This is a genomic window from Yimella sp. NH-Cas1 (genome assembly GCF_022359705.1).
Taxonomy (GTDB): domain Bacteria; phylum Actinomycetota; class Actinomycetes; order Actinomycetales; family Dermatophilaceae; genus Yimella; species Yimella lutea.
Genome location: NZ_JAKSGG010000003.1, coordinates 512,581 through 743,266, shown reverse-complemented (window position 1 = coordinate 743,266; position 230,686 = coordinate 512,581). Strand labels below are relative to the sequence as shown.

The following is a 230,686-nucleotide window of genomic DNA, read 5'->3' as shown; positions in this document are numbered from 1 at the left end:
TCGGCTCGGCGTGCGCATCGAGGCGAGATTGGTGTGCCGGGTGAGCACCGCGACCACACGTCCGTCGCGGACAACCGGGATCGCCTCCTCGCGGATCGGCATGTCGTCGCGCCAGACGGTCTGGCCGGCTCGGACGATCTCCTGCTGATCCCGTGCGGCCTGGACCATCCGGGCTCGAGGCACCGCCACCGGCTGACCGACGAGGTCCTCGGTGAAGACGCCGACGCCGGTGGTCGGACGGGCATGCGCCGCGGCGAACCACTCCCCCGCCTGCGACTGCACCCAGAGGACCAGATCGGCGAACGACAGGTCTGCGATCAGCTGCCAGTCACCGACGAGACGGTGCAGCCAGTCCGAATCGGCCGCGGTCACCTCGTGCCGGCTCAGCACGTCGCTCAATGTGGGCACGGCGGGAGCCTATGCGGTGGATGACCCCGGTACGGCCGAGCCCCGGGACGCGACGGCGTTCCCGGGCCCGGTGACGTGATCGGCTCAGCTGGCGGTGCCGCTACGGATCGCCCCGCGCAGCGTCCGCAGCGCTACCGACAATGGGGCGAGCCCCGGGTGCGGCAGCGTCTTGATCGCGTCCAGCGAGGCGAGGGCCCTACCGACCGAGTCGGGGTTCTGCTCCAGCCAGCTCGCGACACGGTCGGCCGGAGCCGCCGAGTCCGGCGTGCCGGCCAGGACAGCCGCGGTGAACGACTCCAGCACCAGGTACAGGTCGTCGCGGATCGCGCCACGAGCCAAGGAGTCCCAGCGGTCCTCGCGCGGCAGTGCCGAGACCGCACCGAGCATGGTGTCGATCCCTACCCGCTCGGACACCGCAAAGTACGCACCGGCAACCGTCTCGATGTCGTGGTCGCTGTTGACCGCGAGTTCGGTGATGTCGAGCATCGAGAACAGGTCGAGCAGCGCGGCAGCACGGCCGGCCAGTTCGTCCGGAATGCCCTGGTCCACCAACGACGCCTTGTTGGTCTCCCACCGCTTGCGCTCGGTACCGCGCAACAGATCGGGCACCTTCGGCGCGAGCGCGGTCACGTCGGCCGAGAACCGGTCGATCTCGCTGCCGACATCGAGCGCCGTCGGCCGGTTGTTGAGCAACCAGCGAACCGCACGGTCGAGCAACCGGCGGAACTCCAGGTACAGCGTCGTCTGGGCATCGGTCGAGGCGATGTTGTCCAGCGCCTCCACCTGGGCCACGAAGCCGGTCAGGTCGAAGACCTCGCGGGCCACGACGTACGCCCGAGCGATCTGTGGGGCCGAGGCCTGCGTCTCCTCCATCACCCGGAACGCGAACGTGATGCCGCCCCGGTTGATCATCGAGTTGACGACGGAGTTGATGACGATCTCGCGACGTAGCGGGTGCTGCGCGATAGCGTCCCCGAAGCTGTCGCGGACCCGCTGCGGGAAGTACTCGCGGAGGGTCCGGGTGAACCACGGGTCGTCGGTGAGGTCGCTGCCGGTGAGGTCGTTCTTCAGCGCGAGCTTGGCGTAGGCGACCAGCACCGAGAACTCCGGCGAGGTCAAACCACCCTCGTCCTCGAGACGGCGCTCGATCTCCTCATCGCTCGGCAGGAACTCCAGGCCGCGGTCGAGTTCCTTGCGTGCCTCGAGCCACTTGATCAGACGCTGGTGGACGGTGACCATCACACCGGTCTGGGCGCGCGCGTTGCCGAGCAGAGTGTTCTGCTCGTAGTTGTCACGCAGCACCTGGTGAGCGACCTCGTCGGTCATCGAGGACAGGATCTCGTTGCGCTCCTCGAGATCGAACTGACCACGCTTGACCAGGTCGGTCAGCAGGATCTTGATGTTGACCTCGTGGTCGGAGGTGTCGACGCCGGCGGAGTTGTCGATCGCGTCGGTATTCACGCGGACGCCGTTTCGCGCGGCCTCGATGCGTCCGAGCTGGCTGGCGCCGAGGTTGCCGCCCTCACCGATGACCTTGACGCGCATCTGCTTTCCGTCGACCCGGATCGTGTCGTTCGCACGGTCGCCGATCCTGGAGTTCGACTCGGTACTCGCCTTGATGTACGTGCCGATGCCGCCGTTCCAGAACAGGTCGACGGGCGCCTTGAGGATGGCGTTCATCAGGTCGGACGGCGCCATCTCGGTGATGCCCTCGTCGATGCCGAGGCGCTCGCGCACCTCGTCGGTCAGCGGGATCGACTTGGCCGTTCGCGGGTACACCCCTCCACCCGCGCTGATCAGCGAGCTGTCGTAGTCCTCCCACGACGAACGCGCCAGGTCGAACAACCGACGGCGCTCGGCGTACGAGGTCGCAGCGTCCGGGTCGGGGTCGAGGAAGATGTGCCGGTGGTCGAACGCGGCCACCAACCGGATGTGCTCCGACAGGAGCATGCCGTTGCCGAACACGTCGCCGCTCATGTCGCCGACGCCGACGACCGTGAAGTCCTGCGTCTGCGTGTCGTGGCCCATCTCGCGGAAATGCCGCTTGACCGACTCCCACGCGCCTCGGGCGGTGATGCCCATGCCTTTGTGGTCGTAGCCCGCCGAGCCACCGGACGCGAACGCGTCGTCCAGCCAGAACCCACGCTCGTGCGCGACGCCGTTGGCGATGTCGGAGAAGGATGCGGTGCCCTTGTCGGCCGCGACCACGAGGTAGGTGTCATCCGGGTCGTGACGGACGATGTCCTGCGGGGGCACGACCTCACCGTCGAGGAGGTTGTCGGTCAGATCGAGCAGCCCGCCGATGAACAGTTTGTAGGACTCGATGCCCTCGGCCATCCACGCATCGCGGTCGCTCGGGCTCGGCAACTGCTTGGCGTAGAAGCCGCCCTTGGAACCGGTCGGGACGATGACCGCGTTCTTGACCATCTGCGCCTTGACCAGCCCGAGCACCTCGGTGCGGAAGTCCTCGCGCCGGTCGCTCCAGCGCAGACCGCCACGGGCGACCTTGCCGAAGCGCAGGTGCACGCCTTCGACGCGCGGACTGTAGACCCAGATCTCGAACATCGGCCGCGGGTGCGGCATGCCGGGTACCGACGCACAGTCGATCTTGAAGCTGATCACCGGACGGTGTCCGCCGTCCTGGAAGGCGTTGGTGCGCAGGATCGCCATGATCGCTCCGCGGAAGGAACGCAGGATGCGGTCCTGGTCGAGGCTGGCGACCTGGGTGAGCCCGGCGTCGATGCGCTCGTTCACCTCGGCCTGAGCGGCTTCACGGTCCTGCTCGGCGGTCGGGTCGAACCGGGCGTCGAACAACGCGATGAGATCGCGGGTGAGTTCGACGTTGGTGACCAACGCCTGCTCGACGTACTCCTGGCTGAACGGCAGGCCGACCTGGCGCATGTAACGGGCGATCGCACGAAGCACCGTCACCTGCCGGGCGGTCAAACCACCTCGCAACACAAGCGCATTGAGCCCGTCGGACTCGCTGTGCTTGTTCCACACCGCCGCGAACGCGTCCTGGAAGCGCTCGCGCACCTGAGCGAGTTCGGCATCGGTGCCCCACACGTCCGCGTCATCGGCGCGTAGGCCGAAGTCGTAGATGTGGATGAGTTCGCCGTCGGCTCGGTTCATCGAGTACGGACGCTCGTCGGTGACCCGGACGCCGAGATCGGTGAAGATCGGCATGACGTCCGACAGCAGCACCCCGTTGCGGCGGAACAGCTTGAACCGGCGCTCCCGCGCGTCACCGGAAGGATCGCGGTAGAGCGTCAGACTGGTGTCGTCGCCGTCCTTCAGCGACTCGATGTGGCGCAGGTCGGCGACGCCCTGACGCGGACCGAAGTCCTCCTTGTACGCCTCGGGAAAAGCGTTGGCGTACAACGACATCACCCGCGCGGACGCGTCCTCACCGTCTTCGTCGCGGGCATGCATTCCGAGCTGCTCGGACCACGTCTGGGTGGAGCGCAGCAGTTCCTCGCGCAGTGCCTCGTCATCGACCTGCGGCACACCGGTGCCGGGTTCGACACGGACGACGAAATGGATGCGTGCCATCTCGGCGTCGGTCACGTGGGTCGTGTAGTCGATCGCCGTGGCGTCGAAGGTGCGCTTGAGGATGTTCGACATCGCCAGCCGTACACGGGTGTTGTAGCGGTCGCGCGGGATGTAGACGACGACGCTGGCGAATCGGCCGAACTCGTCGTCGCGGCGCAGCACCGCCGGGGTGCGTCGCTCGTGGACGCGCATGACCTGGCTCGCGATGGACTTCAGTTCCTCGGTGCGGATCTGGAACAACTCGTCACGCGGGTAGGTCTCCAGCACCTGCATGAGGTCCTTGCCGGAGTGGCTGTCGGGGGCGTACCCGGAGTTGGCCACGACCGCAGCCACCCGCTCGCGCAGGATCGGCACGCGACGCACCGACTCGACATAGGCGCTGGAGGAGAACAGCCCGAGAAAGCGGCGCTCACCGATGACATTGCCGGCAGCGTCGAAGGTGCGCAGGCCGCTGTAGTCGAGGTAGACGGGCCGGTGCACCGTGGAGCGGGAGTTCGCCTTGGTGACCGTCAACAGGTGCGGGTCGCGGGCAGTGCGTCGCGCGTGCGGGGTGAGGCGCGAGAACGCCTCGGACGCCGGGGCGTCGTAGCGCAACAGACCGAGGCCGCTACCGGCGACGCCGCGCAGGACGTCCTCGCCGTCGACCTCGTCCAAAACGTACTCGCGGTAACCGAGGAAGGTGAAGTGTTCGTCGGCGAGCCACCGCAGGAAACCTTGGGTGCGCTCCACGATGTCCTTGCCGACCGAACTCGGCGGGTCGGCCTCCAGGTCGCGGATGATGACATCGCACTGTGCGCGCATGCGTTCCCAGTCGGTGACGGCGTCGCGGACGTCGTCGAGCACCTCGTGGAGAACAGCGATCAGGTCGGCGTCGCCGGACTCGTCGGCGGCCAGATCGATCTGCAGGTTCATCCACGACTCGGCGATGGGATCGGCCGCGCCCGAACGGTGCTGGGGCTGGTCATCGGTGTCGAGGATCTCGCGCAGTTCGCCGTAGGCGTCCCGCTCCACCCAGAGCTGCGGGTGGATCAGCAGGTGGACGCGGCGACCCAGACGAGCGAGCGCCGCGGTGACCGAATCGACCAGGAACGGCATGTCGTCGGTGACGATCTGCAGGACCGCGTACGACGAGCTCCAGCCGTCGGCGTCCTTGTTGGGGTGCAACACCTGGATGTTGGCTCGACCCGGCGGACGCTGCTTGGCCAGTTGCTGATGCGCGTGCAGGAAGCCGTGAAGATTCGCCGATCCCAGGGCGTTGATGTCCTCGTCGGCGACGTGCCGGAAGTAACGCTCCGTGAGCGGGTCGGTGCACCCCCGTCGCCGCAGTCGTGCGAAGCGCTCTCGCGCAGGACTTCCTGCCGGTGGTGACCGGACAAGTCAGCAGACAAAGCCAACAAACCTCATGGGTGCGTAGCGTGACGGCGCACGTCGTTGTGTGCCGCCCGTCGACTGTATCGCCCCTGTGAAGTACGCCACAGTCGGGTTGGGCGGGTTAGCCTGGCCCGCATGCCTTCCTCGACCCAGGTCCGCGACGACGCCCTTCGCAGACTCGCGGCGACGGTTCCACAGCTGTTGTCGGTGCGGGTCGAGACCGCCACCGACACAGCCACGGCGACGATCGGGCAGGCCATCGAACATGTCGCCGAAGCGCTACTGGCGTGGCACGACTGGCTGGTCGGCGGGTCGGCCGTGCAACTGCGTCTGAGTGACGGCTTGGCACCCACCGGACCCTTCCGTCCGCGCGCAGGTTCGAGTGTCGATCCGGCCGCGCTGGCGTCGGCCGCGTACGACCTGCGCCGTTGTGCCGCAACGCTGCAGACTGTCGTGGACGAGGTACCCGGCGAGGCGTCGCGCGCCACCGGACAGGAGTTGACCGATGTGCTGCGCGGGCTCGCCGAGGTGCTGCAGGATCACGTGGAGCAGGTACGCGAACTGCTGCCGGGGGGTGGTGGAGCAGCCGACACCCGACAGGCGCGACTGAGTGTCGCCGAACGCGTCCTGCACCGCAGGGTGCTCGATACGCTGCGCGCATGAAGATCAAGCGTTCCTGGACCTACCCCGCCCCCGTGGCCGACGTGTACGCGATGGTGACCGACGAGGCCTATCAGCGACGCAAATCGGCGGCGACCAGCACCGACGGCGGCACGGTCGAACTCGCCCAGACCGCCGACGGAGGACACCTCATCACCGTTGCCCGGGTGCTGCCCACCGATGCGTTTCCCGAGAACATCAGGGCGATGGTCGGCAACACCATCACGGTGGTCGAGACCCAGACCTGGGGTCTCGCCGGCGACGACGGTTCGCGGGTCGCCGACCTGGCGGTCGACGTGAAGGGCACGCCGGCGTCGATGAAGGGCACGGTGACGTTGACCCCGGTGTCGGACACACAGACCCGACTGGACGTCGACGGAGACCTCAAGGGCGGCATCCCGATCATCGGCGGCAAGATTGAAAAAGCCGCCGCGCCGTCCTTCATCCACGCACTAGAGCAGGAAGAACGCATCGGCACCGAATACCTCGCCGGCAACTGAGCGTAGACAGATCGGTCTGGGAATCACGTTGGTTCCCAGACCGACTCGCGTTGTTGTCAATTGGAGTTGAGCACCACGCTGGCTTCGGTGGTGTTCACCCGGAAGGCGAAAGTCCCCTGCAGGTGCAGTGATCGGGTGTGCCCGCCGAACCTCCGGGCCCAGGACTGCGCATGTTGTGCTGCAGGTCAGCCCATATGCGGGTACTCGTAGGAGGTCGGCGCCACGAACGTCTCCTTGATGGAGCGCGGGCTCGTCCAGCGCATCAGGTTCGCGGGTGAGCCGGCCTTGTCGTTGGTGCCCGATGCACGGCCCCCGCCGAACGGCTGCTGGCCGACGACGGCGCCGGTCGGCTTGTCGTTGATGTAGAAGTTGCCAGCAGCGAACCGCAGACGGCGGGTGGCGTCCGCGATCACCACCCGGTCGGTGGCGATGATCGAACCGGTGAGCGCGTACGGCGCGACCGACTCCATCTGGTCGAGCACCATGTCGAACTGGCGGTCGGGGTAGACGTGCACCGCGAGGATCGGACCGAAGTACTCGGTGGAGAACATCTCGTTGTCGGCGTCGCCGATCTCCAGCACGGTCGGGCGCACGAAGTAGCCGACCGAGTCGTCGTAGGTGCCGCCGGCCAGCACCTTGATGTCCTTGTGCGCATGTGCCATGTCGATGGCGTCCTTGTGCTTGGCGAACGCACGCTCGTCGATGACCGCACCCATGAAGTTGGAGAAGCCGGTGACATCGCCCTGGGTGAGCGAGTCGGTGATCGAGACGAGGTCGGCCTTGATCTTCTTCCACAGGCTCGCCGGCACGTACGCGCGGCTGGCGGCCGAGCACTTCTGGCCCTGGTACTCGAAAGCGCCACGGATCATCGCGGTCCGCAACACGTCCGGGTCGGCGGACGGGTGGGCCAAAATGAAGTCCTTGCCGCCGGTCTCCCCCACCAGGCGCGGGTAGGTGCGGTAGTCGGACAGGTTGGCACCGACCTGGCTCCACAGGTGCTGGAAGGTCGGCGTGGATCCGGTGAAGTGGATACCTGCGAGGTCGCGGTCGGCCAGTGCGACCTTGCTCAGGTTGAGTCCGTCGCCGGTGACCAGGTTGATCACACCCGGGGGCATGCCGGCCTCTTCGAGCAGTTCCATCGTCAGCTGCGCGGCGCGGTTCTGCGTCGGGCTCGGCTTCCAGACGACCGTGTTGCCCATCAACGCAGGAGCGGTCGGCAGGTTGCCGGCGATCGCGGTGAAGTTGAACGGCGTGATCGCGTAGACGAAGCCCTCGAGCGGACGATGGTCGGTGCGGTTCCACACGCCGCGCGCGTTGGCCGGCGGCTGCTCGGCGAGGATCTGTCGGGCGAAGTGGACGTTGAAACGCCAGAAGTCGATCAGTTCGCAGGCGGCGTCGATCTCGGCCTGGTAGCAGGTCTTGCTCTGCCCCAGCATGGTCGCTGCATTCATGCGGGAGCGGTACGGGCCGGCCAGCAGGTCGGCAGCCTTGAGCAGGATCGCTGCGCGGTCGTCGAAGCTCAGCTCCCGCCAACCCGGAGCGGCGTCCTTGGCCGCCTGCACCGCCGCCTCCGCGTCGGCCACGGTCGCGTTCTTGAGGGTGCCGAGCACCTTCTTGTGGGCGTGCGGCTGACGGACGGCAATCGCCTTGCCACCGCCCATGATTCGCCTGCCACCGATGGTGTGGGGCAGCTCGACCTGCTCGCCGCCGATCTGCACGAGGGCGAGTTCGAGCGAGGCGCGCTCCGGACTTCCGGGTGCGTAATCGAGGACCGGCTCGTTGACCGGTGCGGGCGGAGTGGTCACTGCGTCCATGAAGGGTGGCTCCTGTCGTGCTCGGAAGTGTCCGGCAAAGACGCGGACGTTCGTCCGGCCATCGTCTCAGACGCTCGGCGACCGCAGTCTTTCGACGTCGAACTGTCCGGTTACTCGTGAACGCCATGGCCCGGATAAGTCGGCCTGCTCGATCACCAGCGTCCATACCCCTCGCAGACCGGGCAACGAACTCGTCAAGCACCAGCCCTTTCCCGCGTGTCCCGATCGATCAGGACGACCGATTCGCCCACCAGCCGCTGCATCGTCGGCTGCCTACGATCCTGGTCCGCGGCCCGGTAGAACGCCAACGACGATTCGGTATGGACGAACAGTTCGACCGGAACGCCGTCGACTCGCAGCGACTCCCGCATCGGTGCAGGTGGTCCGTCCAGCAGCACGGTGATGTCCAGGTCCGACAGGACGGTGGCCGTTCCCCGGACTACGCTCCCGCCGAGCCAGGCCGCGACTGGGGAGGAGAACCGTTGTGCCACAACCTGCGTCGCGAGACGGACAGATTCGTCCGGGGCGAGCGGGAAGGGTTCGGTCACTGGTGGTCGATCACGTCGAGAAGCAGTCCCAACTCCGTGGCGTCGAACCAGGACAGTTCGATGTCCTGGTCCGGATGCTCGGCGGCCGCGTCGCCATCGATCAGGTGAAAGCTGGCAAACCGCTTGAGCGGCAACGGTCCACAGGCGACCACCTTCGCGTCGGCATTACCGTCCGTCACCGAGCCTTCGGCGACGTCAGCAGCGGCGACGACCTGCGCCCCTAGCGCGATCGCGGCCAGCGCGGCGTCCTGGCTCGCGGCGTACTCGTGCACCTCGTCGTCGTCGACACCAGGGCGTCCGGCGCGAGCTGCGTCCGTCACCGCGAATGCGTCGAATCGCTCGTCGGTGAGTTCACGTCCGTCGCGCAGCGCGAGGAGTTGCTCGGTGGTCAGCGGAAGGTAGATCCGGCGCATGGTGGTCACGGGTGCCTCCTCAGCTCTCGGACACGAGTTCGGCAAGTGCTTCCTCGACACATTGGCCGAGCATCTCGACGTCAGGCATCGAGTCGCGGTCTGCGGTGAGGCCGAAGAACACCTTGCCGTTGTACGACGTGAGACCGATGGCGAGCGCCTGACCTTTGGCGATCGGGATCACCGGATAGGAACCGATCATCTCGGCGTCCGCGGCGTACAGCTCGTGCTGCGGCCCGGGGACGTTGGTGATGACCAGGTTGAACATCCGGCGGGACATCACACCACCGAGGCGAGCCCCGAGAGAGTGCAGGGTGGGCGGCGCGAACCCGGACAGGCCCGACAGCGACCGCGCTCCGACGGCGGTGCGCGAATCAACCTGCTGTTGCATCGCGTACGCGACCTGGTGCAGTCGCATCCGTGCATTCGGCTCCCCGACGGGGAGGTCGATGAAGCATGCGGTCACCTGGTCCTGGTCCGGGTCGTCGTCGACGGAGTGCGTGCTCACCGGCACCATTGCGCGGATCGTCGCACCGCTGTCGACTGCCTGCCCACGCGACATCAGCCACGCCCGCAGACCGCCCGCGACCGCAGCAAGCACGACGTCATGGACGGTGACGTGCTCATTGGAGCTGTCGGCCGTGATGCGGGTACGCACCTTCTGGTAATCGGCGAGCTTGCTTTCCAGCATCACATACCGCCGATACCCGCTGACCTGCGCATTGAGCGGGCTGCTCGGCGCCCGCATCGCGGTGCTCCGGGCCAGCACACCCAACAGATCGGTTGCCGTGCCCGCGACTCGCCGACCCAGAGTGTGAACGTTGGTCAGTACCTCGACTCCCTCGCGGATCACTCGCCCCGGGCTGCGCAGCATCGAGAAGATGCTGTCGGCGACGAGTTCGATCGCCGACGGCTCCGGACGCGCCCGCCAGGTGTGCGGGATCTGGTCCTCGCGGCCCGCGTCGGAGTCGACGATCACCTGGCCGATGTCGATCGCGTTCACACCGTCGACGAGTGCCTGGTGGGTCTTGGTGACGATCGCGAAGCGTCCGCGCTCAAGCCCTTCGACGAGGTACAGCTCCCACAGCGGACGATCCCGATCCAGCGCGCGCGACTGGATACGTCCGACGAACTCCTCCAACTGGGCGGTGTTGCCCGGTTTCGGCAGCGCGGAGCGACGTACGTGATACGTGATGTCGAAGTCCCGGTCGTCGACCCAGACCGGGTTGCTGATGCGTCCGGGGGTGTGCCGAACCCGCTGGCGGTACCGCGGCACGTAAGCGATGCGGTTGCTGACAAGGTCGATGATGTTGTCGTACTCGAACCCCTCCGCCGGCGGGTCGAACACCATCACCGAACCGACGTGCATAGGCGTGGTGGCGTCCTCCAGGTACAGGAAGGACGCGTCGAGTGAGGTCAGTCGATCAGCCACGCGGCTATGTTCTCATCCCTGGTGGTCAGCCCGCTCGCTTACGCAGACCTCTTCCCCGGCGCGCGGGACGGCCCTGCGCCAGACCCAACCGTTCGTGCGCGAGTGCGCGGATCGCTGCTGCCGCCGGCGACGACGGGGCGGTTTCGGCAAGTGCCCTGCCAGCGAGCAGCGCAGCGTCCAACGCGTCGCGGTCGTCCGGGATCAACACCGGTTCGACGCCGGCGAACCGCTGCAGCGCGTGCTCGATCTCCTGACGTGGGTTACGACCGGCGGCCGATGCGCGAACCTTGGTGACCACCACCGTCGACCGAGCGACGGTGAGTTCCTTGACCTCGTCGATCGCGCGCACGAGCCTGCCGATTCCGATCGGGTCACCGGCAGCCACGACCAACACCTCGTCCGCGTTGTCGAGCACTGCACGAGTGGCCATGTTCCGTTGCGGCGCAACGGTGTCGAAGCTCAACTCCTCGTCCAGATCGGTCGGTGCCGCAATGTCGACGATGGTCCATCGATGCATCCGTTTCGAGGTTTCCAGTACCGATTGCAGTGCAGCAGAACGAACTTCCGGCCAACGGTCCGGGCGCGGCAGGCCGGTCAGGATGCGCAACCTCTCCCCCACCATCGGCGCCAGCCCGGCGAGCGAGACGGTGTCGAGGCGTCCGGCTTCAGCCAGCCGTGTCGCAGCGGCGACGCCCGGTGCTTCATCCAGCACGCCGAACAGTTGGGCCTGGCACGCACCATAGGTGTCGGCGTCGATCAGCATCGTGGGTTCTCCGGCAGACGCGAACTCGACGGCGAGGTTGGCTGCGAGGACCGAACGTCCGGGTGCGCCCCCGGTGCCCCAGACCGCGATGACCTTGCCGTCCTCGTCCTGCTCGTTGGGTGCCGGAGAACCGGCATCCTCCTCGGGCAGGGCTGCCACACGCGGTACGTCGGTCGTCGCCGCCGCGTGCACCTGCTCGAGGAGTTCGTCCTGGGCAGCTCGATCACCGATCAGCCAGCTGACACCCCACTCACGCAGTGTGCGCTCCTGCGACTCGTCGGCGAACACGCCGATGACACGTACGCCCTGGTCGCGTAGTTCGCGTACGGACGACAGATCGAGACCGGGCAGGTCCGCCGAGACCAGCGCCACCTCCGCACGACCGGCGGCAGCGACGGCGAGCACCTCAGCGAGATCAGCACAGCGTCGGACCAGATCCACCCCGTTCGCCGCGCCGAGCACCGCAGCGATCTCCGCCTCGGCGTGCGCACTGACCCCGGTGATGACCGCGATCGCCATCAGTTGCCCTTCATCGGTGAACCCGCGGCGGGGATCAGCGTGACCTTCGCACCACCGTTCACCGATTCGATGATCGTGGCAACCTTCCCATCGGGCACCAGGACGTAGACCTGGTCCCCGCCGGACGACACTCCGAGGCCCGATCCTGACATGGGCACACGATGCACGGTCGCCCGTTGTACCTCTTTGGTCGGACGCTGGAAGTCGTTGGTACCGGTCGAACCCGGCGTGCGTCGCGCGACCCACACGTCGACGACCGAGCCGCGCACCAGTGCGGCCGCCTGCGAGCCGGCGACCGGCAGACCGATGCTCTTCGCGTTCACCTCGCCGGCCGACCCGATGGCGCTCGTCGGCACCAGTTCCCCTTCGCGGACCTCCCGCAGCACGGTGCCTGTCGGCTTCTTGCCGGTGCCGAAGTAACCTTCTCGCCCGTTGTCGATCCGCACCTTGACCACCTCGAGATCGGATGCCGTCACGGAGTCGCCCGGCAGGAGCGTCCGCTTCGCACGGAGCACCTCGACGGACGAGTCGAACTGCTTGAGGGTCAGCGCGCCCGCGAGCATCGCCAGGATCACCAGCAGCACCCCGGCGATGAGGCGACCGTCCTTCCACGACGGTTTCTGCAGGCGTTGGGCCGGACGCCCGTCGGCAGCCGACTGCGACGTCGCGCGAGGCGTCGTGCGAGACGTCGTGGTGTGGGTGTCGCCCATCGGTCGTTCTCCCGTCGATACGTGTTATCCGCTTCATCTTGCGTTCGGATCCACGCCAAGGCGAGTTGTCCACAGGTAAAAACTTGTTCAAACCTGCGATGCGCCACAATGGCCACAGCACGTGCTCAGCCCGATGACCACCACTTCGGCCGACCGGAAAGGACGCCTCGGTGCCTGCCCGCTTTCTGCAGATCTCGGACGTCGCGGAGACATTGAACATCTCTGCGCGAGCCGTGTACGGCCTGATCAGTTCAGGGGATCTACCGGCGATCAAGGTGGGAAAGTCGTGGCGTATCGAAGCCGATCAACTCGAGGCCTACATCCAACGGGCGTACGCCGACACCCGCTCGAAGGTCGAGTCGGGCACCGTGACCGAGTGATCAGCCGATCCGCCGGATGACCGCGATCGCCGCCCATGGCAGAACCCGGCGGCCGGTCACCGCGCCGCCTCGGCGCACCGCATCCGCTGGGTGCAGCACCACCTCGACGTGGTCACTTCCGACGAAGTCGATCGTGCCCACCCACACCGATCCGGCCGTGTCGTGGACAGCCACCGCTGAACGGTCTCGGGAGATTCCGCGCAGGGCGACACCGAGCCCGAACCGACGGGTCACCGAAGGCGCCTGATCACTGCGGCGGCCCAGTCCGCCGATGCTGACGATCGCCGTCGCCGGAACGATCGCGCTCGAACGGCCCGGCTCCTCGACGACCACCCAGTCGCGGCCCAGGTCGGTGAGTTCTCCCTCGACCGGACCGGCCACCGTCGACAGGACGATCTTCGTGCCGACTCCCGCCGCCACCCGGTCGAACCACGAGACCTGAGCCCGCTCATGGCGGGTGCGATCGGGTACCTGGGCCAGAACTTCCTGGCGTTCGCGCTGCGCGAACTGTGCTTCGAGGTCATCGAACAAGTGGTCCCACCGCATGCCGGGAGAGTACCCGCGCAGAACTTTACTCACATCTTACGTGTGAAGACTGTTGATGACGTTTTCTTACGTTTATTGTCATCTCATGATCGATGAGTCCACCCGCAGGAGAGCACGAGCTCTCGCACTCCTGCTCGCCGCTGTCGCAGCTTCCGCGTCGTCCTGGTGCGTGCTGACACTCCTGCAGCAGGGTCGCGAACCGTTCGTGTCCTTCGATTCCCTGTGGTCGACCGCGCTGCTGACCGCGCTGGCCATCACGTGCGCGTGGGCAGGCGCCGTCGCGCTCGTGGCGCGGACCGAGATCGCCCGTCCGCGGATGCGCGTCGACGGCGCCACCCGCCTCGTTGCCACGGCGCTCATCGCGATCGCCGGATGGACGGTGTCCTTCTCAGGAGTACCGGCGTCGGCATCACCGACGGGCCCGGACGCAGTCGCCACGGCCCCGGCAACTGCGTTGTCCACGAACGGTTCTCCTTTGCCGACCCCCGACTTCCGGGCGGCTCCGAGTGCAATGTCCGACGACCCGGCACCGGACCCCGGATGGCTGCCGACCGCACCGAAGGCGGTCGACCCGGCCGACCGGAGCGCGCTCGTGATGCCCGGTGCCGCGAACGATCACTCGGTCGTCGTGCACCGGGGCGACACACTCTGGGCGATCGTCGGACGAGCTCTCGGCCCTGACGCGTCCGCCGCGCAGATCGCGCGGGCTGTTCCTGCCTGGCACGAGGCCAACCGAACGGTCATCGGCGACAACCCGGACCTACTGCTCGCGGGCCAGATCCTTCACCCGCCCACTGATACCGATTTCACTGCCAGACAAGGGAGTTCCCGATGAGCGTCGCACCCGTCCACGTACCCACGCCGGTCCACTCCCGGCCGGCGCCGAGCCTGCTGCCGGCCGCCCGACCGCGCCGCCATCTGCAGTCGGTCTCGTTGGACCAGTCATCGCTCGCCGTCGATTTCCGGTCGGGACGGCACGACGTCGAGTTCGGTCCGCAGCACTGCAGTACCGGTGACCTGCCCGACCCGACGGCGTGGGGTACGCGGCTGGTGCACGGCCTGCTCGAGGTGATGAGCGGGGTCCGTCCACCGTCGCAGATCGAGCGCTGTCTGACCCTCGAACTGCGCGAACGGGTCCGCCGTGCGTACGCGACTGCGGTTCGTCGCGGCGCACGGCCGGGACGCCCGAGTCGCGTATTACGCGTGCGCGTGTGTGATGCCGTTGACGGAATCGCCGAGGTGAGTGCGGTCGTCTACGACCGCGGTCGTGTCCGCGCTGTCGCGATGCGGCTCAGCGGATGCGACGGACGCTGGTTGCTCACCGAGCTTGAAATGGGTTGACGTGCAACGAAAGACGAAGGCGGCCGACCAGAGGGACGGCCGCCTTCATCGTGCAGGTCACTTCTGGGAAGAGGCCTTCGCCTTCTTCGCCCTGCGCGCGTTGGCACGGCGCTGCGCACGCGGCAACTGGCTGTCGTCCTCGTCATCGAGAACACGACCGTCGTCCGTGATCTGGTGCTGGTGCGCCTGGCCGTCCTCGCCCGGTGCGGTCAGCGTGAGCTTCTCGCCGGTCTTCTCCGGCAGGGATGCCTGCACCTCGTCCGGGTCGACCTCGACGTGGAAGAGGTTCTGAATGGCCTCCTCCTTGATCGCGTCGTTCATCGCGGAGTAGAGCTGGTAACCCTCGCGCTGGTACTCGACCAACGGGTCACGCTGGGCGAACTGGCGCAGGCCGATGCCCTCCTTGAGGTAGTCCATCTCGTAGAGGTGCTCGCGCCACTTGCGGTCCAGAACCGACAGCATGACGCGGCGTTCGACCTCACGAGCGACGTCGGCGCCCCAGGCCTTCTCGCGGGTGTCGTAGGCGTGGTGGACATCGGAGCGTATCTCCTGCACGAGGATGTCGCGGTTCAAACCGGCTCGGCCACCGACCTCGTCCTCGATCTCCTCGATCGTGATCGAGACCGGGTAGAGGTCGCGCAACGCCGACCACAGTTCGTCGAGGTCCCAGTCGTCGGAGAAGCCCTGCGCGGTCGCTCCGTCGACATACGCGTCCACGACGTCGTTGATGAAGTGGCGCACCTGGGGCTCGAGGTCCTCGCCCTCGAGGATGCGGCGGCGCTCCTTGTACAAGGTCTCGCGCTGCCGGTTCAGCACGTCGTCGTACTTCAGGACGTTCTTGCGGATCTCGAAGTTCTGCGCCTCGACGCTGGTCTGCGCCGACTGGATCGAGCGGCTGACCATCTTGGACTCGATCGGGACCTCGTCCTCGATCTTCGCGGTCTGCATGAAGCGGTCGACCATGCTCGCGTTGAACAGGCGCATCAGGTCGTCCTGCAACGACAGGTAGAAGCGACTCTCGCCCGGATCGCCCTGGCGGCCGGCGCGACCACGCAGCTGGTTGTCGATACGGCGCGACTCGTGGCGCTCGGTGCCGAGCACGTACAGGCCTCCGAGTTCGAGCACCTCCTCGTGCTGCTGCTCGACCGCCTTCTCCGCCTTCGCGAGCGCCTCGTCCCAAGCAGCCTCGTACTCCTCAGGCGTCCGCTCCGGGTCGAGACCCTTGCGCTTCAGCGCGGCGACAGCGATGTGCTCGGGGTTACCGCCGAGCATGATGTCGGTGCCTCGACCGGCCATGTTCGTCGCGACCGTGACGGCGCCCTTGCGGCCGGCCTGCGCGATGATCTGGGCTTCCTGCTCGTGGAACTTTGCGTTGAGGACCTCGTGCGGAACTCCCTTGCGCCGCAACTGTTCCGAGAGGTACTCCGACTTCACGACGCTCGTCGTACCGACCAGGACCGGCTGTCCCTCGCGGTGGCGGTCGACGATGTCGTCGACGACGGCGCGGAACTTCGCCTCTTCGGTGCGGTAGATCAGGTCGGCCTGGTCCTTACGGACCATCGGCTTGTTGGTGGGGATGGTCACGACGCCCAGCTTGTAGATCTGGTGCAACTCGGCGGCCTCGGTCTGGGCCGTACCGGTCATGCCGGCGAGCTTGTCGTACATGCGGAAGTAGTTCTGCAGGGTGATTGTGGCCATGGTGTGGTTCTCGTTCTGGATCTCCACCTCCTCCTTGGCCTCGATCGCCTGGTGCATGCCCTCGTTGTAGCGACGGCCGGAGAGCATGCGTCCGGTGTGCTCGTCGACGATGAGGATCTCGCCGTCCTTGACGACGTAGTCCTTGTCCTTCTTGAACAGTTCCTTGGCCTTGATGGCGTTGTTCAGGTAACCGATCAGCGGGGTGTTCTCGGCCTGGTAGAGGTTCTCGATACCGAGGAGGTCCTCGACCTTCTCGATACCCGACTCCATGATGCCGACGGACTTCTTCTTCTCGTCGATCTCGTAGTCGCCGTCGCCCGGCTTGTTCTCGCCGGCCTTCTTCGGCGCACAGGTGAGGTGCTCGACGATCTTGGCGAACTCGGTGTACCAGCGGGTGGCCTCGTCGGCCGGACCGCTGATGATCAACGGGGTGCGCGCCTCGTCGATGAGGATCGAGTCCACCTCGTCGACGATCGCGAAGTTGTGGCCGCGCTGCACCAGTTCGGTGGAGCTCCACGCCATGTTGTCGCGCAGGTAGTCGAAGCCGAACTCGTTGTTCGTGCCGTAGGTGATGTCCTTGTTGTACTCGGCGCGACGTTGGTCGGGCGTCATCGAGGACAGGATGCACCCGGTCTCGATGCCGAGGAAGCGGTGCACGCGTCCCATCAGCTCGGACTGGTACTCGGCCAGGTAGTCATTGGTCGTGATGACGTGGACGCCCTTGCCGGTCAACGCGTTGAGGTAGCTCGGCAGGGTCGCCACGAGGGTCTTGCCCTCACCGGTGCGCATCTCGGCGACGTTGCCGAGGTGCAGCGCGGCGCCACCCATCAGCTGGACGTCGAAGTGACGCTTGCCCAGCGTGCGGACGCTCGCCTCGCGAACGGCGGCGAACGCTTCCGGCAACAGGTCATCGAGCGTCTCGCCGTCGGCCAGGCGCTCCTTGAACTTGTCGGTCTCTGCTCGCAACTCCGCGTCGGTCATCGCTTTGAAGTCGTCCTCAAGCAGGTTCACCTGCGCCGCGAGACCCTGCAGCTTCTTCAGCGTGCGGCCTTCACCGGCCCGCAGGACCTTCTCGATTACCTTCGGCACTGTTGCTCCTCGTTCGTGTACAGACCCACCAAGACTAATGGGCGGCGCAATGACGATTCGGTGGCGTCCGATCCTCGCCTGTTGCACCAACGGGCGAAGTTAATCGGAGGATCCCCTCGCCGCGTTCTGATTGGCTCGTTACATGGTCAATTTCCCGGCGGACGTCCCTACGCTCTCCGACGACGTCGTGACGCTGCGAGCGCACCACCCCGGCGACGCCGACCGGATCATCGAATTCGCGAACGACGAGCGGTCGCGGCGGTTCATCCCGCTCCCCGATCCCTACGGACCGCAGCAGGCGCAGGAGTTCCTCGACTCGGTCGCGATCAACTGGGCTGCCGATCCGGTGCACCCGGTGTGGGCGATCGAGGTGGACGGGCAGTTCGCCGGCGGGATCAACCTGCACCCTCGGGGCTCGCGGACGTGGGAGGTCGGTTACTCGATGCACCCTGGACTGCGCGGGCGCGGGGTGATGACCCGCGCCGTCCGGTTGGTGGTCGATCACGCGTTCGACGCTCTGGACGCGTTGGCCGTCACCTGGCGCTGCGGCGCCGGCAACTTCGCGTCCTGGCGCGCGGTCTGGGCGGCGGGTTTCGCCTTCGACGGCGTCTGGCGCCACATGCACCGTGGGTCGTTCGGTGACTCGGACAACCTCTGGTTGGGCTCGCTCACTCGCGCCGAATGGGGGTTGTCGCTCGGGCGGGAGCACCGTGCAGCACGTCCGTGGTGGGAGGCGAAGCTGCTGCGCGGCGAGCGCGTGGTGTTGCGTCCGTACCGGGACCACGAGGAGTTGCCGGGCGGCCCGGACGAGATCGCGCAGCGCTTCAACGCCGACATGCAGCCGCAAGCCGGCGACTTTCCGCGATGGCTGCGAGACCGGCGTCGGCGGATGGCGATCGGCGAGGGTGTCTTCTGGTGCATCGCCGATGCAGTGACCGATGAACTCCTCGGCCACATCCAGGTCGCCCGCCTCGACGTCGACTTCATCCGCGGCACGGGGTGGGTCGGCTATTGGCTGCTCCCGTCGGCCCGAGGACGCGGAGTGCTGGCCGAGGCTCTCGACCTGCTCATCCCGCATGCCTTCGCCGATCGGACCGATCCTGCAGGCGTCGACGGTGGGTTGGGTCTGCACCGTCTGTACGCCGGCACGGACGAGGACCACGGTGCCTCGCAGCGTGCGCTGCGACGGGCCGGCTTCAACGAGTGCGCCACCGAGCGGGCTGCGCTGGCCCACGACGACCGACCGCATTCCGGCGCGATCAGCTTCGAACTCCTGGCGTCCGACGATCGCGCTACCGGGCGCATTGCACCCTTCTCGATCCCCACGCTTCGCACCGAGCGGTTCGTGCTGCGTGAGTGGACGGACGCCGACACTCCACGTCCGGAGCAGGTCACCGACCCCGACGCCCGGCGATTCATGGCGAATGAACTTCCGACCGAGCAGACCTTCCCCGACTTCATGCGTCGCCACCGTCTCGGGCTGGACCGGCGCACGTCGCTCAACTGGTGCATCGAGGACGCCAACAGCGGCGAACCGCTCGGCAACGTCGGGTTGTTCGACATCGGAGCGGGCACCACCGGCAACGCCGAGGTCGGTTACTGGCTGTGGCAGAGCGCGCGCGGACGACGGGTCATCGCGCAGGTACTCCCTGCCGTCCTCGACCACGGCTTCGACAAACTGGGTCTCACCCGCATCCATGCCGCCACCGACCTGGACAACATCGCCTCGCAGAAGATCCTGATGACGGCGGGCTTTCGTCAGTGGGGCGCCGATCATCAGGCCTACACAAACGCGGACGGGTCGGTGACCGACGGCGCGTACTTCGAACTGCTTGCCACCGAGCGCCATCGCACGGTCGACGAGCGCCTGCCGCACCCGGTCCGAACCGATGATGTGCGGCTGCGTCCGCTGCAGCCGTCCGATCTCGACCGCGCGCACGAGGCGTCCGTCGATCCGTCCTGGGTGCTGTGGCTGGACGGGCCCGCCGACCGCACCCTGCAGCAGACGCGCGAGTGGCTCAGCCGAGAACGTCAGGTCACCGCCGACCGGCAGCGGTGGGCGATCTGCGCACCGGACGGCGATGAGTTCCTCGGCTGTGTCACGGTCCAGAGCATCGATCAGCGCACCCGGTCGGGCGAGCTCGGTTACTGGGTGCACCCGGACGCGCGCGGTCGCGGCCTGGCCGTCGCAGCGGTGAATGCTGCTGCAAGATATGCCTATTCACCCGAAGGTCTCGCGCTGAGACGGCTCTCGATCAATGTGGCCGAAGGTAACGAGCCGTCGATCGCAGTGGCGCGGCGGACGGGCTTCCGGCAGACCGGACGAGACAGCCTGACCGAGCCGCTGGGCGACGGCCGCGTCGTCGACCGCCTGCGCTTCGAACGCCTGGCCCTGACTGACCGAGTGGCCGGGCCATGAACAAGCGGCCGGGCTATAGGGCGGCCACCGGTTCATAGCCCGACCACTCGGTAGTCAGAACCAGGCGCTGTGGTCAGGTACGAGTCCGCGCGCGACCAGTAGCGTGCACATTCCTTCCGCCCCCGCCGGTCGCGCATCGCTCCATACCCAGCGGGCGAAGCGACGATCGGTACCTCGGATGCGATCCTCACGCACCTTCTCGGCCAGAAGGGCGTCCGCATCGCCGGCGCCGTCGTCACGCTGATACTTGAGCTTCCCGTCGAACTCACCGACCAGTCGCAGCTTCTCCCACCAGAAGTCCGTGACGCCGACGAGTTTCATGTGATCGAAGACCCGGTGCTGAAGTTCTGGCTTCGGAAATCCGTTCTCATACATACGAACTCGGCTGAGACTCTCGCCCGGTGACTCGGATCGACCGTCGGCCAGTTGGACCACGAGTTGTGCGATCCGCCGCCCCCGACCACCGCGCGGAATTGCCTGCCAGCACGACTGAAGATCACCACGTGAGGCCAGTCCCCGCCGAAGTACGTCGTCCGCTGCAACCACGCCGGCTGCCAGCCCGTTCAGACGCCCGATGTCGATCGCCGTCTGAGCGGGACAGGTGACGACAAGGCCATCAACCTTCACGGTGCTCGGGTCGGTCTGACAGCGATGCCGAACAGTCGAATGGGCGCGTCCGCGAGTATCGTCTGCCGATCGCACTTCGACGTGCTCCGGCCACTGCCCGAGCAGCGGGATCCGTTGCAATGCAGCAGCTGTGCTGTGCGAGAAGATCGGTCCCTCCAACTCCGCATGTGCAGCGTGCGCACGCAAAACGACCTTCTGACGATCATTGAGCGCGGCCCATCCGGCAGCCGTGGTGTACCGGTTATGACGAACCTTCACCAGGTCCGAGGGGTCGTCCGAGCACCGCAGCAACTCGACGCGGGAACGGGCCAGCAGCGGTGGCAGTCCGGGCTCATCCATGCGGCGATGGTGCCCGCTCGCTTGCGACCCCGTCAGACTTATACACAGCGCTCACCGAGTGGCCGGGCTATGAACGGGGGGTCGGGCTATAGGGCGGCCACTGGTTCATAGCCCGGCCACTCGGTGAGTCAGACGGGGTCGGGGATGGTGGGCTCGAGTTCGGGGACGGGCTCGCCGAGCTTGACCAGCACCACACCACCGAGGATCAGAATGCCGCCTGCCAACTGGAGGAGCCCGGGCTGCTGGCCGAGCAGGATCGCACCGAACATCAGCGAGAACAGCACCTCCATCAACGCGAAGAACGAGGCCACCCGGGAGCCCAGCGCCCGGGCAGCAGCGATACCGGTCGCATACGCGAGCGCAGCAGTCACCAGGCCGAGCACGAGTAGCACGATCCACCACGGGACGTCGCCGACGCTGAAGTCGACGGTGCCGGTCGCCGTTGCGTAAGGCACGACTCCGGTCGCGCAGGCGAGGCCCATCGCGACAGCACCGACCCACAGCCCGGCACCGGCCAGAACCAGCGGCGGCAGGTGCGTCTCCTGAGCAGACAGGATGAAGTAGACCGCCGCACCGCACGTCGCCAGCAACGCCCAGGTCATCCCTGCCACGTCGACGCTCGCGCCCGACAGCAGGTCGAGGACCAGCCCGAGCCCGACGATCGCGACCACCGCCCCAACAACGGTTGTGCGGGAGGGACGCTGTCCGTGCCGCACCCACAGGAACGCCACCACCGCGATCGGCGCGGCGTACTCGACCAGCAACGCCATTGCGACCGGCATGGTCTGCACCGCATTGAAGTAGAACAACTGCGTACCGGCGACCGCGACCAAGCCGTAGGCGACGACAAGTCGGGCGTCCTGGCGCAGCAGATGCCACCGCCCACGAAGGGCGAGCGCGGTCGGGATGCTGAGTGCCAGCGAAGCGACCAGGATCCGGTAGAACACGGCGGCACCGGGTGTCCAGCCGAGCTCGATGAGTCCGCGTCCGAGCGCTCCCGAACCACCGAACGACAGCGCCGACAGGAGGGCGAACATCAACCCACGCGAGCTCTTCACGGTTGGGGCGACGTGCGTGTCGTCATGAGTCAAGGTGGTCATGACTAATGACAGTAGGACGGCGGGATGTAAGGTGTCAAAATGCGCTTTGCTCATGACACCGAGCCCGCCCTGCGTGCCGCCGTGCGCTTGGTCAATTCGGCATCGGAGCCGGATACCATGACTGAACTCGACCAACTGCACGAGTTCTACCGCAGCGAGGGGTACACCGGACAGGCGCCACGAACGCGCGCAGACCTGGATGCCGTCCGCGCGCTGCGTCCGCGACTACGCGCGATCCTCACCGCCGATCGGGACGGCGCGGCCCAACTGGTCAATGAGTCGCTCGCGCAGGTGCAGACGCAGCCCCGCCTGGTGCGGCACGACGACCTGGACTGGCACCTGCACGTCGTGGCCGACGACCGCCCCCTGGATGTGCGCATCCTGGTAGAGACGGCCATGGCGATGATCGACGTCATCCGCGCCGACGAGCTGTCGCGACTGTCCGTGTGTGAGGCGGACGATTGCGACGGCGTCGTGCTCGACCTGACCCGCAACCGGTCAAAGATCTTCTGCTCCCCCAGTTGCAGCAACGCCGCGGCCGTTGCGGCCTACCGCGAGCGGCAGCGACGGAACGACTGACCGAGGATCAGTCGGTCGGCATCGCAAGATCGGTGAGCTCGAGCCAGTCGGCCATCGATCGCAGGTTGCGCATCAACGCTTCCGCGGCGGTCGGTGAAGCTTCCGGTTCCCAGGAAATGCGCTGTGCCAGAAGCACGCTCGACTTGCGATCGGCCTTGAGGTCGACGCGGCCGACGAGTTCGCCGCGGTGCAGGAACGGCAGCACGTAGTAGCCGTGCACCCGATCAGCGGCCGGCGTGTAGATCTCGATGCGGTAATGGAAATCGAACAGGTCGTGCGTGCGTTCGCGCTGCCAGACCAGCGAATCGAACGGACTCAGCAGAGCCTCGGCTTCGGTCCGCCGCGGACGAGCCGCATCGACGTACAGAAATGCCGGACGCTTCCAACCGCGCACCTCGACCGGGCGCAACTCGCCCGTACGCACCAGTTCCGCGATGGCGGGGCGGGCCTGTTCGGTCTTGAGCCGGAAATAGTCACGCAGGCACAGTTCGCTGCCGATGCCGTGGGACCGCGCAGCGATGCGGACGAGTTCGATGAAGGACTCCTGCTCGGCCGGCCTCGCCTCAGGCCCGGCGACCGCGCGTGCTGCCGGCGGGAAGGCCGTTTCGATTGCCGCGTACCGACGCTCGAACTGGGTCGTGCGTCCGGCGCTGGTGATCCGGCCCGCCCAGAACAGATGCTCGAGTGCGTTCTTGACCAAGCTCCAGTTCCAGCCCCACTGATCCTTGCTGCGCGGCACATCGTGCTTGAGGCGAGCCTCCACCTGACGCGCGGTGAGCGGCCCGAAGCGCAGCACCTCGGTCTCGACCGCAGCAACCACCTCAGGATGCTCGTGGGCCACACTCTGCATCCCACGCCAGGCCTGCGACTCGGCACGCCGCATCCGGAACGTGAGGTGCGGCCAGGTGGTCGGCGGGATCAAGGATGCCTCGTGAGCCCAGTACTCCACGAGCCGTCGTGGCGCGGTGTCGCGAGCACGATCGAGCAATGAGGTGTCGTAGGGCCCGAGACGGGAGAACAGCGGGAGGTACTGACTGCGCGCCAGCACGTTGACGCTGTCGATCTGGATGATGCCGACCCGGTCGATCACTCGCTGCACGTGCCTCATCGAAGCCGCGAAAGCTTCCGGGCGTCGGTCGTGAAAACCCTGCGCGGCCAACGCAATTCGTCGCGCCTGCGCTTTGGTGAGCGTCTCGGTGACAGCCGTGAGGTCTGGTTGGTCGGTCATCGGTTCGAGCCTAGACCGCGTCACCGACAACAACCCGTAGCCCGGTACGCGGGAGCGGCGGACCCGCCAGGGATCCGCCGCCCGTCGCTCGACTTGTCAGGCGCTCTGCTCCGTCTGCTCCTGAATGTCCAGGGTGATCATTCCGTACGACCAACCGCGCCGCCGGTAGACGACGGTGGGCTTGTCGGAGTCGACGTCGTGGAAGAAGAAGAAGTCGTGTCCGACGGCTTCCATGGCGCTGAGCGCGTTGTCGACCGTCATCGGAGACGTACTGTGCACCTTCTCGCGCAACTCGACCGGGCAGTCTGCGTCACCGCCGAGCTTCGCGATCGACTCGGGCACCGGTGGCTCCTGCTCGGCCCCACCCTGTGCGGGCGACAGGTCGAGGTCTGCGAGCGGTGCAGTGGCGTCGTGCACAGACTTGGGTGCCTTGCGTCCGCCGCGATGCACCCTGCGCTTGTCGTGCTGCCGGCGCAATCGCTCCCCGAGTCGGGTGGTCGCCAGGTCGAGCGCTGCGTAGGTGTCATCGGCACTGGCCTCGGCGCGAATCACGGCCCGCTTGCCGAAGCAGGTGATCTCCACGCGCTCGGCTTCCTTGGCCTGGCGTGGGTTGGCTTCGTGGGAAACTACGACCTCACAACGGGTGACCCGCGGGTCGAGCTGGTTGACCTTCGCCAGCTTCTCCTCGATGTGGCGCTGAAAACGCTCGGGCACGGACGTGTGACGTCCGGTGACGGTGATCTCCATGGAATCTCCTCGTGTTCTACAAGAGTGTCGTGCGGACTTCAGCGTCCTGATCTCCTGATGAACCACCTGCCTTTCCGGTGGCGACACAAGGCCGGCTGCGAACTGAGATTTCGCAAGGCCTCTCCATGACCCAACGGTATGCCACCGCGGGCGCCGCGTCCACAGATCGACGCACCCATCGCGCACCGTCCGCCAGTCGGTCACGACGGTGAGACAGAGCGCTGCAGCGGGAACCAAACGAACACGAAGAACGATGAGGTCCAACGGTTTTCGCCTGGTCGGCCGTCAGCACGGCACGCATCGTCAGCGTCGACGCAGCACGGCAGCAGCAGCAGTCAGGGCCACCACGTCGTCCGCTCCGGCGACGCGCAAGGCGCGACTTGCCTCCGCCAAGGTCGCGCCCGAGGTGATGACATCGTCCAGGAGCAGGCAAAGTCGTCCTTGGACGTCGGTGGCGCGCATCGAACCCGACAGATTGCGGGCCCGCTGCGTCACCCCGAGACCTGCCTGGTCGCGCACGGCTCGACCGAAGCGCAGTGCGCCTGGCGGGGCCACCTGCATCGAGGACCCTTCGAGGGCTCGACGAACGAGGTCCCGCAGCGGCAGTCGACCCCGCAACCGCACCGACGCGGCTGTCGACGGCGCACACACGACGACCAGGCGACCGGTGTGCAAGGCACGCTCCAGCGCAGGCTCCTGGTCGAAGACTCCCTCCACGGCAGCCCGCACCGCCGCAGCCAACGGTGGCAGCAGATCGACTCGGTCGTCGTCCTTGAACGCGGGAAGCATGCGCGTCACCGCACCCTCGTAGACGAGGTGGGCCCAGCACGGCGGACTACCCGGCAGCGGGCGCTCGACCCAACCGAATGCGGGCTGAGCCAGACGCCGTTCGAAACCCACCCGACACGGCTCGCACAGGCGCTGGTGGCGCCGACCGCATCCACCACACGCCTGCGGCGCGGCGAGTTCCCCCAATCGCTCCAGACCGAAGGCCGCATGGCGGAGAGCTCGGGTGATTCGCTGCACGGCGGCCAGCCAACCCGATGCACGCGTGCCGTCGGAGCGACGAGCAAGCGTTGTGGACGACACGCCGAGCAACTGTCGGCGTGTGGAAAGTCAGCTTCCCGGTGCCACCACGTCGAGGACGCCGGGGACGCGCCGCCAGCCACCGCCAACCCGCTCCTGCACGCCCGGATCGCCTGTGACGACGAACAGTTCGCCGGTGCCGCGGCCCGTTCCCACGATGTGTACGGCACCCGGTACGGCGCCCATCGGGTTCACGAACCCGCTCAGTGGCACCTCGATGATCTGCTGACCGTCGTCCGGTCGCATTCGCCCGATGACGGCAAGGGTGACGTCGTTGGCCCACGCGACATCGCTGACATCGCTGACGGCTTGCCCGACCTCGATCGGTTCGGTCAACGCCGTGGCCTGGCCGTTGGCATCCCGGATCACGAACGCGAGCAGCAGCTTGGTGACGCCCCTCGGCGTCCGGGTCAGGACTGCCACCCGTTGGCCGTCGCGTGAGGACTTCAGTGACAGCACCTGCGCGTCGCGCAACCAGGGAACCGACACCGCCTGAGCCCGCGTCGTCGCGACGAAGTTCGTGGTGTCCATGACCCAGACGGCGGCGCCGCTGGAGACTTCGCGGTCGGGACCTGCATTCGACAACGACAGGCCGGCGAGCCAGAGTTCGTCGAGTGAGTTGAAGCTCGGGCGCGTCAACTGTCGTCCGAACGCCGGAACCTGGTAGGCCTGGCCACCACTGACCCAACGTCCGAGCAGTTTGCGATCGCCGCTGATCCCCGCGACCTGTCCGCCGTCGGCATCGGCCGCCAGCATGTACCAGTTGCGGTTCAATGTCGGCAGAGTTGGTCGCGCTCGACCACGTGGCTGCGCCGCGCCGGCGTCGGCACGCCATTGCAGCGTCTGCCCCGACCGCGTGATCACTCCGTTGTCCTTGGTCGCCGGCACGGTGAACCCTACGTCCGTCGGCGTGACCGGCATGTCCGGAAGATCAGGAGTGTCCAGACGCGAACCACCGACGGTGATCGCCACCCGGTGGATCCTGGGCACCTGGTTCAAGGTCGCCATCATCGCCGCCCACAGCGCATTTCGAGTGGCGGAGTCAGCGGTGCGGACGCCCTCGGTCAGGTCGACGGTCGCGACTCCGTCCTGATCGATCGGGACGGCGTCGACCGCGAGGCGCGTACCGCCCGGCACCTGGTTGAGGTCGGGCGTCGTGCCCTGCGCCCGTGCCAGCCATTCCGGCGCGCCGCGCAGAACGGCGCGGGCGAGGGCTGCAGCGAGTCCGGTGCGAGGGAACCACTGCTGGTCGGGCACGAGGGTGCGGGTGCGGCGTTCGGCCAGGTAGACGGTGTAGGGCGTGTACATCCGGTCCCGGAAGTCACGCATCGACAGGTACGGTCCGAAGTCGGCCGGCAGTTGCGAGATGCGCCACTGTCCGTCGACCTGTTTGAGGCCGATGTCGACGGTGCGGTGGCTGGGCACCGCCGACTGACGAAGGTGTCCGCCGGCGTCGAGTTCGGCCCACTGCGTCGCGGTGAGCGAGACGCGGCCCGGGGTCACCTGGGTGACCGCGAAGTCGCGTTCACCCTGGTTGATCGCGACACGCCCGCCGGGCGCCCAGCCGCGGCTGGCGTCCGTGGTCAGGAATTGCCGTGCGACGGCGAAGTCCTCGTCGACGCTGCCGTTGGCGCGCAGGAACCCCTTCACCATCTCGACCGGATCGGCGTTGCTGCGCGGTCCGTAGAACTCGACATTGGCCGGGGGTGCACTCGGTGCGTCGGAGATCGGCCGACGAGCCTCGACATCGCTGGACGTCGGAAGGCCGGCACATGCTGCCAGCACGAAGGCGACAACGGCGACCAGGATCGAACGAAGGACACGGCTCATGTCTGGCTCCCGGAATTCGTGCCCAGGGTGAGTGAGTTGCCGGCCGGCATGACCCGCCCGACCTGGGAGTCGTCGGGCGCCAGAGGCAGCGGCGAGCGACCGATCGGTTGACCCGGCCGACGCGGAAGGGTGAGTCGGAAACAACTGCCTTCACCGGGCGAACCCCACGCCTGCAACCAGCCCTCGTGCAGTCGGGCGTCCTCGAGCGAAATCGACAGGCCGAGGCCGGTACCTCCGGTGGTACGTGCACGCGCCGGGTCCGCGCGCCAGAAACGGTTGAACACCCGGACAGCGTCACCGGGTTCGAGCCCGACACCATGGTCGCGCACGGTCACTGCCACGGCACCGGAGTTGGAACCGATGTCGATCTCGATCGGCTTGCGCTCACCGTGCTCGATCGCGTTGGTGACCAAGTTGCGCAGAATGCGCTCGATGCGTCGGTGGTCCATCGGGACGACGACGCCGCGCTTGCCGAGAACGGTGATCTCGGTGCCGTTGCGTTCGGCGAGAATCTGGACGGAGTCGACGACGCGATCCACCAGGTCACGCATGTCGCCCGGCCCGAGGGTGAGGGCAGCCGCCCCGGCGTCGAACCTGCTGATCTCGAGCAGATCGGACAACAGTGCCTCGAATCGGTCGAGTTCGGCGCTGAGGAGTTCGGCCGAGCGGGACAGCGGCTGGCTGAAGTCGGCGCGGTGCGCGTGAATCATGTCGACGGCCATGCGGATCGTGGTGAGCGGCGTGCGCAACTCGTGCGAGACGTCCGAGGTGAACCGTTGCTGCAGTGAGGACAGATCCTCCAGCTGCCGGATCTGCCGTTGCAGGCTGTCTGCCATCGCATTGAACGAGGTCGCGAGGCGGGCCAGGTCGTCCTCGCCGGACACCTGCATGCGTTCGTTGAGCGCACCTGCGGTGAGCCGTTCGGCGACGTGCGCGGCCGACCGCACCGGCGTCACCACCATGCGCGTCACCAGGTAGGCGAGAGCGGCGAGCAGGGCGAGCAGGGCGACACCGCCGGCGGCGAAACTGCCCTTGACGATGTTCAGCGTCGTGACCTCGTCGTCCATCGGGAAGATGAAGAACAGGTCGTACGGGCCGGCGTTCGGCACCGACACCCGCGAACCGATCAGCACCGCCGGCACCGAATCCCCGTCCGGCTGCGGGACGGTGATGATCTGCACCTGTTGGTGATCGGGGTCGTCCTTCAACGCCGTCCGGATCGCTTCAGGGATCATCTCCGGACTCGCCTGCGCGGAGGAGACTTTCGGGATCGGCTGCGCGATGTTGTCGGCCGCCTGCATGAAGACGACCCGGCGGGACAGGTCGTCCCCGGGCGAACTGACCTGCTGAACCATGTCGCTGGCGAGCTGCCGCAACGAGCTGAGGTCGGTGTTCGGGGTACTGGCGAAGATCTCCTGCGCGTCGGCGCGGCGGCTCTGGCTCTCGGCCTCGGCGGACGATGTCCGCGACTCCACCAGGTCCGTCGCGATCCGGTGGTACATGTAGGAACCGAGCACCAGCGTCACGATCGCGCCGGCGAGCGCGGTCGTGGTGACCACGCGGGTGTGCAAAGAACGACGCCAGGAGTGTCGGACGCTGCGCGCGGTGGCGAGCAGAGCCGCGCCGAGCGCGGCGAACCACCGGCGAGCAGCGGACTGCTGCGCGTGCGGCTCGCCGAGGTCAGGCACTCGGTCCGGCCTTATAGCCGACTCCTCGCACGGTCAGGACGATCTCGGGGTGCTCGGGGTCGCGCTCGACCTTGGAGCGCAGACGCTGCACGTGCACGTTGACCAGTCGGGTGTCGCCGGCGTGTCGGTAACCCCAGACCTGCTCCAGCAAGACCTCCCGGGTGAAGACCTGCCACGGCTTTCGCGCGAGCGCTACCAGCAGGTCGAACTCCAACGGGGTCAGCGAGATCTGCGCGCCGTCGCGGACGACGGAGTGACCGGCGACGTCGATCGTGAGGTCGCCGAGGCGGAGCTGCTCCACCTCCGGTTCGTCGCCGCGGCGCAGCCGAGCACGGACGCGGGCGACCAGTTCCTGTGGCTTGAATGGCTTGTTTACGTAGTCGTCGGCGCCGGCCTCGAGTCCAGCGACCACGTCGGTGGTGTCGGTGCGGGCGGTCAGCATCACGATCGGTACGTGCGACTCGGCACGGATCTGTCGGCAGACCTCGACGCCGTCGGTACCGGGCAGCATCACGTCGAGCAGAACGATGTCGGGTTTGGCATCGCGGAACGCCGCCAACGCGCCGGACCCCGTCGAGCAGTGGGCGACCTGCATCCCTTCCCCGCGCAGGATGATGCCGAGCATCTCCCCGAGCGACGGGTCATCGTCCACCACAAGCACTCGGGCACTCATTCAGATCCAGCCTTCCTCGCGTTCACCTCGAATTATCTTCACACAGAAGGCAAACGGATCCGCAACGAGAATGCGCGTGAGTTCGTGCCCTTCGCCAGGCCTGGCGAAGGGCACGAACTCACGCCGATTCCAGATGCTCCCGGATCAGTACCGGTAGTGCTCGGGCTTGTAGGGGCCCGCCACGTCGACGCCGAGGTACTCGGCCTGGTTCTTGGTCAGCTCGGTGAGCTCGACACCCAGGGCGGCGAGGTGCGCACGGGCGACCTTCTCGTCCAGGTGCTTGGGCAGCGTGGTGACCGTGGGCTTGCCGTCCTCGTCGACGTACTCCTCTGACTTCTCGAACAGCTCGATCTGGGCGATCGTCTGGTTCGCGAACGAGTTGGACATCACGAAGCTCGGGTGACCGGTGGCGTTGCCGAGGTTCATCAGGCGTCCCTCGGACAGCACGATGATCGAGTTGCCGTCCTGCTTGGTCCATTCGTGGACCTGCGGCTTGATCTCGGTCTTGGTGATGCCGGGAAGCTTGGCCAGGCCGGCCATGTCGATCTCGTTGTCGAAGTGACCGATGTTGGAGACGATCGCCTTGTTCTTCATCTTCGACATGTGCTCGGAGGTGATGACGTCGTAGCAACCGGTCGTGGTGACGAAGATGTCGCCGTACTCGGCGGCGTCGTCCATTTTGGCGACCTGGAAGCCTTCCATCGCGGCCTGCAGCGCACAGATCGGGTCGACCTCGGTGACGACGACACGTGCACCCTGACCGGCCAGCGCTGCGGCGCACCCCTTGCCCACGTCACCGTATCCCGCGACGACGGCGGTCTTGCCGGCGATGAGGACGTCGGTCGCACGGTTGAGGCCGTCGACCACCGAGTGACGGCAGCCGTACTTGTTGTCGAACTTGGACTTGGTGACCGAGTCGTTGACGTTGATCGCCGGGAAGAGCAACTCGCCGGACTTGGCGAGCTCGTACAGGCGGTGGACGCCGGTGGTGGTCTCCTCGGTGACGCCCTTGATGCCGGCGGCGATCTTGGTCCACTTCTGCGGGTCTTCGGTCATCGTCTTGCGAACGAGGTCCTTGAACACCGAGAACTCCTCGGAGTCGTCCTCGGTGGTGGGCGGCACCTGACCGGCGGCCTCCCATTCCTTGCCCTTGTGGACGAGCATCGTGGCGTCGCCACCGTCGTCCAGGATCATGTTCGGGCCCTCGCCGCCCGGCCACGTCAGGATCTCGTTGGTGCACTCCCAGTACTCCGGCAGCGACTCGCCCTTCCAGGCGAACACCGGAACACCCTGCGGGTTGTCGACACTGCCGTTCGGCCCGACCACGGCGGCCGCCGCGGCCTCGTCCTGAGTGGAGTAGATGTTGCAGGAGGCCCAGCGAACTTCGGCGCCGAGCGCGGTGAGGGTCTCGATGAGCACACCGGTCTGAACGGTCATGTGCAGCGAACCGGCGATCTTCGCCCCCTTGAGCGGCTTTGAATCGCCGAACTCTTCGCGCAACGCCATCAGGCCGGGCATCTCGTGCTCGGCGAGGCGGAACTGGTGACGGCCGGCCTCGGCGAGGCTGAGGTCCTTAACCTTGTAGTCGAAGGACATGAGTGTCCTGTTCTCCTTCTGCCGCGTGGACGCGGCTTTGACTGCAGTAGCGGACGCTGGCATCGCCCATCTGAGCTTCTCGGGTCATCACCCATGCCGGCTCCGCGAGGATACCGGCGCCCGCCGACCAACGCGAAAGTCCGCGCAATCCTCCGCCCGCGTACAGCCCATCGGGGCCCGCGACGGTGCGTTAATGAGTGTCCGAGCACCTCGCAATTCATCGTGGCAAAGGAGCAGCAGATGTCGGATCAGCAATCGGAGCGTGACGGCGGCACCACCCAGGACTCGGCGGTGGATGGTTCGTGGCAGGATGCCCAGCACCGCAACGACCACGGTGCGACGGGATCCGACCCGACAGACACCGGTGCCGACAACAGTGGCCAGGGCGAATCCGGTTCTGCCGCAGCGGATTCGGACTCCGACTCCGAATCGGACAGATCGGGTGACGGGCGTTCGGACGAACTGACCGAGGGCAGACCCACCGTTGCCGACGAGGCCGGTCTCGACCCAGACAACGACGGTGAGGTCGACTCCCCCACCCCGGCGGCGGCCACGTCCGGTGCCGCCCCGACCGACGACGGCGCTCAGGACGAGGACAAGCCGTTGGAGGCAGTCGATCCGGAAGACCGCGATCAGCAGGGGCCTGACGAAGCCACCCGCGATCAACGGGCGCAGCAGATGCCCGACGAGCTCAAGATCGACATCGACGAGGACAAGCTCAAGGCATGGGACGACGTCCGCGGCAGTTACGGCGTGAAGGACGAGAACGCTGCCGAGCGTCCGATCATGACCGGCGAAGGCAACCCCGAGCCGGCGCGTGAAGTGCAGGACGGTGACGGCGCCGGCAGTGACCGACGCGACGACCGTGCTGACGACCGTGCTGACGACCGTGCTGACGACCGTGCTGACGACCGTGCTGACGACCGTGCTGACGACGCGTCCTCGGACGGCGGGTCGGAGCAGCCCCGCGACGAGCACGAGCACGAGCACGACGACCGCAGCTCGGAGGAACCGACCGACGGTCAGACCACCTGATCGCATTCGCATCGCGAACGAAGAGCCCACCGGATTGTGTCGGTGGGCTCTTCGTTGCGCTACGACGTCGCTCGGACGACGTCACGGACGCGCGGTGGTACTCGCTCGGCAGGCCACGCTCGACGTCGCCGCGGTACCGGCGATCGCGCAACTCGGCGGCATAGAGATCGTGCTCCGGTGCACCCACCGCCTCGTTGAAAGCGAGTTCTGCCTCGAAGTCGTAGCGCACCCGGACGAACTGCACACCGAACGGCGCCGGTTCGTCGCCGCCGTACTCGCCCTCGTGCCGCGGGCGTCGATGTCGGCCAGCACCGCTTCGAGCGCCGTGAGATTGCCGTGCACGTCCGAGATCAGCGCGATGCGTTCCATGACTGTCACGATAGGTCGCGCTCTCCGGCGTCGTCGGTGGCGCCCGCCGGAGGAGCTCAGTGGCCCGGGTTCGCCTCGCCGGCGTCCGTGCCGTCCTTGGCCAGGTCGACGGTGTGCACGTCGTCGCCGTGACCGGAGCCGTGGTCCTTGTGGAAGAACTTCAGCACGATCGCGGTGATGATGCCGCCGACCACAAGGCCGACCAGAGCGGACGCGAGCGTGTTCGCGAACCAGCCGAGTACTCCGCCGAGAGCACCGGTGGAGTCCTTCACCCACTGCTCGAAGTGGTGCACCTGGCCGTAAGGCCAATGCCAACCGATGTCGTCGAGCGCGATCAGCAGGATGTGCCCACCGACCCAGATCATCGCGGCGATGCCGACGACCGACAGCACCGACAGCACCTTCGGCATGGCCTTGACCAGCGCGTTGCCGAACTTGCGCGCGCCGCTGGATTCCTTCTTCGCCATGGCCAGGCCGACGTCGTCCATCTTCACGATGAGACCGACGACGCCGTAGACGACCACGGTGATGAAGATCGCGACGACGATCAGGATCGCCAGGCGGGACAGGAACGGCTCATCGGCGACCTCCTTCAGCGAGATCACCATGATCTCGCTGGACAGGATGAAGTCGGTGCGGATGGCGCCGGAGGCGATCTCGTCCTCGGACTTGCCCTCGTTGCTGTCTTCTTCGTGCTTGCCGGTGAGCGCCTCGTACAGCTTCTCCGCACCTTCGAACGCCAGGTAGGCGCCACCGACCATCAGCACCGGCATGATGATCCAGGGCAGGAACTGCGAGGCGAGCATGATGGCCGGCAGGATGAACAGCAGCTTGTTGCGCAGCGAACCGATCGCGATCTTCTTGATGATCGGCAATTCGCGCTTGGGGTCGATGCCCGTGACATAGCGCGGGGTCACCGCGGTGTCGTCGACCACCACGCCGGCGGCTTTCGCGCTGGCCCGTCCGGCCGCGAGGCTCACGTCGTCAACGGACGCGGCGGCAGCGCGAGCAAGGGTCGCGATGTCGTCGAGAAGTGCAGCAAGTCCTCCGGCCATGCGCGTAATCGTACGGGTGGATCAGGCCTGGTTCGGACCAGCGCGCAACGCATCCGGGTCGGTGATCGGAAGATCACACGTTCGGCCCCGGCAGACGAACGCCGCGGGCTCGGTCACGATCCCTCGTTCGGCGAGTACCGACAACCGGGCATCGCCGGACGCACCCACCGCGACCGGTCCCCCGAACCGCCGGACGGCGGCCGCGACGAGTCGGTCGCGATCTCGTCCGGGCGAACCCACCACGGCGACCTGCTCCGGGCCGTCGGCCAACCGCTGCGCGGCGACCAACGCCCACCCGGCGAACCGGGGCGCACGGGTCATCACCTCGTGGGCGGTGGCGAGAGCTTCCCGCGCTGCTTCCTCGTACCGACCGGACCCGCCGAGAGCGGTCGCCGTGATGAGCGCGTTCACCGTGGCAGACAGCCCGGACGGGCTGGCATTGTCGGCCGCTTCCCGCGGGCGGGCGATCAATTGCTCGGCATCGGTCGCGGTGTCGTGGAAGCCGCCGTCGTCCGCCCGGAACCTGGCCAGCGCGTCGTCGAGCAATTGTGTGCCCGCCTCGAAGTAAGCACTGTCGTCGGTGGCCGCTGCGAGGTCGAGGAGGCCGGCAGCGAGGCAGCCGAGGTCCTCGAGCACGGCGTCCGGATTGCCGACGACACCGTCGCGGGAGACCCGCCGCAGGCGTCCGTCGACCAGGTGCACTTCGAGCAGGTGATCGGCGATCGCGCGCGCCGCGTCGAGGTACTGGGGATCGGCGAGCGCCTGCGCCGCCGCGACCAGTCCGCTGATCGCCAGGCCGTTCCAGGCGGCGACCACCTTGTCGTCGCGTTCGGGGCGGATCCGCAGTTCGCGCGCGTCCAACAGTTTCTGCCGGACATCGGCGAGTCGTGTCTCGTCGACGTCATCGCTCAGCTGCAGCACCGAACTACCGTGCTCGAAGGTGCCGGCGCGCGTGACCCCGAAGGCCTCTGCCGCCCAACGGCCGTCGTCCTCACCGAGCACTTCGAGGAGTTGTTGCCGGGTCCAGGCGTAGAACTTGCCCTCGACGCCTTCGGAGTCGGCGTCCAAGGAACTGGCCAGGGCACCATGGTCGGTCCGCAGTTCGCGCAGCATGAAGTCGGCGGTCTGCTGCGCGACCCGGTCGCCCAGCGGCGTGCCGAGCCGGGCGTACACACCGAGCAGCTGTGCGTTGTCGTAGAGCATCTTCTCGAAGTGCGGCACGACCCAGTCGCTGTCGACGCTGTATCGGGCGAAGCCACCACCGAGCTGGTCGTACATCCCGCCGCGCGCCATGGCGTCGCAGGTCTGCTCGAGCATCGTCGCCGCCGACCCGTCACCGTGCGTCGCCCGTAGGCGCAGGAACTCCAGGACCATGGACGGCGGGAACTTCGGTGCACCCCCGAATCCCTTTGATCGGCGGTCGAATTCGCGTTCGAACAGCGCGACCGCAGTATCGAGTTCGGCACCCGTGACGGGGCGTGCTGCAGCGGACTCGCGGTTCAGGTGCTGGCGCAGGGCATCGGCCGCGCCGCGGATGTCGTCCTGCCGGTTCTCCCACGCGTCGGCGAGGAAGCCTAGCACCTGTTGGAAGGCGGGCTGACCGTGGCGCGGCTGGGGCGGAAAGTAGGTGCCGGCGAAGAACGGCGAGCCGTCGTGGTCGAGGACGCAGGTCATCGGCCAGCCGCCGTGCCCGGTCATCGCGGTGGTGGCATTCATGTAGATCGCGTCGATGTCCGGGCGTTCTTCGCGGTCGACTTTGATGCTGACGAAGTGCTCGTTCATCAACGCGGCCGTGGCGTCGTCCTCGAACGATTCGTGGGCCATCACGTGGCACCAGTGGCAGGCCGCGTACCCGACCGACAGCAGCACCGGGACGCCGCGGCGCCGAGCCTCGGCGAACGCGTCCGGCCCCCACTCCCACCAGTCGACCGGGTTGTCGGCGTGTTGGAGCAGGTAGGGGCTCGTCGCGTGCTGCAGGCGGTTGGACATGCCTCGACCGTACGTGCCGGGTGTCAGACGGTTTGAGTCCCGGACGAAGCAAACCGTCTGACACTCGGCGCGTCAGCCGACGTCAGCCGACGTCAGCCGACGTCAGCCGACGTCGCGGCGGCGGAAAGTGGCCAGGCCGATCAAGAAGCCCACCACCGCGACGACGAGGAGATAGCTCGTGGCGGGCCAGAAACCGAGCCAGTGGATGACCGGCCTGCAGTCGGCTCCACCGCTGTAGCACGGCGGATAGGTCTCCCATTCCTTGCCGTGGTCGACGAACGCACTCAACGCAGCGCCGATGGTCCAACGACGAGCGTCGGCGATCGAATTCCCCCCGATCAGTTCGACCGCGATGAGCCAGACGGCAGCGAACCCAAGGACGGCCGTCGTGTGGCGCAGCACGAAGCCAAGGGCTGTGCCTATCAGACTGCAGAACATACCGACGCCGAAGAGCCGTCCCAAGGTCGCGAGATAGGTCGACTGCTCACCCGCGGCGAACTCCAGTTCCCCGGACGAGCCGGCCAACCAGAAACCCGGGCCGGCGATCGCCACGAGCACCAGGACCGGCAGCAGCCCCATCAGCGTCGCCACCAGCACCTTGGAGGCATATACGGGGATGCGTTGGGGCTCGAAGGTCAGCCAGGTCATCATCGATCCGGAGGTGAACTCGGCGCACACCAGACTCGCGCCTAAGACGAGGGCAGCAAGTGCGGCCACCATCAGTAGGCCCGAAGTCCCCTGTTTCAGTACCCCGCCGAGGGTGCCGTTCTGACCGACGAAGTCCGACAATTTCGGTTCAGGGAAGTCGCAGAAGTCCGTCGGCGCGTTGTTTCGCTCCGACTCGGGAGTGCTCGCAAGGCAGTCCTTCTCGTACCTCTGGTGATTCTTCGCCCAGTCGTCGTGGGCGAACCTGAAGGTCTGCTGCACCTCAGCCTGGGTCGGCATGTTCGACACCTGCTGGTGCATCGCGAAGATGGTGAACCCGGCGAACAGCAGCGCCAGCAACAGCACGCCTTTGGTGATGCCCCGAGCGAACGCACGCCGGAACTCCGCCTTGATCAATCGGGTCATCGCACACCGCCGGTCGCCTCGAGGCCTTCGGAACGGGTGAGTTCGAGGAACACCGACTCCAGATCGTGACCGGTAGGACGTAGTTCCCGCAACCAGATCCGATGTGCGGCAAGCATTTCGGAGATCACAGCAGGATCAGCGACGTCCTCGAGGGCAAGATGTCCGTGCTCGGTTCTCACCGACAGACCTGCTCCCGCAAGCACCTCGCGGGCCTTCTCGTCGTCCGTCGTCCGGACGGTGGCGCCGGCACCGCCCTGCGCCATCAGCTCGGCCACCGATCCCTCGGCCAGTAGCCGTCCCTGACCGATGATCGACACCGTGTCGGCGACCTGCTGGATCTCACTCAGGATGTGACTGCTCACCAGCACCGTGCGCCCCTCGTCGGCCAAGGACCGCATGGTGCGCCGGATCTCGTGAATGCCTGCCGGGTCCAAGCCGTTCGTAGGCTCATCGAAGATCAACAGTTCGGGCGACTTCAACAGCGTGGCGGCGATCGCCAAGCGCTGCTTCATGCCGAGCGAGTACGACTTGAAAGGGTCACCGGCGCGCTCCTTCAGCGAGGTCTCCTCCAACACCCGGTCGACCGCGCAGCGATCGGCACCGATGGCGTCGGCCAGCAGCGACAGGTTCTGTCGGCCGCTGAAGGCAGGGAAGAACTTGGGCGACTCGACGATCGCGCCGACGCGCGAGATCACCTCCGGCAGGTGATCAGGCACCGAGCGTCCGAAAATCTCCATCGTGCCGCCGTCGGCTCGGATGAGTCCGAGCAGCATGCGAAGCGAGGTTGTCTTGCCCGATCCGTTCGGTCCGAGGAAGCCGTGCACACCTCCGACCGGCACGTTGAGGTCGAGCCCCTGCACGGCGACGTGCCGGCCTCGACGACCTCGATAGACCTTGCGCAATCCTGTTGTGCGGACAGCAAATTCGGCGCCCATGCGCTCCCCCGAGTCGATGACGATCGGAAGTGACCGCCGGCTGGGAGACATTCGATCACAGCCGACCTTGAGACCTCGGGACCTTTACGGAATCTTGACGATGTTCCGTCGGGAGCTCTGGTCTTCGAGGAGTACCCCACGGGGCTCGCACCTACTCGACCAGCGTGGAGGTTTCGGCGCGCGTCGTGCCAGGTTTCGATCGCGGCACTCGCCCTGGGGCTCGCAACTGCTCGAACCGCATGCAGTAGGTCGCGATCCCGGGCTCGCGCTGGCGGGTCCGCTTCAGTCCCGGTCGAACTCGAGGCCGAGCAGCGCGTTCTCCACCACTTCGGCAAGAGCCGGGTGGATCCAGTACTGGCCGCGGGCGAGGTCCTTGGCCGACTGCCCGAAGCTCATCGCCTGGATGACGATCTGGATCAACGAACTGGCGTCCGGCCCCATGAAATGGGCGCCCAGCAACTGCCCCGAGCTGCGGTCGGCGATCAGCTTCACGATGCTCGTGGTGTCCTCCATCGCCCAGCCGTAGGCGGTGTCACCGTAGTTCTGCACCTTCACGGTGATGTCGTGTCCGGCCTCGGACGCCTGCTGCTCGGTGAGCCCGACGGACGCGACCTGCGGGTGGGTGAACACCGCCGCCGGGACGAACCGGTGGTCGAAGGTCTGCAGGTCGCCCGGGTGGGTCAGATTGTGCGCGACGACCCGCGCCTCGTGGTTGGCGACGTGCTTGAGCTGGTAGTCCGAACTGACGTCGCCGAGCGTCCAGACGCCGTCCGCGGTGGTGCGTCCGTACTCGTCGACGACGATGCGGCCGTCCTCCCGGGTCTCGATGCCGGCCAGCGAAAGGCCCTGCGGCACAAGCGGTTCACGACCGGTGGCAACGAGCAGCAGGTCAGTCTCCATTCTCGTTCCGTCGGACAGCGACAGCTCGATGTGGTCGTCGTTCTGGACGACGGACGACACTGTGCAGTTGAAGCGGACGTTCCACTGCTCACTGGCGAGCGCGCTGAACTCCGTGCTGATCAGATCGTCCTGCTGGCTCAGCATCACCGGACCCCGGGTGACGATCGTGACCTCGACGCCGAGCGAGCCGAAGACGTGCGCGAACTCGGCCGCGATGTAACCGCCACCGACGATCGTCATGCGCTGCGGGAGTTCATCGATCCGCATGACGTCCTCGTTCGTGTAATACCGCACGCCGCAATCGGAAATGCCCTGGGGCACAACCGGAGTCGAACCGGTGGCGACCACGATCTGGTCGGCGGTGATCTCCTGCTCGCGCCCCTGGACGTCGACCACGATGGTCTTCGGGCCGGTGAACCGCGCCGTGCCGAGAAATGCCGTCGTGTTGTCGCCGTTGACCCGGTAGTTGCGCCCGCTGTCCTCGATCGGGTCGATCCGGCCGAAGACGCGGTCACGGATGTCACGCCAGCGGACGCCGTCGATCCGGGCATCGACGCCGTAGCGTGATGCCCCACGGATCGTGGTCGCGACCTCGGCCGCGTACACGAACATCTTGGTCGGGATGCAGCCGACGTTCAGGCAGGTACCGCCGAACAGTCCCTTCTCGATCACCGCGACCCGCTTGCCGTCCCATTCAGGGGTGACCAGAAAGTTGCCTGAGCCCGTACCGATGATCGCGAGGTCGAAATGCATTCCGCCATTGTCACCCGACGGTGCACGGCCGTCGTCCAGGGGCCGACCGGCAGCGCCGAATCGCCCGCCGTTGCAACGCCCGTGACAAACTCAGGGTCGACATCATTCGTGAAGTTCAGGGAGAGACCTCGTGAAGAAGTTGAATGCGCTCGTCGCAGCAAGTGCCTTGGCCGTGACGATCGGCCTGTCCGGTTGCGGGTCGGACGACAAGAAGTCCGAGGAGACCGGCGCGGCCTCGCAGACCGCGTCCACCACCCCGCAGACCCAGTCGTCGAGCGAGTCGACTCCCGCCCAGAGCAGCAGCGAGTCGCCCGCGAGCGAGACCACCAGCTCCGGCGGCGCTGTCGGCGGGGTACAGAACTGCAAGCTGGAGCGCAAGGGCGAACAACTGGAAGCTCAGGCGGTGGGCATCAGTTGTGAGGACGCCACTCAGATCTGGGGCAAGTTCTCCCAGAAGGACCAGGCCATCGCCTCCGGCGATGTGAACCACAACGGTGAGACTTGGAAGTGCGGCATCCTCACCCAGGGCAGCACGGTCACCGGCGGTTGCACGGCCGGTCAGAAGGCGATCAGCATCGGCGGTATCTGAGCCGCACCACGCACATCCGAAGGCCACCCGCACCAGCGGGTGGCCTTCGGTTCATGTCGTGCGGTGCGCCACGTCGGGACGTGCTGCACTCACTTCTTGAGTTCGGAACGCTCCCAGGCGCGGGTCGTGGGCGTGACGCGACCGCGCTGCGTGTCGCGCGAGCGGTAGACGATGTACGGGCGCCACAGGTACTGCAGCGGTGCACTGAACACGTGCACAAGCCGGGTGAACGGCCACATCGCGAAGAGCGCGAACGCCACCAGCGCGTGCAACTTGAACCCGATCGGTGCCTGCGCCATCAGGTCGGCGTCCGGCTGGAAAGCCAGGAACGAGCGGTACCAGACCGACACGCCTTCGCGGTAGTTGTATTCGCCGCCGACGGTGAAGATCGAACCGGCGATGGTGTTCCACATTCCCAGGACGATGGCCGCTGCGAGGAAGACGTACATCACCTTGTCGTTGACAGTGGTCGCGGAGAACACCGGTCCCGTGACCCGGCGACGGTAGATCAGGATCGCGAGGCCGACGATCGTCATGATGCCTGCCAACAGACCGCCGATGACCGCGACCAGGTGGTACACGTGGTCGCTGATGCCGACGGCTTCGGTCCACGAACGCGGCACGAGCAGACCGATGATGTGGCCGCCGACCACACCCAACATGCCGAAGTGGAACAGCGGGCTGCCCCACCGCAACAGGCTCGATTCGTACAGCTGGCTGGAGCGGGTCGTCCAACCGAACTTGTCGTATTTGTACCGCCACCAGTGCCCGACCACGAAGATCGCCAGGCACATGTAGGGCACGATCACCCACAGGAAGGTGTTCATCGGGGGGCTCCCACCGGAATCTCGTTGCCCAGGAACTCGGGCGCGTTGGCAATGGTCGGCGGCGTGAAGGCGCCGGGTGAGGGTGCGTCGAGGGCGGGGTCCATTCCGTAGCCGTCCATCCCGACGTCCTCCTGAGGAGGACCTTGTTCGATCAGGAGAGCTACCGCCTGCACCTCGTCGTCGCCGAGGGGCGGGAGCGTTGCGCACAGCGCGATCAGCACGTTCGCCCAAGCAGAACCCTTGTCCTGCAGCGCGATCCGCAGCATCTCGACACCGGCGCGGTAGTCACCCAGCAACTTCCAGGAGGTCTGGACGTCGACCGTCGCACCGAACTCGAGCACCACTGCGATGTGGTCGGGCAACTCATCGGACTCGAACTCGGCTCCGCCCTTGCGGTAGGCCTGCTTGAACTGCACCAGCACCACTCCGCGACGGCGAGTGTCGCCGTACGCGAAGTAGGTGAGGTACAGACAGCCGCGCCGGGTGTGATCGAAGGTCTCGACGAAGTCGGCCTGCAGGTCCTGCAGTGGCACCTGCTGCGCATGGTCGAGGAAGGCGTTCAACGGATCCCGCACTGTCGCAGGCAGATCCGTGATGGACGCCCGGATCATCGCGCGCTGCTCGTCGGAGTCGTCGTGCGGGTATTCCAGCAGCAACGACACTGCCTGCCAGACGACGCGCAACTGATCCTCGGGCAATCGCGAACGGTTGCTCTTGGCCACCCGGCGGAAGATGTTCATCACTTGTCCTTCCGGCCCGGGAAGAGCCCGCGCGGGCTGCCCTTGCCATCCCAGTTGAGCAGGTTCACGCGTCCGCGCTTGGTGCCTCCACCGACGAGTTCCTCGCTGGTCTGACGCTCCTGCAGCATCCGGAAGTTCTCCACCGCGACCGGGGTGAGCTCACCGGATCCTTCGCCGAACGGGTCATTGCCGTCACCGTCGTAGTCGTAGTTGACCGGGCAGTCCGTCGCGAGTTCTTCCAGTCCGTGCGCCTGCTCGGCGTGGGCGGTCGGGATGACGTAGCGCTCGTTGTACTTGGCGATTGCGAGCAACCGGAACATCTCGTACATCGACTCGGCGTCCATGCCGACGGCTTCGGCGATGGACTCGTCCGGGTCGCCGCCCAGGTTGATGTCGCGCATGAACGACCGCATCGCGGCGAGCTTGCGCAGGACGTCGTTGATCGGTCCGACGTCACCGGCGGTGAACAGGTTGGCGAGGTACTCGACCGGGATGCGCAGGGTGTCGATCGCGGCGAACAGGTTGTTCTTGTCCTCGCCGTCGTGACCGGTCTCCTTGATCACGTCGACCACCGGCGACAGCGGCGGGATGTACCAGACCATCGGCATGGTGCGGTACTCCGGGTGCAGCGGCAGCGCCACCTTGTAATCCTGGATCAGTCGGCGCACCGGCGACTTCTTGGCTGCTTCGACCCAGTCGCCCGGGATGCCCGCTTCCTCCGCGGCGCGAGCAATCTCGGGGTCGTTCGGGTCGAGGAAGACCGAGCGCTGTGCCTCGTACAGGTCGTGATCGTTCTCGACGCTGGCCGCTTCCAGCACGCGGTCGGCGTCGTACAGCATCAGGCCGATGTACCGCAGTCGTCCGACGCAGGTCTCCGCGCAGACGGTTGGGATGCCGACCTCGACGCGCGGGTAGCAGAAAGTGCACTTCTCGGCCTTGCCGGTCTTGTGGTTGAAGTAGACCTTCTTGTACGGGCATCCCGAGACGCACATGCGCCAGCCGCGGCAGCGGTCCTGGTCGACCAGGACGATGCCGTCCTCCTCACGCTTGTAGATCGCACCGCTGGGACAGCTGGCCGCACACGACGGGTTGAGGCAGTGTTCACAGATGCGCGGCAGGTAGAACATGAAGGTCTGTTCGAACTCGAACTTCACCTTGTCCTCGATGCCCTTCAGCATCGGGTCCTTGACCGCGATCTCCTTCGAACCACCGAGGTCGTCGTCCCAGTTGGCCGACCAGCGGACATTCATGTCCTTGCCGGTGAGCAGCGACTTGGGCCGGGCGACCGGGAAGTTCTTGGTGGCCGGCGAGGTCAGCAGCGTCTCGTAGTCGTACGTCCACGGCTCGTAGTAGTCGTCGATCGAGGGCATCTTGGGGTTGCTGAAGATGTTCGCCAGCTTCTTCAACCGACCGCCGGCCTTGAGCTGGAGCTTGCCGTTCTTGCCGAGGGTCCAGCCGCCCTTCCACTCCTCTTGGTCCTCGTAGGTGCGTGGGTAGCCGAGGCCGGGACGGGTCTCGACGTTGTTGAACCACACGTACTCGGTGCCGGCCCTGTTGGTCCATGCCTGCTTGCAGGTGACCGAGCAGGTGTGGCACCCGATGCACTTGTCGAGGTTCATCACCATCGCCATCTGAGCCATGATCTTCATGTCTTCGTCTCCTCTACTTTCCCGCTGGCTCAGTACTCGACGGGGGTGGTGCGCTTGCGGATCATCGTGACCTCGTCACGGTTGTTCCCGATCGGCCCGATGTAGTTGAAGAAGTAGGCCAGCTGGGCGTAGCCACCGACCATGTGGTTGGGCTTCAACAGAATTCGGGTGAGGCTGTTGTGGATTCCGCCGCGCTTGCGGTCGCGCTCGGTGAGCGGGACGTCGATGAGCCGGTCCTGTGCGTGGTGCATGTAGACCGTGCCCTCGGGCATGCGGTGGCTGACGATCGCCCGCGCCGCCACGACACCGTTGCGGTTGACCATCTCAATCCAGTCGTTGTCCTTGATGCCGACCTTGTCGGCGTCGCGGTCGCTCATCCAGACCGACTGGCCACCGCGCGACAGCGACAGCATGAACAGGTTGTCCTGGTACTCGCTGTGGATCGACCACTTGTTGTGCGGCGTGAGGTAGCGCACCGAGACACCGAGTTCGTTCTGCTCACCGATCGGTGCCTCACCGAACAACTGGGTCATGTTCAGCGGTGGCCGGTACACCGGCAACGCCTCGCCCATCCCGATGAACCAGTCGTGGTCGACATAGAACTGTTGCCGTCCGGTGAGGGTGTGGAACGGCTTCTTGCGCTCAATGTTGATGGTGAACGGGCTGTACCGGCGTCCGCCGGACTCCGAACCGGACCACTCCGGTGAGGTGATCACCGGAACCGGCGAGACCTGGGTGTCGGCGAAGGTGATCTGCTTGCCCTCGTGCTCGGCCGACAGGTCGGCCAGCTGGGTACCGGTGCGCTTCTCCAGGAACTCGAATCCCTGGGTGGCCAGATGACCGTTGGAGACGCCCGCGAGGTGCAGCATGGCGTCGGCCATCTGGACGTCGGTCTCGACCTTCGGCTGTCCCTTGCCGGCGCCGCTCATCGCGACCCCGTTGCGCTGCCGCAGGATGTCGACCTCGCGTCCGACCTGGTAGGCGACGCCCTTGGTGAGCATGCCGACCTTCTCCAGCAACGGGCCGATGGTCGTCATCTTGTCGTAGACCGCGGTGTAGTCACGTTCGGCGACGGCGATGACCGGCATCGTCTTGCCCGGGATCGGCTCGCACTCCCCCAGCTTCCAGTCCTTCACCTCACCGTGAACGGTGGCCATGGCCTCGGGGGTGTCGTGCCACAGCGGCTTGGCGATGACGTCCTTGCGCGTGCCGAGGTGCTCGACGGCGAGTTCGCTGAACTTCTTCGCGACAGCCTTCCACGCCTCCCAGTCCGACTTCGTCTGCCACGGCGGGTTGATCGCCGGGTTGAAGGAATGGATGAACGGGTGCATGTCGGTGGTCGACAGGTCGTGCTTTTCGTACCAGGTCGCCGCCGGCAGCACGACGTCCGACAGGATCGTCGAGCTGGTCATGCGGAAGTCGATGGTCATCAGCAGGTCGAGCTTGCCCTCGCCCGCCTCGTCGGCCCATTCGATGGACGTCGGACGGTGCTCCGGCGAGGCCTCGAGCGCCGTCGCGGCACTGTCGGTGCCGAGCAGGTGACGCAGGAAGTACTCGTTGCCCTTCGCCGAGCTGCCGAGCAGGTTGGAGCGCCACAACGACAGCACGCGCGGGTAGTTGACCGGGTTCTCCGGGTCTTCGACCGCGAATCTCATTGCGCCGGACTTCAATTCGGACGCGACGTACGCAGGAACCTCCATGCCGGCGGCCTCGGCCTGGTCGGCGATGTCGAGGCTGCTGCGGTCGAAGGTCGGGTAGCTCGGACTCCAGCCGAGACGGGCCGACTGCGCGAGCAGGTCCATCACTCCCTTGCCGGCGAAGATGCCGGTGCCGGCGTCCAGGTCGTCGGCGTTGTGGGTGTCGTAGCGGTACTGGCTGGTGTGCACGTACCAGTAGGAGGTCTGGTTCATGTGCCGTGGCGGGCGGTGCCAGTCGAGCGCGAACGCCATGTGCTGGAAGCCCATGATCGGTCGGATCTTCTCCTGGCCGACGTAGTGCGCCCAGCCGCCGCCGTTGCGTCCTTGGCAACCGGTGATCGTGGTCAGCACCAGCATCGCGCGGTAGATCTGGTCGGAGTGGAACCAGTGATTCACGCCTGCGCCCATCAGGATCATGCCGCGGCCGCCCGTGTCGATCGCGTTTTGCGCCCACTCGCGCGCCAGGCGTTCGACCTGCTGCGCCGGCACACCGGTGTGTTCCTGCTGCCAGGCCGGAGTGGCCGGTGCGGACGGGTCGTCGTAGCCGGTCGGCCACGAACCCGGCAGGCCCTCACGTCCGACGCCGTACTGCGCCAGCATGAGGTCAAGGACGGTGGTGACCAGACGTTCGCCGACGCGGCGGACGGGGACACCCCGGCTCTCGTAGGCGACCTTTCCGTCGCCGGCGTCGAAGCGCGGAAGCTCGACCTCGACGGCGTCGTCACGGGTGTCGTAGACACTGAGCAGCGGGTCGATTCCCTCGAGTTCGAGGTTCCACCTGCCCATACCCTCCTCGCCGTAACGGTCCCCGATGGATCCGTTCGGGATTGCCAATTCTCCTGTGTTGGAGTCGAATACGGCGGTCTTCCACATGGCGTTCTCGGAGTCGGACTTCGGTCCGCCTTCGACATCGCCTGCCACCAGGTACTTGCCCGGCCGCAGCACGCCGTCCGGGCCCTGGGTCAGGGCGACCAGGTTCGGCAGGTCGGTGAAGCGCTTGTTGTATTCCTCGAAGAACGGCACCTGCTGCTCGACGAAGAACTCCTTGAGCACGACGTGGCCCATCGCCATCGCGAGCGCCCCGTCGGTGCCGGGCGCGGCGGTGACCCACTCGTCCGCGAACTTCACGTTCTCGGCGTAGTCGGGGGCGACGGCGATGACCTTCTGGCCGCGATAGCGGGCTTCGGTCATCCAGTGCGCGTCGGGCGTACGGGTCAGCGGGACGTTCGAGCCCCACATGATCAGGTAGCCCGCGTCCCACCAGTCACCGGACTCGGGGACGTCGGTCTGGTCGCCGAACATCTGCGGCGAGGCGTTGGGCAGGTCGGCGTACCAGTCGTAGAACGACAGCATGGGCGCGCCGACGAGTTCGAGGAAGCGAGCACCGGAGGTGTAGGACACCGGCGACATGGCCGGGATCGGTGAGAAGCCGGCGATGCGGTCGGGACCGTACTGCTTGACCGTGTAAACGTGGGCGGCCGCCACGATCTCGACGACGTCCTCCCAGGTAGCCCGCACCAGGCCGCCCTTGCCGCGAGCGCGCTTGTACCGACGGGCCTTCTTCGGGTCCTCGACGATCGAGGCCCAGGCCAGCACCGGGTCGCCGCCGTGCTCGGCCCTCGCCGCACGGAACATCTCCAGCAGCACACCGCGCACGTACGGGTAGCGCACCCGGGTCGGGCTGTAGGTGTACCAACTGAACGCGGCGCCACGCGGGCAGCCGCGCGGTTCGTACTCGGGCTTGTCGGCCCCGGCGCTGGGGTAGTCGGTCTGCTGCGCCTCCCAGGTGATGATGCCGTCCTTGACGTACACCTTCCACGAACAGGACCCGGTGCAGTTCACGCCATGGGTCGAGCGGACTACCTTGTCGTGTGCCCAACGGTCGCGGTAGAACGCATCACCCGAACGGCCGCCCTCCTTATAGAGGGTGCGCAGGTCCGGCGACACCTTCTGCGGCTTGAAATGACGCCGCGTGCGCAACAGCGCATTGGTCATCGGGTCGTCGATCGACATCGGATCAATTCCTCACACTCGGCACAGCTGTCCCAACTCCCTTGACAGTAGGGAGGAACAGAACCGTCCGGAAGAGGACCAACGTCCCTATTGCGGACGCGTCCATCCTCCTAATTTGTGTAATGCACGGTTGTCTGCCGTGCGCCCCGAATGATTCAAGGAGCACTCACGCGATGTCCGCTACGGCATCCAGCACCATCCCGGCCGGCACGTCGCGGGGTTCCACCAGGGTCCTGGTGATGTCCACGATCGCCTTCACGTTGATGTTCGCGGTGTGGCTGATGTTCGGCATCCTCGGTGTGCCGATCCAGAAGGAGTTGAAGCTCAGCGACCCGCAGCTGGCCTGGATCAGCGCGGTCGCCGTCCTGAACGGTTCGCTGTGGCGCCTGCCCGCCGGGATGCTCACCGACCGCATCGGTGGACGCGTCGTCACGATCGCGATGCTGCTGCTGACGGCCATCCCCTGCTACCTGGTCGCGCACGCACACAGCTACGGCATGTTGCTGATGCTGGCCTTCCTGGTCGGCTTCGCCGGCAACCTGTTCAGCGTCGGCGTCGCGTGGAACTCGGCGTGGACGCCGAAGGAACGCCAGGGCTTCGCGCTGGGGGTCTTCGGTGCCGGCAACGTCGGCGCCTCGGTCACCAAGCTGATGCTCGTCGTCTTCCCGACCGTACTCACCGCCACGGCAGGCGCGACCTACTTCGGCTTCATCGAGGGCGGTTGGCGTCTGTTCCCGGTGATCTACTCCTTCGCCCTCGTGGCCGTCGCCGTCCTCATCCTGGTCGTGACTCCCCGCACGGACCGGATGGCCGGCGCGGGCAAGCCGATCGGCGAGATGCTCGAGCCGCTGAAGCAGATGCGGGTGTGGCGCTTCAGCCTGTACTACGCCGCGGTGTTCGGTGCGTACGTCGCGTTGTCGGCTTGGTTGCCGAAGTATTACGTCGACAACTTCGACGTCTCGCTGCACGACGCTGCTCTGCTGACCGCCACCTTCATCTTCCCGGCGTCCTTGTTACGTCCGGTGGGCGGCGCGTTCTCCGACCGCCTCGGCGCCCGCAAGGTCATGTATCTCACCTTCGGCGTCATGCTGGTGACCACCGGCATCCTGATGATGCCGAACGGACACTTGGTCATCGCGCACCCGGACGGACACACCAGTCAGCACCTTGCCTGGAACCTCGGCATCGCCCCGTTCGCCGTGCTGGTGGTCCTGCTCGGCTGCGCGATGGGTATCGGAAAAGCCGCTGTTTACAAGCACATTCCCGAGTACTTCCCCGACAACGTCGGTTCGGTCGGTGGCCTGGTCGGCATGTTCGGTGGTCTCGGCGGATTCGTCCTGCCCCCGCTGTTCGCCTACACCAAACAGTGGTCCGGCTTCCCGTCCAGCACCTTCTTCGTCCTCTTCCTGCTCACGGCCCTCTGCGCGATCTGGATGCACCTGACCATCCTGCGTATGCACCGCGAGCACTCCCCCGAAATCGCCGACCGCATCGAGCGGCCCGAAACAGTTGGAGCACAACGATGACCAGTACGACCGCGCCGCAACGCCGCGGCAAGGAGTGGCTCGAGGAATGGGATCCCGAGAGTGAGCAGTGGGACTCCGGTCTCGCCTGGCGCACCCTGTGGATCACGACCTTCTGCCTGACCCTGGCGTTCATCGCCTGGTTCCTGCCCAGCGCGATCATCCCCAAGCTCAATGCCCTCGGGTACAGCTGGACGAAGTCCGAGCTGTACTGGATGGCCGCGATGCCCGGCCTCGCCGCCGGTCTGCTGCGCCTGGTCTGGATGGTGCTGCCGCCCATCATGGGCACCCGCAAGATGGTGTCGCTGACCACCCTGCTCCTGGTACCCTCGACCCTCGGCTGGGGCGTCCGCGTCCAGAACCCCACCGCTCCGTACTGGGAGCTGATGGTGCTGGCCTTCCTCGCCGGTATCGGTGGAGGCGCCTTCTCCGGCTTCATGCCGAGCACCTCGTTCTTCTTTCCCAAGTCCAAGCAGGGCACCGCGCTCGGCCTGCAGGCGGGCCTGGGCAACTTCGGCGTCTCGATCGTCCAGCTGACCACGCCGTACCTGATCGCGATGAGCGGCCTGGCCATCTTCGGCGGCAGCCAGATGATGAAGTCGCCGGGCAAGGCCAGTCAGCAGGTCTGGTATCAGAACGCCGCGTTCATCTGGATCCCGCTGATGATAATCGGCGCGATCCTGGCCTGGACGATGCTGAAGTCGGTGCCGATCCATGCGAACGTCAAGCAGCAGTTCGACATCTTCAAGAACCAGGACACCTGGTGGATGACGTTGCTTTACATCATGACCTTCGGCACGTTCGCCGGCCTGTCCGCGCAGTTCGGTCTGCTCATGGCCAACTTGTACGGCACCGGTAACAGCGAGATCGTCAGCGGATCCGGTGCTGCCGCAAGGGTTTTGGTCGAGGGTTACACGCTGCCCGACCCGGTGAAGTTCGTCTTCCTCGGCCCGCTCATCGGTGCCGGTGCGCGCGTGCTGTTCTCCCCGCTCACCGACCGCATGGGCGGAGCGATCTGGTCGCTCATCTCCGGCATCGGACTGGTCGCCTCGATCATCTACACGATCCCGGGCCTGACGCCGGACACCTCGTCCGCCGCAGCCCTGGACTCGGGCTTCAACCAGTTCCTGTTCGGGATGCTCGCGATCTTCTTCTTCTCCGGCATCGGCAACGCATCCACCTTCAAACAGATGCCGATGATCTTCGAGCGGCGCCAGGCCGGCGGTGTGATCGGCTGGACGGCTGCCATCGCGGCGTTCGGTCCGTTCCTGTTCGGTATCGGCATCACCACGATGGGTGGCCCGGCCTTCTACTGGCTGGGTGTCGCCTGGGCGGTCATGTGCATCGCCATCACCTGGTGGCGCTACGCACGTCCGGGAGCTCCCAAGAAGAGCTGACGCTCGGTCCCCGTCGATTCGAACTCGCGGCCTGCAGTTGTTCTTGTGTGACAGCGTCGTGCTCGGAAAGAAATTTTCAGTGTGTTGTCGATTTCGGACGTCTCCGCACGACATGGTGTCGAGATCGCGAATCGCGCGAGACTCACCCACCGAGAGGAGCTCGACATGAAGTACCTGGTGTTGCTGATGGGCGACGGCGAAGAGATCCCCTGGAACGAGCAGTCGCCACAGCAACAAACCGCCTCGATAGAGAAGTTCGGCGCATTCGACGCCGCGTGCGCCCAGCGCAGCGGCGTCCAGATCCTCGCCGGCGAGGCACTGGGCGCGCCTGGAGATGCGAAGGTGATGCGCTCGCGTGCCGGTCAGGTCTCGATCACCGACGGTCCCTACGCGGAAGCGATCGAGGGGATGGGCGGTTTCTACCTCGTCGAGAGTCCCGATCTCGACACACTGTTCGAGCTGCTGCGTCTGTTGCCCGCCTACGACATCCAGGTCGCGCCGGTGGTCGACCCGGTGTGAACGATGCAGACGCCGCCGACGCACTCGCCGAGGCAGTGCGCTGCGACTGGGGGCGCCTGACCGCGCTGCTGGTGCGACGCACTGGGCGAGTGGACCTCGCCGCGGACGCGTTGGCGGACGCCTGCGAGGCGGCAGTGCGGACGTGGCCACGAGACGGCCGTCCGACCAACCCGACCGGTTGGTTGATGACCGTCGCGAGCCGTCGCCTGATCGATGCGCTGCGGGCCGAGAACACTGCCCGCAGCCGGTCGGACGAACTGCTTCGACAGGCCGAGGACACCGAGCATCGCCATAGCCGGCGGATGGACGAGGCGTTGCTGGCGTTGATGCTGCTGCAGCACGCGCGACGCGATGCTCGTGTCGTGGACGGCACGCTCGTCCTCCTCGCCGATCAGGACCGGAGCCGTTGGCACCACGACGAGATCGCCGAGGGACTCGGTCTCCTCGATCACCCGGCACTCGCATCACCGGTCGTTCGGCACGGACCGCCTACGACGAAGCAATCGCCCACTGCGACAACCCTGTCGAGCGCGCTCACCTCGAAGGCAGACGAGCCGAGTCGGCGGAGTGAAAGGTCCGCAGAACTCGCGGGTCAGCTGACCAGTCCCGCGGACACTCGATCTCGACTGTCCGCAGGACGCGCGGGTCACCTATGCCAAGTTGCGGACGTTCGGTGCTGATAAGGCGTGGGTGCGTAACCGCTCGACGAGGACGGCCGCCTGGGTGCGGGAGCCGAGGCCGAGTTTGGCCAGGATGCTGGTGATGTAGTTCTTCACCGTCTTCTCGGCGAGGAACAGTTCGCCGGCGATCTGCCGGTTCGTCATCCCGTCGGCGACCAGCAGCAGCACCCTGCGTTCCTGTTCGGTGAGTTCCTCCAGCGCCGGGTGATGCGAGATGTCGGTCGCGGCGATCCGGTCACGCACCTCGCGGGCGGCGCCGTCGTCCAGCAGGTTCTCCCCTGCGGCCACGCGCAGCACGACATCGACGAGCTCGTTGCCGCGGATCTGTTTGAGAACGTACGCCTGAGCCCCCGCCAGGATGGCTTGCATCATCGCTTCGTCGTCGTCGTAGGACGTGAGGATGACGCAATGGATGTGCGGGTCGATCGAGCGCACCTCGCGGCAGACGTCCATTCCCGAGCCGTCACCCAGGCGGCCGTCGAGCACCGCGACGTCCGGGCGCAGGGCGGGGATCCGCGCAATGGCTTCGACGGCGGAACCGGAGTCGCCGATGACCTCGCAGCGGCCGTCCTGCGACAGCACCTCGGCCAACCCCCGGCGGACGATCTCGTGGTCGTCGACCAGGTAGATCTTCACGGGAGTGTTCGTCGAGGTGCTCACGTTCCCGCATTCTGCCAGGCCCCCTCGGGACCTTGGTCCCTGGAGGTCTCCACCGTGACTCACAACACTTGCGTCATGGCTCAGCAGACGATCCTGCCCGCGCAGAGCCGGTCGTTGATCGACACGCTCATCAACACCGTCGGTCTCGGCCGCGTCGCGTTGTCGCGCGGCGCTCTCCCGGTCGTCCTGGTCGTGCGTTGTGAAACCGACGACGACCGCATCTTGCTGCGCAGCGACGACCAGACACTCGCCCGTGCCGCAGAGTCCGGCGACGTGGTCGCTTTTCAGGTCGACGACGTGAGAACGGACGGCGGCGGGTGCAGCGTGGTGGTGACCGGCGTCCTCGCGCCTGAATCCCCTTGTTCAGTGTGCCTCTTCCCGACGATCATCACTCTCACCGAGCTTCACCTCGGCCCACCGGTGAAGGGCACCACGGTGGGCACCGCCTAGGGTCGGACGCATGCCCGAACGGTTGCTGCCCACCGCTGATCCGATCCGGCGGGTTCTGGACGCGGTCGCCCAGGTCACCGGGGAACTCGAGCTCGAGAGCGTCCTCGACAACATTGTCCGCACCGCATGTGAACTCGTCGGAGCCCGCTACGGCGCGCTCGGAATCGTCGACACCGCAGGCGAGTTGCACGGGCTCATCTTCCACGGTGTCGACGCGTCGAAGTGCCCGATCCGGGAGACTCCGCACGGCCGGGGAATCCTGCGTCTGCTGATCGACGACCCGCGTCCCATCCGGATGGCGAAGATGACCGACCACCCCGTGTCGGTGGGCATGCCTGCCGCGCACAGACACATGGAAAGCTTCCTCGGTGTTCCGGTACAGGGTCGCGGCAAGGTGTTCGGCAATCTCTATCTGACCGAGAAAATCGGAGCGAACGAGTTCTCCGACGAGGATCTCGCGATCACCCAGTCCCTTGCGGCGGCGGCATCGATCGCGATCGACAACGCACAGCTGTTCCAGGCAGCCACCGCGCGGGAACGGTGGCTGCAGGCGGGAGTGGACGCGGTCGACATCATCGAAAAGGAGGGCTGGACGACGGACGTCTGGCAACGACTGAGCCAGCATCTCCGGTCGGTCGTGGGCGCAGACCTGGTACGCCTGCGTGACGCACCCGACGAGTCGACCCGCCTGTTGACCGACGACGAGTTGAGCGCCTGGGGACTCATCCCGGCCCGCGACACCGGACTATTACTGGTGATCGAGGCGGGTGGCGAACGTCTGTGCGCAATGGAACTGGTCTGGCGGGGCGGCAAGGACACCGTGCGCGACCCGATCGTCGAACAAGGACGTTCGCTGGCCGATCGCGTCGCCGGAGCCTGGTTGCTCGGCCGTCGGCGTGCCGAACTGGAGCGACTGGCGGTGCTCGAGGACCGCGACCGTATCGCCCGCGACCTGCACGACGTGGTGATCCAACGCCTGTTCGCCACCGGTCTGTCGGTGCAGGCCACGCTGGGTTCGCTTCCGGCTGCCGCTCAGCCACGCATCAACCGGGTGGTCGACGACCTGGACGAGACGATCAAACAGATCCGCCGCACGATCTTCGAGCTGCAGACCGGACCGGTAGCCCTGACCCTTCCCGCCCAGCTGAATGCGTTGGCCAACGACAGCGCGACCGCGATGGGACACGCCGCGCAGATCGAACTGCACGGCGATATCTCATGTCTGTCCGACGAACTCGCCGCCGACATTCTCACCGTGCTGCGTGAGTGCTTCGCCAACGTGGCGAGGCATGCTCACGCCGACGTCACGACCGCACGCATTGGTGTCGACGCATCAGGTGTGCGAATCACTGTGCAGGACAACGGAGTCGGCATCGACCAGACGGTGTCCAGGCGCAGCGGCCTGGCGAACATTTGCGACCGCGCTGTTGCCCGTGGCGGCAGTTGCAAGGTGGAACCCCGCCCCGAAGGCGGTACCCGCGTCGACTGGCAGGCGCCGACGGGCTGAGGTTCAGTCCTGGGCCGCGAAGACCCGCACCGGGCCCCGTACCGTCAGCGCAACGTGCTCGCCCGGCTCCATCGAGTCGGCACCGACCACTCGAGCCTTGACCGTGTCGCTGTGCCCGATGCGTAGGTTCATCAACGCATCGTGACCGTAGTAGACGCACGACTCGACGACGGCGTCCACCGCCCCGGTGCCGGCCGGTGACACCTGCACCTGCTCGGGACGCACCATGACCTCACAGGCGCCGGAGGGCATGAATCCGGCGACCGTCAGATCGCCGAGCCGGCAGTGCACCTTCCCCTGCGACGGGGTGCCCGGCAGGATCATCGCCTCGCCGAGGAAGGTGGCGACGTGGGGATCGACCGGTGAGCCGTAGACGGTGCGCGGTGGCGCGACTTGGCGGAAGCGTCCGTCGCGCAGCACGGCGACCTCGTCGGCGAACGACAGCGCCTCCGGCTGGTCGTGGGTCACCAGCAGTGCAGTCGCGCCGGTCTCGCGCAGCGCCTGCGCGGTGGCTTCGCGGGTTGCTTCCCGCAGCGCGGTGTCGAGCGCGGAGAAGGGTTCATCGAGCAGCACCACCGTGGGCGAGAGTGCCAGCGCGCGCGCCAGCGCGACCCGTTGCTGCTGTCCACCCGACAGCTGATCCGGACGACGGTCTGCGAGTTCGGTTGGCAGACCTACGATTTCGAGCAGTTCCAGGACGCGTCCACGGTGCTTACGGCGCGGGAACGGTAGTCCGAAGGCGATGTTTCCGGCAACCGACAGGTGGGGGAAGAGTCCGCCGTCCTGGCGCACATAGCCGATACCACGCTTTTCCGGTGCGACGAACGTCTTGCCGTCGGCGGCCACCTGGCCGTCGATGAGGACCGACCCGGCCAGCGGTACGAGGAAGCCGGCGATCGCCTTCAGCAGGGTCGACTTTCCGCTGCCGGAGTCGCCGAGCACGGCGGTCGTGGTGCCGGAACGAACCAGCAGGTCGATGTCGTGCAGCACCGGCGTCGAACCGTAGCCGGTGCGCAGACCTCGCACCTCGACGTCGCTCACGCCATCTCCTTCGGGCTCACACGGCTGCTTGTGCGGCGCAGTTGCCGTCGCAGCAGCAGCGTCATCGGCACGGACAGCGCGATCATCATGACCGCGTAAGGCGCCGCGGTCACGTAGTCTAGTTCGTCACTCGCACCCCAGAAGGCCAGAGCAAGTGTCCGCGTGCCGGTGGGAGCCAGCAGCAGGGTCGCAGTCAGTTCGGTGGACACCGCGAGCGCCACCAGTACGAACCCGGTCAGAAAGGACGGCAGCGCCAGCGGAAAGACCACGCGCGCGAACGTCCCGGCACCGCCGACACCGAGCGAACGGGATGCCTCCGACAGTTCCGGTGGCGCCGCCGCGAGCCCGGCACGCAGCGTGACCATCGCCCGTGGCACGAACAGAATCACGTAAGCAAGCACCAGCAGCGCGACCGACTGGTAGAGCCAGTCGGCCCAGCGAACACTGAGCGTCACCAGCGCCAGCGCCACCACGACTCCGGGCAATGCGGACGCGACGAACGTGATCCGCTCCAGGCTCATGGCGGTCAGATCACGGCGGCGACTGAGCAACCAGGCCCCCGGCAGCGCGGCGAGCACCGCGAGGAGCCCGCCGGCGACCGCCAGGCCCAGGCTCGTGCCGGTGACCCGCAGCAGCGCCGGCACGTCGACGGCGTTCCTGCCGATCGCGGTGAGCATCCAGCGGGCGACCAGCACAACGGGGACGACGACGGACACCGCGACGACCGCGGACAGGGCCAAGAGCGAGGGAATCTTCCACAGCCCCAGCGGGACTCGCTGCGGACGTTCAGGCGCTCCGCCACCCACACGAGCCACGCGTGCGCGTCCGCGCAGCACCACCTCGAGTGTCAGGACGACAATGCACAGCAGCAGCAGGACAGCGGCCAGCAGACTTCCCTGTGCGTCGCTGAACCCGATCGCGTACTGCTGCAGGATCGCGGTGGTGAAGGTTTGGTAGCGCATCATCTCCAGCACGCCGTACTCGGCGAGCAGGTGCAGCGCGACGATGAGTGCTCCGCCGCAGATGGCCGGACGCAGGCGCGGCAGCACGGTGCGCAGCACGGCCTGCCTGCGGTTCAGCCCGAGCGATCGGGCGATGTTCTCGTCGGCCCCGTCGAGCACGCGAAGCAGCGCTGCGACAGGCAGGAAGACGAACGGGAAGTAGGCGAAGGTCGTGACCAGCGCGGCTCCGGTGAACCCGCTCAGTTGCGGGCGCACCGAGACCCAGGCGTACGCACTCACGAACGCCGGGACAGCCAGGGGGGCGAGCAGCAACGTCCGCCACATCCCGGCGGCCGGCAGGTCGGTACGTTCCACCAGCCATGCGGCGCCGACTCCGATCAGGACGGCGGCCGGCACGGTCACGACCATCAGCAGGCCGGTGTGCTGCAGCAGTTCACCGATGCGAGGACGCACCAGGAACTCGACGGCGGCGTCCCAGCCGAGCGAGAACGCCTGCACCGCGATGACGATCAGCGGCAGCACGATGGACGCCGCAACGAGGGCAGCGAGCAGCGTGACGAGGGGGCTTCTAGAGGATGCCCGCATCCGTCATCATCTGGATCACGATGTCGGAGTTGAGGTTGAAGGGGTCGACCTTCGGCGCCTGCAGCGAGTTGAGCGCGGGCAACGCCGGGTCGGACTTGGCGTCCTTGCCCACGGCGTACTCCATCGACTTGCTGTCGGTCAGCACCTGCTGCCCCTGCAGCCCGGTGATGAACTTCAGGAACTGCTGCGCCTTGTCCGCCTTCTTCGAGCTCTTCAGCACGCCACCGGCGGAGAGGCTGACGAAGGCGCCCGGGTCCTCGCCCTTGAAGTAGTGCAGCTTGGTGTTCTTGCTGCCCTCCTTGGTCTTCGCCTGGTCGCGGTACCAGTAGTAGTGGTACATGATCCCGACCGGCACCTCGCCGGCGTTGACGGCCTTCATGGTGGCGACATTGTTCTGATAGATCTTCGCGTTCGCCTTCAGCGCCTTCAGCCACGCCTGCGTCGCGGGCTTCCCCTTCATCGCCAGCATCCCGGCGACGATCGCCTGGAAGTCGGCGCCGCCCGGTGCGCCGCCCCATTTGTCCTTCCACTGCGGCTGCTGCAGATCCATCATCGACTTCGGCAGCGCCGATTCCTTGATCTTGGACGGGTTGTAGACCAGGACGGTCGAGCGCGCGGCGATCGCGGTCCAGTCCTTGCTGGACGGCGCGAAACCTTGGGGCAGCTGGGCGAGCGTCGCCGCTTCGACGGGCGCGAGGAGGTTCGCGCGGGACACCACGGTCATCGCCGGGCTGTTCTCGGTGAGGAAGACGTCGGCGGGCGATTTGGCGCCCTCCTCGACGATCTGCTGCCCCATCGAGGAGTCCTTGCCGGGGCGGACCTGGGTTTTGACCCCGGTCGCCTCGGTGAAGGCCTCAGCCCACGCCTGGGTGACGTTCTCGTGCTGCGAGGAGTAGATCACCAGCGCGTCGGGGTCGGCCTTGAACTCGTCGTCACTGCCACCACAGGCGGTCAGGGTGAGTGCGGCGGCCGTGAGGCCCGCGATGAAGGTGCGTCGACGCAGGTTCGGTTGCACGGTCAGTGATCCTTCCGATCGGGTTGGGCGGGAAGCCGATTGCGCAGCCGGCGAACGGCTGGGTCGGCGAGCCACCAGATGAGGCAACCACCGGCCAGGCCGGTGAGCGTCTTGATGATCGCAGTGACGGTCCCGATCCCGGTGTCCGGGACGGCCTGGAACAGCTGGAACTGGAAGATGTAGATGTACAGCGATGCCGAGGCGAGCAGCACGATCGGCGCGATCATCCGTACTGGCACGCGCAGTTCCGGCACGAACGCAATCACCGTCACGCCGGCGACGACCATCAGGCTGCGGTGCGGGTCGGGGAACAACGTGGCGATGCCTGCCACCACGACCGCGATCGTGACCAGCTTGCGGACGACGTCGTCGGCGTGCGCGAGCGCCGCGCCGGTGGCGACGATCCAGAACACGGTGTACGGCAGTCCGTCGATGGGGCGATCGGTGACGGCCTGCGTGACGAACCGGGGCACCAGGGCGAGAGCGGCGATCAGCAAGTACAGACGCCAAGGGTCGCGATCCCGTGCCCTCGCGACCGCCGGGATCGCGACGAGTGCGGTGAGCACGAGCAGACTCAACACGAGGGCGTCGATGAACCACAATTCCACGCGGGAGTCGTTGGTACTGCCGAACAGCCAGTTGAGCATGAACACGTTCGGCCAGCCGTAGCGTTCGGTGAACACCATGCCGATGAACGCGGCACAGGCCGTCGGGACGCCGATGCCGATCACCGATCGCAGGGTCGCGCGCCACCGGCGTCCGGTGTCGGGCAGCGCCAGCCCGAAGCGGGCGGCGCTCCAGCCGGCGAGCGCGAGCAGGATGTGCGCTCCGCCGGCGAGGTCGACCACCTGGGTGTGCGAGGCACAGATCATCACCACGGCGATGGCGCGGACGACGACCGAGGTCTCGATGGTGCTTCGTCGTCGGGTGGTTGCCGTCGCGAGTTCGCGGACGGGTCGCCGGTGCCAGTCGCGCGGTAGATCCCCGACCAATGCGGTGAGACGCGCGGTCGCCGGGACGTGGGTCAGTGAGTCGCCCCCGTGTTCGACGAACGACTTGTCGGGGTCGACGGCGTCGAGCGCGAGCACGTCGCCGATCGTCGCGGCGACCATGGACACCGTCGCACCCGTACCGGCGCCGTCGACCGCCCGACGGGTCTGCGAGCACTCGTCGCGGGTGGCGGCGCGCACGAGTGCGTCCGCGCCGATTCGGTCGACCTTGCCGTTGTCGAGCAGTGGAATCGGCGTGACCGCGACGTCGATGACGGCGGGGCCGACCCCGCTCGCGACGGCTGCCGCTCGGCGGACCTTGGCGGCCTGGCGCAGTTCCCGCATTCGCGGTGCCACCGAGATGCGCAGGCCGCTGTCGTCTCCGCCGACGACGGCCTCGTACCCGGCGTCGCCGAGCAGGCGCTCGACCCGTCCGAGATCGACCCGCAGACCCATCAGCTTCACGAAACCACTGCGTCGGCCGACGATCCGGATGACGCCGTCGTCGATGCGTGCGAGATCGCCGGTGCGCAGTTCGTGCTGCATGCGCCCGAGTGCGAGATCGTCCGCATGTTCGGCGTAGCCGAGCATCACACTGTCTCCGGTGACGACGAGTTCGCCGACGCCGTCCGAATTAGCCTCCGGCACAGTGTGATCCAGGCGCACCTGGGTGCCTCGGATGGCGACTCCGACGGTGTCGGGGTGCGTCGATGCGGCCCCGGCGGGTGCGATGGCGATCCGGGCTGTGGCCTCGGTCTGGCCGTACATCACGCGCAGATCGATGCCCTGGCGGGATCCTGAGCCGGCGAGCCGGGTCACCGACTCGGGCGCCAATCGTCCGCCGGCCTGGGTGAGCATCCGCAGGTCGGGGAAGGCTGCGTCGAGCACGTCGTGCTCGAGCATCCACTGGGCCGAGTGCGGCACCAGCGGGACGTTGCTGACGCGCTCGCGGCGAACGAGGTCCCAGAACTCGTCGTCGATCGACGATCCGTCGTGCAGCACGATGGACGCGCCCGCCATCAGGTGTGAGTGCAGCACCGACAGCCCGTAGCAATAAAACAGCGGCAGGGCGGTGATGCCCCGATCCTGCGGCGTGAGACCGAGCGCTTCGGCGATACCGGCAGCGTTCGCGCGCAGGTTGTCGTGCGACAGACGCACCAGTTTCGGCGATCCGGTGCTGCCCGACGTGCTGGTCAGCACGGCGAGATCGTCGTGCAGCAGATGGGTGGGTCGCCCGTCGTAGGACACCCGCTCGAAGGCGTCGTCGCGGTGCCGAAAGTCGGGTGAGTAGGCCTGCAGCACCTCGTCGTTGGGAGCCGGTGAAAGAACCAGGGCGACGTGACCGGCTTCCAGCACGGCGAGATAGGACACGACCGCCTCGAGCGTGCGCTCGAACGGGATGTGGACCAGACAGCGGCCGTCGAGGCGGTCGGGCAACAGCGCCGCCCGCGTGTGCACAAGGTCGGTCAATTCCGCGCGGCTGATGTCGCGTCCGTTGACCGTGATCGCGCAGGCGTCGAGCTGCGTCCGCGTCGAGCTCGCGAACGCAGCAAGGCGCGGCGAGGCGAACGCCGGTTCCAGCAGCACGGCGTAAGGTTAGCCTGCACTAAGTGCAGACTCCGAATCGGCCGGGACGGTCGACTCTCAGCCCAGTGAACCGCGAATGAGCTCCATGCTCGTGGTGACATCGGTGAACCGGGTCGTCAGTGGCGCCAGGCCGATCCGAATGCCGTCGGGAGCACGGAAGTCGGGGATCACACCGTCGTCCCACAGCTGCCGATAGACCTCCCGGAAGTCGTTGCGGCACAACGTGATGTGCCCTCCTCGCCGCTTAGCATCGCGAGGCGACGCCAGTCGCACACCCAGCGGGGCGAGCCACGCATCGTGCACCTCTATCGCGAACTCGGTCAACGCGACGGACTTCTCCCGGATCGCCTCGACCTTCGCACGCTGCACCATCTGCACACCGGCTCGCACCGGCACCATGCCGACGATCGGCGGCGTGCCGCTCACCAGCGACCGGATACCACCGGCGGGCACGTAACCGGGCGCCATCTCGAACGGTTCGGCTCGTCCCATCCAGCCATGGATCGGCTGGCGCAGGTCGCCATGATGGCGCCGCGCGACGTAACCGAAGGCCGGTGCACCGGGGCCACCGTTGAGGTACTTGTAGGTGCAGCCAACCGCGAGGTCGACACCCCACTCGTCCAGTCGCATGGGAACGACCCCGACCGAGTGGCACAGATCCCACAGCACCAGGGCGCCGGCGTCGTGGACGATCTTCGTGATCGCCGGCATGTCGGCCAGCCATGCGGAGCGGTAGGCGACGTGACTGAGCACGACGAGCGCGGTGCGCTCCCCCACCACTGCGGCGATCTGATCGGGCGTGACGCCGGTGTCGGGGTCGGCATCGATCCACCGAAGGGTGAAGCCACGTTCGCGCGAAATCCCTTCCAGCACATAGCGATCGGTCGGGAAATTGTCGGTGTCGAGGACGATCTCGTCGCGTCCGTCCGGAGCCGCGTCGACGGCAGCTCGCGCAAGCTTGTAGAGCATGACGGTGGTCGAGTCGGCCACGACGGTCTGTCCGTCAGCGGCTCCGAGACAGGCATCGGCGATGAGGTCGCCGGTCTGCTCGGGCCACTGCATCCAGGGGTCGTCGCCGTCGGTCCAGCCGCGGATCAACTCGCTCCCCCAGGCATCGGTCACCAGTTCGGCCAGTGCCGACTGGGCGGCCTTCGTCGGGCGGCCCAGCGAGTTGCCGTCGAGGTAGGCGGCCAGGCGACCCTGCTTCGCCGGGACGAAATCGTCCAGGAAGGGCTGTAACGGGTCGTCGAGGTCGAGGTCCATCGCCCGGCGCACGAGTTCGTCGATCACGAACCGATCGTCCCTTCGGCGATGCGCCCACGCACGGCGTAGAGCTCGGGGAAGAAGGTCTGCTCGAGGGCGCGGCGCAGGAAGGGGACGCCTGCGCTGCCTCCGGTGCCGCGTCCCATGCCGATGATCCGTTCGACGGTCTTCAGGTGGCGGAATCGCCACAGCTGGAAGTTGTCCTCCAGGTCGACGAGTTCCTCGCAGGTTTCGTAGATGTCCCAGTACTCGTCGGGCTTGCGGTAGATGCTCGCGATCACGTCGACGAGTTCCTCCGAGGCCGGATAGGGCCGCGACCAGTCGCGGTCGAGCAGTTCGGGCGGCACCGGCAACCCGCGGCGAGCGAGTAGTTGCAGGAAGACGTCGTAGAGGCTGGGTTCGTGCAGTTCGCGCTCGAGTTCGGCGATGGCGTTCGTGCGCCCTTCGAAGACCTTGACCATGTCGGGGTTCTTGTTGCCGAGCATGAACTCGACGATGCGGTACTGCAGCGACTGGAAACCGCTCGAGGTCGCAAGAAACCTTCTGAACTGGGCGTATTCGCTCGGCGTGAGCGTCGCCAGGACGGTCCACTGCTGGCTCAGCGTCGCCTGGATGTGCTTGACCCTGGCCAGTCGTTTCAATGCCGGCGCCAACTGGTCGGCGGCGATCAGTTCGCGTGCCGAGCGCAGTTCGTGGATGACGAGTTTGAACCAGAGTTCGCTGGTCTGATGCTGAATGATGAACAGCAGCTCATCGTGCTGCGGCGGAACGGCGCGGGTGTGCTGGGCGTCCAGAAGGGTGTCGAGGTCGAGGTAATCGCCGTACGACATTCCGGATGAGTCGTGGGTCACATGGTGGGTCACGAGAGCGAGACTACGGGGGGCTGAGATGAGATTCACCACGAGGCAAGTGCTTCGCCTGGTGCTGGCTGCCGTGCTCACGACGGTGACCGGCCTCTTCGCACTCCCGAGGGCGGACGCTTGCGCGTGCGGCGGGATGTTCGTGCGCGAGGGATCGAGCCTGACCGTGCCGACCGAGAAGGCATTGGTGGTGCATTCGGGTGGCCGCACGGACGTGACGATGAGTCTGCTGGTGCGCTCCGAGGTCCGCGATGCCGGTCTGGTGGTGCCCACGCCGGCACCGGCGACGGTCTCACTCGCGGACAACGACACTTTCCTCGCCCTCGATCGAGCCACCAGCCCCATCCGCAAGGACCGTTGGCACCTCATCGGCAGTGACGGCGACACAGCGGTGTCCGGTGCAGCGACTCCAAACGGTGCCTCCGAAGCCAGCGGCGTCCAGGAGCTGTCCAGCATCGACCTCGGTCCGTTGCGTGCAACGACGCTCAAGGCCGGCGACCCGGCATCGCTGAGGCAATGGTTGAGCACGCGCGGCTACACGGTGCGTCCGGCTGTTCAGCACATCCTCGACCAGTACGTCGCGAAGGGTTGGGCGTTCGTGGCGATGCAGTTGACCTCGGCCGGCAGGAAACTCTACGGAGACATTCCGCCGGTGACGATGAGTTACGCCGACAAGCAGTTCGTCTACCCGATGCTGCTGTCGCAGGCAGCGACGATCGACCCGGTCGTGACGACGTATGTGCTGAGTGACCGCCGTGTGCAGCGCACCGACTCTTCCGCTCGCTCCACCTCGGTGGAGACGAGGTTCGCTGCTGACATGCGCAAGCGCCGTGGCACCGTGACGGCACCCATCCGGGATGCAGTGGCGAAGGCGCCCTACCTGACTGTGCTCGAACAGGGCTTCGATGCTCCGCACAAGCAGATCGTCAGCGACTTCACCTTCGGTCGCGCGGCGACGGACGCCGAGCACATCCCCGTCGCCTACAACGACAAGTACGTCTTCACGCCGGCGCAGTTCACGTTCGTGGTGTTCGCGCTCGTCGCGATGATGGTCGGCACCGTGGTGCTGGTCGACCGGCGGCGCCGGACGCGTTCCGCTGCTTGAGCAGCGCAGACGACTGCGCCCTCGTACCTCGGGCGCAGGGCTCAACCAGCGAAAGTGGGGACGATCCTTCGTCGCTCAGAAGCCGCGGGTGCGGTCGCGCAGGTCGGCGACGTGCGGCGAGATCGACGGGTCGATACCGGTGCCGATGGCAAGGTAGGTCGCGATGTAGTCGACCATCGCCAGGTGCCCGGCGAGGCGCGCGATCGGATGTCCTTGCGCCGCAACGAGTTCGACGATCTTGCATCCGGCCGCATCAGCTTCTGCCTTGACCGCGTCGGCGAGCGCGACCTGACGCAGTGAATCCGGGTTCTCGCTCGCGACGTCCCGAAGCATCAACAGGCCCAGCCGGGGTTGGGCCGGCCCGTCCAGGAACGGGTCGGCGAAGATGTCGGCCTCGCGGCCCGCCGAAGTGCCGTTCCCACCGCCGGCGGTGAACGGTCCGTCGAAGCACGCCACGACTTCGGACGCGGCATCGGGAAGTGAGCCGTACGACGCAGGCACGCGAGCCGTCCGGGCCAGCATGCCGGCCGCCCGAACCGCAGCCACGCCGGTCAACGCGCCGTCACCCAGGATCATCGGCACCGTCGGAGCAAGCGTCGCGGCGGCCAATTTCGCGGGATTCACGAACGACTCGGACGACGGACGGCACTCCTCCGCCTTCTGATCGAGCGCCGTCGACGCCTCGGTCAGCGCGTCAGTTGACGCATCGGCGATCCCGAGCTGATGGGCACCCAGCAGTACTGGGGTGAGCAACGACCAGAGCGCGGTCCGGCTGGAAGACCTCCCACGTCCGACTCCGACGTGAACTCCCCTGGCCTGACGGGTGACGTCTGCCAGCGGTGAATCCTCCGCACCCACGGTCAACAGTGACGCACCGCGCCGAGCAGCTTCGATGGCGAGCCCGAGCGGACCCGGAGCACGTCCGGACAACGACACCGCGATCACCATGTCGAGCGGTCCGACCCATCCGGGGAGAGGAACGTTGCTGCGGCTCGCGACAGGCACCGGCGAACCGGCTTCGGCCAGCACCCGCAGCACATCGCCGACGACCTTCGTGCCACCGACAGCGGCCACCAGCACCGAGCGCGGACGGGTGCCATCACCGATGCGCTCGATGCCGGCTTCCTGCGACAGAGTGATGCTCTCGCGCACCTGTGCGCCGGCCGAGGCGAGTGCCCGGAGTGTGTCGCGCGAATCACGCAACGCCAGTTCGTCCGGGTCGTCGACCCACGATTCCTGCAGCTCGGGCATGAACCCTCCTCGGTGCGCGGTGTCCTTCGGCCGGCCGGACGAAGACTCAGACGGTGAAGACTCGTGCCTCGTCGGCGAGCATCACCGGGATGCCGTTCTCGATCGGGTAACCGCGGCGCTGCCCCGGCTGCTCGCAGTCGCCGGCGCACTGCAGTTCCGCAGCGCCGTCGGGTGCGGTGCCGTCGATCAACTCACCGGTGCAGACAGGGCAGCGCAGGATCTCGCGCAGCCAGCCGTCGATCTGTGCAGTCATCAGCTTCTCCTCGGGCGTCAGGAACGGATCGCTGCCAGCGCAGCGTCACGCACTCGTGTCATTGTTTCATCGTCGGCGGCCTCGACGTTCAGGCGAAGCAACGGTTCGGTGTTGCTCGAGCGGACATTCAGCCACCACATCGGCGCGCCTTCATGGGTGATGGTGAGTCCGTCGAGCTCGTCCTCGGTGACCTCACCCTGCTCGGCACCCCACTCGCGGACGCGAGCGGTCGCAGCGGCCTGGTCGGTCACCTTGGAGTTGATCTCCCCCGACGCCGGGTACTTGGCGAACTGCGCGATCAGCTGAGACAACGGCTCGTCCTGCTCACCGAGCGCGGCCAGCACGTGCATGGCGGCCAGCATGCCGGTGTCGGCGAACCAGAAGTCACGGAAGTAGTAGTGCGCCGAGTGCTCGCCACCGAACACTGCATCGTGCTCGGCCATCTGCGCCTTGATGAAGGAATGGCCGACGCGGGTGCGCACGGTGCGGGCACCGGTGGCCTCTACGATCTCCGGCACCGCGCGCGACGAGATCACGTTGTAGACGATCGCAACATCGGACGGATCCGACCCGTCCGCAACGGCTTTGGCGATCTCCCGTGTCGCCACCAGCGCCGTCACCGCGGACGGGCTGACCGGGTCTGCGTTCTCGTCGACGAAGAAACAACGGTCGGCGTCCCCGTCGAAGGCGAGGCCGATGTCGGCTTCGTGTTCGCGGACCGCTGCCTGCAGGTCACGCAGGTTTTCCGGCTCCAAGGGGTTGGCCTCGTGGTTGGGGAATGTGCCATCGAGTTCGAAGTACAACGGCACGATCTCCAGTGGCAGCTCACCATCACCGAGGACCGCCGGGACGGTGTGGCCGCCCATGCCGTTGCCGGTGTCGATGACCACCTTCAGCGGCCGGCCGTCCCGCAAGTCCACCAGGTGGCGCAGGAACTGTGCGTAGTCGTCCAGCAGGTCGCGTTCGGTGATCGTGCCGGTGCGCGCGGCACCCGACAGCTGGTGCAGATCACCCCGGTCCAGCGTCCACTGCGCCAGGTCGCGGATCTCGGCGAGGCCGCTGTCCTGTCCGACCGGACGGGCACCTGCACGGCACAGTTTGATGCCGTTGTACTCGGCCGGGTTGTGGCTCGCAGTGAACATCGCGCCCGGCACGTCGAGAGCGCCGGAGGCGTAGTACAGACCGTCGGTCGAACACAGTCCGATGAGCGTCACGTCGACACCGTGCGCAACCACACCTTCGGCGAACGCGCGCGCCAGACCCGGTGAACTCGGACGCATGTCGTGTCCGATCACGACCGCGGTCTCCTCGGCCGGCAACACGACAACTTGCGCGAACGCCGAGCCGAGCGCTCGCGCCACCGACTCGCTGAGCTGTTCGGGCACGAGGCCGCGGACGTCGTACGCCTTGATGAATTCGGACAGATCCACTCGACTCACCCGGCGAAGCCTAGTGGTCACTGAAGACGGGAGCGCGCGGCCAGTCGCTCGACGTGTCGCTGGTGGTACATCGGCGGCAGGCACCCGGCTCGCACCACGAGTTCGGAGGCGTCATCGTCGCCCATCGCGGCGGCGAAGGCGGTCTTCATGTCGACCTCGTGGTCGGGTCGACCGATCAGTTCGATGGGGTCACCCGGACGAACGGTGCCCGGCTCGACCACACGCAGGTAGACCCCGCAGCGTCCGTGCGTGGTGAATCGCTTCACCCAACCGCGCACTCCGAGGTGGTCGGCGAAGGTACGGCACGGGCTGCGCGGAATCGACACCTCCAACAGTGCGGAGCCGATCCGCAGTTGCTGGTTGATCAGCAACCGCTCCAGGTCGATACCGGTCGTGGTGAGGTTCTCCCCGAACCATCCATCCGGGAACTCCTCGCCCAGTTCACGGCCCCAGTGGTCAAGTTCCTCACGCGCGTAGGCATACACGGCCTTCTGCGCTCCACCGTGATGCTTGCGATTGCCGACGAGATCGCCCACGACACCGGAGCCGTCCCCGTAGTCAGGGCCGGGCGCGAACACCTCGATCGATTCGTGTGGCAGCTTCACGATCCCCGTGGACCGTCGACCCTTACGGGCAGGCGGGGGCGAGGCGACGTTCGTCGACAGGATGCGCGCGGAAGTCACCGCTCCACGCTAGCGGCGAGCAGGTCAGCGGGAGCGGACCACCCGCAGTCGCGGTGCCTCGTCGGGCTGCTGCACCTCGACGGGTGCGGGCTGCGGGGTGCCCGCGGCACGCACGGCATCGGCGAGCGCGAGCAGGTCGTCCTGGCTGGGCGCGGGTTCGCTGTAGTCGATCGGCAGGCGCACGACGTCCCAGCCACGGGGCGCAGTCAGGCGGGACGCGTGGTTCGCGCACAGGTCGTACGCGTGCGGCTCCGCGTAGGTTGCGAGCGGTCCGAGAACCACCGTCTGGTCGCGGTGCACATACGTGAGGGTGGCCACGGCGCCCTGGCCGCAACCGGCCCGGCAGCACTGTCGCTTCAGCATCGCGGCGCACCCGTCTTCATCACGGCGACGACTCTAGGCCCGTCGACGGACATGCTGTGTGTGCCGCGCCGAACGCCGACGTCCTGATGTCGCGGTGCGCAGCAATTAGGCTGCGACACATGACTTCCAACCGCCGCGCGGGCCGCCGCGGACGTGGCATGCGCGGCCCGGTCGCCTGGCCCCGTGTGCCGGCGATGCGATCGCGCAGCCGACGCTTCGACGAGGTCGTGCTCGACGCCTTCGAACAGGTGTGCACCAAGGCGGAGATCAAGAAGTCGCCGATCGAGCTGGCGGTCGAGGACGTCCCGCCCAGCGATCCCGCCCCGTGGGAGGATCAGATCGCCCTGGCCCGTGCGTTTCCCGCCGAAGGCTCGCTGCCGGCCCGCGTCGTCGTGTACCGACGGCCGATCGAGACGAGGTCCTCCTGCGAGGCCGATCTCGTCGAACTGGTCGATCTGGTCATCTGCGAACAGATCGCCGGCCTGCTCGGCCTCGACCCGGACGAACTGAAGGACCGCTGATGTCGGACGCCGCAGCACCACCCATGATTCTTCCCGGACTGCCCACCGTCGGCCGACGCCCCGTTCTGGTGACCGGTGGCACCGGCACCCTCGGACGCACAGTCGTCGCCGAGTTGGTCCACTCCCAGGTGCCGGCTCGCGTCCTCACCCGCGGTTCGTCGGATGGTGGAGCCGAGGCCGGCGTCAGCTACGTGACCGGCGATCTTTGCGACGGCTCGGGTTTGTCCGAGGCGCTCGACGGAGTGCAGGCAGTCATCCACTGCGCAACCGACGGACGTCACGCACAGGACGTCGACGTCGACGGCACCCGACGGCTTGCCCTGGCCGCGCTCGACGCCGAACCGGCACCTCGGCTGGTGCACGTGTCGATCGTCGGCTGTTGGGACAACCCGCTGCCCTACTACCGCGCGAAGGCGCAGGCGGAGACGGTGGTCGTCGAGTCCGGGATGCCGCACACGATCGTCCGAGCGACGCAGTTCCACGCCCTGGCGGCGCAGTATTTCGGACCGTACGCGGCCGGAATAGCTCTGGCGCCCAAGGGACTTCGCCTGGCCCCGGTCGATCCCGAGTGGGTCGCCAAGACGCTCGTCGACGTGGCGCTCGCCGAGGACCATGCCACCGGCCCGATCGAACTGGCCGGCCCGGAGGTGCTCAGTGCCCGCGAGATCGCCGTCCTCACCGCGCACGTGCGTGGGGTGAAGCTACGTCGCAGCCTCGCCGTGCCTCGGGTCGGTGGTGTGCTGAAGGCGTTCGCGAACGGTTCGAACCTTCCCGGGCCGGACGCCCGGCGCGGCGGTTGCACCTACGCCGCCTGGTTGACCACGCACTAGTAGAACCGCACACGGGCCGAATCGCACCGCGGCTCAGTCGCGTTCGGCGGTCGACTCCCGGACGGTGGCCTCGACCGCCACCGGTTCGAGCGGACTGACCTCGAGCACGGGCCGGTCCTCGATCTGTCCGGAGACCACCACCGATCCGCGCACCGACCCGGCGAGGACACGCACCCACACAGAGTCGCGTCCACGCACGTCGAGCCGCAGTGGGCGGTCCTTCTCCAGGTGCACCCGCCGGGGAGCGCCGTCGTCGGTGACGACGTCGACCGTCGCCGGACGGTCTGCGGAGAACAACCCGAGCGTCGCGCCGGCACCCTCCGGCAGTTTCGGCAGCGGCGACCCGATCAACGCGCCACTGCTTCGAACGGGAGTCGCCCACCCGATGTCGGAGGTGCCGGAGGTGTTCGCCATCGCCAGTACCGCTGCGGCCACCGGCTGCTCGGAGGTCACACGAACGGCATAGCTGCCCTTCGGGACATCCGTGAGGGGCACCGCCACGGTCGACTTGGCATCGACATCGGTGACTTCGTCTGCGACGACCAGGCCGGCGCTGTCGATGGCCCGTACCCGCACCGAGGTGCCGAGGGCTCCCGGCACCGCCACCCGCACGGTCGGCGTACCCGCGACAACCGGGACCTGCGGGAGAACCAGATCCGTTCCGGCGGCTGCGGGCGCGGAACCGGCTTGTCCCGAGCGTGTCTCACCGGTCATCCAGGCGTCGACGCCGGACACGGCGACGGCGCCACCGCGCGCGACCACATGGACGAAGGCGTCGCTGAGATCGTCGCCGAAGTCACCCACGCCGACGACCGCCCGGTCGCCGGGCGCAACGACCAAGGCCTTGGCACCCTGGTCGGCGTCGACTCCACCCCGGCCGAGGACTTCGGCGTCGACCGTCACCGGCGCAGACGAAGGGTTGCTGATCACGACACGTCCGACACGTCCGGATTGGTTGCCGCCCAGAGGAAACCAGGTGTCCTGGGTCAGGACGCCACAGGGTGCCATCGCAAAGCCGCCGACGCTCTGCTGCTCGTCGTCCCAGGACTGAAGGGCAGCAAGACCGGTCGCGGCGCTGCCCGAACCATCGAGGTGGACGCCGCCGGCACCGCTGACACGGTCGCGCGCAACCTGAACCGGCGCCGTGCGGGTGGGCGGCGCTGCGCCGGCACCGAAGGGCAGGCGGGCAGCGCGGACCGCGCCCTCACCGTGGGGCTTCAACACGCTTGCCGGAGCGCCGCCAATGGCGAGGTCCACGGTCTGCTTCGCGTCCTCGTAACCGGGCGTGCCCGGGCGATCGGGGCCGGGGCACACCAGCGTGGTGTTGAGAGCGGCACTGGCGTTCTGAGCGGCACGGTTGTCGCTCCCGCGTGACCAGTCGGCATCGACGTCGACCTCGGCCGACCCGAACACCACTCCCCCGGCGGCGGCCGCGACAACGACGGCCCGAACGACGGACAGACCCCTCACCACGCCCTCCTGCGGGACGCGCGGTTGCCGAACGGCAGGGCGATGAACACGACCAGCAGCCACAAGCCCGCCTGCGCCCACCTGGTGCGCTCGAACGCCGGACGGGGCGCAATCTCCAGCTGACCCGCAGCGGTCGGCAGTTCGTACTGGACGGTCGGCCCGACCACCTCGGCACGCAGCGGCTTCCCGTCATACGTGACCTCGGCCCGGCTCGACCAACCACCCGGCTCGGCGACCACGATCGTTCGCGCGACCCTGGCCGCCGGAAGGCGCAACGAAGTGGCGGCGTGCCAATCGTCGGTGCGCAGTTCTTGAGTCGGGGTGCCTGCGGTCAGCAGGACGAGTCGACTGCTGGCCACCGAACGATCGCCTGCGGGGGTGGTCATCGGAGCAACCCGCCAGACCTGGGCGTCGCGCACGCTGTGCATCCGTAGCAGTGAACCGCCGCTCTGCAGCGAGGAGGAGACATCGGAGCCGGCTGCACCTGGACCGGTCAACACCACGTAACCCACAGCGAGCCGGTGCAGACCGGCGGCAGCTGCTTCGCCCTGCCCGCGCACCAGGGCATCGACCGCCCGTCCCGCATCAGCCGCGCCGCTCGGAGCGGGGAGCGTCAGGTCGGCCACCGGACGTCCGACCTCTCGGCCCTGCAGGCGGTAGGCCACGGTGCCGTCGCGGCCGACGGTGAGGACGAGGGACCGTATCGAGCGGGGTCCGGTGAATTGTTTCTGGACAAGTTCGGGCAGCGGCCGATCCACCGGCCGCAGAGCTGTCACCTGTCCGGCCCAAGCCGCGAAACCGACGACGACAGCAGCGAGCACGCCGGCGAGTACGCCCATCGCCGGGTGCAGCACCGCCCGCGCGGGCTTGCTCCGGGGGTACGGCGGCGCCAGTCCGGCGAGGGCGATCCCCGCACAACACAGAGCGAAGACCTGCAGCGGCACTCCGGCCCAGGCAGTTCGTGGTCCGTCCGGCGTGGACATCACCACCAGCGACGGGGACAGCAGGGCACCCGTGAGCGCGGTCAGCGCGAGGGCGGACGCGGCGAGCATGAAGCGGTGACGCCCGGGACTGCACAGGCCGAGCACGGCCAGGACGAGCAGAGGCAGGCCCAGCAGCACCGGATAGGAGCCCGGACCACCGGGGTGCAACAGCGCGAGCTGCCATGGTTCCGCCTGCGTCGGCGCGCCGGTGATCAGGTTGCCCGGTCCGGCGAAGATCTGGCGCGGGTCGGAGAGCAGGTCGCGGGTGTAGGCACCCAACAGCGCCCACGGCACTGTCGCCAGGATCAGCCCGCGTAGGCGCGCCCATCGGGCTCCGAACAGGGCGACCAGCAGCGCAGCAATCGTGCTGAACGCCAAGAGGATCGGACTGAACGCCCCCATGATCCCGGCGACGGCGACGGTCGCGAAGGTCATCGTGGCCGAACCTCTGGGGCGGGCGATGGCCACCACGCCGGCGAACACCAGCGGCGCGAGCACGTGACCGATGGCGGGACCCAGGCGTCCTTGCGCAGACGCGGTGGTGGCGAGCGCGGAACTGGCCCACAGCGCGGCGACCACGGCGCGGGGCCAGCCGTGAGGCGTCAGCACGCGTCCGGCGCGATAGGCGGTGAGTGCCGACAACGGCATGGTCAGCGCCAGCAGCCAGACGACCGCCGTGTGACCGCTGGTTGCCGACGCCAGACCCGGAACGTGTTCGACCAGCCAGGCGAGCGGCCACAGCACAGGAAGGTATTCGGCGTGCTGATTCGGCCCGCCGAGGCCGGCGCCCGTCCAGCCGTCGCGATACAGCCGCCAGATGCCGCCGGAGTCGGTGCCGAACGCGCGCAGTTCGCCGCCGCTGATCGCGCCGGAGCGCCCTTGGAAGGAGTGGCTGCCGAGTAATCCACGCCACTGCACACCGGCGGCGATCAGCGCGGCGAGGACGGTCCACAGGCCGGGGCTGCGCCACATCTGCGCGAGTGGACGCCGCGGCACGGCGAGGGCTTGTGCGTGCTCGTCGACCGGCCCCGTTTCGCCGGCTCCCTCGTCGACCAGAGCGTGCTCGGGTGGGACGTCGTCGAGCGTGACGGCGGCGCGCAGCGAGTCACGGGCGCTCATCCAGGCGGCGCCCGCACCCACGAACAACGGACGCAGGTAACGCCGACGGGCGGTGGCCCGTCCGAAGAACCGAGCCCGGGCGCCGACGATGCGACCGAGGCCGAACGGCGCTGTGGCCTGGGCGAATTCCGCCAAGGCGCGGCGCGGGTGCTTCACCAGCAGCATCCCGACGCCGAGCACGAGACCGGACAGCAGGATCCACAGACTCATCAACGGCCAGCCCAACAGCGAGGCGCGAGCGAGCGCGACCTGCCGGTGACGGCGCAGCGTCCGCGGGCTCTGCGGGGCGGGAAGGTCGGGGTCAGGACGCTGTTTGCCCGTTCCGTCGCTGGGAGTGGGAGCGACGTCCTGGTGCACGATCGCGTCGGTGACCACGACCACCTGGTGGCCGGTCAGGTGAGCCCGCCAGCACAGGTCCAGTCCGTCGCCGTCGCCGTCGAAGGCCGGGTCGAACCCGCCGAGGGTCGCATAGACGTCCCGACGGATCATCAGGCCGCTGCTGCTGACCGCCAGGACGTCGGTGCGCAGATCGTGCTGCCCCTGGTCGAATTCGCCCTGCATCTGCTCACCGATGTGGCGGCCGGTACGCGTGACGTCGAGTCCGACGTCGACCAGTCGGCGGGGTCGGTCGAGCTCGCGCACCTTGCAACCGGCGATGCCGATGCGGGTGGTGCGTCCGACGGCCTCGGTGAGCGCGGCGAGCGCGTTCGCGTCCGGCTGGTTGTCCTCGTGCAACAACCAGAGCCATTCATGCCGGTCCCGTGGACGGATGGGACGCTTGTCGGCCCTCGTGCGGCTGCGCTTGGTGACGACCGCGTCCTCGCCGGGATCGGGCAGTGCCTCGACGGCGATGTCGACGGTGTCGGCGAAGCTCGAGCCGGGCGGGACGGTGACGACAGAGACATCCGGGAAGCCGGCACGGATCTGCGGGTGTTCGTCGGGGATCCGGTGGGTGGACCGTTCCGGGGTGGTGTCGATGATCACCAGCCGGTCGGGCCTGCGACGTTGGTCGAGCAGCGCCCGGAGGGTGGCATGTAATCGCTCGCCGCCCTCACGGACGACGAGCATGGTCGTGACGTTCAGCCTCGGGCCGTCGTCATCGGTGACCAGCAGCGACCCGTCTGCGTCGGAGGTGAGCATCTGGGTCACCACGGGCGCAGGCGGCTAGACCGCCCGCTTCTTGAGCTTGCGGCGCTCGCGCTCGGACAAGCCGCCCCAAATCCCGAAGCGTTCGTCGTTGGCGAGGGCGTACTCCAGGCACTCGGCCTTGACCTCACACCCGATGCAGACCTTCTTGGCCTCACGAGTGGAGCCGCCCTTCTCCGGGAAGAACGCCTCGGGGTCGGTCTGCGCGCACAGCGCGTTCTCCTGCCAGGCGAGCGCTCCGTCGTCATCGACATCGAGCGGCTGCACGGCGAACAATGAGAATTCCTGCACTGCTCCTCCTGATGTCGACGAAATCACAACGCTGTTATTACACGCGTGTCGTTACGCATAAGTCAAGTGCGAAGGAGTAAGTGAGAAAGCCGGCAGCGGCCCGCTCCTCATGCTACGAAACAGGACTGACACACTGCCCGGCATGCGGATCACTGCCTTGGCCGGAGGTGTCGGCGGCGCCCGATTCCTGCGCGGACTGCGTAGCCATCTCGACCGACTGGACGACGGGCCGCACGAGATCACGATCGTTGCGAACACCGGCGACGACATCACGCTCTTCGGACTGCGGGTGAGCCCGGACGTCGACACCCTGCTCTACACCCTCGGCGGCGACATCCACGAGGGGCAGGGCTGGGGACGTGCGAACGAAAGCTTCACGTTGCAGGGTGAACTGGCCGCATACGGTGTCGAGCCGCAATGGTTCGGACTCGGCGACAAGGACCTCGGCACCCACGTCGCCCGCAGCATGTGGCTCGCCCAGGGATCCACCCCGTCCGAGGTGACTGCTCGTCTGGCCACGCGGTGGGGTCTTCCCGACCAGCACGTGCGCCTGCTGCCGATGACGGACGCGTTCGTCGAGACACACGTCGTGCTCGATGACGGCGATGAGCAACGGGCCGTGCACTTCCAGGAGTGGTGGATCCGACTGCGGGCCGCGGTGCCCGCGCAGCGCTTCGTCGTGGCGGGCCTCGATCGTGCCGCGGCAGCTCCGGGGGTCCTGGAGGCCATCCGGACCGCTGATCTGGTCATTCTTCCTCCGAGCAACCCTGTCGTGTCCATCGGCATCATCCTGCTGGTGCCCGGCGTCCGAGATGCGTTGCGCGGCACAGCTGCTCCCGTCGTCGGCGTCTCCCCGATCGTCGGTGGCGGACCGGTGCGGGGTCACGCGGACGCCTGCCTGGCGACGCTCGGGGTCGAGGTCTCCCCCAGTGGTGTGGCCGGGCTGTACCGCGACTTCCTCGACGGCTGGCTGATCGACAGCGGCGACGCCGAGTCGTTCGGTGGACCGGCAGGCCTGACGACCGAGGCTGTCCCGCTGTTGATGAAAGACCTCCCCACCGCCGAGGCGATGGCGGCAGCGGCGGTCGACCTCGGACTGCGTCTGCGGGACCGCCCGTGATCACGATCCTGCCGCTGGCAGGGGTGCCCGAGGTCCGCGCCGGCGACGATCTCGCCACACTCGTCCACGAAGCGGTGGCCCAGTCGCGAGCCACGCGTATCGAACCCGGCGATGTCGTGGTCGTCACCAGCAAGGTGGTCTCCAAGGCTCTCGGCCTCCTCGGCTCGAACGACGTCGAGCGTGCCGACCTCGTGCTGCAGGAGTCGCAGCGGGTCGTGGCCGAGCGCACGACCTCCACCGGGTTCACCCGGGTCGTCGAGGCCAAGGCCGGGCCGGTGATGGCCGGTGCCGGGATCGACTCCTCGAACGCCGATGACGACGTACGGCTGTTGTTGCCGCATGAGCCCGACGCTGAAGCTGCGTCCTTGCACGGACGCCTGGCCGACGTCGCGGGGCACGCCGACTTCGCCGTCGTGCTCAGCGACACCTCCGGCCGGGCGTGGCGCAGCGGACTCACCGATTTCGCACTCGGCACGCACGGCCTGACCCCGCTCGAGGACCTGCGCGGTCTCGCCGACACCCACGGGCACGATCTCGCGGTGACCGTGCGCAACATCGCCGACGAGGTCGCAGCGGCGGCTGATCTCGTCAAGGGCAAGCTCGACCGGGTGCCGGTCGCGGTCGTCCGCGGCCTCGACCGGCGCTTTCTGCATTCCGACGCCGACGGGTCTCGGACGCTGGTGCGCTCGGGCCCGACCGACTGGTTCGCGCTCGGCCGCGCCGAAGCCGTCCGTGACGCCCTCGGCGTGCCTGCGGGTTCGGCGATGTCGGTCGAGGTCGGCATCGAGTCGGTGCATCCCGAGACCGTGACGGACCGGGTGCGTCGAGCCTGGTCGGCCGCCGTCCTGCCCGACCCCGCCGGGGAGGACGCCGCCCTCGACGGCGCCGACGAGGAATGGTCGGTCACCTGCGCCGATCCGTATGTGCTCGGACGCATCGCAGCCCGCTTCGAGGTGGCCTTGGCCGGCGAGCGCCTCGTCGCCGAGCTCACACCGAACCCGGGGAGCGTCCGCGTCGGGATCGCCCAGCCGCGCCATTAGGCTCGGGTGTCATGCCTGACATCGTCGCGCCCGGCCCCCACGCCATCATCCCCGGACAGGACTTCGTCCCCGTAGTACTCGGCGGCGACCGCCTGGGTTACAGCCTGGCGCGCTCGTTCCACATGGCGTACGGGTACCGCACCCTGATCGTCTCCCGCATGGTCGCCGGACCGATCGCACACAGCACTCTGGTCGAGCACCGCCCGATCGCCTCGCTCGAGGATCCCGAGCTTCTGGTGCGCACGCTGCGCGACCTCGCGCCGAAGGTGGGGTCGGACAAGCGCCTGCTGCTGGCGACCACCGACCACGTCGTCAGCGTCCTGGCCCGGGTCAAGCACCAGCTCGAGGATCTTTACGTGATTCCGTACAGCGAGCCCGAGCTGATCGACCGGCTGACGCGCAAGGAGAACTTCGCCGACCTGTGCCGGGAACTGGACATTCCGCACCCGCAGACCGTCGTGTACGACGTCAGTGACCACGGATCCGACTCTGCTGCACAGCAACTGGAAGGGCTGACCTTCCCGGTCATCGCGAAGCCGTCGAACGCCGAGGCGTACGCCGGCGTCGATTTCACCGGTAAGCAGAAGGTGCACTCCGCATCCTCGCGGCAGGAACTGGACGACCTGCTGACCCGGCTGCAAGGCTCCGGCTACACCGACAAGTTCATCCTGCAGGACGTCATCCCCGGCGACGACCAGAACATGCGGGTCCTCACCTGCTACGTCAGCAAACAGGGCGAGGTGAAGTTCGCCTGCTTCGGTCGGGTTCTGCTGGAGGAGCACGCCCCCGACACCCGTGGTTTCCCGGCGGCGATCATGACCGGGGTCGACCACGAAGCGGTGGCCGCGGCAACCCGCCTGCTGGAACACGTCGGCTGGCGCGGCTGGGCGAACTTCGACATGAAGTACGACCCGCGCACCGGCGAGACCGTGTTCTTCGAACTGAACCCCCGCCTGGGCGGCACCAGCTTCTACATCACCGCAGCCGGTCACAACGTCGTCGAGTGGTACGTGAACGAGTGGGTGAAGGGCCGGTCGCTCGAAGGGCGACCCGTGGTCGAAACGATGGACGAGCACGTGTTCAGCGCGGTGCCGATCCGTCTGCTCAAGCGCTACGTGACCGATCCTGCGACCAAGCAGAAACTGAACGGCTTGATCAAGGCGGGCGAGGTCACAAACCCCTGGTTCTACGGTGCCGAGAAGCACCCGAAGCGCTGGCAGTGGATCGCGATGAACCAGGTCAACTACGTGCGCAAGTACCGGCGGTACTACCCGGAGCCGAAGGCGCTGGTGTGACCACCTTGCTACCGGTCCGCGAGGACGACGCCTACCCCGGTCCGGTGGTCGGCGTGATCGGCGGCAACGGCCCGGCAGCAACTGCGCTGTTCCAGGATGTTCTCGTCAAGCTCACCCCGGCGTCGCGGGATCAGGACCATCTGGACCTGGTGGTTCTGGTGCACTCGACGCAGCCGGACCGGACCGCGCGCATTCTGTCCGCCGACGCGCCGGACCCCGGACCGGTCCTGGCGCGGGACGCGGCGCGCCTGGACGCTCTCGGCACCGATTTCATCGTGCTGCCCTGCAACACCGCCTACCACTTCCTGCCTCAGATCCAGGCGGCCACGTCGCAGGAGGTGCTCTCCATCGTGGACGCGACCGCACGAGCGGCTCTGACCGCAGCAGCACGATCGGCCGGTGCCGATGGCTCGCGGGTGGGCCTGTTGGTGACCGACGGCACGCGGACCGCCGGCGTCTACGAGAAGGTGCTCGATTCTCTGGGCGCACGCAGTGTGTACCCCGACGAGAACGACCAGTCGCTGACGATGTCGGTGATCTACGACGGCGTCAAGGCAGGCGGCCCGGTCGACGTCGCCGGCCTCGAGGGCGTCATCGAGCGCCTTCGCGAACGCAGCGACGTGGTGGTGCTCGGGTGTACCGAACTGTCGGTGATCCACGCGACCCAGGGCTGGTCGAGCCGGGGCGAGCTGGTGGACTCGATCGAATCGCTCGCACGGGCCACGATCCGCCGCGCCGGACGCGAACCGCGCTGACGTCGCAGGCTGACGTCGGAGCGGGTTGGTCACATGCGACTCGGAAGGTGGGTGGGCAGGCTCAACCGCGGGCCGCGGCGCGGGCGATTCAACCCCGCGGCATTGACCAGGTACTGAACCCGATACCGGTGTCCCGCATACGGTTTCAACAGCTCCGCGAGCTGGAGATCATCGACCGGACGTCCGGTGAGCGCGTACCCAATGTCCTTGGCAACGTGGTAGTCGCCGAAGCTGACGGCGTCGGCGTCGCCCAACGCGCGTTGCGCCACCTCGGCCGTCGTCCAGACCCCGATGCCCGGCACCGAACGCAAACGCTTCCACGCCTCTTCCCGCGGCAGATCGGCACATTTCTCGAGGGCGTGCGCGACCCGCATCGCCCGCATGATCGTGTCGGCCCGCTGCGCGTCGACCCCCGCACGCAGCCACTCCCAGGAGGGGATCTTCGCCCACCCGTCCGCCGACGGTGGTGTCCGCAGCCCGAGATCGGCTGCGGGCCCCGGAGCGGGCGACCCGAATCGGCGCACCAACATCCGGTACCCACCGAAGGCCTGCTTCCCGGTGACCCGCTGCTCGATGATCGCCGGCACCAGTGCATCGATGACCAGGCCCGTCCTTCCGAGACGCCAGTCACGTTGCTGCGCAAAGGCTTCGGCAATCACGTCATGGTGAGGAACGAACTCGTGCGCCGGGTCGTCGGCCCCCAACAGGCTCGGCAACCGAGCGAGCATCCACGATGATCCGGGCCCGTGGGCGCGCGCGACCACCCGGTCGCCGACCCCCGTCCGGTCTACCCGAAGGAGCATCGAGACCGGGCCCTCGGGGGTGACGCACGCGCGCCAGATCCCTTCACCGGTCTGCAGCCAGGTCGGGTCACCCGCCCCACGGCGCAGCGAGCCGATGATCGCCCGAAGCGGCACCGGACGACCGGGTGCGAAATCGGTGTCGAGACGCTCGTCCCGGCGGCCGGTCACGAGGAACTGTGCGGCACCGACACGCGGAACGTCAGCAACGCCAGCCCGAACGATCCCGTTTCCTGGCGGGACGCCTCGCGAGCGCGCAGGCCGTCGTCGATGTCGAGTTGGCCGACGAGCTTCAGGCCGCGGTCAGCGCTGCGAGCGATCAACGACCGGATGTCGGCCACGCTGACGCCGTGCTCGTGCGCCGGCCCGAGCTTCATCGTGATGCAGATGAGGCCGCCCCGACGGACCGCCCAGGACGCCCGGGTGAGGTGTTCGTCGACCGTCTCCGCCGATGCCGAGTGCGGGTGGAGCCGGACGACCATGTCGACGCTGCGTTCGGCGACCTGTTCACCCACGACGTCGGCGCGCATGACGTCGAACGCGAGCGGTGCGAAGCCGGCGCTGGTCGCCCAACGGCTGAAGGTCGAGCGCTCCCCCACCGAATCGAGCACCACTGCGCGACGCGAGCCGTCGTCCACCACCCGCAGCAGCGCGGCGAGCGCACCGAGCGAGGCCCAGGCGGAGGTGTCGTCGATGGTGCGCGGCAGACCGAGCCGGCGGGCCCGGCGCCGGGCGTCGCGCGCCACGCGTCCGTCGGTGAGCAGATCGGTCATCCGGATGTGCTGCAGGTCGAGAGCCCGCACGGGTGGTGCTCCCTCGCCCTGCGGAAGACGCGCTGCAGTGTCGCGCGCAGCTTGCCGAGCCCGGTCGACCACACGCTGCACCGCAGGCGAGGACGACAGGTTGTTGCCGAAGCGTGCGACCGAGTCGGCCGTCGATACCCTGCCCTTCACACCGACGACTGTAACCCGCCCCACCGACGGACCTCGGTGGCTTTCGGCAGGTAGGTGTCCAACAGCGCCCGCTGGTCGGCGCCGAGTTCTCCTTCGAGGTGCTCCAGTCCCGGCTCGACCAGACGCGCAGCCGGCAGGCGGTACAACGCCGCCAGGTTCAGTAGCGCGGTGCTCGTCCCACCGACCACACCTGCGGCGTGGACGATCGACGGGTCGGCCTCGGCGGTGAACGCTTCATCGAGCACCTCGTAGCCCGCGTAGATCGAACTGTCCTGCGCCGGGTGCGGTCGGACGGCGAGCCGCAATCCTTGGGCGCCGACGGCGTCCGCGATCTCGGCGACGTGGGCGAGGTGGGCGTCCCGCCTCAGGATGCCCAGGTCGACCCACGGTTGAGACAGGAAGACCACCCGGTCGCTGGGCTCACCGGGCACCGCGGCAGCCGGAACGAGACGTCGGAACTCGCTCGCGATCGCCTCGTCCAGCGCCCACTCGGATGCCTTGTCGTACATCGCGAAGCGCTCCCCGGTGAGCCCGCGATCGGCGGCGCGAATGGCCAGGGGCCGCACTGTGCGCCAGGGTTCGTGCGCGCCCTGCCGAGCGAGCGCGTCCCTGCGGGTCCGCCAGTCGCCGTAGGTGCCGATGCCCTCGTCGGTGACGACCACGTGGATGGGACGCAACGGGGCATCGCGGCGCAGTCGGATCCACGGCTTGATGCCGGGCGCGCCGACTGCGATGTAGGTCAGGTTGGCCGCCTCGTGGTGCCATCGGGCAGCGCCCTCGGGGAAGGTCAAACGCAGCCGGGGGTGGTCGGGCAGGAAGCGCCGCACGTCGTCCGGCGTCACGCTCGAGCGTGCGAGAAAACGGCCACCGCCGATGTGGGCGACGTCGAGTTCCCCTGTGGCAGACTCGAGTTCGCGCCGAATGTAGGCGGCGATGTGGACGAGGTGGGTCTTGCTGCGAACCCCGGTGATGACGTACTTCATCAGATGATCGGTGGCCGGCCGGCCTTTGTCAGGGCACGGACGGTGCGCCACGAGATGGGCAACCGCTCCCCGGCGTCGGTGCGCACGCCCTCGCCGAATCCGCGGAACCACACCTTGAGTGCTTCCCTGTCGTGCACCCGCGCGAGCGTCAGCGCGGTCCAGGTGGCGAGGTAGACGGGCACCAGAGGTGCGGGCAGGTTTCGCTTGGCCACCCAGACCCTGTTACGGGCGTTGGTGCGGTAGTAGACGGCATGCCGAGCCGCCTCGGTGTACGGGTGATTGACGGGAATCTCGGGGGCGTACCAGAGCCGCCACCCGGCGTCCATGAGTCGCCAGGCGAGATCGATACCCTCGTGGCCGAAGAAGAACCTGCCGGGCCAGCCACCGACCTGCACGAACGCGGAGCGCCGGATCATCACGACGCCTTCGGAGAAGGTCGCCACCTGGCCCCCTTGGAACTCACCCGGCTTCACTCGCAGACGCGGCACCCACCGCCGGGGCGCCTCACCGGTCTCGGGGTCGGTGAGTCCGGGCTGGCAGAGTGCGATGTCGTCCGCTTCCTGGATCTTGGCCGCCAGTCGAGCGAGCACGTCAGGCTCCGGGATCGTCGCGTCGTCGTCGAAGAAGAACAGGAACTCACCGATCGCCTCGGACGCGCCGATGTTGCGACCTTCCGGGATACCGGTGTTCTCCGCTTCGTACACCGAGCGGACACCCGTGGGCAGGCCTTCGGGTCGCCAGCCGTTTCCGACGACGACGATGTCGAGATCGACACCTTCCTGCATCTGGACGGTGCGGATGGCTTCGGTGAGTTCGACGGGACGGTTGCCCATCGACAACACGACCACACCGACGCTCGGTCGCTCCTGCATCTGCACTGAATCTCCTTCGGGCGGCACGACTGCCTAGGCTAGAGCCCATGCCACGACAGCCCACCCGCTGGGAGCAGACCGACCACCGCGGATACGGTCAGAAGTTCGCCGATCTGCATGCAGCCGGTGACGATATCGAGGGCGAGGCGCGTCTCGCTGACGTGATGGCGCCGCGCGGAGCCACGATCCTGGACGCCGGTTGCGGCATGGGACGTGTCGCTGCTGCGCTTCGTGCTCGTGGACACGACGCGTACGGCGTCGACCTCGACGAAGGACTCCTGCGACAGGCCGGTGACACCTACCCGCAGTTACCGACGATGCAGTCACGGATCGATGACCTGGACGCGAAGTCACTTGCCGCACAGTCGTTTCCGACGTCCTTCGATGTCATCGTGTGCGTCGGCAACGTGATGATCCTCGGCGAGCCGGACACCGAGGTGCTCATGCTCGAACGCATGGCCGCGCTGCTGTCGCCGTCCGGGCGCCTGCTCGTCGGGTTCCACACCGACGCCACGCCCCCGCACTCCCGCGAGTATTCGGTAGAGGAGTTCGCCCGGGACGCGTACGCCGCCGGCCTCGCCATCGAGGCCAGGTTCGGCACCTACGAGTTGCACCCGTACGACCCGCACGGTAACTACGCCGTGCACCTGCTGCGGCTGCGCGACGTCGCCACACCGCAGGTCGAGTGGGCGCACGCACGCTGATGCGGATGCGCAGAGGGACCATAGGCTGAACCGCATGACCGGCGAGCACACAGAGCGCGAGATCGAGTACTGCGGCGGCGAAATGGACGGCTGGTCCGATCCGGTGCCCGCCGACGATCTTCGGGTCCGGTACGTCTCGGAACTCCTCCCCGAGGGTCCCGGCTCTGCGCTCCTGGTAGGAGCGCGTGCCGCGAAACTGGCGAATCATCTTTTGCGGCAGGGATTCTCGGTGACTCTACTCGTGCGCGGCGAGTCGGATGCGCGCTCCGCCTCGGGTTCAGGAGCCGACGTCGTGTGCGGCTCCTTCGAGGCCTGGACACCGCCAGTCGGCTTCGACCTGGTCATCGCCCTGGACTCCGTGGACGACATCCTGCCGCCGCTGTCGGACGGCGTCGGCGCACTGGAATTCATCGATGTGTTACGCCGACTCGGGTCCTCATACGTCGCGTACCTCGACAACGGGGCGAGCCCCGCGGCTCTCGACCGACAGGCACGAGCACCGCAGGAGAACCATCAGTTCAGCGCCTTCGGGACCGGTTACGACCTGCGCTCGCCGGTCTTCGCGGAACTGCCTGAACAAGCATCGGCGGCGGTGTTCGACCGGGCTGTCGTCGGCTCGGTGGTGATCGACAGGGCACAGGCCCGGACGCTGCTGCGTTCGCTGTGCAGCGACGACCTGCGATTCGACGCGCTCCTGGCCACGCCGATGCTTGCCGCGAACGGCTGGTTGGTCGGCACTCTCGGCGGCGGGGACGCCGTCGCATACCGAGGACTGGGTGGAGTCGTGGCGACCGGACTCCCGGTCGCTGACGGGACGCCCGTCGAGTTCCGCGTCCGCCAGTTGCTGGTGCGCGATCTGCAACGAGTCAGCGCCGGACTGCGAGCGTATGCGCGATGGGCCGACGGTCGCCCGGCCCCGTTGTTGCGCAATGTGATTGCCGGGCGCAGCGGATTCGAGGTGATCGACCCCACAGTCGAGGACGCCGACCTGCCGACGGCGATGGTCGATCTGGCCGGCGTGCTCGTCGACCGTCCCGGCGTTCACCCGTTCGGTCCCGAGCGCACGCGCAACGAGATCGCCGTCGAATTGATGCGCTTGGCGGCGGACACGAGCGACCCCGAGGCCGAGATCCAGAGTGCCGCGTCGGCCTACGAGACCATGGCATTCGCTCGCCGTCTACCCGAAACCGACTACGCGACAACGAAGTTGATCGAGGAAGTGCGCCGCAAGGACGCCCAGTTGGCAGCGCTCAAGTCAGACCTGGCGAAGGACCGTCGTCACCTGCGAGCCCTCGAACATGCGCTGGCGACAGAGTCGGGTCCTCGCGCGAAGCGTGCTTACTTCTTGATGACCGCCCCGACCAAGCGACTCCGCGAAGCATTGCGCCGACGCCGGATCGGTTGAGCCCCAACACAACTCGCCGTGGTTTCGGCGCGTAGGACTACGTTCCTCAGTCCTGCGCTCAACCAGCGGTAACAACGCCCACCCCGAGCGCTCGACCGACTCCGCTGGTTGAGCCCTGCCGATGACGAAAGAATCCGCAGGAACCGAAACCACCGGCAGCAACCGCGAACTCGACCCGCCCGTGACCTCGCGGCTCACGTCGTCGACGCGACTCCGTAGCAAACCAGGATGTCGTCGAGTTGCTCCCATTGAAGGGACACCTTCTCGGCGATCTCGGCGGGGAGCTTCAGACCGGGCCAGTTGAGCCAGGACAGCACCGGCAACCCGAGCGCCTTCGCGGCGGCCTCGCAGCCGGTCCACAGCGGCCAGACGACGGCCGGGTCCATCGAGCGGGCACGACGGCCGAGCATCGCGGAGACCGGCTGGTCGGCGATCTCGGCGTCGATGGCGAACGCCAGACCGTCCTGCTGGGGCACCTGCCAGGCGACCCCGCGACCGTCGGCGAGGTAGGAGCGAGCCGTACCCGGGTAGGTCTCGCCGTTGACGTGCGCACCGAGTACCAGGTGTTCGGCGCCGGCGTACTGCGACAGCAGAGCTTGGCGTGCGGCGGAACCGGTGGCGGAGGTCATCGCGGCCTCAGATCGAGCCGCCACCGTCGACGACGATGACCTGACCGTTCATGTTCGTGTCGTCGAACAGCAGCGAGTGGACGATGGGTGAGATGTTCTCCGGCTCGACCAGACGCCCGGTCGGGGTGCGACGGGTGATCGTCGACAACTGTTCGGTGCCGAGCACCGACGACATCTCCGAGGCGAAGAACCCCGGAGCGACCGAGTTGACCAGGAACCGGCCGTGCATCTCGCGGGCGAGCGCGCGCGTCGCCGAATCGAGCCCCCCTTGGTTGCCGAGTAGGCGACGAGACCGGCGTATCCGCGCTGGGCGCAGATCGAGGTGACATTGATGATGCGTCCACGTCCCGACTTCGCCATCGCGTGACGCAGGAAGGCGCGGGTCAGGACGAGCGTGGCCGTGAGGTTGGTCGAGATGATCTGGTCGATCCGCTCCGGCGAGGTGTGCAGATGCATCGAATCCTGGCCGATCGCAGCGTTGTTCACGAGCGCGTCGATGGGGCCGAGCTTGGCGGAGGCGTCCTTGATGAACGTCTTGATCGCCTTCTCGTCGGTGATGTCGACCGGGCCGACGAACACGTGGTCGGGGTTGTCGGCGACGAGCTGCTCGAGCTCGGGAGTGACAGTGCGGGCGAAGGTCGCGACCTTGGCTCCGCCGGCAAGGGCGTCCTTGACCAGTTCGAGGCCGAGCCCGCGGGAACCGCCGGAGACCAGGACGCACGAGGCTGCGGGGATGGGGGTGTTCTCAGACATCGCTCTTCAGCGTCTCCTTCAAGGGGATCTCGTCACGTACGCGGATCCGCCGCGGCACGGAGTAGTCGGGCAGTCGTTCTGCGCACCAGGACTGCAGGTCGGCGTCGGTCACGGGCTTCTGGTCGGACGCGGCGTCGCGGTCGAGCACGACCTCGGCTGCCACGACCATGCCTACCAGGGGCGCCTTGCGCCCCTTCACGGAGGCCCAGACAACGGCGGGGTGGTCGAGCAGGACACCACGCACCTTGGAGGCCGAGGCCTTGGACCCGCCGACGTTGATCTCGTCGGAGGCGATGCGACCGGTGATCACTACCCGCCCGTCCTCGATCTCGACGTGGTCGCCGGTGCGGATCTCGGCATCCATGCCTTCGGCCGCCTTGCTGGAGGCGATCACCAGTTCGCCGTCCTGCACCGACAACCGCGGGCGGCCTTCGACCTCACGGTCCAGCCAGGCCTGTGGGAAGCCGGCCTTTCCGTCGTGGACGGCGATCGCCGCGCCGGCTTCGGAGGAGGCGTAGATCCAGGAGATGCGAGCGTCCGGGTACACCTCGCGCAGTCGATCGAGGATCGCCTGGTCGACGGGCTCGCCGCCGAGGGTCACCTGCTCCAACGGCAGCTTCGCCATCACCTCACCCGACCGCCACAGCGCCTGACGCCAGAAAGTCGGGGTGCCGGACGCGGCGGTGACACCCGCGTCGAGTGCGAGCTGCGGCCACTGCTCCAACTGCGACGGTTCGATGAACAGCACGTCCTGACCGGGCAGGTTGAGCGAGAGCGTGACCACCTGCCACCAGGCATAAGCACCGACCGCGTAGGGGCACAGCCAGGTGCGGGCCGGTTGCTGGCCGGCGACGGTCGTCAGCGAGTCGAGCGTGTGGGCGACCTGCTTGGGACGCCCGGTGGAGCCGCTGGTGAGCAACCACACCCGGCCGTCCTCGACGTCGTGATCGGCCGTGGCCTGCGACACGCCATCGGCGCGCACCAGAGCCAGACCGGACTCCTGGAAACCGGCGGCCTGTTCGTCACCGACCCGGCCGCTGCCGGCGATGAGCGTCTCGCGACCGCCCGCCGCGTGCGCCCACACGGCGCGCAGCGCCTGCAGGTGGTCGTCGACCAGAAAGGCGGACGCCGCGGGCCAGGCGGGATCGGCGGCGCCGAGATCGGCCCAGGTGCCCTGGAAGGAGGCCGTGGTGATCCGGTTGCCCGAACCGGCCGGCAGGTCGGTCAAACCTCAGCCCTCTTGGAGCTGTTCGATGAACGTGAGCACATCGCCGACCGTCTCGATCGAGCGAAGGCCGGGAGCGTCGAAGTTCAGTTCGGTGTCGAGTTCGTCCTCCACCCGAAGGGCGAGCTCGGAGAAGTCGAGCGAACGGAATCCGATGTCGGACAGCGAGGTGTCGTCACCCTCGGGCAGCTCCTTGCCCTGGGCCTGCAGCACCTCGGCCATCATCGAACGCACCTGGTCACGGCTCAGCGTGGTCATCAATCCTCCGGGGGTCGTCGTGGTCCGTCGGTTAGTCTATCGGCGTCCGTTCGCCACCCCATCACACCGCCGGAGGCTCGATGCTGCGCCCCGTCACCGAGGCCGACAAGGAGCTGGTGCGCGTCTGGCGCAACCATCCCGAGGTGCGGGCGGTGTCCCTGACCCGTGACGAGATCTCCCCCGAGCAACACGACGCCTATTGGGAGTCGTTGCGCGACAACGAAACCCGCAAAGTGTTCATGTATGAGAAGGGTGGCGTGCCCGCGGGCGTCGTCACGTTCTTCGACATCGACCCCGACGCGAAGTCGGCGATGTGGGGCTTCTATCTCGACAACGACGGCCTCACCGAGCGCGGCGAACTTCTACCCGCATTCATCGACATCCAACGGCGTGCCGTGCGCTTCGCGTTCGGTGAACTCGGCCTCGACGAACTCAACGGCGAGGTCATGGACGCCAACGAGGCCGTGCGGCGCATGAACAAGCGCAACGGGTTCGAGGAGATCGCCAGCGACGAACGCCTGATCGACGGCGAGCCCGCGACCGTTCACACCATCCGCCGCAGGAGGCAGCCGAATGACTGACAACGCTTCGATCCGCATCGGCAAGCATCAGATCGGACCCGACCACGAGCCGTACATCATCGCCGAGATGTCGGGCAACCATGACGGCTCGCTCGACAAGGCGCTTGACATCGTCCGGATGGCTGCTGAGCAGGGCGCCCACGCGATCAAGCTGCAGACCTACAAGCCAGACACCATCACCATCCAGTCCGACTCCCCCGACTTCCGGCTCTCCGAAGGGCACGAACTGTGGGGAGGTCGCACGCTGTGGGACCTCTACGAGGAGGCCCACACTCCCTGGGAGTGGCACGAGCCGATCTTCGCGCTCGCGAAGGAACTCGGCATCACCGCGTTCTCCTCCCCGTTCGACCCGACCGCGATCGACCTGCTCGAGTCACTCGACGTGCCCGCATACAAGATCGCCAGCTCCGAGATCGTCGACCTGCCGCTCATCCGGCTGGCGGCGAGCAAGGGCAAGCCGATCATCATCTCGACCGGCATGGCGTCCGTGCGTGAGATCGCGAACGCTGTCGAGGCGGCGCGGTCCACCGGAAACGAGCAGATCGTCGTGCTCGCCTGCACTGCGAACTACCCGGCCGACCCCAGCGAATCGAACCTGCGCGGCATCCCGGTCATGCGGGACGCGTTCAGCACCCTCATCGGCTACTCCGACCACACGATGGGCATCGGCGCCGCGATCACCGCGGTCGCGCTCGGTGCGTGTGTCGTGGAGAAGCACGTCACGTTGTCGCGCGAGGAAGGCGGCGTCGACTCGGCGTTCTCCTCCGAACCCGATGAACTGCGAATGCTGGTGGAACAGACCAGGATCGGCTGGCAGTGCCTCGGACAAGCACGCATCGGTGCCCGCCAGCAGGAGAAGGAAGGGTTGCGCTTCCGCCGATCGCTGTACGTCGTCGAGGACGTCAGCGCCGGCGACCCGGTCACCGCGCAGAACGTTCGCTCCATCCGCCCAGCGAACGGCCTGCCTCCCGAGGAGTTCGAGCGCGTCGAAGGACGCACCTTCACCCAAGACACCCCCAAGGGCACCCCGTTGTCCTGGGACCTGATCTAACAGAACGAGGACAACAATGCTCGAAGACGTCGAGGCCGTGGTCGACACCGATCTGGAATCGGGTGCGACCTTGCTGGGCGACCACCTGGTGGAAGGCTCCGACCTCGCCGGTGAACGGGAGTCCTGCGCGCTGGTGGCTTCTTTCCGCCAGATCGTCGCCGAACTCCGGCCCCGGCGTGCACTGCTCGTCGGCCCGAGTGCGGTCGAACTGGTCGGGCTGCTTCCCGCCGAATCGTCGGCGCACCTGCTGGTACGCCATGTCATCGACGCGAGGGCCATCGCAGCAGTGGTCACAGATCGCCCGGACGACCGGCTCTACAGCGGCGGCTTCGAGTTCTTCCACGAGAAGGGCCCGTACGACCTGATCGTGATCCTCGGGGGCGGCCCTGAGGTGCTCTCCCCCATCGCCGAGGGGATCACCGAGAAGCAGATCCTCGCCAAGGCCAAATCGCTGCTCGCGACCGACGGCCTGTTGCTCTACTCCGCCGAGAACGCGTTGGGTATCCACGATCTGCTGGCCGCCGAGGCCGACGTGCCGCCGGGCGACGACCGCCTCTGGTACCTCGGCAAGTCCAAACTCTCGCAGCGTCCGTGGCTGAACAACGAACTCACCGCAGCACTGGGCGACCTTGAGTTCAACACGATCGGCTGCCTGCTGGCCTACCCCTCGCCCAACGCTCCCGACGTCATCGTCGATGCCGACACGACGTCGGACGCCACCAGGCAACGGGTTCGCCAGGAACTCCCGCGGGTTTTCACCGACTACTTCTCCGACCGCACCGCGATCCGCAATCCGGGAGCCACCGCCGATCTGTTCGCTCAGTCGGGGCTCGACAAACAGCTGGCTCCGGCCTGGTTCTATCTGTTGTCGACCGGCAAGCCCGAGGTCTCACTGCCTGAACTGGTCATCGCCGAACCCGACACGGCCCCGGCGTGGTCCTTCGTCCAGCGCTACGACGCCGACGGCGCCTGCACCCTCACCTGGGGCGACGGCGCGAGCACCACACAGGAACGCTCGGTGCTGGGAGTCTCCCGTGTGCTCAGCGTCGGTGCGGCGCCGGAGGGCACCAACCTGGAAATTGTGTTGCGTGAGGCCTGCAAGGGCAGCGACCACGGCACGCTGCGCCGGCTGATGAAGCAGTACCGCAGTTGGCTCGAGAGCCCGGCCGAGGACGGCGCGCCCGATCCCGGACAACACTGGTTCGCCACGCCGGACAACGTCGTGATCACCACCGACGGTGAGCTGACGATTATCGACCCGTCGTGGTCGGTCACCCGCGCCGATGCCGAGTCCCATGCCTTCGTCCACGGTGTGCGCACCTTCGCCACGCGATTGCTCGCTGCGGGAGTCGCCCACCCGTGGGGTCTGCCGATCACACCCGACACCGTGACCCGCACCCTCGCCGCGATGGCCGCCGTCACCGTCGGCCCGTACGACCTGGAGTCGGTCGCCGAAATCGAGGTCGACATCGCCCTGGCCGTCGGCACTGAGCACGGCGATCGGGACGACCTGCTCGGGCGCAATCTCTCCCGCGGTTCACGGGAGAACCACCTGCCGGAGGCGACCGCGGTCGGCTTCCGGGAGCTGCTGAGCCAGGTGCGCACCCTCAGCCAGACCGTGCGTGCGCAGGACCGTCAGCTCGCCTGGCTCGAGGGCACCATGAAACTGCGCGACCGCCGGATCGCCGAGTACGACCGCCTGATGTTCAAGCTCGAGGAGTCGCTCGGTTACAAGGTGATGCGGACACTCGGCGCACCTAAACGCGTCGCAGTCGCCCGCGCCAAGGAACGCGTCGACGAGGCCGTGCCGACCGACGTCCGCAAGCGGGCTCGCCGTGCGGTCAAGCGACTGTTGGAGGACAGGGTCGGATCGGCCGCTTCCAACGACTAGCACCTCCAGAAAGCTTGGGGCACACACCGATAGGTGTGTGTCCCAAGTCTTTTCGCGTAGAGGTGCACCCGGCGAACGTGCTCAGAAACCGCCCTTCGGACGGACTCTCGGGACGTCGCTGTCGGTGCGGGCGGAGGGGAAGTCTTCGGCCTCGCGGAACCGGCGCGCGAACGCGTCCCAGTCGATCGCGTAGGACGGTTCGGCGGCGGTGTGGGCCTCGACGTCGAAGTCCTCGGCCCAGCCGAACAGATCAATGATCTCTTCCTTCGGCAGCAGCTGGTCAGCGCCGAGTTCCATCACGGAGATCTCCCGCGCTACGTCATGCGGTACCGCCGGCTGGTGGAACTCCGGGTACAACGCCTGCGGACGGTGCGCGCCGCCGAGGATCGCGTGGTCGTCGCCGAGTTCCATCGGGTCGCCGTAGACCCCGACCTCGGCTCCGGCCAGCGCGCCGTGCAACAGCGCCGAGGTCATGCGGTTGCTGACCACACGCTTGTGGGCGCGCACCTCGGCGAGCTGCTTGTACAGGAACTCGGTGTCGGTGTCACGCCACAGGTAGCCACGCTTGCCGTGGGTGATCACGCGGAACCCGGCACGCTCGTAGATCTTGCGGACACGCGGCTGCTCGTACTCGTTGATGTACATGCAGATGGTGATCGGCACGTCACCTTCGGTCTCGCGGATCTCGGCGATGTAGGCCTCGTGATCACCGGCGACCTGCTGGCCTTCCCACCCGTGGAAGGGGTAGACGATCGTGCCCTCACGTTTGTGATCGGCTGCGGCCCATTCGTCCTGTTTCTCCATCTGCAACAGGTAGTTCCACGGCGCACCGACCACCACGTAGTCACGCATCCCGAAGGCCCAGCCGCGTCGGGCGCAGGCGTGGGAGTAGACGAACTTCGGGTACCGCGCGGCGAACACGGTGCCGACGGCGAACCCGTCGTACATGTTCCACCCGTGCTGCAGGTAGCCCCAGATGCGCGGCGGTTCGGGCAGCCCGACGTACCGCGCCATGATGTGGGCGTGACCGTAGAAATGGTTGGCGTGATGCATCGGATCAGGCCTTCAGGAAGTCGCGGATCAGCTCGATGACCTGGTCGACCTCGGCATCGGTGAGGTCAGGGAACATCGGAAGGCTGATCTCCTGCTCGGCGTAGGTCTCGGCGACCGGGCAGCTGCCCTTGCGGTGTCCGAGCTCGACGAAGAGCGGTTGGTGGTGCACCGGAATGTAGTTGACCTGCACCCCGATTCCGCCCGCGCGCAAGTGATCGAACAGCTCGCGGCGACGACCGTCCTGAATGCGCAACGGGTAGAGGTGCCACATCGGGGAGGCTCCCTCGCGGTGTGCCGGGAGGATGAGCTCCTCGATACCCGCCAGGCCCTCGTTGTAGCGGTCGGTGATCTCCTGGCGGCGGGTCTTGAACCGCTCCAGACGCTTGATCTGGCTCGAACCGAGCACGGCGAGCACGTCAGGCAACCGGTAGTTGAGGCCGAGCGAGGTGACCTCGTAGTACCAACCGCCGTGCTCCTGCATCAGCTCCGGCTTGCGCTCGTAACCGATGCCCTTGAACATGCGGGCTCGCTCCAGCAGGTCGCTGTTCGGCGAGACGACCGCACCGCCCTCACCGGTGGTGAGGTTCTTGGTCGGGAAGAAACTGAACGTAGTGATGTCGGCCAGCGAGCCGACCGGCACGCCGTCGAGCAATCCGGCAATGCTGTGCGCGGCGTCCTCGAGCAGCAGCGCGCCGTGGTCGTGAGCCACCTTCTTCAGGGCGGGCGCGTCGATCGGGTGGCCGGCGTAGTCGACACCGGCGACGACCTTGGTGCGCTCGGTGATGCGCTCGGCCACCGACTCGGGGTCGAGGTTGCCGGTGTCGGGGCTGACATCGGCGAAGACGATCTCGGCGCCCTGCCACATCGCGCAGGTGGCGGTGGCGAAGAAGGTGAGCGGCGTGGTGATCACCTGGTCGCCCGGCTGCACCTGCAGTGCGGCGTACGCGGTGTGCAGGGCTGCGGTGCCGGAGGTGACCGAGACCGCGGGGTCGGTGACACCGGCGATGCGGGCGACGTCGGCCTCGAAGGTCTCGACCGCCGGGCCGGTGGTCAGCCAGTCGCTGCGCAGCACCTGCGCGACAGCCTCGACATCGCTCTCGTCGATCGACTGACGGCCGTACGGCAGCACCATCAGATCCCGGACTCCAGCAGCTTGCGGATGTCGTCGGCGTCGATCCAGATGTCGTTCTTGTCAGACGCGCAGTGGAAGCCCTCGGGCACCGGCACGGCGTCCTTCGGCGGTTCGTAACCCCAGGTCGCGACCTCCGGCTGGAGGATGTAGTACTTGCCGTCCATCACCATGACGGCTCGGCGGCCTTCCTCCTGGGAGATCATCTCCTCGTGCAGCTTCTCGCCGGGGCGCAGGCCGATGTCGTGCATCTTGGCGCCAGGCGCAACGGCCTGGGCGAGGTCGGTGACCTTGTGTGACGGGATGTGCGGCACGACCAGCTCGCCGCCCTGCATCATCTCGAAGGTGTCGAGCACCATCTGCACCGCGTCGGGCAGGGTGATCAGGAAGCGGGTGCAGCGCAGGTCGGTGATCGGCAGCGACTCGCCAGCGGCGGCCAGCGCGCGGAACTTCGGGATGATCGAGCCGCGCGAGCCGGTGACGTTGCCGTAGCGCACGACCGCGAACCGGGTCGGGTAGGCGGCGGCGTAGTGGTTGCCGAGCACGAACAGCTTGTCGGCGGTGAGCTTGGTGGCGCCGTAGAGGTTGATCGGGCTGGACGCCTTGTCGGTCGAGAGGGCGACCACCTTCTTCACGCCCGCGTCGATGGCCGCCTCGATGACGTTCTGGCTGCCGAGCACGTTGGTCTTCACGAACTCGTGCGGGTTGTACTCGCCGGTGTCGACCTGCTTCAGCGCGGCGGCGTGCACCACATAGTCGATGCCGTGCATCGCACGGCGCAGCCGGTCGAGGTCACGCACGTCGCCGATGAACCAGCGCAGCCGCGGGTCGTCCTTGAACAGCTGCCGGGCTTCCCACTGCTTGAGTTCGTCGCGCGAGTAGATGACGACGCGCTTGGGGTTGACGTCCTCGAGCAGGCGGGTAATGAACGCCTTTCCGAAAGACCCGGTACCACCGGTGATCAGGATGGACGAACCCTCGAGGATGCTCACGTGATGACTCCCGTGCGACGCGCGTGTGATGACAGGACAGCCAGCTGCCTGGCGTCGAGCCGCCGGGAAGGCTCTCCGAGCGCCGGGCATCCGGGCGGTTCAGGCTAGCATTGAGCGGCCCTCGACTGCTTCAAGGCACGGAGGGACCGCCACGACCTGGTCGAACCACTCAACGCAGGGAGAGGGGATCCATGTCACTCGCGTCCGCCCGCGAGCACCGGACTGCAGTGGTGTCCACGAGAACGCGTGAGGAGATCCACGTTGCGGTCCGCGTCGACGCGAGCGCGAACATCGGCGTCGGGCATGCGGTGCGGTGTCTCGCCCTCGTCCAGGAACTGAGCCGCAGGTCTGTCCGGGTGACCGTCTTCGGGATGCTGGACATCAGGTGGGTGGCGGACGCTTACGAACGCCTCGGCGTGCCGGTCCTGTCGCCGTCGCAGATCGACCGTGCACATGTCACGCACGCCGTGATCGACGGTTACGACATTTCCCCGGAACTCGGTGCAGGCTTGCGCAGCAACGCAGTTCGCGTGCTGGCCATGGTCGACGACGAGTTCGGGGCAGGCCAGGTCGCCGACGTGTACGTGGACCAGAACTACGGTGCCCGTCCCCACGTCGGCGGCCCGGACGGGTCCATCGCACTGGCCGGACCGCCGTACTCGCTGTTGCGTGACGAGGTCCTTGCGGTCCGTTCGGCTCCCGTCCTTGAGCACACCCGCGTCACCTCAGACGCCGCGCCGCGAGTCCTCGCCGTCTTCGGCGGCACCGATCCCCACGGAGCCGCCGAGGTACTCGTCCCCATGCTGGTCGAAACCGGCGCGCCGATGCAGCTCACCGTGGTGTGCCCCGACCCGGCACGTGGCGCCCGGCTCAGCTCCGTCCCGGTACAGGGACCACACCAGCACGTCACTGTCAGCGCGGTTCTTCCGAACCTTGCCGCGACGGCCGCTGCACATGACGTCGCGGTCAGCGCGGCCGGTTCGACCGTCTGGGAGTTGCTCACGATCGGTACCCCGACCGCGGTGGTCTGTGTCGTAGACAACCAGGAGGCCGGTTACCGGGCAACCACGGGGTCCGGGCTGGTGGTGCCGGCCGGTCGCCTCACGCGGTTGCGAACAGGCGACCGCAACGAGCGAGAGGCTGGAGTCGAGTCATTGGCGAGACTGCTGACAGACGGGCAGCTTCAACACCATCTACGCCGGCGTGGGATGGCACAGTTCGACGGGCGCGGCCGCGAACGCGTGGCGGATGCGCTGCTCGATTCAGCGCAGTTCGTAGACGGTCACGGTCGGCGAACGCCAGATGACGGCGGCGTACCTGGCGAGATCGGCTGACACCGCCGACGCCCTGCGGTCGGCGTACAGAAACCTCACTCCGTATGCACGCAGGGCAGCGACGCTGCGCGCAGTCGGCGCCCGAAAGACCGACTCGTTCAGGGCGTAGGCCCGCTGGTCGTAGTACGGCTGTTGGGTGTAACTGACGCTGGCCGTTCCGGAAGCTCGTCCGCTCGCGGTGTAAGCCCAGGCTCCGATGAACGCCGGCGATCGCGTCAGTGCCGCGGGCCAGAACGCTCGCGGATCGCAACGCGGCGTGGTCCTGATACGCGAACAATGCACGTTGGTCGCCATCGGGGACGCATTCAGGTTCGCCCGCGCCAAAGCAGCCGCCCCCCTGATCTCGTCCTGATTCAGGTGCGTGCCGCGAGCCACGCCGCCGGTGTGCCATTGCGGGATCGGGTCTTGGGCGAGGGCGTGCGCGGTCGGTGCCACAGCGAAACCGAGGATGCTGAATGCAAGCACCGCGCCGACCACCACGCTGATTCGATCGCGACGCAGCAGGAGGATCACGGTCATCACCGACGTGACGAACAGCACAACGACCATGGGGAGCAGCCAGGACAGCTGGAGCAACGGCTCCTTTTGTTGCATGGCCGACGTACTCTGCGTGAACTCCCCGATCCAAGCACCCGTGACCGCGCAGACTGCGATCAGCGCCGGCGCCCTGCGGGCGCCGAGCATGCCGATCAGCCGCCGCACCACCGCGATCGCGCCCCAACCGAGGAAGGCTGCGGTCACCGGCACGATGCCCCTCATGAAGTAGACCTGGGACAACGAAGGGTGCTCGATCAGGAACATAGCCAAGAGTGCCGCGACCATCATTCCGAGGTAGAGCACCGGCGCAGGATCCCTGCTGCCACCCACGGTCGCCGCCACCAACGTGACGGCGAGATAGGTGCCGACGAAGGCGGCGACCAACAGCGCCAGCGTCACAGATCCGGGAGGCGGATCAGTAGCCAGCGAAGCCGTCCAGATCCTCGACCGACGTGCGGTGGCGCCCGGCTCGATGGTCGACCCGCCGCCGCCGCCCGCGAACAGTGGCCTGGTGCTGACAACGATGGCCGCCCCGACGGTCAGTAACGACACCGGCCGCACCATGTCATGCCAGACGGCGCGGCGGCGGATCACGGCGACGATGGTGACGATGGTGACGAGACCGACTCCACTGAGCAGAGTCGGCAACAAGGACACTTTCGAACCCGGGCACAGCAGGAGCACGTAGATCGTGAAAGCGAGCATGTCCGGCCGCCGTTCATTCGCCCGCAGCACCATGCACAACACGAAGGTGGCTAGGACAGCGACCGGAAGCGCGAGCGTGTTGGACGGGCTCAACCAGTACGCGACCGAGGAGGCACCTGGGTCGATACCCCGTACCAGGAGGACCGACGGGGCGAGCACCGACAGCGCTGCTGCAACGAGGCCACCCGCAGCAGAACGGGACAGGTAGGCGGCCAGCCCGTAGACGAGCAACAGCATCGAAGCGACGGCCGGGACGTACCAGAAGACGACAGCGGCCTTCTCCAGTTGAACACCGCTCGCGATCGTGAGCCCGGCGGCATGTGCGTTGCTGAACCAGTGGTAGTCGAGCACACCGTCCGCGAGGGACTGCGGGTCGTTCGGGGGCACGTGATGCATCGCGTTGGCGGTGATTGCTGTGTGCCAGTACATGTCGGGATACCAACGCATGGTTCCGCCGAGCGGGGTGATAGACCACAGGCCGGCGGTCAAGGAGCGAAGAAACAGCACCCAGCTGAACAGCAGACCCAGGCTGGCCCACCAAGGCATTCGTGCGGGAGCAGCCCGGCGTCGTCCGTCGGCCTCATCATGTGCCTCACCGCGGGACCCGTCGGCCGGTTCATCCTGACGGCCGAATCGACCACGAAGCAGCGCCATCGCCCCTGCGATCAGACCGGCGAACACCAGCGGAACGATCCACTGCAACCACGGCAGATGCAGGCGCACGGCGAGCGCCCAGCCGAACAATTGGGCGCCGAGGCCGGTGACGAAAGCCGCCCCGATTCGAACGACCGCGTGCCCCAGCGGCACCCGGCGGACGATGAGCCATCCCGGCACCAGGATCGTGCCGACGGTCGCCGCCCACAGCCGGGACTGATCCGCCCAGCCGAGTTCGTACTTGTGCAGAACGGCGCTCGTCGCGACGAGCGCCACCACGATGCACGCCGCACCCACCCACCGGTCGAGCGTCTGCGTCGGCCGTCCGTCCTTCGACGGGTCGTTTGAGCCTTGTTGCTCTGCCTGCACAGGGAGCGAAGAGATGGGCGACGTCATGGCGTGGGCTTTCGTTTTCAAGAGAATGTCGGGGTGAGCTTACGGGTGCACATGTCAGTTGCGCGTGACGAGGCGGTGCTTCCGTGTCGCGTGCGGCCGATGCAGTCCGCCGCACCCATGGCTAAGCTCGAGATGCCCGGGTCCGGCTGACCTGTCGACCCGGGATCCTGTCGCCAACTTCCAGGAGCCCGACCGTTTCACCGGTCGTGTCCGACTCGGAGGAATCCTTGCCCCGCACACGCGTTGTCATCCAGTCCCGTCTGAACTCCTCGCGCCTGCCCGGCAAGGCTCTCATGACGATCGCCGGGATGCCGCTGATCGAACTCGTCGCCCGCCGGGCCGCGCGTTCAGGCCATGAGGTGATCGTCGCGACGAGCGACGAGCACTACGACACCCGCATCGCCGACCACCTGGAACGTGTCGGGATCCCGGTGATGCGCGGCTCCCTGGACGACGTGCTCGGGCGTTTCGTCACCGCCACCACGGATCTCGACGACGACGACCGTGTCGTCCGTCTCACCGGCGACAACCCCGTCGCCGACGCCGACCTCGTCGATGAGTTGCTCGCCGCGATGGACGCGAGCGCTAGTGCCTACGGACGCGTCGACATCGACCAGGTGCCCGAGGGCCTGGGCGCCGAGGGGTTCTTCGTCCGCGACCTGCGACGTGCTGCGGCGACGACCCAGGAGCCCTACGACCGCGAGCATGTCACTCCGTGGCTGCGCCGCAACCTCGGGGAGTTGTTGTTCGCGCCTGCTGCGAACCCCGGTGATGCCCTCCGATTCCGTTGCACGGTCGACGTGTTGAGCGACTTCGACCGCGTCGCCCGCTTGTTCAGCGACGTTCCGGACGCCGTCGGCATCCGTTGGAACGAACTGATCGACAAGCTCGGCACGATGGTCACCGCGGACGGCGCGACCGTGCCGACAGGATCGAACCGGCTGTTCACCCAGTCGGCCCTGACCCTCGGCGGCAGCCAGCTGTCGGGCCCGTTCGCGAGCGCCCCGCCGGAGGTGCGGCAGATGCTGGCGCGCGCGGTGGACCACGGAGTCACCCACGTCGAGGTGGGTCGTGCCGACGGCAACGCCGAGCGCATCCTGCGCAGTTGCGGCGAGCCGCAGCTCACCCAGCGCCTCGGTTTCATCTCACGACTGCAACCCCTGGTCGCCGGTGATCCGTCGGTGGCGCGGCTCGGCGTCGAGGCCAGCCTCGAGCGATCGTTCGCCGAACTCGGCCGTCGACAGGTGGCGGCTGCTCTGCTCAGCGGGGTCGAGCAGGTCGCCGTCGGCGGCGGCGCCGCTTGGGAGCGGCTCCAGGAGTACCGCTCCACCGGCGAGGTCGGGGCTGTCGGCGTGAGCCTGGCCAACCCGCGCGACGCCGAGGCACTCTTGACTCTTGAAGGACTGGACTACCTCGAACTCCCCTACAACGTTCTGTCCCCGGCTCTGCCGGAATCAGTGAGCACACTCCACGAGCGTGGCGTCACCGTTCTCGCACACTCGGTGTACGGCGGCGGCTCCTTGCTGAGGGGTGACCACCCCAGAGCGCGCGCCCTGGTGGACGCGTCCCGGGAGGTCGACCGGGACGGGGTCGCCGACCTCGCCGTCGCGTTCGTGATCGGCCTGCCCTCGATCAGCTCGATCGCGCTCGGCGCGGTCACCGACGCTCAGATGCGCTACAACATCGATCTGGTGGCCCGCCCGCCGCTGTCTGCTGAGCAGGTCATGAAGGTCCGGGAGCTGCTGCGATGAACCTCGCTCACATCGTCCCGCGACTGGTCGATCGTGACCCGACCGCTCCGGCCCTCACCTACTACGACGACTCGTCGGGTGAACGGATCGAGGTATCGGCGCGGGTGCTGTCGATGTGGGCCTCGAAGGCATCCCACTGGCTCACCGACGAGATGCTGGTCGACGCGGGCGGACGCGTGCTCCTCGATCTGCCCCCGCGGCACTGGCGATCGATCTACTGGACGTTCGCGGTCTGGTCGGTCGGCGCGGAGATCCGCACGTCCGCAGGACCGCCCGGTGTCGACGCCGTCGTGGCGATGGCTCCCGGCAGCGGTGACATCGTCGAGCCCGAGGCATCGCTGGCGATGAGTCAGCTGACCGCCTTCCCCGACCGGTTCGGTGCCATCGTCGACGTCGCACCGCACGACCTGGCGATGGACGGCCGCACCTACGCCGACCTGTCGTCGTCCTTCGCCTGTGCCGCCGGTGAACGCGTGATGCTGGTCGACACCGACGTGCCCGAGACGCTGCGCCTGGTGGCCTGCGTGCTGGCGTCCGGCGGCTCGGTCGTGTTGGTGCGCTCCGAGGACGAGACACGCCGGGCGGCGCGGATGGCCGACGAGGGCGTCGACCGAGTCGTCGGCTGACTCAGCCGGCTGCGGCAGTCGTGCGCTGCGCGCGTAAAGCGTCCCGGCGAAGCCGATTCCGCACCCTGGTGTCCTCGCGCTTGAGCCACGTCTCGGCCCGCGACTTGTCCGAGGGACGCTTGTAGTCGTCCCCCAGCAGGTCGGACATGTACTGCTCCATGACCTCGTCCATCGGACCGTCCATCTCCAACTGCCCGCCCTTCAGGTAAAGCCCGCGGGTGCAGAAACGCGTGAGGTCGGATGCCGAGTGCGACACCAGGAACAAGGTGCGGCCTTCGTCGAGCAGGTTCTCCATCCGCGTGTAGCACTTGTTCCGGAAGGCGGCATCACCGACGGCGAGTACCTCGTCGACCAGGATGATCGGTTCGTCCAGACAGGTGATCACCGCGAACCCCAGCCGCACCTGCATGCCCGAACTGAAGTGTCGGTAGGGGACGTCGAGTCCGTCACGAACGGCCGGGCCGGCGAAGTCGACGATCTCGTCGAACCGTGCGTCGACCTGCTCCTTGCTCATTCCGTGCAGCCCGGCGGTCAGGTAGATGTTCTCCCGGGCCGACAGGTCACCGATGAAACCACCGGTGAGCTCGATGAGCGGGGCGACTCCCTCGGTGACCGTGGCGCTGCCTTCGTCCGGCAGCAGCGTGCCCGCGATCAATTTCAGCAAGGTCGACTTGCCGCCGCCGTTACCGCCAACCAGACCGACCGCTTCCCCCCGCCCGACCGTGAAGTCGAGGTGACGCAGCGCCCAGAACGTGTCGCGATTGTGCGCGCTCTTTCCGGTGAAGATGATCTCGCGCAGGGACAGGTTGCGTTTTCGACCGCGCAGAAATTCGATCCCGAGGTCGTCCACCCGGATGACCGGTTCGCCGGCGGGCGTCTCCCACTTCACGCTGGTGCGTACACGCTCGAATCCGTAGTCGTCCCACGTGATCCGGTTGTCCGGGTCGTAACCGTCCGGGTCGTTCTCGCTGGCCTTCGGACGCCAGTCGGTGAGCTCCAGGGCTCTGTCGCGATCCATCAGATCTCCTTCAACACCGCGGGCTCGAGCTTGCGGAACACCCACATGCCGATGACCACCCACAGAAGTGAGAACACCGTCGCGATGATCCAGGCCTGGTGATTGGACGGCTGGGTGGCCGGATCGAGCAGACCGACCCGGAACATGTCGACGATTCCTGTCAACGGGTTCGCCTGCTGGAACGGCTTCGCCCACGCCGCCTTCTCGTCGAGCAGGTGCACCGAGTACACGATCGGCGTCAAGTAGAACAACAGCCGAAGCCCGATCCGGACCAGGCGCACCACGTCGCCGACCAGGGCGGTGAGCGGGGCGAGGCAGAGTCCGATACCGACGTTCAGCAGGAACAACAGGATGGTCGCCGGGATCCAGTACACGAGGCGATAGTTGAGGTGCACCTCGTCCGGTGTCGTGATGAGGAACCAGACCATGAAGCCGACGAGGATCGGCAGGGACAGCAGGAATTCCAGGCCCTTGGAGATGACCACCCGGATGACCCAGAGTTCGCGGGGCAGGTTCGTCGAGCGCACCAGAAGTCGCTCTGCGTACAGCGCCCGGGCCGTCTCGTTGACGCACAGGTTGAACCAGTTCCACGGCAGATACCCGGCGACGAGGAAGAGCACGAAGGGCACGCCCTGACTCGCCGAGACGCCACCGCGCTGGTAGATCACACCGAAGACGAACGCATAAACCAGGGCCATCGCCAGCGGGTCGATCAGCGTCCACAGGTAACCGAGGAAGCTGCGCGCGTAGCGCACGCGGAAATCACGCGTCACCAGCGTGCCGAGCACCTTGCGGTGCGCCCAAATGCGCTCGACGCGCTTCACCATCGACATAACCGGCCCAGCCTAGTCCTCGACCACCGCAGGTTCAGAATCACCGGTGAGCCGGATGCGGCTGGACAGGAAGCCGTAGCCCCATGCCATGTGCATCGTGGCGAGCACGACCGGGACGCGGACCCGCACCTCGGCGGATTCGTCGGACGAGATCGCCAGACCGCCGGCCCCGATCGCCGCTGCGTACCCGCCCGGGATCGCCCAGAGCGGACGCCAGACGAAACCGCCGACGGTTCCCACTGCGATCGCGGCGAGCGCAACCGGTGGGGCGAGGTAGCGGGCGTTGATGGATCCCTCGTGGGTACGGGCCACGACACGGCGCCACTGGCCGTACTCGTAGTACTGCCGCGCCAACCGCCGCACGTTGGGGCGTGGACGGTAGGCCACCCGCATCGCGGGCGTGAACCACACCAGGCCGCCACGCTGCCGGATGCGGTAGTTCATCTCCCAGTCCTGGGCCCTGCTGAATCGCGAGTCGTAACCGCCGACCGCGGTCAACCAGTGCCGCCGGAAGACGCCCAGGTAGACGGTCTCGGCTGCTCCGGCCTCCCCACCGAGCTTGAACTTCGCCCCGCCGACGCCGAGCTTGCTCTTCATCGCGACTGCGACGGCCTTCTCGAACGGAGTGCGCCCGACTGCGTCCATGATTCCGCCGACGTTCGCAGCCCCGGTGTCCTGCAGGGTGCGTGCGGCGGTCACGAGGTAGTCGGACGACAGCACGCCGTGGCCGTCGACCCGGGCGACGATGTCGTAACGGGCGTGGGCGATGGCCGCGTTGAGCGCGTCCGGGGTACGTCCGCTGGGGTTGGACACGAGGCGGACTCGATCGTCCTGCGCCGCGATGCGCGCGGCCACCTCGTCGGTGCGGTCGGTCGAGGGACCGAGCGCCAGGATCACCTCGATCGGGCCGTCCCACCGCTGTGCGAGCACCGCGTCGACCGACTCCTGCAGATACGGCTCCTCGTCGAGGATGGGCATGATCACCGACATCCCGTCCAGCCGGTCGTGCGTGCCGTTCACCGGCTCCTGGTGGTTCGGCTGCGGGGGGTCGCCGGGTTCGGGATCGGTGGTTGGCACGCCCGTCAGGCTACAACCCTCTCTCAGGTTGCACCGCTACCCTTGCGCGGTGCCTGACGAAGACGATGCCCTGACTTTCGACACGCGGCCCGGCTCATCCCGCCGGCCGCGGCGGCGCCCGTCCCAGGACGAGTCTCGTGCAATCCCGGTGCAACGCAACGGCTCCGGCAACGGACCCGCGACCGCCCGCATGCCGCAGCGACCACAGCGACCACAGCGACCACAGCGACCACAGCAGGCCCGTCCCGACCGGGGACGTGCCGACCGTGCCCCTGGGGACGACTCCACCCAGGTGCTGCCTGCGGCCGGCGGCCCACACCAGAATGCCCGCCCGTCGGCTCAGCGTGACCCGGACTCGGCCCGCCGTTTCGCCGCGGCGGGCGGGCGCCCCGGTCCCGACGACACCCAGCGACTCCCGGTCGGCGGACGACGTCCCGCCGGACCCGCGCAGGGCGCACGGCCAGGATCACGCCAAGGCCCTCCCGGACCGCCGCCCGGTGGCCCCGGGTACGGCGGACGTCCACCGCGTGACGGCAACGGTGAGACAGGACCGGGACGCCCGCGCCGCAAACGCCGCTGGGTCAAGTGGCTGATGATCCCGTTGCTGATCATCGCGCTATGGGTCGGTGGCCTGCTGTGGGCGGCGAACAGTGCATGGAACAACGTGCAGAAGCTGGACGCTCTCCCGGCCGGTCAGCGTCCATCGGATGGCAAGGGCAAGAACTACGTCCTGGTGGGTTCGGACTCCCGAGCGGGTCTGACCAGCGAGGAAGCCTCCCGGCTCGGCACCGGCGGCAGCAACATCGAGGGCAAACGCACCGACTCGATCATGATCCTGCACCTACCCGACAGCGGCGGTCCGACCTTGGTCTCGGTACCGCGCGACAGTTGGGTCGCGGTACCCGGTCATCGCAGGAACAAGATCAACGCGTCCTACGCCATCGGCGGCCCGAAGCTGTTGATGGAGACCGTCGAGCAGTCCACCGGTCTGCGGATGGACGGTTACATGGAGATCGGCTTCGGCGGGTTCGCCAACGTGGTGGACGCCGTCGGCGGGGTGCGGATGTGCCTGGAGCGTCCGATGAAGGACGAGAAGGCGCACATCGACCTGCCGGCCGGCTGCCAGGACCTCGACGGCAAGAACGCACTCGGGTACGTGCGGGCCCGCTACTCCGACCCGCTCGGCGACCTCGGCCGGGTGACGCGTCAGCGTCAGTTCCTTTCCGCCCTGATGAACAAGGTCGCCTCCCCCGGCAACCTGCTCGTGCCGTGGAAGCTCAAGGGCGTCGGCGAGTCCGGTGCGCAGGGTCTTGCTGTCGACAACGACATGGGGCCGATCACCGCGGTGAAGATCGCGTGGGCGTTGAAGAACGTCACCTCCTCCGGCCAGTCGGTGCAGATTCCCGTGGCGAACTCCGCCTACCCGACCTACGCCGGGGAAGCCGTGCTCTGGGACGACGCGAAGGCCAAGGAGCTCTTCGACGCTCTGAACAACGACCGCTCCCCCAACGTCGCTCCCTGAACCACGGAATCCGCGTGAGAAAGCGCCCTTCGCCGGGTCCGGCGAAGGGCGCTTTCTCACGCGGATTTTCTACTTCTTGAGCAGCTGACGGGCCATCACCATGCGCTGGATCTGGTTGGTGCCCTCGTAGATCTGGGTGATCTTGGCGTCGCGCATCATCCGCTCGACCGGGTGGTCCTTGACGTAGCCGGCGCCACCGAGCAGCTGGACGGCGTCGGTCGTGACCTCCATCGCGACGTCCGAGGCGAAGCACTTGGCGGCGGCACCGAAGAACGGCAGGTCGGCGTCGCCCCGCTCCGACTTCGCGGCAGCGACGTAGACCATCTGGCGCGCGGCCTCGAGCTTCATCGCCATGTCGCCGAGCATGAACTGCAACCCCTGGAACTCGGCGATGGCCTTGCCGAACTGCTTGCGCTCCTTGACGTAGCCGAGTGCGTAGTCGAGGGCGCCCTGGGCGATGCCGACGGCCTGCGCACCGATGGTGACGCGGGTGTGGTCGAGCGTTCGCAGCGCGATCTTCAGACCCTCGCCCTCAGCACCGACCATGCGGTCGGCCGGGATGCGGCAGTTGTCGAAGTGCAGTTCACGGGTGGGCGAACCCTTGATGCCGAGCTTGCGCTCGGGTTCGCCGAACCCGAAGCCCTCGTCGTCCTTCTCGACCACGAACGCGGTGATGTTGCGTCCCCGCTCGCCGTCGGGGTCGGTCACCGCGAGCACCGTGTAGAACTGCGAGACACCGGCGTTGGTGATCCACGACTTCTGCCCGTTGAGGACGAACGAGTCGCCGTCCTTCTTGGCACGGCACTTCATGGACGCGGTGTCCGAGCCCGCCTCACGCTCGGACAGTCCGTAGGAGAACATCGCTTCGCCGCGGGCCATCGGCGGCAGGTACTTGGCCTTGACCTCTTCGGACGCACCAAGAATGACCGGCATCGAGCCCAGCTTGTTCACCGCCGGGATGAGCGAGCTCGACGCACACGCACGTGCGACCTCCTCGATCACGATGCAGGTCGCCAGTGCATCTGCACCTACGCCGTCGTACTCCTCGGCGACGTGCGGGGCGTGGAAGTCGGCCGCGACGAGGGCATCGAGCGCCGCCTGCGGGAACTCGCTCTTCTCGTCGACCTCGGCCGCGTGCGGGGCGATCTTCGCGTCGGCAACGGCACGCACCGCCTCACGCAGGGCTTCGTGGTCCTCGGAGATCTTGAACAGATCGAAGTCAGTGTTTGCGCTCACAGGCTCATCCTACTTTCGGGTACGTCCGGGCCGTTCGGCAGATGCCGGTCGACCTACTTCGCGGCGAGGGCGGGGATGACCTCGCGTTCGAACAGTTCGATGCCGCTGGTGTCGTAGGCGGCCTCGGCGAAGTAGGTGACGGCGTAGGTCATGCCCGCGTCCTGCAGTTGCTCGAACATGGCCACGATCTGCTCCGGTGTGCCGACGGCGGGCTGGGTCGCCATGTTCGCGCGCATGTCGGCGGCGCGCTCCTTCGGCAGACCGCCCTTGACCATGAGGTCCTCGAAGAAGGCCAGGCGATCCTGCACCTGGGCGTCGTTCTCGCCGATCATCACGTTGTAGTTGGCCGATCGCGTGATTGTCGAGAAGTCACGGCCGATGTCCTTGCAGTGACCTTCGAGCACGGACGACTTGTGCTTGAAGCCATCGAGGCTGCCGTCGAAGTTGGTGTAATCGGCGTACTTCGCGGCAATCTTCAGCGTGACCTTCTCGCCACCGCCGGCGATCCACATCGGGATGCGATTCTCGGCGCTGGTGGTCTGCAACGGTTGCGGGTGGCAGAGGGCGCCGTCGACCTGGTAGTGCTTGCCGTCGAGCGTCGCCGAGCCCGTCGTCCACATCTGCCGGAAGATCTCGACACCCTCGCGCAACCGACCCAATCGGTCTCCTGCAGAAGGGAATCCGTAGCCATACGCACGCCATTCGTGCTCGTACCAGCCGCCACCGATACCCATCTCCACTCGTCCGCCGGAGATCACATCGACGGTTGCGGCGACCTTCGCCAGATAGGTCGGCTCGCGATAACTCATACAGGTGCACATCTGACCCAGGCGCACCCGGTCGGTGATCGCGGCGAAGGCGGACATCAGCGTCCAGGCCTCATGGGTGGCCTGCGGCAGCGGGTCCGGGGTGGTGTGGAAGTGGTCGTACACCCACAGCGACTCCCAGGCATCGTTCCGGTCGAGACGCCGAGCAAGATCCGACATCGTCTTCCATTGGTCGGCCGGGTCGATGCCGACCAGGTCGAGCCGCCAGCCCTGCGGGATGAACATGCCGAAACGCATCGTGCGAAACCTCCGTGGACGTGTGTGTACCGATGCCGGCTCACTCTAGAACCGGTGTCACCGGTTGTTCATGTCTCGTCGTGCGTCGATCCGGGGCGACTCATCGACACGGTCGGTAGCGTGTGCGCCATGTCTGACACACCGCGTCCTGCCGCTGTGAACGTTTCGTCGACCCGCGTCACCGTGGTCGGCACCGGGTACGTCGGTCTGTCGATCGCGGTCCTGCTCTCGCAGCGCCACCCGGTCGTCAGCTACGACATCGACGAGGGACGCATCGAGGGGCTGGGCCAGGGACGCTCCCCGATCGTCGACGAAGAGCTCGAGGACATGCTGCGCGAGGGTGACCTCGACCTGACGTTCACCACGGACAAGGACACCGCTTATGACGGCGCGGAGTTCGTCGTCATTGCGACCCCGACCGACTACGACCCGAAGACCAACTACTTCGACACCACCACCGTCGACGGCGTCATCGCCGATGTCACCCGACTCAACCCCGAGGCGGTCATGGTCGTGAAGTCGACCATCCCGGTCGGCTACGTCACGGACGCCCGCAAGCGGTTGGACACCGAGAACCTGCTGTTCTCACCGGAATTCCTTCGCGAAGGTCGAGCGTTGTTCGACAACCTGCACCCCTCACGCATCGTGGTCGGTGAGAACAGCGAGCGCGGACGGCGGTTCGCCGACCTGTTGGTCGAAGCCAGCCTCGAACCCGACGTCGAGGTGCTGCTCACCGACCCCACCGAGGCCGAGGCGATCAAGCTCTTCGCGAACACCTTCCTGGCGATGCGGGTCGCGTTCTTCAACGAACTCGACTCCTACGCACTCACCCACGGGCTCGACACCCGACAGATCATCGAAGGCGTCGGGCTCGACCCACGCATCGGACGGCACTACAACAACCCCTCGTTCGGGTACGGCGGGTACTGCCTGCCGAAGGACACCAAGCAACTGCTCGCGAACTACCACGACGTGCCGCAGACGTTGATCAGCGCGATCGTCGAGGCGAACCGCACCCGCAAGGACTTCGTCGCATTCGACATCGTCGGCCGCGAGCCGAAGTCCGTCGGCATCCACCGACTGATCATGAAGGCCGGCTCGGACAACTTCCGCTCCAGCAGCGTGCAGGGCATCATGAAACGGTTGAAGGCCAAGGGGATTCCGGTCATAGTCTATGAACCCGAGCTCGCCGAGGAGACCTTCTTCGGTTCTCCGGTGGAACGCGACCTGGAAAAGTTCAAGAGCTCGGTCGACCTGATCGTCGCCAACCGCCGCGTGCACGAACTCGAAGACGTCGCCGACAAGGTCTACACCCGCGACATCTTCGGCATCGACTCCTAGAAAGTCGCTCTGCCGCAACGATTTCCGCAGTTCTAACCCGCCCTTGAGCCGATGGGCAGTTGTGCCCATTCCGTCCGCGCCGGTTCTTCGAGGAAGTTCTCCCAGCCCGGTGACAACGGCGTCACACTCAGGGGAACGACCGTCGTGCGCTCGACCGTGACCGGCAAGGTGCCGGCGGCGATCGGTCAGTCCCGACCGGCCAGTTCGGCGCGAAGCCGTTCGCCCTTGGCCGTCGCCTGAGCATTGAGGTCTTCCTGGAAGCGCAGCATCTCGCGGCGCAGGCGCTGTGCTTCTTCGTCCGAACCGGACGCGAGGATGCGGGCAGCGAGCAGTCCGGCGTTGCGAGCGCCCGCGACCGAAACCGTTGCCACCGGCACACCAGCCGGCATCTGCACGATCGACAGCAACGAGTCCATCCCGTCGAGGTACTTCAGCGGCACCGGCACACCGATGACCGGCAACGGGGTGACGGAGGCGAGCATCCCCGGAAGGTGCGCTGCTCCCCCGGCGCCTGCGATGATCACCCGCAGCCCGCGATCGGCAGCGCCGCGTCCGTACTCGATCATCTCGGTCGGCATCCGGTGCGCCGACACGACGTCCACCTCATAGGCGATGTCGAACTCCTCGAGCGCTTCGGCCGCAGCCTGCATGACCGGCCAGTCGGAGTCGCTGCCCATGACGATGCCGACGACGGGGTTCTGATCGTCTTGTGAACTCATTCGGTGATCACTCCCTGCAGGTAATCGGTCGCATGCTGTGCTCGCTCGCGCAGCGCGAGCAGGTCATCGCCGTAGACGTTCACGTGACCGATCTTGCGGCCCGGGCGGACACCCTTGCCGTACATGTGGATCTTCAGACCAGGGTCGCGCGCCATCAAGTGACGGTAGGTCGGATACAACTCGGGATAGTCACCGCCGAGGACGTTGCCCATCACCGTCCACCGGCTCCGGGCCCTCGTGTCACCCAGCGGCAGGTCGAGCACCGCACGTAGGTGCTGTTCGAACTGGCTGGTCACCGAGCCGTCCATCGTCCAGTGGCCGCTGTTGTGCGGACGCATCGCCAGCTCGTTCACCACGTAGGCCGAGTTGCCGTCGGCATCGTCGATCTGGAACACCTCGACCGCCATCACGCCGGTGACACCGAGTTCTGCGGCGATGGTCAGAGCGTCGCGCGTCAGGCGTCCGGCGAGTTCTTCGTCGAGATCGGCAGCGGGGGCGATCACCTCGGTGCAGATGCCGTCGGTCTGCACGGTGTGCACGACCGGCCACACGGCGGCCTGCCCGCTCGGGCTACGCGCAACGAGCACCGAGAGTTCGCGCCTGAACGGCACCGCCTGCTCGATCAGCAGCTGCTCGCCACCCGAGAGACGGTCCACCCAATCGGACGCTTCCGCAACGCTTTTGGCCAGCAACACTCCCTTGCCGTCGTACCCGCCGCGCGGCGTCTTCAACACGACCGGCCAGCCGTGCTCGGTCGCGAACTGCTCCACCTGGTCGATCGAGTCGACCGCTGCCCACGGCGGACAGGGGATGCCGAGTTGGGTGAGCCGCGCCCGCATGACGAGTTTGTCCTGCGCGTTCGCCAGAGCATCCGGGCCGGGGTGCACCCGCACCCCGTCGTCCACGAGCGCCCGCAGGATGTGCTGCGGCACGTGCTCGTGGTCGAAGGTCACCACGTCGCACTGGGCCGCGAAGGCACGGACGGCGTCCAGGTCGGTGTGTGCGCCGACCGGCGAGGACGGAACGACGAGCGCCGCCGAGTCGTCGCAGGACTCGGACAGCACCGTGAGGGTGACCCCCAGGTTCACCGCGTACGGGGCACACATCCGAGCCAACTGCCCGCCACCGATGATTCCGACGACCGGGAAACCTCCCGGAGCGCGTTGTGGAGTTCCGCCTGAGCTTCCCTGTGAATTCACAGCGCACACGATAACGAGGAACCGATGATCACCGACTACCCTCTCCTTGTGCAGCAGACCCCCCAGCCGACTCTCGTCCAGCGTCTCTGGCACGAGGTCGCGAAGTTCGGGATCGTCGGAGCCGTCAGTTTCGTGGTCGACATGGGTCTGTTCAATCTGTTGGTGAACGGCGCAATGGATTCGAAGATCACGACCGCCAAGATCATCAGCGGCGCGGTCGCGACCGGTGTCGCCTGGATCGGTAACCGTTTCTGGACCTTCCGTCACCGGCGCAACCGTCCGGTGCACCACGAGGTCGCGCTGTTCTTCCTGGTGAACGGGATCGCCCTGGGCGTCTCTGCGCTGTGGGTTGCGTTCACGCACTACACGCTCGGTCTCGACGGCCCGGTCTGGCTGAACGTCAATGCGTTCATCGGCATCGGTCTCGGCACCCTGTTCCGGTTCTGGACCTATCGGCGCTTCATCTTCTCCGCCGATTTGGAGGACGAGGAGAACGACCTGGCGTTGGTCGACCGGCACACACCCGCTCGCGTCGACTGACGCCCGACGACAGATCTCAGTCGCCGAGCCCGATCGTCCGTTGCGGCGCCTCGCCTGCCGACAGGAACAACGCGAAGATCGCCGGTCGGGCACTGCGTAGCTCAAGTCGTCCGCCGGCCGCGTCAGCGAGGTCCCGGGCCAGTCCCAGTCCGAGTCCGGTGCCGCCGGTCGACACCTGACGGTCGAACACTTTCGGTGCGATTGCCGGGTCGACTCCCGCCCCACGGTCGCTCACCTCGACCACCACGGACGGGCCGCTGCGGCGTGCTCTGACCTCGACGGTGCCCAACCCGTGCTGCAAGGCGTTCTCGAACAGCGTCGACAAGATCTGCGACAGCGCACTGCGCGTCACCATCACCCACAAACCGCGCTCCCCGCTGACCAGCACCGACCGACGGGCGTCGGCGAAGGCCGGTTGGAACTCTCGCTGCAAGGCTGCGATCACCGAGTCGAGCGATGTCGCCGGCATGGACGCCGTCGGCGTGCTGCGGGCCCGCTGCAACAGTTGGTCGACCACCCCGTTGAGCCGCTCGACCTGGGAGATGCCGACCTTCGCCTCCTCGTGAGCGGCGGGCAGGTCGTCCGCTATCGAGATCTCCTCCAACCGCATCAGCAGTGCGGTCAACGGGGTACGCAACTGGTGGCTGGCGTCGGAGGCGAACTCTCGCTCCGCCGCGAGCGATCGGGTGAGCTCACTGGTGCGTCGTTCGAAGACATGCGAGATGCGGTTGACCTCGTCGATGTCCGTGCGCAGCGGCGTGAAGACGGCAGACCCGTCACCGAACAGTTCGGCTTGTGCGGCGAGTTGTTGCACCGGTTCGGAGACCGAACGGGCGGTGCGTCGTGCGAACACATAGCCGACGACCCCGGCGAGGATGCACAGGACGACGATCCCCAGGCGCCGCCACCAGCCGACCGCGAAGATCATCGACGGCAGGACGACGATCAGCAGGGCGACGACGACGGAGGCCGTGGCCTGGCGGACGAGTTTGTGCTGCACCGCCGGTCAGCTCTCGTCCGGTGCCTCGAATCGGAAGCCCACACCCCGGATGGTGGTGATGAACCGCGGGTCGGACGCATCGTCCCCGAGCTTGCGACGAAGGACGGACACGTGCATGTCGAGGGTCTTCGTCGAGCCGAGCCAGGCGGTCTCCCAGACCTCGCGCATCAGCTGTTCGCGTGAGACGACCTTTCCCTGCTCTCGGACGAGCACGCGGAGCAGGTCGAATTCCTTTGCGGTGAGCTGGAGTTCGTCGGATCCGCAGAATGCGCGCCGGGCTTCGGCGTCCATCCGTACCAGCGGGGCGCAGATCATGTCCTGCGGCGAACGACGCAGCAATGCTCGGGCGCGAGCCAGCAGCTCGGCGAGCCGGAACGGCTTGGTGACGTAGTCGTCGGCCCCCGCGTCGAGTCCGACGACGGTGTCGACCTCGTCGGCACGTGCGGTGAGGATCAGCACCGGCACGGGGTAGCCCTCGGCACGCAGCGTGCGGCAGACCTCCAAGCCGTCCATCCTCGGCAGGCCGAGGTCGAGGATCAGCAGGTCGGGGCTGTCGCGGCCGCCCTCGAGCGCGTCCTTGCCGTCCTGGCGGATGTCGACCTCATATCCCTCTCGGCGCAGTGCGCGCGCGAGCGGCTCGGAGATCGCAGCATCGTCTTCGGCCAGCAGGACTCGGGTCATGGCGCGAATCGTAGCCGTCACGGCCCCGGCCACCGCGGAGCACGCTTCTCGGCGAAGGCCCGGACACCCTCGGCGCGGTCGGGTGAGAACGCGGTGGCGTGCCAGCAAGCGTCCTCGATCTCCAGACCGGCGTGCAGGTCGGTGCCCGAGCCGAGTCGCATCGCCTTCTTGGCGTTACGAAGGCCCACGGGCGAGTTCTGCGCGATCGTCTCGGCGAGCTCGAGGGCTCGGTCCCGCGCTCCGCCGGCGGGTGCGAGTTCTTCGACGAAGCCCAACTCGTGCGCCTCCTGCGCGGTGAACTTACGGGCGCTGAAGATGACCTTGGCCGCCTTGCCCCAGCCGACCCGACGCACGAGCAGTTGGGTGCCGCCGCCACCGGGGATGACTCCGACCGAGACCTCCGGCAGACCCAGGGTGGCGGATTCTCCGGCGATGACCACGTCGCAGGCGAGCGCGATCTCGGCGCCACCGCCGAGCGCGAATCCGTCGACCGCCGCGATCGTCGGCACCGGCAGGTCGAGCACTCCGGTGTAGGCCGCACGGGCGATCGGACGCTGAGCGATGAGGTCGGCGTCGCTGAACCCGTTGCGCTCTTTCAGGTCAGCGCCGACGCAGAAGGCCTTCGGGTGGGAGCTGCTCACGACGACGGCCCGGACGCTCGGGTCCGCAGCGAGTTCGCCGGTGGCGTCCGCCAACGCGCGAGCCATCTGCGTGGAGACGGCGTTCATCGCCTCGGGTCGGTCGAGCACCAGCTCGGCGATGTGACCGTCGGCGTGGCGTCGGACGGTGATCATCGATTGAACTCCTCGTGGATGTGGGTATGGCTGCCGGTGCGGCTCACGGCTGACACGTTCACCTCGCCGACGCCGGCGAGTTGGGTGGGGCCGGCGGCGAACACGTCGACACCGTCGATCTTGCGCATCGCGTCGGCGACGTCCTCGTCGACCAGCACCTCGCCGGACGCGGCGAGCGCCGTGAGCCGGCTCGCCCGGTTGACCGTGTTGCCATAGATGTCGCCCTGCCGAGCAAGCACCCGGCCGGTTGCGACGCCGATCCGGATCTTGCGCAGCAGTGGGTCGGCTTCCACCGCCGCCAGCAGGTCGAAAGCGATCTGCACTCCCCCGAGATGGTCCGGTGCGTGAACAGCACCTCGTCACCGACGGTCTTCACCACGGCTCCGCCGGCCTGCGCGACCACATCGGAGGCAAGCGTCTCGAAGCGGATCACCAGCAGCGCGAGGTCGCGTTCGCTCATCGACCGGACGCGTTTGGTGAAGTCGACCAGATCGGCGAATCCGACGGTGCGGACGACTCCGACGTGCGACTCGGGTTCGGCGTCGGCGACCATGCGCGCGATCGAGTTGGCGACATTGCGCCGGGTGACGTGCTCGACCAGCGGGACAAGGTGGTCAGCGACTGCGACCATGCGTTCGGCCACGTCGGCGGCGCGTTCGGTGTCGACCTCGAATCCTTCGTCGGCCAGCATCATGTCGCTGATCAGTTGCAGGGTCCACATCGCCATCCGGTCGGTGCTGCGACCGACGGCCCGGGCGATACCGATGGCGGTCTGTTCGTTGATCAACCCCTGGCCGACCATCTCGACCATGCGACGGACGGCCTCGACATCGCGCTCGTTGAACACCACGTCCTCGTCACGTGCGTTGGCGAATCCGAGTGCACGCCACAGGCGCCGGGGGAAGTCGGAGTCGACGCCGGCCAGTTCACTGACGTCGGCGCGGCGCAGGGTGCGGGGGCTGTGCAGCAGTTGTTCCTCGATCCGGTCGACGAACCGGGCTCGGTCGACGGGGCGCAGATCACTGGCGGGTGGCATCGCCGGACGAACGTGCACCACGTCGCCGACCGCGTGCGGTGTGCGGGCGCCGTCGGACTGTTCGAGCACCAATCGGCCGGACTCGTCGATGTCGACGGCGACACCCTCGGCGTCCGCGGCGTGGGCGGTACTGACCTTCACGTGCTGCCCCACCGTGACGCACGCCGCCCGGTAGTCGTCGTCCAGATTGCTTGTGCCCCAAACTTTCTGGATCTCAGCAAGCTCGTCGAGGATGGCGACGATGATGGGCTCGCGATCCAGATAGACGCCGTTGATCGACAGCGAGGTTGCCGCGTCCGACGGCAGTTCGCTCTCGTTCTGCCACACGTTCAGACCGATGCCGACGATGACACCGGGATGTTCGCCACCCGTTGCCTCGCACAGGATTCCGCCGAGCTTGCGCCAGGTACCGGACTCGGTGCACACCAGAATGTCGTTGGGCCACTTGAGTCCGACGTCCAGGTGGGTCAGTCGGCTCAGCGCGGTGCGGACGCAGAGCCCGACCAGGAGTGGCACCCAGCCCCAGCGGCGGGGATCATCCGGCAGCGGAAGAGTTGCCGACAGCGCGATGCTCGAACCGTGCGGAGCGTGCCATTGACGATCGAGCCGGCCGCGGCCGGCGCTCTGGTGATCGGCGACCACCACCCGCCACGGACGAGGGTCGGCGCCGAGGACGGCATTGGTGGAGTCGACCGACCCGAGCACCTCCACGTCGTTCCACGGAGGAGAGGGCACGTCTCGGCGAAGCCGCTCGGACTCCAGGACGGGTGCCATGCGCACAAGGCTATTGTCTGATCCCATGACGGGTAAGGCAGGTCACACTTCCGGAGCCGACGACGCCGGTAAGCAGTCGCCGGCGATCGACATTCACACGACCGCGGGACGGCTCGCCGACCTGCACCTGCGCATCGATGAAGCCGTGAACGCCGGCAGCGCCAAGGCGGTCGAGAAACAGCACGCCAAGGGCAAGAAGACCGCTCGTGAACGGATCGAGCAGTTGCTCGACCCGGGTTCGTTCATCGAGCTCGACGCACTCGCACGGCACCGCTCCACTGCTTTCGGGCAGCAGAAGAAGCGCCCGTACGGCGACGGGGTCGTCAGCGGCTACGGCACCGTCGACGGACGCACGGTGTGCGTCTTCTCCCAGGACTTCACCGTGTTCGGCGGATCGTTGGGCGAGGTCTTCGGCGAGAAGATCGTGAAGGTCATGGATCTCGCGATGAAGATCGGCTGCCCGGTCGTCGGCATCAACGACTCCGGTGGCGCGCGCATTCAGGAGGGCGTGGTCGCGCTCGGTCTGTACGCCGAGATCTTCCGCCGCAACGTCCACGCGTCCGGCGTCATCCCTCAGATCTCACTGATCATGGGCCCGTGCGCGGGAGGTGCCGTCTACTCCCCCGCGATCACCGACTTCACGGTGATGGTCGACCAGACCTCGCACATGTTCATCACCGGCCCCGACGTCATCAAGACCGTCACCGGTGAGGACGTCGGCTTCGAGGAACTCGGCGGTGCACGCACCCACAACAGCCGCAGCGGCGTGGCCCACTACATGGGCAGCGACGAGGACGACGCGATCGAGTACGTGCGGTCGCTGCTGAGCTACCTGCCGCCGAACAACCTCGATCCCGGCGACGTGTTCGCCGCGGTCGATGAGGCCGAACTCGTGATCAACGATGCCGACCTCGAACTCGACACCATCATCCCCGATTCGCCGAACATGCCGTACGACATGGTGACGGTCATCGAACACGTCTGTGACGACGGCGAATTCATGCAGGTGCAGGAGTTGTTCGCACCCAATATCGTCACCGGCTTCGGACGCGTCGACGGGCAGAGCGTCGGCGTCGTGGCGAACCAGCCGATGCAGTTGGCGGGAACGCTCGACATCAACGCATCGGAGAAGGCAGCGCGTTTCGTGCGTACTTGCGACGCGTTCAACATCCCGATTCTCACCTTCGTCGACGTGCCCGGCTTTTTACCCGGCACCGACCAGGAATGGGGCGGCATCATCCGGCGCGGTGCGAAGCTGCTGTACGCGTACGCCGAGGCGACCGTTCCGTTGATCACCGTGATCACCCGCAAGGCCTACGGCGGCGCGTACGACGTGATGGGTTCCAAGCACCTCGGCGCCGACATCAATCTCGCCTGGCCGACCGCGCAGATCGCGGTCATGGGCGCTCAAGGTGCGGCAAACATCCTGTACCGCAAGGACATCGCCGCCGTCGCCGCCGAGACCGACAACGATCCGGCCGCCGTCGACAAGCGCCGCCAGGAACTGATCCAGGAGTACGAGGACACCCTCGCCAATCCGTACATCGCGGCCGAGCGCGGTTACGTCGACGCGGTGATTGCGCCGTCCGAGACGCGCACCCAGGTGATCCGTGCCCTGCGCGCACTGAAGACCAAGCGGGAGAGCCTGCCACCCAAGAAGCACGGAAACATCCCGCTGTGAGCCAGGAGCAGAGCGCGCAGCCGGGCACCATCCGGTTCGAGACGTCCGCAGTCACGCCCGAGGAGATGGCAGCGGTCGTCGCCGTGCTGTCCGCCGCCGGTGGCGGTGGAGGCGATTCCTCGATGCCTCGATCGGAGTGGGCCGGACGCGCCCGCGTCGGCTGGCGCACCAGCGGTCTTCCGGCCGCGAGGTTCGTGGAGCGGTTGCCACGCTGAGAAGCGGCGCCCCTGCCGCACAACGAAATTCAGACTGAACGCCCGGCCTTCATGGCCGGGCGTTCTGCATGACCGACCCCACCTCATGTCATCATCCGGACAGGCCTGGTGTCTCCGCGCTCGTCACCATTAGCTTTCGTTTTGTTATTCCAAACACAACGTTATGAATGGAGACTGGCATGCGCAAGCTCGCCCTGCTCGCCCTTGTCGGACTGGGAGCCCAACTCGTCGACGGAAGCCTGGGTATGGCCTACGGCGTCACCTCCACGACGCTGCTCCTGGCGATCGGCACCAATCCCGCCGCCGCATCAGCCACAGTGCACCTGGCGGAGATCGGCACGACGCTCGCTTCGGGGACGGCCCACTGGAGGTTCGGGAACGTCGACTGGCCCGTCGTGTTCAAGGTCGGACTCCCCGGTGCGCTGGGCGCGTTCGCCGGAGCGACCTTCCTGGCGAACCTGTCGACCGACACGGCCAAGCCGGTCATGGCTCTGATCCTGTTCGCGCTGGGGCTGTACGTGCTCGCGCGCTTCACCGTGCGCGGGCTACGCACCGACAGGCTCGGTCAACCGCTGCGCAAGCGATTCCTTTCTCCGCTGGGGCTCTTCGCAGGATTCGTCGACGCAACCGGCGGCGGTGGCTGGGGGCCGGTCGGCACGCCGGCCCTGCTGGCGAGCGGTCGGCTGGAGCCGCGCAAGGTGATCGGTTCGATCGACACCAGCGAGTTCCTCGTCTCGGTGGCCGCGAGCATCGGATTCCTTGTCGCCCTCGGTTCGCAGGGCGTGAACTTCGGCTGGGTCGCGGCTCTGCTGATCGGCGGACTCATCGCCGCACCGATCGCCGCATGGCTGGTGCGACACGTACCACCGCGCATCCTCGGCTCGGCGGTCGGTGGACTGATCCTGGTCACCAACGCCCGCACCCTGCTCAAGAGCGACTGGCTCGACGCATCCGACACAACTCGCTACGTGGTGTACGCAGCCTTGTACGCGTTGTGGGCCGCAGCGGTCAGCTACAGCTGGCGTGCGTACCGCAAGGAGCAGACCATCCCGGCGCATGAGGAGCGACCGGCCGCGGCCGCGTCCGCCTGATCCGTTCTTGGACGACGCCCGCGACCGGGCTCAGGCCGTCGCCGCATCCTGGCCGCGTCCGACGGCGACCGTGGCGAGTGCCCAGATCCCCATCATCACGGCCAGCACCGTGACCGCGAGGACGAAGTCGGCAGAGGCACCGTAGAGCGCGCCGACGGCCACCGGGCCGACGGACGCGAGCAGGTAACCGGCACCTTGACCGACCGCCGAGACGGCAGGCACATCGGACGGGTCGTGCTGGTGCGCGATCGCGGAGAGGGCAATGGCGAGCGGCAGCCCCTGGCACAGGCCACACAGCAGCACGCCGAACGCTGCAGGCACCGCGCCCAGCACGAGCAGGACGAGTCCCGCGACGTACGTGGCGGTGATCGCAGCGATCCAGGTGATCCGCCGATTCGAACCCAGTACCCGGGTGCCCAACAGTGAGCCGGGGAAGCCGAGCAGACTGAACAACCCCAACGCGATTCCCGCGGACGACGGTGACCATCCCTGATCGGTGAGCATCGTCGGCAGCCAGTTGACGAGCGTGAAGAAGGCCAGCGACTGCAGACCCATCACCAGGACGATGAGCCAGGTGCCGGGACGGGCCGCGACCGCGCGGATACGGGTCACGGGCGGCGCGGACGCAGCCACGTCACTGCGGTTGCGTCGAGCCGCGAGCGTCCACCAGGCCAACACCGCAAGCGCCGGCACCAGCCAGAGGCCGATGACGAACGGCCACTCCCAGCCGAGACCGTCGATGAGCGGCCGGGTCAGGAACCCCCCGCTCGCTCCACTGATCTGGAGGGCCACGGTGTACAGGCCCATCACGTACGCGAGATGCCCCGGGAACCGAAGCCGGGCAATCGCAGGAATCACCACATTGGCGATGGCGATACCCAGTCCGATCAGGAGCGTGCCGGTGAAGAAGGTGGGCGGGGTGACGACGAGACGGACGGCGATGCCGACGACGATGGCGGCGACCGCGACCCCGAGTGTTCGCTCGACTCCGACGCGTGCCGCGAGCGGCGGTGTGAGACAGGCGAAGACACCGAAGCAGATGAGCGGGAGCGTCGTCACCAATCCGGCAGCGACGGCGCTCAGGTGCAGGTCGTCACGGATGAGGGAGAGCGCCGGCGGGACGCTGGTGACCGGCGCACGGATCACGAAGGTCGCGAGCAGAAGGGCCAGGAGCAGGCCCGGTGCGGCGACTCGTTTCACCCGCCGAGTCTAGGCACCCGTCCCCGGCCCGCCCCGGCACCTGCCTTCCGCGCCGTCACAAATGCGGTGTCGACCGGACGGACGACGGGATAGGTTCGAGCGCGTGACTTCGAACCGCGAATACACCGCCATCGACCGGATCGCCGACGACCACCATGACGCGACCGTCGCCCTCAGCCCACTGACCGCCACCTACCTCGGCGTGCCCGGGCACGACCACGAGATGGACGACTTCTCGCCCCCGGCCACCGGGCGAAGGCCGACCTCGCTCGGCAGACGCTCACGAAGTTGGACGCAGCGCAACCGGTGGACGACGTCGACCGGGTGACGCTCAGCGCGATGCGCGAGCGCCTCGAGCTCGAGGTCGAGGCGTTCGAGGCCGGCATCCCGCTCGCGTCCCTCAACGTGATCGCGTCGCCGCTGCAGGAGATGCGCGACATCTTCGACCTGATGCCGACCGACACCGACGAGCAGATCGAGACCATCGGGCGTCGGATGCAGACGCTGCCGAGGGCGCTCGACCAGTGGTTCGAGTCGCTGGCCGAGGCCGCGTCCCGTGGTGATGTCGCCGCCAAGCGCCAGGTCGAAGCCTGCATCAAGCAGACCGAGGACCACACCGCGGACGACGGCTATTTCACGACGTTCGCGCAGCAGCACCCGCAGATCGCCGACCAGATTCGTTCTGCCGCAACGGCTTACGCAGACGCAGGACGTCGCCTGCGTGAGGAGATCCTCCCGAAGGCGCCGGAGGCCGACGGCTGCGGACGCGACAAGTACCCGCTGTACAGCCGCCAGTTCCTCGGTGCCGCCGTCGACCTGGAAGAGACGTACGCCTGGGGGCAGGAGGAACTCGCGCGGATCACCGCCGAGATGGCCGCGGTTGCCGAGCGCATCCAGCCCGGAGCCACCGTCAAGGAGGCCACAGCTGCTCTCGACGCCGACCCGAAGTACCAGTTGCACGGCACGGACGCGCTGCAGAAATGGATGCAGGAGAAGGCTGACGAGGCGATCACCGAACTCGCCGGAGTGCACTTCGACGTGCCCGAACCCGTCCACACCATCGAGTGCATGATCGCCCCGACCCAGTCCGGCGGCATCTATTACACCGGCCCGTCCGACGACTTCAGCCGTCCGGGGCGCATGTGGTGGTCTGTGCCGAAAGGCGTGACCGAGTTCGGCACCTGGCGCGAGCTCACCACCGTCTATCACGAGGGGGTCCCGGGGCATCACCTCCAGGTCGCGCAGACGATGTTCCGCAGCGAACTGCTCAACAAGTGGCGCCGCATGGATGCGTGGACCTCCGGACACGGTGAAGGTTGGGCGCTCTACGCCGAGCGGCTTATGGACGAACTCGGCTACATGGACGACCCGGGCAACCGCATGGGCATGCTCGACGGTCAGTCACTGCGTGCGGCCCGCGTCGTGCTCGACATCGGGTTCCACTGCGGTTTCGAGGCACCCGAGGAAGTGGGCGGTGGCGAATGGACCTACGACAAGGCGTGGACCTTCCTCAACGCGCACTGCGACATGAACGAGGGCTTCCTGCGCTTCGAACTCGACCGATACCTGGGCTGGCCGGGGCAGGCCCCGTCGTACAAGATCGGCGAGCGCCTGTGGATGGAATTGCGCGCCGAGGTCGCCCGCCGCGAAGGCGAGGACTTCGACCTCAAGACCTTCCACCGCCGCGCCCTCGACATCGGCAGCGTCGGCCTCGACACCTTGCGTGAGGCCGTTCTCGCCTGATCTCCTTCATGCACACCGCGTTCGGTATGACGGGAGCGACAGCAGCGCGCGCTACAGGATGAGCATTCGCGGGGTCATACTGACGCGGTGGAATTCGCCCAGATCACTCTTGCCCTGCTCGCCGTGGTCGTCGCGGTCACGGCGGTCTGTCGACGGTTCGGCCTGTCGGCTCCGCTGATCCTCACCGCGATCGGCGCGGTTGCCTCGTTCGTGCCGTGGATGCCCGACGTACATGTCGAACCGCACGTCGTCCTGCTCGGATTCCTCCCGCCGTTGCTCTATGCCGCGGCGCGCTCGTCATCGTCAGCCTGTCCATCGAGGCGTCCACCCATGAAGTGACGGGAGTCGACGTCCTCGTCTCGTTCCTGCGTTCCTCGCTGGGCGGCATCCTCATCGGACTCCTCGCCTATCGGCTGATCCAACTGGTGCGCCGCCACCTGCGCGACACGACCACCAACGTCGCGGTCTCGTTCATGACGCCGTGGATCGCCTACATCCCGGCCGAACTCGTCCACTCCTCCGGTGTCGTCGCCGTGGTGGTGTGCGGCGTGATGTTGGCGCACACCTCCCCGGTCGATCAGACACCGTCCGCCCGCGTGGCGCAGCGGATGAACTGGGGCACGATCCAGTTCATCCTGGAGAACCTCGTCTTCCTGCTGATCGGCCTGCAGGCGCGCACGATCCTGCAGGAGATGCAGGCCTCGCCGCTCGGTCTGGGACGCAGCGTGCTCGTTGCGACGGCGGTGCTGGCGACGGTCGTGGTGGTGCGACCGGTGTGGCTGCTGGCATGGGCCTGGGTGCGTCGTGTCAGAGGTACAGACGGCGGTCTCTCCGTGCGCGAGAGTGCGGTTGCGTCCTGGGCCGGCATGCGCGGAGTGGTCACACTGGCAGCCGCGTCACTGCTGCCAGAGGACGCACCCGAACGCGGCGTGCTCGTCTTCACCGCGCTGGTCGTGACGCTCGGCACCCTCATCCTGCAGGGCTTCACCCTCGGCGCGGTCGCCCGCAAGCTTGACCTGCACGGACCCGACCCGCGCGAGACGGCGCTGCAGTACGCGCAGATGTTGCAGATGGCAGTCAACGCCGGGGAGCGACGACTGAACGAGGAGATCGCGAAGTCTCCCAATGTCCCCGAGCCGACCGTCGAAGCACTCCGGGACCAGGCGAAGCGACGGGTCAACCCAGCATGGGAACGACTGGGCCGCAACGATCCCGACGTCGAGAACCCCTCGACGACCTATCGCCGGCTGCGTGAATCGATGCTCGATGCCGAACGGGAGAAGCTGCTGAAGCTGCGCGACAAGGGCGTCATCGACCACGAGGTGCTGGTCGAGATCATGGCCGGCATCGACGTCGAGGAGTCGATGATCGCCCAGAACAACGACCGCGACGAGCGGGTCGGCGACGACACGCTGTTGACGCCGCAGGAGCGACAGTTCGGGTGCGAGGAACTGCGCGAGGCGCCGGACACCGTCGAACCGCTCTCCCACGACAGTTGCCCCGAGTGCATGCGGGACGGGCTCCACCCGGTCTCGTTGCGGCTGTGCCTGACCTGCGGGAACGTGGGCTGCTGCGACTCGTCCGTCGGCAAGCACGCGAGCGCGCACTTCGAACGCACCGGCCACCCGGTGATGAGGTCCTTCGAGCCGGGCGAGGCGTGGCGGTGGTGCTACACGCATCACCTCCTCGGCTGACTGTGCTCCACCGGCGGGACACCTCGAGCATCCACGTGGACCCGACCATCTGGTGGGCGCGCGCACCGGGTGCCGTTCCATGTTGCTCGACGTGACTGACACGTGAGGCCGCGGGCTATCGCTGACCGCAGGTCGATGGTGGACACGACGTCGGTCCGTCAGAGGCCTTCGGTGTCCCGGTAGGTCTGTAGGAGTCCGGGTTCGGTGGTGTAGGTGCGGCCGGTGGGTGAGGTCCAGGTGCACACGCCGGCGGTGTTCATGACCACCTGCCAGCCGCTTTGTTTCATTTTGTGGTGGTGTCGGCACAGGCATTGCAGGTTGGTGTCGGTGGTGGGTCCACCGCGTTGGTAGGCGGTGACGTGGTCGGTGTCGGTGAACACTGCGTGCCGGGCACACCCGGGTGCTCGGCAGTGTTGATCGCGGGCTTGGATCCTGCGGCGCATCGTCTCGGGTGGTCGGTACGCCTGTGAGGTGTCCTGGTGGATGAGTTCGCCGGTGAGTGGGTTGAATTCGACCCCGGTGGTGGTGATCGTGGTGGCGTTCTGGATGAGTGCTTCGATCCCGTACCCGGACAGTGCGCCGACGCGGTGATGGATTCCCAACGCAGTGCTGTTCGTGACGCTGTTCGCCCCGCAGTTCTTGGCGTTGCGTTTGCTGGTCAACAGTCCGAGTGCTTCACCGCGGGTCACGGTCTTCTTGGATGACCTCCCCTTGCTGGGACCGGGTGTGTCACCGCCGGTGCCGCCGGGACCGTTCCCGCCGCCGCCTGGGTTGCCGCCTAAGCGGCCGTCGTCGCCGTCATCGCCACTGTCCTCCTTGCCGCGGTCACGACCGTAATCGCCGTTCCTGTTCGCGTCCGCAGAGTTGTTGCTGCAGCCCTGGCATGCGGTGGGAGTAAGGATCTGAATATCAAGGATGTAGTTCAGGTTGCGGGTGACGATCTCGTACAACGCGTCGGCCCGGTACTCACCCAGGAGTTTCTCGGCAGCGTCTTCACTGGTGTCGGACCGTTTGAGATCGTAGGCGCGTTTCTCGACCAGGTCACAGATCTCCGCGACCTGCGCATCGGGCAGGACCGCGGTGAAGGACGCCAACCCGGGGGTGGGGTGGGGATCGAACCACACCCCGGTCTGCTGCGCCTTCGTGCGCTTGTGGGTCTTGCGGGCGGCTGCCGCCTCGAACCTGGTGAGGAGGGTGCGGGTGGAGCGGCGTGCGGACGCCGCACCCCGGCAGTGGATCTTGCGTTGAAGGATCGTGTCTTCGATGAGTTCGCAGGTGTCGGGGCGGGCGTCCTGCAGTTCGGTCGCGACCGCGGTCACGGTGTCCAGGTTCGCCACACCAGCAGCCACATCCGTGAGCAGGACCGGTGTTTTGGTGGCTGCCCACACCGATTTGCGCACCAGCTGCGACGCGGCGATGCAGGACAGGCGCAGTTCGGCCGCGACACCATCAGCAGCGAACTCACCCACATGCCCCGGCTCGTGTTGCACGAAGTCAGTGCAAGTCACGTCGTGGGCGTCCCAGCGGGCGTACTGACTGATCGAGATCGCCCGGACGGCGCCGGCGGTGTTCATCACCGAGTGCGCCACCCGGATCGATTCCTCGAACTGCCGGGTCTGTGTCACCCAGTGATCCTCGTCGTCACCCTGGTCGCCATCACCTTGCTCACCGGCCGTCTGTTGGTCGATCCCGGTGAGGTCGGTGAGGTCGTCCTGCGTGAAGAACTTGTCGCCGGCTGCGTCCACGGTGAACGGGTCGTCGCTGTTGAGGCGTTCGAACACGTTGTGTGCCAGCAGTTGGGCGATGAGCAGTTGGATGGTGGCGGGGTTCGCGCCTGGTACCAGTTCGGGGTGCGATGCCAGTTCGATGGCTGCGTCGACACCGTCTTCGAGCATCACTGCTTCGAGCAGATCGCGCGGGGTGATCGCGTCGCGTCCGAGGGGTTTCGTCGTGGTGTTCGACATGCCCACATCGTACACCTGTTCGAACCGAGTTGGAATGGTGTGACCGGATGAATGTCGTTTGTGGACAACCGAATTGGTTACTCGCGGGTTGTGGAGAATGCGTGGTTGAGCGGTCGTGGTTGGGCGGTCGTGGATGGTTGCCTTGGTTTCGGCGCGTACGCCCTCGTCCCTCGGGCGTTCGGCTCAACCAGCGGCGCTACGTACGCCTCGTGCCCCGGGCGTTCGGCTCCACCGGCGGTGCTCACGATCAAGGCCCGGACAGTACGGTGAGCGGGTGCGATTCGTCCTTGCTTCTGCCTCCCCTGCCCGCCTGGCAACCTTGCGCTCGGCCGGCGTCCAACCGGAAGTCCTCGTCTCCGGCGTCGACGAGCCGGCGGCGACCGCCGAGGCCGAGAAGCGGTACGGCGCACTCGAACCCGCCGGTGTCGCGTTGATCCTCGCGCGTGCCAAATGCGAGGACGTTGCCGGTCGGGACGAAGCGGGCGACGCGCTCGTGCTCGGCTGCGACAGCGTCCTGGAGTTTGAGGGGGCGGCCCACGGTAAGCCGTCCGACTCGAGCGATGCGATCGCCCGCTGGCAGCGGATGCGCGGCAAGTCGGGCATCCTGCACTCGGGCCACTGGCTGATCGACAACCGGGACGACGGCACGGGTGCCACCTTCGGTGTCACCGCGAGCACTGTCGTGCACTTCGCCGACATCGACGACGAGGAGATCGAGGCGTACGTCGCCACCGGCGAACCTCTGTACGTGGCAGGCGCATTCACCGTCGACGGACTCGGCGGTCCGTTCGTCACCAGCATCGAGGGCGATTACCACAACGTCGTCGGAGTCAGCCTGCCCGCTCTACGCGAACTGCTGCAGGAGATCGGCATCTCCTGGCACGAACTGCGCCCTGCACCAACAGAATCTGTGTGAGGTTCCACCCTTCGCGGGAGAACCTCACGCGGTCCACGGCTTCGTCGCGCCGCCCGCCGGAACGTGGACGACACCGAAGCTATGGACCCTCGGTCACAGAGTGAAGCTAGTCACCCGTCCAAGTTCCGATCGTCCCGCTGGCGGAACACCCGGGACGGCATCTCCTGGGTCTCGCCCTCGCGCAGTTGCTCTTCCTGGTCGGCTCGTCGGCGCTGCGCGCGTTTGACCTCGAAACTGACGTCGATCTCCTCGAAACCCTTGGCGCGCATCGATTTGGCCTGGCCGACGTAGGCCTTCTGGTCGCCCTCGGTGAGCTCGACGTCATCGGTGAACGGAGTGAGCAGCGCCCGCGGGTACAGATGCTTACGACGCACCACGTCGATCTCCAGGGACAACACGATCAGTGCGGCAGCCGCATAGATGAACGCGATCATGCCTAGCACGAACGCGAAAATGCTGTTGATGGCAGACGCCTGCTTGATGACGGTGTTGACGTAGGTGGCTCCGTAGGTCTTCAGCGCCTCCCACCCGATCGCCGTGACCACCGCACCCACCCAGAGGTCAGCCAGACGCAACGAAGCGGCGGTGGCCATTTGGTAGGCGGCGAGGAACACTGCGGTCGACATCAGCACGCTGAGCAGGTGGATTGCGAGCGTCGCCGGTGTGCCCGAGATGTACCGCGTCACGAAGATCGAGGCTGCGGTGGTCAGCAGTAATCCGAAGCCGGCCGTGACCAGCAGGATGAACGAGCGGCCGCGCGCCGCAAACGGGTTGGGACGGCTGTTGCGCGGCACCTGCCAGACGACGTTCGCCGCGTACTGCAGAGCTTGTGCGGCGCCCAGTGCTCCATACAGCGCACCGAGCACACCGATGACCACGGCTCCCGTTCCGCCGTCCAGGGCTGCCGGTGCCTTGAGTTGGTCACCGATCACCGGGAACTCCCCCAATGCCGAGTTGAGCAGCGTGTCCTGCCACTCCGGTCGGCCACGCAGGATCCAACTGAGCACGGTCGAGGCGAGCAACAGCACGGGGAACAGGGAGATGAATGCGTAGTAGGTCAGCAAAGCCGCCAGGTAGGCGCCGAGATCGTCGAAGAACTTGTAACCGACCGCGATCGGGTAGCCCAACACCGGATAGCGGCGTTGGATCGCGTCGACCCGGTCGGAGAAGGACATGCTGGCAACCTATCCCGGGGACGCCACTGGCCTGCGCTGGGCGATCGGGTCGCGTAGCGTGTCCAACGAGTCGCACCAGGAGCGCGCTGCACCGCTCTCACCCGAGAAATGGTTTGGATTCCTCGATGCCTGATCCGCACGACCCCGACAAGACCGGGCCGGTCGACGACGACCGGCCCGGTATCATGGACTTCTTCGACTCCGATTCCGGTGATGACCAGGAGTACGCCGGCGAGCAGTACTACGCCGAGGACGACGACGCGCAGGGCGGCGGACGCTATTCCGCCGGCGGTGGCATCAGTCCGGCACTCGCCGCCGCTGCCGGCGTGCTGGCTCTGCTGCTCGCAGGATTCACCTGGTGGGCCGGGCGCGCGAGCGCGTCCGGGGACGGGGAAGCGTCCACCACCGTGACCCAGCCGGCGCAGACGGTGACGGTGAGCCCCTCCGGACCATCAGCCCCGACCTCCACGAGCGCCCCGTCGACCACCCGGCCGGGTGCCGCGCCGAATGCAACGACTGTGACCACGACGGTCGTGCAGCCGGGTGGCACCGTCACCCGTACCGTGCCGGCCCGCACCGTGACGCAGCCAGGTTCCGTGCGCACCGTGACCAGCAGTGCCGCCGCTACGACCGTCACCACGACGGCGACCGCTGCGCCTCAGGTGAGCACGGTGACCACGACGCAGACCGTCACCGCACCGGCGCCGCCACCACCCCCGCGCCCGCCGGCCAGCACCGTGACGGTCACCACGACGGTCGTCGTGCCCCCGGGGCAGAACTGACGCATACGTACGAAGCCCCCGCTCGATCGAGCGGGGGCTTTCGTGCGTCGCTGGTCAGACCGGTGGGATCGAACGGCGTCGGGTGCTGAAGTGTCGGTCGCGGCCGGCCGCGTACCGCAACCGGTGCAGCAGCTCGGTGCGCAGCGAGGACGCCTCGACGACGCCGTCGATCACCAGATCCGCGGCCAGACGTTCGAGGTCGACGTCCTCGAGGTACTCCTCGCGGCGGGCTCGCACGAACGTCTCGCGCTCGGTCTCGTCCTCAATCGCAGCGATCTTGTTGGCGTAGACGGCGTTGACCGCGGCCTCCGGACCCATCACGGCGATGCGCGCGGTGGGAAGTGCAAGCGTGGCGTCAGGACCGAATCCCGGGCCACCCATCGCGTACAGCCCTGCGCCGTAAGCCTTTCGGATCACAACACAGAACTGCGGGACGGTCGCCGACGACACTGCGGACACCATCTTCGCGCCGTGTCGGATGATGCCACCCCGCTCGACCTCGGATCCGATCATGAAGCCGGGCACATCGGCCAGGTACAGGATCGGGATGTTGTAGGCGTCGCACATCCAGATGAATCGCGCGGCCTTGTCGGCGGAGTCGGTGAACAGCACGCCGCCCTTGACCGCCGAGTTGTTGGCCAGGATGCCGACCGTGCGGCCCTCCATCCGACCGAACCCGACGACGAGCTCAGGGGCGAACAGCGGCTTGACCTCGAAGAAGCTGTCGTCGTCGACCAGGCCGTCGATCACCTCGTGGACGTCGAACGGCTGGCTCTCGACCTCCGGCACAGTGTCGTCGGTGAGCGGTTCGCTCGGCTCCTCCGGGTGGTACACCGGCCCCTCGGAGTGCCAGTTCAGCGGGAGGTAGGAGAAGAACAACTTCGCCAGTTCGATGGCCTCGGTGTCGTCCTGCGCGAGCAGGTCACCGACGCCGGACTGTGTGCAGTGCATCCGTGCGCCGCCCAGGTCTTCGAGTGATACCTTCTCTCCCACAACCATTTCGGCCATGCGCGGCGACCCGAGGTACATCGAGGCGTTGCCCTCGACCATGATGATCAGGTCGGTGAAGGACGGGATGTACGCGCCACCGGCGGCCGACGGGCCGAACAGGCAGCAGATCTGCGGCACCTTTCCCGACAACGCGACCTGGTTGTGGAAGATGCGTCCGGCCCCGCGGCGCCCGGGGAACATCTCGACCTGGTCGGTGATGCGTGCACCGGCGGAGTCGACGAGCCAGAAGACCGGGAGATCCTCGCGCAGCGCCATCTCGGTGGCCCGGACGATCTTCTCCACGGTGCGCGAGCCCCACGACCCGGCCTTCACGGTGGGGTCGTTGGCGATGACGATCGCCGGACGCCCGTCCACCGTGCCGCGGCCGGTCACCACACCATCGGCGGGAAGACCGGCCGCCGTAGCGTTCGCATACCGCCCGTCCTCGACGAACGACCCTTCGTCGAAGAGCAGCGAAATGCGTTCTCGCACATAGAGTTTGTTCTGCGAGTCGAGCTTGGCCCGGGCTGCTTCCGAGGGCGCGTCGGACGCTTCGTACGCCGCCTTCAGCCGACCGCGGACATCCTCGACCCGTGCGTCCTTGGGGTGGGTCACGACGGCAGTCCCAGACCACGGGCGATCAGCATGCGCTGCACCTCGGAGGTGCCCTCACCGATCTCCAGGATCTTCGCGTCGCGGTAGAACCGCGCCACCGGGTACTCCTCCATGAAGCCGTTGCCACCGAAGATCTGCGTCGCGATGCGGGTCGCCGTCACGGCGGCCTCGGACGAGTAGAGCTTGGCGATGGACGCGGCCTGCTTGACCTCACCGAGGCTGCGACGTCCGGCCTCCATCTCGTCCTTCAGCCAGGCGGCCTTGTAGGTCAGCAGGCGCGACGCCTCGACCATCACGGCGAGATCGGCAACCTGGAACGAGACGCCCTGGTTGACGCCGATCGGACGGCCGAACGCGATGCGGGTCTTGGAGTATTCGGTGACCGCTTCCAGACACGCCTGGGCCAGGCCGACAGCGAGCGCCGAGATGGCGATGCGTCCATCGTCCAAGGTCTTCAGGAACTGTTTGAACCCGTGACCGCGTTCGCCGAGCAGGTTGTCTTCCGGCACCACGCAGTTCTCGAACGTGAGCCCGTGGGTGTCGGAGATGTGCCAGCCGAGCTTGTCGTACGGCGGCTCGACCGTGAATCCCGTTGTGCCCGAGGGGATCATGATCGCGCTGATCTCAGCCTTGCCGTCCGCGGTCTCACCGGTCCTGGCGGTGACGGTGACGACGGAGGTGCGGTCGGTGCCGGAGTTGGTGATGAAGGCCTTCGCACCGTTGACGGTCCATTGACCGTCGGCCAACGAGGCGCGCGTCTTGGTGGCGCCGGCGTCCGAACCTGCCTCGGGCTCGGTCAGGCCGAAGCCGGCGAGCGTCCTGCCGGCGACGAGGTCGGGCAGCCACTGCTGCTTCTGTTCCTGCGTGCCGTACGTGAGGATGGGGTTGATTCCCAGGCCGACTCCCGCCGACAGCGTGATGCCCATCGACTGGTCGACACGGCCGAGTTCCTCGATCGCCAGACAGAGGTAGGTGAAGCCGCCCTCGTCCAATCCAGCCCCGCCGAACTCCTCCGGCACCACGAGCCCGAACAGGCCCAGCTCGCCCATCTGCGGCACCAGCTCCGACGGAAAGTGGTGCTCGCGATCCCACTGCGCGACATGCGGCGCGATCTTGGCCTCGGCGAAGTCACGCACGAGGCGCCGGAAATCCTCGTGGTCCTTGGACAGCTCGAACATCGGGTGCGGCCTTTCACTTGTGGCGTGGGTCACGATTGCGCGGTGTCGTCAAGGTAACAGCGGTCCCTCGCCGCCTGCCCACCTGCCCGAGGGCTGCCGCCGACCGGACCAGTGCAACGGCAAGGGCGCGATACCCAGCAGGATGGGAGGCATGAGTGACACCTTCAGCAGCGTCGACGACTCCCGCGAGCGTCTGGCCGGCACCGGCTACCTGGCCTCGGACGCGATAGCGACCACCGTCTATCTCGCCGCTGCGCTCGGCCGTCCGATCCTCGTCGAGGGGCCCGCGGGCGTCGGCAAGACCGCGCTCGCGAAGGCCATGGCCACCGCGACGGGTCGTGACCTCGTCCGGCTGCAGTGTTACGAGGGCGTCGACGAAGCGCGTGCGCTGTATGAGTGGAACCACGCCAAGCAGTTGCTGCGCATCACCGCCGAGAAGGACGCCGATTGGGAGCACGTGCGCACGGACGTCTTCGGTGAGGAGTTCCTGCTGGAGCGGCCGCTGCTCAAGGCCGTGCGCAGCGACGCCCCCGTCGTGCTGCTGGTCGACGAACTCGACAAGGCCGACGAGGAGATGGAAGGCCTGCTGCTGGAGCTGCTCTCGGACTTCCAGGTGACGATTCCGGAACTCGGCACGATCGCAGCCCGCCACCACCCTCTGGTCGTCGTGACGAGCAACGCGACGCGTGAACTGTCCGAGGCCCTCCGCCGACGGTGCCTGTTCCTGCACATCGACTACCCGAGCGCCGAACTCGAACAACGGATCGTGGAACTGCATGCTCCCGGCATCAACGAGGCCACTCGTGACTCGCTGGTGCGCGTGGTGCGTGCGCTGCGGGAGGGCAATCTGCGCAAGCCGCCATCCGTCTCCGAGACTGTGGACTGGGCTCGCACCCTGCTCTCGCTCGGCGCCGACGAATTGGACGCAGAGTTCGTCGAGGCCACGCTCGGGGTGCTGCTGAAGCACCAGGACGACATCGAATCCGCCCGAACCGCACTGAAATTGTGAGCCTTCCGCGAAACCTCGTCGGCCTCGCCGAGGCGATGCGGACGCATGGTCTGGAGGTGGGTTCGACCGAGACGACGACCGCCGCACAGGCGATCGAGGTGCTCGGCCTGGACGACCGCCGCACCCTGCGGGAGGCGCTTGCCGCGACGATGGTGCGCTCGGCCGACGGCCGCCCGGTCTTCGATCAACTCTTCGACCTGTGGTTCCCGTCCGCCCCCGGCGCCCGCACCACTGATCTCGCGGACGCCGACGTCGACGCCCTGCGCGAGGAACTGACCCGGGCACTCGCCGACGCCGACGAACGACGGATGGACGAGATCGCCGCGGCCACACTCGAACTGCTCGGCCGGGTCTCCCCCGACGACGAATCACGGGGCTGGTCCTCGGCCCAGGCGGTCGACGCGCTCGCGCCGCAAAGGCTCATCGCGCCGGCCCAGGAACTGGGGCGCGGCAACGGGGACGAACAGGGCGAAGGGCAGGGGTCAGGTTCGGGCGGGTTCACCGACCGCATCGACCGAGATGAACTGCGTTCACGGGTGGCCGAATTCAGGCAGCGCGTGGAGTCCGAAGCGCGGCGGCGCAACACCGCCGTCCGACCGAAGGAACGCATCGCGCGGTACGGAGTCGACGGGCCGGCCGACCAGCGCGACTTCCTCGCGATGTCCAGCAAGGACCTCGACGCCATGAAACGCGAGCTCGATCCGCTGGCCCGCAAGCTCGAAGCCAAGCTCAGCAGGAGGCGCCGGGCCCACCGGGGCGGCATCGACGTCCGGCGCACCCTGCGTACTGCGATGGCGACCGGCGGCGTCCCGCTCGACCCGGTGTACGAGCAACGCAAGCGGCACCGTCCGGACATTGTGCTGATCGCCGACATGTCGGGGTCCGTGGGCGGCTTCAGCGGGTTCACCATGCTGCTGATGCAGGCGATGCAGAACCAGTTCCGACACGTGAAGATGCTCGGTTTCGTCAGCAGCGCGGCCGACATCACGCACGTCGTGAAGGACGCGCCCCCGGGCGTCTCGCTCACCTCGTGGGCGTTGTCCCAGGCGGCTCTCACGGCGCGTGGACGCAGCAGCAGCTACGGCACCGCGTTCGCCGACGTCCTGGCCGAACACGGTGATGCGATCGGCCATCGCACCACCGTGCTCGTGCTCGGTGACGGACGCACGAACTACGCCGACCCCGGCGTGGACGCCCTGCGGGAGATCGGCCGGAAGTCACGAACCACGGTGTGGCTCAACCCGGAACGCAGTTCCTCCTGGGGCACCGGCGACTCCGCGGCCGATGACTACGCACGGGTGATCACCATGCACGAGTGCCGCAATGTCGCGCAGTTGCGCCTGTTCGTCGAACGTCATCTGGTGTGAGATCCACGCGCCGGTCAACGGATCTCAGGCGTCCGCGGGTCATACTGTGCGCGTGCGTTTCCGGAAGTCTGCTGCCGCCGTTCTGACCAGTGCCGCCCTCGTCGCAACCGGCACTGCACCCGCGCATGCCGCGATCGAACCGCAGGCGTACGGCACGTCCGGCAAGCAGGTGACTCTCGCGACCGACAAGACCGGGGGCCCGGAACTCAAGGCGGGTCTCTACCAGGCCGAACTCCCCAACGACGGATCCCCGCGCACCTTCACGATCAACCGCAACCAGATGCGCACCTTCCTGGCGAGCGTGCTCACCGACGAACGCGAGGGCAAGGCGCTCAAGGCAACCGGTGAGCACAAGACCAAGGTGTCGATCCTCGACGCCAAGGGCGACGATTGCACCTCCGACACCGGCACGTTGAGCAAGGGCGCCGCGCTCACCTTCATCAACGTGAACGTCGGGGTGGACGACGACGAGGACCTGTCCCGCGGCAATTACCTGGGCGGCACCTGCCGCGAATCGACCAAGCTGTCGATATCGATCGAGCACACCGGCATTCCCGCGAACGGCAGGACGAAGGCCGAGATCCTGCTCACCGACGAGCCCAAGGGCACCGGCAGCGTCGGGTCACCCGCGACGGTCGCCCAGACAGCCACTTTGAAGGCACCGGACGGGACAGTCCGGGGCGAGGTCGCACCCGGAAAGGGTTTCGGCGACGCCGCGACCCTGGTTGCCGGCACGCATTCACTCAAACTCGGCGTCGGTACGCAAGCCTTCTACAAGGTCCGCCTCGACTGGGGACAGCGCCTGGCCGCCACCCTGCGCGTGCCCGGCAAGGACACCAACTTCGCCTCCCCGATCGCTGTCGAGGTCTCGACGAGGATCTGGACGCCCCAGCGGATCGCCCTGGACGCGAACCCGAAGGATTACCAGTACTCCGACTCCCTCTCGATGTCGGCCAACAGTTCCAAGGGCGCGACGATCGGCACCTACACCGCACCTGTGCTGTGGGCCAATCGGTCTGCGAAGTCGGAGTCGGGCAACGAGGTGCCGCAGGCCAGCCTGCAGTGGACGACCACGCCGGGCTGGTACTACGTGACGGTGTGGACCCGTCCGGCGTCCTTCTCATCCAGCGATGAGCCGATGCCCGACTCCGTGCCCCCGATCCCAGCCGACCTCAACATCGCTGTGGTGGGCGACGTCCAGCAGGGGCCGACCTTCGTGAACACAGGCGGCGCAAAGCTTGCTCAGCCGGGCAAGGGCGAGATGAGCATCGGCCAGGGGGTGCAGACCGGGGCCCCGTTCCCGTGGGCGAAGGTCGCGCTCAGTGCGCTCGCCGTGTTGGCGGCAGCGATAGCAGTGTTGTGGGCCCTGCGTTCTCGGCGGCAGGCCTGAGCCTCAGCTCGTAGCGGTCCAGACGTACTTACCGTCCTGCTCCGAGCAGGTGCGCAGCACGCCGTTCTGGTCGCGTTCGGACGTGCCGACGTCCGACCAGATGCACTCGGCGCCGAGGCGGGCCTTGCCCGGCTCGTCCGTGGGCCCGTTGTCCTTGGGGACCCAGATCGCGGTCAGCGCCGCTGCGGCGACCAGGGGCGCACCGACGAGGACCGCAACGCGCTGAAGATTCTTGGCTCGTGCGGCACGATCGACCGCGCGGTGTGCACGATTCGTCGACTGCGCGGGCGCTGCGACATTGCCGGCCATCGGCATCGCCGCGGTCGGACGCCGTATGACGGTTTGATCGCCGCCGAGGGGCGCGGTGCTGGCGTCGGTCGGTCGGAAATCACCGGCTGCTTCTCCGATGGGGGGCAGGTCGCTGCGGACGTCGATCGCCGACTGCTTCTCCCACGCCACCGGCTCGATGGCCCGGCGCGCTTCGGCCGCGCTGGCCGGACGACGGTTGATGTCCGGGTCGGCAAGGCGAATCACTGTGTCCCACAAGGCGTCCGGCACACCGTCCGGACGCGGCGGCAGGTCGAGCGCGTCGGTGCGGACGTGTGCCCGCGGCTTGTGCCCGGTCAGCAACTGGATGCCCATCATGCCGACGGCGTACAAGTCGGACCTCGGGTCAGGGTCGTAGCCGCGCAGCTGCTCGGGGGCGAGATAGCCGGGGGTACCCATGACGATGCTGTGGCTGGTCAGACGGGGCGCGTCGACGGACACGGCCACGCCGAAATCGGTGAGCCACAGGTGCGGCTTGTCGGTGCCGGTCGCGGACAGCAGCATGTTGGCCGGCTTGATGTCGCGGTGCACGACGCCCTGCTCGTGGACGGCGGTCAACGCATCCAGCAACTGACGCAGCAACTCGGCCGCATACGGTGCGGGCAGCTTGCCGTGCCGGTGGGCCAGCCCCGAGACGGATCCACCTTCGACCAGCGGCATCGCGATGAGCACGCGGTCGTCGACACCGGCCCAGCTGAGCGGCGTCACCACATTGGGGTGGTGGATGCGCATACCCTGCTCGCGCATGAACCGCAGTAGCGAACCGGCGTCGGACTGGCGCAGCACCTTCGCTGCGACCACGGTGCCGTCGCGTAGGTCGTACGCGCGCCACACTCCCCCATGCCGCCTTCGCCGATCATGTCGATCAGCTCATAGCGGCCCGCAATCACTTCTCCCACGAAGCAGAACCTTAGGCGAACCGCCGAGTGGCCGGGCTGTGAACCAGCGGCCGGGTCATACCCCGGCCACCGGTTCACAACCCGGCCACTCGGTGAGAAGAAGCAGAGATCAGGCGTTGAACTCCGCCGGATCCGGGCCGAGACGCTTGCCCGAATCGAGGGCTTCGATCGCATCCATCGCAGCCTTGGAGAGCTCGAAGTCGAAGACGTCCAGGTTCTCGGCGATGCGTTCCGGCGTCACCGACTTGGGGATCACGACATTGCCGAGCTGGAGGTGCCAGCGCAGGATGACCTGGGCGGGCGTCTTGCCGTACTGCGACGCGATATCGGTGATCGTGGCGTCGGCGAGGATGTCGCCGCCCTGACCGAGCGGGCTCCACGCCTCGGTGACGATGCCGAACTTGTCGTGGAACTCGCGCAACTGCTTCTGCTGGAAGTCCGGGTGCAGTTCGACCTGGTTGATCGCGGGATACTCACCGACCGTGTCGTGCAGCTCCTGCAAGTGCTCAATGTTGAAGTTGCAGACACCGATCGCTCGCACCTTGCCCTGGTCGCGCAACTGCATCATCGCCTTGTACGTGTCGACAAAGGCTGCGTTGGACGGCACCGGCCAGTGGATGAGGTAGAGGTCGATCGGGCGGCCGAGGCGCTCCTGCGAGGCGTCGAACGCCGCGAGGGTCTTGTCGAAGCCATGGTCGTCGTTCCACACCTTGGTGGTCAGGAAGACATCGGACGGCGCCAGTTCGCTGTCGGCGAGCGCGCGGCCGACGCCGGCCTCGTTGCCGTAGATGCGGGCGGTGTCGATGCTGCGGTAGCCGACGCGCAGGGCCTCGGCGACGGCCGGGGCGGCGGCGTCGTCCTCGACCTGCCAAACGCCGAAACCGAGCTGCGGCATCTCGACCGAGGTGTCGCCGGCGCGCAGGGAAATGTTGGGGATGGTGGGGTTACCAGTCATGCCCGATGCAGCGATGCATCGCCGCCCGATATTTCCTACCGTTCGGTTTTGCCCCTCGAATGTGGCCTCGCCCACATCCGGATAGGCTCAGGCCATGCCCGAACTGCGCAAGGTTCTCATCGCCAACCGCGGCGAGATCGCCGTCCGAATCGCCCGCGCCTGCAAGGACGCCGGCATCGAATCGGTCGCCGTCTACGCCGAGCCCGACCGCGACTCGCTGCACGTCAAGGTCGCCGACGAGGCATACGCCCTGGGCGGCTCAACACCGGCCGATTCCTACCTCGTGCAGGAGAAGTTGCTCGAGATCGCCGAGCAGTCGGGTGCCGACTCGGTGCACCCCGGCTACGGCTTCCTGGCCGAGAATGCCGACTTCGCGCAGAAGGTCATCGACGCCGGCCTGATCTGGATCGGTCCAGGCCCCGAGGCGATCGACAGCCTCGGCGACAAGGTGAAGGCGCGTCACATCGCACTGGCCGCCGACGCTCCGCTGGTGCCCGGCACCAAGGACCCGGTCGAGGGCCCGGACGAGGTCGTCGAGTTCGCCAAGGAACACGGTCTGCCGGTCGCGATCAAGGCGGCGTACGGCGGTGGCGGACGCGGGTTGAAGGTCGCCCGCACCATCGAGGAGATCCCCGAACTGTTCGACAGCGCGGTCCGTGAAGCGGTCACCGCGTTCGGTCGCGGCGAGTGCTTCGTCGAGCGCTTCCTCGATCACCCGCGCCACGTCGAGACCCAGTGCCTGGCCGACCAGCACGGCAACGTCGTGGTCGTCTCCACCCGCGACTGCTCGCTGCAGCGCCGCAACCAGAAGCTCGTCGAAGAGGCACCGGCTCCGTTCGTCACCGACGAGCAGCACGCCGAACTCGTCCGTGCGAGCAAGGAGATCCTGCGCAAGGCCGGTTACGTCGGCGCGGGCACCTGCGAGTTCCTGATCGGGCCGGAGGGCCACATCTCCTTCCTCGAGGTCAACACCCGCCTCCAGGTGGAGCACCCGGTTTCCGAAGAGGTCACCGGAATCGACCTGGTCCGCCAGCAGTTCCGGATCGCGGCCGGCGAGGCGCTCGACTTCGACGACCCCGAGCCGCACGCGCACTCCTTCGAGTTCCGCATCAACGGCGAGGACGCCGGCCGCAACTTCTTCCCCGCCCCCGGCACCATCACCACGATGGTCGTGCCGAGCGGCCCCGGCGTGCGGTGGGACGCCGGCGTGGTCGAGGGCGACACGATCGCCGGCGCGTTCGACTCGATGATCGCCAAGCTGATCGTCACCGGCCGCACCCGCCAGGAAGCGCTCGAGCGGTCCCGCCGCGCGCTGGACGAACTCGTCATCGAGGGCATGCCGACGGTCGCGCCGTTCCACCGCGCAGTCGTCTGCGACCCGGCATTCGCACCGAACGACCCGGACGAGAAGTTCACGATCCACACCCGCTGGATCGAGACCGAGTTCGACAATCAGATCGAGCCCTTCGGCGGCGCCGCCGGCGAGGCTCCCGAGGCCGCCCCGCGGCAGTCGCTGGTGGTCGAGGTCGGTGGCAAGCGCATCGAGGTGTCGCTGCCCGGCGACCTGCAGCTCGGCGCTGGCGGCGGCGCAGCAGGCGGCCCGAAGAAGGCCCCGAAGCGCGGCCGGTCCAGCGGCGGCGGTCAGGCCGCGAGCGGCGACTCGGTCACCGCTCCGATGCAGGGCACGATCGTCAAGATCGCGGTCGAGGACGGTGCCACCGTCTCCAGCGGAGACACGATCGTCGTGCTCGAAGCGATGAAGATGGAGCAGCCGATCACCGCCCACAAGGACGGTGTCGTCTCGGGCCTCAAGGCCGACATCGGCGAGACCGTCAGTGCAGGCGCCGTGATCGCGCAGATCAAGGACGCCGAGTAACCACCTGCGCGACTCCGGTCGCTATGACGACCAGGCCCCTTGACTACGCCCGTAGTCAAGGGCCTGGTCGTTATTGCGCTCAGTCAGTCTCCAGGTCGGACATCGCCTTCACCAACAGCGAGACGGTGCTGGCGAGATAGGCCTCGCGTTCGTCCGCGGGCAGGCTCAGCGAACCGATCGCAACACCTTCAAGGGCCGCGACGACGGTCTGCGCGCGCTGGTGCGATGCGCCCTTGTGCTCACGTTCGACGACACTGCCGACCAGGTCGACCAGCCCGCGCCGCCAGGCACGCATCGAATCCTGCAACGAGGGGGTGCGGACGGCTTCCAGGCTGAGCTCGCTGATCGTGAGCAACAGAGCCGGGTCGCGAACCCAGCCGAGCAGCAACTGCGTTGTGCCGTCAATCGCGCAGGTCGGGTCGTCCGTGCCCACCGGCAGTGAATCGGTGAGCTGCTGGACGTCGTGCATCAGACGTCCGGCGACGTGGTCGGTGAGAGCGGTGAGCAACGCCAGCCGGGTTCGGTAGTAGACCGAGCAGCTGCCCTCGGGCAGGCCCGCGGCGCGGTCGAGTGCTCGGTGAGTCAGGCCACGCAATCCTGATTCGCCGACGACTCCGATCGCTGCGTCGAGCAGATGGGTCTGGCGGGCGACGGTTCCTTCAGGTCGTGGCGTGGTCACCGCAAGAGACTGTCACAATCGACGACGAGCCGACACCCGTCAGGGTGACCGGTCGAGACCGAGACGAGGTAGCCGATGTCCTGGGGCAACGTGATCCCACTTCTGTTGTTCACCGCTGTCATCGTGGCGGTGCTGTTCGTCGCCGTTCCCCGTGCCCGGCGCAACCGGCACAAGGTGTGGGAGGACGCCGGCCTGATGCCGCACCAGATCGACCACGAGGCACCGTCCGGCCGGACCGAAGACGCGGAGGCGGACGACCCCGGCCGGGACCGTCGATGAAGACCGTCACGACGGCGCAACTGCGGTCGCGGCTGTCGATGCTCCAGGGACGCGCGAGGGTTGTCGTGAGCGGCAACCTGGCCACACCGTGGAAGGCCGTCGAAGCCCTCGACCACGCGGTGCCGACCTACATCCTGAACATCCTCAACGGCGGCGAGGGGATCCCGGCCCGCGAGGGCGTCATCGCCGAGACCTGCTTCGTCGGAGCCGGTCAGCGCCACCACCCGGCACTGTCCTACGTTCCCTGCCGCCTATCGATGGTGCCGGACGCGACGCTGGCCGCACTGCGTGACCGTAAGGACCTGCGCGTCTGGACGGAGATGTTCTCCGACGGTGTTCTCGATCTGGAGGAACGCGGCGCCATGGACCACACCACGCCGATCATCACCTCGTTCGTCGCCGGTTCGCAGCGCTTGTACGACTGGCTGGACGGCAACCGTCGCGTGCTCATGCAGCGCACCGAGCGTACGAACGACCCGGCGCTCATCGCGCGACAGCGCGGGATGGTCAGCATCAACACCGCGCTGCAGGTCGATCTGTTCGGCCAGGCCAACGCCTCCCGCATCAACGGACGTATCCATTCGGGGTTCGGCGGTCAGACCGACTTCATCGTCGGTGCGATGCACTCCCCCCGGCGGACACTCGTTCATCGCGCTGCGCTCCTGGCACCCCAAGGCGGACGTGTCGACCGTCGTCCCCGCCTCGCGGACACGACGACGAGCTTCCAGCAGAGTGCGATCGTGACCGAACAGGGCATCGCGTTCCTGCTCGGTAATGACGAGAAGCAGCAGGCGACCGAGATCATCGAGAAGGCAGCACATCCGGACGTTCGGGATGAATTGCGTTCCGCTGCAGCAGAATTTGGTCTGGACAACCCGATCTATTGAACGTCGTGGCGCGTCCGCGTCGCGCGTGACAGAGGTCACGCACCGTTCGTTTCGACCTTGCTCACTACAGGTGTAGTGTCGTAGACAGATCGAGCACTACACTTGTAGAAAGGCAGTCGTCACCATGAACATGATCCCCGGCTTCTTCACCGGTTTCACCATCATCACCGCCATTGCGCTCGTCGCGATGATCGCCGTCCTGGGTACCTGGACGGTGCAGTTCTTCGCCCGCAACCGTCAGCAGCGCGTGGCCACCCGTCAGCCCCTGGTCCGCTACTACAGCAACCTCGGCCAGCACTCCTTCTCTCACTGATTCTCAGCTGACTCAACCACGGCAGGAACAACGAGAACCCGGCCACCTTCGCTGGTTGGGGCCTCGACCTGAGGAACGAAGGCCGAGGTGCCGAAACCACCGTAGGAACAACGAGAACCCAGCCCGACGTGGCTGGGTTCTCGCGTTGTCGCACCTTGGTTTCGGCACCTGCGGATTCCTTCGTCATCCGTAGGGCTCAACCAGCGGCATTCGTCGGTTCTCGCGTTGTTCGTGCCTCCCCGCGGGGACCGGCCTCAGATCTCCGACTGGTGCAGCCGGCGCGCGGCCTCGGCGATCGAACCGGTCATCGACGGGTAGACCGAGAAGGTCTGGGCCATCTGATCGACAGTCAGGCGGTTCTGTACGGCCAGGCCGATCGGGTAGATCAACTCGGACGCCTGGGGCGCCACGACCACTCCACCGACGATCGTGTTCGAGCCGGGACGGACGATCAGCTTCACGAAGCCGTCCTTGATGTTGCGCATCTTCGCCCGCGGGTTGGTCGACAGCGGCAGCGTGACCACGCGGGCCTCGATCCGGCCCTCGTCGACGTCCGCCTGGGAGTAACCGACCGTGGCGATCTCGGGGTCGGTGAAGATGTTCGCGCAGACACCGCGCAGGTTCAGCGGGGCGACCGCGTCGCCGAGTGCGTGCGCCATGGCAATTCGTCCCTGCATCGCGGCCACGGACGCCAGCGGCAGCACGCCGGTGCAGTCGCCGGCGGCATAGATGCCAGGCACGGAAGTGCGGGAGACACGGTCGACGCTGATGTGACCCGACGGCGTGAGGTCGACACCGACCTCCTCGAGTCCGATGCCCTTGGTCTGCGGAATCGAACCGACGGCCAACAATGCGTGCGAACCCTCGACCGTCCGGCCGTCCTCGAGGGTGACCGTCACCTTGTCGCCGTCGCGCACCGCGGACTGGGCACGCGAGCGGTTGAGCACCTGCATGCCACGGCGACGAAAGACGTTCTCGATGACGGTGGCGGCGTCGGCGTCCTCGCCCGGAAGCACGCGATCGCGGGAGGACACCAGCGTCACCTTCGAACCCAGGCCGAGGTAGGCGTGGGCGAGTTCGGCACCGGTGACACCGGAACCGACGACGATCATGTGCTCCGGCAGTTCCTTCAGGTCGTAGATCTGCTGCCAGGTCAGGATGCGTTCGCCGTCGGGCATCGCCGACTCCATCACCCGCGGTGTGGTGCCGACCGCCAGCAGGATGACGTCTGCCTTGATCTCCTCGGGTTCGGCGTCCTGCCGCACCAGACGCACGGTGGAACTGTCGACGATCGAGGCCGAACCGTGCACGACGCGGCAGCCGACGCTCTCGACCTGAGCGCGGATGTCGTAGCTCTGTGCCTTGGCCAGCTTCAGCACGCGGGTGTTGACCTCGGTGATGTGCGCCTCGGCGTGCTGGTCCTCCTCGTGCCCCTCGAAGTGCACACCCAGACGTCCGGCCGCCTTGAAGCGCGACATGAAGTCGGAGGTCGCGATCAGCGTCTTGCTCGGGACGCAGTCGGTGAGCACCGCAGCGCCACCGAGTCCGTCCCTCTCGACGATCGTGACGGCGGCGCCGAGTTGCGCGGCCACCAACGCGGATTCGTAGCCACCGGGACCGCCGCCGATGACCACCACTGACTTCTGTCGACCAGTCACCCGCCCATCCAACCACGCAGTAGGTCGTGTGTTCCGGGGGTCCGGCTGGGTACTGTGGCGGCCGTGACGAACATCAAGACGCAGACCGCCGACTTCGCCGACGTCGACCCCTTCGAGCTCGCCGATCAGGCGGCACGGCGGATACGGGAGCTGTCCGGCGTCGACAAGCACGACGTGGCGCTGGTGCTCGGTTCCGGTTGGGGTGACACCGCCGACCGGCTCGGCGAAACCGTCGCCACGATCGACAACGAGCAGGTGCCCGGATTCGCCAAGGCCGCCGTCGCCGGCCACAAGGGCACGATGCGATCGATCCGCATCGAGGGCACCGACAAGCACGCGCTGGTCTACGGCACCCGCACGCACTACTACGAGGGACGCGGGGTGCGCGCGGTCGTGCACGGCGTCCGCACCGCCAAGGCCGCCGGGTGCGACACCGTCGTGCTGACCAACGGCTGCGGCGGGTTGAACCCCGACTGGACTCCCGGCACGCCGGTGCTGATCAGCGATCACGTGAACCTCACCGCGAACTCGCCGCTCGAGGGCGCGACCTTCGTCGATCTCACCGACCTGTACTCCTCGCGCCTGCGGGAGTTGGCCCGCACCGTCGACCCGGACCTGCCCGAGGGTGTGTACGCGCAGTTCCGTGGGCCGCACTACGAGACGCCCGCCGAGGTGCAGATGGCCAAGGTGCTCGGCGCCGATCTGGTCGGCATGTCGACCGCGCTCGAGGCCATCGCCGCGCGCCACGTCGGCCTGGAGGTCCTCGGCATCAGCCTGGTCACCAACGCGGCCGCCGGCATCAGTGAGGTGCCGCTGTCGCACGAGGAAGTCATCGACGCCGGCAAGGCTGCAGCGAGTCGCTGCGCCGACCTGTTGTCGCAGATCGTCCGCAAGCTCTGAGCGAGGTTCCGTCATGACCCAGGTGCACGACGACGTCCGCGAGTGGATCGCCGACGACCCCGACGCCGAGACCGTTGCCGGCCTGACCAGCCTGCTGGAGCGCGCCCAAAGCGGCGATGAGAGCGCGGACGCCGAACTTGCCGACCGGTTCTCCGGTCTGCTCGAGTTCGGCACCGCCGGGCTGCGCGGCGCGCTCGGTGGCGGACCGAACCGGATGAACCGCGTCGTCGTGCTGCGTGCTGCTGCCGGCCTGACCGCGTACCTGCAGGAATCACAGGGTCGCCCCGACGTGACCGTGGTGGTCGGATTCGACGCCCGCCACAACTCAGACGTCTTCGCCCGCGACACCGCGGCCGTCGTCGTGGCAGCCGGCGGACGCGCGCTCGTGCTCAGCCATCCGTTGCCGACGCCGTTGTTGGCGTTCGCGATTCGCCACCTGGGCGCCGACGCCGCAGTGATGGTGACCGCCAGCCACAACCCGCCGCAGGACAACGGTTACAAGGTCTACCTCGGCGACGGCAGCCAGATCGTTCCACCCGCGGACGCCGAGATCGCCGCTGCGATCGACCGCTTTCCGCGCGCGGCTGATGTCGCTCAGGCCGACGGCGGCTGGGAGACGGTCGACGACTCGATCATCGACGACTACCTGGCGTCGGTGACGTCGGTCGTCGAGGCGGGCGGCCCGCGCGACCTGCGGATCGTGCACACCGCATTGCACGGCGTCGGGTCGGCCACGATGATCGACGCCCTGCACCGCGCCGGCTTCACCGACGTCCAGCCTGTCGCCGAGCAGGCGGAGCCGGATCCGGAATTCCCGACCGTCAGCTTCCCCAATCCAGAGGAGCCGGGAGCGATCGATCTTGCGCTCGCCGAGGCGCGGAAGGTGGGTGCCGACATCGTCATCGCCAACGACCCCGACGCCGACCGGTGCGCCGTCGCGATCGAGGACGCCGGCACCTGGCGAATGTTGCGCGGCGACGAAGTGGGTGCGCTCCTGGGTCACCACTTGGTGCAACGCGGTGTCGCCGAAGGCTCGGTGTTCGCCAACTCGATCGTCAGCTCTCGTCTGCTCGGCGCAATCGCCCGCGCCGCGGGCATCGCCCACGAGGAGACACTCACCGGGTTCAAGTGGATCAGCCGCGTCCCCGGTCTGCGGTACGGCTACGAGGAAGCGCTCGGCTACTGCGTCGATCCCGCAGGCGTCCGGGACAAGGACGGCATCAGTGCCGGTCTGTTGATCGCCGAATTGGCTGCGGACTTGAAGGCCACGGGGCGTTCGATCCCGGACGTCCTCGCCGAACTCGCCCGCACCCATGGCGCCCACCTCACCGACAGCTTCTCGGTGCGGGTCGATGACCTGTCGATCATCGGACGCATCATGCAGCGACTACGCGACAATCCGCCGGAAAACGTTGCTGGACAGTCGGTTTCCCGCAGGGAGGATCTTGCGGAAGGGTCGGACGCGCTGCCCCCGACGGAGGGCCTGCGCTACTACCTGGCTGACGACACACGCATCATCGTGCGTCCTTCAGGCACCGAACCGAAGCTCAAGATCTACCTCGAAGCCATCGGTGACGACGCTGCCGAGACCGCGCAACGACTCGCGGCCGTCCGGGCCGAGATGGAGGGTCTCACCACCGCCTGACCGGGACGGTTCTCGCCTTCCACCGAACCGCACGAGGTCTCGATCGCGGCGCTCGCACCTGCTTGACCAGCCCTCCTCCGAAGCGGCCGACTACAGGCTGAGGAAGCCGATCACGACGGCCAGCAGGCACGCGGCCCAGCCTGCCGCGGCCACCGGCGAAACGGTGCGGTGAATCTCGGGCTCCTGTTCGGCGATCGCACCCTTGGCGACGGCCCGCTCGTAGTCGGCCTTGGCCTCGTCGATGGCCGAGGCGACCGCGCCGGCGGACCCGGACCGGTGCTCCTGTCCCATCGGCACATCGGTGCCGGTGGTCGGGAGCAACTGTCCACCCGGCGTCGGGGTGACACCCCCGGTCATCTTCGGACGCTGCGCCGAGATGGCCCAGGAGGAGTACGCGTCGCCTTCCGGTGAAACCACCTTGAGGTTCCAGCGGGCCTCGGTCATGTCGACCGCCGGCCACGTCATCCGGATGTCACGGACGAGATTCTCCAGACGGACCCCGTCGGCGCTCAACCGCACTGCGGGACGGACGAGAATCAACCAGACCACCCCCGCCGCAGCCAACAGGAACGCGGTGGCACCCACCTCGAGCCCGGACGCGACCGCGAGCGCGACGAGCACGACCAGAAAGACGCCGACCAACACCCAACCGGTCACGTACGCACCCCGCTGGCGGAAAGTGCGGACGGGGTTGCCCGGATTCTTGTCCTGTGACACTGAGGTCAGGCGTCGAAACCGGCGAGCACGGACTCGGTGCCGGACAGACCGAGGCGGTTCGCGCCCGCCTCGATCATCTCGGCAGCGGCTTCAGGGGTGCGAATGCCACCCGACGCCTTGACGCCGAGACGGTCGCCGACGGTCTCGCGCATCAGCCGCACCGCGTGTGCGCTCGCGCCACCTGCCGGGTGGAAACCGGTGGACGTCTTCACGAAGTCCGCACCGGCGCGCTCGGACGCCTGGCAGCACGCCACGATCTGCTCGTCGGTCAGGGCGGCGGACTCGATGATGACCTTCAGGACGACGTCCGGAGCAGCCTGGCGCACCGCGGCGATGTCGGCCTGGACCGCGTCGAAGTCTCCGGCGTGGGCGGCTCCGATGTCGATGACCATGTCGATCTCCGCGGCGCCGAGCTTCGCGGACTCGGCAGCCTCGGCCGCCTTCACCGCGCAGGTGTGCTTCCCGCTCGGGAACCCGCAGACGACTGCGACGGGCAGCGAGGTCTCCAGCGGCAGCATCGACGGCGACACACACACCGAGTAGACGCCCAGCCGCTCACCGTCGGCAACGAGCGCACGCACGTCGTCCGTGGTGGCTTCGGGCTTGAGCAGGGTGTGGTCGACCATCTGCGCGACCTGGGAACGGTTCGGTTTCGTCACCCGGCCAGGCTACCTGGGGGCTGCCGTATTCTCATCGCGCCACCAGAACGCCCAAGCGATGCTCGAGGAGCAACCCGATCGATGTCCGAACGACGAGCACGCGTGCTGATCCTGTGCGGCCCCAGCGGATCCGGGAAGTCCCGCCTGGCCGAACGCCTGCATCGCTCGTACGGCTGGCCGATCGTGCGCCTGGACGACTTCTACAAGGACGGCGACGATCCGTCGCTGGCGATGTCGTCACTGGGCATCCCCGACTGGGACGTCGTCGGCTCCTGGAACATCGATGCCGCGTTCGCCGCGTTGCAGGATCTGTGCACGACCGGCCGGACCGTGGTGCCGGACTACGACATCTCCACCTCCCGGGCGGCCGGGCACTCGACCGTCGAACTGGCGAGCGCCGACACTGTCGTGGCCGAGGGGATCTTCGCCGCCGACCTGATCGCCCTGCTGCGAGATGCGGACTTGTTGCGCGATGCGTTCTGCGTCCGGCAGAACCGCTGGGTCACGATGGGACGCCGGTTCGTGCGCGACGTGTCCGAGCGGCGCAAGTCGGTGCCGGTGCTCGCGCGTCGAGGTTTGCGGTTGGCGATGGACGAGCCGCGGATCGTCGCCGCGCATGTACGGCGTGGCGCGCGTGCAGTCACCCCGAAGCAGGCGGAGCGGGAGGTTAGGGTCGGTGCATGACGAACTGGGCCAGTCCTTCGGGAGAACGGCAGCCTGAGCAGCCGGCGCACCACGGCCCGCCGCCACCCACTCCGCAGTACGGCCAGTACGCACCGGGACGCGGCCCGCAACCCGATCACAGCCAGAGCCCTCGATACGGCCAGCAGTATCCGCCGCCACAAACTGGTCCATACGGCGGTCCACCCTCGCCTCAAGCACCTCGATACGGCCCTGCCCCAGGCTTGTTCGCCCCCAAACCCGGCGTGATCCCGTTGCGGCCGCTCGTGCTCGGCGACATCTTGGAGGGCGCGTTCCGGACGGTCCGCGGCAACCCGATGGCGACCCTCGGCATGTCGCTGGTCATCTCGACGCTGTTCGCGATCCCGACGCTGTTGCTGACGTTGCTCATCACCAACACCGCGTTCGGTGCGGACAACACCGGTGATGCCCTGGTGTCGATCGCCAACTCGGTCGGTCAACTGGTCGGGGTCTTCGCCTCGATCCTGCTGTCGGGCATGTTGATCGTGGTCGTGGCCGAGGCCGTGCTCGGTCACCGCGCCTCGATCGGCGAAGCATGGACCCGGGTGAAACCGCGGATCTGGTCGCTGCTCGGCGCCACCCTGCTGTTGATGCTGGGCGGCATCCTGATCGTTGCGGTCCTGGTCGGCGTGACCCTGCTCGCCTACCTGGCCGGTGGTGAGATTGCTGCCGTGATCGTCGGCATCCTGGCCGTCGTCGCCGGCTTGGCTCTGCTGATCTGGCTCGGCACCCGCACGATGCTCTCCCCCGCTGCGGTCACGCTGGAGGGCATCGGCCCGGTCCGGTCGCTGAAGCGTTCCTGGGAACTCACCCGCGGCCAGTTCTGGCGGATCTTCGGGATCTCGCTCGTCACGCAATTGCTGGTCGGCATGATCGCCTCGATGATCCTGTTCCCCGCGATGCTCGTCGGGATGGGCGTGCTCCTCGCGGGCGCCGACCCCGACGCGGGAGTTGCGACGCCGTTGTGGTTCGTCGTCTTCATGCAGGTCATGACGATCATCTCCACGGCGATCACCGCACCGTTCAGCTCCAGCGTGACCGGTTTGCTCTACATCGATCAGCGCATCCGGCGTGAGGCGCTCGACCTCGAGCTGATGAAGGCCGCCGGGCAGAAGTGACTCGGATCCTGTACTGACGATGTTCGCCCGCCTCGAGCCGCCCCTGCAACCGTCGTCCGACGACGCGCGTAGGCAACTCGAGCACGAGTTGAGCAAGCCCAAGTACGGCGACCGGCGTACCCTCCTGCAGAAGTTGATGGACTGGCTGAACGAACGACTGGCCGATCTCACCGACGGCGCCGGCTCGCTGCCGCCCCTCTGGCTGGGCCTGGCATTGATCATGCTGGCGGCCCTGATCGGACTCGGCCTCACCAGGATTCGACGTCGTCAAGGACCCGAACGCGGTTCGGACCACGACGTGGACGAGGTCATCTCCACCGAACTCGACGCGGACGAACTACGCGCGGCGGGCGACCGCGCGCTGGCGGACGGTGACACTGCCCTGGCCCATGTGCAGTACTTCCGAGCGCTCGCCCGGCGGGGTGCCGACCGCACGATCGTCTCCGCACGACCCGGCGCAACAGCGCACGAGGTCGCGAACGAGCTCTCGCACGCCTTTCCCGACCGCCGGGCCGATATCGACGCCGCCGCACGCACGTTCGACGAGGTGCGGTACGGCGGACGCGTGCCGCCACGTCCGGTCGTCGAGGCGATGCGTGACCTCGATGCGTCCCTCGCCCGCAGCCGTCCTGCGCACCCGGCGGTCACGCGATGACCCGCCGCCGTCTGTTCGCTGCCGTTGCAGTCCTCGCACTCGTGCTGGTCGTGGCCGGCGTCATGTCGATGCTCAACCGCAGCAACGAGATTCCGCTCGATCCGCAGAACCCCGGCAAGGGCGGGTCCGAGGCCGTGGCGAGCGTGCTCGGCGCCAACGGTGTCGACGTGCATCGAGTGACCGATGTCGACGAGCTGCAAGACCGACCGCCGGGCAAGGGCACGACCGTGCTGGTGAGCGACCCGACGTCCGTCTCGGCCGACCGGCTGCGCGAGATCGCGTCTGCCCATCGCGACAGCGCACGACTCATCCTGATCGCACCACACCCGCACCTGCTGAAGGACGCGTTCGAGATCACCACCGAAGCCGGCGGGACGTCGACCGCCACGGCCGCAGGCCAGGAATGCTCGCTGGCATGGGCTCGCTCGCTGACCATGTCGGCCGACTCGGTCAGCTACGCCGTTCCGGCGGGTGCGACTTCCTGCTTCGGTGACGACTCCGAGGGCGTCGTGTTCGAACTTCCGGCCGCCGACCGGCGTCCGGCGCTGCTGGTCATCGGCAGCACCGACATCCTCACCAACAGCACGATGAAGACCGGCGACAACGCCGCACTCGGATTGCGAGCACTCGGCCAGACCGGCGAACTCCTCTGGTACTCCGGCGGATTCGATCCGAAGTCGTCCAGTGCGCAGCAGGAGACGGTGTTCCCGAGGTGGGTGATGCCGGCGCTCTGGCTGACCTCGGCGTGCGTGCTGCTCCTGATGTTCTGGCGCGGTCGACGCCTCGGACGTCTGGTGACCGAACCGCTGCCGGTGATCGTCCACGCCAACGAGACCACCGCCGCGCGCGGGCAGCTCTACCGCAAGGCTCGCGACACCTCCCGCACGGCGGCGGTGCTGCGTTCGGCGACCCGCGACCGTGTGCGTCGCTACCTCGGCCTTCCGCCCGGCATCGACGACGAACACCTCGTCCACCAGGTGGCGCTGCACAGCGGACGCGAACCGCATGAGGTCGGCGTCCTGCTGGCCGACGACCCACGAACCATCGACGAATCGACGTTGAGCAAACTGGCCGATGAACTCTCGGCACTCGAAAGGCAGGTCCGCCGCTGATGACCGATCTGGACAAGTCCCAGTCCCCCGACCCGGATGCCGCTCACCCCGAAGCGGCCCGCGAGGCGTTGCAGCGGGTGCGCAGCGAGGTCGCGAAGTCGGTGGTCGGTCAGGATGCCGCCGTCACGGCGATCGTGATCGCTCTGCTCGCGCGCGGCCATGTCCTGCTCGAGGGTGTACCCGGTGTGGCCAAGACGCTGCTGATCCGCACCCTCGCGGCAAGCCTGGCGATCGACTCCAAGCGGGTGCAGTTCACGCCCGACCTGATGCCCGGCGACATCACCGGATCGCTCGTGTTCGACTCGCGCAGTTCGGATTTCACCTTCCGGCCCGGTCCGGTGTTCACCAACCTGCTGCTCGCCGACGAGATCAACCGCACTCCCCCGAAGACGCAGTCGTCGCTGCTGGAGGCGATGGAGGAGCGCCAGGTGTCGATCGACGGCACCCCGCGTGCGTTGCCGAACCCGTTCATGGTCGCCGCCACGCAGAACCCGGTCGAGTACGAAGGCACCTATCCGTTGCCGGAGGCACAGCTGGACCGCTTCATGATGAAGATTTCGATCCCGTTGCCCGAGCGCGACGACGAGGTGCAGGTGCTGCGCCGTCATGCCGAAGGATTCGATCCCAAGGACCTGCGCGCCGCGGGCGTCCGCGCCGTCGCGTCGCCTGCCGACCTGACCGCCGGCGCGCAGGCGGTGCGAACCGTCGAGGTGCGCCCGGACGTGCTGGCCTACATCGTCGACCTCGCGCGCGCCACCCGGCACTCGCCGTCGCTGTCGCTCGGGGTGAGCCCGCGCGGGGCGACGGCACTGCTGTCCACAGCCAGAGGTTGGGCGTGGCTGAACGGCCGCAACTTCGTGACTCCGGACGACGTCCAGACAATGGCCGTGCCGACACTGTCGCACCGTCTCGCGCTGCGCCCGGAGGCCGAACTCGAAGGCGTCACCACCGAGAACGTCCTGCGGTCGGCCATCGGCGCCGTCCCGGTACCGCGCTGACGACCTGCTGACGACCTGCTGACGACCTGCTGACGACCTGCTGAGGACCCACTGATGGCTGTCACCGGACGCACCGTGCTCCTGGCCCTGCTGGGCCTGGTGTTCGTCGTGCTGCGTCCGCAGCAGTCGTCGGTCTGGCTGTGGCTGGCGCTGGTCGGTGTGCTCGTCGCGCTCGACCTGCTGTCGGCGCCGTCGCCGAAGAAGCTCGCCCTGAGCCGGGAACCCGTCGAGTCGGTGCGGCTGGGCGAGAGCACGACGACGAGTCTGCTGGTACGCAACCCGACCGGTCGGACGCTGCACGCACTGATCCGGGACGCCTGGCAGCCGTCCGCCGGGGCCGGCCGCGACCGGCACGATGCCCGGATACCCGGCGGCGAGACCCGCCGACTGACCACCACGTTGTCACCGACCCGGCGTGGCGACCGGCGAGCCGACCGGGTGACGGTGCGGTCGTTCGGCCCGATGGGCCTCGCGGCTCGACAGCGCTCCTTCGAGCTGCCGGGGTTCGTGCGCTGCCTACCCCCGTTCGCCTCCCGCAAGCATCTGCCGAGCAAACTCGCTCAACTGCGTCAGATCGACGGACGCTCGGCGGTGCGCATCCGCGGCCAGGGCACCGAGTTCGACTCGTTGCGTGACTACGTCGACGGTGATGACGTGCGCAGCATCGACTGGCGAGCCACTGCTCGCCGCCAACACCCGGTCGTGCGCACCTGGCAACCCGAACGCGACCGCCGGATCATCCTGGTGCTCGACACCTCACGCACCAGCGCCGGACGCATTGACGACATGCCGCGGCTCGACTCGGCGATGGATGCTGCACTACTGCTGACCGCGGTCGCCTCCCGCGCAGGCGATCGCGTCGATCTCATCGCAGGCGACCGCACAGTGCGCGGACGGGTGATCGGAAAGTCGGACCGCTCGGAGTTGCTGCATTCGATGGTGACCGCGATGGCACCGCTGGAAGCCGTTCTGCTGGAAGCGAATTGGAACACGCTCGCCGGTGCGGTCAACAGTCTTACCCGCCGCCGGTCACTCGTCGTGCTGCTGACTCCGCTCGAACCGGCCGCCCTGGAGGAAGGCCTTCTTCCGGTGCTGCCCGGCCTCACCAAGCACCACCGGGTCGTCGTCGCCTCCGTGGCCGACCGCTCGGTCGTGCAGGCTGCAGCCCAGCGCGACGGAATCGCGCAGACCTACGAAGCCGCTGCCGCCGAACGCACGATGCAACAGCGTGCCCGCACCACGTCCGCGCTCAGCCGCCTGGGTGCGACGGTCATCGACGAGCCCGCCGACAAGCTGCCGGTCGCACTCGTCGACCACTACCTGCTGCTCAAACGTCAGGGGTTGCTGTGACCACACTGCGAGTCCGGTGAGGATCCTCGGTGCGGGCGTGCAGGCCGACTCCCCGACTGGGTGGCCCAGGCCGCCGAGTCCGCGAACCGCGGTACTCGGCTCTCGATCTGACTCAGCCGCGCGACGGCGCTTCGGCGGTGGCGTCGACCCCGGTGAGGTCGCCGGTGACACCGCGTCGTGCGGCGTCCCTGCCGAGGGTCCACACGTAGACGAAGAACAGCAGTTCGGCGATGACGCCGACGGCAATGCGCGCCCAGGTCGGTAGTCCGGACGGTGTCACGAAGCCTTCGATCAGACCCGTTACGAACAGCACGACGATGAGTCCGAGAGCCAGCGTCATCGTCGAACGCGCCTCGCGGGCGAAGTTGCTCGCCCGGCTGCGGTGCCCCGGCTCGACCCACGACCAGAACATCCGAAGACCGGCGCCCGCGGCGACGAAAACCGCTGTCAGCTCGAGCAATCCGTGCGGAAGGATCATCCCGAAGAACAGGTCGAGGCGGCCGTGATCTGCCATCAGTCCGCCGATGAGTCCGAGGTTGGAGATGTTCTGCCAAAGCATGTAGATGACCGGCAGACCGAGCGCTCCGGCCGCGAGGCAGACGGCGGCCACCCAGGCGTTGTTCGTCCACACACGAGCGGCGAAGTCGGCGTTCGAACTCTCGTGGTAGTAGTTCTCGAAGTCGTGGTTGACCAGTTGGTCGATCTCTTCTGCGGACAACATCGACGACTGGACGCCGGGGTGCGCCATCACCCACCACCCGAGCGCCAGGGCGACCGCGTAGTTGGCGAACATCGTGATCAGCCACCAGCGGCGGGAGCGGTACAACATCGCCGGGAACGTCTCGACGAAGAATCCCGCCACCGCCGTCCACGAACTCGATCGCGTGCCCATCGCCTTGGCCCGCGACTTCGCGAGAATCGTCGAGAGGTACTGGGTCACACCGGGATCGGGCGCGGTGGAGCGGATATGGGACAGATGGGTGGCGGTGCGCTGGTAGAGGTCGAGGAGTTCGTCGGACTCCGACACGTCGAGTCGACGCTTCGTGGTCAGCTCCTGCAGGCGGGCCCACTCGTGTCCGTGCGCCTCCACGTAAGCGTCCAGATCCACACCCGAACTGTACGCTGCGGGTGATGGCGAACTCGACGACTTCCCCCGCCGCACCGAAGCGTGCGCTACGCGGGTCCGACGTCGACTCGATGATCACCGGTGAGGGTGTGCTCATCGATGTGCCCGCGACTTCCGTCGCGTCGCTGGTCATTGCCGCGATCATCGACTACATCGTGATCTTCTCCGGGTTCTTCCTCGCCACACTTGCACTCACCTGGCTGGGCGGCAGCGTGACCGAAGCTCAGGCCGCGATCATCGGGATCCTGCTCACCGTCACCGGTTTCCTGGTGGTCCCGGTCGGTGTTGAGCTGCTCACCCGAGGCCGCAGCCTCGGCAAGCTCGTGATGAAACTGCGCGTGGTCCGTGACGACGGTGGTCCGATCACCTTCCGGCATGCGTTCGTGCGTGGCCTTGTCGGCATCATCGAGATCTGGTTGCTGATGGGCGTGCCCGCAGTCGTCAGCGCGATGTTGTCCACGCGCGCGAAACGGATCGGCGACCTCGCCGCCGGCACCTATGTCGTACGCGAAGAGACCGCGATGCGCTTGCCGCCGGGCCCGTGGATGCCACCTGCGCTGATTCCGTGGGCGTCCGGAGCCGACATGGGCGCGCTGCCCGACGGCGTCGCCATGCAGATCCGGCAGTACCTCACCCGCACCGACATGCTGAGCCCGGTCGCACGCGAGCAGGTCGGACGCGCGCTGCTGGCCGAAGTGATGCCGCGGGTGTCTCCTGCCCCGCCCCCGGGCGCCCCGATGGACGCCGTGCTCGCCGCGGTGCTCGCCGAACGGCGCAAGCGTGACCGTGAACGCCTCCAGCGCGAAGCCGCCCTACGCGCCCGCGTCCTGCGCTGAGTCGCCATCGCTGGTTGAGCCGCGTGACTGAGGAACGAAGTCACGCGCGCCGAAACCAACGCAACCTGCGACGCCCACCCGACAACACGTGGACGAGCAGCCGTGAACCTCACCGGGTTTCGGCGCACGCTGATTCCTTCGTCATCAGCGTGGCTCAACCAGCGGAAACGTTCGGCACCCGCGGACGGACCTACGCTGCCAGGCTCAACCAGCGGAAACGTTCGGCTCCCGCGGACGGACCTACGCAGACCGGCTCAACCAGCGAAAACGAACTCAGCTCAGGGCGCCGCGGGCCGCCGCTTCGTAACCGGGCTTGATCACGTCGTTGATCAGGGCGAGTCGCTGTTCGAACGGCAGGAACGCCGACTTCATCGCGTTCACCGTCACCCAGCGCAGGTCGTCCAGGTCCCAGCCGGCTTCGTCGACCAGTTTCTGCATCTCCCACGACATCGAGGTATCGCTCATCAACCGGTTGTCGGTGTTCAGCGTGACCCTGAAGTGAAGGTCCTTCAGCATCGTGATCGGGTGTGCCGCAATGGATTCGGCGGCACCAGTCTGGATGTTCGATGACGGGCACATCTCCAACGGGATGCGCCGGTCGCGCACGAACGCCGCCAGCCGGCCGAGTTTCGGATCGGTCTCGGAAACATCGATGTCGTCGACGATTCGCACGCCGTGACCGAGGCGCTCGGCACCGCACCACTGGATGGCTTCCCAGATGCTCGGCAGGCCGAACGCCTCCCCGGCGTGGATGGTGAAGTGTGCGTTCTCTCGGCGCAGGTACTCGAACGCGTCCAGGTGACGGGTGGGCGGGTAGCCGGCCTCGGCCCCAGCGATGTCGAACCCAGCGACCTCCTGGTCGCGGTAGCGCACGGCGAGTTCGGCGATGTCGCGGCTCTTGGCAGCGTGCCGCATCGCGGTCAGCAACGCACGAACCCGGATCGGGTGGCCGGCCGAGGCGGCACGCGCCTCACCGTGGCGGAATCCCGCGTTCACCGCCTCGATCACCTGCTCCAGGGTCAGACCCTGTTCGAGGTGCTGCTCGGGTGCGTAACGCACCTCGGCATAGACGACTGCGTCGTCCGCAAGGTCCTGGGCACATTCCGACGCCACCCGGAACAACGCGTCCCGGGTCTGCATGACGGCAACCGTCTGGGCGAAGGTCTCCAGGTAACGGACGAGCGAGCCGGAGTCGGCGCTATCGCGGAACCAATCCGCGAGTCCTTGGACGTCGTCGACCGGCAGACCGTCGTACCCGACTTCCCTGGCCAGTTCGAGGACGGTCTGCGGACGCACCCCACCGTCGAGGTGGTCGTGCAGCAGCACCTTCGGCAGGGCCTTGATCTTCGGACGAACCTCGTGCATCGCTCAGTCCTCCCGGTTCACGGTGTCGGGGCTGAACGCCGGCAGACAGACCGCGATGTACTCCGCACCTTGATGTCCACAGGAGTAGCGAATGCGTTCGCCGGCAACGGTTTTCACTGACTCACCAGCGTTGACCTCCAACCGGCCACCGTCGTGGTCGACGATCACGGTGCCCTTGAGCACGATCGTGTACTCGTCGAACTGCGGGGTCTGGAAGGGCTCGTCCCAACCGGCGGGCGCGACCATGTGCGCGACCGAGATCGACGTCTCGCCCGTGCTCGCCGCACCGATGTGCTCGTCGATGATCTTCCCGCCCGGGACGGGGATCCGGATTGCTTCGTCGTAGTGCTCAACCATGTCGTCGTCCTTCTAGGAAATTCGATCGATGATGAGGTCGGGGCGGTCGTCCGCCGACTCCCCGATGGCCCATTTGCCCTCGAGAGCCTCGGCCGCGCGCTCGAACTTCTCGGGGGTGTCGGTGTGCAGGGTCAGCAACGGGTCGCCCTTGCGGACGCGGTCGCCCGGCTTGGCGTGCATCTGGACGCCGGCCGCCGCCTGCACCTTGTCCTCCTTGCGGGCACGTCCGGCGCCGAGCCGCCAGGCGGCCACACCGACCGCAAGCGCGTCGAGTTCGATGACGACACCGTCCGCGTCGGCCTCGATGACCTGGGTCTCCTTGGCAGTCGGCAGTTCGGCGTCCGGGTCACCGCCCTGGGCGGCGATCATCGTGCGCCACACGTCCATCGCCCGGCCGTCCTTGAGTGCGTCGGCGGGGTCTACGTCGTCCTTGCCGGCGGCCTTGAGCATCTCGCGGGCGAGTTCGACGGTGAGTTCGACGACGTCGGACGGACCGCCACCGGCGAGGACCTCGACCGACTCCTGCACCTCGAGCCCGTTGCCGGCGGTGAGGCCGAGCGGCGTCGACATGTCGGTGAGCAACGCGACGGTGGTGACGCCTGCGTCCTTGCCGAGTTGCACCATGGTCGAGGCGAGCTCGCGGGCGTTCTCGACGTCCTTCATGAACGCACCCGAACCGACCTTCACGTCGAGCACCAATGCGCCGGTGCCCTCGGCGATCTTCTTGCTCATGATCGAACTCGCGATCAACGGGATCGCCTCGACCGTGCCGGTCACGTCGCGCAGCGCGTAGAGGCGCTTGTCGGCCGGTGCCAGTCCGCTGCCGGCGGCGCAGATGACCGCGCCTATCTCCTCCAGCTGATCGAGCATCGCCTCGTTGCTGAGCGAGGCTTGCCAGCCGGGGATCGCCTCGAGCTTGTCGAGCGTGCCGCCGGTGTGGCCCAGGCCGCGACCGGACAGCTGCGGTACGGCAACGCCGCACGCGGCCACGAGCGGCGCGAGCGGGAGCGTGATCTTGTCGCCGACGCCACCGGTGGAGTGCTTGTCGGCGGTGGGACGCGACAGCGAGGAGAAGTCCATGCGCTCGCCGGAGGCGATCATCGCGTTCGTCCAGCGGGAGATCTCCTCGCGCGTCATTCCGTTCAGCAGGATGGCCATCGCCAGCGCCGCCATCTGTTCGTCGGCGACCACCTCGCGGGTGTACGCGTCGACGACCCAGTCGATCTGTTCGTCGCTCAGCGTCTGCTTGTCCCGCTTGGTGCGGATCACGTCGACGGCATCGAAACGCTCACTCATGCATCGATCCAACCATGTGCAGCTGGACGCGGTCATCGCGGAACCATCAGGGCGGGGTCCGCGTCACACGCCCAGTGCGCCGAGTCATCGGGCTACAACTAGGACCATCAACGCCACTGGCCTGCTTCCCGGAGGAACACTATGTCCCGCAAGCGTTCTTTGTCGCTGTCTGCCGCCGCTCTGTTGCTCGCTGCTCCTCTCGGACTCACCGGGTGCGGCATGCTGGGCGACGATTCCAAGAACTCCGAGCCGGCGACGTCTTCGCAGGCAGACAACGGCGACAAGAGTGACGGTGGTTCGAGCGAGTCGAGGTCGCCTGAGTCGAGTGCTCCCGGCGAATCCAACGATCAGGCGGCCGGCAAGCCCTCCAAGGACGAGGTCAAGAACGGTCTGAAGCAGTACTACCAGGGCCAGCACATTCCCGGTCCCGCCGCCGACAAGCTTGCCGGGTGCATGGTGGACGAGGGCTACGACAGGTTCTCGGCCAAGACGTTGAACGCGATCAAGAACGGCAAGCCCGGCGAGGTCGATCCGGCCGACTCGCAGACGTTCACCCAGGTCAGCGGTACGTGCGCGTCCAAGAGCTTCAACGGCTCCATTCCGACCGACCTGCCACTGCCGAGCTGATCGGCTCTTCAGCGACCACGTTTCGAGTTCGCCGGTTGGAACGTTCGGTTCGACGGACGGTTTTGTATCCCCTTCCGGCCGTCGGCTTCTCGTGGCGTCCGGTCCTCAAGCGGCTTTGAAGTAGCCGGGCACCTCAGACATCGGTCAGGTGAGGTTGTCGGGGCCGAAGGCCTGCGGCAGCACCTCAACCAGCGGTCAGGTGAGGTTGTCGGGGCCGAAGGCCTGTGGCAGTACTTCGGACATCGGCTTCACCCCGAGCGGGGTCTGCAGCAGGCACGCCGGCCCCCCGTGTTCCCACAAGAGCTGCCGGCAGCGTCCGCAGGGCATGAGCGCGGACTCGTCACCGCCGACGCAGTAGACCGCGGTCAGGCGTCCACCGCCGGTGCGGGCCAGTTCGCTGACCATCCCGCACTCGGCACACAGGCCGACGCCGTAGGACGCGTTCTCGACATTGCAACCCGACACGATGCGCCCGTCGTCGACCAAGCCGGCGACGCCGACCGGGAAATTGCTGTACGGCGCGTACGCGCGGCGCATCGCCTCGATCGCCTTGCGGTGCAACACTTCCCAGTCGATGTCAGACATCAGCCGGCCTGTCCCTTCCGATAGACCTGCCCGTCGGCCGCGGGCATTCGTAATCGCTGCGAGGCGACGGCCATCACCAACAAGGTGGTCACGTACGGGGTCATCGAGGTGAACTGGGTGGGCACCGAGTCACTGGTGAAGTAGTAGTACAGCAGCGCGGCACCGAGCACCAGTCCGAGGACACCGGAGATGATCCGCTTGTTGCGGATCAGCTGCCACAGACCGATCAGGATCAGCGTGACGGACACCGCGAGCAGCAGCGCGTGCAGCGTCGGGCCACCCTGACGCAACTGGATCGCGTCGGTGTAGCCGAACAGCAGTGCTCCGACGGCGAGGCCGATCGGCTGCCAGTTGCCGAAGATCATCGCGGCAAGGCCGATGTAGCCACGTCCACCGGTCTGTCCCTCGACGTAGCCGTTGCCGGCGACCATCGCCAGGAACGCGCCGCCCAGGCCGGCGAGGCCGCCGGAGATCAGCACGGCGATGAACTTGTACATCAGGACGTTGATACCGAGAGTTTCTGCGGCCCAGGGGTTCTCACCACAGGAACGCAGACGAAGGCCGAAGGTGGTGCGCCACAGCACGAAGATCGAGCCGATGACCAGTGCCACCGCGAGCACGGTGAGCATCGACAGGTTGGTGCCGAGGCCGCCGAGGATGCCGGCGACGTCGGAGACGAAGAACCAGTGTTCGGTCTCGATGTCCTTCAGCGCGTCCACCCCCGGGACGCTGAACGACCAGACGTCGTCCAAGGCCGGCGACTGCGTCGGACCGCCGCCCTCCATCGTGGAGAAGACGCGGTCGGCGAGGTATTTGGCAAGACCCAGGCCGATGATGTTGATCGCGACGCCGGAGACGATGTGGTCGACGCCGAACACCACCGTCGCGAGGGCGTGCAGTGCGCCGCCGAAGGCGCCACCGAGGATGCCGCAGATGATGCCGACGACCACGCCACCCTTGATCGTGCCGAACGCCGCCGCCCAGGTGCCGAGGATCATCATCCCCTCGAGACCGATGTTGACGATGCCGGCCCGTTCCGCCCACAGACCACCGAGCGCGGCGAGCGCGATCGGGACGGCCAGAGCGAGGGCTGCGGCGATCGCACCGGAGGAGTCCATGTCGTTCGCGCCGGAGATGGTGCGCAGGATCGACAGCAGCAGGACGACCGCGAAGATCGCCAGGCCGGCCCGCGCCCACTTGCTCGCGGGCAGTGCGAAACGCGAAGGCGTACCGGTGTCGCGGCGCTTGCGGGTCAACGTTGCCGAGCTCATGCCGAGGCTCCTTGTGCTGCGACGGGCGACGGGGTGGCGGCCAACTGCTGGGCCACCTTCCTACGCTCGGCTCGAACACCGATGCGACGGACGATCTCGTAGGCGATGATCACGGCGAGCACCATGATGCCCTGGATGATGTTCACCAACGCCGGACTCACTCCGGCGTTGATCTGCAGGCTGTTCGACTGCGCGTTCAGGAACGCCCAAAGGAACGCACCGAAGGCGATACCGACCGGGTGGTTACGACCGATCAGCGCGACCGCGATGCCCGCGAAGCCGAGGCCTGCCTGGCTGTTGGTGCCGTACGCGTAGTCATTGCCGAACAACTGCGGCATGCCGATCAGACCGGCCACCGCGCCGGAGATCACCATCGCGGTCAGCGTCATCTTCTTGACGTTGATGCCGCTGGCGACCGCGGCCGTCTCGGAGGACCCGGTGGTGCGCAGATCGAAGCCGAACCGGGTGCGTCCGAGGACGAACCAGTAGAGAACGCCGACCACCACCGCGAGCAGCGACAGACCGAACACATTGCTGAAGTCGGTGTTCCAGAACGGCAGTGCGGGCACGTGCGAGCTCTCCGGGATCCGCTTGGTGGACGTGGCGTTCGATCCCTCCACCGACGTGGCGGTGCGGGTGAGCAGCCAGGCCACCAGGCCGGTCGCGATGGAGTTCAGCATGATCGTCGAGATGACCTCGGAGACACCACGCTTGACCTTCAGGATGCCTGCGATCCAGGCCCAGAACGCGGCCGCAATCATCGCGACGACGATCGCGACGATCACGTTGAGGGGACCGGGTAGCCAGGCGTTGCCGGCGAACCACGCGGCCGCGAACATACCGACGCGGTACTGCCCGTCGACGCCGATGTTGAACAGGTTCATCCGGAACCCGATCGCGACCGCGGCACCGGACAGGTAGAGGACGGCGGTGTCGTTGAGGATAGTGGCCGGCATCCCCTCGGCGGGCGTCGACAGGAAGACCTTCCACACCGGCCCGATCGGGTCGCCGGAGATCAACAACACCAGCGAGGTGATGACGACGGCGACGGCGATCGCCAACAACGGCGCGAGGACGGCCAGTCCGATCTTCTGCCAGTCGACAGTCTTCCTTGACACGTTCGCCGGATTGGCCTTCGTGCCGGTCTTTGCGTCGGCCGTCGGGCTGTTGCTCACGAGGCCCTCTCTTCGTCGTGCGAGGCGCCGGTCATGGCGGCGCCGAGGTCTTCGGCGGTGACCTTCGAGGGTTCGAACTCACCGGACAGGCGTCCACGCAGGATGACTCGGATGGTGTCGGACAGACCGATCAACTCGTCCAGGTCGGCCGAGATCAGCAGCACCGCCAGGCCTTCGCGGCGCGCGTCGCGGATGTGGTCCCAGATCGCGGCCTGCGCGCCGACGTCGACACCGCGGGTCGGGTGGGCGGCGATGAGCACCTTGGGGTGGTGGCTCATCTCGCGCCCGACGATCAGCTTCTGCTGGTTACCGCCGGACAGCGAGCTCGCCATCACGTTGATCGAAGGGGTGCGGACGTCGTACTGCTCGACGATCCGGACGGTATCGGCCTGAGCTGCCTTGGGAGACAACATCATTCCCCTGGAGTTCGGTTCCTCGGTCTGGTGCCCGAGCATCCGGTTCTCCCACAACGGAGCTTCGAGCACGAGTCCGTGGCGGTGACGGTCCTCGGGGATGAAGCCCACGCCCGACTCGCGGATGCGGCGGGTGTCCCAGTCGGTGATGTCCTGGCCGAGGTAGGTGATGCGCCCGGCGCTGGGTTCGCGCATGCCCATGATGACCTCGACCAACTCCGCCTGGCCGTTGCCTTCGACACCCGCGATGCCGAGCACCTCTCCGGCGTGGATCGTCAGGTCGATGTCGCTGAGGACCGGCGCGACGCCGAGCTCGCGCAGGCTGAGGCCGCGGACGTCCAGGACGACCTTGTCTGTGACCGTCGACTCGGTGGTCTCGGGTGTCGGAAGCTCGGAGCCAACCATCATCTCGGCGAGTTGCCGCGAGGTGATCTGCTTCGGATCGGCGGTGCCGACGGTGGTACCGCGACGGATGACAGTGATCTCGTCGGCGACCTTGCGCACCTCGTCCAGCTTGTGCGAGATGAAGATGACCGTCAGGCCTTCGCCCTTGAGCCCGATGAGGTTGTCGAAGAGTTCGTCGACCTCCTGCGGCACGAGCACCGCGGTCGGCTCGTCGAGGATGATGATCTTCGCGCCACGGTAGAGCACCTTGAGAATTTCTACCCGCTGGCGATCGCCGACGCCGAGCTTCTCAACCAGGTCACCGGGACGGATGCCGAGGCCGTAGGTCGCCGAGATCTCCTCGATCCTGGCGCGCGCCTTGGCGCCGATGCCGTGCAGCTTCTCGGCGCCGAGCACGACGTTCTCGAGCACCGTCAGGTTGTCGGCAAGCTTGAAGTGCTGGAACACCATGCCGATGCCGGCGGCGATGGCATCCGAGGGGCTGTTCAGCGGGACGACCTTGCCGTCGATGGCGATCGTGCCCTCGTCCTGTTTCTGTACGCCGTACAGGATCTTCATCAGCGTGGATTTACCGGCGCCGTTCTCACCGACGAGCGCGTGGATCGTGCCGCGGCGGACGGTGATGTCGATGTCCTTGTTGGCCACGACGCCCGGGAAGCGCTTGGTGACGCCGCGAACCTCGACGGCATTGTCGATCCCGGTGGACGGTGTCGGGGACGGCGCTGGGGACGGACGGTCCTGCGCAGCGTCCTTGCTCAACTCGGCGATGATGCACTCTCCTGCTCGGTGCCCGAAGGCAGCCCGTGACCGGCCTCACAAAAGCCGAAGCCCGGTGCGCACCATATACGACGCACCGGGCCGCGGCCATTTGCTCATGAACTACTCGGACGACAGCTCGCAGGGCATCGTCCGAACGAGTCGTCTCAGGCGGACGGGACCTTGATGGAGCCGTCCTCGATGCCCTTCTTCAGCTCGTCGAGCTTGCCCTGGATGTCCTTGATGTGGCCACCCGTGGTCGACAGCGAAACGCCACCCTCCTTGAGGCTGTAGACGCTGTTGCCGCCCTTGAACTTGCCCTCGTGCACAGCCTTGAGGAAGTTGTACACACCGACGTCGACACCCTTGACCATCGAGGTCAGGATGATCGGCCGCACTGCTGCCGGGGCGGTCAACGCCTGGTCGGAGTCGACACCGATGGCCCACTTGCCTGCGCCGGCCGCCTTGGTCGCTTCGAAGACGCCGTCACCGGACTTGCCGGCAGCGTGGTAGACGATGTCGGCGCCGTTCTGGAACATGCCCTGCGCGGCGGTCTTGCCCTTGGCCGGGTCGGCGAAGCCGCTGAACTCCGGCGGCTGAGTCAGGTAGGTGCGGTCGATCTTGATGTTCGGGTTGACCTTCTTCGCACCAGCGACGTAGCCGGCCTCGAACTTCTTGATCAGCGGCACCTCGACGCCGCCGACGAAACCGATGTGTCCGCTCTTGCTCTTCAGCGCGGCGGCGGCACCGGCGAGGTAGGAGCCCTCGTGCTCGGTGAAGGTGATCTGGTCGACGTTCGCACCCTTGGAGTCGGGCGAAGCGTCGTCGACCATCGCGAAGCTGACCTTGGGGAACTGCTTGGCGACCTTGCCGATGGCCGGCGCATAGGCGAAGCCGACGGCGACGATCGCGTTGTTGCCCGACTGCGCAAGCTGCTGCAGACGCGAGACGCGTGCGGCGTCGTTCTCACCGTGGTTGGCGGAGACGTCGGCGGTGGTGAGGTTGAACTCCTTCTTCGCCTTGTCGACACCCGCGGCGGCGGAGTCGTTGAAGGAGTGGTCACCGCGGCCACCCACGTCGAAGGCGAGGGCGACCTTGAGGGCACCCTTCGAGTTCGAGGCCGAGCCGCTGTTCGAGCCCGCGGGGGCCGAGCTGTTCTCGTCGCTCTTGTTCGAGCCGCAGGCGGTCATGCCGAGCGACAACATCGTGACGGCCGAGGCGACCGCAAGCTTCTTCACCGTGCGCACGGTGTCTCCTTCTGGTTCTCGGGGGTTTCCCGGACGCGACGTGTCATCGCATCCCGGGACCGCCGGCCCGCATGATGTACCGGGCAAGCGGTCCGAACTCTACCCCCGGGTAGAAGCCCGGTCAGTCCGTTCCCGGGGAACCGTTACCGAACGGTCACCGGCCGTCCAACCAGGTCGGCTATCGCCGGTTCAGTGCTCGGTCGGACGCACCAGCGCGGCCCCGGCGAGCAGCCGAGCGCCGATCCCGATGGCCCGTTCGTCGACCACCAGATCACCCTGGTGCAGCTCGAACGTCTTGCCACCGGGAGTACGTGTGCCCAGGCGTGCCATGGCTCCGGGACGGTCGCGCAGCATCCAGCTGAAGTCCTCACCGCCCATCGACTGACGGGTCGGGACGACCGAGTGCGGCCCCACAGCGCGCAGGCTCGCCAGGCTCAGCGCGCTGACCGCGTCCGCGTCGTTGACGACCGGCGGGACGCCTCGGACGTGACGCACCTCGACCTTGACCTTGTAGGGCGCGGCGATCTCGTGGATGGTCGGCTCGATGAGCGCCCCGACCTCGTCCCACGCCTGGGCGTCCAGGATGCGCAGCGTGCCGTGTGCCTCGCCGACCGCAGGGATGACATTGCTGGCGTTACCAGCGTGCACCTCGCCCCAGACCAGGGTGGCCCCGGCGCGAGGGTCGATCCGGCGCGAGATGACGGCGGGCAGTTCGCTGATGATCTTCGCGAGCGCGAACACGACGTCCTGCGTCAGGTGCGGGCGGCTGGTGTGACCGCCCCGTCCGCTGACCATGACGTGGATGCCGTCGCACGCCGCAGTGATCGGGCCGGCGGCCAATCCGACCGTGCCGACGTCGATGTGCGGGTCACAGTGCACGGCGAACACGCGGTCGACGCCGTCGAGTGCGCGCTCTTCAAGGACGGTGTGCGCGCCTCCGGGCACGACCTCCTCGGCCGGCTGGAAGATGAACCGGACCGCTGTGCCGAGCTCGGTGAGTTCGTCCTCGTGCTTCTTCATCGCCAGCGCCGCACCCAGCACCGCAGAGGTGTGGACATCATGACCGCACGCGTGGCAAATGTTCGCCGAGCGGGACGCGAACTCCAGACCGGTGCGCTCCGGGATCGGCAGCGCGTCCAGGTCGGCGCGCAGTGCGGAGCGGAAGGACGGCTGGGCCGGGCCGACCTCGGCGACCAGACCGGTGCCGTCGAACTCGCGGACGCAGATGCCCGCGGCGACGAGGGTGTCGCGCACCCGCTGGGTGGTGTGGTGCTCCTGGAACGCGATCTCGGGGTGCTGGTGGAAGTGGCGACGCACTTCGATCAGCTCGGGCTCGAGGGCGGTGACCTGCGCAGCGAGCCGGTCGATCAGGGTCGCGGTGGCAGAAGCAGTGGTGGTCACAACCGATGGAGTCTACGGCTTGTCGGTGTCGCGACCGGCAGCGCCCGAGGTCGCGACGACCACGAACGGCTGCGGACCGAGGTCGACCCGCTCGGTGAAGATCTGCCGGACGACCTCCAGATCGTGCTCAGCAAGATGATGCGCACCGTCGAACACCACCAGGGTGCCGGGCTCGTGCTGGATGTCGTCGATGCAGTCGGCGAGGGCGTCCCAGTTGTGCCCGAACCAGTCCGGCAGGTCGAACGCGTCCGCGCACTTGTCGAGGAAGGCGGCCTTGTCGGTCGGTGCCTCCAGAGCAAGGACGACCACGGTCCAGCCGGCCCGCTCCCCGACAGCCGCGATCTCCCGCACGCTGCGCTGCGAGCGCAGGACGGCGGACTTCTTGCGCGCCAGCCTGACGGTCAGGCTGCTCATTGGATGATCCTCCGGAAGCTGTCGTAGTGGTCGGACGTGTAGTACATCGCGCCGTCCCTGCCGGCCACGATGCGCCGGGCGCCCCGGTCGGACTCACCGGGCGTCCTGACCGTGTACTCCTTGTAGTAGCCGACCTTCTGCTTGGGCAGGTGCCCTTCCAGATTGCGGTAGGTCTTGCCGTCGTCGCGGGGGTAGGGGAACGGGCCGCCGTCGTCGATGAGTTTGATCGTCGCCTTGGCCTGGGTGGGCAGCTCGGCATAGTCGACCGTGCGCAGGCCGTCTTTCGCGGTGGGGGTCGTGGACGTGCTGGTGGTGCGTTCGTAGCTGCGCGTCGATGCCGCGTCCTTGCTGTCGCTGCCCTGGCAGTTGGTGAGCAGCGTCGCAGCAAGCACGATCATCAGCAGACTCAAGCAGATCGCCATGAAGTGACTGCCGAGGAAGGACGCCTTACGTCGGGTGCCGCTGACCAGGTCTCGCATCAGAACTGTTCGCGCGGGACGTACATCCCCCAGACATCGCGCAGCGCGCTGCTGACTTCTCCCCCGGTGGCGCGGGCGGCGAGCGCCTCGCGCATCGGGAAGAGGACGTTGTCGGTGCCTTCGGCAGCCTTGCGCAGAGCGTCCAGACCCTTGGTGACGGCGGCGTTGTCACGCTCCTTGCGCAACTGTTCGAGGCGCGCAGCCTGCTCGGCCTCGATGGCCGGGTTCACACGCAGCGGTTCGTACTTGTCGTCCTTGTCGATGGTGAACCGGTTGAGCCCGACGACCGTGCGCTCCTTGCTGTCGATCTCGAGTGCGATCGCGTAGGCCGAGCGTTCGATCTCCGACTTCTGGAAGCCCTCCTCGATCGCCTTCACCGCACCGCCCTTGTCCTCGACCTGCTGCATGAGCGCGTTGACGGCGTCCTCGATGTCGTCGGTGAGCGCCTCCACGACGTAGCTGCCGGCGAACGGGTCGACGGTCTTGGTCACGTCGGTCTCGTAGGCGATCACCTGCTGGGTGCGCAACGCGAGACGAGCGGCCTTCGCGGTCGGCAGTGCGATGGCTTCGTCGTAGGAGTTGGTGTGCAGCGACTGGGTGCCGCCGAGCACGGCACCCAGGCCCTGTAGGGCGACCCGGACCAGGTTGACCTCGGGCTGCTGGGCGGTGAGCTGGACGCCGGCGGTCTGGGTGTGGAAGCGCAGCATCTGCGACTTGGGGTTCTGAGCGCCGAACTCCTCCTTCATGATCCGCGCCCAGATGCGGCGGGCTGCGCGGAACTTCGCGACCTCCTCCAGCAGCGTGGTGCGGGCGACGAAGAAGAAGGACAGGCGGGGTGCGAAGTCGTCGACGGTGAGGCCGGCGGCCATGGCGGCACGGACGTACTCCTTGGCGTTGGCGAGGGTGAACGCCACCTCCTGCACGGGCGTCGCACCGGCCTCTGCCATGTGATAGCCGCTGATCGAGATGGTGTTCCACCTGGGAATCTCGGCGTGGCAGTAGGCAAACACGTCGGACGTCAAGCGCAACGACTCGGCCGGCGGGTAGATGTACGTGCCGCGGGCGATGTACTCCTTGAGCACGTCGTTCTGGATCGTGCCGGTCAGCTTGTCGGCCGCGATGCCCTGTTGCTCAGCAGTCAGCTGGTACATCAGGAGCAGGGTGCTGGCCGGGGCGTTGATGGTCATGCTGGTGCTGACCTCATCGAGCGGCAGCCCGTCGAAGAGCAACTGCATGTCGTCGATGCTGTCGATCGCGACGCCGACCTTGCCGACCTCGCCATGGGCCAGCTCGGCGTCGGAGTCGTAGCCCATCTGGGTCGGCAGGTCGAACGCGACCGAGAGGCCGCCGGTGCCGTTGGCGACGAGCTCCTTGTACCGCTCGTTCGACTCCTTGGCGGTGCCGAAACCGGCGTACTGTCGCATCGTCCACGGACGGCCGGTGTACATCGACGGGTAAACGCCACGGGTGAACGGGTACCGGCCCGGCTCCCCCAGCTGCGTCGCCGCGTCGAAGTCGGCGAGCGCGGACGCGTCGTAGAGCGCCTCGAACGGCAGATCGGACTCAGTCGTGGCCATGTTCACAGCCTAGTCAGCGGGGTTCTTCGGCTGGATCGAGTCGAGGCGAACGGTCGGGACGGCTCGCCGAACGGAGTCCCCCTCACGAGTGTCAGACCGTTTGCGTCCCGCACGACGCAATGGGTCTGACACTCAGCACGGTCAGTCTGTCCATCCCCCAGCACGTAGTGCTCGAGCCAGTTGCTCGTAGAACTCATCGGCGCCCGTCCGCACAGCAAGCGTCGTGAACTTCAGAACGCGTTCGTCACGAAGCGTCGACTCGTTCTGCTTCAGCGCGTCCGAGGTCGCCCGTTCGGGAAGCTGATGCTGGACACCGTCCACCTCGACGACGACCCCGAACTCAGGCCAACGGACGTCCAGGAACCACCGACCGCCCGGACGCTTCAAGACCTGCTGTCGGACGGGTTCGGGTAGACCGCGGCGACGACACTCGCGCGCGAAGTCGATCTCACCGAGGGCTTCGCAGCCGCCGGCGATCTCGTCGACCAAGGCTCGGATGAAGCTGTTGCGACGGTGCCGCGGCAGGGACGCTGCTGGTTGCCGCAGGTCCTCGGCTCGTATGAGCCGCTGCTGCACGGACATGGCGAGGACGGTCGCGGCGGCACGGTCGCTGATGGCCCATCGTGCCGCACGCACCGCCGCGATCTCAGGAACTACGAGGCGTAGACCGTCGAGCTGGACGACGTCCACTGGATCCCAGCACCGAAGGACGTGGACGCATGAATCGCGCCGCCTGCGCACCTTCGCTCCTCGGGCAGCAGAGACATGTACCTGGCCGTCGTCGAAGTTCTCCAGGCCGAAGAATCGCAATGCGGTCAGCCCGTCCAGGGCACAGTCAGGAGAACTGTTGGACAGAAGCCGCCGCCATTCGCCGCGTTCGCTCAGCTGCTGGCCGACGACCCTGATCGCCCGCCCGTCGACGACTACTCGCCCTTGCGCCCGCTCTTTGCGGATCGCCTGGGCGTCCATCCCGAGTCGAGCGGCGTCCGCGCGTGTCAGAACTCCGTCCTGATCCTCCGCCATGCGAACGGCGCGGCGACGAGCGTCCAGATTCTTCGCAGTACCCATGCGTAGAACGTCGTGGTGTGGCGAGCGCCCCGAAACCCATGCAGCCGACCCTGTGGATGACCGCGTCCGACAAGCGCCCCTGTGGACACCGAGTGTCAGACGATGAACGTCGCCAACGACGCGAAACGCCTGACACTCGGGAAGCGGTCAGCCGAGAGCGCGGTTGAGGTCGCCGACCAACGCCGGACCGCCGTAGATGAAGCCGCTGTACACCTGGATCAACGACGCACCCGCATCGATCAGGGCCTTCCCGTCGTCTGCGGTCATCACCCCGCCGACGCCGATCACTGGCAGAGACGATCGGGACGCGACCCGCTCGACGACGTAGCGGGCGCGGCGAGTGAGGGGAGCGCCGGAGAGGCCGCCGGCCTCACTCGCGAGGGGCAGATCGGCGTCCGCCAGTCCGTCCCGCGAAAGCGTGGTGTTGGTGGCGATGAGCGCGCTGACGTCGGCCCGCTGGGCGACCTCGAGGACGTCGTCGATCGCTTCGTCCGTGAGATCCGGGGCGATCTTGAGGAAGATCGGCGTCGGCTTGGCGCGCTTACGCGTCGACGCCAATCGCGTTGTCTCAGTGACGAGTTCGGCAAGCAGCTCCGCGAGCGGTTCCTTGTCCTGCAGCGTGCGCAGCCCAGGAGTGTTCGGACTGGAAACATTGACGGCGATGTAGTCGGCGTACTCGTCGACCGCGCGCAGCGAGGTCAGGTAGTCCTCGACCGCCTCTTCCACCGGGGTGACCTTCGTCTTGCCGATGCTCACGCCCACCGGGATCGGAAGCTTGCCGGCGAGCGCCAGGGCGTCGGCGAGGTGCTGTGCGCCGAGGTTGTTGAACCCCATCCGGTTGATGATCGCTTGGCTCTCGGGCAGCCGGAACAGGCGCGGCTTGTCGTTGCCGGGCTGCGGCTGCGCGGTCACGGTGCCGAGTTCGGCGTGCCCGAAACCGAGCGCACCCCAGGCCCTCGCGCCCACACCGTCCTTGTCGACGCCGGCTGCCAGACCGACCCTGTTGGGGAACCGGATACCGGCGATCGTCACGGGCGCCGTCTGCACCGCCGTCGCCCGGGACAGTGCCTTGAGCGCCGAGGGACGGCCGCTCAAAGCCTGGATCTGCTTCAGCGTCGCGTGGTGGGCAGTCTCGGCGTCGCCGTCACCCATCCGGAACAGCACCGGACGCATCAGCTTGCGATAGCCCAGATCGAACACTCGCGCGCGTGTGTCAGCCATGGTCACCGAGCGTACGACGCGTGCCGGAGGGATCGGGAAGTGGTGGCTACTGCAACCACTTCCCTCGACTACGGGTGTAGCTCAGGTGAGGTCTTCGCGGCCGGACAGTTTGAGCTTCTCGACGATCTTCTTGACGTCCTGGGCCCGGTCACGGGTGGTCACCAGGACGGCGTCCGGGGTGTCGACCACGACGATGTCGTCCACACCGAGGGCCACAACCGTGCGCCCCGATCGGGGGGCGACGACACCGGTGGAGTCCTGCATGAACACGAGTTCGCTCTCGCCGAGCACCTTCACGCCGGGCGCATCGGCCGATTCCACCAAGACCGAAGCGAGAGAGGCGAAATCGCCCACGTCGTCCCACCCGAAGGCACCGGGCACCACCGCGACCTTGCCATCGACAGCGGCCGGCTCGGCGATGGCCGGGTCGATCGCGATCTTGGTCAGGCGCGGCCAGAGCTCGTTGAGGCGCATCGGGTTGTTCGCGATTGAACGCAGATGGTGGGCCATGACCGGCTGGTACTGACCGAGCATGTCGAGCAACACGGACGCCTTGACCACGAACATCCCTGCGTTCCAGCGGTATTCGCCGCTGTCTACGTACTGTTCCGCAGTTTCTCCGTCGGGCTTCTCCACGAACGCCTTCACACTCAGCGCAGACGGCGCCCCCTCGATTCCGAGTGCCTCACCGGTCTGGATGTAACCGAATCCCGTTGCCGCATGGGTGGGCTCGATCCCGATCGTCACCAGCTTGCCGGTGCGGGCGACCTCGACCGCCTCACGAACGCACTGGTGGAACTCCTCGTCGTCGGTGATGACATGGTCGGCCGCGAACGAACCGATCACCGCTTCCGGATCCACCTGCTCCAGCAACGCCGCGGCCAGCCCGATCGCAGGCATCGACTCACGCGCAGACGGCTCGACCAGTAGGTCGTCCGGCCCGAGTTCGGGCACCTGCTCACGCACCGCCTCGGCGTGCCGCGCCCCGGTCACGACCATCATCCGCGGACCGCACAACGGCGTCAGCCGGTCGACCGTCGACCTGATCAGCGACTTGCCCGATCCGGTCAGGTCGTGCAGGAACTTCGGCGACCCGGCACGCGACAGCGGCCACAGGCGCGTCCCGGACCCCCCGGCCGGAACAACAGCGAAAAAGCCCGGGATCTCGCCGGGGCTCAGGTCAGTCATGCCCGAACGCTAACCCATCCCGTTCACCTGACTCTCACCTAGCCGTCGACCCGTCTGCGTTGTGCGTCCACTCACGTCCAGCACTGTGTAAGTCGTGCGAGTTGCGATCGTGACCGAGTCGTTCCTGCCCAGTCTCAATGGCGTGACCACAAGTGTCTGTCGGGTGCTGGATCACCTGGCCGACCGTGGCCACGAGGCCGTCGTCATCTGTCCAGGTCCGGCTCCGGAGTCGTACCGCGGTTTCCCCGTACGCACTGTCCAGGGCCTCACCCTTCGCCAGTTCCGCGTCGGCCTACCGACGACCGATCTGGAGCGCATCCTGCACGAGGTCCGGCCGGACGTCGTCCATGCGGCATCCCCGTTCGGCCTCGGCTGGCGAGGGCTTGCTGCCGGACGCAACCTCGGAATTCCCACGGTGGCGATCTACCAGACCGACATGCCGAGCTATCTCGCCCAGCACGCAGGCCCGTTGCGTGGCAGGATCTCCAACGTCTCCTGGCGCTGGATCCGCCACCTGCACTCACTCGCCGACATCACCCTGGCGCCTTCGTCGGCGACCCTCGCCGAGTTGGTCAAGCACGGCGTTCCCCGCGCCGCGTTGTGGAGTCGCGGTGTCGATACCGCGCTCTACTCCCCCGAACTCAAGACGTCGGACGAGGTACGCGCGTTGCGCGCTTGCGTCGCAGCGAACGGAGAGACGATCGTCGGCTACGTGGGACGGTTGGCGCAGGAGAAGCAGGTACACCGCCTCGCTGAAGTCGCCGACCTACCGAACACGTCGCTTGTCGTCGTCGGCGACGGTCCGTCACGGGAGAAGCTCGAGCAACTGCTGCCGAAGGCGCACTTCCTCGGTTTCCGCCAGGGACTGCCTCTGGCACAGGCGTACGCCGCGCTCGACGTCTTCGTCCACACCGGCGTGAACGAGACCTTCGGGCAGACGCTGCAAGAAGCGATGGCTGCCGGGCTCCCGGTCGTTGCTCCTGCAGCGGGCGGTCCGCTCGACATCGTGAAACCGGGCGTCACGGGGTACCTGTTCGACCCTGACGCAGCAGGAGCACTACGCGCGAGCGTGAACAGCCTGGTGATCGACCCTGCCCTACGCGAGCGGATGGGTGACAGCGCACACCGCAAGATGGAAGCCCGATCCTGGTCCGGAGTGGTCGATGAACTGATCGGTTACTACGGAGCGGTCGTGACGCCGTCCTACTCTCGTCCGGCTGCCTGACACGAAAAGCAACCGGCCGGCAGATCGATCTGCCGGCCGGTCAAATGCGCAATCGTCAGGCGTGCTTCTTGGCCTTGCGGAAGTCCGCGTTCAGCTGGCTGATGACGTCCAGCGGGATCTCCTTCGGGCACGCAGCGGCGCATTCACCGATGTTGGTGCAACCACCGAAACCGTCATGGTCGTGCTGATTGAGCATCGACACCACGCGCGAGTCGCGCTCGGCCTGGCCCTGCGGCAGCTCACCGAGGTGGGTGACCTTCGCACCGAGGAACAACATGCCGGACGCGTTCGGGCAGGCCGCCACGCACGCGCCACAGCCGATGCAGGTCGCGGCGTCGAACGCACGGTCGGCGGCGACCTTCGGCACCTGCATGTTGTTGGCTTCGACGGCAGCACCGGTTTTGACCGAGATGTAGCCGCCGGCCTGGATGATGCGGTCGAACGCGGAACGGTCGACCACCAGGTCACGCACCATCGGGAACGCGGACGCGCGCCACGGCTCGATCGTGATGGTCTCGCCGTCGCGGAACGAGCGCATGTGCAACTGGCAGGTCGTCGTGACCTCCGGCCCGTGCGCTTCGCCGTTGATCATCAACGAGCACGCGCCGCAGATGCCCTCGCGGCAGTCGCTGTCGAAAGCGATCGGCTCCTCGCCCTTGGCGATCAGTTCCTCGTTGAGCACGTCGAGCATCTCCAGGAACGACATGTCCTCGGAGATGTTCGTGACCGGGTAGGTGACGAGTTCGCCCGCGGTGTCGGGGCCGTCCTGGCGCCAGATCTTGAGAGTCAGATTCATTACTTGTAGCTCCGCTGCTTCAGCTCGATCGAGTTGTAGACAAGGTCTTCCTTGTGCAGGATCGGCGCGTTCGGGCCGCCGGAGGGCTCGCCCTCGAACTCCCAGGCCGCGACGTACAGGAACTCGTCGTCGTGACGCAGCGCCTCACCGTCCTCGGTCTGGCTCTCCGCTCGGAAGTGGCCTCCACACGACTCGCGTCGGTGCAGGGCGTCGATGCACATGAGCTCACCCAGCTCGAGGAAGTCGGCGACACGGCCGGCCTTCTCCAGCGACTGGTTGAGCGTGTTGGCCGAACCGAGCACCCGCACATTGCGCCAGAACTCCTCGCGCAGACCGCGGATGAGGTCGATCGCCTTGCGCAGACCTTCCTCGGAGCGCTCCATGCCGCAGTACTCCCACATGATGTTGCCGAGTTCCTTGTGGAAGGAGTCGACGGTGCGCTCGCCGTTGATCGACAGCAACTTCTGGATTCGACCTTCGACCGACTGACGCGCCTCGACGACTGCGGGGTGGTCTTCGGTGACCGGCTCGAAGGGTCCTTCCGCGAGGTAGTCGCGGATCGTGTTGGGCAGCACGAAGTAGCCGTCCCCCAGGCACTGCATCAGCGACGAGGCACCCAGCCGGTTTGCACCGTGGTCGGAGAAGTTGGCCTCGCCGACCGCGTACAGACCCGGGATCGAGGTCTCGAGGTCGTAGTCGACCCAGAGGCCACCCATCGTGTAATGCACAGCCGGGTAGATACGCATCGGCACCTTGTACGGGTCCTCGCCGGTGATGCGGGCGTACATGTCGAACAGGTTGCCGTACTTCGCCTTCACCGCAGCCTCACCCATCCGCGAGACGGCATCGGCGAAGTCGAGGTAGACGCCGCGACGGAAGTCACCGACCATCGGGCCGACGCCGCGTCCCTCGTCGCACATGTACTTCGCCTGGCGCGAGGCGATGTCACGCGGGACGAGGTTTCCGAACGCCGGGTAGATGCGCTCGAGGTAGTAGTCGCGGTCTTCCTCGGGGATGTCGCGCGGGTCCTTGTCGCAGTCTTCCTTGCGCTTGGGCACCCAGATGCGCCCGTCATTGCGCAGAGACTCCGACATCAGCGTCAGCTTCGACTGGTGGTCGCCGGAGACCGGGATGCAGGTCGGGTGGATCTGCGTGTAACACGGGTTGGCGAAGTAGGCACCCTTGCGGTGCGCGCGCCAGGTCGCCGTGACGTTGCAGCCCATCGCGTTGGTCGACAGGAAGAACACGTTGCCGTATCCGCCGGTGGCGAGCACGACCACGTCGGCGAGGTGGGTCTCGATCTCACCGGTGACCATGTCGCGCGCGATGATGCCGCGAGCCTTGCCGTCGACAACGATCAGCTCGAGCATCTCGTGGCGCACGTACTCCTTGACCGTGCCGGCCGCGACCTGACGCTCCATCGCCTGGTACGCACCGATCAGCAACTGCTGACCGGTCTGACCACGGGCGTAGAACGTGCGGGCCACCTGCACACCACCGAACGAACGGTTGTCGAGCAGGCCGCCGTAGTCACGCGCGAACGGAACACCCTGCGCCACGCACTGGTCGATGATGTTCGTCGACACCTCGGCCAGGCGGTAGACGTTGTTCTCGCGGCTGCGGTAGTCGCCGCCCTTCACGGTGTCGTAGAAGAGTCGGTAGACCGAGTCGCCGTCGTCGTTGTAGTTCTTGGCCGCGTTGATGCCACCCTGGGCGGCGATCGAGTGGGCACGACGCGGGCTGTCCTGGTAGCAGAACGCCTTCACGTTGTAACCGGCCTCGCCCATGGTGGCGGCGGCGGAGGCTCCGGCCAGGCCGGTGCCGACGATGATCACCGACAGCTTGCGTCGGTTGGAGGGGTTGACGAGCTTGTTCTCGAACTTCGCCTTCGTCCACCGCTCCCCGATCGGAACGTCGGTGGGCGCCTTGGTGTCGGCGATGTTGTCGCCGAGGCGGTACATGTCGTCGATGAGCGTGTCAGTCATATGAATTCGAAGTCCCTTAGTCGATCACGCCGAAGAGGATGAACAGCGGCGGCAGCGCGAACCCGACGGCGACGATCAGCGCGATCGCGGTGGCCGCGGTCTTCGCGATCTTGCGGGCCTGCGGGGTGCCGGTGAAGCCGAGCGTCTGGCAGGCGCTCCAGATGCCGTGGTGCAGGTGCATGCCGAGCGCGACCATCGCGAGGATGTAGATCAGCACCATCCACCAGGCGCCGAAGCTGTGCACGACGAGCTGGTAGGGGTTCTGGGTGATCGCAGCGGCCTGGCCGCCCTCGCCCACATTGATCTTGCCGATCGTGAAGTGCAGCAGGTGCCAGATCACGAACAGCAGCAGCGCAACGCCGCCCCAACGCATCCACTTGGAGGAGAAGGACGCAGCCACGGTCTTCTTCACCGCGTACTTCTGCGGACGCGCCTGGTTGGCGCGCTTCCACAGCTGCGAGGCGCTGTAGACGTGCGCGATCAGAGCGAGCAGCAGGACGACGCGGAAGATCCACAACAGGCCGCCGTACGGGAGCATCGGCTCACCGAAGGTACGCAGGTGGTGGGCGTAGGTGTTGAAGGCCTCTTCGCCCGAGAACACCTTGAGGTTGCCGTACATGTGCAGCAGGACGTAACCGACGAAAATCAGCCCACTGACGGCCATCAAGGTCTTCAGGAAGATGGTGCTGCCGGCCTTGCCTGTGCGCTTCGCAGGAAGGGTTTGAGTTGCCACGATGGCAGGGTATCGCCAGGCTGAACGTGTCGTCGGGTAAGGGGCACCTTTCATCGCGGCACTACGCCGGGCGGCAATGCTGGAACGCCGAGTGGCCCGCGACGAAAGACTGATTGGGGCTCAACCTGGCGTCCGAACAAAGCGGACCGAGCCGACGCACCCTCACCGCGTGCGTGGGCGGCTCCCACCATCGCGTTGACCGGGGCCGCTCCTGCTTTGTGGCGTCGGCGTACACCCCGCAGGTCAGACTGCAGTCGTCTCAGCCGACCTGCGGTGCCGAGCCGAACTCGAAGCGGTCGACCGAGCGCCAGACACCGTCCGGGCCGTGCTCGTACAGGTCGAAACCGACGACGTCGAAGGTCGCCTTGAAATCGGCCAGTTCGTCGAAGGCCTCGTCCAGGGCGACGTCGTCCAGGTGGTGCGCGATGGTCACGTGTGGGTGGTACGGAAACTCCAGCTCGCGCTCGACGGGTCCTTGACGCACTCGCGACTCGAGTTGCTCGCACTCGCCGATTCCGCGCGCCACCTGCACGAAGACGACCGGTGAGATCGGGCGGAAGGTGCCGGTGCCGCGCAGGATCATGCGGAACGGTTTCGAGGTCGCAGCCACCGTGCGCAGGTGCTCACCGAACGCCGGCAAATCGATCAGATGCACGTCGGTCGGCGGCATCAGTGTGATGTGCGGGGGGACGGCGTCCGCGAGTGGATCACCCACTGCCTGGCGGACGGTGCGCAGCTGGCTCGCGTACGGAGTGGGAATCGGGATGGAGACGCCGATGGTCTTCATGTCTGCGGCTCGAATCATCGGGTTTGGATGAATCCCACCGCGTCGTAGACACGTGAGAGGGTCGGAGCAGCGATCTCGCGGGCCCGCTGTGCGCCACGCGCAAGGATCTCGTCGAGTTGAGCCGGATCAGCCATGTAGGTGTCGACCTTGTCCTTGAACGGCTCCTGCACCGAGCGGAAGAGGTCGGCGACGTCGGTCTTCAGTGCCCCGTACTTGTTCTCGCCTGCGTAACGCTCGACGAGCGCCTCGATCGACTCGCCGGAAAAGGCATGGTGGATGCGCAGCAGGTTGGCGATGCCGGGCTTGTTCTCCGGATCCCAACGCACCGCGTTGTCGAGGTCGGTCACGGCCGACTTGATCTTCTTGGTGTTCGCCTTCGGCTCGTCGAGCATCATCAGGTTGCCGCGCTGGTCGTCGGCCGATTTGCTCATCTTCGCGGTCGGTTCCTGCAGGGACATGATCTTCGCCGCGTCGGCCGGGATGTGCGGCTCGGGCACGACGAACAGGTCGCCGTAACGCGCGTTCATCCGCTGCGCGAGGTCGCGGGTCAGCTCGAGGTGCTGGCGCTGGTCCTCCCCCACCGGCACCTTCTGCGCGTCGTACAGCAGGATGTCGGCGGCCATCAGCATCGGGTAGGTGAACAGCCCGACGTTGGTGCCCTCGGCGCCCCGCTTGCCCGACTTGTCCTTGAACTGCGTCATCCGGCTGGCTTCACCGAAGCCGGTGAAACAGTTGAGAACCCACGCGAGTTGCGCGTGCTCCGGCACTTGCGACTGCACGAAGACGGTGGAGCGCTCGGGGTCGATGCCTCCGGCGAAGTACTGCGCCGCGGTCACCCGGGTGCGAATACGAAGCTGTTCCGGATCGGGTACGACGGTGAGTGCGTGCAGATCGACGACGCAGAACAGTGCATCGAACTCTTCCTGCATCTTCACCCAGTTCACTTGCGCGCCAAGGTAATTACCGAGGTGGAGTGAGTCGTGGGTGGGCTGCATGCCCGAGAGGATGCGGGGTCGAGCGGAGTTCATGCCGAGCATTGTGTCAGGCATTTCGAGTGCGTTACTCCGACGGTCGATCCTCGGCGGGGGCGAGTTCGTCGACCAGCGGAACGACGTCGGCGATCGAGTCACAGATGAGCGTCGGCACGAAGGGGTACCGGTCGACCTTCTCCGGACGTGTCGAACCGGTGAGCACCAGGATCGTGCGCAGGCCCGCTTCCAGTCCACTGCGAATGTCGGTATCGAGGCGGTCGCCGATCATCACGGTCGTCTCGGAGTGCGCCTCGATCTGGTTCAGCGCACTGCGCATCATCAACGGGTTCGGCTTGCCGACGTAATAGGGATCGACGCCAGTTGCCTTTGCGATGAGGGCTGCCACGGCACCCGTCGCCGGCAGCTTGCCCTCGGTCGACGGTCCGCTGGCGTCCGGGTTGGTGCAGATGAACCGGGCACCGTTCTCGATCAACCGAATTGCCCGGGTGATCGACTCGAAGGAGTAGGTGCGGGTCTCCCCCAGCACCACGTAGTCCGGGTCGCGGCTCGACATCACGTAGCCGATGTCGTGGATCGCCGTGGTCAACCCCGCCTCACCCACGACGTACGCGGATCCACCCGGACGCTGGTCGTCCAAGAACTGTGCGGTCGCGAGGGCCGATGTCCAGAGCGCGTCCTCTGGCACCTCGATCCCACTGGCGCGCAAGCGTGCCCGGAGGTCGCGCGGGGTGTAGATCGAGTTGTTGGTCAGGACGAGAAAGCGGCGTCCGCTGTCCTGGAGCGCCTTGATGAACTCGGCCGCGCCAGGAATCGCGTGTTCTTCGTGCACGAGCACGCCGTCCATGTCGGTGAGCCACGTCGCCACAGGCTTGTCGTTCGTCATGCGTCCAGTATCCCGACGCCGGCGCTGGCGGGACAGCTTGTGCTGTGGTGAGTCAGTTCACGAGTTCGCCGACGGCTCGGCGGATCGAGGCGATGAACGCTTCCTCGCTGAAGGTCGCGGCATGGTCGGTCACGTGGGCACGGTCGAGCGGCAACGAGGCGTGTCGACGGACCGCATCGACGATCTGGTCAGCTTCGGCCACTGGGAAGAAGTAGCCGCTCACCCCAGGCTTCACCGTGTCGAGATAGCCACCCGATTGCAGCGCGAGGGCAGGCGTGCCGAACGCCGCGGCCTCGATCACCGTCAAGCCGAAGTCCTCGTGGCTGGGCGCGACCAAGGCCCTCGCGTGAGCGTAGAGCCACCTCAGCTGGGCGTCCGGAATTCCCTCCAGCAGAACGCAATTCGCACCCATCGACGAACGAAGTCGATCGGCGATCGGTCCGCGCCCCACAATGACCAGCCGTTCGTCCGCCATCGTATTGAAGGCGTCGATGGCCTTGTCCACATTCTTGTACGGAAGTAGCCGCGACACGAGCAGATGGAAGTCGGGCCATCCACGCTGGACCACTTCAGCGGCGGGCTCCTGCAGACCGTCGGTTTCGACGCGATGCGGTGGAAACACCACGTCGGCGCTGATCCCGTACACCTGCTTGATGCGCTCCTGCACAACATGTGAATTGGCCAGGTAGCGATCAGCGGTCTTCGCGGCCAGCGCGTCCCAACGTTTGAGGGCCGGTGTCATGGCCGAGAGCGCAGGCTTGATCACACCCGCCTTCGTACCTAGGTATTCCTCCGGCAGATAGAGCCACCGAGCCGGCGAGTGACAGTAGACGAGCTTCTTTCCGGTGGTCGGGAATCCGTGGGCCCACCCGCTGGACGATGCGACGACGACATCAGCGTCGATCTTCACCTGAGAGGCGGCAGGGGCGAGAAACGGAAGCGCAATGCGGTGGTTGGTTCGTAGTGCCCCCACCTTGTTGAGTGGAGACACGCGCACATCGGCATCTCGGAACTCAGGGAAGGTGGTGTCGGGTTCGTAGAGCGTCGTGTGCACCGGCGCTCCCGGAAACGCCTTCATCAGTGAAAGGACGACGCGTTCGGCTCCGCCGAGCTGTGTCAGGTAGTCGTGCGCGATAGCAACTTTCATCGCCGTTCAGTATGCCCGGACTGTCGCAGTACTGGTGCGTCCGGTTCGAGGTTGCCGACGCCTGAACCCGATCCCGTAGGCTCACGCCGGGTCAGACCATCAAGGGGGTTGGCGAATAAGTATGCGCATCGGGGTCAATACCGCGCTCCTGTCTTCGGCAGGCGATTTCCGTCAGGCCGGAGTGAGCAGGTACATCCGCGAGTTGTTGGCCGCCATGGGACCGCTCACCCGCGACGACGAGGACATCGTGTCGATCAGTCCCGGCGGATCCGGTCCGCTTCGGCACCCTGTGGGCCGCATCGCTTGGGAACAGACCGCGCTCGCCGCACGGGCGCGAATGATGGATGTTGATCTGCTCCATGGGCCGGTGATGGTGGCTCCCCTGCTCGGGCCGCCGAGCGTCGTTACCGTGCACGACCTCGCATTCGTCCGATACCCAGAACACGCGCCCAAGTCCCGCACGGCCTATCTGGCGGCGGCGACCCGGCAATCCGTGCACCGAGCGCGCCGCGTGATCACGGTCTCGCATGCCACTGCTTCGGACCTCATGGACTGGACGGGCCTTCCCGCCGACCGAATCGAGGCAATCCCGCTTGCGGCCACGCCGACGATTCAGCGCCCACCAGCCGATCGCCTCCAAGCCTTCCGACGCGACACCATGGCTTCGCCGTACATCCTTGCCGTCGGGACGATCGAACCGCGCAAGAACCTTCTCACCCTCCTTAACGCCTTCGCGTCCATCGCCGACCGCATCCCGCACACCTTGGTCATCGTCGGCGGCGAAGGATGGAAGAACGCAGCGTTCGAAACCGCTGTCGGCGAACTCGGGCTCGCGTCCCGTATCCGTTTCACCGGACATGTTCCTGACGCAGAACTCAGTTGCTGGTACAGCGCCTGCGACTGTTTCGTCCTCCCGTCCGTGTTCGAAGGATTCGGCCTTCCTCCGCTCGAGGCGATGAAATGCGGCGCGCCGGTGGTCGTCAGCAACACCTCATCCATCCCGGAAGTCGTGGGCGATGCGGGCCTCACTGTGGCGCCACTGGATGTCGTGGGCTTCGCGAACGCGCTGCTCCGGGTGATCGAAGACCGCGGTCTGCGAGCCGAGCTATGTGCGCGAGGTGTCGAGCGGGCCGCGGAGTTCAGTTGGACGCGCACCGCGGAGGCGACGCTGGAGGTCTACCGGGACGCGGAAGGGCGTTGAGCGTCACCACGAAACGCGCTGGCGAAACGGCGGTCCTTCAGACGCAGAAACGGCAATTCGACGAATCGGTAGGAGAAGGCGACGACGGCCAGCGTGACCGCCAGGCCGGCGCAAGAGCGCAGCCAGTCGGGTCCGACCCGGAGTTGATGGGCGAACATGCTCAGAATCGGGAAGTGGTAGAGGTACAGGCCGTACGACCGACGTCCGAGCCAGACGAGAACGCGGTTCGCCCACACCTCGCCCGCGCCGCCCGGCGACACCGCTATTCCCAGCACGATCACCACAGTGAGGAGCCCTGCGACGCCGAACGCTCCGGTGACCCAACCGAATTCCCACGGCACTACAAGCAGGCCAAGCAGGAGGAGCGATGCGACAATTTGAAGCCACCGCAGCGGGCGACCTACCCGTCCGAAGTCCCAGCGGCGCATGGCGACGGCCATTAGGCTCCCCCAAATGATCGGCACCCCACGTACGTATGACGCGCGTACAGCAGCTATCGAGCTAGGCCAGGAAACCATCACCGCGACGACTGCAGCTATTGCGATCCCGATGCCGAGCACGCGGAACAACCCGCGCCGCGACCAAACGAGCACCAACGTGATCGGCCAAAGCAGATAGAAGTGCTCTTCGATCGACAATGTCCACGTGTGTTCGAGTAACGGGGCCGCGTGGCCGAGGTAGATCCACCAGTTGGCGACGTAGGCCAGCGCGGCGAGAGATGCTCCGGCCACCTCACCGGACTCGCCGGTGAGTGTTCCGAGCAGCAGCACTCCGGCACAGGTTAGGACGAGTGCCGGGTATAGGCGGAGGAGTCGCCGCAGGTAGAACCGGCCGAGTGCCACGGAACCCGTGGCGGCGTGCTCCCGCACCAGCAGCGAAGTGATGAGGAACCCGCTGAGCACGAAGAACACGTCGACGCCCGCGAATCCGTTCGCCGCCGGACCGAGCGACATGTGGAAAATGACAACGGCCATCGCGGCAACGCCCCGAAGGCCGTCGAGGCCCGGAAGATGCCCCGGACGTGCGGCCCTGACATCTTCATGCATGACACCCTCCAAGCCGAACCGATGTCGTTCCACCCGCAGGCTGCGTTTGTGCAACATCCTCAGGCGATTAGATCGGAATACACGCGCAGGTAAATGTCCGCCACGTGCTCCCACGACAACGACTCCGCGTGGGATCGTGCAGCCATGGGGTCGACTGGCTCGCGATGCGCCGCGACGAGTGCATCTGCGAGGGCGCGGGTGTCATTCGGGTCGACGCCCCAACCCAAGCCGCCGGTCGCGTCGGCGAGTCCACCGTTGGTGCTCCAGACTACGCCCCGCCCAGCAGCCATCGCCTCGACGGCGACGATCCCGAAGGGTTCGAGCCGGCTCGGCACCACGGCGACCCGGCTGCGCGCGAGCAGGTCCTGGACGCCGGAGCGGTCGAGCGACCCGACGAATTCGACTCCGGAACCGGCCAATTCGCGCAATGCCGGGGTCTGTTCGCCGTCGCCACCGATGCGCAGCACAGCGTCCGGCAACTCCGTGCGGACCAACGCGAACGCCCGGATGAGGAGGTCGAGCCCCTTCTGCGGCACGTGGCGGCCCCACGCAGCGAAGGTCGGTTGGGTGGGCAGTTCGGTCACTTCCCACTGGGCGGGGTCGACGCCGTTCGGCACCACCAGGCAGTCGGCGAAGCGTGCGGCCACGGCGGCTGCGTCGTCGCCGGCCCTGCGTGAGCACGCGGTGAGCAGCGCTGCCCGCCGCGACCCGGCCCGCAGCGCGAGACGCATCTGAGCGCTGTGCTGGTAAATCTGCCCCGCATCCATCGTCACCTCGCCCTGCGTGGTGATCACGAACGGCACGCGGTGTCGCGCGGTATATGCGGTGAGGGCCGGCACCTGGTTGGCCGGGCACTGCACGTGCACCAGGTCTGGGGGTGCCCCGATCGCGGCCAGCGCACGCAGTTGGCGGGCGACGGTCGCCGGGTAACCGGCGAGTGCCCGCGGGTCACGACCCGGCAGGTCGAACACGATCCGGCGCACCGGAACCCCCTCCGCTTCGTCGACCTCGGGGAGGTCGGGCGGGTGACGATGGACGACGACGGTCACCTCGTGACCGCGTCGCTGATACTGCCGCGCCAACTGGAGTGTGAGTTCTTCGACGCCCCCCTTGGCGGGAAAGAAGGCACTGGGGGCCAGCCATATCCGCACAGGCTCAACTAAACAACACAGGTCGTGGTTCGATGTGTGTCGGTCCGACTTCCGGACCAGGGGTTTCACGCGGAATAGGGCGGCAATGGTCGAACGTCGGGTGTTGGTTACTGGCGGCGCGGGATTCATCGGGTCGCACCTGGTGGAGCGCTTGCTCGAGCGGGGCGACGAGGTGCTCGTCGTCGACAACTTCTACTCCGGGCTGCGGTCGAACGTGCACCATTTGATCGGCCACCCGTCGTTCGAGCTGATCCGGCACGACGTCACGTTCCCGCTGTACGTGGAGGTCGACGAGATCTACCACCTGGCCTGCCCGGCAAGCCCGGTCTACTACCAGCGCGACCCTGTGCAGACCACCAAGACCAGCGTGCACGGCTCGATCAACATGCTGGGCCTGGCAAAGCGCACCGGGGCGAAGATCTTGCTCGCCTCGACCTCCGAGGTCTATGGCGACCCGGAGGTGCACCCCCAGCAGGAGGGCTACTGGGGCCACGTCAACCCGATCGGCATCCGCTCTTGCTACGACGAGGGCAAACGGTGTGCCGAGACGCTCTTCTTCGACTACTGGCGCCAGCACGACCTGCCGATCAAGGTGGCGCGCATCTTCAACACCTACGGGCCACGGATGCGTCCCGACGACGGGCGCGTGGTGTCGAACTTCATCGTTCAGGCGCTCGCCGGCGAACCGATCACCATCTACGGCGACGGCCAGCAGACTCGCTCGTTCTGCTTCGTCGACGACCTGGTCTCGGGGCTGATCTCGCTGATGGATTCGCCCCCCTCGTTCACCGGGCCGGTGAACATCGGCAACCCCGGCGAGTTCACCATGCTCGAACTCGCCCAGAAGGTGATCGCACTGACCGACAGCGACTCGCAGATCGAGCATCGTCCGCTCCCCCAGGACGACCCGGTGCGACGCCGCCCGGACATCTCGCTCGCCCAGTCGGAGCTCAGATGGGCCCCGCAGGTCGTACTGGACGACGGTCTCGCGAAGACCGTCGACCACTTCCGGTCGCTGCAAGATGCCTGACCTCACCGCCGATCCGCTGCGGATCGCGATGATCTCGCACTACCTGCCCAGCGCCAGCAAGATCGGGGTCGGTTACCAGGCGCACGCATTGGCCAACGCTCTTGCTGATCGAGGCCACCACGTCACAATGTTCAGCGACTCCCCGCCCGTCGAGGATGCGCGGTATGCGCACCGGCTCGTCGCGGTCGAAGGACCGCTGCGGACCTTCCGCTTCGCGACCCACTTGAGGCGCATCGACTTCTCCGGCTTCGACGTCGTGCACGCACACGGGGACGACTACTGGCTGTGGAAACGTCGTGCGCCTGTTCACGTACGCACCATGCACGGGTCGTGTTTCGAGGAGGCGAAGCACATTCCCGGCGCGAAGGAGAAGCTGCGGATGGGCGCGCTCGGGGTGACCGAACTGCTCGCCTCGGTCGTTGCGGACCGGACCGTCTTGGTCTCCCCCGACACCCGCAAGTGGATGCCGTGGGTGCTCGATGTCGTGCCCAACGGCGTTGACACCGCACGCTTCACGCCTGCGGCGGCGCCGAAGTCAGACCACCCCACGGTCCTTTTTGTCGGCACGTGGCGCAACCGCAAACGAGGCGCCGAACTCGCCCGGATCTTCACCGCCGAGGTGCGCCCCCAGGTGCCCGACGCCGAGCTGTTGATGGTGACGCACGATGCCCCCGCGACGCTGCCCCACGGTGTGCGGGCGCTAGGTCGCCTCTCCGACGAGGAGTTGGCGCGTGCGTATGCGAGCGCATGGGTGTTCTGCCTGCCGTCGGACTATGAGGGGTTCGGCATTCCCTATGCCGAGGCCATGGCCTCGGGCACACCGGTGGTCGCAACGCCCAACATCGGTGCGCGGTATGTGTTGCAGAGCGGGCAGACCGGCGGGGTGCTCGCCGAACTCGACGGGCTCGGCGCTGCGCTCGTGAAGGTATTGACCAGCAGCCCCTATCGAGAGTCGTTGCGGCGCAAAGCGATCGAGCGCAGCGAGGACTTCTCCCTCGATCGAGTGATCGACCGCTACGAGGCGTACTATCGTAATCGTATACTACACCGCTGAGCACATCGCCTGTCGGCTCTGCCAGACGGCGACAAGTGCGGGCCCGAGGATGCTGCGATGCAGAAACTACCTGCGATGCTGCGCCCAACAACTTCGACACTGCCTCAACGCTTTGAGATGCCTGCACGCGAAGTGACCGCCGGAACGAGGGTGCGAGTATAGCGCCCCGCGTGAGCCCGACTGCCACCGAGAGATGCGTCGCTGTGCCTCGCTTATCACCTCGTCGATAGCACCCCCTCGCCGCGTCCAATGCCTGGAACCCGTAAAGTTCACGAGTACGACTCAGGCCAGAATCGCACGCCCGAACAGAGTCGAAATCACCCTTACCGACCGCCTGATCTCTGTGCGCAGCGATGATGCGCGAGCGCTCGCGCAACCCGGCCCGATAGTTCGCTGAGGAATTCGCGCCATGCTAATGATAACGCGCGAGGGATTCCATAATTCCCACATAGACCCCTCCAAGGCGTGCGGGGGACTGACCGTGGCGGTTGGCGGGGAAGGTCCGTAATGACCGAGACACTGGCGGTCGTGCCGCCTGAAGATGCTCCTGTCCCTGACCTCGATGCGTCTGCCTCGGTTGCTGAGCCGAGCGCCGTGCCTGACAAGGCGCTGGATACGGGTCCGTTTACCGCGACAGTGCGTCCTCGTAGGCCGCGGCCAATAGTGGAGCGACGGCCGCCACGGAGTAACGCTCGACTGCCCGAGACCGGCCACGCAGACCAAGCTCTGCCGCCACGTCGGGGCTGGTGAGCGTCTCCGCGATGGCGCGAGTCAGTCCGTCAATGTCGTAATCATCGACCACCCACGCTGCGTCCCCGACGACATGCGGGATCGAACCCGTCCTGGTCGTTATGAGGGGCCTCCCCGACGCCATGGCCTCGGCCAAAACGTATCCGAACTGTTCTTGCCAATACGGCGTGGAAAGGCTCGGGATGACAACGACATCGGCGGACCGGAACACCCGGGGTATGTCCGCGTACGACTGACCTTCCAGCAGATGAACGCGCTCGGCAACACCGAGTGCCTCCGCGGCCACTTTCACCCTTGTCGTTTGCGGGCCATTGCCGACAAGCACCAAGTGGGGAGCCGCCGCAGCACCGACGACCTTTGAGAAGGCGTGGACGAGTTCGATGACGCCCTTCTCCCTGATCATCCGACCCACGAAGAGCACGATCGGCGCGTCGGCAGGGATGCCGGCCCGCGCCGCAAGGAACGAGCGGTCGTGACCGGACTCGAATCGATCCGTGTTCAGGGCCGCAGGAACGACTCGGATCCGGTCTTCTTCCACTCCCTCGGCAATCAGCGTGTCCCGCGCCGGTTCCGTCACCGCTACGAAGACGGCGGCTGCGTCGCGGACACGCTGTTTGCGCTGCGTCATGACCGGGTCATCGTCGTACAGGAACGGAATGTTCTCCCAACAGGTCAACACAAGCCGAGCGCCGATGCTGCGGGCAATTTCGACGCACTGGTCAGTGAACGGGATGAACGTCTCCGCAGCGTGGACGATGTCGGCCGACCCGATTGCTTCGCGCAGTCCGCGCAGCATGCCGGCCTTCTTCAGGGGTGGGGGCAGGGGCAACCCGGCGCGGCGCGCAACTCGCACCGCTCGCCCGTTCACGTGCGGCGCCAGCAGTGTGACTGGCACGGGAACCAGGTCGACCTCATAGTTTGCGGGCGACTCTCCGATGGCTCGGACCTCGAAGCCGTCCAGGCCGGCGAATACCTGCGTCTCGAACGGGTTCAGCGCGCTACCTCGCACAAACGCCACCGACGGCCCCGCACCTGTCATGCCAATCCCCCATTGCTCATTAATCGCCGAACTCGATCACGTCTCCATCCTGCCCTGTCGCTCAATCACCCTCGCAGTCGGATCCAACGGCGCGGAGGTCGCTTTCCGCACTGCCGCCCGCTGCATACGACTGTGGGTCCTGCTCGGCCCAGTGCTTTGCGGCTCGTTGGAGCCGAGCAGGCGCCGCACCGAACCGGCCGGTGACCGCGTCGCGGAGGGCGTAGCCCAGCACAAGCCCGTTTCGTACGACGGCCCGGGTGCCCCGGCCTGGGCGCGGCTTGAGGTGCGGAAGCAGTTGTCTTCGTAGGAAGCGGGTCTCGCCGAGCACTCCCGCATTCGTGCGCTCATGCACAAACGTCAGACCGTTGCGCGCGTAGAAGTACAATCCGAGGTAGCTGAATTCTCCTGCGAATGAAGCGGAAACGGTGTGGTGGATCACCGCCCGTGTGTCGACCAGCAGCGGAACTCCAAGCCGCGCAGCCCGAACACTCCAGTCGGAGTCCTCGAAGTTGAGGAAGAACCGCTCGTCGAACAGCCCGACGCGCCGCCACACCGCCGCCGTGGCCGTGATGCAGCAGCCGGTGAGCACCTCGGACTCACGAACGCCGTCGTCGGTCGGCGACAATTCGCCCTCGCCCAGATGGCGCGCAAGCCCTGTGGACGGGTCGACGACGCCACCACCGAACCACACGCGGCCGGGCTTGCTGAGATACCGGACCTCCGGCGCAACCGCGGCCCCTCCTGCAGCTGTCAGTTCCAGTTGCTCAAGGGCGCCGGGCAGAACCATGGTGTCGTTGTTGAGCACAGTCACCGTCCGGGCACTCCGCTCCAGCGCCCAACGGAGCCCCGCGTTCATGCCTCCCGTGAAGCCCCCGTTCGTTCCCAATTGGAGCGTTGAGATGCGGTCACCGAATCGCAGGCGGGACGCATCGATGACACCGTCGAAGGATCCGTTGTCGATCACCAGCGGGTGAATCGTGGGCTCGCTCAGTACGATCGAGTCGAGACAACGCAACGTGTCTTCCCTACCGAAGTAGGAGAGAACCACAACCACATGATCCATTACCTCAACCCTGCACAGTCAAGAGCCGGAGCACTGCCCCGGCGGAGCGGTGGAGGCGACGTGGCATAGCACGCTGGATGGCGACGGCGTCTTCCTGTGCCAGGCCGGCCCGAGTGGTCCGAAGCATCAGAAGGAAGACTGCACACCCGACGGGGATCGCACAGAATGCTGCGACCCACCGACCCAGCTGGATCGGCTCGATCAGGGCCCATGTCGCAACTGCGACCGTGACTGCGAATGTCAGGCTCCCCGTCTGCTTGACCATTTCGGACCAAGGCATCTGCATCGCGCGCAGTTCGCTGCCGACGAGCAGGACCAGTTGGACCAGCGCCCCACTCACATTGGCGATCACTGCTCCCCATCCGCCGAGCGATGGAATGAGTGCGAATGCGACACCCACATCGACGATCAGCGCCAGCAAGTTGACCCTGAGAATCGTGCCGGCGGCCAGGCGCCCCATGACGAACGCTGAGACCGGACCACTTGCGACGAGCAACCCGGCAGAGATCGCAAGGGCGACGAACATCGGTTCGCTCTGCGAGTAGGCGTCTCCGTAGAGCGCTGGCATGAGCAGTGCGAAGAACGGAACACCTGCGACCAACAACAACGAAACGATCAGCGCTGAAGCACGGATCGTCCGCCGGAATGCCGCCTCCACCGCCGATGCTTGAATCTCCCGAAGTCCGGAGATCGCGGGCATCAACGGTCCGACCAATGCCTGCGCTGGGGCGAAGATGTGCGACGCCAGGCCGTAGGCCAAAGCGAAAGTACCGACCGCCGCCGCGTCCCCGAGCCAGGCGAGGAAGAACACTTCGGTGCGCGACAGGACCAGCGTGGCAACGAGCCCTCCGATCGCCGTTGGCACTGCGAATCTCCAGAAACCCGCCGGCATGCCCACCGGAATCTGTGGGTGGAGCACCGCGCGCCGATAGCCGGGATCAACAACAACGAGGGCGAGGCCAACCCCGAGCCCGCCAGCGGCCAGACGAGCAGCCCAGACAGCGTCTGCCGTGCCTACCAACCAGAGTGAAAGTAACGTCGCCGCCTGAACCAATATGTTCACAACCATCGCGTTCTGGGCGCCGGCGGCTGTCTTGTTCTCGATCGCAAGACATGTCGTCGCGCCGTCAAGAAGCGCAGGGCACCAGACACCGAACACAAGCGCAAGCAGAAGCATCGGCAGAGGTACATCGGCCACGAGCAAAACCACGAGCGTCAGCAGGGGTGCCGCGATGAACAGTCGGAAGCCTTGTGCCTTGGACAGGAGCCGTCGAACGTCGTCGTGGCGCCCTAGTGCGTGCCGCTTGGCGCCGAACTGGATCGTTCCAGTCGTCACCCCCACTGCGATGATCCCGCCCACGACGTCCATCAACGTCATCAGGAACGCGAGTCGTCCGAAATGAACGACTCCCAGCGCCCGTGCCAGGATCAGATTGACGACGAAGCCCATGGGAACAGCAGTGATCGTGTGGAGCATGGTCCAACTCGCACCGCGGATCGCCCGGTCCTGCAGTGCCCGGGGCCCCAGTTGTCCGGCAGCCCCAGCGCTGGCCATTTGATCCGGCCCCGGGCCGCTTTCAGCGCTCATCTTCGGTGCTCCATCTTCGAGCGTCGCTGCCGCGCTCACCGTCCTCCTCGCCGCCGACAGAACTCGGAGTCTCATGAAGCGCGTTGGCGGAGTCAACGATCACCGGGCGTCGCCAGCCGCTGATGGCCATTGCGATCGCCGTCGTGCCCGCAACGAGCAACAAGCTGCCGAGCACGTCGCTAGGCAGATGGGCATAACTCACGACGTTGCCGAGCGCCCCCAGCCCAGCAACTCCCGCGGCGACCACGAGGACGACCTGCGGAGGGCGCGACGGCCAGAGGAACACGGCTGCGACACAAGCCGATGCAATGAGCGCGGCGTGGGTCGACGGATAGGTGTTGTTGCTCGGGAGCGAGACGCCGAAGTCGGGACGATCCGGACCGCTGCGACGCAGAAGCCAAGCGATCACAGGTGCCACCGCGACTATCGTCGTTGCGACGAGTGCCCTCCACCGGCGTCGCGCGGCAGCGACGAGCGCGAGCGGAGCGACGACGACAAGACCGAGGACAGGCCCGACGTCGCGGGCCATCTCACCAAGCACGGTGTCGATCGGCGGTCGAATGTGATTGTGCAGGAAGCTGTTTGTCGCGGAGTCCAGGCGTTGGCCCTGGGCCGATCGGACAGCCACGAGGTATGACACGGTAAACAGTGCGAACAGGGCCGCCCCCGCGACCATGGACCGCCGGCAGTGGCGCCGTCGCTCGGTCACCGGCGCGCGAGTGCCCGCCGCCGGCCACCCTTCGCGTGGCTTTCACGCTTGGTCCCCGAACGCGTCGACGATTCCGACTCATAGGTATAAGTGCCGTAGTACGACTCCGACTTCGCGCTCACCATGTTCATCGCAAAACCGTCGATCTCGACACCGGCGGTCTGCAGCACCTTCACCGCCTGTGCGAGATCCCGCTTTCGCGTTCGATCTGCAGCCACGACCATCACAAGTCCGGCGGTCAGTTTGTCGAGCAGCACCGCGTCAACCACCGGGAGCACGGGAGGGCTGTCCACCAGGACATAGTCGAAGTCTGCTCCGAGCTTCTCGAAGACCTCGGTCATCCGTTGGGAACCGAGAAGTTCGCTCGGGTTCGGCGGCACCTGCCCGGCGGCGAGGATGTGGAGGTTGGTGTCGCCGTAGGGCTGAATCACGTCGTTGAGGTCGGCCCGGCCGAGCAGCACAGTCGTCAACCCGGCCGCGCCTTCCAAGCCGAGCGTGCTCGCCACGGTCGGCCTCCGGAGGTCGGCGTCCACAAGCAGCGTGCGAGAGCCGGTCTCCGCCACGGCTCGGGCCAAGTTGATCGCCGTCGAAGTCTTCCCTTCACCCGGCACGGCAGACGTGATCAGAAAGGCGTTCCCGGTGGTCGTGACGTCGACGAACATGAGACTCGTGCGCAGTCGACGCACGGCCTCCAGGTAGCCGTGGCGCTCCGCTGCGCGCGAGTTCCAGGACGAGATCACCTTCTGCATATTGTCTGCCGGGAGAGCCGCCAGAAGCGGGCTGTCCGACACCGTCTGCAGGTCACCCTCGCCTCGAACCTTCGTGTCGAACACATTGCGCATGAGGGCGAAAGCGACGCCGAGCAGCAGGCCTGCAAGCGCGGCAAGCTCGATGTTGCGTGTGACGTTCGGCGACGTCGGTGACGCAGGCACGCCGGCCGGCGAAATCGTGGTCGCGGCGACAGCCTGGCCGGACGACTTCAGCAAGGGCGAGAAGGTGGCTGCGGCCTCGGCGAGCTGGGGTCCCGTTGCATTCGCGATGGCGGCCGCCCGACGAGGATCGGAATCGACGGCAGTGACGTTCAGGATGGAAGCGCTTGGATTGACTGTCGCCGAGACATTGATCGGGTACCCGGCCGGCAGCCCGAGGCGGCGGCGAAGGGGCTCGATGACCGGGGGCGATCCGAGGACCGCAACATAGGTGTTGAGATCTTGTGCAGTGATGACTGCGATGCCATTGTTCGCGTTTGAACTCTGGGCAGTCGTCTGGAGGTAAAAACTCGATCGCGCAGTGTAGGAGCGGGGCTGTTGCATGGTGACGAGAGCCGCGACCGCGACGACGACGAGGGTGCACAGGGCGATGATGCGCCATCTGCGGCGCATTACCCTCAGAAACTCACGCAAGGTCACGATTGAATCCATCTGTCCGGTGGACACGTCGTCGTCAGCGATGATGCTGCGCCAGTGGACGCCCCCAACTGTCCTTACCCCAATTCTGCAGGAGTGTAACGTGCGTGTCCTACGCCTCTCGCACAGCGCGGTCGTCACCGCCTGGCGGGCCCGCGATCGGTTGATCCGCGCGCATGACATCGACCTCCGGCTGCTGTCGGCGAAGGTGTGGGACGAAGGCGGGCGCAACGTCACGCTCACTCCCCATCCAGGCGAGCAGGTGACCGGGGTGGCCACTCGGGGTAAGCACCCTGCCCTCTTCGTCTACGACCCGCGGCCCGTTTGGCGGGAGCTGCGCCGGCCGCTCGACGTCATCGACATCCACGAGGAACCGTTCGCGCTGGCGACTGCCGAGGTGCTGCTGCTACGGCGGCTGGCCCGCCAACCGGCGCCGTACGTGCTCTACTCCGCGCAGAACCTCGACAAGCGCTACCCCGTGCCGTTCCGTTGGCTCGAACGCTGGGCCTTGCGGCACGCAGCGGCCGTGCAGGTCTGCAACGCCGAGGCCGGGCGCATCGTGGAGCGGAAAGGATTCCCCGGCCGGTCGACGCTGCTCGGCCTCGGCATCGACACCTCCCAATTCACACCCCGTCCCGACCACCGACCGACAACGGGTGAGATTTGCGTCGGCTACGCCGGACGCTTCGAATCGCACAAGGGAGTGGGCGTGTTACTCGAGGCGCTCGCCCTCGAACCGCGGCTGCATCTCCAACTCGCCGGCGCGGGTCCGTCCGAGGCACGGCTTCGAACACAGGCCGCAGAACTGGGGATCGAGCCGCGGATCACCTGGCGCGGGTCGCTTTCCGGTGCGGCGCTCGCCGACTTCTACCGCGAAATCGACGTACTGGCCGTGCCGTCGTTGACCACGCCGAGTTGGATCGAGCAGTTCGGCCGCGTCGCCGTCGAGGCGATGGCCTGCGGCACCCCAGTGGTCGCTTCCGCCAGCGGTGCCCTACCCGATGTGGTCGGCGACGGCGGCCTGCTGGTGCCCGAAGCCGACCCCCACGCGCTGGCCGAGGCGCTGGTGCGGGCCGGCACCGAGCCGGAGCACGGTCGTCTCTCGGCGGCCGCGACCGCACGGGGCGTGCACTACGACTGGCGGCAGATCGCTGCCGACCAGGTGGAGATGTACCGCCGGATGCTGCACGAGCCATTGGCGACCGGGGAGCGCCGAGTGCACGTCGTGCTGGTCGCCTACGGCTCCCCCGACCTCGTCGACCGCGCGCTCGCGCCCCTCGTCGGCTTCGACATCACGGTGGTCGACAACAGTTCACGGACCGACATCGCCGAGGTCGCCGCCCGCCACGGGGCCGCCTACGTCGACCCCGACCGCAACGGCGGGTTCGGCGCGGGAGTCAACGTCGCGCTCGGGCGGCCCGACGTGGCGGGCGCCGACGTCCTGCTGCTCAACCCCGACGCCGTGATCTCCCCCGCCGAGGTGCACATCCTGCATACCCACCTCCTGGCCGACCCGGACCTCGCGAGCGTCGCGCCCGCTCAACACGATGCCGACGGAAGTCCGTCACGGGTCGCTTGGCCGCTCCCCTCGCCGGGCCGGTCGGTGCTCGAAGCGGTCGGTCTCGGCCGCCTCGGCCCACAGAACACGTACGTCATCGGGGCGATCATGCTGCTGCGCGCCGAGGCGCTGGCCCAGGTGGGCGGTTTCGACGAGCGGTTCTTTCTCTACGCCGAGGAGACCGACTGGGCGTCTCGCGCCGTGCGCCTCGGCTGGCGGCACGCGCTGGTGCCCGAAGTCGACGCCCTGCACATAGGCGCTGCGACGAGCAGCAACTCCGATGTCCGCGAGGCGCATTTCCACGCCTCGCAGGAGATCTACCACCGCAAGCACTTCGGGGCGGCCGGTTGGCAGGTTGCCCGCTGGGCACAGATCGCCGGCGCGGCCGCACGCAGTGTGGTCTTGAGCGGCGACCGCGGCGCGCAGGCTCGGGCCCGGGCCCGTCATTACCTGCAGGGGCCGTTGGCGGTGCGTGCCGCACTTGTGCGAACCTCTGACCAGTACGAGTCGACGACCTGATCAGGGCAGGCGCACATAGGACCCAGGGCGAGAGCAGGAGGGGGACGCGTGGCCGCACACAGCACCGTGCGACGGCTGCTGCATTGGGGCGGCGTCGCGTTGGTGGCAGTCGTCGCCCTGGCACTACTGCTCGGAGCCGGCCAACAGATTACGCACCGGCCGACCTTGGTGGTGATCGGGGCGGTGATCGTGTTGTTGTTCGCGCTCAGCCTCACCGAGTCGGCGCTGGTGCCGATCGCGTTCCTCCCGCTCTACCTGGTCAGCACGCGCGCAGGCCTCGGTGGCATTGACCTGTCGGTGTCCGACCTCGCCCTCTTCGCCGCCTTCTGGCCGGCGGTGCTCCTCGCGCCCCGTCCGTTCTCCCCCGCCCTCCGCACCCTGCTGTGGCTGTCGGCGACCTACCAGGCGTGCCTACTGTTCACCCTCATCCAGAACCCCTACCGCGCGAACTACTTCGAGTGGGCACATGAGTGGTTGCTGATCAGCGGGGCGTTGGTCATCGGCTGGACCATCGGGAGGCGCGGCTACGCCGGGCTCGGCCTCAGCATCCTGCTCGCGGGCGCGAGCGTGCTCGCGGTGATCACGATCGTCACCGGTCTGCGGCAGTACGCCGGAGGCGACTTCTCTGCGGTGTACGTGACGTCGCCGATGCCGATGCACAAGAACTTCATCGGACCGCTCATGAGCGTCTGCGCCATCGTCGCCTGGCTTCGGCCACCCCAGATGAAGCTCGGTCGGCTAACCCCCGTGGTGCTCGGCCTGCTGCTGGTGGCGCTCGGGATGAGCCAGTCGCGCCAGGCGATCGTCGGTCTCGCTGTTGCCATGGCGGTCGTCGCCGTGCGCCGGGGCGTGAAGCACCCGCGCCGCGTGCTGACGTTCGCGGCAGTTCCTGCCCTCGGCTTCACCACACTCACCGTGCAGGAACAACTCAGCACGACTTCCGATGCCGCGCAGTTCAACTCGGCCAACCAACGAGTCACCTGGTTCGCCGACACGATGGACGTCTGGGCGCACCAACCTCTCGTCGGGGTCGGCCTGCGCTGGTGGTACACCAACCGGTTCACCCACCGCTTCCAACCACCCAATGCATTGCTCGAGGTCGGCTCGTCGGCCGGCCTCGTCGGCGTGCTCGGCTTCGTGATCTGGGCCATCGGCAGCGTCGTAGTCACCTCGCGCGACCGCTCGGTCTATGGAATGATCGCCTTCGGCGTGCTGGTCGATCGCATGGTGCAGGGGCAACTCGACATCTTCTGGGTGGCCGTGACAGCGTCTCTGCCGTTCGTCATCATCGGCATCTGTCTCGGTGGCCGAGCCGCCGAACTCGACCCCACCGGCGCGGGCGCAGACATCCGGACTATGCGCGGCGCCGGTGGCAGCCACCGCGTCGAGGTGGCCGGAGCCAGTCCGCGGTGAGGGTGGTCCACGCGATCCGGTCGGGCAACTTCGCCGGAGTCGAACGCCATGTGCTCAGTTTGGCCATCACCCAGCGGCAGCGCGGTGACGAGGTGACGGTCATCGGTGGCGATGCCTCGCGGATGCAGGCCCCATTGGCCGAGGCCGGCGCACGGTTCACCCCGGCGACGACCACCCTCGACGTCGTCCACGCGTTGGCACGGCTGCGCAGTTGGGGCCCCGACGTGATCAATGCGCACATGACGGCTGCGGAGACGGCGGCAGTGATTGCCGGGCTCGCCCCCGGCGCGGCACCGATCGTCGCCACCCGGCACTTCGCTGCGCATCGTGGCCGCCGGCCGGCGCTCCGACCGATCCTGCGCCTCGGTACACGCCGCTTGGCCGCACAGATCGCGGTGAGCGACTTCGTTGCAGCGCACATCGATGGGCCGTCCACCGTCGTCCACTCCGGCGTGCCGGTGCGACCGCACTCCGACGTGCCACGCGAACGCACCGTGCTGGTCGTGCAGCGGTTGGAGCCGGAGAAGCTCACCGACCTCACGTTGAGCGCGTTCTCGCGCTCGGGCCTTGCCGCCGAAGGCTGGCGGCTGGAGTTGGTGGGCGACGGCGCCTTGCGTAACGACCTGCAGGACAACGCTGTTCGGCTCGGTATCGCCGGAGCCACAACCTTCCTCGGGCACCGCTCCGACGTGCCCGACCGGATGGATGCGGCCTCGATCCTCGTAGCGCCCACCGCCTCCGAGGCGCTGGGCCTGACCGTCCTGGAAGCGATGGCCGGTGGCCTGCCGGTGGTCGCATCGGCGTCCGGCGGCCACCTGGAGACCGTCGGATCCGCCTCGGATGCAGCGATGTTCCCGGCGGGTGACGTCGACGCTGCCGCCCAGCTGCTGCGCGAGCTCGCCGCCGCCGAGAGTCGACGCGTTGCCTACGGCGCGGCCCTCCGCGCGATCCAACGCGAGCGATTCACCCTCGAAGCCCAGGCCGAGGCCACCGACGCCGTCTACCGGAGCGTGCTGTGACCGCACACGACCTCGTGGTGATCTCGTTGGAGGCCTGGGACGAGGTCTGGCGCCGCAACCAACATCTCGTGCACCGACTGCTGCTCACCGACCCCGCGCTGCGCGTGCTCTGGGTCGAGCCGAGCGTCGACCCGCTCCACGCCGCTCGCTCGGGTCGACGTGCACGACCTGGGCGTGGCCTGCGTCCCGGCCCGAGCCTGCCGGGCGAGAACGGCACCAGAATCCTCCTGCTCGAGCCCACCAAGCTCCTCCCCCGCAAAATCGATCGCGGACAGGATCTGCGGTGGGCCCGCCACATCGCGCAGACGGCGAGGCGCATCGGTTTCGAACGTCCCCTGCTGTGGGTGAACGACCCACGGGGCGCAGACGTGCTCGACGCGACGGGTTGGCCGGCGATCTACGACATCACCGATGACTGGCTGCAAGCGGATCGCACCGCTGCGGAGTTGGCGCGATTGCATCAGCACGAGTCACTGCTGCTCGACCGGTGCGCGCAGATCGTCGTGTGCTCGCCCGCGCTCGAACGCACCAAGCAACGCGCCGGTCGCACCACCCTCATCCCGAACGCCGTTGATCCGGAGACCTACCGCCGACCCGCACCGCGCCCACATGATCTCCCGGTCGGCGCCAACGCCGTATACGTCGGGACGCTGCACACCGACCGCATCGATGTGTCCCTGGCCATCAGGACAGCAGAGCGTCTCGCCGGCCGTGCGACGCTCACCCTCGTGGGACCGAACCTTGTTACGCCCGACGACCGCACCCGCCTCGAGAGGGCAGGAGTGGTGCTCCTAGGGCAAAAACCGGTGATGGATGTGCCCGCCTATCTCCAGCACGCTGACGTGCTCGTCGTGCCACACCTGGTCAACGCATTTACCGACAGTCTCGACCCGATCAAGGTCTACGAATACGCGGCGGTCGGTCGACCGGTGGTGAGCACAAACGTCGCCGGCTTCCGGGATGCGCGTGACGATCGCGTGACGATCGCCGACGGCGAAGCATTCGCAGATGCTGTTGCCGAAGCGGTGCCCGCCCAGTGGCGGTTCCCCGATCGGGCCGACCGGCCGGTGCCGTCGTGGGACGACCGAGCACGCCAGATGGCGAGTGTTATCTCCGCCGCCACGGGCTGGGCGTAAGGGCGGAGACGATGGAGCCGGTCAGAAACGGTCACTGCCCTCGCGTTCAGGCTCCAGCGCGACATCACCGCTCTCGCAGGATCCCCACTGCAAGCAGTTCCACGACGAATCGGTCGACCTCAGGCGCGAGTTCACTCGGTGGCATGTCGTAGTGAGCCGCCAGGTCGCGGATCAGACCTTCGCGCGACGTCCCTGCCTGACATGCCCCCCAAATCGCCGCCGCAGTCTCGTTCATCACCATCAACGGGCCGTCCGGCAGCTTCGCAACGTAAAAAGTGTCGTCGGTGCATACCCAGCCGACACGTTCACCAATCACAAGGTCAGCCACGTCGTGACCGCCCGCGCCACCATGTCCAACTCTCCTGCCCTGCTTTCGATGCGCGCCGGATCGTCTCCGCAACAATCTCCGACCGTGTCGGCTGCCGTCCCAACCGATGAGACAAATCATCGAAATTGACGCGCGGCGCACGTGCGATGATCCGAATCCGCTGCCGCCACGAGTGCGCTGCACGGTACCGTCCCAACCATTCGGCAGTGCGGCTCCCGTCCTGCGTCACCGCGCTCCAGAGGGTGTAGTCAGGCTCCCTGCTGAAATCAGCGAGATGTCCCGTCGCTGCCGCGAAGGCCACCTGAGCCTGAAGTTGCCCAACACAGCGCTCGATCACCGCGGGATCGATGCCCGGCTCTACGATCCAGCGCTGGACGGGGTCGCCGACGCCCGACCTGGCGGCATTCAGGATCAGAATCGTGGCCTGCATCGGCAAGGATGGAACAGAACCGGTCGCCCCCGCGAGCTGGCGGGGTTGTCGTTCCTTCCACAGCAGCTCGAACGCTTCGTCGGCGGGGAGGTTGATGCCGGGAAACCAGCGATGTAGATCGAAGTAACCCCACAAGTCGTGCAAGTACGTCTGTGCATGCTCGAACGGCGACCCATTCGCGAAGGTGCTGTGGATCCGCCAGCCACGGGCACGTAGCGCCGTGTCGAGCCGGCTGACGTGGGCCGGGCGGACCAACGCATCGACGTCTGAGCCAGGTGCTTGTCTCGGGCTGAGGCGAGAATCGACAGCCTCGCCTTTGATGTGCAGCAAGTGAGCGCCGGCATCATCTGCGATGAGCTGCACCGCCGCTCTGCCGAGGACCACACGGACGCCGGAAGGCGCCTCCACCCGCTGCACACCGGTCCCACTCTGCATCGTCATCGGATGCAGCCTAACCCCGGTGGACAGCGACGCGTCTGGTCTCCGTTCTGCCCACTTCGTGCTGTTCCGTTGCCTAGTCCCTACCAGGGGTCTACTATCGGGCTCGGATAGTCGAAGTCCCCGGGGGGGTCCACCGATCCGACTCGGGACGACCAACGTCGACTCTGAAGGTGGGAATCATGAGTAGAAGCAAGACCGACGGCACCGTCACTCGGCGCAATGTAGCGAAAGGCGCAGCGTGGGCAGTGCCCGCCGTCGCGCTCGTGTCAGCTGCGCCCAATGCCGCCGCGTCGGTGCCGTGTGTGCCGACCTTCAGTTTCGGTGGCAACAGTTGTAAGTGCCCTGGGCAGTCGACCGACCAGTCGTGGGGGTATTACCTGCAGATCTGCGCGACCGTGAACGGGTGTACTGGTCCGGGCGGCGCGACCAAACTTTATATCTGGGACGTGACGAACAACGCTAAGAAGAAGCTGATACCGAGTGGGGCCAGTTTCCCGCTGGTTCTCGACATCGGAACCGGCAGTGCCTGCAGTACTGGATACCTCCTCTTCAACAGTGAGAGCAGCGCATCGAAGATCCGCTTTCAGTACAGCTTCGCTGCCAACGGAAGCGGCGCTCAATGGAGCAGCGACATCGATGCTCCGCCCAACTGCGGAACTAACGCCAGCGGCGGCTGCCTGCCGCCACGTTAGGTGAGTCGGCGCAGCGAGAGACGCGCCACAGCAGGTAAGCGGCCCCACCGACAGGTCGGGGCCGCTTACCTGTGTCAGCGAAATCAGGCGGCGCTCATCGCCTTCTGCAGGTTTTCGTCGATCGCGGCGAGGAACTCCTCGGTGGTGAGGAACGCCTGGTCCTTTCCGACGAGCAGCGCGAGGTCCTTGGTCATCTTGCCTTCCTCGACCGTCTCGACGCAGACGCGCTCAAGCGTCTCGGCGAATTTGGTGACCTCCGGGGTCTCGTCGAGTTCCCCGCGCTTGGCGATGCCACGCGTCCAGGCGAAAATCGACGCGATCGGGTTGGTCGAGGTCGCCTTTCCCTGCTGGTGCTGACGGTAGTGGCGGGTGACCGTGCCGTGCGCGGCCTCGGCTTCCACCGTCTTGCCGTCAGGGGTCATGAGCACCGAGGTCATCAGGCCGAGCGAGCCGAAGCCCTGGGCCACGATGTCGGACTGCACGTCGCCGTCGTAGTTCTTGCACGCCCAGACGTAACCGCCCTCCCACTTCAGCGCTGCGGCGACCATGTCATCGATCAAGCGGTGCTCGTAGGTGAGGCCGAGCTCGTCGAACTTCTCCTTGAACTCGGTGTCGAAGATGCGCTGGAAGATGTCCTTGAACGCGCCGTCGTACGCCTTGAGGATGGTGTTCTTGGTCGACAGGTAGACCGGCACCTCGCGCTGCAGGCCGTAGTTGAACGACGCGCGGGCGAAGTCCTCGATGGACCTGTTGTAGTTGTACATACCCATCGCGACGCCGCCGTCCTCACCGAACTCGGCGACCTCGAGCTCCATCGGCTCGCTGCCGTCGGCCGGGGTGTAGGTGATCGTCACCTTGCCCTTGCCGGGCACCTTGAAGTTCTGCGCCTTGTACTGGTCACCGTGCGCGTGACGGCCGATGATGATCGGCTTGGTCCAGCCCGGCACCAGACGCGGGATGTTGCTGATGATGATCGGCTCGCGGAAGATCACGCCGCCGAGGATGTTGCGGATCGTGCCGTTGGGGCTCTTCCACATCTCCTTGAGGCCGAACTCCTCGACGCGGGCCTCGTCCGGGGTGATCGTCGCGCACTTGACGCCGACGCCGTACTGCTTGATCGCGTTGGCTGCGTCGACGGTGATCTGGTCGTCGGTCGCGTCGCGCGACTCCATACCCAGGTCGTAGTACTTCAGATCGATGTCGAGGTACGGGTGGATCAGGCGGTCCTTGATGAAGGCCCAGATGATGCGCGTCATCTCGTCACCGTCGAGTTCGACGATGGGGTTCTTGACCTTGATCTTCTCCATGCGGTTGCTGGCTCCTGAATCGGTGGGGGTACGGCGTTGTTCGCTCGCAACAGGCTATCCCCGACCGGCAGCTAGCGAACAACCCGGCCGCTACCGGCCGGTCAGGTACGCAACGACAACGGCACTCCAAGCGCCTTGGAGTGCCGTTGTCGTTGTACACGTCGGTTAGGAGGCAGCGACGCTGACGGCAGTGTCTGCCGTGCTCACGCCGTCGCTGCCCGACGCACTCCGCGCCTGCGGCGCGCGGTTGCCGGTGTAAGGACCCAGCGTTCCATTGCGTCGCTCGAAGGTCAGGTCCACAGCAGGCTGCGACCCAACGCCATCCTGGTCGATCGTGATTGACCGTTGCGTCCAATAGGTGACGTTGTTACAGCGGTCGCTCGGTTGGGTGAAGGTTGCCGTCACGTGGAAACCACCCAGGCGGAGTCTGCCGTCGGCGCTGACACTCGCCGGGTCGATCGAGCACGTGTAGGTAAAAACATAGGGCGTGTACACGAAGCCGTCCGCCTTTATCGTCGGAGTGCCGCGGACCGGGCTGGACCAACACGTCGAGTGCCCGCTGTTCGTTGCCCAGGTAGCGGTCTGGTTGCCGATGATCCAATATGTGAGGACCGCGTTCGAGATCACAGCCGTCGACTGCACGTCGTACAGGTATAGGCCGTAGGGAGCACCATCTGGCCCGTTGCCGCTGAGCGTTGAGTTCACCTCGAGGGTGTAGTTGCAGTTACCTCGAGACGTGGGCGAATTCAGCACCCAGCCATTGATTCCGGGATCCTTCCGGAGTGAGGCCGCTGCGGGGGGCGCGGCGCTTGCGAGCGCCACTACTGGCGCAGCCCAAGCCATCCCCTTGGCCACCGTCCGACGGTTCACACTGTTTTCCGAAGTCATACTTTCCCCACTAGGTCGTGCCCGCTACATCGTGCGCAGTCGCGCACTCCCGAATCGGCCAGGCGGCAGGTACGACCCAATTATCACACAACCATGGAGATGCGTCTCGCGGTCGACGAACTAACGGGCACTCTCCACACCCACGGGTGGTGCCGCGGTCGTGGTCAAGCCCGCACCCGGATCAGTCGAGGCCGACTCCTGCTCAGTGGTCGAGCTCGACGTCCACTGACGGCTCGAGGTGGGAGTCCATTGCCTGGTCGAGCTCGGTGTCCACTGCTGGGTCGAGCTCGGTGTCGACTGCTGGCTGGTGCTCGGCGCAACGTACGGGTTGGAGGTCGAGCTCGGCTCCGCCGCGGAGTTGCTTGCCGCGGCCTCGGTCGAGCTCGCGGACTCCTGGGTCGAGCTCTGCGTGGTTGTGGACGACTGCTCCGCAACGGGATTGGACATCGGCACGACCCACGCCTTGGTCTGGTCGGCCGCCCAGATGGTGCGACCCCAGATCGCGATGTCGGCCGACTTGACGCCGGTGGTGCCTTCGACGCATCCGCTGGCGGAGCCGTTCGCCTCGTCGGCGAGCGCGGCCACCCGGATGCCGCAGTTCTGGCTGCTGGCGACGTAGACCCGGTAGCCCTGCCCCGAGCCAGCGGTCGAGATGCCGGTGGAGTTCTTCACCCTGCCGACCGTCGACCAGGTGGCACCGGCGTCGGTGGTGCGGCGCACCACGCCGCCGTCGCACAACACGTTCGCGCGGTCGTTCGAGTCGGTCGCCAGGTCGTGGATACGCCCGGTGGCGCACGCCTTCGCGGTCGCCTTGCCCTCGCGCAGCAGAGTCGTCATCGCCGTGGGCTCGACGGCCCAGGCCGAAGCAGTCTTGGTGACCCTCGCCTCACGCTCGGTGAGTTCGACCGTCGCCGGCTTGCAGGAGGCGTCCAGCCCGGTCAGCACGGGGTTGCCCGCTTCGTTGATGGCGGCCGACGAGACAGAGCGCAGGGGCACCCGAGGGCCGTTCGCCCAGTTCGCCCCGGCGTTCTGGCTACGAGTGATCACCACCGAGCCCTCGCAGTTCGAACCGGTCACCACTCGCCACGCGGACTCTGCGCTCATGGGCACCACGATGACCCGATCGGCTTGCGCCGCCAGCGCTTTCGAACTCGTCGTCGACGAGGTCACCGACGTGGACGTCGACGGCGACGGGTCCTCGCTCGCCGTCCGCTCCCCCGGACGCATCGCCCAGGCGACGAGTGCGACGTCGAGGATCAGCAGCAGCCCGAGGGCGAACGGCCACAGGCTTCGGCGCACGGGAGGTCCCTTCGATCAGGTGGAATTCCTCGGACAGTATGCCGCCTTCGCCGCACTGGTCACACAATTCCCATATCTCATGGCTGCCGGGGCGTCACGCACCGACCGCTGATACTTTCGACCCGTACCCACCCGTAGACGTCCTGAGGGGATTTACGTGAGCACCCAGCCTGTCAAGGTAGCCGTCACCGGCGCCGCCGGCCAGATCGGTTACAGCCTTCTTTTCCGCATCGCCAGCGGAGCCCTGCTCGGCCCGGACACCCCGGTCCAGTTGCAGTTGCTCGAAGTCACCCCTGCGCTGAAGGCGCTCGAGGGCGTCGTCATGGAACTGGACGACTGCGCGTTCCCGCTGCTGCACTCCGTCGAGATCGGCGACGACGCCGAGAAGATGTTCGACGGCGCCAACGCGGCCCTGCTGGTCGGCGCCATGCCGCGCAAGGAGGGTATGGACCGCTCCGACCTGCTGTCGGCCAACGGCAAGATCTTCACCGGCCAGGGCGCCGCGCTGAACAAGGTCGCCGCCGACGACGTCAAGATCCTGGTCACCGGTAATCCGGCGAACACCAACGCGCTCATCGCCAAGGAGAACGCCCCCGACATCCCGGCCGAGCGGTTCAACGCGCTCACCCGTCTCGACCACAACCGTGCGAAGGCGATGCTCGCCAAAAAGCTCGAGGTTGCGGTCGACGAGATCAAGGACCTCGCGATCTGGGGCAACCACGACGACTCGATGTACCCGGACCTTTACAACACCAAGGTCGGCGGCAAGGTCGCGGCCGACCTGGTCGACGAGGCCTGGATCAAGGACGAGTACATCCCGACCGTCGCCACCCGCGGTGGCGCGATCATCAAGGCGCGCGGTGCATCGTCCGCCGCATCGGCCGCCTCTGCGACCATCGACCACATGCGCGACTGGATGCTCGGCACCGACCAGATCGTCTCGATGTCCGTCCCGACCGACGGTTCGTACGACGTGCCGGAAGGCATCATCTCCTCCTTCCCGTGCCGCGTGAAGAACGGCGAGTACGAGATCGTCCAGGGTCTGGAGCTGAACGACTTCAGCAAGGAGCGCATCATGGCGTCCGCCAAGCGCTTGCAGGACGAGCGCGCCGCGGTGGAGAAGCTCGGCCTCATCTGAGTCTCACTCGCGCGCGAGCCCCACGACCACTCGGTCGTGGGGCATCGTCGTCCCACCCCGAGGGAGGGCAGTACGTAAAGACCCGGTAAGTAGCCCGTCGCCGAAGGCCGCGCAGCAGAAGATCCGGTCTTCGTACAGCCGTAGCAGTACGCACTGGCGCGGGGCTCCCGGACCGGTGCAGGTTCCGGGGCCCTTCGCCGTGCCGGAAGAATCAGAGCCGGACGAGTGAGAACACCGTCGCGAGTGCGACGGCGAGCAGTCCGTACATCAGGACATCGGTGCCTCGGCGACGCACGACGATGCCGCCCGCGAACCGCTCCGGCAACGCCAGGCGCAGCAGAGCTCCCCCGGCCGCGGTGGCCGCCAGCAGATAACCGCCCGTGCGCACGTCGCCGAGCACCAGGACGGCGATGGAGAACACGGCGCCGGCGGCCAGCAGAGACCAGGCCGGACCGAGCGGCGGACGCCTCACGCCACCTTCTGTTCGGCTATCGTGACCAGATTGCTCAGCAACATCGCGCGGGTCATCGGGCCGACCCCGCCCGGGTTGGGGGTGATCCACCCGGCGACCTCGGCGACGTCCTTCGCCACGTCGCCGGCGATCTTGCCGTCGCGGCGGCTCACGCCGACGTCCATGACGGCTGCACCTGGCTTGACCATGTCCTTGGTGATGAGGTCGGGCACTCCGGCCGCGGCGATGACGATGTCGGCTTCGCGGACGTGGTCCGCAAGGGCACGAGTTCCGGTGTGGCACAACGTGGTTGTCGCGTTCTCCGATCGGCGGGTCAGCAGCAGGCCAAGCGGGCGGCCCACGGTCAGCCCGCGCCCGACCACGACGACGTTCGCTCCGTCGATCGGCACCTGGTAGCGCCGCAGGAGTTCGATCGCACCGAGCGGAGTGCAGGGCAGCGGGCCGTCCTTGCCGAGCACCAGCTTGCCGAGGTTCACCGGGTGCAGACCGTCGATGTCCTTCTCAGGGGAAACCCTTGACAACAGGGCGAATTCGTCGAGACCGGTGGGCTGCTGGACGAGGAACCCGGCGCACGCGTCGTCCGCGTTGAGTTCGTCGATGACCGCTTCCACCTCGGCCTGCGTGGCCGACGCGGGAAGGTCATGGCGCAACCCGCGGATGCCGATCGATTCGCAGTCCTTGTGCTTGGCACCCACGTACCAGTGCGACGCGGGGTCGTCCCCGACGAGGACTGTGCCGAGACCGGGAGTCACACCTTTCTCGGCGAGAACGGCGACGCGGGTGCGCAGTTCGTCCTTGATCGCTCGCAAAGTTGCCTTGCCGTCCATCACGATTGCGGTCACGGTCACCCATCCTGCCAGGTGGCACGGTTCGAGGTTCGCCGACTACTGACAATCGGAGGTCGCCGTGGTGGGCGAGGCGCCCGCCTGCCGGAAGAAGCTCTCGTGCAGGTGCAACAGCCTTCAGCGATTGCGGGCAAGACCTGCCCCCACGGCCGCGACCAGTGTGATCAGCAGTCCGATCAACAGTTGCGCACCGATGCGGTCTCGGGCCGCAGGATCGATCACATCAAGACCGACGGCCGTCAACAGCTGACCGGCGACGGCGAGCAGGCCGAAGATCAACACGCCGGTGATCCGTACCGCCCACGACGTGATCGCGATGAAAACGATCCCGATCAGTCCGCCGGTCAGTGCCCAGGGCGGCACGTCGCTCGACAGCGCCCAATCGTGTGTCCCGGACGTCAGCAGCACGACGAGGCTCACGACGAGCAGCGTGACGGTGCCGACGAAGAAGTTCTGCCAGGTGGTCGCCATCGGACTCTTGTTCGCGACCGACACGCGTCCGTTGACCGCCTGCTGGACCGCCATACCGGCTCCCACCAGGAACGCAGCGACCGCGGGCAACAGCGAGAACTCCCCCGCCCCTGCGGTGGTCGAAGCGACCACGACTCCCACGACAGCCACGATCGCGGCGAGCAACCGGACACCGGTCACCGCATGCACTCCCGCCGGTCCGAGTCCGAGCCGGTCGACGAGCAGTCCGTTCAGGGTCTGCCCGCCGACAACGGCCACGCTGAAGATTGCGACACCGACGATCGGCACCGACCACGCCTGCACGGCCACCAACAGCCCGCCGAAGAACCCACCGATGCACTGCCACCACTTCAGCCGGCCGGCTCGCAGCGCCTCGATGATCCGCAGGAAGCCTCGCCGCACCGACGCAATCGCCAGCACAGCGATGGTCAACACGACGAGTCCGGAGCCGAAGCTCCACAACGCCGCCATCAGCGGGCGTCCGCTGTGTTCGCTGACGACGCCGTTCAAGCGTGACTGGACAGCGAGCATCGCGCCGGAGGAGAACGCGCCGGCGAGCGCCAGGAACTGGACGCGCGGAGAATGGACTTCAGTATTGGTGGACATCGAGATCCATTGTGTTCCGATACTTCATCGGCATGCGATGCGGGTCAGTAGGCGGACCGTGTCGCACCCGCCGCGGACCCCGCTCGCGAACAGCAGAAGTCGCGGACCCTGCTCGATACGTCCGCGACTTCTGCTCGATGATCGTGAGGCTCAGTGCGCGAAGTGGCGCGTGCCGGTGAAGTACGTCGTTACACCGGCGGCGTTCGCGGCGTCGATCACTTCCTGGTCGCGCATCGAACCACCAGGTGCGACAACGGCTTTCACACCGGCGTCGATCAGCACTTGGAGTCCGTCGGCGAACGGGAAGAACGCGTCGGACGAGGCGACAGCGCCGCGAGCTCGCTCTTCACCCGCGCGGGAGACCGCGAGGTGGGAGGAGTCGACCCGGTTGACCTGGCCCATCCCGACGCCGACGGACGCACCGTCCTTGGCGAGCAGGATCGCGTTCGACTTCACCGCACGCACAGCTCGCCAGGCGAAGCGCAGGTCGGCTAGCGTCGCCTCGTCGGCCGCGTTGCCGGCGACCAGGCGCCAGTTGTCGACCTCGTCGCCCCCGATCACTGTCCCGGACTCGTCCGTGACCTCGGCGTCCAGCGCGTCGCCGTCCTGCAGCAACATGCCGCCGAAGATGTGTCGCATGTCGCCGCCCATGCGTCGGGGCGCGACCTTGAGCAGGCGGATGTTCTTCTTGCCCTGCAGCACCTCCAGCGCCTCGGACTCGAAATCGGGCGCGATGACGACCTCGGTGAAGATGTCCTTGACCGTCTCGGCCATCTCGCGGGTCACCGTCCGGTTCGCTGCGATGACACCGCCGAACGCCGACACCGGGTCGCACGCGTGCGCCTTGCGGTGCGCGTCCGCGATGTCGGAGCCGACGGCGATCCCGCACGGGTTGGCGTGCTTGATGATCGCGACGGTCGGTTCGTCGCCCTGGTCGTACGCGGCCCGGTGCGCGGCGTCGGCGTCGGTGTAGTTGTTGAAACTCATCGGCTTGCCGTGCAGCAGTTCACCCTGCGCCAGGCCGGGGCCGCCGGGCTGGAAACCGTTGTCGTACAACGCTGCCGACTGGTGAGGGTTCTCTCCGTAACGCAGCGTCTGTGACTTGGTCCAGGTGGCACCGATCCACGCCGGGTAGCCGTCGCCGTCGGAGGTGTCGGTGAGCACGTTGCCCATCCAGGACGCCACATGGACGTCATAGGTAGCGGTGTGCACGAAGGCCTCCGCTGCCAGACGCTTGCGCTGCTCGAGCGTGAACCCACCGGCGCGGACCGCCTCCAGCACCGCGTCGTACGACGCCGGATCGGTGACGATCGCGACGCTCGGGTGGTTCTTGGCGGCGGCACGCACCATCGAGGGGCCGCCGATGTCGATCTGCTCGACGCACTCGTCGGGTGAGGCACCGGAGGCGACGGTCTGGGTGAACGGGTACAGGTTGCTGACCACCAGGTCGAACGGCTCGACCCCCAGCTCGCCCAACTGCGTGACGTGCTCGGGCTTGCGCGTGTCCGCCAGGATGCCGGCGTGCACCCGCGGGTGCAGCGTCTTCACGCGTCCGTCGAGGCATTCGGGAAAGCCGGTGAGGTCCTCGACCTTGGTGACCGGCAGACCGAGCTTCTCGATGAGGGCGGCCGAGCCCCCGGTCGAGACGAGTTCCACACCGGCCTCGTGCAGACCGCGGGCCAGATCCTCCAGCCCGGTCTTGTCGTACACGGAGACGAGAGCGCGCTTGATCGCACGTTGATCGACGGACATGACACTCCTGAACAGTCGCTTGCATGCGATGTGGACCCAGGCGATCGATCCACGATCCAGTCACTCCCTGGTGGTCACCCACCTGCGCCAGTCGTGTGCGCCCAGCGTACCGAGGGGGCGTGACGACCCGAGCGGTAACCTCGCCTGCGTGAATTCCCCCGCCCGCGTGGTCGTCCTCCTGTCCGGTTCCGGCTCGCTGCTCCAAGCCCTGCTGGACGCGTCCGCGGACGACTCGTACGGCGTCGAGATCGTGGCCGTGGGTTCCGACCGTCCGGACGTACTCGGACTGGAACGTGCCGAGCGCGCCGGCGTCCCCACCTTCGTCCTGCGCACCAAGGACTTCGAGTCCCGGCAGGCGTGGGACGACGCGCTCGGGGCGAAAGTGGCCGAGTACTCCCCCGACCTGGTCGTGTCCGCGGGCTTCCTGAAGCTCGTGGGGCCGGTGTTCCTGTCGAGATTCGGCGGCCGATACCTCAACAGCCACAACGCGCTGTTGCCGAGCTTCCCCGGAATTCATGGGCCGGCCGACGCCCTTGAGTACGGCGTCAAGGTGACCGGTGCGACGCTCTTCGTCGTGGATGAAGGGACCGACACCGGCGCGATCGTGGCGCAGTGTGTGGTGCCGGTCGAGGACGACGACGATGTTGACACCCTCACCGAGCGGATCAAGCAGGCCGAACGCCCTCAGCTGGTCGAGTACGTCGGGCGCATGGCACGCGAGGGTTTTCGGGTCGAGGGACGTCGCGTGCGCATCGGCAGCACCGACAGCGGCTGAAACCCCCACCGGGCCACAGCGTTTCGTACCCTCGAAGGAACGACGCAATCGCCCCCGACAGCCGGGCGAGACAACGGTTGGAAGGGACACATGATCGATCGCGACGCGGCTCTCGACGCCGATCCACGCGAGTTGCGTGCCCAGGCGGTCGTTCTCGAGCATTCGGAGTCGGTGATTCGCTCGGTCGCCGAGACATTCACCGTCCCGACCGACCAGATCGTCGACGACGAGTTGTCCACGCTGGTCGCGCGAAGTCTTGCGGTCGCCGCCGGGACGGCCGACGGGATCGCCGACGGCATTGCTCAACTCAGCGAGTTCGTCCACGCCCAGGCCGCCACGCACGAAGAGGGCGCCCAGTGACAACTCCACCGACGTTGGACGACCCGGCGCAGATCCGCGCGATCGCGAAGCGGTTCGCCGATCAGACGACTCCGCTGACCCGCCAGCGCGTGAACGTCCTGTCAGCTGCCGCCTCGGTCGTCACCCAGCTACCGGCCGACGAACTCGCGACGTTCGTCCGCTCGAGTGCTCATCTGTCGACCCGATTGCTCGAACTCACCGCGACCCTCGACGCCGCAAGGCGTGCATTGCTGGACTACGCCGAGGCGCTGGAACGTCGTCAGACCATCGGCGAGGAACCCGACTACCTCGACGAGACGATGCCGCGCAGCCTCGACACCGGTTCGTCGCTGGTTCATCCCCGGGCGTTGCCGACTCATTCGATCTCCGAGCATCTCGTCGGGGCCAAGGCGGACGAAGGCACCGTCACCGGTAGGAGCGCGACCGAAGCCGTCGAGCACGAACTGGATTTCCTGCGGACCCGGTGCCTGGAGGTGCTGCGCGAGCAGGCCGACCGTTGGGTGCATACACAACGCGACGGTGACCCTTACGAACTCGCCCGCAGCCTCGTCAGCCGACCGGGCGGTCGCAGGATCCGCCTGGCCGGGCAGATCGAGGTATTCGACAGTGTCGTACCCGTGGAGATCGACGCACCGAAGGTGCCCCGGATCGGCCGCTGACCGGCCTTCACCTCAGCGCAGGCGGCGCCGGTAGTGCACCGCTGCGGCTGCGATCACAGCACCGACCAGCAACTCCCCCGCAACCCAGAGCGCCGAGGTCATGGCCGGCCCGATGAGGTCGAGTTGGCCCGGGTTCATCCCGGCGCGGCTCCACCACAACAGGATCGACACCACCAACGCGCCGAGGCCCGCCGCAGACGATGCCACCTGCAGCTTGCGACCCAGGTGGGTCAGCACGGGCATGGACCACGTGGCGCGCCAACCGATGAAGGCGCCGGCCAGTACCGGGATCAGCAGGGCAAGCCGGAAGACTCCCGGCAAGGCACCGGGTTCGGGCAACGCGCCGAGTACCGGGATGCTCGGCAGCACGGTGGCCGTCGCCGACGAGGTGCTCAACTCACCCATACCGAGCACGACCGGCGCGCCGGTCAGCCAACCGGTCGCGAACAGGATCAGGTTGGGCAGCGCCAGCACTTGCGCGAACCACAGCAACGCGATCCCGCTGCCGTGCACATCGAGCAGCGCCGCGACCTTGCCGACCCGGTCGAGCCGCGTCATCACCAGCACGAACGTCACCATGGCGCCCGCGGTCAACAGGACGCCGACTCCTTCGATCGCCGGACGCAGCGAGCGTCGGACGTTGAGGTGCAGCCGCTCGGCGAGCTTCGCTGCCCACGGTAATTCCACCCCCGTGCCGTCGCGCCGGATCGACCACATCACTGCGGCAAGCGCGATCAGAATCGCTCCGGGCAGGACGCTCCACCACTTCACCGGAGCCGATCCGGACAGCGACACGGCGGTGACGCCCAGACAGGAGATCACGAAGCCGGCAAGAAACGCCAGCGGGGTGCGCTGTTGCTCCTCGCCGGCCGCGTCCGCGTCGTCCAGAGCGCTCTGGACGGGTCGGTAGGCGAACCGGGTGAGCAGCAGAAGCAGGGCGGTCAGCAACATCGGCGCGAAGTGCAGGCCCTCGATCTCGTTGTGCGGTACTGAGATCGAGCCGCGCAGCGTCAGCCCGACCCCGGAGGCGGTGATCGCCAGAGCGTCGGCCCACTGCGTCGAGGTGCGCGGGTCGAACGTCCAGGACGCCAGCACCGGCGCGAACAACAGCAGGGCGAAAGCCACCGGAGCGAGCACGCCGTAACCGAACGCGAGCGCGTACGGCGGCGCGCCGCGTCCGACGGATCGTCCATCCGATTCGGTGCGGGCAGCAGGAGTGACACGGTCGAGCAGGCTCATCGCGAACCATGGTGACGCGGGAGCCCGCGCAGGCCGTTCAGGCGCGCCGTACCCAAAGAATCAGGCCCGGAGACAGTGTCTCCGGGCCCGACAAGAACTCGGTCAGCCGAGGTTCTTCATGATCTCGCGCATGAGGTCGGCAGTCGCGGACGGCGTCTTGCCGACCTTGACGCCGGCGGCCTCGAGGGCCTCCTGCTTCGCCTGGGCGGTGCCGGACGAACCGGACACGATCGCACCGGCGTGGCCCATGGTCTTGCCCTCGGGGGCGGTGAAGCCCGCGACGTAACCGACGACCGGCTTGGAGACGTTGTCCTTGATGTACGCCGCGGCGCGCTCCTCGGCATCGCCACCGATCTCGCCGATCATGACGATCGCGACGGTCTCGGGGTCGGCCTCGAAAGCTTCGAGCGCGTCGATGTGGGTGGTGCCGATGATCGGGTCACCACCGATACCGATCGCGGTGGAGAAGCCGAAGTCCTTCAGCTCGTACATCATCTGGTAGGTCAGGGTGCCGGACTTCGACACCAGACCGATCTTGCCCGGACCGGCAATGTCGGCCGGGATGATGCCGGCGTTCGACTGTCCGGGGCTGATGATGCCGGGGCAGTTGGGACCGATGATGCGGCTGGTGCCCTTGTCCTTGCAGTAGTTGAAGAACTCCGCGGAGTCCTTCACCGCGATGCCCTCGGTGATGACCACGATCAGCGGCATCTCGGCGTCCACGGCTTCGATGACGGCAGCTTTGGCGAACGCCGGCGGCACGAAGACGACCGACACGTTCGCGCCGGTCTCGTCCATGGCTTCCTTCACGGAACCGAAGACCTTGACCTGCTTGCCACCGTCGAAATCGACGGTCTGGCCGGCCTTCTTCGGGTTCACGCCACCGACGATGTTCGTGCCCGAGGCGAGCATGCGCGTGGTGTGCTTCATGCCCTCCGAGCCGGTCATGCCCTGGACGATGACCTTGGAGTCAGCGTTGAGAAAAATCGACACGAGTCTTCAGTCCTGTTCAGTTCGCGGCCAGTTCGGCGGCCTTGCGGGCAGCGCCGTCCATGGTCTCTTCGATGGTGACCAGCGGGTGGTTGAAGTCGGCGAGGATCTTGCGGCCCTCCACGACGTTGTTGCCGTCGAGGCGGACGACCAGCGGCTTGCTGGCTTCGTCGCCGAGGGTCTTCAGTGCGCCGACGATGCCGTTGGCAACTGCGTCACAGGCGGTGATTCCGCCGAAGACGTTGACGAAGACGGACTTGACCTGCTCGTCGTTCAGGATGACGTCGAGGCCGTTGGCCATGACCTCGGCGGAGGCTCCGCCACCGATGTCGAGGAAGTTGGCCGGCTTCGACTTACCGCCGGTGTGCTCCTCACCGGCGTAGGCAACGACGTCCAGGGTCGACATGACCAGGCCGGCGCCGTTGCCGATGATGCCGACGTTGCCGTCGAGCTTGACGTAGTTGAGGTTCATCGCCTTGGCCTTGGCCTCCAGCGGGTCGGCCGCGTCCTTGTCCTCCAGCGCCTCGTGCTCGGGGTGGCGGAAGTCGGCGTTCGCATCGAGTGAGACCTTGCCGTCGAGAGCGACGATCTCGCCGTCCTCGGTCTTCACCAGCGGGTTGACCTCGACGAGCGTTGCATCCTCGCCCGAGTAGACCTCCCACAGCTTCTGCAGGACGGGGACGATCTTCGCGCCGGTCTCGGCGTCGAAGCCGGCCTCGTCGACGATTTCCTTCGCCTTGGCCTCGTCGATGCCGACGTTGGGGTCGACGTTCACCTTGGCCAGAGCTTCCGGGCGCTCCACAGCGAGCTGCTCGATGTCCATGCCGCCCTCCTTGGAGCACATGGCCAGGTAGCTGCGGTTCGCACGGTCGAGCAGGATCGAGAAGTAGTACTCCTCGGCGATCTTCGCGCCCTGGGCGATCATCACGGTGCCGACGGTGTGGCCCTTGATGTCCATGCCGAGGATCTGCTCGGCGTACTGCTCCGCCTCGTCGGCGGTCTTGGCGACCTTCACGCCGCCGGCCTTGCCGCGTCCACCGGTCTTGACCTGGGCCTTGACGACGGTCACACCGCCGGACTTGGCTCCGATCTCCTCGGCAGCTGCCTTGGCCTCAGCCGCAGTCGTGGCGGTCTTGGCGGCCAGGACCGGGACGCCGTGCGCCTCGAACATGTCTCGCGCTTGGTACTCGAAAAGATCCACGCGGAATCCATCCTCTTCTCGGGGTTCAAAGGGATTTCCGCCTCGCACTCTAGCCCTCGGCTGTGACGCCGCCCACGTGGGTCCGAGTCCATTCCACGATGTCCGTGGTGGTTGCGCCGGGAGTGAAAACTGTGGCGACTCCGAGACCTTCCAGGGCCGGGATGTCCTCCTCGGGGATGATGCCGCCACCGAACACCACGATGTCTTCGGCATCCTTGGCCGCGAGCAGCTTCATCACCTCGGCGAACAACGTCATGTGCGCTCCCGAGAGCACCGACATCCCGATGGCGTCGGCGTCCTCCTGGATCGCCGCCTCGACGATCTGCGCGGGCGTCTGGTGCAGGCCGGTGTAGATGACCTCCATGCCGGCGTCACGCAGGGCACGGGCCACAACCTTTGCACCGCGGTCATGTCCGTCGAGCCCGGGCTTGGCCACGACGACACGCAACGGGGAAACAGCCTGATCAGCCGTGGACTCGGGAGAAACTGCTGCGGACGGCGCCGAATCGTTCATGCTCTCAAGCGTAGACCTGCGGGCGGGTTCAATCGCATTGTGGTGTTGTTCACAGATTTTCTTGGGGATTGGAATGTCACGGGATGATCACGGTACGGTGTTCCCCGCTCGGCCCCCGAAGAGAAGAAGTTGGTCCCTGTTTTGACTCGTTACAAAGGGCGGCATCGCCAGTCCGGTCCCTCGTTCATCAAGCGAGGGAAGGTCATCCTCCCGACGACGGCCGTTGTTGCCGGTGCTGTGGCTGCGGGGGCGGTCAGCACGGCGAACGGGGCCACCTACGCCACGGGGCCGACGACGGTCGGCACCGTCGAAGCGGTGAACTCGTGGACCGTCGCAGCGCAGAACCAGTCGGTGTCGCGCAGCGCGACCCGCGCTTCTGCCGCGGTCGACGCCAAGGTGAGGGCGGCCGTCACGGCCCGCGCCAAGGCCAAGACTGCCGCCCAGACACGGGCGAAGACGCTCAAGGCCACCGCGAAGCAGAAGGCCGCGGTCGCGGCCATGAGCACGGCCACCACCGCACGCGACCACGTCGAACCGCCGAAGGCCCTTGCGGCGCCGCGCCTCGAGCAGCAGCCGACGCGTCAGGCGGCCACCGGCCTGCCGGCGCCCACCCAGCAGTACGGCGCCTCCGCCGGCAACGGCCCGGTGAGCTCGACAGCTCGCGCGCCGCAGCGGGCCACCGGTGCACCGGCAGCTGTCAACACCAACAGCGGTGGTTACGTCTGCCCGATCGCCGGCTGCGCAGGTGTCTTCACCTCCGGCTTCGGCTACCGCAACTCCCCCGGCGGCATCGGTTCCACGAACCACGGCGGTATCGACCTGTCGGTCCCGGTGGGCACCCCGCTGCGCTCGATGTCGTCCGGCACCGTGACCGCTGTCGGTTGGTACGGCGGCCAGGGCATGCGCGTCAACATCGATTTCGGCAACGGTGTGAGCGCGGTCTACGCGCACATGTCCGGCTTCGCGGTCAGCCCGGGCCAGCAGGTCGCTGCCGGCCAGATGATCGGCTGGTCCGGCAACACCGGCAACTCCACCGGCCCGCACCTGCACCTCGAGATCCACATCGGCGGTGTGGCGATCAACCCGTACGGCTGGCTGTCCGCGCGCGGCCTGCTCTGATCTCTCGACGAACAAACCCCATCGCCGTTCGGCGGTGGGGTTTGTTCGTTGTTCTCAGATCTTCTCGACCTTGCCGTACCGCAGCGCAAGACGCTTCACGCCGTAGTCACCGCCGAAGTCGATGTGTGCGATCGTACGATCCCCGCTGCCTTCGAGCCGGACGACGGTGCCCAACCCGAAGGAGTCGCTACTGACACGGTCACCTGCGTCGAGTGACGGAATCGGATGATTACCAGGGCTTTTCACACCCCGGACGCGCGGCGAGACGGGCGACAGCAGGCGTGGATGACGGACGCATTCCGGTGGTCGCGACCCGCACCCAGTCGATGAGGTGACGCGGGATCTCGTCGAGGAACCGCGAGGGCGGGTTGTACTGCGGTGCACCCCAGGCAGACCGCACCTCCGCCCGCGAAATGTGCAATCGCTGTCTTGCTCGGGTGATGCCGACATAGGCGAGCCGGCGTTCTTCCTCGAGTTCCTTCGGATCACCCAGAGCCCGCATATGCGGGAACGTGCCGTCCTCCATCCCGGTGAGGAACACGACCGGGAACTCCAGGCCCTTCGCGGTGTGCAGAGTCATCAACGTGACGACGCCTTTGTCGTTCTCGTCACCCTTCGGGATCTCGTCGGCGTCGGCCACCAGCGAGACCTGCTCGAGGAAGTCCTCCAGCGACCCTTCGGGATAAGACTCGTCGAATTCCCTTGCGACTGCGACCAGTTCGGCGAGGTTCTCGATACGAGTCTCGTCCTGCGGGTCATGGCTGGCACGGAGTTCGGCGAGATAGCCGGACTTGTCGAGGATCACCTCGAGCAGGTCGCCGATGCCGTTGCCCTCGGTCTCGCGGGCCATCCGGAACTGTTCGAGGATCGAGGTGAAGTTCTCGATCGCGGCCACCGATCGGGTGGCGATGCCGGGGGCGTCCGCCGCTCGGCCGAGCGCGGCGATGAAAGTGATCCGTTCACGCTCGGCGAGCGCGGAGACGCAGGCTTCGGCACGGTCACCGATGCCGCGCTTGGGAGTGTTGAGGATGCGGCGCAGGTTAACCGTGTCGAGCGGATTGGAGACGACGCGCAGATAGGCGAGCGCGTCCTTGACCTCCTTGCGTTCGTAGAAGCGGGTGCCGCCGACGACCTTGTACGGCAGCCCGACGCGAACGAACACTTCTTCCAACGCGCGTGACTGAGCGTTAGTGCGGTAGAACACGGCGACGTCGCCCGGACGCACCCCATGGTCGTCACCGAGCGTGTCGATGGTGCGGGCCACGAAGGCCGCCTCGTCGTGTTCGGAGTCGGCGACGTAGCCGGTGATCATCGACCCGTCACCGGAGTCGGTCCAGAGGTTCTTCGGGCGGCGTCCTTCGTTCTTCTCAATGACCGCGTTGGCCGCCTGCAGGATGGTCTGCGTCGAGCGGTAGTTCTGCTCCAGCAAGATGGTGCGTGCGTCCGGGTAGTCCTGCTCGAACTCCACGATGTTGCGGATCGTCGCGCCGCGGAAGGCGTAGATCGACTGGTCGGCGTCACCGACGACACAGAGTTCGGCGGGCGGCACCTGACCGACGGCCGGATCGTCCGTACCGTGCCCGACCAACTCCTTCACCAGTTGGTACTGCGCGTGGTTGGTGTCCTGGTACTCATCGACCAGCACGTGCCGGAAACGGCGGTGGTAGTACTCGGCGACGTCCGGAAAGGCCTGCAGCACATGGACGGTGGTCATGATGAGGTCGTCGAAGTCGAGCGCGTTCGCCTGCCGCAGGCGGCGCTGGTACATCGTGTACGCCTCCGCGAGCATCCGCTCCTGATGCGTGCCCTCCCCCACCTGTCCGGCGTAGGTCTCCTCGTCGATCAACTCGTTCTTGAGGTTGCTCACCTGGTGGCTGAAGGAGCGCGGCGGGAAACGCTTGGGGTCGAGATCCATGTCGCGCATGACCATCGCCATCAGTCGCTGGCTGTCGGCCGCGTCGTAGATGGAGAAGGTCGACTTCAGACCGACCTTGGTCGCCTCGCGGCGCAGGATGCGCACGCACGCGGAGTGGAAGGTTGACACCCACATCATCTTGGCGGCGGGGCCGACCAGCGCCTCGACGCGTTCGCGCATCTCGGCGGCGGCCTTGTTGGTGAAGGTGATGGCGAGAATCTGACCGGGCTGGACGCCACGCGCACCCATCAGGTGCGCGATGCGGTGGGTGAGCACGCGTGTCTTGCCGGAGCCGGCACCGGCGACGATCAGCAGCGGCGAGCCGTGGTGCAGCACGGCTTCCTTCTGCTGGGGGTTAAGTCCTTCGATCAGCGACTCGGGGTCACGCATGGTCGGACGGTTCGGCCGCTCCCGGGGTTGTTCGGGCGCGTCGTGGCCCAGGCTCGCCCAGGTGGGGACGCCGTGCTCGTCGACGTCCGTCGCCGCGCCGGAGGAACCGGGCGCGCGGTGCGGTGACGCCGAATCGGGGGTCAGGCCGGGCAGGGGAAGGTCGTCGAACAGGCTGCTCATCTCACCGTCCAGGGTACGTCGCGCCACCGACGACCCCGAAGTCTGCGCCGATCATCGCAAAAGTGTGCCCAGCATGTGCCGCCGTCACGACACCCCGAACCCTCGGCGAAAGCGCCGGATAGCCTCGCCACCATGATCCGCCTGGTCGAACCGTCCGAAGCTCTCCGCGACTCATGGTTGGAGTCGATCGCCGAGTTCGGCGGCGATCATGTGCACGGCTACTCGATCTTCGGGTTCACCGCGGAGGAGCTGGCTGACCCCGACGGCTTCGGACGGTGGTTGGCACAGCAACGTCGTAACCTCACCGACCCACCGGAGGGTTTCGTCCCCGCCGCGCTGTACTGGATCGTCGATGACACCGACCCGGATCAGGTGCTGGGCTCGCTCAGCCTCCGCCTCTGCCTCAACGACTTCCTACTCGAGGAGGGTGGGCACATCGGCTATGGCGTGCGCCCGTCAGCGCGTCGGCGTGGGGTCGCGACTGCGGCACTCGCTGCCTCGCTCGGCACGGCGCGCGAGCACGGACTGGCCCGGGTGCTGGTGACCTGCGACGAGGACAACGAGGCTTCACGACGCACGATCGAGCGATGCGGCGGTGTGCTGGAGGACGTGCGCAAGGACAAGCGCCGCTACTGGATCTCGCTCTAGCCGAAAGTCCGCATGACTCGCGGGCCGACTCGCTGAGCGCGCGGACTTTCGTTCACAGGCGCGGCACGAGCCAAGCGGCCGTCATGGTCAGGCCCGCGAGCACGAAGCCGCAGATGATCGTGGTGACGAACCCGTCGAAGCCCGAACGGCGGGGTCGAACGACCTCGGGATGCATCAGTTCCCGCACCGCGTAGGCAGCGAACCCCAGTCCGAGTGGGACGCCCGCGATCCAGAACCAGTACCAGCGGGTGCCGCGCACCGGTCTCGGCCCGAAGACGATGAACGCCAAGGCGGCGAGTCCGAACGCCAGGCCCACCGTGCTCGCCGGCGTCCTGCGTTCGAGGCTGAACGATGAGTCCGGGCCGACCTGCTTGGTCAACCACTCGGTCACCGACCTGCGTTGCAGGTCGGAGGAGTAGGAGGTGTTGTGATCGACCGAGCCGGCAACGTCCGGGACCTCGATCCAGTGCGGGTGGTTCGCTCGGTCGAGCCAGACGATCACAGCCCCAGGCCACCTCGCCGACAAGGGAATCGCCGAAGAAGCGTGCGCCCCTGATTGGATGATCCGGTGGAAATCGAGTCTTCGCTGCGCCATGAACTGATCACCCGCCAACGCCGGCACCGTGCACCGTCGGTGTCGATTGCGCTGATCCGTGACGGTGAGGTCGTCTGGTCGGATGCCGCCGGGCATCCGACCGGACGCCCCGGCTCCCCTACCGCGACCCCGCAGACGCCGTACCGGATCGGATCGATCACCAAGACCTTCGTCGCCGTCGCCGTCCTGCAATTGGTGCGAGACGGCGCAGTCGCCCTCGACGACCCGATCACCGACCACCTTCCGGAGCTGGACGAGTCCGTGCGGGGGGTCACCGTCGGGTCGCTGCTCAACCATTCCAGCGGACTCCATGCCGAGACGCAGGGGCCGTGGTGGGAACGCAGCGACGGGCTCACCTGGAAGCAGCTGCTGCCCAGCGTGCGCCGGGCGCACCGTCCCGGAGCACGGTTCCACTACTCCAACGTCGGGTACGCGGTCGCCGGTGAACTCGTTGCCCGGCAACGAAATTCGTGCTGGTTCGATGCCGTCCGAAACGGAATCCTCGACCCGCTCGAGCTGACCCGCACGACCTACGAACGACCGGACAACGCCGCACCCGGATGGGCGGTCCACCCGCACGCCGATCTGCTGCACGACGAACCCACACACGATTCCCGAGCGATGGCCCCTGCCGGCCAGTTGTGGTCGACCGTCGGCGATCTCGCGGCCTGGGCGCGGTTCCTCGCACGTGGTGACGAACGCGTTCTGCCCGACGACCTCCGCCTCGACATGCACGTCCCCGGCGTCGTCGACGACACACCGGGCGGACGCTGGTCGCGCGCCTACGGGCTCGGCCTGGACGTCTTCAACATCGACGGACGCCGGTTCATCGGCCACGGCGGTTCGATGCCCGGCTACCTTGCGGCGCTCCGCATCGACCCAGTGACCGGGGACGGCTTCGCCGTGCAGGCAAACACGACCGGCAACTTCGATCTCGACCTGGGTTACGACCTGCTCAAGCGGTTCGACGAGCTGAGTCCACGCGACGATGAGCCGTGGACCGCAACGGGATCCATCGAGTCACTCGACATCACGGGAACCTGGTTCTGGGGGCCGCGGGAGCATGTTGCAACGTTGCACGGCGGCGTCCTCGAACTTCGTCCGGTACGAGTCGGCCGCGGTTCCCGGTTCGCGATGAGGGAGGGCGTTTGGGTCGGGCTGGAGGACTACTACGCCGGCGAGCGACTGCAGATGCACGTCGAGGATGGCGCGCAGTACCTCGATCTCGGCAGCTTCCGGTTCACCCGGACGCCGTACGACCCGGACGCCGACCTGCCCGGCGGCGCACACCCGGACGGCTGGCACTGAGCGAAAGTCCGCAGGACTCGCGGGTCAGCCCTGCGGAACTGCGGACTTTCGAGCGGGCCTACAGCAATCGCAACTGCTCCAACTCGTCCTCGCTGAACATCCGCGACCGGATGAGGAAGCGGACACCCTCGGGCGCCTCCAACGAGAACCCGCTCCCGCGTCCGGGCACCACATCGACGGTGAGGTGGGTGTGCTTCCAGTACTCGTACTGCGACTCGCTCATGTAGAACGGCACCGGTTTGTCGACGCCGTCGATCTCGACCTCCTGCAGCAGCACGTCGACGTCGCCGATGATGAAGTCGCCGTCCGGGTAACACATGGGCGCGCTGCCGTCGCAGCATCCGCCGGACTGGTGGAACATCACCGGCCCGTTGCGTTCGACCAGGGTGCGGACGAGGTCTGCCGCAGCATCCGTGAACGCCACCCGTTCGAGTGCGGTGCTCGCCACCATCGGTTCGTCAGTCATGTGTGCACTTCCGTTCGTGCTTGCCTGCGGCTGGATGCGAAAGTCCGCAGGACGCGCGGGTCGACTCGCTCGTCCTGCGGACTTTCGGCTGTCTGTCAGAAGAATCCGAGCGCGTCCGGGGAGTAGGACACGAGCAGGTTCTTCGTCTGCTGGTAGTGATCGAGCATCATCTTGTGGTTCTCGCGGCCGATGCCGGACTGCTTGTAGCCACCGAACGCGGCGTGCGCCGGGTAGGCGTGGTAACAGTTGGTCCAGACGCGTCCGGCCTTGATGCCGCGGCCCATCCGGTAAGCCTGCGCGCCGTCGCGCGACCACACGCCGGCACCCAAGCCGTACAGGGTGTCGTTGGCGGTCTTGAGCGCGTCGGCCTCGTCGTCGAAGCTGGTGACCGAGACGACCGGCCCGAAGATCTCCTCCTGGAAGATCCGCATCGAGTTGTCGCCCTCGAACACGGTCGGCTGCACGTAGTAGCCGCCGTCGAGATCGCCCCCGAGCGAGGCGACGTCGCCGCCGGTGAGCACCTTCGCGCCCTCCTGCTTGCCGATGTCGAGGTAGCTCTTGATCTTCTCGAGCTGGTCGTTGGACGCCTGCGCACCCATCGTGGTCTCGGTGTCGAGCGGGTTGCCCATCTTGATCTTCTCGACGCGAGCAACAGCGTCCTTCATGAAGTCGCTGTAGATCGAACTCTGGACGAGCGCGCGCGAGGGACAGGTGCAGATCTCGCCCTGGTTCAGGGCGAACATCGCGAAGCCCTCCTGCGCCTTGTCGTAGAACGCGTCGTTCTGCGAGGCGACGGTGTCGAAGAAGATGTTCGGCGACTTGCCACCGAGCTCCAGGGTCACCGGGATGATGTTCTGGCTGGCGTACTGCATGATCAACCGGCCGGTCGTGGTCTCGCCGGTGAAGGCGATCTTGGCGATGCGCGGGCTGGAGGCCAGCGGCTTGCCGGCCTCGGTGCCGAACCCGTTGACGATGTTGAGCACGCCCGGGGGAAGCAGGGGACCGATGAGTTCGGCGAGCTTGAGGATCGACCACGGGGTCTGCTCGGCCGGCTTCAACACGACCGCGTTGCCGGCGGCGAGCGCCGGGGCAAGCTTCCACACCGCCATCAGGATCGGGAAGTTCCACGGGATGATCTGGCCGACGACGCCCAGCGGCTCGTGGAAGTGGTAGGCGATCGTGTTCTCGTCGATCTCGCTGATGCTGCCCTCCTGGCCGCGCAGCGCTCCGGCGAAGTAGCGGAAGTGGTCGATCGCGAGCGGGATATCGGCGGCGAGCGTCTCGCGCACGGCCTTGCCGTTGTCCCAGGACTCGATGACCGCGATGTCCTCGAGGTTCGTCTCCATGACGTCGGCGATCTTCAGCAGAATGTTGGAGCGGTCGGTGGCGGACGTGCGTCCCCACGAGTCGGCCGCGTTGTGGGCCGCGTCGAGCGCAGCTTCGATGTCCTCGGCGGTGCCTCGACCCACCTGGGTGAACACCTGTCCGGTCTGCGGGGCGTAGTTGTCGAAGTACTCACCCTTGATCGGCGGCACGAATTCGCCGCCGATGTAGTGACCGTAACGGTCTTCGACCTTGATCTTCGAGCCGGACGTGCCGGGGCGCTCGAACACGGGCATCGCTGTCTCCCATCGTCGTTGTTGGTGCGATGAGTGTGACGCTAATCACGTCGACGTTGCATCGACGTTGCAACATCTGCGCCGCCTTCGTCGGGCGGTCCGATCAGCGGAACGCGGGCATCCCGCCGGCGGTAGCGGTCGGTCAGGCCAGACGTTGGAGGTGCGCCTGCGCCACCGAGCGCATCGGTGACCCGATCGGTAGCAAGCCGGCGAGGGCGGCCCACGCCTCGTGGTCGTCAGCTCCCCAAGGGTGCCGCGTCCACGACATCAGCAGGTCGCTGCGTCCGCTCGACCGCACCGCGGCTGCGAGCGCCGCATGCACCCGCTCGCGCAGTTCGACGACGCCCGGTGCGTCCGAGCGCGGCAGCAACGGGCCGCGGTATCGCTGCACCGCTCCGGCGACGTCGCCCTGCTCCAACAGGTCGAGCACGACCGACCAGTCGCTGTGCACCGGCATGAGCAGTCGATAGGGCCGGGAGGCGAACAGGTCGTCGCCGAGCATCGTCCGCAGCCGTTGCAGTTCGGCCCGCACGGTCGATCGACCCGACTCGAACTCGTAGAGGCCGCAGGCGATCTCATCGCCCGACATGCCGTCGGGGCGGCCGGCCAGCAGGGTGACGATCTCGCTGTGGCGTGGGCTCAAAGCGACCGTGCGCTCGCCGACCGACACCACGGCCGAGTCGACCCCGAGTCCGCTGAGACGCACCCCGGTGGTGGCCGGCGAACCGATGCGGTGCAACTCCATCTCGGCCAATCGGGCCGCGGCACGCAGCATCGCCATCGTCTGCGGGACGACGATGTGGTCTGCGCCGGTGACGTCGACGGCACCGATGACCCCGCCGCTGCGCGGGTCGCGGATCGGCACTGCAACGCACGACCACCGGTGCACCGACTCCAGGAAATGTTCCTGCTGGCGGACGACGACCGGCTCACCGAGCGCGATCGCGGTGCCGGGCGCGTTCGTGCCGACCACCCGCTCGTCCCAGGAGGCACCCTCTGCGAAACCGATCCGCTGCGCCTTGTCGAGCGCGTTGTTGCTCCCACGAACGAACAGCAACTGACCGTTCTCGTCGGCCACGGCCAACAGCGCATCGCAGTCGACGATCGCCTGTTCGAGCACGTCGTGCAGCACCGGCATCGCGCGCCACAGCGGATGCGCGCGGCGATAGTCCTCGAGCGAGCCGCCACTGAGCACCAGCGGTGCCTGCTCCTCGCTCGCGCGAACGCCGGCGTCGAGCGAACGGCGCCATGAGTCGGCGACCACCGGACGGACGAAGGACATACCCCAGTAGACAACGCAACGGGTCCAAACGAAAGCGGTTCCGACGATTCAGACCGACTCACATCCGAGGCTGCTCCAGGGTCCACACGTCATGAAGCACTGTGTAATGGAGTCCGTCATCGGGTAGCTGACGATCGTCGCGGACGATGACTCGATCGTCAGCATCTACTACCCCGGCCACTGGGGCCTGGATCGCAAGCGTTTCCTGCTTGATCTGGAAGAACCCCGTGAGGTGAAGGAAGAGCGTCTGTTCTAGCGCTCGTTCATCTGCTCGATCGCGCGCTCGTACTCCGCCTCGACCATCTGCACGACGCTCGGCCACGACTCCTTCGGTAGCACCGACGTGTTGTGCGCGATCATCTTCTGCCGCATCGAGACGTCGGTGAGGAGCCGGACGAGCGCGTCCGACATACCGGCGTCGTCGCCCGCGAGCAGGCCATTGACGCGATGCTCCACGAACTCCGACACCCCGCTCTTGCGCGGCGCCACGATCGGGAGCCCGGTGGTCCGTGCCTCGAGCGCCGCGATACCGAAGGCCTCCAGCTCCGCCGGCGCGATGTAGATGTCGGAGAGGCGATACCGCTCCTGCACCTGCATCCGCGTCATTCGTCCGGGCGCGCTGAACCAGTTCTGCGCACGCAGGCGCCTCACTTTGCTCTCGACCTTTCCGCGCAGCGGTCCCTCCCCCAGTACCTCGAGCCGAACGTCGACGTCCGGCACCTGACGGCGTGTCTCGTGCACGATGTCGAGCAGTTCGAGGGGGCGCTTGCGACCCATCAGACGCATCGCCGACACGATGCGTACCGGCTCGTCCGGACTCTTGGGCGCACGCGGCAACGGTGCCCACTGCTGGGTGTCGATGCCGTTGGGCAGGATCGCGACCTTGTGCTGCAGACCGGCCAGCGACATCACCGGCGCCGCCGCGACACCGGAGACCGCAGACAGCGCGGCACCCGATTTGGCCCACCGCGCGACATAACCCGCCAGGCGGATCGGCGCCTCCATCCGGGCGTGCAGCGAGTGCCAGGTGACGGCGGTCGGTAGATCCAGGTCGAGCGCGACCCGGGCGCAGTCCATCGAGAACGGCGCAACGACCCCCATATGGACGTGGGCCACATCGAACTGTCCCGCACGCAGCAGACGACGCAACGTCGGCGGGGCGAGCGGGTTGATCGGCAGGCCGTGCGGCATCGGAATCGCCAAGCGGTGCACAGGGATACCGTCGATGATCTCGAGTTCGTTGCGTCGCTGGCCCGGCTCGCGGGTGGCGGTGAAGGCGACAACCTCGTGCCCGGCGCGGGTGAGGTGACGGGCCAGATCGTGTACTTGGACCTCGATACCGCCCAGCCTGGGCAGGTAGCAGTCCGACAACAGGGCCACCTTCACGGGCGTAAGCATGTCATGCGCGAGAATGTCCGCGATGTCGCACACACTGGTGACGTTCCACGCACACCCTGACGATGAAGCCCTGCTCACAAGCGGCACGATGGCCAAGGCCGCCGCCGCAGGGCACCGGGTGGTGCTCGTGACAGCGACCGACGGGGGGCTCGGTTTGGCGGCAGGTGAATATCGGGACGACGGCGGGCTCGGCGCGCGCCGGCTCGCCGAACTCCGGCGCAGCGCGGACGCACTCGGGGTGGCCCGTGTCGTCCACCTCGGTTACGCCGATTCGGGGATGGAAGGCCAAGCTCCTGACAACGGGTTCGTCACCGCGTCCGCGGACGAGGCCGCCGGACGGCTGGCCGAGGTGCTCGACGAGGAGGACGCCGACGTCCTGACCAGCTACGACCCGGGCGGCGGCTACGGCCACCGCGACCACGTTCGGGTGCACGAGGTCGGTGCGCTCGCCGCCGAGATGGCGGGCACGAAACGGGTGCTGGAGGCGACCGTTCCGCGCGACCTTCTGGTCGGCGCTCTCAAAGCTGTGTCGAAGGTCTACACCTTCCCGGACGCGTTCGACATCGAGGTCTACGAGCGGGCGTTCACCGCCCGCAGGAACATCACCCATCGAATCGACGTGCACCGGCACATCGCCGCCAAGCGCGCCGCGATGGCAGCGCACGCATCCCAGGCAACCGCGGACGACGGCGACCGCACGCTCGCGGCGTTCCTTCGCATTCCGCGCCCCGTCTACGACCTGGTGTTCGGTCGCGAATGGTTCGTCGACCCGGCCCACGAGGGCCCGGTCGCCCGGGACGTCTTCGCGGGGCTCGCATGACCGAACCCGACATGGAACTCGCGCAGGACACCATCGATGTCCAGCCCGAGATGCCCAAGTTCACCTGGAAGAGCGCGGTCAACGCGCTGCTCGGCATGGGGCTGGCAGCCGCCCTCATCATCTGGGGGCTGCCCTGGCTGGCCAAGACCACCTGGACGGAGATCGGAGTTCGGCTGCAGACGGTCGGTCTGCTCCCCTCACTCGGATTCGCCGCGCTCATGCTGGCCGGCCTGTGGATCTACACCTTCACGCTCACCGCGTCCTGGCCGGGAATCAGTCATACGCGGGCCGCGATCGTCAACGTCACCGGCTCTGCCGTCGCCAACACGATGCCCGGCGGCGGTGCGACGGCGCTCGCCGCCAGTTGGGTGATCCTGCGGTCGTGGGGATTCAAACGACGGGCCATCTCCACCGGTCTCATCGTCAGCGGTGTGTGGAACGTCCTGGCGCGGATCGCCTTGCCGCTCCTCGGGATCGTGCTGGTTTCCCGCAACAAGCACGACCTCCCACCGGCGGTGAGCAACGGCGCCTGGTGGGGCGGGGTCGCCGGCCTGCTGCTCCTGGTCGGCTTCATCGTCGCGCTCACCAGCCCGGTCCGTACCCGAAAGCTCGGCTCCTGGCTGGACCGCCGAGTCAGCCCGCTCATCGCTCGGGTGCGCAAAGGTCGCCAACCGCGCCTCGAGCACCTGCTCGTCGACCAACAGTCGCGGATGTCCGCCCTCACCCGGCGTGGTTGGTTCCCGATGACGCTCGGGGTGGTCGGACAACTGCTGATCTGGTTCGTGCTCTTCTGGCAGATCATGCGGGCGGTCGGTGTGGGCCTGCCGGTGACCGACCTGTTTGCCGCGTACGCCATCGGTAGCCTGCTGCGCGCCGTCGGCATCACCCCGGGGGGTCTGGGCGTGGCCGAGGCCGGCATCATCCTGGTGCTGGGTAGTTGGGGCGCCGACCACACCTCCGCCGCGGCCGGCGCGCTGCTGTACGCGATCTTCACCAACGTGGCCGAGATCCCGCTCGGCGCACTGGGTTGGCTCGCATGGTGGATGGGACCCAAGGCCGCGCATGCGGCCGAGGACGACTGAGGCTCAGGCGAGTTCGCGGTCAGCCAGCCACGCGACCAGCGTGACGGAGCCGGCGCAGACGATCACCATGCCGAGGAGGACGGCCAGCGCTGCAACCTGTTCGATCCCCTGGCCGCCGAGCACAAAACCGAGTGCGAAGAAGGCCAGGCACGACACGAGGACCGCCACGCCGAGCATCTTCAGGTAGTCCCCCGTCGGGCGCGAATGTGCGGGTCGGGCCCCGCGTTGGACGAGCGTTGCGACCAGGACGGCGAGGGCGGCCCAACCGAGGCAGACTGCCGCCGCCGCGGCGATGTCGGACGGACGGTGCCAGCGTCCGGCGATCGTGCCGACTCCGATCGTGCTGGCCACGATCGCGCCGACGACTGTCACGACAGGGCGCCAACCGCGCGATGACACAAGGACGGCGCCGATGGCCCACAACATCGCCGCCGTCGTGTGACCGCTCGGCAATGAGTTCGGCAGGCTGCCGACGCGTTCGAACACTCCGTGCTTGAGCACCTGCGTAGTCGCCGTGGCACCCAGAACTGACAGCACGGTAGCTGCAGCGACTGCGTGACGATCACGTCGGATCGCGACGAAGGTCGTCACCGCCAGGATCGCGATGACGGTGACCGGTGACACGGTGCCACTCCACGCGTTGATCCGGTCGAACGCCTCGGGTGGGCCCCCCAGGAAACTCATCAACCGGTTGTCCAGACGGGCACCGGCGAGATTGTGCAGGAACACCTTCACCAGGACGGCACCGGTCAGCGCTGATCCGAGCATCGCTGCGAGCAGCACGAACACTGCCGAAGCAGGTGGCTGCGTCGAGCGGGACGAGGTCCGGCGAAGGTTCTGGGTGCGGTCGATCGTGGACATCACCGTGCTCAACGCACGATGCCGACAAATTGCTCCGCCAGATCGCTCACACCTGGCCGGACGAGAACCCCCATCGTCGGCGGTCTCGGCGTCGGTGCAGCCTCGGTGATTGCGCCTGCCTACATCGCCGAGATCGCTCCCGCAGGTATCCGTGGGCGACTCGGGTCCCTGCAGCAACTCGCGATCGTCACCGGCATCTTCACCTCGCTGCTGGTCGACTACCTGCTCGCCGCTGCTGCAGGATCGTCACACGACGAGCTCTGGCTCGGGCTGGAGGCCTGGCGTTGGATGTTCCTCGCGATGGCCGTCCCCGCGGTGATCTACGGACTGTTGTCGACCACCATCCCTGAGTCGCCGCGTTACCTGATCGCCACCCACAAGATCCCCGAAGCTCGCAAGGTGCTCTCCACCTTGCTCGGTCAGCGCAACCTCGAGGTGAAGATCGACCGGATCCAGCGGTCGCTGCACCGCGAGGACAAGCCGTCGATGGCCGACCTCAAGGGACCCGCGCTCGGACTCATGCCGATCGTCTGGATCGGCATCGGGTTGTCGGTCTTCCAGCAGTTCGTCGGCATCAACGTGATCTTCTACTACTCCAACGTGCTTTGGGAGGCCGTCGGATTCAGCGAGCAGGACTCTTTCAAGATCACCGTCATCACCTCGGTCGTCAATATCGTCACCACGCTCATCGCAATCGCCACCGTCGACAAGGTCGGGCGTAAACCATTGCTGCTCATCGGTTCTGCCGGAATGGCCGTCTCACTGTCGGTGATGGCGTTCGTGTTCCAGACCGCGAAGATCGTCACCGTCGATGGCGAGGCCACCCCACAGTTGAGCGACGCGCAGGGCATCACCGCCCTCGTCGCGGCCAACGTGTTCGTGGTCGCGTTCGGCATGTCCTGGGGACCCATCGTCTGGGTGCTTCTCGGCGAGACCTTCCCCAACCGGATGCGCGCCGCTGCGCTCGCCCTGGCCGCCGGCGCCCAGTGGGTCGCCAACTGGGTCGTCACCGTCAGCTTCCCGTCGCTGCGCGACGTTGTCGCTCGGCATCACGTACGGCATCTACGCAGTGTTCGCGGTGCTGTCGTTCACCTTCGTCAAGAAGTGGGTGCGCGAGACCAAGGGCATGGAACTGGAGGACATGGCCGACTGATCTCGATCGGCCCCGATAACGACCGGATCCGGTCGTTATCGGGGCCGTTGTCAGAGAGTCACTCCCACTCGATGGTCCCCGGCGGCTTCCCACCCCAGGGTCGATGGATCAGCTCACTCCCATTCAATGGTTCCCGGCGGCTTGCTCGTGACGTCCAGGACGACGCGGTTGACCTCGGACACCTCGTTGGTGATGCGGTTCGAGATCTTGGCGAGCACGTCGTAGGGCACGCGCGTCCAGTCGGCGGTCATCGCGTCCTCGGACGACACCGGGCGCAGCACGATCGGGTGACCGTAGGTACGTCCGTCGCCCTGCACACCCACCGAGCGGACGTCGGCGAGCAACACCACCGGGCACTGCCAGATGTCGCGGTCGAGCCCGGCGGCGGTGAGTTCCTCGCGGGCGATCTTGTCGGCAGCGCGCAGGATGTCCAGTCGCTCGGCCGTGACCTCACCGACGATTCGGATACCGAGGCCGGGGCCCGGGAACGGCTGGCGCCAGACGATGTCCTCGGGCACGCCGAGTTCGAGGCCGACCTTGCGCACCTCGTCCTTGAACAGCGAGCGCAATGGTTCGACCAGCTTGAACTGGATGTCGTCGGGCAAGCCGCCGACGTTGTGGTGCGACTTGATGTTCGCAGCGCCCGTACCCCCACCGGATTCGACGACGTCCGGGTAGAGCGTGCCCTGCACCAGCCACTTGACCGGGTGTTCCTCGTCGCCACGGTCCGCCACGATGTCGCGGGCGGCCTGCTCGAACACGCGGATGAACTCGCGTCCGATGATCTTGCGCTTCTCCTCCGGGTCGCTGACTCCGGCGAGCGCCTCGAGGTAGCGGTCCTTCGCATCGATCACGACCAGGTCGACCCCTGTCGCGGCGACGAAGTCCTTCTCCACCTGCTCGGCCTCGCCAACACGCAGCAGACCGTGGTCGACGAACACGCAGGTCAACTGATCGCCGACGGCCTTCTGGACGAGGGCTGCCGCTACGGACGAGTCGACGCCGCCGGAGAGAGCGCAGATCGCGCGGTCTTCACCGATTTTCTCCTTCACCTCGGCGGCGAGTTCCTCGACCATCGCGTCCGGGGTCCAGTCGGCTTCGAGACCGGCGCCACGCCACAGGAAGTTCTCCATCACGCGCTGACCGAAGGTGGAGTGCATGACTTCCGGGTGCCATTGCACGCCGTAGAGCTTGCGGTCGTCGTCCTCGAATGCAGCGACCTCGGCACCCGGCGTGGTCGCGGTGACGCGGACACCGTCCGGCGCCTTGGACGCCGAGTCGCCGTGGCTCATCCACACCGACTGCTCGCTGGGCTGACCGTTGAACAAGGTGGAGGACGTGTCGGTGATCGACGCCTCGGTGGCGCCGTACTCACGCAGTCCGGTGTGTTCGACCGTGCCACCCATCGCGTTGACCATCGCCTGGAAGCCGTAACAGATACCGAGCACCGGCACGCCGCCGTCCAACAGGGCGGGTTCGAGCGAGGGCGCACCTTCGGCGTAGACCGATGACGGGCCGCCGGAGAGCACGATCGCGGCCGGCTGCTTGGCCAGCATCTCGGCCGCGCTCATCGTGTGCGGGACGACCTCGCTGTAGAGATTGGCCTCGCGCACACGGCGTGCGATGAGCTGGGCGTATTGGGCGCCGAAGTCGACGACGAGGACGGGGTGTTCCTGAAGCGGAGCGGTCACCGCTTGAGTCTATCGAGCGGGGTGCCCTGCCCCGGCCAGCTGCCCCTGCACCTCGCGAGTGACCTTCTTCTCGAGCCAGAACGACAGCAGTGGCACGAACGCGGTGAGGATGTATCCGACCATGCGCCCCATGGGCCAGCGCAGCTTGCTGCCGAGGTTGTAGGTGGCGGCGACGAAACCCATGAACAGCAGCCCGTGCACCGGCGACCACCACGACAGGGCGTCGTTGTCCATCCCGTACTTGAGCACCATCTCCACCACCAACACGATCAGCGCGACTCCGGCGATCAGCGCGGTGATGCGGAAGCAGGTCAGGGCGCTGCGGACTCGCTGTGTGTCCTCGGTCGGGTACTGCTCAGACATTGCTCTCCTCGACGGCGGTCGGTTCATTGTCGGTGGACGTCGGGCGGCGGCGACGCTCGGGTGGTCCGTACACGTCGTCGCGCAACATCCGCCAGAAGACGTAGATGGCGAAGATCGCGAAGACCCACCACTGGAAGGCGTACATCAGGTTCACGAACCGGAACCCGTGCGTCGGGTTCGGCGGGGGTGGCGGGACGCGGGTGATCGAGTCGTCCGTCGCATTCGGCTTCTCCTCGAGCGCGAACAGGAAGGCGTTGTAGAGGTCTCCGCCCCACTCGTTGAGCTTGGCCGGAAGGTCGATCGAACCCGATTGTCCCGCGGGATACGTTCCGACAGAAGGAGATTCACCCGGCGCCATACCGCCGGTCACCGTCACATCGTTGCGCGTCGGCTTCGAGGCGGCGGACGGGGAGGTCACGAATCCCCGCAGGATCACCAGTCGGGCGCCCGTCGTCCGCTGAATCATGGGCGTCACGACCCAGTAGCCGGACTGCCCGTCGAGGCGGCGGTCTGCGACCAGGAACTGCTTGTCGGGTTCGTAACGGCCCTGTGCGGTGACGCGGCGGGACGACTCGATCGCAGGAAACGTCTCGTGCGGTTTCAGCAGCTCGGTGATCGGGACCACCGGCTTGGTCGGGGCCTTGGCGACCTCCTGGTTGGTGCCGCGATCCTTGGCCACGTTCAGCTGCCACAGCCCGGCGAAACCCATGCCGCCGACGACCACTGCGAGCAGGATCAGCAACGCGATCCAGCGCAGGGTGAACAGTCGACGCAGCACCTGGCCAGCCTAAGCCGCTACACCTGTAGTCAGGCGGGACGGGTGGTCGGCAGGCTGAGGTCGACGCCGGGGACTCGAGCGGCAGGCACGTCGAGGCGACGATAGGGCTCGCCCTGCGCCGGACGCTCGTCCCGCTCCCCCATCGCCGGCCAGCAGGCCATCGCCCGTTCGGCCTGGGCGGTGATTGTCAGCGACGGGTTCACACCCAGGTTGGCCGAGATGGCTGAGCCGTCGACGACGTGCAGATCAGGGTGTCCCCAGACGCGGTGGTAGGGGTCGAGGACGCCGCGCTCCGGTGAATCGGAGATCACGACCCCGCCCAGGAAGTGGGCGGTCAGCGGGATGCCGAAGATCTCGCCCCACGTGCCGCCGGGGAGCACCTTCTCCTTGGCGACCACCTGCAGTCGATCAGCCATGGCGCGAATCGCCTTGTGCCCCTGCGGAATCCACTTCGGGTTGGGCTGGCCGTGACCCTGGCGGCTGGTCAGTCGAACCTTGCCGAAGCGGCGCCGTCCGGAGACCGTGATCGAATTGTCGATCGTCTGCATGACCAGCGCGATGATGGTGCGCTCCGACCACCTCGGTCCGGCTGCGATGCGAAGCGCCGACATCGGCTGCTTGGCGAACTGCCCGGCAAAGTCCTTGGCCTTTCCCAGCGGTCCATTGTCGCCGTTCACCAGCAACGAGGTGAGCAGACCCATCGCGTTCGAACCCGCGCCGTAACGGACGTTCTCGACGTGGG

204 protein-coding genes and 4 pseudogenes (2 of these 208 running past the window's edge) are annotated in these 230,686 nt (G+C 67.0%); 77 read left to right on the top strand and 131 right to left on the bottom strand.

Annotation, left to right across the window (positions count from 1 at the left end; all coding sequences use genetic code 11):
* Positions 1-408: the 5' end (the start) of a histidine kinase N-terminal domain-containing protein gene (locus tag MF407_RS03895; protein WP_141929000.1), read on the bottom strand. Its footprint begins 1,071 nt before the window's first position; the window shows 408 of its 1,479 coding nt (coding positions 1-408); its start codon is at positions 406-408; the stop codon falls past the left edge of the window.
* Positions 409-492: 84 nt separating this feature from the next.
* A complete protein-coding gene (locus tag MF407_RS03890; RefSeq protein WP_345770879.1) occupies positions 493-5,211 on the bottom strand; it encodes an NAD-glutamate dehydrogenase in 4,719 nt (1,572 codons plus the stop codon).
* Between the two features lie 255 nt (positions 5,212-5,466).
* Here MF407_RS03890 and MF407_RS03885 point away from each other — a divergent pair, with 255 nt between their 5' ends.
* Together MF407_RS03885 and MF407_RS03880 are read left to right on the top strand one after the other, a co-directional pair.
* Positions 5,467-5,994, top strand: coding sequence for a hypothetical protein (locus MF407_RS03885; RefSeq protein WP_239701387.1), 528 nt, complete (start codon positions 5,467-5,469; stop codon positions 5,992-5,994).
* Positions 5,991-6,491 carry a DUF2505 domain-containing protein gene (locus MF407_RS03880; protein ID WP_239701386.1) on the top strand — a complete coding sequence of 167 codons (501 nt, stop codon included), beginning with the start codon at positions 5,991-5,993 and terminating at the stop codon, positions 6,489-6,491. Before MF407_RS03885 ends, MF407_RS03880 begins: the two co-directional genes overlap by 4 nt.
* 185 nt (positions 6,492-6,676) lie before the next feature.
* On the opposite strand, the gene pruA is transcribed toward MF407_RS03880, so the two are convergent.
* The 6 genes from pruA to MF407_RS03850 form a co-directional block, all read right to left on the bottom strand.
* Positions 6,677-8,305, bottom strand: coding sequence for an L-glutamate gamma-semialdehyde dehydrogenase (pruA, locus tag MF407_RS03875; RefSeq protein WP_239701385.1), 1,629 nt, complete (start codon positions 8,303-8,305; stop codon positions 6,677-6,679).
* 194 nt (positions 8,306-8,499) lie between these two features.
* Positions 8,500-8,853, bottom strand: a complete 354-nt coding sequence (locus MF407_RS03870) for a nucleotidyltransferase domain-containing protein (protein ID WP_239701384.1) — start codon at positions 8,851-8,853, stop codon at positions 8,500-8,502.
* Positions 8,850-9,275: a hypothetical protein gene (locus tag MF407_RS03865; protein WP_239701383.1), complete on the bottom strand. Its 426-nt coding sequence runs from the start codon at positions 9,273-9,275 to the stop codon at positions 8,850-8,852. Before MF407_RS03865 ends, MF407_RS03870 begins: the two co-directional genes overlap by 4 nt.
* Positions 9,276-9,285: 10 nt before the next feature.
* The gene (locus MF407_RS03860; RefSeq protein ID WP_239701382.1) at positions 9,286-10,695 is read right to left on the bottom strand and encodes a wax ester/triacylglycerol synthase family O-acyltransferase; all 1,410 of its coding nucleotides are present in this window, start codon (positions 10,693-10,695) and stop codon (positions 9,286-9,288) included.
* 25 nt (positions 10,696-10,720) lie between these two features.
* Positions 10,721-11,977, bottom strand: coding sequence for a hypothetical protein (locus MF407_RS03855; RefSeq protein ID WP_239701381.1), 1,257 nt, complete (start codon positions 11,975-11,977; stop codon positions 10,721-10,723).
* Complete coding sequence (locus tag MF407_RS03850; RefSeq protein WP_239701380.1) at positions 11,977-12,687, bottom strand: SAF domain-containing protein; 711 nt, start codon at positions 12,685-12,687, stop codon at positions 11,977-11,979. The genes MF407_RS03855 and MF407_RS03850 overlap by 1 nt, the downstream gene beginning before the upstream one ends.
* A 170-nt stretch (positions 12,688-12,857) precedes the next feature.
* Here MF407_RS03850 and MF407_RS03845 point away from each other — a divergent pair, with 170 nt between their 5' ends.
* A complete protein-coding gene (locus tag MF407_RS03845) occupies positions 12,858-13,067 on the top strand; it encodes a helix-turn-helix domain-containing protein (protein ID WP_129625757.1) in 210 nt (69 codons plus the stop codon).
* Here MF407_RS03845 and MF407_RS03840 read toward each other — a convergent pair whose 3' ends face one another.
* Positions 13,068-13,613, bottom strand: a complete 546-nt coding sequence (locus MF407_RS03840; protein ID WP_129625758.1) for a hypothetical protein — start codon at positions 13,611-13,613, stop codon at positions 13,068-13,070.
* 85 nt (positions 13,614-13,698) lie between these two features.
* On the opposite strand from MF407_RS03840, the gene MF407_RS03835 reads away from it, so the two are divergent.
* Entirely contained in the window at positions 13,699-14,448 is a 750-nt protein-coding gene (locus MF407_RS03835) for a hypothetical protein (protein ID WP_239701379.1), read from the top strand.
* Positions 14,445-14,954 (top strand): Rv3235 family protein, encoded by a 510-nt coding sequence (locus MF407_RS03830; RefSeq protein WP_239701378.1) that lies wholly within the window; start codon positions 14,445-14,447, stop codon positions 14,952-14,954. The genes MF407_RS03835 and MF407_RS03830 overlap by 4 nt, the downstream gene beginning before the upstream one ends.
* 57 nt (positions 14,955-15,011) lie before the next feature.
* Here the strand turns inward: MF407_RS03830 and secA are convergent, their stop codons facing one another.
* Positions 15,012-17,741 carry a preprotein translocase subunit SecA gene (gene secA / locus MF407_RS03825; protein ID WP_239701377.1) on the bottom strand — a complete coding sequence of 910 codons (2,730 nt, stop codon included), beginning with the start codon at positions 17,739-17,741 and terminating at the stop codon, positions 15,012-15,014.
* Positions 17,742-17,883: 142 nt separating this feature from the next.
* Between secA and MF407_RS03820 the strand changes: the two genes are divergently transcribed.
* Positions 17,884-20,160: a GNAT family N-acetyltransferase gene (locus tag MF407_RS03820; RefSeq protein WP_239701376.1), complete on the top strand. Its 2,277-nt coding sequence runs from the start codon at positions 17,884-17,886 to the stop codon at positions 20,158-20,160.
* 54 nt (positions 20,161-20,214) lie between these two features.
* On the opposite strand, the gene MF407_RS03815 is transcribed toward MF407_RS03820, so the two are convergent.
* Entirely contained in the window at positions 20,215-21,126 is a 912-nt protein-coding gene (locus MF407_RS03815; RefSeq protein ID WP_239701375.1) for a hypothetical protein, read from the bottom strand.
* Positions 21,127-21,254: 128 nt separating this feature from the next.
* The gene (locus MF407_RS03810) at positions 21,255-22,226 is read right to left on the bottom strand and encodes a DMT family transporter (RefSeq protein WP_239701374.1); all 972 of its coding nucleotides are present in this window, start codon (positions 22,224-22,226) and stop codon (positions 21,255-21,257) included.
* 39 nt (positions 22,227-22,265) lie between these two features.
* Here MF407_RS03810 and MF407_RS03805 point away from each other — a divergent pair, with 39 nt between their 5' ends.
* The gene (locus MF407_RS03805; protein ID WP_239701373.1) at positions 22,266-22,805 is read left to right on the top strand and encodes a CGNR zinc finger domain-containing protein; all 540 of its coding nucleotides are present in this window, start codon (positions 22,266-22,268) and stop codon (positions 22,803-22,805) included.
* 7 nt (positions 22,806-22,812) lie between these two features.
* Here MF407_RS03805 and MF407_RS03800 read toward each other — a convergent pair whose 3' ends face one another.
* The 7 genes from MF407_RS03800 to ahcY form a co-directional block, all read right to left on the bottom strand.
* The gene (locus MF407_RS03800) at positions 22,813-24,033 is read right to left on the bottom strand and encodes a crosslink repair DNA glycosylase YcaQ family protein (RefSeq protein WP_239701372.1); all 1,221 of its coding nucleotides are present in this window, start codon (positions 24,031-24,033) and stop codon (positions 22,813-22,815) included.
* Between the two features lie 96 nt (positions 24,034-24,129).
* Positions 24,130-24,780 carry a ribosome-associated translation inhibitor RaiA gene (raiA, locus tag MF407_RS03795; RefSeq protein ID WP_129625766.1) on the bottom strand — a complete coding sequence of 217 codons (651 nt, stop codon included), beginning with the start codon at positions 24,778-24,780 and terminating at the stop codon, positions 24,130-24,132.
* A 303-nt stretch (positions 24,781-25,083) separates the two neighbouring features.
* Entirely contained in the window at positions 25,084-25,869 is a 786-nt protein-coding gene (locus tag MF407_RS03790; protein WP_239701371.1) for a hypothetical protein, read from the bottom strand.
* 27 nt (positions 25,870-25,896) lie between these two features.
* A complete protein-coding gene (locus tag MF407_RS03785) occupies positions 25,897-27,696 on the bottom strand; it encodes an LpqB family beta-propeller domain-containing protein (RefSeq protein ID WP_239701370.1) in 1,800 nt (599 codons plus the stop codon).
* Positions 27,693-29,384, bottom strand: a complete 1,692-nt coding sequence (gene mtrB, locus MF407_RS03780) for an MtrAB system histidine kinase MtrB (RefSeq protein WP_239701369.1) — start codon at positions 29,382-29,384, stop codon at positions 27,693-27,695. Before mtrB ends, MF407_RS03785 begins: the two co-directional genes overlap by 4 nt.
* Positions 29,377-30,057, bottom strand: coding sequence for an MtrAB system response regulator MtrA (gene mtrA, locus MF407_RS03775; protein ID WP_129625770.1), 681 nt, complete (start codon positions 30,055-30,057; stop codon positions 29,377-29,379). The genes mtrB and mtrA overlap by 8 nt, the downstream gene beginning before the upstream one ends.
* A gap of 144 nt (positions 30,058-30,201) precedes the next feature.
* Positions 30,202-31,653: an adenosylhomocysteinase gene (gene ahcY / locus MF407_RS03770; RefSeq protein WP_239701368.1), complete on the bottom strand. Its 1,452-nt coding sequence runs from the start codon at positions 31,651-31,653 to the stop codon at positions 30,202-30,204.
* A 240-nt stretch (positions 31,654-31,893) separates the two neighbouring features.
* On the opposite strand from ahcY, the gene MF407_RS03765 reads away from it, so the two are divergent.
* Positions 31,894-32,688, top strand: coding sequence for a hypothetical protein (locus tag MF407_RS03765; protein WP_239701367.1), 795 nt, complete (start codon positions 31,894-31,896; stop codon positions 32,686-32,688).
* Between the two features lie 425 nt (positions 32,689-33,113).
* On the opposite strand, the gene MF407_RS03760 is transcribed toward MF407_RS03765, so the two are convergent.
* The 5 genes from MF407_RS03760 to mtr all read right to left on the bottom strand — a co-directional run bounded on the left by MF407_RS03760 (position 33,114) and on the right by mtr (position 39,760).
* A complete protein-coding gene (locus MF407_RS03760) occupies positions 33,114-34,112 on the bottom strand; it encodes a DUF808 domain-containing protein (RefSeq protein WP_239701366.1) in 999 nt (332 codons plus the stop codon).
* Positions 34,113-34,133: 21 nt separating this feature from the next.
* Positions 34,134-36,101 carry a thioredoxin domain-containing protein gene (locus MF407_RS03755; protein WP_129625775.1) on the bottom strand — a complete coding sequence of 656 codons (1,968 nt, stop codon included), beginning with the start codon at positions 36,099-36,101 and terminating at the stop codon, positions 34,134-34,136.
* A 102-nt stretch (positions 36,102-36,203) separates the two neighbouring features.
* Complete coding sequence (locus tag MF407_RS03750) at positions 36,204-37,172, bottom strand: ABC transporter permease subunit (RefSeq protein ID WP_239701365.1); 969 nt, start codon at positions 37,170-37,172, stop codon at positions 36,204-36,206.
* Positions 37,169-38,158, bottom strand: a complete 990-nt coding sequence (locus MF407_RS03745; protein ID WP_239701364.1) for an ATP-binding cassette domain-containing protein — start codon at positions 38,156-38,158, stop codon at positions 37,169-37,171. Before MF407_RS03745 ends, MF407_RS03750 begins: the two co-directional genes overlap by 4 nt.
* A 231-nt stretch (positions 38,159-38,389) precedes the next feature.
* Positions 38,390-39,760 (bottom strand): mycothione reductase, encoded by a 1,371-nt coding sequence (gene mtr, locus MF407_RS03740; protein ID WP_239701363.1) that lies wholly within the window; start codon positions 39,758-39,760, stop codon positions 38,390-38,392.
* A 130-nt stretch (positions 39,761-39,890) separates the two neighbouring features.
* Here mtr and MF407_RS03735 point away from each other — a divergent pair, with 130 nt between their 5' ends.
* Complete coding sequence (locus tag MF407_RS03735; RefSeq protein WP_239701362.1) at positions 39,891-40,349, top strand: hypothetical protein; 459 nt, start codon at positions 39,891-39,893, stop codon at positions 40,347-40,349.
* Positions 40,350-40,438: 89 nt separating this feature from the next.
* On the opposite strand, the gene narI is transcribed toward MF407_RS03735, so the two are convergent.
* The 4 genes from narI to MF407_RS03715 are packed head-to-tail and all read right to left on the bottom strand — an operon-like array spanning position 40,439 to position 47,275.
* Positions 40,439-41,176, bottom strand: a complete 738-nt coding sequence (narI, locus tag MF407_RS03730) for a respiratory nitrate reductase subunit gamma (RefSeq protein ID WP_129625779.1) — start codon at positions 41,174-41,176, stop codon at positions 40,439-40,441.
* Complete coding sequence (gene narJ, locus MF407_RS03725) at positions 41,173-41,916, bottom strand: nitrate reductase molybdenum cofactor assembly chaperone (protein WP_239701361.1); 744 nt, start codon at positions 41,914-41,916, stop codon at positions 41,173-41,175. Before narJ ends, narI begins: the two co-directional genes overlap by 4 nt.
* Positions 41,916-43,565 carry a nitrate reductase subunit beta gene (gene narH, locus MF407_RS03720; protein ID WP_129625781.1) on the bottom strand — a complete coding sequence of 550 codons (1,650 nt, stop codon included), beginning with the start codon at positions 43,563-43,565 and terminating at the stop codon, positions 41,916-41,918. Before narH ends, narJ begins: the two co-directional genes overlap by 1 nt.
* A gap of 29 nt (positions 43,566-43,594) precedes the next feature.
* The gene (locus tag MF407_RS03715) at positions 43,595-47,275 is read right to left on the bottom strand and encodes a nitrate reductase subunit alpha (RefSeq protein WP_239701359.1); all 3,681 of its coding nucleotides are present in this window, start codon (positions 47,273-47,275) and stop codon (positions 43,595-43,597) included.
* A 239-nt stretch (positions 47,276-47,514) separates the two neighbouring features.
* Here MF407_RS03715 and MF407_RS03710 point away from each other — a divergent pair, with 239 nt between their 5' ends.
* The 4 genes from MF407_RS03710 to MF407_RS03695 all read left to right on the top strand — a co-directional run bounded on the left by MF407_RS03710 (position 47,515) and on the right by MF407_RS03695 (position 51,394).
* On the top strand, positions 47,515-48,801 hold the full coding sequence (locus tag MF407_RS03710) for a nitrate/nitrite transporter (RefSeq protein ID WP_239701357.1): 1,287 nt from the start codon (positions 47,515-47,517) through the stop codon (positions 48,799-48,801).
* Positions 48,798-50,195 carry an MFS transporter gene (locus MF407_RS03705; protein WP_239701355.1) on the top strand — a complete coding sequence of 466 codons (1,398 nt, stop codon included), beginning with the start codon at positions 48,798-48,800 and terminating at the stop codon, positions 50,193-50,195. The genes MF407_RS03710 and MF407_RS03705 overlap by 4 nt, the downstream gene beginning before the upstream one ends.
* A gap of 165 nt (positions 50,196-50,360) precedes the next feature.
* Entirely contained in the window at positions 50,361-50,714 is a 354-nt protein-coding gene (locus MF407_RS03700; protein ID WP_141929034.1) for a YciI family protein, read from the top strand.
* Positions 50,711-51,394: a DUF6596 domain-containing protein gene (locus tag MF407_RS03695; protein WP_141929035.1), complete on the top strand. Its 684-nt coding sequence runs from the start codon at positions 50,711-50,713 to the stop codon at positions 51,392-51,394. The genes MF407_RS03700 and MF407_RS03695 overlap by 4 nt, the downstream gene beginning before the upstream one ends.
* On the opposite strand, the gene MF407_RS03690 is transcribed toward MF407_RS03695, so the two are convergent.
* Positions 51,365-52,054 (bottom strand): response regulator transcription factor, encoded by a 690-nt coding sequence (locus MF407_RS03690; protein WP_239701353.1) that lies wholly within the window; start codon positions 52,052-52,054, stop codon positions 51,365-51,367. The genes MF407_RS03695 and MF407_RS03690 overlap by 30 nt on opposite strands.
* A 75-nt stretch (positions 52,055-52,129) precedes the next feature.
* On the opposite strand from MF407_RS03690, the gene MF407_RS03685 reads away from it, so the two are divergent.
* Together MF407_RS03685 and MF407_RS03680 are read left to right on the top strand one after the other, a co-directional pair.
* On the top strand, positions 52,130-52,504 hold the full coding sequence (locus tag MF407_RS03685) for a pyridoxamine 5'-phosphate oxidase family protein (RefSeq protein ID WP_141929036.1): 375 nt from the start codon (positions 52,130-52,132) through the stop codon (positions 52,502-52,504).
* A 10-nt stretch (positions 52,505-52,514) separates the two neighbouring features.
* Complete coding sequence (locus tag MF407_RS03680) at positions 52,515-54,011, top strand: GAF domain-containing protein (protein ID WP_129625788.1); 1,497 nt, start codon at positions 52,515-52,517, stop codon at positions 54,009-54,011.
* Between the two features lie 3 nt (positions 54,012-54,014).
* Here the strand turns inward: MF407_RS03680 and MF407_RS03675 are convergent, their stop codons facing one another.
* From MF407_RS03675 to MF407_RS03650, 6 genes are read right to left on the bottom strand one after another with little or no spacing between them, the layout of a single operon-like run.
* Positions 54,015-55,052, bottom strand: a complete 1,038-nt coding sequence (locus MF407_RS03675) for an ABC transporter ATP-binding protein (RefSeq protein ID WP_129625789.1) — start codon at positions 55,050-55,052, stop codon at positions 54,015-54,017.
* The gene (locus MF407_RS03670; RefSeq protein ID WP_129625790.1) at positions 55,049-56,599 is read right to left on the bottom strand and encodes an iron ABC transporter permease; all 1,551 of its coding nucleotides are present in this window, start codon (positions 56,597-56,599) and stop codon (positions 55,049-55,051) included. Before MF407_RS03670 ends, MF407_RS03675 begins: the two co-directional genes overlap by 4 nt.
* Positions 56,583-57,614 (bottom strand): iron ABC transporter substrate-binding protein, encoded by a 1,032-nt coding sequence (locus tag MF407_RS03665; protein WP_239701351.1) that lies wholly within the window; start codon positions 57,612-57,614, stop codon positions 56,583-56,585. The genes MF407_RS03670 and MF407_RS03665 overlap by 17 nt, the downstream gene beginning before the upstream one ends.
* A 2-nt stretch (positions 57,615-57,616) precedes the next feature.
* A complete protein-coding gene (locus tag MF407_RS03660) occupies positions 57,617-60,190 on the bottom strand; it encodes an AMP-binding protein (RefSeq protein WP_239701349.1) in 2,574 nt (857 codons plus the stop codon).
* Positions 60,191-60,247: 57 nt separating this feature from the next.
* Positions 60,248-61,480 (bottom strand): kynureninase, encoded by a 1,233-nt coding sequence (gene kynU / locus MF407_RS03655; protein ID WP_239701346.1) that lies wholly within the window; start codon positions 61,478-61,480, stop codon positions 60,248-60,250.
* Positions 61,477-62,316 carry a tryptophan 2,3-dioxygenase family protein gene (locus MF407_RS03650; RefSeq protein ID WP_345770823.1) on the bottom strand — a complete coding sequence of 280 codons (840 nt, stop codon included), beginning with the start codon at positions 62,314-62,316 and terminating at the stop codon, positions 61,477-61,479. The genes kynU and MF407_RS03650 overlap by 4 nt, the downstream gene beginning before the upstream one ends.
* 25 nt (positions 62,317-62,341) lie before the next feature.
* Between MF407_RS03650 and MF407_RS03645 the strand changes: the two genes are divergently transcribed.
* Positions 62,342-63,418 (top strand): DUF2330 domain-containing protein, encoded by a 1,077-nt coding sequence (locus MF407_RS03645; protein WP_239701344.1) that lies wholly within the window; start codon positions 62,342-62,344, stop codon positions 63,416-63,418.
* A gap of 75 nt (positions 63,419-63,493) precedes the next feature.
* Here the strand turns inward: MF407_RS03645 and MF407_RS03640 are convergent, their stop codons facing one another.
* From MF407_RS03640 to MF407_RS03620, 5 genes are read right to left on the bottom strand one after another with little or no spacing between them, the layout of a single operon-like run.
* The gene (locus tag MF407_RS03640; RefSeq protein ID WP_141929042.1) at positions 63,494-64,669 is read right to left on the bottom strand and encodes an SIS domain-containing protein; all 1,176 of its coding nucleotides are present in this window, start codon (positions 64,667-64,669) and stop codon (positions 63,494-63,496) included.
* Between the two features lie 46 nt (positions 64,670-64,715).
* Complete coding sequence (locus tag MF407_RS03635) at positions 64,716-64,922, bottom strand: hypothetical protein (protein WP_141929043.1); 207 nt, start codon at positions 64,920-64,922, stop codon at positions 64,716-64,718.
* 17 nt (positions 64,923-64,939) lie between these two features.
* Positions 64,940-66,361, bottom strand: coding sequence for a phosphomannomutase/phosphoglucomutase (locus MF407_RS03630; RefSeq protein WP_239701342.1), 1,422 nt, complete (start codon positions 66,359-66,361; stop codon positions 64,940-64,942).
* 17 nt (positions 66,362-66,378) lie between these two features.
* A complete protein-coding gene (locus tag MF407_RS03625; protein WP_239701340.1) occupies positions 66,379-67,044 on the bottom strand; it encodes an MOSC domain-containing protein in 666 nt (221 codons plus the stop codon).
* A gap of 24 nt (positions 67,045-67,068) precedes the next feature.
* Positions 67,069-67,407, bottom strand: a complete 339-nt coding sequence (locus tag MF407_RS03620) for a DUF3499 domain-containing protein (RefSeq protein WP_129625796.1) — start codon at positions 67,405-67,407, stop codon at positions 67,069-67,071.
* 119 nt (positions 67,408-67,526) lie between these two features.
* Between MF407_RS03620 and MF407_RS03615 the strand changes: the two genes are divergently transcribed.
* Entirely contained in the window at positions 67,527-67,928 is a 402-nt protein-coding gene (locus MF407_RS03615) for a metallopeptidase family protein (protein ID WP_129625797.1), read from the top strand.
* Positions 67,928-68,758 (top strand): NAD(P)H-binding protein, encoded by an 831-nt coding sequence (locus tag MF407_RS03610; RefSeq protein WP_239701338.1) that lies wholly within the window; start codon positions 67,928-67,930, stop codon positions 68,756-68,758. Before MF407_RS03615 ends, MF407_RS03610 begins: the two co-directional genes overlap by 1 nt.
* A 33-nt stretch (positions 68,759-68,791) precedes the next feature.
* On the opposite strand, the gene MF407_RS03605 is transcribed toward MF407_RS03610, so the two are convergent.
* The 3 genes from MF407_RS03605 to MF407_RS03595 are packed head-to-tail and all read right to left on the bottom strand — an operon-like array spanning position 68,792 to position 73,767.
* The gene (locus tag MF407_RS03605) at positions 68,792-70,228 is read right to left on the bottom strand and encodes a DUF5719 family protein (protein WP_239701336.1); all 1,437 of its coding nucleotides are present in this window, start codon (positions 70,226-70,228) and stop codon (positions 68,792-68,794) included.
* On the bottom strand, positions 70,225-73,470 hold the full coding sequence (locus tag MF407_RS03600; protein ID WP_239701335.1) for a glycosyltransferase: 3,246 nt from the start codon (positions 73,468-73,470) through the stop codon (positions 70,225-70,227). Before MF407_RS03600 ends, MF407_RS03605 begins: the two co-directional genes overlap by 4 nt.
* A 24-nt stretch (positions 73,471-73,494) precedes the next feature.
* Complete coding sequence (locus MF407_RS03595; RefSeq protein ID WP_281279576.1) at positions 73,495-73,767, bottom strand: WhiB family transcriptional regulator; 273 nt, start codon at positions 73,765-73,767, stop codon at positions 73,495-73,497.
* Between the two features lie 142 nt (positions 73,768-73,909).
* On the opposite strand from MF407_RS03595, the gene cofD reads away from it, so the two are divergent.
* From cofD to MF407_RS03575, 4 genes are read left to right on the top strand one after another with little or no spacing between them, the layout of a single operon-like run.
* Positions 73,910-74,887 (top strand): 2-phospho-L-lactate transferase, encoded by a 978-nt coding sequence (gene cofD, locus MF407_RS03590; protein ID WP_129625801.1) that lies wholly within the window; start codon positions 73,910-73,912, stop codon positions 74,885-74,887.
* Positions 74,884-75,927, top strand: coding sequence for a coenzyme F420-0:L-glutamate ligase (gene cofE, locus MF407_RS03585; RefSeq protein ID WP_239701334.1), 1,044 nt, complete (start codon positions 74,884-74,886; stop codon positions 75,925-75,927). The genes cofD and cofE overlap by 4 nt, the downstream gene beginning before the upstream one ends.
* A gap of 11 nt (positions 75,928-75,938) precedes the next feature.
* Complete coding sequence (locus tag MF407_RS03580) at positions 75,939-77,222, top strand: carboxylate--amine ligase (RefSeq protein WP_129625803.1); 1,284 nt, start codon at positions 75,939-75,941, stop codon at positions 77,220-77,222.
* Positions 77,219-77,977 (top strand): amino acid racemase, encoded by a 759-nt coding sequence (locus MF407_RS03575; RefSeq protein WP_239701333.1) that lies wholly within the window; start codon positions 77,219-77,221, stop codon positions 77,975-77,977. Before MF407_RS03580 ends, MF407_RS03575 begins: the two co-directional genes overlap by 4 nt.
* Positions 77,978-78,006: 29 nt before the next feature.
* Here MF407_RS03575 and MF407_RS03570 read toward each other — a convergent pair whose 3' ends face one another.
* Genes MF407_RS03570 through MF407_RS03555 form a run of 4 tightly spaced genes read right to left on the bottom strand, consistent with a single transcriptional unit; the run spans position 78,007 to position 81,585 of the window.
* Entirely contained in the window at positions 78,007-78,948 is a 942-nt protein-coding gene (locus MF407_RS03570; RefSeq protein ID WP_239701332.1) for a DNA-3-methyladenine glycosylase 2 family protein, read from the bottom strand.
* Positions 78,945-79,730 (bottom strand): hypothetical protein, encoded by a 786-nt coding sequence (locus tag MF407_RS03565; RefSeq protein ID WP_141929048.1) that lies wholly within the window; start codon positions 79,728-79,730, stop codon positions 78,945-78,947. Before MF407_RS03565 ends, MF407_RS03570 begins: the two co-directional genes overlap by 4 nt.
* A complete protein-coding gene (locus tag MF407_RS03560) occupies positions 79,727-80,713 on the bottom strand; it encodes a polysialyltransferase family glycosyltransferase (RefSeq protein ID WP_141929049.1) in 987 nt (328 codons plus the stop codon). Before MF407_RS03560 ends, MF407_RS03565 begins: the two co-directional genes overlap by 4 nt.
* Positions 80,713-81,585, bottom strand: a complete 873-nt coding sequence (locus tag MF407_RS03555) for a glycosyltransferase family 2 protein (RefSeq protein ID WP_170222004.1) — start codon at positions 81,583-81,585, stop codon at positions 80,713-80,715. The genes MF407_RS03560 and MF407_RS03555 overlap by 1 nt, the downstream gene beginning before the upstream one ends.
* 47 nt (positions 81,586-81,632) lie before the next feature.
* Between MF407_RS03555 and MF407_RS03550 the strand changes: the two genes are divergently transcribed.
* Together MF407_RS03550 and MF407_RS03545 are read left to right on the top strand one after the other, a co-directional pair.
* Positions 81,633-82,289: a class I SAM-dependent methyltransferase gene (locus MF407_RS03550; RefSeq protein WP_141929050.1), complete on the top strand. Its 657-nt coding sequence runs from the start codon at positions 81,633-81,635 to the stop codon at positions 82,287-82,289.
* A gap of 34 nt (positions 82,290-82,323) precedes the next feature.
* Positions 82,324-83,694: a hypothetical protein gene (locus MF407_RS03545; protein WP_239701331.1), complete on the top strand. Its 1,371-nt coding sequence runs from the start codon at positions 82,324-82,326 to the stop codon at positions 83,692-83,694.
* A gap of 194 nt (positions 83,695-83,888) precedes the next feature.
* Here MF407_RS03545 and MF407_RS03540 read toward each other — a convergent pair whose 3' ends face one another.
* The 4 genes and pseudogenes from MF407_RS03540 to MF407_RS03525 all read right to left on the bottom strand — a co-directional run bounded on the left by MF407_RS03540 (position 83,889) and on the right by MF407_RS03525 (position 86,559).
* Positions 83,889-84,323 carry a hypothetical protein gene (locus tag MF407_RS03540; protein ID WP_141929052.1) on the bottom strand — a complete coding sequence of 145 codons (435 nt, stop codon included), beginning with the start codon at positions 84,321-84,323 and terminating at the stop codon, positions 83,889-83,891.
* Positions 84,324-84,330: 7 nt separating this feature from the next.
* Positions 84,331-85,076, bottom strand: a pseudogene (locus tag MF407_RS03535) (SDR family NAD(P)-dependent oxidoreductase).
* Positions 85,069-86,304: a class I adenylate-forming enzyme family protein gene (locus tag MF407_RS03530; RefSeq protein ID WP_129625811.1), complete on the bottom strand. Its 1,236-nt coding sequence runs from the start codon at positions 86,302-86,304 to the stop codon at positions 85,069-85,071. The pseudogene MF407_RS03535 and the gene MF407_RS03530 overlap by 8 nt, the downstream one beginning before the upstream one ends.
* A gap of 3 nt (positions 86,305-86,307) precedes the next feature.
* On the bottom strand, positions 86,308-86,559 hold the full coding sequence (locus MF407_RS03525; RefSeq protein WP_129625812.1) for an acyl carrier protein: 252 nt from the start codon (positions 86,557-86,559) through the stop codon (positions 86,308-86,310).
* Between the two features lie 80 nt (positions 86,560-86,639).
* Between MF407_RS03525 and pseH the strand changes: the two genes are divergently transcribed.
* The 3 genes from pseH to MF407_RS03510 are packed head-to-tail and all read left to right on the top strand — an operon-like array spanning position 86,640 to position 90,082.
* Positions 86,640-87,140: a UDP-4-amino-4,6-dideoxy-N-acetyl-beta-L-altrosamine N-acetyltransferase gene (gene pseH / locus MF407_RS03520; RefSeq protein ID WP_129625813.1), complete on the top strand. Its 501-nt coding sequence runs from the start codon at positions 86,640-86,642 to the stop codon at positions 87,138-87,140.
* Positions 87,133-88,191, top strand: coding sequence for a pseudaminic acid synthase (gene pseI, locus MF407_RS03515; protein ID WP_239701330.1), 1,059 nt, complete (start codon positions 87,133-87,135; stop codon positions 88,189-88,191). Before pseH ends, pseI begins: the two co-directional genes overlap by 8 nt.
* 16 nt (positions 88,192-88,207) lie before the next feature.
* Positions 88,208-90,082 carry a hypothetical protein gene (locus tag MF407_RS03510; RefSeq protein ID WP_239701328.1) on the top strand — a complete coding sequence of 625 codons (1,875 nt, stop codon included), beginning with the start codon at positions 88,208-88,210 and terminating at the stop codon, positions 90,080-90,082.
* An 81-nt stretch (positions 90,083-90,163) separates the two neighbouring features.
* Here MF407_RS03510 and MF407_RS03505 read toward each other — a convergent pair whose 3' ends face one another.
* From MF407_RS03505 to pseB, 3 genes are read right to left on the bottom strand one after another with little or no spacing between them, the layout of a single operon-like run.
* Entirely contained in the window at positions 90,164-91,135 is a 972-nt protein-coding gene (locus tag MF407_RS03505) for a hypothetical protein (protein ID WP_239701327.1), read from the bottom strand.
* A 4-nt stretch (positions 91,136-91,139) separates the two neighbouring features.
* Positions 91,140-92,267 carry an aminotransferase class V-fold PLP-dependent enzyme gene (locus tag MF407_RS03500; protein ID WP_239701326.1) on the bottom strand — a complete coding sequence of 376 codons (1,128 nt, stop codon included), beginning with the start codon at positions 92,265-92,267 and terminating at the stop codon, positions 91,140-91,142.
* Positions 92,267-93,256, bottom strand: a complete 990-nt coding sequence (gene pseB / locus MF407_RS03495) for a UDP-N-acetylglucosamine 4,6-dehydratase (inverting) (RefSeq protein WP_239701325.1) — start codon at positions 93,254-93,256, stop codon at positions 92,267-92,269. Before pseB ends, MF407_RS03500 begins: the two co-directional genes overlap by 1 nt.
* A gap of 191 nt (positions 93,257-93,447) precedes the next feature.
* Here pseB and MF407_RS03490 point away from each other — a divergent pair, with 191 nt between their 5' ends.
* The gene (locus MF407_RS03490) at positions 93,448-94,590 is read left to right on the top strand and encodes a hypothetical protein (protein ID WP_239701324.1); all 1,143 of its coding nucleotides are present in this window, start codon (positions 93,448-93,450) and stop codon (positions 94,588-94,590) included.
* On the opposite strand, the gene MF407_RS03485 is transcribed toward MF407_RS03490, so the two are convergent.
* Complete coding sequence (locus tag MF407_RS03485; protein WP_239701323.1) at positions 94,519-96,882, bottom strand: hypothetical protein; 2,364 nt, start codon at positions 96,880-96,882, stop codon at positions 94,519-94,521. The genes MF407_RS03490 and MF407_RS03485 overlap by 72 nt on opposite strands.
* 227 nt (positions 96,883-97,109) lie before the next feature.
* Between MF407_RS03485 and MF407_RS03480 the strand changes: the two genes are divergently transcribed.
* Together MF407_RS03480 and MF407_RS03475 are read left to right on the top strand one after the other, a co-directional pair.
* Positions 97,110-98,633, top strand: a complete 1,524-nt coding sequence (locus MF407_RS03480; RefSeq protein WP_239701322.1) for an aldo/keto reductase — start codon at positions 97,110-97,112, stop codon at positions 98,631-98,633.
* Positions 98,630-99,259 (top strand): TIGR03089 family protein, encoded by a 630-nt coding sequence (locus MF407_RS03475; RefSeq protein ID WP_239701321.1) that lies wholly within the window; start codon positions 98,630-98,632, stop codon positions 99,257-99,259. The genes MF407_RS03480 and MF407_RS03475 overlap by 4 nt, the downstream gene beginning before the upstream one ends.
* Position 99,260: 1 nt before the next feature.
* On the opposite strand, the gene MF407_RS03470 is transcribed toward MF407_RS03475, so the two are convergent.
* From MF407_RS03470 to MF407_RS03460, 3 genes are read right to left on the bottom strand one after another with little or no spacing between them, the layout of a single operon-like run.
* A complete protein-coding gene (locus MF407_RS03470; protein ID WP_345770821.1) occupies positions 99,261-100,277 on the bottom strand; it encodes an ATP-binding cassette domain-containing protein in 1,017 nt (338 codons plus the stop codon).
* Positions 100,277-101,110 (bottom strand): ABC transporter permease, encoded by an 834-nt coding sequence (locus tag MF407_RS03465; RefSeq protein ID WP_239701319.1) that lies wholly within the window; start codon positions 101,108-101,110, stop codon positions 100,277-100,279. Before MF407_RS03465 ends, MF407_RS03470 begins: the two co-directional genes overlap by 1 nt.
* 12 nt (positions 101,111-101,122) lie before the next feature.
* Positions 101,123-102,187, bottom strand: coding sequence for a glycosyltransferase family 2 protein (locus tag MF407_RS03460; protein ID WP_345770820.1), 1,065 nt, complete (start codon positions 102,185-102,187; stop codon positions 101,123-101,125).
* Between the two features lie 49 nt (positions 102,188-102,236).
* Between MF407_RS03460 and MF407_RS15790 the strand changes: the two genes are divergently transcribed.
* The gene (locus tag MF407_RS15790) at positions 102,237-103,709 is read left to right on the top strand and encodes an LCP family protein (protein ID WP_239701318.1); all 1,473 of its coding nucleotides are present in this window, start codon (positions 102,237-102,239) and stop codon (positions 103,707-103,709) included.
* A 69-nt stretch (positions 103,710-103,778) separates the two neighbouring features.
* On the opposite strand, the gene MF407_RS03450 is transcribed toward MF407_RS15790, so the two are convergent.
* Together MF407_RS03450 and MF407_RS03445 are read right to left on the bottom strand one after the other, a co-directional pair.
* Positions 103,779-104,945 carry an acyl-CoA dehydrogenase family protein gene (locus MF407_RS03450; protein WP_129625829.1) on the bottom strand — a complete coding sequence of 389 codons (1,167 nt, stop codon included), beginning with the start codon at positions 104,943-104,945 and terminating at the stop codon, positions 103,779-103,781.
* Between the two features lie 53 nt (positions 104,946-104,998).
* Positions 104,999-106,009, bottom strand: a complete 1,011-nt coding sequence (locus MF407_RS03445; RefSeq protein ID WP_129625830.1) for an LLM class F420-dependent oxidoreductase — start codon at positions 106,007-106,009, stop codon at positions 104,999-105,001.
* 129 nt (positions 106,010-106,138) lie between these two features.
* On the opposite strand from MF407_RS03445, the gene MF407_RS03440 reads away from it, so the two are divergent.
* Positions 106,139-107,350 carry a nucleotide sugar dehydrogenase gene (locus MF407_RS03440; RefSeq protein ID WP_239701315.1) on the top strand — a complete coding sequence of 404 codons (1,212 nt, stop codon included), beginning with the start codon at positions 106,139-106,141 and terminating at the stop codon, positions 107,348-107,350.
* Between the two features lie 185 nt (positions 107,351-107,535).
* On the opposite strand, the gene purE is transcribed toward MF407_RS03440, so the two are convergent.
* Together purE and MF407_RS03430 are read right to left on the bottom strand one after the other, a co-directional pair.
* On the bottom strand, positions 107,536-108,069 hold the full coding sequence (gene purE, locus MF407_RS03435; protein WP_129625832.1) for a 5-(carboxyamino)imidazole ribonucleotide mutase: 534 nt from the start codon (positions 108,067-108,069) through the stop codon (positions 107,536-107,538).
* A complete protein-coding gene (locus MF407_RS03430) occupies positions 108,066-109,268 on the bottom strand; it encodes a 5-(carboxyamino)imidazole ribonucleotide synthase (protein ID WP_239701313.1) in 1,203 nt (400 codons plus the stop codon). Before MF407_RS03430 ends, purE begins: the two co-directional genes overlap by 4 nt.
* A 24-nt stretch (positions 109,269-109,292) precedes the next feature.
* Here MF407_RS03430 and MF407_RS03425 point away from each other — a divergent pair, with 24 nt between their 5' ends.
* The gene (locus MF407_RS03425; RefSeq protein ID WP_239701310.1) at positions 109,293-109,808 is read left to right on the top strand and encodes a GtrA family protein; all 516 of its coding nucleotides are present in this window, start codon (positions 109,293-109,295) and stop codon (positions 109,806-109,808) included.
* Positions 109,809-109,824: 16 nt separating this feature from the next.
* On the opposite strand, the gene MF407_RS03420 is transcribed toward MF407_RS03425, so the two are convergent.
* The 4 genes from MF407_RS03420 to MF407_RS03405 are packed head-to-tail and all read right to left on the bottom strand — an operon-like array spanning position 109,825 to position 114,093.
* Positions 109,825-110,808 carry a HAMP domain-containing sensor histidine kinase gene (locus MF407_RS03420; protein ID WP_239701308.1) on the bottom strand — a complete coding sequence of 328 codons (984 nt, stop codon included), beginning with the start codon at positions 110,806-110,808 and terminating at the stop codon, positions 109,825-109,827.
* Between the two features lie 6 nt (positions 110,809-110,814).
* Positions 110,815-111,489, bottom strand: a complete 675-nt coding sequence (locus tag MF407_RS03415; protein ID WP_129625834.1) for a response regulator transcription factor — start codon at positions 111,487-111,489, stop codon at positions 110,815-110,817.
* 17 nt (positions 111,490-111,506) lie between these two features.
* The gene (locus MF407_RS03410) at positions 111,507-112,283 is read right to left on the bottom strand and encodes an enoyl-CoA hydratase-related protein (protein WP_141929062.1); all 777 of its coding nucleotides are present in this window, start codon (positions 112,281-112,283) and stop codon (positions 111,507-111,509) included.
* A gap of 58 nt (positions 112,284-112,341) precedes the next feature.
* Positions 112,342-114,093 carry a biotin--[acetyl-CoA-carboxylase] ligase gene (locus tag MF407_RS03405; RefSeq protein ID WP_239701306.1) on the bottom strand — a complete coding sequence of 584 codons (1,752 nt, stop codon included), beginning with the start codon at positions 114,091-114,093 and terminating at the stop codon, positions 112,342-112,344.
* A gap of 25 nt (positions 114,094-114,118) precedes the next feature.
* Between MF407_RS03405 and MF407_RS03400 the strand changes: the two genes are divergently transcribed.
* The 3 genes from MF407_RS03400 (at position 114,119) to MF407_RS03390 (ending at position 117,080) form a co-directional block, all read left to right on the top strand.
* A complete protein-coding gene (locus MF407_RS03400) occupies positions 114,119-115,774 on the top strand; it encodes an acyl-CoA carboxylase subunit beta (RefSeq protein WP_129625836.1) in 1,656 nt (551 codons plus the stop codon).
* Positions 115,771-115,989, top strand: a complete 219-nt coding sequence (locus MF407_RS03395; RefSeq protein ID WP_129625837.1) for an acyl-CoA carboxylase epsilon subunit — start codon at positions 115,771-115,773, stop codon at positions 115,987-115,989. Before MF407_RS03400 ends, MF407_RS03395 begins: the two co-directional genes overlap by 4 nt.
* Positions 115,990-116,168: 179 nt before the next feature.
* Positions 116,169-117,080 (top strand): sulfite exporter TauE/SafE family protein, encoded by a 912-nt coding sequence (locus MF407_RS03390; RefSeq protein WP_239701304.1) that lies wholly within the window; start codon positions 116,169-116,171, stop codon positions 117,078-117,080.
* A gap of 30 nt (positions 117,081-117,110) precedes the next feature.
* Here the strand turns inward: MF407_RS03390 and MF407_RS03385 are convergent, their stop codons facing one another.
* Positions 117,111-118,280 (bottom strand): MFS transporter, encoded by a 1,170-nt coding sequence (locus MF407_RS03385; protein ID WP_239701302.1) that lies wholly within the window; start codon positions 118,278-118,280, stop codon positions 117,111-117,113.
* 61 nt (positions 118,281-118,341) lie between these two features.
* Between MF407_RS03385 and MF407_RS03380 the strand changes: the two are divergent.
* The 3 genes and pseudogenes from MF407_RS03380 (at position 118,342) to MF407_RS03370 (ending at position 121,717) form a co-directional block, all read left to right on the top strand.
* Positions 118,342-120,023, top strand: a pseudogene (locus MF407_RS03380) (DUF885 domain-containing protein).
* Positions 120,024-120,110: 87 nt separating this feature from the next.
* Positions 120,111-120,362 carry a hypothetical protein gene (locus MF407_RS03375; protein WP_239701301.1) on the top strand — a complete coding sequence of 84 codons (252 nt, stop codon included), beginning with the start codon at positions 120,111-120,113 and terminating at the stop codon, positions 120,360-120,362.
* Positions 120,359-121,717 carry a cation:proton antiporter gene (locus MF407_RS03370; RefSeq protein ID WP_239701300.1) on the top strand — a complete coding sequence of 453 codons (1,359 nt, stop codon included), beginning with the start codon at positions 120,359-120,361 and terminating at the stop codon, positions 121,715-121,717. The genes MF407_RS03375 and MF407_RS03370 overlap by 4 nt, the downstream gene beginning before the upstream one ends.
* A 158-nt stretch (positions 121,718-121,875) precedes the next feature.
* Here MF407_RS03370 and MF407_RS03365 read toward each other — a convergent pair whose 3' ends face one another.
* Entirely contained in the window at positions 121,876-123,681 is a 1,806-nt protein-coding gene (locus MF407_RS03365) for an HNH endonuclease signature motif containing protein (RefSeq protein WP_239701299.1), read from the bottom strand.
* Positions 123,682-123,955: 274 nt separating this feature from the next.
* On the opposite strand from MF407_RS03365, the gene MF407_RS03360 reads away from it, so the two are divergent.
* Complete coding sequence (locus MF407_RS03360; protein WP_239701298.1) at positions 123,956-124,597, top strand: Maf family protein; 642 nt, start codon at positions 123,956-123,958, stop codon at positions 124,595-124,597.
* A 110-nt stretch (positions 124,598-124,707) separates the two neighbouring features.
* Here the strand turns inward: MF407_RS03360 and MF407_RS03355 are convergent, their stop codons facing one another.
* Positions 124,708-125,772 carry a YihY/virulence factor BrkB family protein gene (locus MF407_RS03355; RefSeq protein WP_239701297.1) on the bottom strand — a complete coding sequence of 355 codons (1,065 nt, stop codon included), beginning with the start codon at positions 125,770-125,772 and terminating at the stop codon, positions 124,708-124,710.
* Between the two features lie 125 nt (positions 125,773-125,897).
* Between MF407_RS03355 and MF407_RS03350 the strand changes: the two genes are divergently transcribed.
* Positions 125,898-126,554, top strand: a complete 657-nt coding sequence (locus MF407_RS03350) for a hypothetical protein (protein ID WP_239701296.1) — start codon at positions 125,898-125,900, stop codon at positions 126,552-126,554.
* A 54-nt stretch (positions 126,555-126,608) separates the two neighbouring features.
* Here MF407_RS03350 and MF407_RS03345 read toward each other — a convergent pair whose 3' ends face one another.
* Positions 126,609-128,159: an acyl-CoA carboxylase subunit beta gene (locus MF407_RS03345; RefSeq protein ID WP_239701294.1), complete on the bottom strand. Its 1,551-nt coding sequence runs from the start codon at positions 128,157-128,159 to the stop codon at positions 126,609-126,611.
* Positions 128,156-129,337 (bottom strand): acyl-CoA dehydrogenase family protein, encoded by a 1,182-nt coding sequence (locus MF407_RS03340; protein WP_239701292.1) that lies wholly within the window; start codon positions 129,335-129,337, stop codon positions 128,156-128,158. Before MF407_RS03340 ends, MF407_RS03345 begins: the two co-directional genes overlap by 4 nt.
* 142 nt (positions 129,338-129,479) lie before the next feature.
* On the opposite strand from MF407_RS03340, the gene MF407_RS03335 reads away from it, so the two are divergent.
* The 3 genes from MF407_RS03335 to MF407_RS03325 are packed head-to-tail and all read left to right on the top strand — an operon-like array spanning position 129,480 to position 133,103.
* The gene (locus MF407_RS03335; protein WP_205744748.1) at positions 129,480-130,346 is read left to right on the top strand and encodes a MoxR family ATPase; all 867 of its coding nucleotides are present in this window, start codon (positions 129,480-129,482) and stop codon (positions 130,344-130,346) included.
* Complete coding sequence (locus MF407_RS03330; protein ID WP_239701291.1) at positions 130,343-131,713, top strand: VWA domain-containing protein; 1,371 nt, start codon at positions 130,343-130,345, stop codon at positions 131,711-131,713. The genes MF407_RS03335 and MF407_RS03330 overlap by 4 nt, the downstream gene beginning before the upstream one ends.
* A gap of 52 nt (positions 131,714-131,765) precedes the next feature.
* Positions 131,766-133,103 carry a hypothetical protein gene (locus MF407_RS03325; RefSeq protein WP_239701290.1) on the top strand — a complete coding sequence of 446 codons (1,338 nt, stop codon included), beginning with the start codon at positions 131,766-131,768 and terminating at the stop codon, positions 133,101-133,103.
* 3 nt (positions 133,104-133,106) lie between these two features.
* Here the strand turns inward: MF407_RS03325 and MF407_RS03320 are convergent, their stop codons facing one another.
* Both MF407_RS03320 and MF407_RS03315 read right to left on the bottom strand, forming a co-directional pair.
* The gene (locus tag MF407_RS03320) at positions 133,107-134,264 is read right to left on the bottom strand and encodes a serine/threonine-protein kinase (RefSeq protein WP_239701289.1); all 1,158 of its coding nucleotides are present in this window, start codon (positions 134,262-134,264) and stop codon (positions 133,107-133,109) included.
* 174 nt (positions 134,265-134,438) lie between these two features.
* On the bottom strand, positions 134,439-135,284 hold the full coding sequence (locus tag MF407_RS03315; RefSeq protein ID WP_239701288.1) for an aldo/keto reductase: 846 nt from the start codon (positions 135,282-135,284) through the stop codon (positions 134,439-134,441).
* 94 nt (positions 135,285-135,378) lie between these two features.
* On the opposite strand from MF407_RS03315, the gene MF407_RS03310 reads away from it, so the two are divergent.
* Positions 135,379-137,160, top strand: a complete 1,782-nt coding sequence (locus MF407_RS03310) for a biotin carboxylase N-terminal domain-containing protein (protein WP_239701287.1) — start codon at positions 135,379-135,381, stop codon at positions 137,158-137,160.
* A 79-nt stretch (positions 137,161-137,239) separates the two neighbouring features.
* Here the strand turns inward: MF407_RS03310 and MF407_RS03305 are convergent, their stop codons facing one another.
* Positions 137,240-137,839 (bottom strand): hypothetical protein, encoded by a 600-nt coding sequence (locus tag MF407_RS03305; protein ID WP_239701286.1) that lies wholly within the window; start codon positions 137,837-137,839, stop codon positions 137,240-137,242.
* A gap of 75 nt (positions 137,840-137,914) precedes the next feature.
* On the opposite strand from MF407_RS03305, the gene MF407_RS03300 reads away from it, so the two are divergent.
* The 3 genes from MF407_RS03300 (at position 137,915) to MF407_RS03290 (ending at position 139,318) form a co-directional block, all read left to right on the top strand.
* Positions 137,915-138,118: a hypothetical protein gene (locus MF407_RS03300; RefSeq protein ID WP_239701285.1), complete on the top strand. Its 204-nt coding sequence runs from the start codon at positions 137,915-137,917 to the stop codon at positions 138,116-138,118.
* Positions 138,115-139,005 carry an acetyl-CoA hydrolase/transferase C-terminal domain-containing protein gene (locus MF407_RS03295; protein WP_239701283.1) on the top strand — a complete coding sequence of 297 codons (891 nt, stop codon included), beginning with the start codon at positions 138,115-138,117 and terminating at the stop codon, positions 139,003-139,005. The genes MF407_RS03300 and MF407_RS03295 overlap by 4 nt, the downstream gene beginning before the upstream one ends.
* 124 nt (positions 139,006-139,129) lie before the next feature.
* Positions 139,130-139,318, top strand: coding sequence for a hypothetical protein (locus MF407_RS03290; RefSeq protein ID WP_239701282.1), 189 nt, complete (start codon positions 139,130-139,132; stop codon positions 139,316-139,318).
* 254 nt (positions 139,319-139,572) lie between these two features.
* Here MF407_RS03290 and MF407_RS03285 read toward each other — a convergent pair whose 3' ends face one another.
* A complete protein-coding gene (locus MF407_RS03285) occupies positions 139,573-140,976 on the bottom strand; it encodes an NAD(P)H-quinone dehydrogenase (RefSeq protein ID WP_239701279.1) in 1,404 nt (467 codons plus the stop codon).
* A gap of 63 nt (positions 140,977-141,039) precedes the next feature.
* Between MF407_RS03285 and MF407_RS03280 the strand changes: the two genes are divergently transcribed.
* Together MF407_RS03280 and MF407_RS03275 are read left to right on the top strand one after the other, a co-directional pair.
* Positions 141,040-141,876: a purine-nucleoside phosphorylase gene (locus MF407_RS03280; protein WP_239701277.1), complete on the top strand. Its 837-nt coding sequence runs from the start codon at positions 141,040-141,042 to the stop codon at positions 141,874-141,876.
* 13 nt (positions 141,877-141,889) lie between these two features.
* Positions 141,890-143,521, top strand: a complete 1,632-nt coding sequence (locus MF407_RS03275) for a phospho-sugar mutase (protein WP_239701275.1) — start codon at positions 141,890-141,892, stop codon at positions 143,519-143,521.
* Positions 143,522-143,611: 90 nt separating this feature from the next.
* On the opposite strand, the gene MF407_RS03270 is transcribed toward MF407_RS03275, so the two are convergent.
* Together MF407_RS03270 and deoC are read right to left on the bottom strand one after the other, a co-directional pair.
* Positions 143,612-144,238, bottom strand: coding sequence for a PH domain-containing protein (locus MF407_RS03270; protein WP_239701273.1), 627 nt, complete (start codon positions 144,236-144,238; stop codon positions 143,612-143,614).
* A gap of 5 nt (positions 144,239-144,243) precedes the next feature.
* On the bottom strand, positions 144,244-144,864 hold the full coding sequence (gene deoC, locus MF407_RS03265; RefSeq protein ID WP_239702842.1) for a deoxyribose-phosphate aldolase: 621 nt from the start codon (positions 144,862-144,864) through the stop codon (positions 144,244-144,246).
* 114 nt (positions 144,865-144,978) lie between these two features.
* Between deoC and MF407_RS03260 the strand changes: the two genes are divergently transcribed.
* From MF407_RS03260 to MF407_RS03235, 6 genes are all read left to right on the top strand, one after another.
* A complete protein-coding gene (locus MF407_RS03260) occupies positions 144,979-145,581 on the top strand; it encodes an AAA family ATPase (RefSeq protein WP_129625878.1) in 603 nt (200 codons plus the stop codon).
* A gap of 221 nt (positions 145,582-145,802) precedes the next feature.
* On the top strand, positions 145,803-146,717 hold the full coding sequence (locus MF407_RS03255) for a glycerophosphoryl diester phosphodiesterase membrane domain-containing protein (protein ID WP_239701272.1): 915 nt from the start codon (positions 145,803-145,805) through the stop codon (positions 146,715-146,717).
* A gap of 19 nt (positions 146,718-146,736) precedes the next feature.
* Positions 146,737-147,372, top strand: a complete 636-nt coding sequence (locus MF407_RS03250; RefSeq protein ID WP_239701271.1) for a DUF4129 domain-containing protein — start codon at positions 146,737-146,739, stop codon at positions 147,370-147,372.
* Positions 147,369-148,484: a DUF4350 domain-containing protein gene (locus MF407_RS03245; RefSeq protein ID WP_239701270.1), complete on the top strand. Its 1,116-nt coding sequence runs from the start codon at positions 147,369-147,371 to the stop codon at positions 148,482-148,484. The genes MF407_RS03250 and MF407_RS03245 overlap by 4 nt, the downstream gene beginning before the upstream one ends.
* Positions 148,484-149,482 carry a MoxR family ATPase gene (locus tag MF407_RS03240; protein ID WP_129625882.1) on the top strand — a complete coding sequence of 333 codons (999 nt, stop codon included), beginning with the start codon at positions 148,484-148,486 and terminating at the stop codon, positions 149,480-149,482. The genes MF407_RS03245 and MF407_RS03240 overlap by 1 nt, the downstream gene beginning before the upstream one ends.
* A gap of 54 nt (positions 149,483-149,536) precedes the next feature.
* Positions 149,537-150,832 carry a DUF58 domain-containing protein gene (locus tag MF407_RS03235; protein WP_129625883.1) on the top strand — a complete coding sequence of 432 codons (1,296 nt, stop codon included), beginning with the start codon at positions 149,537-149,539 and terminating at the stop codon, positions 150,830-150,832.
* Positions 150,833-150,944: 112 nt separating this feature from the next.
* Here the strand turns inward: MF407_RS03235 and MF407_RS03230 are convergent, their stop codons facing one another.
* Positions 150,945-151,940 (bottom strand): stage II sporulation protein M, encoded by a 996-nt coding sequence (locus MF407_RS03230; protein WP_239701269.1) that lies wholly within the window; start codon positions 151,938-151,940, stop codon positions 150,945-150,947.
* Between the two features lie 23 nt (positions 151,941-151,963).
* On the opposite strand from MF407_RS03230, the gene MF407_RS03225 reads away from it, so the two are divergent.
* Positions 151,964-152,794, top strand: coding sequence for an RDD family protein (locus tag MF407_RS03225; protein ID WP_239701268.1), 831 nt, complete (start codon positions 151,964-151,966; stop codon positions 152,792-152,794).
* 273 nt (positions 152,795-153,067) lie between these two features.
* On the opposite strand, the gene MF407_RS03220 is transcribed toward MF407_RS03225, so the two are convergent.
* From MF407_RS03220 to MF407_RS03210, 3 genes are read right to left on the bottom strand one after another with little or no spacing between them, the layout of a single operon-like run.
* Entirely contained in the window at positions 153,068-154,159 is a 1,092-nt protein-coding gene (locus MF407_RS03220) for an adenosine deaminase (RefSeq protein ID WP_129625886.1), read from the bottom strand.
* A 3-nt stretch (positions 154,160-154,162) separates the two neighbouring features.
* Entirely contained in the window at positions 154,163-154,516 is a 354-nt protein-coding gene (locus tag MF407_RS03215; protein ID WP_129625887.1) for a cupin, read from the bottom strand.
* A 12-nt stretch (positions 154,517-154,528) separates the two neighbouring features.
* On the bottom strand, positions 154,529-155,812 hold the full coding sequence (locus MF407_RS03210) for a thymidine phosphorylase (protein WP_129625888.1): 1,284 nt from the start codon (positions 155,810-155,812) through the stop codon (positions 154,529-154,531).
* A gap of 141 nt (positions 155,813-155,953) precedes the next feature.
* Between MF407_RS03210 and MF407_RS03205 the strand changes: the two genes are divergently transcribed.
* On the top strand, positions 155,954-156,439 hold the full coding sequence (locus MF407_RS03205) for a hypothetical protein (RefSeq protein ID WP_129625889.1): 486 nt from the start codon (positions 155,954-155,956) through the stop codon (positions 156,437-156,439).
* A 195-nt stretch (positions 156,440-156,634) separates the two neighbouring features.
* Here MF407_RS03205 and MF407_RS03200 read toward each other — a convergent pair whose 3' ends face one another.
* The 12 genes from MF407_RS03200 to MF407_RS03145 all read right to left on the bottom strand — a co-directional run bounded on the left by MF407_RS03200 (position 156,635) and on the right by MF407_RS03145 (position 169,639).
* On the bottom strand, positions 156,635-157,024 hold the full coding sequence (locus MF407_RS03200) for a cytidine deaminase (RefSeq protein WP_129625890.1): 390 nt from the start codon (positions 157,022-157,024) through the stop codon (positions 156,635-156,637).
* On the bottom strand, positions 157,024-158,295 hold the full coding sequence (locus MF407_RS03195; RefSeq protein WP_239701267.1) for an ABC transporter permease: 1,272 nt from the start codon (positions 158,293-158,295) through the stop codon (positions 157,024-157,026). The genes MF407_RS03200 and MF407_RS03195 overlap by 1 nt, the downstream gene beginning before the upstream one ends.
* On the bottom strand, positions 158,292-159,470 hold the full coding sequence (locus tag MF407_RS03190) for an ABC transporter permease (RefSeq protein ID WP_239701264.1): 1,179 nt from the start codon (positions 159,468-159,470) through the stop codon (positions 158,292-158,294). The genes MF407_RS03195 and MF407_RS03190 overlap by 4 nt, the downstream gene beginning before the upstream one ends.
* Positions 159,467-161,047 (bottom strand): ABC transporter ATP-binding protein, encoded by a 1,581-nt coding sequence (locus tag MF407_RS03185; RefSeq protein ID WP_239701261.1) that lies wholly within the window; start codon positions 161,045-161,047, stop codon positions 159,467-159,469. The genes MF407_RS03190 and MF407_RS03185 overlap by 4 nt, the downstream gene beginning before the upstream one ends.
* 164 nt (positions 161,048-161,211) lie before the next feature.
* Positions 161,212-162,291 (bottom strand): BMP family ABC transporter substrate-binding protein, encoded by a 1,080-nt coding sequence (locus MF407_RS03180; RefSeq protein ID WP_239701260.1) that lies wholly within the window; start codon positions 162,289-162,291, stop codon positions 161,212-161,214.
* Between the two features lie 189 nt (positions 162,292-162,480).
* Positions 162,481-163,692, bottom strand: a complete 1,212-nt coding sequence (locus tag MF407_RS03175) for an amidohydrolase (protein ID WP_239701258.1) — start codon at positions 163,690-163,692, stop codon at positions 162,481-162,483.
* Positions 163,693-163,704: 12 nt separating this feature from the next.
* Positions 163,705-164,106, bottom strand: coding sequence for a barstar family protein (locus tag MF407_RS03170; protein ID WP_239701256.1), 402 nt, complete (start codon positions 164,104-164,106; stop codon positions 163,705-163,707).
* On the bottom strand, positions 164,103-164,585 hold the full coding sequence (locus MF407_RS03165; protein ID WP_239701254.1) for a ribonuclease domain-containing protein: 483 nt from the start codon (positions 164,583-164,585) through the stop codon (positions 164,103-164,105). The genes MF407_RS03170 and MF407_RS03165 overlap by 4 nt, the downstream gene beginning before the upstream one ends.
* Positions 164,585-166,162, bottom strand: a complete 1,578-nt coding sequence (locus MF407_RS03160; RefSeq protein ID WP_239701253.1) for a methylmalonyl-CoA mutase family protein — start codon at positions 166,160-166,162, stop codon at positions 164,585-164,587. The genes MF407_RS03165 and MF407_RS03160 overlap by 1 nt, the downstream gene beginning before the upstream one ends.
* Before the next feature lie 141 nt (positions 166,163-166,303).
* Entirely contained in the window at positions 166,304-167,230 is a 927-nt protein-coding gene (locus MF407_RS03155) for a type IV toxin-antitoxin system AbiEi family antitoxin domain-containing protein (RefSeq protein WP_129625896.1), read from the bottom strand.
* 147 nt (positions 167,231-167,377) lie between these two features.
* On the bottom strand, positions 167,378-168,451 hold the full coding sequence (locus MF407_RS03150; RefSeq protein ID WP_239701252.1) for a quinone-dependent dihydroorotate dehydrogenase: 1,074 nt from the start codon (positions 168,449-168,451) through the stop codon (positions 167,378-167,380).
* A gap of 81 nt (positions 168,452-168,532) precedes the next feature.
* On the bottom strand, positions 168,533-169,639 hold the full coding sequence (locus MF407_RS03145; RefSeq protein ID WP_141929105.1) for a mannose-1-phosphate guanylyltransferase: 1,107 nt from the start codon (positions 169,637-169,639) through the stop codon (positions 168,533-168,535).
* Between the two features lie 142 nt (positions 169,640-169,781).
* Between MF407_RS03145 and MF407_RS03140 the strand changes: the two genes are divergently transcribed.
* Complete coding sequence (locus MF407_RS03140; protein WP_239701251.1) at positions 169,782-170,864, top strand: glycosyltransferase family 1 protein; 1,083 nt, start codon at positions 169,782-169,784, stop codon at positions 170,862-170,864.
* A gap of 55 nt (positions 170,865-170,919) precedes the next feature.
* Here the strand turns inward: MF407_RS03140 and MF407_RS03135 are convergent, their stop codons facing one another.
* The 7 genes from MF407_RS03135 to MF407_RS03105 all read right to left on the bottom strand — a co-directional run bounded on the left by MF407_RS03135 (position 170,920) and on the right by MF407_RS03105 (position 178,187).
* Positions 170,920-171,660 carry a succinate dehydrogenase/fumarate reductase iron-sulfur subunit gene (locus tag MF407_RS03135; RefSeq protein ID WP_129625900.1) on the bottom strand — a complete coding sequence of 247 codons (741 nt, stop codon included), beginning with the start codon at positions 171,658-171,660 and terminating at the stop codon, positions 170,920-170,922.
* Complete coding sequence (locus MF407_RS03130) at positions 171,660-173,645, bottom strand: fumarate reductase/succinate dehydrogenase flavoprotein subunit (RefSeq protein ID WP_239701250.1); 1,986 nt, start codon at positions 173,643-173,645, stop codon at positions 171,660-171,662. The genes MF407_RS03135 and MF407_RS03130 overlap by 1 nt, the downstream gene beginning before the upstream one ends.
* A gap of 16 nt (positions 173,646-173,661) precedes the next feature.
* On the bottom strand, positions 173,662-174,378 hold the full coding sequence (locus MF407_RS03125; RefSeq protein WP_239701249.1) for a succinate dehydrogenase cytochrome b subunit: 717 nt from the start codon (positions 174,376-174,378) through the stop codon (positions 173,662-173,664).
* 259 nt (positions 174,379-174,637) lie between these two features.
* Positions 174,638-175,165 (bottom strand): 2'-5' RNA ligase family protein, encoded by a 528-nt coding sequence (locus MF407_RS03120; protein ID WP_239701248.1) that lies wholly within the window; start codon positions 175,163-175,165, stop codon positions 174,638-174,640.
* Positions 175,166-175,179: 14 nt separating this feature from the next.
* Positions 175,180-176,193: a tryptophan--tRNA ligase gene (gene trpS / locus MF407_RS03115; RefSeq protein WP_239701246.1), complete on the bottom strand. Its 1,014-nt coding sequence runs from the start codon at positions 176,191-176,193 to the stop codon at positions 175,180-175,182.
* Between the two features lie 31 nt (positions 176,194-176,224).
* Positions 176,225-177,040, bottom strand: a complete 816-nt coding sequence (locus MF407_RS03110; protein WP_141929109.1) for an HAD-IIA family hydrolase — start codon at positions 177,038-177,040, stop codon at positions 176,225-176,227.
* Positions 177,041-177,092: 52 nt separating this feature from the next.
* On the bottom strand, positions 177,093-178,187 hold the full coding sequence (locus MF407_RS03105) for a glycosyltransferase (RefSeq protein WP_239701245.1): 1,095 nt from the start codon (positions 178,185-178,187) through the stop codon (positions 177,093-177,095).
* A 181-nt stretch (positions 178,188-178,368) separates the two neighbouring features.
* Between MF407_RS03105 and MF407_RS03100 the strand changes: the two genes are divergently transcribed.
* A complete protein-coding gene (locus tag MF407_RS03100) occupies positions 178,369-179,388 on the top strand; it encodes a glycosyltransferase family 1 protein (RefSeq protein WP_168990240.1) in 1,020 nt (339 codons plus the stop codon).
* Here the strand turns inward: MF407_RS03100 and MF407_RS03095 are convergent.
* Positions 179,364-180,548 (bottom strand): acyltransferase, encoded by a 1,185-nt coding sequence (locus tag MF407_RS03095; protein ID WP_239701243.1) that lies wholly within the window; start codon positions 180,546-180,548, stop codon positions 179,364-179,366. The two genes, MF407_RS03100 and MF407_RS03095, sit on opposite strands and share 25 nt — an antisense overlap.
* Entirely contained in the window at positions 180,494-181,714 is a 1,221-nt protein-coding gene (locus MF407_RS03090; protein WP_129625909.1) for a glycosyltransferase family 4 protein, read from the bottom strand. Before MF407_RS03090 ends, MF407_RS03095 begins: the two co-directional genes overlap by 55 nt.
* On the opposite strand from MF407_RS03090, the gene MF407_RS03085 reads away from it, so the two are divergent.
* Complete coding sequence (locus MF407_RS03085) at positions 181,671-182,615, top strand: UDP-glucuronic acid decarboxylase family protein (protein WP_129625910.1); 945 nt, start codon at positions 181,671-181,673, stop codon at positions 182,613-182,615. The two genes, MF407_RS03090 and MF407_RS03085, sit on opposite strands and share 44 nt — an antisense overlap.
* Complete coding sequence (locus MF407_RS03080) at positions 182,608-183,669, top strand: glycosyltransferase family 4 protein (protein ID WP_129625911.1); 1,062 nt, start codon at positions 182,608-182,610, stop codon at positions 183,667-183,669. Before MF407_RS03085 ends, MF407_RS03080 begins: the two co-directional genes overlap by 8 nt.
* A 625-nt stretch (positions 183,670-184,294) precedes the next feature.
* Here the strand turns inward: MF407_RS03080 and MF407_RS03075 are convergent.
* The 5 genes from MF407_RS03075 to MF407_RS03055 form a co-directional block, all read right to left on the bottom strand.
* The gene (locus MF407_RS03075) at positions 184,295-185,458 is read right to left on the bottom strand and encodes a glycosyltransferase family 4 protein (protein ID WP_129625912.1); all 1,164 of its coding nucleotides are present in this window, start codon (positions 185,456-185,458) and stop codon (positions 184,295-184,297) included.
* 61 nt (positions 185,459-185,519) lie between these two features.
* Positions 185,520-186,521 carry a glycosyltransferase family 2 protein gene (locus MF407_RS03070; protein WP_129625913.1) on the bottom strand — a complete coding sequence of 334 codons (1,002 nt, stop codon included), beginning with the start codon at positions 186,519-186,521 and terminating at the stop codon, positions 185,520-185,522.
* Positions 186,522-186,525: 4 nt separating this feature from the next.
* Positions 186,526-188,076, bottom strand: coding sequence for an oligosaccharide flippase family protein (locus MF407_RS03065; RefSeq protein ID WP_275578360.1), 1,551 nt, complete (start codon positions 188,074-188,076; stop codon positions 186,526-186,528).
* Between the two features lie 22 nt (positions 188,077-188,098).
* A complete protein-coding gene (locus MF407_RS03060; protein WP_168990245.1) occupies positions 188,099-188,737 on the bottom strand; it encodes a phosphatase PAP2 family protein in 639 nt (212 codons plus the stop codon).
* Between the two features lie 77 nt (positions 188,738-188,814).
* The gene (locus MF407_RS03055; protein WP_239701240.1) at positions 188,815-190,365 is read right to left on the bottom strand and encodes a polysaccharide biosynthesis tyrosine autokinase; all 1,551 of its coding nucleotides are present in this window, start codon (positions 190,363-190,365) and stop codon (positions 188,815-188,817) included.
* On the opposite strand from MF407_RS03055, the gene MF407_RS03050 reads away from it, so the two are divergent.
* Genes MF407_RS03050 through MF407_RS03035 form a run of 4 tightly spaced genes read left to right on the top strand, consistent with a single transcriptional unit; the run spans position 190,328 to position 195,869 of the window.
* Entirely contained in the window at positions 190,328-192,301 is a 1,974-nt protein-coding gene (locus MF407_RS03050) for a glycosyltransferase (protein ID WP_239701239.1), read from the top strand. The genes MF407_RS03055 and MF407_RS03050 overlap by 38 nt on opposite strands.
* 48 nt (positions 192,302-192,349) lie before the next feature.
* Entirely contained in the window at positions 192,350-193,714 is a 1,365-nt protein-coding gene (locus MF407_RS15785) for an O-antigen ligase family protein (RefSeq protein WP_129625917.1), read from the top strand.
* A complete protein-coding gene (locus MF407_RS03040) occupies positions 193,711-194,733 on the top strand; it encodes a glycosyltransferase family 4 protein (protein ID WP_168990246.1) in 1,023 nt (340 codons plus the stop codon). The genes MF407_RS15785 and MF407_RS03040 overlap by 4 nt, the downstream gene beginning before the upstream one ends.
* Entirely contained in the window at positions 194,730-195,869 is a 1,140-nt protein-coding gene (locus tag MF407_RS03035) for a glycosyltransferase (protein ID WP_129625918.1), read from the top strand. The genes MF407_RS03040 and MF407_RS03035 overlap by 4 nt, the downstream gene beginning before the upstream one ends.
* 64 nt (positions 195,870-195,933) lie before the next feature.
* Here MF407_RS03035 and MF407_RS15780 read toward each other — a convergent pair whose 3' ends face one another.
* Both MF407_RS15780 and MF407_RS03025 read right to left on the bottom strand, forming a co-directional pair.
* On the bottom strand, positions 195,934-196,197 hold the full coding sequence (locus tag MF407_RS15780) for a PqqD family protein (protein ID WP_168990247.1): 264 nt from the start codon (positions 196,195-196,197) through the stop codon (positions 195,934-195,936).
* Positions 196,190-197,068 carry a nucleotidyltransferase family protein gene (locus MF407_RS03025; RefSeq protein WP_129625920.1) on the bottom strand — a complete coding sequence of 293 codons (879 nt, stop codon included), beginning with the start codon at positions 197,066-197,068 and terminating at the stop codon, positions 196,190-196,192. Before MF407_RS03025 ends, MF407_RS15780 begins: the two co-directional genes overlap by 8 nt.
* Before the next feature lie 179 nt (positions 197,069-197,247).
* On the opposite strand from MF407_RS03025, the gene MF407_RS03020 reads away from it, so the two are divergent.
* Complete coding sequence (locus tag MF407_RS03020; RefSeq protein WP_129625921.1) at positions 197,248-197,760, top strand: hypothetical protein; 513 nt, start codon at positions 197,248-197,250, stop codon at positions 197,758-197,760.
* Positions 197,761-197,843: 83 nt separating this feature from the next.
* Here MF407_RS03020 and MF407_RS03015 read toward each other — a convergent pair whose 3' ends face one another.
* The 3 genes from MF407_RS03015 to MF407_RS03005 form a co-directional block, all read right to left on the bottom strand.
* A complete protein-coding gene (locus MF407_RS03015; protein ID WP_239701238.1) occupies positions 197,844-199,067 on the bottom strand; it encodes an NADP-dependent isocitrate dehydrogenase in 1,224 nt (407 codons plus the stop codon).
* Between the two features lie 165 nt (positions 199,068-199,232).
* Positions 199,233-199,772, bottom strand: a complete 540-nt coding sequence (locus tag MF407_RS03010; RefSeq protein WP_129625923.1) for a hypothetical protein — start codon at positions 199,770-199,772, stop codon at positions 199,233-199,235.
* 303 nt (positions 199,773-200,075) lie between these two features.
* On the bottom strand, positions 200,076-201,254 hold the full coding sequence (locus MF407_RS03005; protein WP_129625924.1) for a hypothetical protein: 1,179 nt from the start codon (positions 201,252-201,254) through the stop codon (positions 200,076-200,078).
* A 157-nt stretch (positions 201,255-201,411) separates the two neighbouring features.
* On the opposite strand from MF407_RS03005, the gene MF407_RS03000 reads away from it, so the two are divergent.
* Entirely contained in the window at positions 201,412-202,392 is a 981-nt protein-coding gene (locus MF407_RS03000; protein WP_129625925.1) for a malate dehydrogenase, read from the top strand.
* 211 nt (positions 202,393-202,603) lie between these two features.
* Here MF407_RS03000 and MF407_RS02995 read toward each other — a convergent pair whose 3' ends face one another.
* The 4 genes from MF407_RS02995 to purH all read right to left on the bottom strand — a co-directional run bounded on the left by MF407_RS02995 (position 202,604) and on the right by purH (position 206,538).
* Complete coding sequence (locus MF407_RS02995) at positions 202,604-202,864, bottom strand: DUF3017 domain-containing protein (RefSeq protein ID WP_239701237.1); 261 nt, start codon at positions 202,862-202,864, stop codon at positions 202,604-202,606.
* The gene (locus MF407_RS02990) at positions 202,861-203,706 is read right to left on the bottom strand and encodes a bifunctional methylenetetrahydrofolate dehydrogenase/methenyltetrahydrofolate cyclohydrolase (protein ID WP_129625926.1); all 846 of its coding nucleotides are present in this window, start codon (positions 203,704-203,706) and stop codon (positions 202,861-202,863) included. The genes MF407_RS02995 and MF407_RS02990 overlap by 4 nt, the downstream gene beginning before the upstream one ends.
* Before the next feature lie 120 nt (positions 203,707-203,826).
* Complete coding sequence (locus MF407_RS02985) at positions 203,827-204,786, bottom strand: DMT family transporter (protein ID WP_239701236.1); 960 nt, start codon at positions 204,784-204,786, stop codon at positions 203,827-203,829.
* Between the two features lie 150 nt (positions 204,787-204,936).
* A complete protein-coding gene (purH, locus tag MF407_RS02980) occupies positions 204,937-206,538 on the bottom strand; it encodes a bifunctional phosphoribosylaminoimidazolecarboxamide formyltransferase/IMP cyclohydrolase (RefSeq protein ID WP_239701235.1) in 1,602 nt (533 codons plus the stop codon).
* A gap of 148 nt (positions 206,539-206,686) precedes the next feature.
* Here purH and purN point away from each other — a divergent pair, with 148 nt between their 5' ends.
* The 3 genes from purN (at position 206,687) to MF407_RS02965 (ending at position 208,332) form a co-directional block, all read left to right on the top strand.
* Positions 206,687-207,313 (top strand): phosphoribosylglycinamide formyltransferase, encoded by a 627-nt coding sequence (purN, locus tag MF407_RS02975; protein ID WP_239701234.1) that lies wholly within the window; start codon positions 206,687-206,689, stop codon positions 207,311-207,313.
* A 90-nt stretch (positions 207,314-207,403) separates the two neighbouring features.
* Complete coding sequence (locus MF407_RS02970) at positions 207,404-207,673, top strand: hypothetical protein (RefSeq protein WP_129625929.1); 270 nt, start codon at positions 207,404-207,406, stop codon at positions 207,671-207,673.
* Positions 207,670-208,332, top strand: a complete 663-nt coding sequence (locus MF407_RS02965; RefSeq protein ID WP_239701232.1) for a hypothetical protein — start codon at positions 207,670-207,672, stop codon at positions 208,330-208,332. Before MF407_RS02970 ends, MF407_RS02965 begins: the two co-directional genes overlap by 4 nt.
* Positions 208,333-208,344: 12 nt before the next feature.
* On the opposite strand, the gene MF407_RS02960 is transcribed toward MF407_RS02965, so the two are convergent.
* From MF407_RS02960 to MF407_RS02945, 4 genes are all read right to left on the bottom strand, one after another.
* Entirely contained in the window at positions 208,345-209,571 is a 1,227-nt protein-coding gene (locus tag MF407_RS02960) for a DUF6350 family protein (RefSeq protein WP_239701230.1), read from the bottom strand.
* A gap of 102 nt (positions 209,572-209,673) precedes the next feature.
* Entirely contained in the window at positions 209,674-210,564 is an 891-nt protein-coding gene (gene sucD, locus MF407_RS02955; RefSeq protein ID WP_239701228.1) for a succinate--CoA ligase subunit alpha, read from the bottom strand.
* 16 nt (positions 210,565-210,580) lie between these two features.
* Entirely contained in the window at positions 210,581-211,762 is a 1,182-nt protein-coding gene (gene sucC / locus MF407_RS02950; RefSeq protein ID WP_239701226.1) for an ADP-forming succinate--CoA ligase subunit beta, read from the bottom strand.
* 49 nt (positions 211,763-211,811) lie between these two features.
* Positions 211,812-212,276, bottom strand: coding sequence for a cobalamin B12-binding domain-containing protein (locus MF407_RS02945; RefSeq protein WP_129625934.1), 465 nt, complete (start codon positions 212,274-212,276; stop codon positions 211,812-211,814).
* A 141-nt stretch (positions 212,277-212,417) separates the two neighbouring features.
* On the opposite strand from MF407_RS02945, the gene MF407_RS02940 reads away from it, so the two are divergent.
* Positions 212,418-213,395, top strand: coding sequence for a M23 family metallopeptidase (locus tag MF407_RS02940; protein ID WP_239701223.1), 978 nt, complete (start codon positions 212,418-212,420; stop codon positions 213,393-213,395).
* A 54-nt stretch (positions 213,396-213,449) separates the two neighbouring features.
* Here MF407_RS02940 and pcrA read toward each other — a convergent pair.
* Positions 213,450-215,880 (bottom strand): annotated as a pseudogene (gene pcrA, locus MF407_RS02935) (DNA helicase PcrA).
* 132 nt (positions 215,881-216,012) lie between these two features.
* On the opposite strand from pcrA, the gene MF407_RS02930 reads away from it, so the two are divergent.
* Entirely contained in the window at positions 216,013-216,528 is a 516-nt protein-coding gene (locus MF407_RS02930; protein WP_239701220.1) for a GNAT family N-acetyltransferase, read from the top strand.
* A 52-nt stretch (positions 216,529-216,580) separates the two neighbouring features.
* On the opposite strand, the gene MF407_RS02925 is transcribed toward MF407_RS02930, so the two are convergent.
* The gene (locus tag MF407_RS02925; protein ID WP_141929136.1) at positions 216,581-217,030 is read right to left on the bottom strand and encodes a hypothetical protein; all 450 of its coding nucleotides are present in this window, start codon (positions 217,028-217,030) and stop codon (positions 216,581-216,583) included.
* 66 nt (positions 217,031-217,096) lie between these two features.
* Here MF407_RS02925 and MF407_RS02920 point away from each other — a divergent pair, with 66 nt between their 5' ends.
* On the top strand, positions 217,097-218,431 hold the full coding sequence (locus tag MF407_RS02920) for a serine hydrolase domain-containing protein (RefSeq protein ID WP_239701219.1): 1,335 nt from the start codon (positions 217,097-217,099) through the stop codon (positions 218,429-218,431).
* A 58-nt stretch (positions 218,432-218,489) separates the two neighbouring features.
* Here the strand turns inward: MF407_RS02920 and MF407_RS02915 are convergent, their stop codons facing one another.
* The 4 genes from MF407_RS02915 to MF407_RS02900 all read right to left on the bottom strand — a co-directional run bounded on the left by MF407_RS02915 (position 218,490) and on the right by MF407_RS02900 (position 223,184).
* On the bottom strand, positions 218,490-218,897 hold the full coding sequence (locus MF407_RS02915; RefSeq protein ID WP_168990248.1) for a DUF779 domain-containing protein: 408 nt from the start codon (positions 218,895-218,897) through the stop codon (positions 218,490-218,492).
* A gap of 95 nt (positions 218,898-218,992) precedes the next feature.
* Positions 218,993-220,516 carry an aldehyde dehydrogenase family protein gene (locus MF407_RS02910; RefSeq protein ID WP_239701216.1) on the bottom strand — a complete coding sequence of 508 codons (1,524 nt, stop codon included), beginning with the start codon at positions 220,514-220,516 and terminating at the stop codon, positions 218,993-218,995.
* Between the two features lie 142 nt (positions 220,517-220,658).
* Complete coding sequence (locus MF407_RS02905; RefSeq protein WP_239701214.1) at positions 220,659-221,798, bottom strand: GAF domain-containing protein; 1,140 nt, start codon at positions 221,796-221,798, stop codon at positions 220,659-220,661.
* 252 nt (positions 221,799-222,050) lie between these two features.
* Positions 222,051-223,184 (bottom strand): glycosyltransferase family 4 protein, encoded by a 1,134-nt coding sequence (locus MF407_RS02900; RefSeq protein ID WP_239701212.1) that lies wholly within the window; start codon positions 223,182-223,184, stop codon positions 222,051-222,053.
* Between the two features lie 25 nt (positions 223,185-223,209).
* Between MF407_RS02900 and MF407_RS02895 the strand changes: the two genes are divergently transcribed.
* Both MF407_RS02895 and MF407_RS02890 read left to right on the top strand, forming a co-directional pair.
* Positions 223,210-224,016, top strand: coding sequence for a PIG-L family deacetylase (locus MF407_RS02895; RefSeq protein ID WP_239701211.1), 807 nt, complete (start codon positions 223,210-223,212; stop codon positions 224,014-224,016).
* Positions 224,013-225,098: a lysylphosphatidylglycerol synthase transmembrane domain-containing protein gene (locus tag MF407_RS02890; RefSeq protein ID WP_239701210.1), complete on the top strand. Its 1,086-nt coding sequence runs from the start codon at positions 224,013-224,015 to the stop codon at positions 225,096-225,098. The genes MF407_RS02895 and MF407_RS02890 overlap by 4 nt, the downstream gene beginning before the upstream one ends.
* A 3-nt stretch (positions 225,099-225,101) precedes the next feature.
* On the opposite strand, the gene MF407_RS02885 is transcribed toward MF407_RS02890, so the two are convergent.
* A complete protein-coding gene (locus MF407_RS02885) occupies positions 225,102-225,959 on the bottom strand; it encodes a phosphatase PAP2 family protein (RefSeq protein ID WP_141929156.1) in 858 nt (285 codons plus the stop codon).
* 18 nt (positions 225,960-225,977) lie between these two features.
* Between MF407_RS02885 and MF407_RS02880 the strand changes: the two are divergent.
* Positions 225,978-226,934: pseudogene (locus tag MF407_RS02880) on the top strand (sugar porter family MFS transporter); the annotation flags it as partial.
* Positions 226,935-227,225: 291 nt separating this feature from the next.
* Here MF407_RS02880 and guaA read toward each other — a convergent pair.
* The 4 genes in view from guaA to MF407_RS02860 are tightly spaced (at most 29 nt apart) and all read right to left on the bottom strand, a layout consistent with a single transcriptional unit that may run on beyond the window.
* On the bottom strand, positions 227,226-228,803 hold the full coding sequence (guaA, locus tag MF407_RS02875) for a glutamine-hydrolyzing GMP synthase (protein ID WP_239701209.1): 1,578 nt from the start codon (positions 228,801-228,803) through the stop codon (positions 227,226-227,228).
* A 9-nt stretch (positions 228,804-228,812) separates the two neighbouring features.
* Positions 228,813-229,166 carry a DUF3817 domain-containing protein gene (locus MF407_RS02870; RefSeq protein WP_239701208.1) on the bottom strand — a complete coding sequence of 118 codons (354 nt, stop codon included), beginning with the start codon at positions 229,164-229,166 and terminating at the stop codon, positions 228,813-228,815.
* A complete protein-coding gene (locus MF407_RS02865; RefSeq protein WP_239701207.1) occupies positions 229,159-229,944 on the bottom strand; it encodes an SURF1 family protein in 786 nt (261 codons plus the stop codon). Before MF407_RS02865 ends, MF407_RS02870 begins: the two co-directional genes overlap by 8 nt.
* A 29-nt stretch (positions 229,945-229,973) precedes the next feature.
* Positions 229,974-230,686, bottom strand: the final stretch of a protein-coding gene (locus MF407_RS02860) for a GMC family oxidoreductase (protein ID WP_239701206.1). The gene runs 1,003 nt beyond the window's last position; only the last 713 of its 1,716 coding nucleotides appear in the window; its start codon lies off the right edge, out of view — the gene reads right to left on this strand; its stop codon occupies positions 229,974-229,976.

Excerpts from the sequence above, each read along its gene's own strand:
- MF407_RS03150 (WP_239701252.1), bottom strand. The coding sequence starts at position 168,451 with ATGGCTGACACACGCGCGCGAGTGTTCGATCTGGGCTATCGCAAGCTG.
- MF407_RS03800 (WP_239701372.1), bottom strand. The coding sequence starts at position 24,033 with ATGACCGACCAACCAGACCTCACGGCTGTCACCGAGACGCTCACCAAA.
- MF407_RS03200 (WP_129625890.1), bottom strand. The coding sequence starts at position 157,024 with ATGTCTGACATCGACTGGGAAGTGTTGCACCGCAAGGCGATCGAGGCG.
- MF407_RS02870 (WP_239701208.1), bottom strand. The coding sequence starts at position 229,166 with ATGTCTGAGCAGTACCCGACCGAGGACACACAGCGAGTCCGCAGCGCC.
- MF407_RS03290 (WP_239701282.1), top strand. The coding sequence starts at position 139,130 with ATGAACATGATCCCCGGCTTCTTCACCGGTTTCACCATCATCACCGCC.
- pseH (WP_129625813.1), top strand. The coding sequence starts at position 86,640 with ATGCTGCGCCCCGTCACCGAGGCCGACAAGGAGCTGGTGCGCGTCTGG.
- MF407_RS03475 (WP_239701321.1), top strand. The coding sequence starts at position 98,630 with ATGAACCTCGCTCACATCGTCCCGCGACTGGTCGATCGTGACCCGACC.
- MF407_RS03830 (WP_239701378.1), top strand. The coding sequence starts at position 14,445 with ATGAGCGTCGCACCCGTCCACGTACCCACGCCGGTCCACTCCCGGCCG.
- MF407_RS03555 (WP_170222004.1), bottom strand. The coding sequence starts at position 81,585 with ATGCAGGAGCGACCGAGCGTCGGTGTGGTCGTGTTGTCGATGGGCAAC.
- MF407_RS03240 (WP_129625882.1), top strand. The coding sequence starts at position 148,484 with ATGACCGATCTGGACAAGTCCCAGTCCCCCGACCCGGATGCCGCTCAC.
- MF407_RS03425 (WP_239701310.1), top strand. The coding sequence starts at position 109,293 with ATGATCACCGACTACCCTCTCCTTGTGCAGCAGACCCCCCAGCCGACT.
- MF407_RS03685 (WP_141929036.1), top strand. The coding sequence starts at position 52,130 with ATGGCTCAGCAGACGATCCTGCCCGCGCAGAGCCGGTCGTTGATCGAC.
- raiA (WP_129625766.1), bottom strand. The coding sequence starts at position 24,780 with ATGGAGATCACCGTCACCGGACGTCACACGTCCGTGCCCGAGCGTTTT.
- MF407_RS03755 (WP_129625775.1), bottom strand. The coding sequence starts at position 36,101 with ATGTCCAACCGCCTGCAGCACGCGACGAGCCCCTACCTGCTCCAACAC.
- MF407_RS02890 (WP_239701210.1), top strand. The coding sequence starts at position 224,013 with ATGACCGAACCCGACATGGAACTCGCGCAGGACACCATCGATGTCCAG.
- MF407_RS03500 (WP_239701326.1), bottom strand. The coding sequence starts at position 92,267 with ATGGTGCTGCCGTACGGCCGTCAGTCGATCGACGAGAGCGATGTCGAG.
- cofD (WP_129625801.1), top strand. The coding sequence starts at position 73,910 with ATGCGGATCACTGCCTTGGCCGGAGGTGTCGGCGGCGCCCGATTCCTG.
- MF407_RS03350 (WP_239701296.1), top strand. The coding sequence starts at position 125,898 with ATGCCTGATCCGCACGACCCCGACAAGACCGGGCCGGTCGACGACGAC.
- MF407_RS03820 (WP_239701376.1), top strand. The coding sequence starts at position 17,884 with ATGGTCAATTTCCCGGCGGACGTCCCTACGCTCTCCGACGACGTCGTG.
- MF407_RS02945 (WP_129625934.1), bottom strand. The coding sequence starts at position 212,276 with ATGAACGATTCGGCGCCGTCCGCAGCAGTTTCTCCCGAGTCCACGGCT.
- MF407_RS03545 (WP_239701331.1), top strand. The coding sequence starts at position 82,324 with ATGACCGGCGAGCACACAGAGCGCGAGATCGAGTACTGCGGCGGCGAA.
- MF407_RS03640 (WP_141929042.1), bottom strand. The coding sequence starts at position 64,669 with ATGCCCGAGCTGCAGGAATCGTGGGTCGACGACCCGGACGAACTGGCG.
- MF407_RS03700 (WP_141929034.1), top strand. The coding sequence starts at position 50,361 with ATGAAGTACCTGGTGTTGCTGATGGGCGACGGCGAAGAGATCCCCTGG.
- MF407_RS03210 (WP_129625888.1), bottom strand. The coding sequence starts at position 155,812 with ATGAGTGAGCGTTTCGATGCCGTCGACGTGATCCGCACCAAGCGGGAC.
- MF407_RS03440 (WP_239701315.1), top strand. The coding sequence starts at position 106,139 with ATGTCTGACACACCGCGTCCTGCCGCTGTGAACGTTTCGTCGACCCGC.
- ahcY (WP_239701368.1), bottom strand. The coding sequence starts at position 31,653 with ATGTCCTTCGACTACAAGGTTAAGGACCTCAGCCTCGCCGAGGCCGGC.
- MF407_RS03065 (WP_275578360.1), bottom strand. The coding sequence starts at position 188,076 with ATGGCCAGCGCTGGGGCTGCCGGACAACTGGGGCCCCGGGCACTGCAG.
- MF407_RS03465 (WP_239701319.1), bottom strand. The coding sequence starts at position 101,110 with ATGTCGATGGTGAAGCGCGTCGAGCGCATTTGGGCGCACCGCAAGGTG.
- MF407_RS02960 (WP_239701230.1), bottom strand. The coding sequence starts at position 209,571 with ATGAGCCTGCTCGACCGTGTCACTCCTGCTGCCCGCACCGAATCGGAT.
- MF407_RS03120 (WP_239701248.1), bottom strand. The coding sequence starts at position 175,165 with ATGAAGACCATCGGCGTCTCCATCCCGATTCCCACTCCGTACGCGAGC.
- MF407_RS02915 (WP_168990248.1), bottom strand. The coding sequence starts at position 218,897 with ATGACTGACGAACCGATGGTGGCGAGCACCGCACTCGAACGGGTGGCG.
- MF407_RS03850 (WP_239701380.1), bottom strand. The coding sequence starts at position 12,687 with ATGGGCGACACCCACACCACGACGTCTCGCACGACGCCTCGCGCGACG.
- MF407_RS03105 (WP_239701245.1), bottom strand. The coding sequence starts at position 178,187 with ATGAAAGTTGCTATCGCGCACGACTACCTGACACAGCTCGGCGGAGCC.
- MF407_RS03765 (WP_239701367.1), top strand. The coding sequence starts at position 31,894 with ATGTCGGATCAGCAATCGGAGCGTGACGGCGGCACCACCCAGGACTCG.
- MF407_RS02930 (WP_239701220.1), top strand. The coding sequence starts at position 216,013 with ATGATCCGCCTGGTCGAACCGTCCGAAGCTCTCCGCGACTCATGGTTG.
- pseI (WP_239701330.1), top strand. The coding sequence starts at position 87,133 with ATGACTGACAACGCTTCGATCCGCATCGGCAAGCATCAGATCGGACCC.
- MF407_RS03155 (WP_129625896.1), bottom strand. The coding sequence starts at position 167,230 with ATGGGTACTGCGAAGAATCTGGACGCTCGTCGCCGCGCCGTTCGCATG.
- MF407_RS03415 (WP_129625834.1), bottom strand. The coding sequence starts at position 111,489 with ATGACCCGAGTCCTGCTGGCCGAAGACGATGCTGCGATCTCCGAGCCG.
- MF407_RS03745 (WP_239701364.1), bottom strand. The coding sequence starts at position 38,158 with ATGTCTCCCAGCCGGCGGTCACTTCCGATCGTCATCGACTCGGGGGAG.
- MF407_RS03310 (WP_239701287.1), top strand. The coding sequence starts at position 135,379 with ATGCCCGAACTGCGCAAGGTTCTCATCGCCAACCGCGGCGAGATCGCC.
- MF407_RS03015 (WP_239701238.1), bottom strand. The coding sequence starts at position 199,067 with ATGGAGAAGATCAAGGTCAAGAACCCCATCGTCGAACTCGACGGTGAC.
- MF407_RS03225 (WP_239701268.1), top strand. The coding sequence starts at position 151,964 with ATGGCGAACTCGACGACTTCCCCCGCCGCACCGAAGCGTGCGCTACGC.
- MF407_RS03835 (WP_239701379.1), top strand. The coding sequence starts at position 13,699 with ATGATCGATGAGTCCACCCGCAGGAGAGCACGAGCTCTCGCACTCCTG.
- MF407_RS03645 (WP_239701344.1), top strand. The coding sequence starts at position 62,342 with ATGAGATTCACCACGAGGCAAGTGCTTCGCCTGGTGCTGGCTGCCGTG.
- MF407_RS03485 (WP_239701323.1), bottom strand. The coding sequence starts at position 96,882 with ATGACGTCGCCCATCTCTTCGCTCCCTGTGCAGGCAGAGCAACAAGGC.
- purE (WP_129625832.1), bottom strand. The coding sequence starts at position 108,069 with ATGAGTTCACAAGACGATCAGAACCCCGTCGTCGGCATCGTCATGGGC.
- MF407_RS02885 (WP_141929156.1), bottom strand. The coding sequence starts at position 225,959 with ATGTCCACGATCGACCGCACCCAGAACCTTCGCCGGACCTCGTCCCGC.
- MF407_RS03170 (WP_239701256.1), bottom strand. The coding sequence starts at position 164,106 with ATGAGCAGCCTGACCGTCAGGCTGGCGCGCAAGAAGTCCGCCGTCCTG.
- MF407_RS03510 (WP_239701328.1), top strand. The coding sequence starts at position 88,208 with ATGCTCGAAGACGTCGAGGCCGTGGTCGACACCGATCTGGAATCGGGT.
- MF407_RS02905 (WP_239701214.1), bottom strand. The coding sequence starts at position 221,798 with ATGTCCTTCGTCCGTCCGGTGGTCGCCGACTCATGGCGCCGTTCGCTC.
- mtrA (WP_129625770.1), bottom strand. The coding sequence starts at position 30,057 with ATGAGTGCCCGAGTGCTTGTGGTGGACGATGACCCGTCGCTCGGGGAG.
- MF407_RS03355 (WP_239701297.1), bottom strand. The coding sequence starts at position 125,772 with ATGTCCTTCTCCGACCGGGTCGACGCGATCCAACGCCGCTATCCGGTG.
- MF407_RS03610 (WP_239701338.1), top strand. The coding sequence starts at position 67,928 with ATGTCGGACGCCGCAGCACCACCCATGATTCTTCCCGGACTGCCCACC.
- MF407_RS03445 (WP_129625830.1), bottom strand. The coding sequence starts at position 106,009 with ATGCGTTTCGGCATGTTCATCCCGCAGGGCTGGCGGCTCGACCTGGTC.
- MF407_RS03815 (WP_239701375.1), bottom strand. The coding sequence starts at position 21,126 with ATGGATGAGCCCGGACTGCCACCGCTGCTGGCCCGTTCCCGCGTCGAG.
- MF407_RS03260 (WP_129625878.1), top strand. The coding sequence starts at position 144,979 with ATGTCCGAACGACGAGCACGCGTGCTGATCCTGTGCGGCCCCAGCGGA.
- MF407_RS03880 (WP_239701386.1), top strand. The coding sequence starts at position 5,991 with ATGAAGATCAAGCGTTCCTGGACCTACCCCGCCCCCGTGGCCGACGTG.
- MF407_RS03025 (WP_129625920.1), bottom strand. The coding sequence starts at position 197,068 with ATGACGATGCAGAGTGGGACCGGTGTGCAGCGGGTGGAGGCGCCTTCC.
- MF407_RS03315 (WP_239701288.1), bottom strand. The coding sequence starts at position 135,284 with ATGACTGGTAACCCCACCATCCCCAACATTTCCCTGCGCGCCGGCGAC.
- MF407_RS03840 (WP_129625758.1), bottom strand. The coding sequence starts at position 13,613 with ATGCGGTGGGACCACTTGTTCGATGACCTCGAAGCACAGTTCGCGCAG.
- MF407_RS03580 (WP_129625803.1), top strand. The coding sequence starts at position 75,939 with ATGCCTGACATCGTCGCGCCCGGCCCCCACGCCATCATCCCCGGACAG.
- MF407_RS03715 (WP_239701359.1), bottom strand. The coding sequence starts at position 47,275 with ATGTCGATCGACGACCCGATGACCAATGCGCTGTTGCGCACGCGGCGT.
- deoC (WP_239702842.1), bottom strand. The coding sequence starts at position 144,864 with ATGGTCGACCACACCCTGCTCAAGCCCGAAGCCACCACGGACGACGTG.
- MF407_RS03160 (WP_239701253.1), bottom strand. The coding sequence starts at position 166,162 with ATGGCCACGACTGAGTCCGATCTGCCGTTCGAGGCGCTCTACGACGCG.
- MF407_RS03680 (WP_129625788.1), top strand. The coding sequence starts at position 52,515 with ATGCCCGAACGGTTGCTGCCCACCGCTGATCCGATCCGGCGGGTTCTG.
- MF407_RS03195 (WP_239701267.1), bottom strand. The coding sequence starts at position 158,295 with ATGAGCTCGGCAACGTTGACCCGCAAGCGCCGCGACACCGGTACGCCT.
- MF407_RS03075 (WP_129625912.1), bottom strand. The coding sequence starts at position 185,458 with ATGACAGGTGCGGGGCCGTCGGTGGCGTTTGTGCGAGGTAGCGCGCTG.
- MF407_RS03245 (WP_239701270.1), top strand. The coding sequence starts at position 147,369 with ATGACCCGCCGCCGTCTGTTCGCTGCCGTTGCAGTCCTCGCACTCGTG.
- MF407_RS03335 (WP_205744748.1), top strand. The coding sequence starts at position 129,480 with ATGGGAGGCATGAGTGACACCTTCAGCAGCGTCGACGACTCCCGCGAG.
- MF407_RS03220 (WP_129625886.1), bottom strand. The coding sequence starts at position 154,159 with ATGCACGAGGTTCGTCCGAAGATCAAGGCCCTGCCGAAGGTGCTGCTG.
- MF407_RS03600 (WP_239701335.1), bottom strand. The coding sequence starts at position 73,470 with ATGCTCACCTCCGACGCAGACGGGTCGCTGCTGGTCACCGATGACGAC.
- MF407_RS03235 (WP_129625883.1), top strand. The coding sequence starts at position 149,537 with ATGGCTGTCACCGGACGCACCGTGCTCCTGGCCCTGCTGGGCCTGGTG.
- MF407_RS03550 (WP_141929050.1), top strand. The coding sequence starts at position 81,633 with ATGCCACGACAGCCCACCCGCTGGGAGCAGACCGACCACCGCGGATAC.
- MF407_RS03525 (WP_129625812.1), bottom strand. The coding sequence starts at position 86,559 with ATGACCACGCTGAGCCGTGACCAGGTGCGTTCGATGATGGCCGAGGTG.
- MF407_RS03855 (WP_239701381.1), bottom strand. The coding sequence starts at position 11,977 with ATGGCGATCGCGGTCATCACCGGGGTCAGTGCGCACGCCGAGGCGGAG.
- MF407_RS03810 (WP_239701374.1), bottom strand. The coding sequence starts at position 22,226 with ATGACCACCTTGACTCATGACGACACGCACGTCGCCCCAACCGTGAAG.
- MF407_RS03470 (WP_345770821.1), bottom strand. The coding sequence starts at position 100,277 with ATGGATCGCGACAGAGCCCTGGAGCTCACCGACTGGCGTCCGAAGGCC.
- MF407_RS03620 (WP_129625796.1), bottom strand. The coding sequence starts at position 67,407 with ATGCTGAAGCGACAGTGCTGCCGGGCCGGTTGCGGCCAGGGCGCCGTG.
- MF407_RS03070 (WP_129625913.1), bottom strand. The coding sequence starts at position 186,521 with ATGGATCATGTGGTTGTGGTTCTCTCCTACTTCGGTAGGGAAGACACG.
- MF407_RS02910 (WP_239701216.1), bottom strand. The coding sequence starts at position 220,516 with ATGCCCGTGTTCGAGCGCCCCGGCACGTCCGGCTCGAAGATCAAGGTC.
- MF407_RS03405 (WP_239701306.1), bottom strand. The coding sequence starts at position 114,093 with ATGGCACCCGTCCTGGAGTCCGAGCGGCTTCGCCGAGACGTGCCCTCT.
- MF407_RS03760 (WP_239701366.1), bottom strand. The coding sequence starts at position 34,112 with ATGGCCGGAGGACTTGCTGCACTTCTCGACGACATCGCGACCCTTGCT.
- trpS (WP_239701246.1), bottom strand. The coding sequence starts at position 176,193 with ATGAACTCCGCTCGACCCCGCATCCTCTCGGGCATGCAGCCCACCCAC.
- MF407_RS03705 (WP_239701355.1), top strand. The coding sequence starts at position 48,798 with ATGACCAGTACGACCGCGCCGCAACGCCGCGGCAAGGAGTGGCTCGAG.
- MF407_RS03080 (WP_129625911.1), top strand. The coding sequence starts at position 182,608 with ATGCCTGACCTCACCGCCGATCCGCTGCGGATCGCGATGATCTCGCAC.
- MF407_RS03250 (WP_239701271.1), top strand. The coding sequence starts at position 146,737 with ATGTTCGCCCGCCTCGAGCCGCCCCTGCAACCGTCGTCCGACGACGCG.
- MF407_RS03400 (WP_129625836.1), top strand. The coding sequence starts at position 114,119 with ATGACGGGTAAGGCAGGTCACACTTCCGGAGCCGACGACGCCGGTAAG.
- MF407_RS03145 (WP_141929105.1), bottom strand. The coding sequence starts at position 169,639 with ATGACTGACCTGAGCCCCGGCGAGATCCCGGGCTTTTTCGCTGTTGTT.
- MF407_RS03110 (WP_141929109.1), bottom strand. The coding sequence starts at position 177,040 with ATGACGAACGACAAGCCTGTGGCGACGTGGCTCACCGACATGGACGGC.
- pruA (WP_239701385.1), bottom strand. The coding sequence starts at position 8,305 with ATGGACGCAGTGACCACTCCGCCCGCACCGGTCAACGAGCCGGTCCTC.
- MF407_RS03885 (WP_239701387.1), top strand. The coding sequence starts at position 5,467 with ATGCCTTCCTCGACCCAGGTCCGCGACGACGCCCTTCGCAGACTCGCG.
- MF407_RS03490 (WP_239701324.1), top strand. The coding sequence starts at position 93,448 with ATGTCACTCGCGTCCGCCCGCGAGCACCGGACTGCAGTGGTGTCCACG.
- MF407_RS02895 (WP_239701211.1), top strand. The coding sequence starts at position 223,210 with ATGTCCGCGATGTCGCACACACTGGTGACGTTCCACGCACACCCTGAC.
- narH (WP_129625781.1), bottom strand. The coding sequence starts at position 43,565 with ATGAAGATCATGGCTCAGATGGCGATGGTGATGAACCTCGACAAGTGC.
- MF407_RS03540 (WP_141929052.1), bottom strand. The coding sequence starts at position 84,323 with ATGACCTCCGCCACCGGTTCCGCCGCACGCCAAGCTCTGCTGTCGCAG.
- MF407_RS03215 (WP_129625887.1), bottom strand. The coding sequence starts at position 154,516 with ATGGTTGAGCACTACGACGAAGCAATCCGGATCCCCGTCCCGGGCGGG.
- MF407_RS03710 (WP_239701357.1), top strand. The coding sequence starts at position 47,515 with ATGTCCACGATCGCCTTCACGTTGATGTTCGCGGTGTGGCTGATGTTC.
- MF407_RS02970 (WP_129625929.1), top strand. The coding sequence starts at position 207,404 with ATGATCGATCGCGACGCGGCTCTCGACGCCGATCCACGCGAGTTGCGT.
- MF407_RS03340 (WP_239701292.1), bottom strand. The coding sequence starts at position 129,337 with ATGTTCGAGCTGTCCAAGGACCACGAGGATTTCCGGCGCCTCGTGCGT.
- MF407_RS03750 (WP_239701365.1), bottom strand. The coding sequence starts at position 37,172 with ATGACCCGATTGATCAAGGCGGAGTTCCGGCGTGCGTTCGCTCGGGGC.
- MF407_RS03295 (WP_239701283.1), top strand. The coding sequence starts at position 138,115 with ATGAAGACCGTCACGACGGCGCAACTGCGGTCGCGGCTGTCGATGCTC.
- MF407_RS03505 (WP_239701327.1), bottom strand. The coding sequence starts at position 91,135 with ATGCATCACGCCAACCATTTCTACGGTCACGCCCACATCATGGCGCGG.
- narI (WP_129625779.1), bottom strand. The coding sequence starts at position 41,176 with ATGAACACCTTCCTGTGGGTGATCGTGCCCTACATGTGCCTGGCGATC.
- MF407_RS03390 (WP_239701304.1), top strand. The coding sequence starts at position 116,169 with ATGCGCAAGCTCGCCCTGCTCGCCCTTGTCGGACTGGGAGCCCAACTC.
- MF407_RS03130 (WP_239701250.1), bottom strand. The coding sequence starts at position 173,645 with ATGACTGACACGCTCATCGACGACATGTACCGCCTCGGCGACAACATC.
- mtr (WP_239701363.1), bottom strand. The coding sequence starts at position 39,760 with ATGCATTTCGACCTCGCGATCATCGGTACGGGCTCAGGCAACTTTCTG.
- narJ (WP_239701361.1), bottom strand. The coding sequence starts at position 41,916 with ATGAACATCTTCCGCCGGGTGGCCAAGAGCAACCGTTCGCGATTGCCC.
- MF407_RS03635 (WP_141929043.1), bottom strand. The coding sequence starts at position 64,922 with ATGACTGCACAGATCGACGGCTGGCTGCGCGAGATCCTGCGCTGCCCT.
- purH (WP_239701235.1), bottom strand. The coding sequence starts at position 206,538 with ATGTCCGTCGATCAACGTGCGATCAAGCGCGCTCTCGTCTCCGTGTAC.
- MF407_RS03085 (WP_129625910.1), top strand. The coding sequence starts at position 181,671 with ATGGTCGAACGTCGGGTGTTGGTTACTGGCGGCGCGGGATTCATCGGG.
- MF407_RS03020 (WP_129625921.1), top strand. The coding sequence starts at position 197,248 with ATGAGTAGAAGCAAGACCGACGGCACCGTCACTCGGCGCAATGTAGCG.
- MF407_RS03560 (WP_141929049.1), bottom strand. The coding sequence starts at position 80,713 with ATGAAGTACGTCATCACCGGGGTTCGCAGCAAGACCCACCTCGTCCAC.
- MF407_RS03615 (WP_129625797.1), top strand. The coding sequence starts at position 67,527 with ATGACTTCCAACCGCCGCGCGGGCCGCCGCGGACGTGGCATGCGCGGC.
- MF407_RS03135 (WP_129625900.1), bottom strand. The coding sequence starts at position 171,660 with ATGAATCTGACTCTCAAGATCTGGCGCCAGGACGGCCCCGACACCGCG.
- MF407_RS03670 (WP_129625790.1), bottom strand. The coding sequence starts at position 56,599 with ATGCGGGCATCCTCTAGAAGCCCCCTCGTCACGCTGCTCGCTGCCCTC.
- MF407_RS03090 (WP_129625909.1), bottom strand. The coding sequence starts at position 181,714 with ATGAATCCCGCGCCGCCAGTAACCAACACCCGACGTTCGACCATTGCC.
- MF407_RS02985 (WP_239701236.1), bottom strand. The coding sequence starts at position 204,786 with ATGTCCACCAATACTGAAGTCCATTCTCCGCGCGTCCAGTTCCTGGCG.
- MF407_RS03365 (WP_239701299.1), bottom strand. The coding sequence starts at position 123,681 with ATGTCGAACACCACGACGAAACCCCTCGGACGCGACGCGATCACCCCG.
- MF407_RS03275 (WP_239701275.1), top strand. The coding sequence starts at position 141,890 with ATGACCCAGGTGCACGACGACGTCCGCGAGTGGATCGCCGACGACCCC.
- MF407_RS03205 (WP_129625889.1), top strand. The coding sequence starts at position 155,954 with ATGTCCCGCAAGCGTTCTTTGTCGCTGTCTGCCGCCGCTCTGTTGCTC.
- MF407_RS03805 (WP_239701373.1), top strand. The coding sequence starts at position 22,266 with ATGCGCTTTGCTCATGACACCGAGCCCGCCCTGCGTGCCGCCGTGCGC.
- MF407_RS03300 (WP_239701285.1), top strand. The coding sequence starts at position 137,915 with ATGTCCTGGGGCAACGTGATCCCACTTCTGTTGTTCACCGCTGTCATC.
- MF407_RS03410 (WP_141929062.1), bottom strand. The coding sequence starts at position 112,283 with ATGATCACCGTCCGACGCCACGCCGACGGTCACATCGCCGAGCTGGTG.
- MF407_RS03165 (WP_239701254.1), bottom strand. The coding sequence starts at position 164,585 with ATGCGAGACCTGGTCAGCGGCACCCGACGTAAGGCGTCCTTCCTCGGC.
- MF407_RS03785 (WP_239701370.1), bottom strand. The coding sequence starts at position 27,696 with ATGAGCCGTGTCCTTCGTTCGATCCTGGTCGCCGTTGTCGCCTTCGTG.